Raw genomic sequence first — 163,069 nt, 5'->3', positions numbered from 1 at the left:
TCTCGGGACCGTAACCGTATAGGCGGGATCGAGGATCGAGAACTTCGGAGCGACGAGCGGCGATCCCCAGCCGAGCTTCTCCAGCGTCGCCTCGTTCGTGATGACGGACGCCGTATTCATCTCGGATCCGGTGGCGGCGAGCGTCAGCACGGTTCCGAGCGGGAGAGCTTCACGGCCCGTGGCTTTGCGCTCGATGATGTCCCAGACATTGCCTTCGAATTTTGCTCCGATGGCGATCGCTTTGGCGCAATCGATGACGCTGCCTCCGCCGACGGCGAGAATGAAGCGAATGTCATCCTGCCGGCATATATCGATCCCCTGGTTCACCGTGGACAGGCGCGGGTTCGGCTCAACGCCCGACAGCTCCGACCATTCGGCCCCGGCTTCCCGCAGCTTGGCGGTCACTTGGTCGTATAGGCCGGACCGCTTGATGCTGCCGCCTCCATACACGAGCAGCACCCGCCCGGGATAGGCGGCGAGCTCGCCGGGGAGCTTGGCCAACTGGCCGTCGCCAAATATCAATCTTGTAGGATTATGAAACACAAACGGAAGCATTCTTTTTCCTCCCTTGCGTGATGGCGTGATATAAACGCTTGGACCCTTACGTCATTATTGTAATGGAAAATTTGCAGTTCATGCAAAAGAGGGGCCATAATAAAGGAAACGGCTCCCAGGGAAGCGAAGTAGGAAGAAGCTTCGCAGCCGCCAGGCACACACCAGACAGAGAAGAGGATGTTCGGACATGCGATTGAAATGGAGACTGACCCGGGGCTTCTTTATCAGCCTGCTGCTGGCTCTAGCATTCGGGCTAGTGGCGATCCTGATCGGGACTCAGAGAATAGCGGCATTCGACTCGAACATCATCCGCGCCGTACAGGGCTTGGAGGCACCGGGGTGGACCCGCTTATTTAAATGCTTTACATGGATCGGATCCGGTGAAATCGTCACTATACTAGGCTTGCTGATCGTCGGCTTTTTATATCGGGTGCTGCGCCATCGGATGGAACTCGTGTTGTTCGTGTGGGTGACGGGCGGCTCGGCCCTTTTGAATTTCGCGCTCAAGCTTCTGTTTCACCGGGAACGGCCTACGCTTCACCGCTTGATCGAAGAGACCGGCTACAGCTTCCCGAGCGGACATTCGATGGGGGCGTTCTCGTTCTACGGCGTCCTGACCTACTTGCTGTGGAGGCATATTGCGAGTCGGACGGGCCGGGTGCTGCTAGTGCTAGGAAGTCTAGTATTTATTATGGGTATCGGAATCAGCAGGATCTACCTCGGCGTGCATTATCCGAGCGACGTGTTGGGCGGGTATTTGGCCAGCGGAACATGGCTCGGGCTCTCGATCTGGATCTTCGAACATCGGCGCGAGCGGAAAGTGGGTGTGATTGTATGATTCGAATCGGCTTGGCGGGGTGGGGCGATCACCGGGACCTGTATGCGGACGGGACGCCGGCTCAGGACCGGCTGCAGCGATATGGCCGGTATTTCAGTACGGTAGAGGTGGACAGCTCGTTTTATGCCGTGCAGTCGGAGCGGAACTATGCGAAGTGGGCGGAGGAGACGCCGGTGGATTTTGCCTTCGTGGTGAAGGCGTACCAAGGGATGACCGGGCACTTGCGGGGCAAAAATCCGTTCGACAGTACGGATGCGATGTTCCGGGCGTTCCTCGACTCCATCCGTCCGGTTCGGGAGGCGGGGAAGCTGAAGACCGTGTTGTTCCAGTATCCGCCTTGGTTTGATTGCACCCGGGACAACGTAGCGGTTCTGCGGGAGGCCAAAGAGCGGATGGGGGACGTTCCGGTTGCGCTCGAATTCCGGCATCAGACGTGGTTCAACCCGGCCTTCCGGGACAAGACGCTCGCCTTCCTCGAGGCAGAGGGGTGGATGCACAGCGTATGCGACGAACCGCAGGTGGCGCCCGGTTCGGTGCCTACCGTACTGAAGGCGACGCATCCAGGCGTGACCATCGTTCGGTTCCACGGCCGCAATGCCGATGGATGGACGAAGCAGCCGGACCGCGACTGGCGGGAGGTGCGCTACCTGTACCGCTACAGCGAGGCCGAGCTGGCCGAGTGGGTGGGGCACCTGCGGCTTTTGGAGCAAGGCTCGGTGGAAGTGTGCGTCATCTTCAACAACAACTCGGGCGGCGACGCGGCGAAGAACGCGCTGCAGTTCATGGACATGCTCGGGCTGCCGCATCCGGACCTGCCGCCTCCTCCGCCGGAGCAGCTGGGGTTGTTTTGAAGACAAAAGGCTTTCAATTGATAAATCTTGTGTGTAAAATGGGAAGTAAAGAAACAAAGAAAATGGAATCTAGGAATAAATCGACTGAGAGAGGGGTAAACTATGGTAATTGCAAATGAGGCGGTGGGTCAAATGGAATGGAAGCGCGCGCGTGTCTCTCAGAAGCGCCAAGTTACAATTCCTCAAAAACTATTCGAGCAGGCCGGGATCAAAGACGAAGTAGAATTCAGCATTAAGGGGAATAACATCATCATGCGCCCTGTTCGCGAAAATGTGGGCAACGACTATTTTGCAGATCTTATTCTGGCTGATCTAATTAAAGAAGGATTGACCGGCGATGAACTGCTGAAGAAATTTCGAGAAAAACAAAGCGAATTCCACAGTGCCATTAAAAATCTGATTGCCGAATCCGGCGAAGTCGCCCGCAACTATAAGAGCAAGGACAACGATGAGACGGAAGAGATTTTTGGCGATGTTATGGGGGATTAGATGCTTCCAGTCGCATATTTAAGTCCAGCAAAACGATATTTTAAGAAATTGGTTGAAAAACCGCTAAAGAAGGCTTATCTGGATGCCATTATAGCGATTCGGCTAGATCCATCAATTGGAGAACCTAAAACAGGTGATTTAACCGGCGTTTACGGATATGATATTTTCTATCAAGGCACAAATTACGAGATTGCCTACCGGCTAGAAGAAAATGAAGAAGGAGATCTGGTGGTCGTCATTCTAGCCGGGTCCAGAGAAAATTTCTATGAAGAGCTCAAACTCTATCTTAAAAGTTAACCCAGAAACCCGCATCCGATTGTGGGTTTTATCTGTTTTACCCTCAACCCCCCGCATCCGTCTGCATTTGCCGTCTCCGGTACTCGGATGGCGAACAGCCGGTCCAGCGCTTGAACTGCTTGCTGAAATGCGCGCCGTCCTGGTACCCGAGCTTGGAGGCCACTTGCTCGAGCGATTGCCGCGGATTGAGCAGCTCCAGCCGGGCCCGGTGCAGAGTGACGCCGGATAGATATTGCCGGGGCGACACGCCGTACACGCTGCGGAACAGCCTGCAGCAGTGGGCGGAGCTGTAGCCCAACTGTTCGGCCAGGCGCGCGATGCTGATGCCGAGCATCGTGCCGGCGCTGTCGCCCGCTGAGGCGATCGCTTCGAATTGTTCGGCCATGCGGTGGGCGACCGCGTACTTCGTAGGGTCCGCTCCTGCAGCGAGTCCCCCGGGGTCCTCCACGCTGCCCAAGGCGGCGAAGAGGCCGAACAGCTGGGAAGTGAACCGCATCCGGTGCGCCGGGTGCTTCATATCCACATGCTCCGAAGCACGGAACGTCTGAATCAGCTGCATCAGGGCTGGGCGGATCTCCGTCTCGATCGGCGACCCGTAGGGGTGGAAGCCGCATCGGAACCGGCTGAGGATGGCACGCAGCCGGTAATCCTCCACATCGAAATGCAACGCGAAATATGTCAATTCCGTTCCGGCGGTATCGGATAACCGATGGGTCAGCCCTGGCGGGATTAGGATGACGTCCCCCTTTTGCATCTCATGAATGACATCCCCAATACATACGTTCTGTTTTCCTTCCAACACCACGTTGATCTCGAACATCGGGTGATCGTGCCAAGGCCGCGAAAAGATCGGTTTCGTAGTCCGGATATGCGTCTGGTAGACGCGAAACGCGGAGTCCATGTCGGGCAAATATAGCGTTTTCAAGTATGGCAGTTGCGGGTTCGTCATCGGCAAGTTCCCCTTTCCACGGCCCTAATTGAAACGAAATTCATTTCCCTTTTCATATGAATTTTAGCACAAAATGTCCAAATTCTCATCGCATTTGTCCGTGTCTCGAACTCTTCCAGGGAGCGATAATAGAATTGCTTCAAGCGCATCCCGTTGCCGCGGGAATTAGGAAAGCGCTTGCAAAACTACTACGCGCGAGGGAGTGACGTCCATTGTTTCATCCGCATCGGCGAACCCGAACCAACTCGATGTTACGAAAGGGAGTGAGTTTGCTACTGACGGTTTGTTTGTTGGTCGGGTTAGGACCGGCCACGCTATTCGCGGCGGAGGGAGACCCGGCACCGGCTCCGCTGAAGTACAATTTCCTCGATGCCTTCTCCGGCAGCGGCAACCTGACGCTGGTCGGGAAGACGACCGACCTGCCGGCCACGACCCGCAACAGCGCTTATGGCGCGGCGATCTCGGCTACGGCGGTCGGGCAATCCCGCTCGTTTCAATTCATAGTCCCGGAGAGCGGTCATTATTTGATCTCCTTCAAAGGTTATTTGTATTTTAAATCCGGGATCGGCGCTCTGTCCATAGATGGGACGAGGATCGGGACGTACGATTTCTACGATCCGGGCAGCAAGTTCGGACCGGACACGGCGATGCGCACAGTTGAACTGACCGCTGGCGCTCATACCTTAACATTCACCGTCATCGGGCGGAATCCGAAGGCGACGACAGGGAGCAATTATTCCATGTATGCGGCCAGCCTGACGCTAACGCCGATGCCGGGTCCGGCCGTCGTGCAGCTGACCGCGGAGCCGTCCAAATCGCTGCTGCTGCTGAACGAGACGGCGCAGATGCAGACGTCCGTGTCCATGTCGGACGGAACGGTCGTCACGCAGCCGGTCATCCGATACGCTTCTGACAACGAGTCGGTCGTCACGGTTAGCCCGGAAGGCCTCCTCACGGGGCGGGGGAAAGGGACGGCCACGATCACCACGACCGTGGAGGCGGCCGAAGGCACGGCGGTCCGGACGTCGGGCGTGACCGTCACCGATCAACAGCTCGCAGAAGTCCGCTTGAGCTGGACCCCGGAAGAGCTGTATGTCGGCGCAACTGCCCGAGTTCAGCTCGCCGGCACGCTCTCCGACGGGGCGCCGGCCGACCTGTCTAAGGTAACGGCCCAGTATACGAGCGACAATCCGAACATCGTCTCGGTAAGCGATCAAGGAGTCTTGACGGCCAAGCAGGTGGGAGAGACCGTTGTGCGGGCATCGGTCACATTTAACGGCGTTACCGTAACCGGCTCGAAATCCGTCGTAGTGACGCCCAAAACGTTGTCTTCCGTGGATGTATCCGTTTCCTCGTCGACGATCCAAGTAAGCGAATTCGCCGATGTGAAGGTCGTCGGGAAATTCGAGGACGGCACCGCGGCCGACCTATCGCTCGCGCATATTACGTATGCCGCCGATCAGCCGTCCCTCCTCGCGATGGATGGGGCGACCGGCAGATTCGAAGGCCTTCAGACCGGATCCGCTGCGGTGACAGCCACCGTCGAGCTCGGCGGGGTTGTCCGGAGCGGCACAGCTCCGGTTACCGTGACCGCGCTGACGAACGACAAGATGAGGAGCACCATCTTCACCCCGGCGAAGGTGGCGAATGCCAGGGCGAATGCCGCGCGCTCCGATTGGGCCGCCAGCATCCGGGATGCGGCCATGACCGCGGCCGAACCGTTCGTCGCCATGGGGTATGAAGCCCTGTGGGATCTGGTCCCCCCTCAGACGCTGCCGCGCAGCTACGGGGTGAACCAGGTAGTCGGCAGTCCCGTCACCGGCAAGGAAATCGACAAGTACGGGAACTACCCTTACACCGCCGATCCTGTGAACGATCCCTGGAAGATCGTCGATCCGTCCAGCGGGTATAAGTTCCCTACGAATGACTTCGGCGCGTACTACCGGAGCGGGCTCGACGAGCAGGGAACGTTCCGGCCGGAGCGGGCCGACCGCAGCTTGCTCGTCAATACGCTGTATCCGGAGAAGGGCCCGACATGGGGCGTCGACGACGGCTACGGGTGGGTCGATGACCAGGGCAACCGGTTCACGTTTATCGCCTACTACACGCATTGGCATCTGTGGTACAGCAGCGGGATCATCCAGCGGGCGGTCAAGGCGCTCCGCGACGCCTATGTATACACCGGCGACATCCGATACGCCAGGGCGGGGATCGTCCTGCTCGACCGGATCGCGGACGTCTACCCGAGCCTGGACGCGTTCGCCTACGATCCGAACGTCTTCTTGCAGTCCGCGCAAGGAACCGGCGGGGGCAAGGCGGTTGGCTCCGTCTGGGAGACCTCGCTGGTCAAAGATTTCATCAACGCTTATGATGCCTTCTACCCCGCCATGGACGATCCCGAAGTCATCGCGTTCTTGAGCGGGCAAGCGGACAAGTTCAAGCTGTCGTTCAAACGGTCGGGGACCGGCCTGCGCCGCAACGCGGAAGACGGCATTCTGCGCGAAGTGTTCCCGGGTGTGAAGAAAGCGCAGATCCGCGGCAATGTCGGGATGCACCAGAGCGCACTCGCGATGGCCGCGGTGGTGCTCGACACCTTCCCCGAGACGAAGGAATGGCTCGACTTCAACAACCAGGCGGGCAAGCTGGAGCCGAACCCTTGGCGGGTGACCGGGGGCAACATGCTGGCGTCCCTAGTCAACGATGTCGACCGTGACGGCAATGGGAACGAAGCCGCGCCGGGCTACAACAGCTTGTGGCTGAACAACTATCTGATCGTCGCCGACGTGCTGTACGGGTACGACAAGTATCCGCAGGCCGATCTGTATCAGAATGTGAAGCTGAGCAAAATGTTCGACGGCAAATATCCGCTTATGCTGTCGGAGCGGTACACGCCGTCCATCGGGGACTCGGAATCCACCGGCAATCCGGGGATCAGCCTGGACAAGGCGCAGATGATCAAGGCGTTCGACATCTACCGGGAGCCGATCTACGCCCAGCTGGCGCACTTCCTGAACAACAACAGCTCGGAGGGGATCCATGGCGACATCTTCGCGGCCGATCCGGAGAAGATCGCGGAGGATATCGAAGCGGTCATCCAGCAGGAGGGACCGCTCGATCTGGACAGCGTGAACTTGACCGGCTACGGGTTCACCGCCCTTCGGGATGGGGAGAACGACAAGCGGAAGTACGGGATCAGCTATGGCTTCCCGAACCTCCCTGTGACGGAGGCGACCACGGCGTACAACACGTACGAATCTACCTCCACGGTGCAGATGGAGGCTACGACGCCGGGTCATCGGATCACTTTCGCGTACGACGTTCCCCGGACGGACACGTATCAGGTGCGCTTGAAGCCTTTCCGGGCGACCTCGTACGGCATCTATCGCGTGCTTCTGGACGGGAATCCGGTGAAGGAGATCGACTTCTTCGGCGCGTCCAAGGACTTGGAAGTGCTGGCGCAGCTCGAGCTTCAGGCGGGCCGCCATACGATTACGTTCGAGAACATCGGGAAGAACCCCTTGGCTTCGAATTACAAGGTTGGCGCCACCGAGCTGCTGCTTCTCACGCAAGATGAGATTGCCAAGGTGGACGCCCAGCGCAATACGCTGCGAGACACTTGGCTGTATTACGGCCGGAATTCCGGCCACGGGCACCGCGATACGTTGAACCTCGGGATGCACGCGTACGGACTGGATCTGGCTCCCGATTTGGGCTACCCTGAATTCGCCGATTCGGTCGATATGCACCGGGCGCAGTGGGTGAACAACACGGTCAGCCACAATACGGTTGTCGTAGACAAGCGCAAGCAGGGCAACCAATGGGTCGGCACGCCGAAGCACTACGACGATGCGGGCCGCGTCCAGCTCGTGGACGTCGAGGCGCCTCGCGTCTACCCGCAGCTCAACACGTACCGCCGGACGACGGCAACGATCCAAGTGGATGACGAGCATTCGTATACCGTCGATTTCTTCCGCGTGAAGGGCGGAACCGACCATCACTTCAGCTTCCACGCGGCCGAGGGCACCGTCACGACCGAGGGCCTGTCCCTTACGGCGCAGCCGACCGGCACTTATGCCGGACCGAACGTGGAGTTCGGCCAGCGGGCGGATGATGTGGAAGGGGCGGGCTATATGGGCAGCGGCTTCCACTGGCTGAAGAACGTCGAGCGCGACGAGGCGCCGTCTTCCGTGTTCAGCGTCGATTGGAAGGTGAAGGATACATGGAATGTGTTCGGGAAAGGGGCGCGTGCCGATACGGATGTGCATCTGAGGCTGACGATGCTCGGACAGGTCGACGATATTGCCCTGGCCGACGGCGTTCCGCCGCGGAACAAGCCGGGCAATCCGCCGGCGCTGCGGTATATGCTGGCGCATCGGACAGGCGCGAATCTCGACAGTTTGTTCACATCGGTCTTAGAGCCCTACAAGGCGGAGCGAGTGATCCGCTCGATCGCCCCGGCCTCCGTGAAGCGGGATGGCGTGGCCGTCGATCCGAACACGGACAATACGGTCCGTGCGGTCCGAGTCGAGCTGGCTGACGGGAGAACGGATTATATCGTGCAATCGTCCGACCCGACCGTCGCGTATACGATTGACGACAAGATCGCTTTCCAAGGATTTTTCGGAGTCTATACGGAGCAAGCGGGACAGATGACGTACGGCTACGTGCAAGACGGCGGCATGATCGGCAAGCTGGGCGGACAGACCGTTAATGCCCCTGCCACACCGGTAGGGACGGTAACAGGCTTTACGAAGACATTGTCCACGGCCAATACGGTCGAGGTGCAATTGCCGTCTCCGGTGGATCCGAGCCTGCTCGCCGGCCGCACGATCTACGTCGCGAACGACGGCGTCCGCAACGCCGCCTATGAGATTCGCAACGCCATGTCGCTCGGAGGCGGCCGGTATTCGCTCGACATTGGCGACGCGACGCCAATCCGCAGCTATGTGGATTCGAACGACTTCAGCAAGGGCTTCGTGTACGATATCGCCGAAGGCGCCTCGTTCCGGATTCCGCTGTCGGCGGCTCTGCAATGGCCGGTCACCCAGGCAACCGTCACCGGAACCTCTTCCGGCGGCTGGTATGCGCCTGGAGCGAGCGTCACCCTCAGCGTCTACGGGGACCCATCGCAGGTACTGCGTACCGAATACAACCTGGACGGAGGAGCGGGCTGGCTCCCTTATGCCCAGCCTGTGCAGCTGACGGGGGACGGACGCCATACGCTCCAATATCGTTCGATAGGGAAGCAGGGGACGGTAGAAGAGACGAAGTCGATTACCGTTCCAGTAGACGGTACGGCTCCGGTCTATACGCTGACGGCGAATGGATCGGCGGTCGCGAACGGTCTCGTCCTGAACGATGGCCAGCCGGTCACGTTCGTCTTGAATGCGCAGGACCCTTGGTCCGGCGTGGCCGGACAGACGTTCAGCGTCTCGGATGCAGTCTACGGGACGGTGACCGGTACGTCCGTGCTGACCGTTGATTGGGCGGGGCAGCTCGGACCGCATACAGTGAACGTCAACGTGTACGATGCGGCGGGCAATGCGGCGGCTCATACGTTCACGATTCAGGTGGCGACGAGCCTGGATGCAGTAGAGGGGCTCGTAGAGCGTTATGCGGCGGCCGGCAAGCTGCAGCAACCGCTGCTTACGCAGCTCCGCAATTCGCTCATGCAAGTGCGGCACCATCTGAACGATGGGAAGCTGAAACAGGCGTCCACGCATATGGAGGACTTCCTCAAGCATTTGAATAATCCGGCGATGCGGTCCTATCGGACGGATGATGCAGCGGCCGTCTTGAACGCCGACGGCCAATCGCTGATCGCCGGCTGGGGCGTCGGGGGTTGACGCTCGGGCTGAGACCGAAAGGGGTCGATTGGTATATTTTCCTCCACCTTCTGCCATATTAAGGACGTTGTCATTCCATATGGAAGGAAGGGAAAATTCCATGACAGAACCCGATTCCAGCCTGCAGTCCCAGAACCCGATCTCGCAGGCGCAGAACTCGGTCGATACGGCGCATAACGCCGTGACCCAAGCGCAGTCGCATCCGACGGACATCACGATTCAGCAAGCGCAGAACTCGATTCAAAAGGCGGAGCAGGCTCTGGAAGATGCCGGCCTAAGCGGGAATCAGGAGCCGGTCGACCGGGCGAGAGCCGATCTGGAAGAAGATAAGCAGGCGCTCGACCAACTGTAGTAAGCCGAACGTGAGCCATATAGCGCAAGACCAAGAAGGGCTGTCTCCCATGGTAGGGGGACAGCCCTTTCGCTTGAATCGCTTCGCTTGATGCTTCGGCTCAATGCAGCTTGAATCGGGAGAGGACGCTGTGGAGGTCCTCGGCTAGCTTGGATAAAGCCTGGGCGGAGGAGGAGATCTCTTCCATCGTGGCCAGCTGCTCCTCCGTAGAGGCCGAGTTGCTCTGGCAGGAAGCCGCGACCGTGTTGCTCGCCTCCGATACGCGTTCCACCACGGAGACCATATGCTGGCTGGTGGCCGCCAAGTCCAAGACCGTGGTGGAGGAATGCTCCACCTGCTGGGCGACCGCCGTGACATTCGCTTCGATGGCTTGGAACACATCCCCCGCGAGGGCTGCTTTGGCGAGCCCGGCCGTGACTTTCCCGGTGCCGGCCTGCATGGTGGCCACGGCTTGCTCGGTCTCTTGCACGATTTCCCCGATCAGCTCCGCGATCTGGTTGGAGGACTTGCCCGATTGATCGGCCAGCTTGCGGATTTCCTGGGCGACGACGGCGAAGCCTCTCCCGTGCTCGCCGGCCCGGGCGGCTTCGATCGCGGCGTTGAGCGACAGCAGGTTGGTGCGATTGGCCAGATCCGTGATGAGGCTGGTGATCCCGTTGATTTGTTGCGAACGGGCACCAAGCGATTCTATGACGGAGGCGGCTGCCTGTACCGCGGCTTGAATGTCTGTCATCTCACTAAGTACATCGCGAACCGCGGCGGTGCCTCTAGTAGCGGCGTCCGAGGCGGTCTGCGCGAGGCGGGACACTTCCTCGTTGCTGATCGCAACCTGATCGATGCCGCTCGACATTTGCCGGATCGCATGCACCGTCTCGACGACATGCAGTTGCTCCTGCTCGGCATTGGTGGCGATCTGCTGGGTAGCCTCCACGATTTGCTCCGTCGCTTCCGTCGTTTGTTCCGCGCTCGCGGTGAGCTGCTCCGATGAAGCGGCGACTTGAATGGCGGTATCCCGGGCCTGGCTGAGAATGGAGCGCAGGTTGCGGATCATCAGGTTGAAGGAAGCGGCCAGCTGGCCGACTTCATCCCGGGACCGCAGCTCGAGCTCGCGGCTGAGGTCGCCGTGGCCTTCGGAGATTTCCTTCAGCTGTCGATTCACTACGCTCAGGGGCTTCGTAATGAGGCGGGCCAGGACGAGGCCGATCGTGATAGCCGCGGCTAGGCTGACGGCGAAGATCGCTAGCGTGAACAGGTTTTGCCGGTCATTCTCGGTTTGACGATCCTCGATGTCCTGGTCGATTTCGACGTTCAGCTTTTCAATCAGTTGGCTGACCAGGGTATCGAGCTGCCTGCGAGTCTCCCGTTCATCCCCGAAGTGCAGGGCTTGCGCTTCGTTCATGCTGCCGGCCTTAGCTTTGGAGAATACTTGCTGGCTGGCTTTATTGTAAGCCTCATAGCTTTTCGAGATATTAGAGAGCGCTTCCAAATCTGAAGCATCCAAGGTGGTGCTGTTATGTAAGAGAGAGATCTGCTGGCGGACCTCGGCGTCTTTTTGCTCGAGTGAAGCTGCGAATTGGGAGTCCCGGTTCAACAGGTACGCCCGTTCGTCATTCGACATCCCGGCCAGGCGATACTCGACGTTGAGCAATCCGGAGCGGACTTCGCCGTCCGCCAGCATTTCCTGATAGGCGGTTTCGGTGTCCTTCATGTGCATGTACGCGAACAGACCTAGCGTGAACAACAATACGATCATGGCGCCGAAAGATAGAAACAGTTTGGTGCGGATCTTCATGTGATCTCCTCCGAGTCAGATTGTTGGAATCGACATTATTCGCCAATTGTATAGGTTATTCGACACCAATAGGGGGCAGTCCTGCCGTAATCAGGGGCGATCTTAAAATATTCGGGACTAAAGTCTTATGACTTGCTGCGACGATTATTTCGACACTGCTGCACAAAAAAAGTTGCCTCATGGGCAACATTCAAAAGAAAGCAAGGGCTCGCGTGCCGTTAATGTTGCCTTTCGTGCAACATTCCCGCATCGCTGCAAGACAAAAGCCTGACCGCACCCTACTCGGTCAGGCTCTCCAACTTGCCGCGCAGCTGCTCCAGCGCGTCCTCCACTTCGAGGAGGGACAAGCCGCCGGCCTCGAGCCGCGCCTTGTCCAGCGTCAGCAGCTGCTCGTACCGCGCGATCGCGTCGGCGAGCAGCGGCGCGCTCCCGTGGCCGTCCTCGAAGAGCGAGAATAGCTCGTTCTCCGCGTCCGCATAGTGGCCTTCGGCCATGTGGAAGCGCCAGAGCTCGAGCCGGATCGGGACGGGGAGCTCATAGCGGCGGAGCGTCTCGAGCAGCCCGCGAATCTCCGCGGGATAATCGACGTACGTCCGCTCAGCGCTTTCGGCGGCAGCCGCGAGATACAGCCCGAGCGCCCGGCAATGGCGCTGGTAGGCCGTCGTGAAGTCGCCCAGCATCTGCTGGCAGTCGCCTTCTTCCTTGAGGAGCATGGCGACGATGAGCAGCTTGTCGGGGCCGCCGTCCGGCCCTTGCCGGAGCAGCTCGAGCAGCGCCTGATCGCTCAAGCTGCGCAGCAGCTTCGGATTTAGCCCCAGCATCCGCCTCAGCAGCTCGTCAATGTGCTGGAGCGCCTGCAGCGGATCCCGATTTTGCTTCAGCCCGATCAGCACGCCGACCGCTTGAGTGATTTGCTCGATCAGCCTCAGCATATAGTCGCGTTGGAACATGCGCGGCCCTCCTCGTTTCGTCTACCTTAACCCTACCATATCCGTCATACGAAAGCACACCCCCGCCCGTTTCGTCTTGACGCCTCCCTTGGACTTCACGTGCGATTTGGAGTATGCTTATTAATAGTAAGAAACTATGCTAATTTACGAATCAAGGGGGAACCGGCTATGGAAATTCAAGTGTTTCACGATACGATCTGCCCCTGGTGCCGCATCGGCAAGGCGAACCTGTACAAAGCGCTGGAGGAATGGGGTCAGCCGGTCACGATCCGCTGGAGAGCGTTCCAGCTCGACCCGACTACGCCGAAGGAAGGGCTTCCGTTCCGGGAGCACATGACCAAGAAATTCGCCGGCCGCGCCGACCTGTCCCAGTTGTTCGGGCAAGTCGTACAGGCGGGCAAGGGTGCCGGAGTGCACTTCGACTTCGACCGCGTCGAGTACTCGCCCAACACGCTTCTGTCGCATCAGATCATCGCGCTCCTACCGGATGATCAAGCCACTCCTTACGTCGAAGCGGTCAACCGCGCTTATTTCGAGGAAGGCCGGGACATCGGGCGGCTTGACGTGCTGCTCGCGCTTGCGACCGAATGCGGAGCCGACGCCGAGGCGCTAAGGGCGCAAGTCGAGCGGGGTGAAGGGATCGGCCAAGTGGAGGAAGACCTGGCTTTCGGCCGCCAAGTCGGGATTACCGGCGTGCCGTTCTTCGTCCTCGCGGGCAAGTATGCGCTCACCGGCGCACAGCCCGCAGGCGCGTTCCTGCAAGCTTTCGGCCAGGCCGCGAAAGGCTAAATCACGACCGAGAGGGCGCTCCCTGCATCATGCAGAGAACGCCCTCTCGGTTTTCGATCTTATAACGAAAATGCAGCATCCTGTTCGCCAAAGGTCTTAAGCAGCTCCGTGGCGCGATCGACGTCCTTCTTGTGCACCTCCAGCCGCACATTGGAGGTAGGACCGTCCGCGTAGTTGCCGCTGCCCTGGACAGCACCCATCGTAGGCGCCTCTTCGGTCTTCAGCTTGCATTTGACCTGATTCGCCTTGAGATAGGCATACTTCGCTTGTACTTCTTCGGCGGTGCGACCATTCCCCGTCGCCACCGTCTGCCAGCTCCGACTTCGGTAGATGACCGCCGCAATGATGACGGCCGCCGCTACCACGATAATCGCCAATTCCATAACGAACACCACCTTAATCAGATTTTGGGTTCCCGCCCGGACCGGATGCAGGTACTTTCGACTGAGTAACGGATGTTTTTCTGTTTCTTGGTGCGGTGCATTATAGGTTTCGTTACTCCGGCTCTTTTTGAGGGGGTGGCGAAAAAAATATTTTTCCGGCCTGTTCGATGAACCCTCAATACTCTACTTTACCCTCCATTCGGCTCCATAAATCAAACGCATCCATAAATTCGGTAGCCGCCTCGGATTCAATCCGGCGCATCGGAATCCGGCGCGCCGCGATCGGCCGGGCCAGCTCCTCGTAGATGAACGCGTCGTCGAAGCCGATCGCCGCCGCCTCTTCCCGCGAGTAGCCGTAATAGATAGCGCGCGGCCGGGCCCAATAGAGGGCGCCGAGGCACATAGGGCAGGGCTCGCAGCTCGTATAGACGTCGCAGCCGTCCAACTGGAAGTGGCCCAGCTGCCGGCACGCGTCGCGAATCGCCTGGACCTCGGCATGCGCAGTCGGATCGCCTAATGTGGTAACCTGATTCGTGCCGCGCCCGACGATGGTGCCGTCCTTCACCACCAGGCAGGCGAACGGGCCTCCCTTGCCCTCCGCGGCATTGCGGTACGCGAGCTCCATCGCTTGCTGCATCCACTTGATGTCGCCCATGGAATCGACCTCCTTTTACCAATTAGTATAGCCGTTTTTCGCTGTAGGAATGACTTGGAACTTCTGCTACACTGGGCACATAATCGCATTCAGGGAAGAGTGGGGTTCACATGGACAAGGAACGGCTGTTTCGGCTCGGGACGTCGGGAGGCGAGGGGCATTTTCGTGTGATGGCGTATTACTTCCGGCAATGGGACGGCCTCGACATGGTCTACCATACGCATGCCGAGACGGAAATCATGTATGTTCTCTCGGGAACGTGCCGCATCCAGGTGGCCCGTGCCCAGCAGGCTTCATCGGATACGATCAGGCTCAAAAAAGGCGAGTTTATCGTCCTGGATGCGAATGTCCCGCATCGGTTGATCGTGGAGAAGGACAGTCCGTGCCGGATGCTGAACGTCGAATTCGGCAGCTCGGCGAAGAACGGGGGATTGCCCTCGATCGACGGCTGGGCGGCCGAGGACGAGCGGCTCACGGCTTTGCTGGCGGCGCCTCTCCCGTACATCGTACTCCGGGACCCGGACGACGTATACCATATTCTCAAGAGCTTGGTGCTCGAGCTGGACCGCCAAGGAACGAAGCAGGGCATCAGGGTGCAGCTGCTGCTGTGGCAGCTGCTGCTCCGGATCGCCGCGCTGTGGGAACAGGAAGAACGCAGCGGCGGAGGCGAGTCGGAGACGAGCCTGTACGTGAAGCAATGTATGGAATTCCTGCAGCAGAACTACGATCGGGATATCCTGGTGAAGGACATCGCCGCGGCGGTCAATCTGCATCCAGGCTATCTGCACCGTATTTTTAAAGCGCACACGAGACGCACGATCATGGAGGTACTGACTTCGCACCGGATGGAGAAGGCGAAGATGCTGCTCGCCCAGACCCAGATCCCGATCGGCGACATTCCGGAGTACGTGGGGATTAACAGCCGGCAATATTTTCATACGCTTTTCAAAAAACATGTGAACCAAACACCTGTTGAATATCGCAATTCGGTTGATTTAAGCCAAGGGAGCCTCCCGAAGAAGTGAGGATTTTGGTCATCGCCGTCCCGCAGAAAGTCATCATTTTGATAACGCCTTCATTCGGCTTCCTGATACAATTCAAAGAAAGGCAATCGACCATCTGCACTGGAGTAAAGGAGGAGCGGCATGTCATTCAAGGTGACTTTTATCGGGGCGGGGAGCATTGGATTTACCAGAGGGTTGTTGCGCGATCTGCTGACGGTTCCGGAATTCGGTGGAATCGAGGTGGCGTTCCACGACATTAACGCGCGCAATCTGGAGATGGTGACGGAGCTGTGCCAGCGGGACATCGAGGCGAACGGCCTGTCCATCCGCATTCAAGCGACGACGGACCGGCGCGCTGCGCTGGAGGGGGCGCGGTACATTTTTTGCACGATCAGGGTTGGCGGGCTGGAGGCGTTCTCGACGGACGTGAACATCCCGCTGCGCTACGGGGTGGACCAATGTGTCGGCGATACGCTGTGCGCGGGCGGCATCATGTACGGGCAAAGGGGTATCCCCGAGATGCTGAACATCTGCCGCGATATCCGCGAGATGGCGGAACCGAACGCGCTGCTGCTCAATTACGCCAACCCGATGGCGATGATGACCTGGGCGTGCAATCAATACGGCGGGGTGAATACGGTAGGGCTGTGCCACGGCGTGCAGCACGGGCATAGGCAAATCGCCGACGCGTTCGGCCTGAAGCAGGAAGAGGTCGACATCATCTGCGCCGGCATCAATCATCAGACCTGGTACGTCCAAATTCGGCACCAGGGGGAGGATTTGACCGGGAAGCTGCTGGAAGCGTTCGAGAGCCATCCGGTCTTCAGCCGGACCGAGAAGGTGCGCATCGACATGCTGCGGCGGTTCGGTTACTACAGCACCGAGTCGAACGGGCATCTCAGCGAATACGTGCCGTGGTACCGCAAGCGTCCGGACGAGATTCAGGAGTGGATCGATATGGGCTCGTGGATCAACGGCGAGACCGGCGGGTATCTCCGGGTATGCACGGAGGGCCGGAGCTGGTTCGAGACTGACTTCCCGAACTGGATGAACGACCCGGCATTGGAATACAAGCCGGAGAAGCGGGGGCACGAGCACGGAACTTACATTATTGAAGGTCTGGAGACAGGAAGGGTGTACCGCGGCCACTTCAATGTCGTGAACAACGGCATTATCGCCAATCTGCCGGATGATGCGGTGATCGAAGCGCCTGGCTATGTGGATCGCAATGACATCGCCATGCCGACCGTCGGCGATCTGCCACTCGGGTGCGCGGCGGTCTGCAACGTCAGCATCTCCGTACAGCGGCTCGCGGTCGAGGCGGCGGTGCGGGGCGACGACCGGCTGCTCCGGCAGGCGTTCATGATGGATCCGCTCGTAGGGGCTGTCTGCAACCCGAAAGAAATTTGGCAGATGGTCGACGAGATGCTGGTGGCTCAGGAGGCGTGGCTGCCGCAGTACAAGGAGGCCATCGTCTCCGCGAAGGAGCGGCTGGCGACCGGTCCGCTCGTTCCCACCCGCAATTACGAGGGCGCCGCACGGCTGAGGGTGAAGACGGTGGAGGAGATGCGCGCCGACCGCCAGGCGGCGAACAAAAACGCCGGCGAGTCGGACAAAGGCGAGGACCGCGAGAAGGTGGCCACGCCTGCAGATTAATAGGAAGATCAAGAGCCGTCCGGATTCACATCTCGTGATCCGAACGGTTTTTCTCATACGCTAGCTAGATACAGAATGTATCATTGTGTGAAAATTCACATTGTACTCCTATTGGACCTGTGATAGATTCAGAACGAACAGGATTCATTTTCCAATACGAGAGGAAGTACTACATGAGACGGACAAGCAGGGGCAAGAAGCTAAGCTGGATGTTGATCGTATGCTTATTGGTCGGGTTGTATGCGGGGAATCTATCGGTCTATGCGGCCGGCTCGGATTCCGAGATTCCGAACATTGTGGCGAACGTGTCGCCTAGTGTAGTTGCGATTATAGGCAAGCCTACGGACGGCAAGGATTCGGATCACGATCGGTTCAACCTGGCGCACGGCACCGGCGTGATCGTGAAGTCCAATGGGGTGATCGTCACGAACGCCCATGTCGTCAAATCGATGAAGAACATTGTAGTCGTCACTTCCGACGGCAAGACATACCCGGGCAAAACGACGCATTACGACGAGGAGAGCGATCTGGCGTTGATCAAGATCGACGCGATCGGGCTGTCGGCCGCTGCGTTCGCGGCTCCGAACGATATTAAAGTCGGGGAGACGGTGATGGCGATCGGGACGCCGATCTCGTTCGCGCTCCGCAATTCCGTGACAGTCGGCATCATCAGCGGCATGGATCGGTCCGTGGAGTCCCCCTATCAGCTGCTCCAGACCGATGCGGCGATCAATCCGGGCAACAGCGGCGGCGCGCTCGTCAATATGCAGGGCAAGGTCGTCGGCATCAACTCGCAGAAGTATGTAGACTACTCCGTGGAGAGCCTCGGCTTTGCCATTCCGGTGAATACCGTCCAGTACGTGCTGGAGCATTTCGAGAAGTACGGCAAGGTGATGCGGCCTTATATGGGCTTGGAGCTGGAAGAGAGCTGGGAGGCGGTCGTAGGGCTGCCGGCGAAGGAAGCGCTGAAGGTCGCTTACGTGGATCCGGACTCTCCGGCGGCGCAAGCGGGCATTAAGCAAGGGGACACTATCGTCTCGTTCGATCAAGCCTCGGTCAAGACGATCGTCGAGTACAACGAGCTGATGAAGAAGTATTTGCCGAAGGAAACCCTTCGTGTTACTTTGCATTCCGGCGGGCAGACCGTTGTGCGAAGCGTCGTTCTTGGAGAAGACCCTTCCGCGAGCAAATCTTGGGTGCAAGACTCCGAGGGCGGCTATATCGATGACGATCAAGGCAAGACGAAGATCGGCGACAGCCACTTCGGGTGGTCGATGAAGTATCCGGCCGGATTGATCCAAGCGTTTCAGAGCGATGACGGCAGCCGGGTGACCTTCGGCGATTCCAAAGGGGAGTTCGGCATCTCGATCTCGGTAGAGGAGAAGATCAGCGAGGAGCTGTCCGTCACCGGCCTGCTGCGCAAGCTGGCGATGTCGTCGGACGATACGGTGCTCGAGAAGCGCTACCTGGATCAGGAACCGGTGCCGTACGCCAAAGTAGTGGCGAAGTCGGATGAGGATCAATACTATCAAGCCCGCGCTTACCAAAAGGGCGACAAGGTGTATTACATCGCCTTGATCGTTACGTCGGAAGACAATTACAAAAACAAGGTGAAGCTGAACGCTTACCTAGACTTGTTGGACAGCTTCTCTTTCAGCTTCGACGCGAAGGATGGGGAGCTGAAGGATATTTCGATCTTCCAAGAAGGCGGTACGACCTTCACGAATGAATATGGGTTGTCGTTCGAGCTGCCGTCCGGCTGGGAGGAGAACAAGTACGGCGGAGAGCTGGCATACAGCAACGAGGACGCCGATCAGGATGTTAGCGTACAAGTGACGTCGGCTTCGTCGGGCGATACGCTGGCGGACTGGGTGGCGCGCGAGGAGCTGCAATTCACTGGTCAGTATGCGGAAGAGTACAGACAAACCGGCGAGCTGAAAGATGAGAATGCCGACGGGGTGCCGGTGAAGCAAGTACGCCATTCGTGGCGCATGGGCGGCGATACATGGAATTCGCAGGTGAATCTGTACTTCATTAAGGACAAATACAAATATAAGATCTCCGTGGATTTCAAAAAGGACGACCATGAGCAGGAAGCGGCCGAGTTGATCGACGCGATCGTCAAGTCCATGAAGGTGAGCAAGGACACGATGAACACCAGTCTGGGGTATATCCAGGACGAGGACGAGCTGCTTGATCCTAACGGAACGAATGCATACAAAAATGAAAAGTACCACTATTCGGTTCGGATCCCGGAGCTGTGGTCGACTCCTGGCTCGTATTATAAGGATAGTCCGCGAGCCAACTTCAACTTCACCGGAGGGTCCTTGACCGTGGAGGCCGATGACAAGAGCAGCGTAGAGGATGTTATGAAGAAGCTGGAGCAGGGGCACAAGAAAAGCAACGAGAACGACCCGGAATACACCTATACGATTACGGACGATTCGACGTTCGGCGATGGCGGCAAGAAGATCGCGATCCGGTATAACTTGAAAAAAGCTCCTTACGAGCAGACCGAGTACGTCTTCCGCAGCCACAATATTACGTACACCATTACGCTCAAAATGAACGATGCGGTCGTATACGGAAGCGAATGCGGCACGTGCGGAGGCGGCCGTAGAATCATTTCAGTACGCGGATTAGTTCTTAAGACTTTCGGCCCTGCATATGCATATAATGAATTAGGCCTAAATAACTAAAATAGGTCTAGCGGGAATAGATTCGACATGGTATGATGGAATAAACTTCATATTCGGAGGCAATGAATCGTGTTTTGCATTTGGGCATCTGGGACACAGGGAGCCAGTGATGCAACCGGCCGTGCTTTTTTCCTACTTTGGAAATCGCGGCCTTTTTTTGTGCGAGAAAGGAGTCCCCGTAATGATCGAGAAGACGAATATCAACTGGTCGAATTATCATGTGTCCTCCCCTCAGAACCACATCAAGCTTCAGCCGAAGAAAGGGACCGACCCAGGAACGGCAGCGGGCGCAGCCGGCAGTGCCGCCCTGGATCACACTCTGGTAGCGACTTACCATAAGAGCCGGCATCCCCACGCGGCTGCCGAGTCGGCTGCTTCAGGGGCCGCTTCCAAGAAGCCGGATAAACCGGATAAACCGGATAAACCGGATAAACCGGATAAACCGGATAAACCGGATAAACCCGACTCTGTGACGAATCGTGAGGCCAAGCAAATCTTCAAAACGTGGAAGAGCGGACTTGAGGACGCGAGCTCCCAATACATGGAGCAGATCGTGCAGCAGTTGGACGCCTCTCCGAGGGAACTCGGGGAAGAGGGGCTCGCCGCCCTGCGCAAGCAGCTGAACGATTGGGTGGAGGCCCAATACGACGGTCTCTCGGATCAGCTGCGCAAGTTCGATCGAGATCTCTCGCTCAAATTCCTCACCCGGGCGGATAAGGCGCTCGATTCGATATCAGACGACTTGTGGGTGGATATCCGCTCCGAGGTGGCGGCGCACACGGCGTCGGCCGGGGTAGGGCGTGCGGTCTACCAGCAGTGGAATCAAGGGCTCTCCAGCCCGACCGACCTGCTCACCCGAGTGACGGACCAATTGAACGCAGATCTGGACGGCAACATCACCGACCAGGATTTGCAGCAGTTTGACAAGTGGTTCACCGATTGGATGTCCAGCCAGCAGTCGACTCTGGCGAATCAGCTGCAGAGCATCCCGACCGGGATCCGCGGGACGCTGCTCGAGCAGGCGGGCGATCGGCTGGGAAGCATGCTGGAGACGTACCGCGCCGGTGTTACCGCTGCGATCCATAGCTACTCCGACCTCGTCACGCAGTCGCGACAAGCGTTCAGCCAGTGGGACGATGCGCTCCATACGTCATCCTCGGACCTCCTGACTAGCATTAACGCTACCATCTTCAACGATGCCGACGATATTACCGATACGGAAAAACAAGCGTATGCGAACCAGATAAGCGGTTGGCTGGGAGTGAAGAAGAACCAGGCGTTGGACGCGCTTGCGAGCGCTCCGGCCGGGCTGCGCAGCACGCTGGAGCAGCAGGTGAACGGCAACGTCAGCGGGGTGCAGGCCACCCTGACCCAGTTCGTGAACGATTCGATTCAATTCCGGAATACCGGGGACCAGAATGCGGCCGGGTTCCTGAACGAATGGAAGACCGGCTTGAACCTGGACGCGGACGATTATTTTAAAGAAGTGAAAGCGGCCATCCGGCAAGATCCGGACAAAATATCCGATCAGGAAAAGCAGCTCTACCGGCAGCACTTGCAGCAATGGATCGATGGGGTGAAAGGCGAATTTGCTTCGGGTCTGAGCGATCGGTTAAGCGATACGCTGACCGGCGTGCAGCGGAAGTACAATACGCTGGCCGGCGACACGCTGAACCAGAAACTGGATTCGCTCTGGAGCTCCATTCAGGATCAGATCACGGCGTGGAACAACCGGGTGATCCCAGGACCGGGTAATGGCAATGGTAACGGGAATGGAAACGGCAACGGCAACGGGAACGGCAACGGGAATGGTAATGGTAATGGAAACGGCAATGGTAACGGGAACGGCAACGGTAATGGCAATGGCAATGGCAATGGCAATGGCAATGGGAACGGCCACGGCAATGGAGACTCGTTCGTCCTGGGCTGGAGCAAAAAGCTGAACAACCTGTTCCGGCCGAACTATGATTTCCAGATCGGCTCGGGGGATAACTCGTTCCAGTTCAAGCTGCGGGCCCTTTCGGGCGGTAATCGCAACTCCCTGTTCTACGTCAGTGACGGGAACGGCAACAAGCGTGCAGTCGACATGAAGTTCGGTAGCTCGGAGCTCGAGCAGAAGTTCATGGAATACGCCAAGAAGAACAATGTATTCGGCGCTACATTATCCGTGGAGAAATTTAACTCCCTCCTGGATAAAGTGAAGGACAGCATCAAGCCGCTGGCCGACATTAACCCGGAGCGGCTGAAGCAAATTCTCGCCGACAAGGACGAGACGAAAAAGCTGTACGACACGTTCGACAACCTGCTTGGATTGATCAAATCGATGATTTAAAAGCAGTAAGCATTAGGGCCCCGTCACTCGACGGGGCTTTTTGGCATGGCCAGCGAGAAGACTCGCCTCCTAAATTTACCAAATCTTCATACCCGCTTAACACCAGGTTAAAAGGAGCGGGTTACGCTGGGGACAACCCTATTGAGGAGGTAGTTTCGGATGGATATGAATCGGAGAACGTTTTTGAGTTACATGGGGACAGGGGCGGCGGCGCTGGCGGCCGCATCGGCGGGATTCGGCATGCTCGTCAGCGACAAGGCGGAAGCGGCGGCAGACCATCTGTTCGGGTTCAAGACGAATCGGGTGAGCGGCCATTTCGACCCGATTATGGCATCCTCGGCGGACGAATTGATCATTCCGGCCGGCTTCCAGTACGACGTGGTCGCCGCCTACGGCGACGTGATCAATATGGCGGGGGATACGTTCGGCCATAACGCCGACTTCAACTGCTTCTTCCCGATCGACGGCTCGGCTACGCGCGGGCTCTTGTTCACCAATCATGAAGCGACGAACCTGTTCGTGCTGGGCAAGCAAGAGGGCGGCAAGTGGTCGAAGGAGCAAGTGGGCAAGATGCTGTACAACCAGGGAGCTTCGGTCATCGAGATCTTCCAAGACGAGGAAGGTGTCTGGAAAGTGGACAAGTCCTCTTTGCATGCCCGCCGAATCAACGGCTTCTCCGATTTCGACATCACGGGTCCGGCCCGAGGCGCGGAGGCGACTGCGTATGCGATGAGCGCCCGGGGTACCTTCGCGAACTGCTCCGGCGGCATGACGCTCTGGAACACGGTACTGTCCTGCGAAGAGAACTTCAGCGAGACGGCCGCGGCGGCCGGATTGAATCCGACACACTACGGGTGGGTCATCGAGGTCGATCCGTTCGACGGCAGCTACTTGAAAAAACATACCGCCCTCGGTCGGTTCAATCACGAGAATACGGCGATGGGACTGACGAAGGAAGGACACATTGTCGTCTATGAAGGCGATGACAAGAAGGATGCCTGCATCTACAAGTTTGTGAGCAAGGGCAAGTATGACCCGTTGCTGGGCCGGGACAACGCGAAGCTGCTGGAGGAAGGTACCCTGTATGTCGCCGATTTGAAAAAAGGGACCTGGATCCCGATGACGGCGGAGGCGGTGCAAGCGAAGCTGAAGGACGAGAAATTCAGCTTGCCGGCCTCGTTAAAGGGAACGAAGTCGGACTGGCTGGACAAGTTCAAGGATCAGGGCGGTGTCGTGACGAATTGCCATGAGGCGGCTATGATCCTGGGCGGGACACCGACCGACCGGCCGGAAGACATCGAGATCTCGCCGTTCGACAACACGGTATTCATCTCCCACACGAACAACGACAACCACGGCAACATCCACGGGCACATCACCAGAATTTTCGAAAAGGACGGCGACCTGGGGGCAATAGAATTCGACTTCGAAATTTTCGCCGCCGGCGGACGGCAAAGCGGCTTCAGCTCGCCCGACAACTTGATCTTCGACAGCAACGGCAACCTGTGGATTGTCACCGATATTACGGGAAGCGGGATCGGCAAGGGTGTGTACCGGACCTTCCTGAACAACGGGTTGTTCGTCGTGCCGACGTCCGGACCGAGCAAGGGCAAGGCGCTGCAATTCGCTTCCGCGCCCAAGGATGCCGAGTTGACCGGCCCTTGGTTCACTCCGGATGAGCGGACCTTGTTCTTGTCCGTGCAGCATCCGGGAGAGAACACGACCGACTTGGCCAAGCCGACCAGCCTGTGGCCTCACCGCCCAGGGGATACGATCCCTCGTTGCGGAGTAGTGGCTATTCGCGGATTCCGGTTTGCCTAATCAAGAGACGTATTAGCGACAAGCACACCAACTGTCCGCGCAAATGTATGCAGAATCGAGGAAGGCGGCGGGAAAGCCGCTTTCCGCGCGGGATACGGCCGATTGAAGGGCCATAGACTTTTCGCCAGAAGCCGGTCTTGCCAGTATGATGGAGGAAGAACAAGTAGGCGCTGGAAGAAGGAACTGTGGCATGCTGCGATCATACGCTTGGTTAGTGTTTTGTGTCACCGTCTGGGGGAGCAATTTCGTCTTCGGGGCGATTCTGGTGGAACAGTTTCCGCCCATGCTGCTCGCGATCGCCCGGCTGTCGGTCACGTGTACGTTTTATATCGTATTCGCTTGGTCCACGGGCCGGATTGTGAAGCCGAACAGGCGAGATTGGATGCTGCTCGTCCCCTTAGCCTTGCTAACCATGGTGAATCAGTCTTCCTTCTACATCGGACTGCAATATGCCGACCCGACCGTATCGGCGCTGATTACAGCGATGTCGCCGATTGCGGTTAGCTTGCTCGCCGCCGTCTTCCTGAAGGAGCGGATGACCGTCCGGATGGCGTTCGGCTCGGTGGTGGCGGTGACGGGCGTTTTCTTCGTAGTCGGGTCCGCGGGAGGCGGGGGCTCCTTCTCCAAGGGCGAGCTGCTTATGGCCGCAGCGATGATGTCCTTCGCCGTCTCGATGATCTTGACTCGCAAGCTGACGGAGTTCCGCGATCCGTTCTTCGCCACGTCCTACGCGACCGTATTGGGCTCGGGCTTGTTATTGCCGGTCGCCCTCATTCGGGAGGACGTGTCTCGGATGAGCACGGAGCTGTGGGCGTGGGGGCTGCTCATCGGGTGCGCGCTCATCATGCAGGTGGTGTGCGGCCTCGTCTGGAACCGGGAGATGCAGCGGGTAGGGGCGGGGAAGGCCTCGATCTTCCTCAATCTGCAGCCGTTCGTGGCGATGGTTCTGGGGTATTGGATTCTGAACAAGCCGGTTACCGGCACGCAGCTCATCGGCTCGCTGCTCATTATCGGCGGCGTCTTGCTGGCCACGGTGCAGACGGTACGGTCGATGCAGCGGGCCGCGAGGCTGTCGGCCAAACCGGCTTCCGGAACGGCAGCCGGATCGGAAGCAGGCGGCGGGATGTCCGGGCCATAGGGATTATGAGGCGGTGAATACGGCGGAATCTAGAGGATACAGGGTTTACAGGGTTTACAGGAACAGGGGGCAGCTCCTATAATGGAGTAGTGCTCCTTTTTTGTGTGTTGAACGGGAGATAAATTCCGAAAATAGATATAAAACTGGAGGAGGCTTGTCAAATGGCCCACGAGTTCGAGGCGCTGCGTCAGTTGGATACCGAGCAGCGCAATCCGCGGACCGAGGAGTTCGACAACCGGTCCACGCTGGAGATGCTTGCGATGATGAACGCGGAGGATACGCTTGTCCCGGCCGCAGTGGCGGCGCAGCTCCCGACGATCGCGACGGCGGTCGACCGTATCGCCGACGCCCTGCGTAACGGCGGCCGGCTGTTCTACGTCGGCGCGGGCACGAGCGGGCGGCTCGGCATGCTCGACGCCTACGAGTGCCCGCCGACGTTCGGGACGCCGCCCGAGCTCGTGCAGGCGCTCGTCGCCGGCGGCGTCGCGCGGGATCGCGCCGATGAATCGGCGGAGGACGATCCCGCCCTGGGCGCGGACGAGCTGCGGCAGCGCGGGCTCACGGCGGCCGACGTCGTCGTCGGCATCGCCGCCAGCGGGCGCACGCCGTACGTCGTCGGCGCGCTGCAGTACGCGGCGTCCGTCGGTGCCGCGACGATCGCGCTCGCCTGCACGCGCGGCTCGGCCATCGGGAAGGCCGCCGCGCTGGCGATCGAGGTGCCGGTCGGCCCGGAGGCGCTGACCGGCTCGACCCGGCTCAAGGCGGGCACGGCGCAGAAGCTCGTGCTGAACATGCTCAGCACGGTCACGATGGTGAAGCTCGGCAAAGCCTACAGCAACCTCATGGTCGACATGGAGCCGAGCAATGGCAAGCTGCGGGTGCGGGCGAGCCGCATCGTCAGCATGGCCACCGGGGCGGACGACGCCGCGGTGGAGCGGGCGATGACGCAGGCCGGCGACCACGTCAAGGCCAGCATCGTCATGCTGCTGGCCGATGTGGAGGCCGCCGAGGCGCACCGCCTGCTGGAGGAGGCGGGCGGCGTCGTACGGTTAGCGCTGCGGCTCGCCGGACGGGAAGCTTAGCAGGATGGTGGAGGAGGCGAAGAGAATGGGGTTACAGCGTATTAGCGGCTCCTGGTTTGACTTTTATCATTGCAATCCGTACGAAGGCGATACATGGAACTCGATAACGCAGCGGTTCACTGCCGACGATTGGAGCCTGAAGCTGGCCGAGATGGCCGAGGCCGGACTCGATACGCTCGTTCTGCTCAGCGTGGCGCTGCACGGCAAAGCGTTCTATCCGTCCGAGGTGATGCCGTGGCGGTGGGATACGGTTTGCCCCGATCCGCTCGAGGCTGTCCTGCAGGCCGGCGACCGGCTGGGGATGCGGCTCTTCCTCGGGCTAGGGTTCTTTACGACTCCGATTATGGGCAGTCTCTCGACCGACGGAGACGGTTCTACGCTGCGGTTCGACGTGGCGCGGGAGCTGTCGGCCCGATACGGGCATCACCCTTCCTTTGCCGGATGGTACTTCCCGGTCGAGGCGGCGATCCATACGTATTTCCCGGACAACTACATTCGCTATGCGAATGAATTGGCGGACTTCTGCCGTCGGCTCGGGCCTTCTCAGGTGCTGATCGCGCCTTACGGGACACGCTCAGTCGTCGCGGACCAGCAGTTCGTCGACCAGATTCGATCGCTGGAGGTCGATTATATCGCGTACCAGGACGAGATCGGGGTGAACCGCACCACCTTTGAAGCGGTCGATGCCACATACGCACGCCTGCGAGAAATCCACGAGCGGGCCGGCAAACCGCTGTGGGCCGACGTGGAGGTGTTCCGTTTCGAGGGCAAGGTGCTCTATCCCGGCGCCTTCGAGCGTATTCAGCAGCAGTTGTCCATCGTGTCGAAGTACGTGGACAAGGTGTTGTGCTACCAGTACCTGGGCATGATGAACAAGCCTGGCAGCCCGGTTCACGCTGGGGATGCCTCGTCCACGCAGCTGTATACGGACTATACCGGCTGGATGCGCCGTGAGGGGCTGCTCTGAACGATTAGGACTTATTAGGACTCGATAAGAAAGGAAGAGCGCTTCGTGAGCGACAACGTCATTCTGGGGATCGATATCGGAGGCACGAACATCAAGTCGGGGCTCGTCGACGAGACCGGTCGCATTCTCGACACGCTGACCGTGCCGACGGAAGCCCGCTCCGGCAGCCGCGACACGCTGCTGTCGAAGCTGTACGCCCTCGCGGCGCAGCTGCGCGAGCGGGCCGAGGCGCGCGGCTGGACGCCGGTCGCGCTCGGCGTCGGCACCGCGGGCTACGTGCACGCCCGCGAAGGGCGCATCGGCTACGCCACGTCCAACCTCCCGGGTTGGACCGGCGTCCCGCTGCGCCAAGAGATGGAGCGCCACACCGGCCTGCCGGTGGCGCTCGCCAACGACGCCCATGCGTTCGCCATGGGCGAAGCCTGGATCGGCGCCGGACGCGAGTGGGACACGTTCGTCTGCATCACGCTCGGCACCGGCGTCGGCGGCTGCCTCGTTCTCGACGGGCGCCCGTACTATGGGCGCGACGGCTACGGCGGTGGCTTCGGCCACATGGTCCTGCAGCACGGGGGCGCTCCCTGCAACTGCGGCCTGACCGGCTGCTGGGAGCAGTACGCCTCCGTGACCGGCCTCATGCGGCTCGCCGAAGAGGGCGGGATCCAGCCTGCGGCGATCGGCCATTCGGCCAAGACGCTGTTCGAGTGGGCGCGGGACGGCCACGCCCACGCGCTGGCGGTCATCGACCGCTACGCGGAATATGTGGCGCTCGGCCTGACCAACCTGACGCACGCGCTGAACCCGCAAGCGTTCGTGATCGGCGGCGCGGTGACGCAGCAGGGGGAGTTCCTGTTCGAGCGCATTCGCTCGAACGTCTCGCGGCAGGTCATGCCGGCCTACGACGGCATGGCGATCGTGCCGGCCGCGCTCGGCGAGCACGCCGGGTTCGCCGGCGCCGCGCGGCTGGCGTGGCAGCGGCTGCAGGATGGCGGCTGCTGACGCCGGGGGCCACGTCACGCGAGAGGGAAAACCCCCTCCTCTTTTCGAGTCAGGGCGGCGGAATAGCATAATGAAGGGGAAAACCTCCCTCATTTTTGAAGGAAATGGGCTGAAAACTCGAACCATTCGCCTCAAGAGAGGGAGGTTTCCCTCTTTTGCGAGTAGATTACGGTGATTCGTCTGAATGAGAGGGAGGTTTTCCCTCTTGTACTAGCCACCAACGAAACCTTTCCCACATCCGCTTGCTTCTGTGATAAGATGAGACCGATACGGCATGTGACAATTATAGGAAGCGGATGAGCGTTTCCGGGAACCGGGAAAGGAGAGGTTCCATGCTGCTGTTAACCAGGCTGTTCCTCCGGATCGTCCATATGAACAACCGGTCCGTCATTCTAGTGTCCGTGCTCTTCATCCTGCTCACCTCGGGGCTCGCCTATGCGTTGGAGCCGGACGTGTTCGGCACGTATTTCAACGGCTTCTGGTGGGTCATGACCACCGTCACGACCGTCGGGTATGGGGATTTCTATCCGCATACGGTGCCCGGCAAATGCTTAGGCATCGTGGTCTACATCTTCGGCATCGGGCTCATCTCCATTACGATCAGTAAAGTGGTCGAGGCTTTATTCTTCTATCAACGGAGAAAGGAGGAGGGGAAGCTGCGATACACCGGCGAGCAACATGTGGTCATCATCGATTGGAGCAAAAATGCGGAGCTGGCCATCCAGGAAATTCTCAATACCGACGCCCAAACGGACATCGTATTGATCGACACGCTCGAGAAAACGCCGATCCAGCATGAGCGCGTCCATTACATTCAAGGCAATCCGGTCCATCATCAGACGCTCGAGCTGGCCAATCTGTCCCGCGCGCGGGCTGTGATGATCTTCGCCGACGAGGTGACGCGCTATCAGAACGTAGTGCGCGATTCGTCCTTCATCGACGGCAAGACGCTGCTGGTCGCCACCGCCATCGAGCGGGGCTACAGCCATGTCCACACGATCGCGGAGATCAAGGATCGCGAAAACTTGCCGAACTTCGAGCACGTGCAAATCAACGAATTCATTCTGAGCAACGATACGGTTTCCCAGCTGGCCGTACGCGCGGCGTTCCACCCTGGCACGACGAAGCTGTTGTCCCAGCTGCTCACCCATCAGGACGGCGAGGATTTGTATGAGGTGGCGAAACGCGAGAGCTGGGTGACGTTCCGGGACGCGTTCCTCGATCTGTTGAATCAGGGGGCTACACTCATCTCCGACGGGACCGACCTGGCAATCAACCGACGGATGGAGGAGCCGATCCCGCCGAACGCCCGGCTGTTCGTCATCTGCAGCCGGGAGACGTATCGCACCCTGACACGTGATTCTTCAGGGTCCGCCTAGCCCAAAGAGCCCTCGCGCTTCATCCCGAAGCGGAGGGCTCTTCTCTTCTCCATTACTTACCTATTGCACCGATTCCTTCAACCACCGCTCCAGCTGGGCGGTATACTTCTCGGTGATCTGCTGCGGGCGTGTGATCGCCCCGCCGACGACGACGTACGTCGCGCCGGCCTCCAGCGCATGAACGGCCTCCGCCGGGCTCCAGATACGCCCCTCGGCTACGACCGGCTTACTCGCTTGCGCGCTCAACCGGCGGACAAGCTCCAAGTCCGGGCCCTCCTGCTGCGGGCTGTAGGGCGTATAACCGGACATCGTCGTGGAGATCAGGTCGGCGCCGAGACGCTCGGCGAGCAGCCCTTCCTCCAATGTGGAGATGTCCGCCATCACTTGCACCCCGGCCACGTGGCAGTAGTCGACCAGCGGCTTCACGCGCTCGGCGCGGTCCTCGCGGTCGGTCATGTCGAGCGCGACGATGTCGGCGCCGGCTTCGATGATCGCTTGCACGTCCGCAAGCTCGGGCGTAATGTAGATCGCCGAGCCCGGGATGTCCCGCTTGAGCAGGCCGATGACCGGCAGCTCGACCGCCTGTTTGATGTCGCGAATGTCGGACGGCCCGTTGGCGCGGATGCCGATGGCTCCGCCCGCCGCGGCGGCGCGGGCCATGAGCGCCATCAGGCCCGGCATGTATAAAGGTTCGCCGGGCAGAGCCTGGCAGGATACGATAAGGCCTCGTTGGGCAAAGATGCGGTTCATGGACTTGTTCTCTCCTATTCTGCCTGAACTAAGGATGGCGCGGCCAAGTGCCCGAAGACGGCAGCCATGGTCGCGGCTTTGCGGAATGTAGTCGTGACCGGCGTGCGGTCGGGCTCGTGATGACGCACCTTCGGCTCGAACAATTGGAGCCCCTTGGCACCGAGACCCGCCTCGATCGCGTCGAGCCGCTCGGCTACATAACGACTCGCGTCGGGAAGCGCCGGGTAGTGCGAGAGCGCGAGCAGGATCTCGGGCACGTTGTCCCAGTCGCGGCACCACCAGGGTGCTTCGTTGTCGTCATTCGGCCCGTCGGCCAGCGCCGTAAGGATCCGCTCGGTCGCAGCCAGCGATACGGGCTCCCACTTCTTGCGCAGCGCAGGCGGGAGCAGCGGCTTCAAGGGATGGGCGAACGTGACGATCGTCGCTTGGTACGAGACGCTGTTCCCCATGCCGACGGAGCCGTCCCAGTTCTCGGTGTATGGCCACCAGCCGTCGGAATGCACGCCGAACCGGCGGATCAGGTGCGCGACAATCTCCGAAGCCTTGTCGAGATAAACCCGGTTGCCGGTCAGCTCGTAGGCGCGGCCGAACGTGTGGGCGGCATACATGTCGCCGTTCAGCACGTCGTGATTCTTCGCATTCGGATTTTTGTAGATGGCGGCCGGATTCTCGGCGGCCACTTGCGTCAGCAGGTAATCGGCCGAAGCGACCAAGCTGATCTTCGCCGCCTGCGACCCGGTCGCTTGGTGGACCAGATACAGGCTGTTGGCCGAGGCGCCGATCTCGGCGATATCTATGGTATTGGCTTCGCCTTTCCGGACATAGAAGGGCTGGGAGAAGGCGCCGGAGGGCAGCTGCCGCCGCCGGACGTCTTCCGCGAGTCCCGAGGCGATCTCGAGCTGATCGGGCCTCTCGCCGAGCCGGGCGTCCAGCGCGAACAACGCCGCGGCCGCGATCGTCGTACAGCAGCTCGCTTCCTCTCCCAGCTCCTCGTCGTGAATCGTCCATGTGCCTGCTGCCGGGTCGTGTCGAAGCAAAGGCTTCATCTCGGCCGCGAGCTGCGAGATCAATCGTGCGATACGGTCCATCGTAATTCTCCTTTTGTACGCTCCATGTCATCGGGTATGCCCTCATTATAGCATAAATGTGGAGTTTTGTTCCGATTTTGTACGGGAATATGGAGATAAACTCTACGACATTGTTCCGGCCTCCAAAAAGACTTATAATGGCCTTAACAATCGTTCGCGGATCCGGCGGAAGGGGGAACATCCATGGCGAACACGAATCGAAGCGCACCGATCGGACCTCCCCGCTTCAGCATAGCCGTGCATGCGCTCGTCTGGCTGACCCAGAGCGGGGGAGTGCTGTCAAGCGCGATGATCGCTTCCCAAGTGAACTCGCATGCCACCTTCCTCAGAAGGGTGCTGCAGACGTTAGCTCAGGCCGGTCTTGTCGAAGCGCGGGAAGGGCGAGACGGAGGCTACACGCTGGGACGGGCGAGCGAGCTCATCACGTTGGCAGACGTATACTTGGCCGTGAAATCGGAATGCACCGAAGAGGAGGCCGGCTCACCGTGTACCGCGGATGAGGCGGGCAAAGCGGGAGAGCAACTCGATCGCATGCTGGAGACGGTAATGGGAGAAGCGGAGATGAAATCGATCGAACACCTGCGTCAATACACGATCGCCGATATCATGGCTCGCATCGATTACTTTGCCCCTTGTACCGAATCTGCGCGTTCCATCGATAAATAAAAGTATTGCTAAAAGAAACGCAGCCGCCTATAATGTGACTATACTAGTTGCAGTTAAAAGTGCTGCGCTTTATTTTTGCCTTTAACTGTGCTTGAACGAAGCTCAGATACAAGAAGGGAGATGCAATACGATGAATGTGGTGGCAATCGTACTGGAAGCCTTGCTGGGGCTCATGTTCTTGATGGGGGGCCTGACGAAGCTCGCGGGGCAGAAGATGCACGTCGATAATTTCAATCATTGGGGGTTGCCGCAGTGGTTCCGGAGCGTGACAGGGCTCGTAGAGCTGGTCGGCGCGATCGCGCTGATCGTCGGGATCTGGGTGCCTAGCTGGGGCGCTTGGGGCGGACTGTGGATCGGCTTCACAATGCTGGTCGGCGTCATCGTCCACCTGCGGGTGAAGGATACGTTCAAGCAAACGTTCCCGGCGGTGCTGCTGACGATTCTCGCGATCGTAGTGGCGATTATCCATAGCTCGGAGCTGGCGAATTTCCCGGGCTAATCTGGAAGCAACAAAGCGGATGATAGATGAAAGCACCCCCGTCGGCAGAAGGAGCGTTCCTTCCGCCAGTGGGGGTGCCTTGTTTAGCTCATACCCGTCTTACTTCCACTCGCCTTTAATATTAGCGGCTTTCAGCGCGTCGTTTACTTCCTTGATCATTTGCGCGCCGCCTTTGTCCTTCCATTCCTTCACCAGCTTATCCCAATCGGAGAACGGACGCTGGCCGTAGATCATCTTCGTTTGCTCTTCGTACATATACTTCCACAGATCCGCTTCCTTGGACAGGCGGGTTTCCGAGAAGACAGAGTTAACCGGGTTGTAGTAGTGCTTCGTCTCGGCATGCATCTTCTCGAACTGTGCGGCCGCATTTTTGAGCAGAGGCACCTTGTAGTTCTTGGAGAACTCGTTGGCGATGTCGCTCGGCGCCCAGCCGCTGCTGTCCGGGTAGTAATCGGCCGGCTTCAGGCCCTTCTCGCCGCTCTCCAGCTTCAGCTGGCCGTTGTCGACCGTGTAGCCGGATCCGGATTTGCCGTTCATCCAATCAAAGTCGGCGTTGCTCGAATTACGTTGGTCGTATGGGTAGAACTTGCGTCCATAGTCGAGGAATTCCAGGATGCGCTTCAGCTTCTCCGGCTCCTTGGCGAGCTTGGCGTTCAACAGCGTGATTCCGGAGAACCCGGCTCCCGAAGTATAGCCTTGCGAACCGTCCGGCGCTTTGAACGGCGGAATCGGCACCATCTCGGCCTTCGGCGCGATATCGGACAGCCCTTGGGAGGACGTTTCGCTCATGCCCTTCGGCGTACCGATGAAGATCCCGGCCTTGCCGCCATAATATTCGTTGTTCGTCTGGCCCCAGTTCAGGACGGCGAAGTCCGGCGTAGCCGCGCCTTGCTTATACAGATCGGCCAGCCACATGAGCAGCTCCTTGCGCGTCTCCGTGATGATGCCCGGCACTACGTTGCCGTCCGCATCCTTGTGATACCACGCCAGGAAGTCCCAATACGCGCCCATCGAGTAAGGCGGGTTGATGTTCGAGGACATCGCGAGACCATAGGTGTCTTTTTTGCCGTTCTTGTCCGGATCGTTATTCGTGAACGCGAGTGCGACTTGCTTCAGCTCCTCGTAGCTGGTCGGCATTTTCAGCCCCAGGTTGTCGAGCCAATCCTTGCGGATCATTGGCGTAAGCGAGTAGTTCATAGGGAAGTAGCGCGGAATGCCGTACATTTTGCCGTCCACCATAACCGACTTCTTGATGTTGTCCGGGATCAGCTTGAATGTATCATATTGGCTCATGAACTCGTCGACCGGCAGGAAAGCGCCTTGCTTCGCCCACTTCGCATAGTTCGCGTCTTGGTGGTTCTCCAGCGTGATGATGTCCGGCAGCTCGCCGGAAGCGACCACCGCGCTTAGTTTCTGCAAGTAATCGCTTACTACGACGACCTGCGGCTTGAAGTCGATGTTGAACTTCTCGTTAATGAGCTCGATGCCTTTGCCGTTTGCCGGAGGTACATTGCCTGCATAGCGATAGTCGATCGACGTCACCGTGAATTTCTTGGACTTGTCATCCGGCTTGGCGCTTGACTGCCCGCCCGATGGGCTCGGGCTGGATGTCGACGAACCCGAGTTGGACGAACAGGCGGCGAGTACGCTGGCCGAGAGCAGGACCAGGGCGGATGATGTGGCTAGTTTCTTTAGACGCATTGACGAATCCCCTCCAATTTTAACTTAACACGTTCCAAGCGGACTTGCATGACCCAGAGATTTCCTTTTGGTTTCACATAAGGGAGTGGGGTTCCTTCTTACCCCTTCACCGAGCCGAGCATCACCCCTTTCGCAAAATGCTTTTGCAGAAACGGATAGACGATCAAGATCGGCAGGGTGGCGACCATAATCGCGGCCATCTGCACCGTCTCCGCTGGCGGCGCGTGCTCGGTCAGCTGGCCGAGAGCGGTATTCGGCTCGTTGATGACGACCATCTGGCGCAGCACCACCTGAACCGGCCAATCCGCCGGGTCGTTCAAGTACAGCACCCCGGTGAAGTAGTTGTTCCAATGCGCGACGGCGTAGAACAGGCCGAACGCGGCGAGCGACGGCTTGGAGAGCGGCAGGATGATGCGCAGGAACGTCTGGATGTCGTTCGCGCCGTCGATCGTGGCGGCTTCGTGCAGCTCTTGCGGAATTCCCTTGAAAAATTGTCTCATGACGATCAGGTTGTATGGGCTGATCGCCACCGGAAGGATGAGCGACCAGAAGGTGCCGAGCAATCCGGTCTCCTTCACGACGAGATACGTCGGGATCATCCCGGCCGTGAACAGCAGCGTGATCATCACGAGCAGCATCATGGCGCGCTGGCCGACGACCGGGCGAGACAAGGTATAGGCCAGCGTCGCCGTGAACAGCAGGTTGACGAACGTGCCGATCGCCGTAATCTTCACCGTCACCCCGATGGAGCGCAGGAAAGAGGCTGACCCGAAAATGAACTCATATGCGTCCGTTACCCATTTCTTAGGGAAGAACAGGAAGCGGCTCTGCAGGAAATCCGTGTACGTCGAGAACGAGACGCTGATGACGTACAGGAACGGAAAGATCATGACGACGGCGACCAGGAACAACAGGATATAGTTAATGACCGGGAATAAGGAAAAATGGACTTTTTTCGTATTCATTAGTAGATGCCCTCCTCGCCGAACCGTTTGGCCAAGAAGTTCGCGCCCAGCACGAGGATGAGCCCGACGAGCCCTTTGAACAATCCGACCGCCGTAGCGAAGCTATAGTCCGACTGCACGATCCCTCGCTGGTACACGTATGTGTCGAGTATCTCACCCACATCGCGGTTGAACGGATTGAGCATCAGGAAGATCTGCTCGAAGCCGACGTCCATGACATTGCCGAGCCGCAGAATGAGCAGGATGACGATCGTGCTGCGGATCGCCGGCAGCGTGATATGCCAGATTTGACGCCAGCGGCTCGCGCCGTCGACGATCGCGGCTTCGTACAGCTGCGGGTTGACCCCGGCCAATGCCGCCAGGAAGATGATCGTGCCCCAGCCGATCTCCTTCCAGATGACTTGGGCGACGACGAGCGGCTTGAAGAATGCCGGATCGGTCAGCCACGGAATCGGCCCCCAGCCAAACGCGTCCTTGAGGAAATGATTGAGCAGCCCTTCGCCCCTCAGGAAAATGACGCTGATCCCGACGACGACGACCCAAGACAGGAAGTGGGGCAGGTAGACGAGCGACTGGACGACCCGCTTGTAGAACGAGCTGCGCACTTCGTTCAGCATAAGCGCGAGCAAGATCGGAGCGGGGAAGGCGAAGACGATCTGCAGGATCGAGATGTTGATCGTATTCCATAGCACCTTCAGCGATTCCGTATCCTTGAAAATATCGTAGAAGTTCCGCAAGCCCACCCAGGGACTGCTGTACATGCCCTTGAACGGGTTGTAGTCGTTGAACGCGAGGACAAGGCCGAACATCGGCGCGTACTTGTAGACGAGGAAATAAAGGATGCCCGGCAGAGCGATGAGCAGGAGGTAGCGATCCCGCCAGACGCGCCGGCCGAACGTATTTTTTCTTTTTCTGGTTAGTTCCATGGCAATAAACCCCGCATTCCTATTTTTGGAGATATTCTTCACATCGAGTGGCTGATACGAAGAATTGTTCCATAACAAGGAATGCAGAGCAATTATCTGTTGCGCACGGCAGGTTCCGGAGAAGATAAGGATGCGCATAAAAAGATAAGCAGCCCCCGGAATACCGGGAGCTGCGCGGGTTTGAGGCGTTTCGGGGACCGCTTAGGAGTGAAGTTCCTCGCGGATATTTTTGCGATACTGGCCAGGCGGCACGTTCGTGACTTGCTTGAAAATCCGGTTGAAATTCGTCACGGAAGTGTACCGCAGCCGCTCCGCGATTTCCTTGATCGGCATGTCGGTCTGCGTCAGCCAGCTCTTCGCCCGCTCCATCCGCACGTGAATGAGGTAGTCGCCGAACGCCCAGTTCGTCTCGTCCTTGAAGAAGCGGCTGAGCTGCGTCGGGGATACCCGGACCGCGTCCGCCACCTGCTGCAGGGACAAGTCCGTCTCGATGTGGTCCTCGATGTACGCCAGCGCCTGCTGCACAATCTTCGTCTGCTTCGGCATGCTCGCCTCCTGCAGCGCCTGGATCACCATCGGGAAGACGGACTCCTCGAACCAGCGCTTCACCTCCGTTAGCGAGGTCATCGCGTACAGCTCCTTGTACAGGTCCAGCTGATGGTAGGGATCGCCATGGGGGCTCCATTCCTGCAGCAGCAGCTCGATCTCGCCCAGCATGTAGGCGAACAGGCCGAGCACCGTCTCGGAATTGTGCACGTACTGCGGGACGTATTGGATCGTCTGCGCGAGATGCTCCTTCGCTTCCTCCAGGTTTCCTTTTGCGAGACTCTTCACGACCTGCTTCTGCCGGGTGACGAGCGATTGGCCGGACTGCCGGACCGACGGTCCGATCGCCCGCTTGGAGATCACGACGTTGTGCCCGAGGAGGAGCCGGTAGCCGAGCAGCTCCGTCGCTTCCTGGTAGGCGTCGCTGATCGCGTGATATTCCTTGTACGCCTCGCTGATCGACACGGTGACGGTCAGATGGAACAGTTCATTTGCCTTGGCACGGATCTGCTCCGCAAGATCGCGCATTTGCTCGTCCGTGCCGTCGCCCGGCTTGTCGACGCCGATGATGACGGCGACTTGGCCCGGCATCGGCGTAAGCGTGATGCAGGAGAACGCTTCCTCGCCAAGCTCCTCGATCATTTTACGAAGCGCATACATCATGAGGGCCCGGTCTCGCTCCCGGTAGTCTTGCTGGAACGCCACGTACCGGTCGAGGTCGACCAGGCAGACATAGAACCAGCTCCCCTGCAGAGGGAACCCGTAATGCTCGGTCTTGCGCCGAATCTCCTGCTCCGACATCTCCCCCCGCAGCAGCTGCTGGAATACCGTCTCCTTCAGGTACGGCAGCTGCTCGCTCAGCTCGGACTTGAGCTTCTCGTTGGTCTTGACCATCTGCTGGATGAACGAATCAAGCGCTTGCAGGCCGTCCTGCTGGCCGTTCGACGTCTTGGCCTCGCTCGTGAACTTGTATAGCAGACGCTGGATCGGAAAATAGAGCCGGTTCGACCCCACAAGGGACACCAGCACCCACAGCACGACGAGCAAGCCGACTACGATCCATGTCAAGAGCTGGATTGAACTTGCCTGACGGGTCAAGTCTGCCAACGGGGTCATCGCAATATACGTCCAATTGTTAAACGAGGACTTCTGCACGGAAGGGCTATATTCGACGCCGTTCAGGGTCAGATGGTCCATCGACTCGAGATCGGGCTGCGACCAGTACCGGTACAGCTCGGACGACTGCGTCAGCCGGGCGCCCATCTCTTCGCGGCTCGAGCTCATGACGATGCGTCCCGTCTCGTCGATGACGAGCAGCTTGCGGTTGCCCCCGAGCTGGACGCGGTCGAACAGGCCGGTCAGCTTGTCCGTGGCGACGTGCAGGACGAGCGTGCCGTCCGCCATGTCCGCCGAGAAGGCCGGCACCGGCCGCAGGAGGAGCAGCTCGTTCTGGCCCGGATTGCTGCCCGGCGGGATGACGACGGCGGAATTGTACTTCGTGCTGTTGCGCTTCACCAGGTCGTAATAGGTGAAATCCGTCTCATTGAGGTACCCATAGCGGGTGGAATAAACTTTATGGGTTTGATTGAAAATAAGCGAAATGTCGTAAGGAATGTCCGACAGGCTCCGCTGCCGCTGAATCGTATCGATCCCCGCGAAGATCTGGGACAAATTTTGCTGCGGAGACGTCTTCACGGCTTCCTCGAGCACGATATTCGAAGCGAGCTGCAGAGAGCTTTTCTCCAGGCTTTGCAAGAAGCCGTCGATTTGGTATTGGATCTGACCCAGAATGATCTGGTGGTTGTGATCGACTTCCTTCTGCACGCTGCGCGAGGCGAATAAAGACGAGAACATGCCGAGCAGCAGGACCGGGACGATGCTCACGAGCAGCACGAACCAGAACAGCTTGCGTTTGTAGGACGGTTGTTTCCAGGCCTGAATCGTTTGAATGAGCCATTCCCCCTTGCTATAGAGGCTCTCTATCTCTGGATGTGCATGATTTGCTTAATGTTATATTAACATATCGGGCGGCGCTATTGGACTGACGGTTCCTTGACAATTTAGCCCTGCATCCGGTACGATGGAGACAATCGAATCAAAGGGGAGTAGCTGCTACAGCAAAGTCGTCATTACGGGATGGGTGTCATCCCCGGCTTTGTTGGCAACGAATTTCGTTGTTAGCAAGACCTTTGCCATAACGGTAAAGGCTTTGCTGTCTGCTGCGCACGATCTCTTTGTCTATGGAGAGCGGCCTTTACCGTTAGGGAGGGCCGCTTTTGCGTTGTCTGGCGAGCTTCGCCTGGACGTCAGGCGGCCGATCATATCACAAAGGGGAGTGGCAAACAATGGAATGGTTGACGCTGGATATGCTCTCGGCCCTCGCAATTATTGTTCTGATCGATCTGTTGCTCGCCGGGGACAATGCCATCGTCATCGGCATGGCGGCCCGGAACTTGCCGAAGCAGCAGCAGAAGCAAGCGATCATCTGGGGAACGGTCGGAGCCGTCGTCATCCGGGCGGTCGCGACGCTCGCGGTCGTGTGGCTGCTCGCGATCCCGGGGCTGCTGCTCGGGGGCGGATTGTTCTTGCTGTGGATCGCTTACAAGTTGCTCGTTAGCGAGAAGGATCACGGGAATGTGAAGGCCGGGGCATCGCTCGGGGCGGCGATCCGGACCATCGTCATCGCCGATGCGGTGATGGGGATCGACAATGTCCTGGCGGTCGCGGGCGCGGCTCACGGGAGTTACGGGCTCGTCATCGCCGGGCTGATCATCAGCGTGCCGATCATGGTCTGGGGCAGCACATTCGTGCTGAAGATCATGGCGCGCTTCCCGTCGGCGATCTACATCGGGGGCGCCGTGCTCGCGCTGACCGCCGGGAAGATGATCGTGGACGAACCGTTCATCCACGATTGGATCGGCAGCAGCGGCGCGCTCAAGTGGACGATCATCGTCGTCCTGATCGGCGTCGTGCTCGTGGCCGGCTGGCTGAAAAGCCGCATGGCTCCGGAGAAGAAGGTAGAGGCGCATTCGGAGGCCTCGTAAGGGAGCCTGGCCGGGCCTCGCGCTTTTAACTGATTTCCAACGTGAAAAAACCTCTGGGACATCATGTTCCAGAGGTTTTTTCAAAGGAATGTTCACTTGTTCCGCAACCCATAATGCTAACTAACTTCGCCGTTTGTGCAGTCCAGAAGAAGGCGCAACCTTCCGTTTTGTGGGCGTGCTCCAGACCTAAAGTTTACCACTCCTTAACTACCTACCTCGGTCAGGGAAGCAGCCGCTAATTCGGCTTCTTGAAATGCTTTTGTCAATATGTCCCTCCGATCAAGAAATGCATTTCCTTGTGCACGGATGATCTGATAGTTCTGGACGCCCATAAAATTGAACATGGATTTCAAGTATTTATGCGAATATTCCACTTCCGTGTACCAGTCGTTGTTCGTATACACCCCATCGCTCGCTTGAATTACGAGCAGGCCTCGGCCGTCGTTCAGCAACCCGACCGATCCATTCTCCGTATAGGCGAAAGTTTCTTTAGGGATCAGAATGTTATCCATGTAGTCTTTAAGCTTCGACGGGATATTGAAGTTATGCAGCGGCATCGCTATGACGTATTTTTTCGCCCGCTTAAACTGCCGAACGATATCCGACATACGGGAGGCCAGACGCTGCTCTTCTTCGGTCAGACGCTCATTCCTCCTCATTTTCTCCTGCGCACTCAGGAAAACATGGTCAATGCAGGGAATGTGTTCACGATATAAATCGATTTGTTCTATCGGCCCTTCCGGATTAAGTTTCCTGTAAATTTCCAGGAACCGCCGAAGCACTTGCAAGCTTACGGATGAATCGGCATCCACCTTGGGGTGTGCATTAATGACGAGTAATCTCTCCATTTTCCTCTCCCTTTTTCTAATAGTTTGGATTTCCAATCGTCGGACTCGTCCGCGGCCTCCTTTATTTCTCCCTGCTTAGTTTAAGACAAATAGTGTTTTGATTTTGTGACAGGACGGGTATGAAACTAAATCTACAAAAGTGGAGTAACTCGGTCCGAAACTTGTCCGCCTTTGAAATATTGTGCTCACCTAAACAAACAACAATTCAAAGCACAAGATTTTGGGCAGCGGTCGGAACCCCTCTGCCTGCCCTCATTACGCGCCTAACTGAACGCCACAACCAAGTACCTCTGGCAGCAGCACCACTAATATAATCAGTCCATCTTAAGATTAGTCAGTGCAGCGGATTAAAAAAGTATTGTACGCTTGTAAACGTGGATGTGTTCGAATGGAAGGCGGGACGATAAAGTGGGAGCCATAAGAGAAAGATGGGTTCCATCGAATCTTATACACACATGAGGAAAAGGGAGGCGCATGAGATTGGCGCGACTGAAGCTTAAGCAAGCCGGTGCGGCCCTGCTGACAACGGCGATGGCGTTATCGGCTGCCGGCTGCGGCGGATCGGCAGGGGGACCGGCCGCAACGGCGGGCAAGACCGAGGAAACCCCGCCGAAGCTGACCAATCTGTCGTATTGGGTGCAGATGGTCACCCAAGTATCCGCGACGATGAAAAGCTACAACGAGATCGAGGCATACAAGGAACTGGAGCGCCTGACCGGCGTGAAGGTCGATTTCCAGCACCCGCCGCAGGGCCAGCAAGCCTCGGAGCAGTTCAACCTGATGTTGACCTCGGATAAGCTGCCGGACGTCATCGAATATTCCTGGATCGGGTATCCGGGCGGACCGGAGAAGGCGATCAAGGACGGCAAGATTATCAAGCTGAACGATCTGATCGACAAGTACGCGCCCAACTTCAAGAAAGTGCTTGCCGATCATCCGGAATGGAAAAAGGAAATCATGACCGACGACGGCAGCATCTATTCGTTCCCGTTTATCCGCTCGGATGAGAAGCTGAAGGTGTTCCTCGGCATGACGATCCGCCAGGACTGGCTCGACAAGCTGGGGCTGCAGATGCCCACTACAATTGACGAATGGTACACCGTTTTGAAAGCGTTTAAAGAAAAGGATCCGAACGGCAACGGCCAACCGGACGAGATTCCACTATATTTGCCGAAAGGCGATGTGGAACTATCTACCGCCTTCCTCGGCGCTTATGGCATCAACTTCGGATTTTATCAGGAGAACGGCAAGGTCAAGTACGGTCCGATCGATCCGAAGTTCAAAGAGTTCCTGACGCTGATGAACAAATGGTACAAGGAAGGATTGCTTGATAAAGATTTTGCCACGACCGACGCGAAAATGCTCGACGCCAAAATTACGGGCAGCCAGATCGGATCAGCTGTGCTGTATACCGCCGGGGGCATCGGCAAGTACGCGACGCTCATGAAGGACAAGGACAAAAACTTCCGGTTGATGGCCGCCCCTTACCCCGTCATGAACAAGGGAGATAAACAAATTTGGGGCTATAAAGACTTCGCCTACACCGGGATCGGCGCCGCCATCACAACTAGCAACAAGAACCCGATCGAAACGGTCAAATGGCTGGATTACGCTTATTCCGACGCCGGGACGCTGCTGTTCAACTTCGGGAAGGAAGGCGTCAGCTACACGATGCAGAACGGCAAGCCGGTGTTTAAGAATGAGGTCCTGAACGATCCGACGGGACTCCCGGCGGTCCAATCGATGTCCAAGCATAATCGCGCTACGTTCAGCGGACCGTTCATGCTGGATCTCCGTTTTGACGAGCAGTACACGAGTGCCGCCGATCTGCAGAACTCCAAGAAAGTATGGGCCGCTCCTACGCTGGAGAAGAAAATGCCCCGGACGACGCCGACGAGGGAAGAGAGCAGCCGGTACGCGTCGATTATGGCCGACATCAACACGTATAAGGACGAGATGTATTTGAAATTCGTGATGGGCGTCGAGCCGCTGGACAATTTCGACAAGTATGTAAAAACGATTCAAGGGATGGGTCTCGAAGAAGCGATGAAAATTCAACAATCCGCCTTGGAACGCTACGGCAAACGCTAAGCACTCAAGCTGAGGCGGGGGAAGATCCGAATCCTCTCCCGTCGATCCATCATTTCACACCCGGAAAGTAGGGATTCGGTTGTCGGCTGTACAGAAGTCCTTCCTCGGGAAGCGAAGTCGGGCTGTTCCCGGCGGCAATGCGGGAAAATGGACCACGATGGCAAAAGATCTAAAACGGAACCGGTTCGTGTACTTGCTGGCGCTGCCGGTCGTGCTCTATTATGCGGTGTTCCATTATGCCCCGATGTACGGCTTGCTCATGGCGTTCAAGGATTACAGCGTGGCAGACGGGGTATGGGGCAGCCCCTGGATCGGCTTCGACCATTTCCAGAAATTTTTTGACAGCTATTATTTCGGGAGGCTGCTGCGCAATACGCTTCTGATTAACGTCTATGAGCTCCTATTCGCGTTCCCGGCTCCGATCATCTTGGCTTTGCTGCTCAATGAAATCCGCAGCAGCCTGTTCAAGCGTGCGGTGCAGACGATTTCCTATTTGCCGCACTTCATCTCGATCGTCGTCGTTGTCGGGATCATGTACGATTTTCTCGCCCGAGACGGGCTTATCAATCAAATTCTGGCCTTCTTCGGACTGGAGACGATCGTCTTCATGAAGGAGCCGGGCTGGTTCCGGACCTTGTTCGTCGGCTCGGGCATTTGGCAGGGCGTAGGCTGGGGATCGATCATCTATCTCGCCGCTATCGCGACGATCGACCCGACGCTGTACGAAGCCGCCAAGATGGACGGGGCCGGCCGGTGGAAGCAGATGCTGCACATCACATTGCCCGGCATGATGCCGACGATCGTCATCATCTTCATCCTCAACATGGGCTCCATGATGAGCGTAGGCAGCGAGAAGGTGCTGCTCATGTACAGCCCGCTCACGTACGAGACGGGGGACGTCATCTCGACGTTCGTCTACCGGAGGGGCGTGCTGGAGACCGATTACGGCTTCACTACGGCGGTCGGTCTGTTCAACTCCGTCGTCAGCTTCATCTTGCTCGTCCTGTCGAACACGATCAGCAAGCGGGTTAGCGAACACAAACTATGGTAGAGGGGGGCAAGAAGCTATGCGGAACCGATTGTCCGCGGGGGAAAAAGCTTTCGGGGTCTTCAACGTGCTGTTCATGCTGGGGCTTTGCTTCGTGACCTTGTACCCGTTCGTGTACGTGGCGCTCGCTTCCTTAAGCGAACCCGCTTCGATCGCCCAGCACCGGGGGCTGCTGCTAAGACCGCTCGGCTTGAATTGGGACGCCTACAAGGCGGTGTTCAACAATCCGATGATCCAAGTGGGATATCGGAATACACTGTTCTACGTCGTGGTCGGGACGGCCATTAATTTGGTCTCGACGGCCATTGGCGCTTATGTGCTGTCGCGAAGGAATTTGTATTTCAAGAACTTGTTGATGATGCTCATCGTGATCACGATGTTTTTCGGCGGAGGGCTGATTCCCACTTATCTGCTGATTAATCATCTAGGTATGCTGAACACCGTTTGGGCTCTGCTCATTCCGGGAGCGATCGGCACGTTCAATATGATCATTATGCGCACGGGCTTTCAATCCGTTCCGGTCAGCCTGGAGGAATCCGCCAAGATCGACGGGGCGAGCGATCTGACCATTTTGTTCCGGATCATCATCCCGCTGTCCATGCCGGTCATCGCGGTCATGATTCTCTGGTATGCGGTCGGACATTGGAATTCCTACTTCGGCGCGCTCATCTATCTGAGGGACCGGGAGCTGTTCCCGCTGCAGCTGGTGCTGAGGGAGATCCTGATCACCAATACGACGGACAACATGATGACGGGAGCCGCGGCAGAAGATAGACTCGCCATCGCGGAGACGATCAAGTACGCGACGATTATCGTATCGACGCTGCCGATTCTGCTCTTGTACCCGTTCCTGCAAAAATATTTCGTCAAGGGCGTCCTGATCGGCGCCATCAAGGAATAGGGAGCTGGAGGACTTCACTCACCATGTGGGCCTGTAGAGGAATCCGTTTGCTAGCCGGCGAAGTTACATGATTAATTTCCGCATCTGGTTTCAATGGAGGAATGCATCATGCTTTCGCTATCCAACCTTCTGCCCCGCCTGCGCAAACGCGGCCGGAGTCGAGTCTTGAAAACGATGATCGTGTCGAACCTCCTGATTCTCATGCTTCCTATGGCGATGGGACTCTTCCTGTATGCCCAAGTGGAGAATGTCATGGAGAGCAATGCGGAGCGTTCGAATTCGGCCATGCTGGAGCAGCTCCGGCTCTCCCTGGACAACAAGCTCAAAGAAGTGGATATATTGGCCAAGCAGATCGTGTTCCAGCCGAAACTCAGTTACCTGCTCAGCGGCGACAGATCCGACGAGGAGGAGTCCTATCGGCAAGTAGAGTTTGTTCGCGAATACTTGAGCCGCTTCAAAAGCTTTGTAAGCGGATTCGTCAAAGATTTCTACGTCCATCTCCAGGCGGGGGACGTCATTCTGAAGCCGGATATGCGGACGGACGCCCGGATGTTCTACAACAGCTATTACAAATACGCGCAGATGGACTACGAGACATGGCGCCGATCGGTACTGGGCGGGTCCCACAACATGGCGTACTTGCCTTCGTCCGTGCTGCTGCAGAACCCGGAGGAGGCGGGCGGCAATCCGGCGGACGTCATCACGTACGTACAGTCGCTGCCGCTGCATGAAATATCCGGCAAGCGCGGCGCCCTTGTCATCTTGATCGACGCCCAGCAGGTGCAGGAGATGTTCCGCCAGCTCGAATCGGCGAACGACAGCACGATCTATATCGTGGACCGCAATCGAATGATTGTCGCCAGCAACGAGAAGGGGGCTATGCTCCCGGACAGGGTCCTCGAACGGCTGACAGGACCGTCGGGGTTGTTCGACGAAACGCTGAACGGCACCGAGAGCATGGTGTCCTATACGGAATCCAAGCAGGCCGGATGGCATTATGTCTCGGTCATGCCGAGAGACCGGTTCATGCAGCGCGTCATGTATATCAAGAAGCTGGCGCTGTCCTTATTTATAGCTTCGCTTGTTGCCGGTGTCGTCGCGGCGTGCTGGCTAGCCTACCGCCACTACCGTCCGGTCAAACGGGTGGTGGATGCGATCGTGCAGGGCAAACCGGTCCCCGATAAGCCGGCTGCCAACGAATATGACTTTATCCGGCAAACGATCGAAGGGTCTTTCGTGGAGGAACGGCATCTGCGGAACCGATTGTCGCAGCAAACGCCGGTCATGCGAGCCGATTTCTTGTCCCGGTTGATCCGCGGTTACGTCGACCCGGAGCAGACGGGGGAGGAGGACCCCACTCTTGGCTTCACGGACATACAATTCGTGTCGAATGTGTTCGCCGTCTTCCTCGTACAGGTAGAGGACATCTCGCGGTTCTCTGAGGACCGATCAGAGCGGCTGTGGGGGCTAATCCGGTTCATCATCTCGAATATCGGCACCGAACTCGCGAATTCTCGTCATCAAGGCTTCGCGGTCGATTTGGAGCGTGACCGCGTGGCGTTGCTCGTCAATTTCCATCCGATGCCTGCCGAGCAACTTGCGGAAGAACTGCGAGAGCTGGCAGAAGCCCTTCTTCGCCTAATGAAGGAACGGTATCATGTCACCGCTACAATTGCGGCCAGCAGCGTACACGAGGGAGCCGGGAAGATCGGAAGCGCCTATCTCGAGGCGATGGCGGCCCTCGATTACCGCATGTTCAAGGGACGCAACGCCATTATTCATTTCGGGGAGCTCCGGGAGGCCAAGCATCATTATTACTATCCGATCGAGTTCGAGGTCCAGCTGGTCAATCACGTGAAGAGCGGGGACGTGGAGAACGTAGCCAAGCTGCTGGACAACATCTACGCCATGAATATTCATTCGGAAGGAATGACGCCGGAGCTGGGGAAATGTCTGTTCTTCAACATCGTGAGCACGTTCCTGAAAATCATGAACTCGACGGACGTCGATCACGAGGCGTTGTTGGGCCGCAACTTCGATCCGGTAAAGCATCTCTTCGGATGCACCACGGCGGAAGACATGCATAACGCGACGAAACGGCTCTATGAACGACTGGCCCTGTCATTCCGAACCGACCCGAGCGACCATAGCAGACAATTGCTGAGCGAGATCCAAGTCTATATCGATACCCACTTGTCCGATGCGAATCTCGGCCTCGTCATGATCGCCGATCATTTCCGCATGACGCCTCAATACATCTCGAGTTTCTTCAAAAAAGCGAGCGGCCAAAATTTGATCGACCGGATCACCCGGGCGCGGATCGAGAAGGCCAAACAGCTGATGGAGGGGGCCGAGCTTACGAACGCGCAACTGGCTCAGATGGTCGGATACACCAACGATGTCGTTTTTATTCGAGCCTTTAAGAAATTGGAGGGCGTCCCCCCGGGCAAATACCGGGAAGCGCATGCACCCGGTAAACCCAGGCTGCAGGCACACTATGAGTAGGAGAGATTCTTTTATGAAACCATTGACGGCTATATTGATCGGTGCGGGAGCGAGAGGAGCGGGAGGGTATGCGCCCTATGCCCTCGATTATCCGCACGAACTCAGATTCGTAGCGGTGGCGGAGTCGAATCCGGCACGATTGGCCAAATTCGCGGAGGCGCACCAGATCCCGCCCGAGCGGCAGTTCTTGACGTGGGAGCCGCTCCTTACGCAGCAGAAGCTAGCCGACATCGCCCTCATCTGCACGCAGGACCGCCTGCATTACGAGCCGGCCATGAAGGCGCTTGACCGGAAGTATCACGTTCTATTGGAGAAGCCGATGTCCCCGGATCCGCAGCAGTGCATCGACATGGAGCGAGCGGCCAAGGAGAACGACCGGCTGTTGACCATCTGCCATGTGCTCCGCTATACGCCGTTCTGGTCGGCGATCAAGCGACTCCTTACGGAAGGACGCATCGGCCGAGTTGTATCGATTCAACTGAACGAGAATGTCGGCTACTGGCATATGGCCCATAGCTTCGTCCGCGGCAATTGGAACCATTCCGGCGAGTCCAGCCCGATGATTCTGTCCAAGTCGTGTCATGACATGGACGTCCTGTCCTGGCTTATGGATCAGCCTTGTGTGCGCGTCAGCTCGTTCGGCTCGCTGATGCATTTCCACACTGGGAACGCGCCGGCCGGCTCCACAGACTATTGCCTCGATGGCTGCGAGGCGGAAGCGACGTGCCCTTATTCGGCTCCCCGCTTTTACCTGGGGGAAGGCATGGGCTGGGCGAGACATTTCACGGAAGAGCTGACGCGCGAGAATATTATCCAAGGCTTGCGGGAGACGGATTACGGCCGCTGCGTGTACCGAAGCGACAATAATGTCGTCGATCATCAAGTCGTCAATATGGAATTCGCGGACGGCGCCACGGCCATGTTCAGCATGAGCGGGCTGACCCGGCATCAGGAACGCCGAATACAAATTATGGGCACCCGCGGAGAAATCCGCGGCGAGGGCGGTAAGATCAAGCTGATGGATTTTCTGACTCATGAAACGATCGAAATTGAAATTCCCACCCAATCGACAGGCCATGGCGGCGGCGACGGCGGCATCGTCCGCAGTTTCCTCCAGGAAGTTCGGAGCTATGACGGCAGGGAAAGCCTGACCTCGGCGTCGGCTTCCGTCCGCAGTCATCTGATGGCGTTCGCGGCCGAAGAGTCCCGGTTAAACCGAGGGAAGTCCATTGAACTGGAGGACTATTACAACAGGTTGGCCGTAAGAGGCTGATGGACCGGTTACCCAATCCACAATTCGGAAAGGAAGATGAGGATTATGAAGTTCAAAGCCATTCTCCATACATGCCTTTGTTCCGTCATGTTATCGTTAACCCCAGCCCTTCCCGCCGCAATGGCGGAAGGCATAGAGACAGGCGCCCCGGCGGCTACGGTCAGTACGCAGACCTCGCAGGATGTGCTGCAACAAGACTTGGAGATGCTGTACCGGGATTTGGCGGGCATTCCGATTTATAGCGGTACAGGCGGCGTAGGTGTGGTCAGCGATGCCGCTTTTGCGGTCAGCGCGTCCGAAGGGATTGCTGCCGTCGGAGCGGCCGGGTATGGGAAAGGCCGGATCGTCGTTGCCGGCAACTCCAACTATTTTAACCTCGCTTCTGCAGATGACATCCAGAGCAAGCTGGCACGCAACATCTTGCTGTGGCTGACCGACAAGTCCCATACGAATAACGGCAACGGGAACGATAAGACGAACCGCTATGCGGATGCGCTCGATAGCCAAGGCCAGAAGAAGATCCGGCTGATGACGACCTCCGACCGACTCGCCGTGGATCCGTCCCTTCCGATCGAAGTGGTCCGGATTGACAGCTGGACGTCGGAAAACTTGAATCCGCAAAAGGTTGCGGTCGCGTATGTGGATATTACGATGACGGAAGCCGATCTGGAGGCGCTCGATCAATACGTCCGGTTGGGCGGTGCCGTCATCGTGACCCAAAACGGCAGAACCCTGGAAGACATCACACGCAATACTCCGATCGAAGAACGGGCCAGAATCGGCAACTGGCGGGGGGCGCGCATCAGCAGCGACTTTCCCGTGCAGCGCTTGCTCAATCGGGCGGGCCTGTCGCTCATGAACCGGGAAGTTACGGCGAACGCCACACCGACTGTAATGACGGCCGAGCAGTCGAGAAACAATCATATCAACAGCCGGCTGGAGCAGGGAAGAGCGCTGGAGGAAGGGACGCTGACCATCGAGCAGATCGATATCGGGCTGCCCGGAGCCACCGCAGCCAAGAAACGCCAGCTGCTGACGGATGTCCTCATGGAAACGCTGGAGACGATCACGCCGGAAACACCGCTGTACGCGTGGGCGCAAAATGAAGTGAAGCGATACGGTCAAGTGTCCTTTCCGATCGTCAAAGTGGATCAGCCGTACCGCAACGCTCTGTTGAACTTCGAATTCAGCCATTTTACGCTCAATCCCGATAACGTGAAATCGCCTTACGCGGACGATTTCCCAGGGAAGGTAGCGGAGCAGGCTCAGGCGGTGAACGGCAGAGAGGTGGAGGTGGATCTCGATTTTCCGCTGGATATGAATTATTCCCTCCGGCTGCCGAATAAAAATTGGGTCAGCACCGGTCTATATGCGCCTCCGGGGAAAGTCGTCACGCTCGAAGTCCCTCCGGGCGCCGAGAACGTATCCGTCCAGATCGGTTCACACGACGACGATCTGCGCGGCACCGCCACGTGGAACCGGGTACCGCTGCTCGTGCACTTCAAGAAGCTGACACCGGGAACCGTGCAGGTGAACAGTCCGTACGGGGGCATGATTTACCTGATCCCGATGAAGCCGACGCCGGGCCAGAAGGTGACGATCCGGATCAGCGGAGCGGTTCAAGCGCCGTATTATGAGCTCGGGAAGACGACCGCCGCCCAGTGGGACGCGATGCGGAGCAACCCGGCTACCCCGATCGCGGAATTGAAGAGCGGCCGCATCGTGCTGAACGTGCCCTCCGAGTTCATCCGGGATCTCGCGAATCCGGAGGAGCTGATGAAGACGTGGGACGATATCGTCGACAGCTCCGACCGGTTGTCCGGCCAGTCCCTGCAAGCGCCGCTGCCGCATCTGGCGGATCGATACCCCCGCTATTACGTGGTCGACCGGCAGATCAAATCCGGAGCGCTGCATGCCGGATACCCGATTATGGCTCCGTTGGGCGCGGGCCGGGATTTGGTGAATCTGGATTACGTCAAGACGAAAGCTTGGGGCTACTGGCACGAGCTCGGGCACGAGTACCAGCAGAGCGCGTGGACCTGGAGCGATGTGGGGGAAGTGACGGTGAACATCTTCTCCCTGTACATGCAGGAGAAGTTCGGCAATCCGTCGGAACTGCTCAAGACGAAAGGCGGCAAAACGTACTATCAGCGAGCCGAGGAATTTTTGGCCAGCACGGATCCGAACAAAAAATACGGGCAGACGGACAACTATGATCGCCTGGTGTTGTTCAAACAGCTGCAGCTGGCTTATGGCTGGGACTTCTATACCCGCATGTTTACGATTTACCGGGAAATGCCGAAGGATCGGCTGCCCAAGACGAACCAGGAGCAGATCGACACCTTTGCGGTTACGGCGTCCAGCGTGGCGGGCCACGATCTCACGGAGTTCTTCGTAAAATGGGCGGTCGGACTGTCGGCGGAAGGCAAAGCGCGCATCCAAGCCTTGAACTTGCCGCAGCCCGAGACGCAGCCGTGGACGCTAAGGGAATAGAGGCAAGACAAAACAGGGCAGGGCCGTCTCCAACGAGACGGCCCTGCTGCGCGTTAGAATACATAACGCCATAGTAGATAGAACACGATCGCCCAGATGGGGATCATGATGAGGAACCCGGTCAAGCAGCCCCTGTATAGGAAGATCCGGTTGTTGTCTGACATTGTGTACGAGCTCCTTGTACCGTCATCCTGTTACTGCTTCTTGTAGGTCAGGTGTCGGACGGTGCCGTCCGGCTTATCCGCTTCCATATACAGCATATAATCTCCGGCCTTGTAGTTCAACTCCCAGCCCTCGACGACCAAGCTCGTGCCCTCATATTCGGGTGGCCCCAGCAGCTGCTTCACTTCATCGACTGTGAAGCGGATGCTCTCTCCGTCTATGCCGATGGCGCCAACCGTCGCATTCGGTCCGGAGAAGTAAATCTGATAGTCGCCCCACCCCTCATACTGCGTCTGGCGTGAGCCGGTGGTTTGCGCTTGGCCCCAGGCGGCCGTCACTTCGGCCCGGGTGGCGCCAAGGCCGAACTCCATGCGCGTTAGACGTCCCTTGGCGGCATCGGTGAGCAAGCCGGAGTTTAGGAACAGCTTGCGGGCGTAACTCGGCTCCGCCTTCATGCTGGTGACCTCGGCCGACATCGTTTTGTAGCCGGTCAGATCGCCTCGGCCCAATACTTCGACCAGCTGCGCGCTCCCCCCACTCAATCGGGTCTTGACCAAGGCGGTCCCCAGCTTCTCTTGCTGCTCCCCATAGAACGTGATGGTCGCCTCGACGGGACCGAAGAAGTCCTGCGATGTGGAGCTAATATACATTTGGAACAGGGTGAAGTCGCCGACCCGCTTTCCGATGCTGTTCTTGACCCCGAAGCGGATTTGCTTCCCTGCATCCTGGGTGCCCATGATGAGGTCCGGCGGGTAAGGGAGGCTGATGTGGACCGGAATCGGATCCGTGATGGTCACCGCCTTGTAGCCGGACAAATCGGTTTGGCTCGTGAGCTGGAGGGGAGCGATTTGAATGCCGTCCATCAGTGTAGTCTTGAATGGGACTTGCTCCATCTGCAAGCCTTGTTCGTTCCAGAAGACGAGCTTGCCGCTAATTTCTATGCCTGGCCCTCGCTGCGGATAGCCCAATACGCGGGAGTCGGCTTCAGGGACGCCGGGGAAATACACCTGCACGTCAATCTTCGAATGTCCGTTGTCCGGCGTCACCTTGAGGTGTCCGGCTCTCACGTATCCGGGCGAGGAGGCAGCGATATTGAACCCGTCGTCGAGAGTAATCGACTTGGTCGCATCATCGTAGCTTACCGCGGTGCCCATCTGTTCGGCCACATAGCGGAGCGGAACATACGCGTGCCCCTCATAGTTCAGCATCTGGTAGCCGCTTGCCTCCGGGTTCTTTTCCTGCCCATTGATGATCAGCTTGGCTTGGTACAGGAACGCTTGAATGGAATCGGAAGCGTAGGCGACCGAGGATAACGATACCGCGGCGCCGAGCACGAAGCCGAATAAGATTTTTCGCATGGCTAGTCACTCCTTAGCGATAGGGGGATGGCAAAGGACTGCCAAGTCAAACCTGACAGTCCTTTGGTTGGCTTTACTTCGTAGGAGTCGGCAGCGGCAAGCTGTCCTTCTCTTTGAGCGTAAGCAGGTCGTTCGTCTTGATCATGCCGGGCGACAACGTATAGAGCGTATCCTTGATGTACAGAATGCGGTCCACGTTATGGGCCCCGTTGTAGTAGCCGTTGCCGGACTTGAGGCGTTCGTCCTCCGTCATATGTGTGATGCGGGCGCGCAGCTTGAACCCGGATTGCAGATCGAGGTTATACACATAAGCGCCTTGGAAGTCGAACTGGCCGTAGGCGGGCATGCCGTTCCGGTCCGTCGTATTGTTCTTAACGGTCATGACCGTCACCGGAAACGCAAGCAGATTGTTTTCCTTGGAGAACAGGAGCGCTTTATGGTTGTTCAGCAGCTCGGAATACGTGCCCCGGTCGCCGATCACTTCCTTGAATTGCTCTACCGGATGGGCTACGTCGGTGACGTCGAATAGAGAGATTTTCATCCCCAGGTAATAAGCCATCGTCTGATCCGGGACTCCGGGGGCTCCGCCTTTAATGGTCGTTTCCACCGTTTCTTTCCCGAAGCCGATCAGGTGGTTCTCATCGTACGGATGCAGGTAATCACTGTAGCCCGGAATTTTGAGGGCGCCCAGAATGGTCGGATTGCTCGGGTTGCTCAGGTCGAGCGCGAAGAGCGGATCGACGTTCTTGAAAGTCACCATATAAGCGCGGTTCCCCATGAAGCGGGTCGAGTAGATGCGCTCCCCAGGTGCGATATTCTCGAGCTTGCCGGTTATCGTCAGCGCCTCATTCAGGATATAGACGTTGTTCTTCGACGTATCCGCGCCGTTCGCCCACATGTAGCCTTTCGTCGTGGCGATGCGGAAATGCTGGTTGTATTCATCCATCGAGAACTGGTTCAGCACCGTGCCAGGCACGTCGCCTTGGGCTACGTACTTCGTGCTGCCTTGATCGAGCCGGAATTTGTACACCGTCGTATTCGGCTCGGTTCGTGGAGCTATCAGCCGTTTCTTCTCAGGCGTAATCGGGCTCGTCGAATCCTGCGGAGCGGCGTCGGTCGGAATCGGAGTATACTTGGTGACAGCGACGTACAAATTCTGATCCGACGCAAACACGTTTTGACCGGAGCCCAGGTAGGCGCTGACATTCATGCTTTTCTCCAGATTGTTCAGGTCCAGGCCGGCTACGATCATGTAGTTGCTCTCTACGGAGCCCGGAAAGTAGCGGATGTCGCCGTAATCCATCGTTCGGAAATCGTTCGATACCGCGGAGTCCCGGTAGGAAGGGGCGACGGACGATTCCGGCGGCGTGGGCGGAACGGCGATGGCGTCCTTTGTTATAGCTGCCGGCTGCTTCACCGCGTAAGGCAGGTTCACATACTGATTCGCCACAAGGTACAGGGCGGAGCCGATTTTGCGCGAGGACACGTAGGAGCCTTCCAGCTCCAGATCGCGTACTTGCTTCGGATTGGCCTTGTCCGCGATGTCGTAGATGTAAGCTTTGAGCGTGCTGCGGGAATAGCCGGGGTAGATCATCATGCCGTCGGCTACTACCTTGGCGCTCGGCAAGGCGGCAATCGACGATGTGGCTGCGCCTGTCGATCCGCTGGAGCCGGCGCCGCTGGAGACAGGGGCACTGCCAGGGGCAGCCGCTCCCGTCGAGGCGCTGCTCGAGCCCGAACCCGAGGCTAAGCTGGAGTTGGAGCTGTTGCTGGAACTGGAGCTCGATTCCATCGGCATCGGCATCGGGGTCGGTTTCCCGATCGGCTGGTAGGCGTTGCCGATGACGACCAAATATCGGTCGTCTACATACAATTCAGTCGGACTGAAGTTCTGGTCCTTATAATTCAATGTGCTGACCAGCTTCATCTCCGTAGATGGATAGGCCTGGGTGATCAGCACTTCGTTCGACATCCGGTTCACTTGGTACAGATAGGTCCCGTCCGTCTTCACGACGTCGGCTTCGTCGACGCCTTCGACTTGCGTATTCGTCGTCGAGTAGTCGCCGGACTTGCTCTTCTGGTCGGCTGCATTGGCGGAGCTGCCTGCGCCGGATTCAGCCGCGGCTTGCGGCGCTCTCACCGCCTCCTTCGAGACCGCCATCGAATCCGTCATTGCGACGGCGTACGACCCGTTCATGGAGGTGCGCGCTTCCTCCACGAGCTTCTTCAGATTGTCCAGGGAGCCGACCGTCGGCAATTGCTGCAGGTCGTTCAGATGCACGGTCCGGGTGGCGTCGTCCCATGTGACGAGCATGTCGAACGTCTCGCTGATGAAGCGGACGGGCACCATCGTAATATCGCCGGACAGGCGCGGGGCGGCTTCCAGCGTGATGAGCTGGCCGTTCTTCTGGGCAGACAGCGAACCCAGGGTAAGGTGGACCACCGAGCTGTCTTTGCGAAGCTGGATCGTGTGGTCGCTCTCGTTGTAGTCGACCTGGGCGCCCAGCGCCTCGGCGATGCTGCGTAGCGGGACGAGCGTCACGTTGTCCGCCAGGAAGGGGGCGCGCTCGACGGCCATCGGCTGTCCGCGCAGCGAGATGTTGACCTCGACCTCATTGGCCGATGCCGTAGGGGCGGCGCCGTTCGTACCGGCGCCGGGCGGTGCGGCGAAGGCCGGGATGATCGCCACCAGCAGCACGAGAATCAGCAGTGCGGGGAGTATCCATTTTTTCATCCTAAATTCCTCCTGCGGGTATAGGTGTAGACAGTGCGGTCGAAGCTGGGTCGCGTTTTCCAATTTGTTCTACTCGATTAGACGTGCCGCCAAAAAGGAAAGTTGCACAAGATGTAAAGATTAGCCGATCGCCTCAAAAACTGCCGATGGACGATGAAAGCGGTTTAAAATAAGATAAGGGCTGCAAGGGGCCCCTTGCTTAAGCTACACGGAAGGACGGTGACCCGCTTTTGAAGCAAGCTCCTCCGGCATCGACAGCAGCAACAGCAGCAGCACCCTTGTCCCGGCGTTCTCCCCTTGGACGTTCGCTGATGAAGAACTGGGACTTATACGTCTTGATTTTGCCTGTTGTCGTCTACTACATCCTGTTTCACTACATCCCGATGTACGGGGTCCAAATCGCCTTCAAAGAGTTTATCGCCTCCAAAGGGATCAGCGGCAGTCCGTGGGTCGGCTTCGACCACTTCCGGCGGTTTTTTGACAGCTACTATTTTTGGCGCCTGATCCGTAATACGCTCGGCATCGGCATTTACGAACTGATCGTCGGCTTTCCCGTACCGATTGTTTTGGCCCTGCTGATTAACGAAGTACGTTCGAAATGGTTTAAGAAAACGGTACAAACGGTCACATACGCCCCACACTTTTTATCGACCGTCGTGCTCGTCGGCATGCTGATCATCTTCTTGTCGCCCAAGCACGGGATCGTGAACCTGCTGATCGGATGGTTCGGCGGAGAATCGATTTCGTTCCTGACGGAGGCGGCCTGGTTCAAAACGATCTACGTCTTCTCCGGCGTATGGCAGCAGATGGGGTGGAGCTCCATCATTTATTTGGCCGCCCTGACCGGCATCGATCCGCAACTTCACGAAGCGGCCAAAGTCGACGGCGCCAGCCGGCTCAGACGAATCTGGCATATTAACCTGCCGGGCATTTTGCCCACGATCATCATTCTCCTAATCATGAATGTAGGCTCCATTCTGGGCGTCGGCTTCGAAAAAGTATTCTTGATGCAGAACAGCCTGAATATGGAGAGCTCGGACATCATCGCCACGTACGTATACCGGAGTGGGATTTTGGAAGCGCAATACAGCTTCTCGTCCGCCGTCGGGCTTTTCAATTCGGTCGTCAACTTCATCATGCTCGTAACCGTCAACTACATCGCCAGAAAGGCCGGTGAAACGAGCTTATGGTAAAAGAATCGTTCGGCGACAAGCTGTTGGACTTCCTCATTCATGCGCTGCTCGTTCTCGTCCTGATCGCCGTGCTGTATCCGCTGCTGTTCGTGCTGGTCGCCTCGATCAGCGACCCCGCCAAGGTTCTCGGCGGAGAAGTATGGCTCTGGCCCGAAGGCTTGACGTTACGCGGGTATGAGAAGGTGTTCCAAAACAACGACATTTTGCAAGGTTATGCGAATACGCTCCTTTACACCGTTGTCGGGACGGCGATCAATCTCATCATGACGATTTTGGCAGCCTATCCGCTCTCCCGCAAAGATTTCGTCGGCCGCGGCTTCTTCACCGCCCTGTTCGTGTTCACGATGTTTTTCAGCGGCGGGCTCATTCCGACCTATTTGCTTGTCAAAAGCCTAGGCATGGTCAACACGATGTGGGCACTCATTATCCCCAATGCCATCGCCATATGGAACGTCATCATTATGCGCACGTTTTTCCAGCAGAGCATCCCTCTTGAAATCCAGGAATCGGCGCAAATCGACGGGTGCTCCAACGTTCAAATTTTGCTCCGAATGGTTTTGCCGTTATCTTTGCCCATCATAGCGGTCATGACCTTGTTTTATAGCGTCGCCCATTGGAACTCGTTCTTCAGCGCCTTGATCTATTTGACCGATCGCAGCAAATACCCGCTTCAGCTGGTGCTTCGGGAGATCCTGATCCAAAGCAATTTGAAGGACATGGTCGAGACCAGCGAGGAATCACTCGCCAAAAGCGTCATGGAAGGGGAATCGATCAAGTATGCGGTCGTGATTATCGCGAACCTGCCCGTCCTGCTGTTATATCCGTTCCTGCAGCGTTATTTCGTCAAAGGACTCGTCATTGGCGCAGTGAAGGGCTGATTTCATTCAGAGGAAACGATATGGAGGGTTTATGATGAAAATGAGAAAAACGACAGCCGCGCTGTTATCCGTGATCGTCCCGCTTACCGTTCTCTCGGCCTGCTCCGACGGAGGTACTAAAAAAACGGAAAGCCCCCAATCGAAAGACACCGGTGTCAATAAGGCGGGCATGCCGATCGTAGCCGAGAAGATCAATCTGAAAATGATCGCAGGCAAAGCGCCGACGACCGCGTCCAACTGGAACGAGGTCATGCTCTGGCAGGAATATGAGAAGCAATCCAACATCCATGTCACGTGGGAAATGGTTCCCACCGACAACTTGACGGAGAAACGAAATATTATGCTGGCCGGCGGCGATTACCCGGATGCGTTCTTCACGGCGGGCATCCCGGCGACGGATTTGCTGAAATACGGTACGCAGGGCACTTTCATCAAGCTGAACACGCTCATCGACAACTATGCGCCGAACTTGAAAAAGCTGTTGGATCAGTACCCGGAGGTTCGCAAAGGGCTTACGATGCCGGACGGCAACATCTACTCGTTCCCAACCATTTACGATCCGCAGTTTACATCCGTTCTGGGCGGCGGCAAAGTATGGATCCGCAAAGAATGGCTCGACAAGCTGGGACTCAAGGAACCGGAAACGACCGACGATTTCTACAACATGCTGAAGGCGTTTAAAGAAAAAGATCCGAACGGCAACAATCAAGCGGATGAAATTCCGTTCGAGGTGGTCGGCCTGCCGTCTATCATTAGCTACTTCAAGGGAGCGTGGGGACTGGGAACCCGGGGAACGCGCCATGCAAATGTGGATATGGACAGCTCCGGCAAGCTGAGGTTTATCCCGACCGATCCGAAATACTTGGAGATGCTCCAGTATTTGAACAAGCTATATAGCGAGAAGCTGATCGCCGAAGACATTTTTACGATTCAAGCGAACCAGTTCTATGCCACCGGCGCGAAAGGCTTATATGGAGCGACCATTACCACCAGCCCGTATACCCTCATGAACCAGCCGGGATATATCGGAGCCAGCGCGCTCAAAGGACCTCACGGCGATCAAGTCTATTCGGCGGTCGGCTCCCCGCTCGCGAATTCGGGCGCCTTCGTCATTACCGACAAAAACAAATATCCGGAAGCGACCGTTCGCTGGATGGACCATCTGTACGGCGAAGAAGGCAGCAAAATGTTTTTCATGGGCTTCGAGGGCAAGTCGTACGAGAAAACCGCCTCCGGCGATTTGCAGTATACGAAAGAAATTACGAACAATCCGAACGGCCTGACGTTCGAGCAAGCGCTTGTGAAATATGTCGTATGGCCGGGCGGCGGCTACCCGAATATGGTCCAGCAAAAGTTTTTCAAGGGCGCCGAATCGCAGCCCGAATCGATTCAGGCCGCCGAGAAGTTCAAGAAATATATGCCGAACGAGCTGTGGCCGACATTCAACTACACCGCCGAAGAGAATACGAGGATGGCCGCTCTGAACGCCGACATCAATACGTATGTGACGGAAATGGCCGCCAAATTCGTATCCGGCAAAGCGCCGTTCTCCGAGTGGGATAATTATGTCGCCACGCTCAAAAAGATGCGTCTTGATGAATTTATGCAAATTTATCAGGCCGCGTACGACCGGTACAAAAAATAACTTGCGAAATGATAGTTTCGGCGGTGCGTTCTCCGGGGCGCACCTTGCCCGTTTAAGCTGATCTGCCCCCTGAGCCACTAAGGAGGAACCACAAGATGAGCATGATTCGCAGCCAACGATTCTATAACTACTTGCTTTCCTACATTGTGTTGGTGGTCGTGTTGCTTGTTGCCGTAAGCGGCGTCGTGTACAACAGTTTTTTCCAGACGCTCCGCAAGGAAGTGGAGAATACGACGGTCGCCGCTCTCGGCCAGTTTCGGGATGCGGTCGATTTGCGCTTGCATGAGATGAACCGGCTCGCCTCCCAGCTGTCCTCCAATCCGCAGCTCGCGCCCTATATGGCGACGGACGGAGGCTACGGCTCGCTGCAGGCCGTTACCGAGCTGAAGCAATATTTGTCGACGAACTTGTTCATCGAAGATGTCATCCTGTCCTTCAACGATCCGAACACGAAACAGCTTTATGCTGCAAGCGGAACGTACAATTCCGACTCGTTCTTCGATACGATCTACCGGTACCGCAATTGGAGTAAAGCGGAATTCATCGAAACCGCGCACTCTTTGTCCGCGCCGCGTATTAGAGGGATCGAGCCGGTTCTGTTTAACAAGTTCGAAGAGCGGCGATATGCGACTTATATGGCGCCCGTTCCGCTGAATGCCGACGTTCCTTACGGCGTTGCGCTTTTCTTGATTCGGGAGCAAGCGCTTTCAGACTTGGCTCAGGGCGTGCTGACAGAGTCGAGCGGCTTTCTGTTCATTCTGAATGAGAAGAACGAAGTCGTGTTCAACAAGTCGCAAGGCGAATCCGCAGACTACGGCAAACGGCTGCTGGGCGAGATCGACCTCCGTCCGGATCGACCCGCGGTCAGCGAGCTGTCCCTGGACGGACGCAAGTTTTCGGTGCTTATTCATACGTCGGCCATCCGTCAATGGTCTTATATAGCGGTGCTGCCGACCGACCAATGGATGCGGAAGGTGAATGACAATCAAGGCATTTTTACCGCCACCGTGGCAGCCGTATTTCTGATCGGAGTCGCCATAGCCTTCGGTTTCTCCATCCGCCACTACCGGCCGCTCAGACTGCTGGCCGGGATCGTGTCCAGTGAAGCGCGGGCCGAGCCGCCGCTCAAGCTTAAGGACGAAATCGCCTATATTTCGCGGGCGGTCGGTCAGATGGCCAACGAGAAGCAAAGCCTGCAGCATCAATTGCGCAGCCAAGGCAGCACGCTTCGCGAGCAAATGCTGCTAACGCTGCTGAAGGGCAAGCTGAGTACGAGGGCGGAAATGTGCGACATGCTGCAATTTTCGGGCATTCAGCTGGATAAGCCGTATTACGCCGTTCTGGTCGTCTTGATTGACGATTACAACCGGTTCCGCAGCGAGAACTCGGAGAAGATGCAGGAAGTGCTGACTTACAGCCTGACGAAGGTGGTCGAGGAGCTGGCTCTCGAATCGGGAGCCGGGTATGGAGCCGAGCTGATGGATGGACGGAGCATCGCCTTCCTGGTGAACTTGAACGAGGGCTTCGACGATACGGCCGTCTTGAAGGAGCTGGCGGAGAAGGCGAAAGCCGTTTTCCGGCAATATTTCCGGCTCACCGTTACGGTGGGCATCGGAGGCATCTGCGATGACTTGTCCGGCGTCCCGAAATCGTTCGTAGAAGCCAGCCATGCCTCCCGATACCGGTTCGTGAAAGGCAGCGATCAGGTCTTTCTATTCAGTGAAATCGAGCCGCGCACAAGGGGCGAATACGCTTATCCCGTCGAGCGGACCGACCGGCTCGTCAAAGCGATCAAGCAAGGGAATATGCTGCAGGTTGAACCGGCGGTGCGCGAGGCGTTCAGTCATATCGTGGAATCGGACGTGTCGCTCGAGGCCGCCCAGTGCATCTGCTTCGATATTGTGAACAACATGATGAAAACGCTCATCGAGCTGGAAATCGATATAGACGACGATCTCGGCGAAACGATGCAGCAGCTGTTCGTGCCTCGTTTTGAAACGATCGAGGAGCTCGAGAGCTTGCTGATCTCGATCTGCCGCAAAGTATGCCGGTACGTGGAAGCGAAGAAGGAAAGCAAAAATATAGAGCTGCTGGAACAGCTCAAATCGTACGTGGCGGTCCATTACGCGGATCATTCGCTCGACCTCGAATCGCTCGCCACCCGGTTCGGCGTCTCGCCGTCCTACGCGACGCGGTTCTTCAAAGACCACACCGGCCTGCCGCTCATGAAGTACATCGATTCCCTTCGGATGGAGCAGGCGAAAAAGCTGCTGAAGACGACCGAATTGCCTCTCAAAGACATCATGAACGAGGTCGGCTATATCGATTCGACGAATTTCATTCGCAAATTCAAAAAAGCGGAAGGCATTACGCCGATTCAATACCGCAATCTCGCCAAGAGTGAAACGGCGTAAGCAATGCTAACGAAAGGCCGCCGCCCGGCATAAATAGTCGGAGCGGCGGCCTCATTAAAATATTTGAAGGGCTGCACCCAAGTGATCTTTGTAACGGAGAGAAATAGAGTTGACGCAGTAAAGTTCTATGAGTCAGTAGGATATAGCTCTCAAACTCATTTAGGGTTCAAAAAGAAGCTCAAATAAAAGGAGCTAAATGAAAGCTGACTGCGGACAGTCGGCTTTTGGCGTAACGTAGGCTGACATTGGGTTACTCTCGGCTAAACCTTTTAACTTGCTGGGCCATGTACTCCCGTCGTCTCTGGATTTCCTCTTCCAGCTCAGGCGACTGCACGATGTGCCTATGGAAGAAGGCCAACACGATGCCATAAATTTCGTCCCAGAACAGATTGCCTCCCGTGTAGTCATGGTCGCCGCCTTTGATTCGAATCAGTGTGGCTTGCGGGACCGCCTCGTAGAGCAGCTCGGCTTGCGCGTATGGAACAATTTCGTCCTCGGTTCCGTGCAGGATGAGATAGGGAGTGGATAGGGTCCCGGTTATATAGCTCAAGGGGTTAGCGGATTCGGCGACAGCCCTATTGTCCAGCAACGGCCCGCCGACAAGTCGCGATTCAGAAGAATCGGGATGATTGTGCCACCCGCCCATCTGCATTAAATCAATCGGGGCTGCGGATGTGACGACAGCTTGAACTTGACTGGAGTATGCTGCGCACCCACCGTCGCCTTCTAATGCAGGAACATTGGAGGAGGCGCCTAATAAAGCGGCCAGATGACCGCCGGCGGAATGACCCCATACCCCGATCCGATCAGGGTTAAGTCCGTACCGCTCTGCCATGGAACGAACCCACCTGACAGCAGCCTTGGCATCATGAATCTGGGCAGGGAAGGGGGCGATATCGGACAATCTATAATTCACGCTCACACTGCAGAACCCGTTTTTGGCCAAATATTTGCTTGACCCTACCCCGAGCTTGGAGCCCTTATCTCCCGTTTCCCAGCCGCCTCCGTGTAAAAAGATCACAACCGGCAAAGGAGTGGGGCGCCACTCAGGCTTCGGCCGGTAGAGGTCAAGCTTCAATTCCAGCCCGGAGTCGGTCGTACAATAGACGACGTCCGGAATCACTTCGATTTGCTCTTCGTATAGCATGGCATCACTCCGTCATTGGGTTATTACTCTATATAGTAACATACAATACCTTTAAGAGTAATAGCACGCGAATCCGCCGATAAATTGAACCGAACCCTACTGAAGGCTCCGGGCAATAGATGGGGGCCATAGCGGCAAATTATGCCGTTATGGCCCCGTGTCGGAGATGAAAGTGAAGCCATGCTGCGGGATGGTTCCGTCGATCCAAGCCAGTCGGCCTCGATCCCCTAGCTACCCCTCGATCAGCTGACGGCGCAGCGAGAACAAATCCCGTAGCTCGTCGGTCGACAGCTCCGTGATCCACTGCTCGCCCGACCCGACGATCTGCTGGCTGAGCCCTTGCTTGCGCTCGATCATCTCGTCGATGCGCTCCTCCAGCGTGCCCAGGGTGACGAACTTGTGCACCTGGACATGCTTCGTCTGCCCGATCCGGAACGCCCGGTCGGTAGCTTGGTTCTCGACCGCCGGGTTCCACCACCGGTCGAAGTGGAACACATGGTTCGCCGCCGTCAGATTGAGGCCGATGCCGCCCGCCTTCAGCGACAGGATGAAGATGCCGACGGCATCTTCACCCTCGCCGTCGTCGGCGCCGTCATCGGCGCGCTCGGCGGCCGCGGGCTCCACGGCTGCGACGCCGTCCGCATCGCCCTTCTCGCCGTCGGCCTCGGCGGCGGTCGGCTGCAGCGGACCGGCGCCGCGCTGGAACCGCGCGATCATCAGGTCGCGCTGCGCCTTCGGCGTACCGCCGTGCAGGAACAGCACCGGCTCCTCGAACGCTTGGCGCAGCGCAGCCTGGAGCAGCTTGCCCATCTCCACGAACTGGGTGAAGACGAGGCAAGAATCGCCCTCCTGGCGCAGCTCCCGCACCATCTCCACGAGCCGCTCCAGCTTGTGCGAGCGGGATGCGGCGGAGCGGCCGGCCAGTACAATCCGCTCCGGCTCCTTGAGGAACGAAGCGGGATGGTTGCAGAGCTGCTTCAGCCGCGTCAGCGTGCCGAGGATGAGCCCGCGCCGCTCCATGGGAGAGAGACGATCGAGCTTGTCGAACATATCCTGGATGCACGTCTCATACAGTGCCGCTTGCTCGGCGGTCAGCGAGACGTACACCTTGGCCTCCAGCTTATCCGGCAAGTCCAGCTCGATCGCCGGGTCCTTCTTCACCCGGCGCAGGAGGAACGGCTTCACGAGCCGCTGCAGCTGGCCGATCTGGTCCGCGTCCCGCTCGCGCTCCACGGAAGCTACGAAGCGTTGATTGAACTCCCGCAGCGCCCCCAGGTAGCCGGGATTGATGAAATCGAAGATCGACCAGAGCTCGGTCAGCCGATTCTCGATAGGCGTCCCCGTCATCGCGATGCGATGGTTGGCTTCCAGCTTGCGGATCGAGGTGGCTTGCTTCGTATACGCGTTCTTGATGTTCTGCGCTTCATCCAGGCAGACGGAGCTCCATCGCATCGAGGTCAGCTCATCCTCGTCCAGGTACGCAAGGGCGTACGAAGTCAGCATCAAGTCGCAATCCTCGACGGATTCGCGGAATGCGTCGCCCTTGCCCCGATTCGGTCCGTAGTGCAGCTTCACCCGCAGGCTGGGGGCGAACCGCTCGAGCTCCTTCTGCCAGTTGCCCAGCACGGACGTAGGGCAGATGAGCAGGGAAGGGGCGCTCGGCCGCTCCTGCTCCTGAATGTGGAGTAGGTAGGAGATCATCTGGATCGTCTTGCCGAGCCCCATGTCATCGGCGAGACAGGCTCCCAGGCCAAAACGGCGCAGGAACAACAGCCACGAGGCCCCCTCCACCTGATAATTGCGCAGCTTGCCCTGGAACGTATCGGGCGTCTCGATGCGAGGGATGGCCGACGTCTGGCTGAGCTGGGCGATGAATTGGTGCAGGTGCTCGTTCAGCTCCAGCTCCAATTGCAGCCGCTCGCCTTCGTCCCGCTCATCCGTCAGCCACGTATCGTCCAGCAAGGTCCCATCCGCGTCGCCGGTCAAGTGCAGCTCCAGCACATCGCGGAACGTAAGCCCCTTGCGCTTGTTCACTTGCTTCATCAGCCGCTGCACTTGCTCGAGCAGATGAGGATCGAGCAGCACCCATTGGCCGCGAATTTGCGTCAGCTGCTGGTTCTGCTTCAGCAACAGATCGAATTCCGCCTCGCTCAGCTCGAGGCCGCCGAGAGACAGGCGCCAGTCGAACTGCATGATCTGGCCCAAGCCGAAGATCGAGTCGCGGGACGAGCCGACGGAGGATTTCATCCGGGCCTTGAGCCGCGGCTTCATCTGGCGCAGCTGCTCCCACCAGGCCGGCAGCAGCACGGGCAAGCCGAGCTCGGCGAGCCGAAGGCTTTTCTCCATCAGGAAATCCCACGCCTCCGCATACTCGATAAAGGTGCGAATGGAGTTCGTGCCGGCGGAGCGCAGCCAAGGAATGACGTGGAACCACTTGGCCATGGTCTGCCGAATCCGTCCGGAGGGATCGCCCCATTGGGCAGGCAATTCCTCCCGGTCCTCCCATAAAGGAACGCCTGCCGGCGTACAGGCGACCCACACCGCGGTATCGGCCCGATCCTGCAGGACGATCGTCATGCGCCATGCCGAACCGACGAGCGGCTCCTGGATCTGCAGGCAGACGCGATATGGCGATTCGTCCGGCAGCCAGCCGATAGCCACGAGCCAGTCCTGCTCATTCTCGAACAAATCCGACGGCAGGCCCGCTCGCGCATCCGTGTCCGAGCCCGAGTCCAACCCCGACGCCGCCCCCGAGTCCAACCCGACCCCGGCCGAATGCCGGTGCTCCTCCGCGTCCCACAACAGCAGGCGGGCTTGAGCCTCCGGCAGCCGCTCGGCCATGAGCCAATCGATCCACTCATCGACGATTGGGGCCCGGTTCCGGAACCAAGCGGCGGCTTCCGCTTTGTCCCCTTCCTCGTCCATGCGCACCTTCCACCCGATACGGCCTTGCTTCCATTGCCGGAAGTCGGGCACGATTCGGTTCTCCTCGCGGGCGATCAGCAGATCGGGGGCGGCGTCGAGCAGGGCGGAGCCGTGCTCATCCCATTGCAGCGCCGCATGCTCGTTCCAGCTGGGCTTGGCGAAGTACTCGAGCGCCTCCTCCGCGCCTAACAGAAGTCCCTGCCGGCGCTCCATCAGCACGGTCTCGATGAACGTGCCGTAGAAGGAAGGCTCATGCCAAGTAAACAGCAGCGCCTTCAGATGATCCGCCTCCATCTCCGAACCATGCAGCGCGCCCCATATGAAAAATTGCCCGGAGGGCAACCAGTTGACATGTATTTGGATCGGAGTCGTTAAGATCATCGAATGAGCTTACCTCTCTTCAGTTCCTCTTGGAACGCCCTTAGCCGGCCATAGTGGCGGGCGAGCCGCTCCAGATAGAGCTCGAACCGGTCCTGGCGCTCCATTTGCTTGTAGAGCGATGACAGCTTCTTGAGGAGCCGGATCGCTTCTTTGTAGGCGGTTCGATTTTTTTGGCGGATCTGATCGTCGACCGCCTGGTGGAATACAGGCAGCAGCAGGGCCGGATCTTGGCTCTCGATGACGCGCATGTCGATCGGGTAGAGCGAGGACAGGCCGATGCGCTCCGCCACATGGAAGTTGACCCACCGCCGATACCGGCCGAGCGCCATGAGCGCCTCCGTGTAGGCGTAATAGCTTCTCGGGAGCAGCTGGGCCAGCTTGCCGAGCCACTCGTCCGAGTGGCCCAACGCCTTGGCCGCTTCATGCCCGTAGCTGCAGAACTGCTGGAACGACTTCTCGTTCAGCGTCCGCATCGCCGGCATGAGGCGTCCGAGCCAGTGCCACACGCGCGGCCAATTCTGCTCCTGCTTCCATTCCTCGAGGAAGTCGAGCAGCTGCTCGGGCCGGAAGTGCCGTCCCTTCGCGAGCAGATCCCACGCGGCATCGTCCCGGTTCAGCAGCAGCTGGAAGTGAACGAGCGCCAGGAGCGCCGATTGGCGGGTGTAATCGGGATGCGCCTCATCCGGGTAGAGGGCCTCCAGGCGGCGCATTTCTTGCTCCATGGCATCAGCCGCAAGAAACTGCAGCAGTCGAGTCCATAGCAGACGATAGGCGGCGAGCGCCGAATAGGGCGACTCCGCTCTAGCCTCGACCAGCAGCTCCCGGGCGTGGACGGCGATCGCAACCACGTGCGGCACCCACCGGCTGGCGGCTTCCTCGGCGTCCACCTCCCGGACGGCGGCCTTCCACTTGTCGAGGAGGGCCGAGGCCGCTTCCTTGTGCCGGTCTCCGGCGACGAGATAGCCGAACGCTTCCCGCTGCCGCGCATCGTCGTCCACCCGGCGCAGCAGGAATAAGCCGGTGAGGATCGTGAACAGCATCCGGGGCGTGCGGCTCCACCACTGCGCCGGTTGGGTCAACGTCTGTAACGCCGCGTTGTAGAAGTCGTCCAGGAACAGCTTATGCTGCCGATTTTTACTCGTAAACGCTTCCCATTGCTCCTGCACGAACGTCAGCCACTGATCCGGAGCGGCAGATTCCTTGGGGGCTTGGGCGATTCCCTCCGCCGAACCGGCGAGCATAACCGTCTTCCGGTGCAGGGCGGATACGTTCCGCTGCGGAGAGGCGGGCGCTTCCTCCTGCTTAACCGAGCGCACGAAGGCGTCCGGGCGGCCGTACACCGCATAAACATACAAAAAAGCCGCCGCCATATGCTTACAGGTTCCCTCATGGTGACAAGTGCATACACTTGAAGGGAGGGCTTGTAAATCCAATTGCACGTCGAACACCTGCACATCCTGCACCTTGGCTGCAAGCTTGCGGTCCTGGGTGATTTCCGTGTTATAGACGAACCCTTTTTGCTGAAGCTCCAGCCCGCTTTCCAGCTCCGGCAGGCCGAACAACGCTTTGACCTGTATGCCTAGCGGCTCGAGCTCCTCTTTGGTGATTTGGGTTTTTAACATAATTGGATCATCCCCGCACAATACGATACAATATAGTATAGCACAGATTATTAGGCGCTGCTTTCCAGACGGCGCGAAAAGGAGGCGTCGTATGGGCGTCAAGTTCGGCAGGGAGTATGAGGACATCATCGAGGAGTTGTCGGGCGCGCTGGGTCGGTTGGACAACGTGTACGACAGCTTGGAGATGGCGGAGGAAGAGTGGGGGCAATTGGAAGAAGAAGAACGTCTGGCGTGCATCCGTACGCTGGCGGACGACTTGTTCTATGCGCTAGGGTCGGATCCGGTCATGACGGTCGGGTCAGGCCGTATCAGCTACGATAGGGAGCACCATATTCTCAAGCTGGCGATTACAGACAAAGAGGTCCAGCTCATCTACCTAACTTAATCCGAGGGAGGAATCTGTTTGACCGAACAAGAAAAAAAGCTGTTTCAAAGCAATCCCGAAGCCCATCAGCAGCACGTTCGCCTCACGAGGGTCAAGTTTCTGAAAAGGGCGATTTCCATCATTCTGGGGGCCGCCTTCGTCTCGGTCGGGTTAGAGATTTTCCTCGTCCCGAACAATATCATCGATGGCGGCATCGTCGGCGTGTCGATTATCGTGTCCCATCTCTCGGGACTCCCCCTCGGCATCTTTCTATTCCTGCTTAACTTGCCGTTCTTGTTCATCGGGTATAAGCAGATCGGCAAGACGTTCGCGATCTCCACATTATTCGCCGTAGCGCTTATGTCGATCGGCACCGCGCTCTTGCATCCCGTACCGCCGCTCACGATCGAGCCGCTGCTCGCCACCGTGTTCGGAGGCATCATCCTCGGGATCGGTGTCGGCCTCGTCATCCGGGCCGGCGGGTCCCTGGACGGGACAGAGATTGTCGCGATTCTGGTGAATAAGAAAAGCCCGTTCTCCGTCGGCGAGACGGTCATGTTCATCAACATCTTCATTCTCGGCAGCGCCGGCTTCGTCTTCGGCTGGGATCAAGCCATGTATTCGCTCATCGCTTACTACATAGCGTTCAAGATGATCGATATGACGATCGAGGGCTTCGAAGAATCGAAGTCGGTCTGGATCATCAGCGACCAGTACAAAGAAATCGGGGAAGCCATTATTCACCGACTCGGCCGCGGGGTTACATACTTGAACGGGGAAGGCGGCTTCAGCGGCGACAACAAGCGCGTCATCTTCTGTGTCATCACCCGGCTCGAGGAAGCCAAGATGAAGTCGATCGTCGAAGATCACGATCCGAGCGCCTTCCTGGCTGTGGGCAACATCCACGACGTCAAGGGCGGCCGGTTCAAAAAACGCGACATTCACTAATGCCACTCGGCCCGCTCCGGTCGCTCATCTGTGCTAACCCTGCTTGACTCGGCGGCGACCATGCAGTGGTACCGGCCGTTCGTCCCGTCCGGCGAACGGCGGTCATACGTGTCGGTGATGACGAAGCCCGCGGCTTCATACGTGCGGATCGCGCGCACATTCCATACCAGCACCTCCAAGTCTATTTGCTTGGACGGTGCTTTTTGCTGCGCCGTGCACAGAATCGCTTGGACGAACGAGCGTCCCAACCCTTGCCCGCACAGGTCCGGATGCATCCCGAGGCCGAGGCGCGTCCATCCTTGCATCGGGAACAGCTGGGCGAAGCCGGCGAGTTGGCCGGTGTCCAGATGAGCGGCCAGATATTGCTGCTCGCGGATGCGCGGGTCGGCGAATTCGTAGCCGGTTTCGAGCATTTTGGCCCAGGTCGGCCAGTTGTAGACGTCATAGGGGGCAGGGTAGCGCCATAGCGTAAGGAGCCGCCCCTGGGATTCGGTTAACGGCGACAGCCGCCATTCGGCTTCCCGCATGAACTGGATCTCCTTTACTTTCTTGGTTTTTTTATGGGGCTTATCGCTCATTGTGACAGATGTTCTCATCATAAGATAATGGAGGTGAAACGGCAACTGACTTTGGAACCGGGTCCGAGGCAGCTGCGTATTATCCGAATATCAAAGCTTGAGAGGAGACTCGTTGCCATGGCCCGACTGGAGTACCGCCTGAACGACGAATCGCAGACGTATCCCGTCCTGTATTATTATGATTTTATCGATAAAGATGAAGTGTCGCTGCGCTTCGCCTGCGATTATTGGATCAAGAATAAGCGGGTGTACGAGCGGACTGGGAATCAAGTGAACGGCAGCAAATACATCATTTTCGTCCGGGAAGCGGTCGAGGAGCATGTGCTGGAGCAAGAGCAGGACGACCGGTATTGGGGAGGAATTTGCGTTGAGCTTAGGGAATTTAGAGAAGGAACCGACCGCTACCCGGTCGTGCACCGGTATGTGCTGCATGATGATGACGATGCGCTGCTGCTCCTGCAGAGCGACAGCTTGACCCTGCAAGGGAAAGTGTGGGCCCGGACCTCTACGGAGATCGATGAGGATCGGAAGGTCTATGTGTATTATGCGGTGCCGGAGCAAGGGTAGGGTACGCCACATAGACAGGGGAGGAGAGAAATAGGAATGGAGTGGAACGGTTCGAAAACCCGGAAGCTGGTCAGCCTGTTCGTTGTCACGACGCTGGCGATCGGCGGCGCGGGGTGCACGCGGTCCAGCAGTGCGAATGAATGCTATGACAGCAATGAGGACGGGTATTGCGACGACGACGGCAGCTATCATGGCAGCTCCTATTATTATCACAATGGACAGAAACGCTACACGAAGGCGAGCACGGGCGTGTCGAGCGGTACGCAGAGCTTGGGCAGCTCCGGCACGAGCTCAAGCGGGTCCAAGAGCGGAATCGGCAGCAGCTCCTCGTCCTCGGGCGGCTGAGGGCGATGGCGATGGCGATAGACACCGTGCGCTACCGAGGCTGGATGGGCGGAGGTTTGAATGAAGCTCGTGGTCAAGCTGAAGTCGAAGCTCAAGCTGGAGCTGGAGCTGATGCTTATGCTTATGCGGCGTGGCGAGAGCGGTTGTATGGACCGATTCGGGAGGCGGGCGTATTCGCCTGGGACCGGATGTACGGGGAGGAGTATGCGGTCGCTTCCTGCATTCGGATCAGCCCGGCGCTGCGAAAGGAGATCGCGGAAGCGACGGAGCGGCTCGGGGTCGTCTACAACCGGACACTCCAGATGGCCCGGCTGGGCGACGACGCTTTGTTCGAGGCATTGGGGCTGCCAAGCGAAACATGGGGTGCGGTCCGGGTAACCTCGTCGGACGCCTACCCGACCGTCATCGGGCGGTTCGATTGGGCGGAGACGGCGGATGGGCTGAAAATGCTCGAGCTGAACAGCGACACGCCGACCAGCATCGTCGAAGCGTACGAGGTGAACGGTCGTATCTGTGCGCAATTGGGGCTGCAAGACCCGAACGCGGGTATGGCGGCGCATCTGAGAGAAGCGTTGCAGGCGGCGGTCGATGCGTATGCGGCGCAGGGGCATGCCGTGGACCGAGTGGCGTTCAGCGCCCTCGACTGGCACGAGGAGGATGCGGGCACAACCCGCTATCTGCTCGCTAGGAGCGGTCTGACGCACGCCCGATTCGTGCCGCTCGCCGACCTGCGGGTGTTCGAGGACCGGCTGTGCGAGTGGCGGGGTGATACAGGGGTGCACGAGCCGATCGATCTCCTGTACCGGCTGCATGCGCTGGAGAAGCTGGCCGAGGAGCGGGATGAGGGCGACGGCTACCCGACCGGCGCGCATGTGCTGGACCTGATGGCGCGCGGCCGCCTCAGCGTCTTGAACCCGCCGGCGGCTTTCCTCGCGCAGTCCAAGGCGTTCCAGGCGCTCATCTGGAATTTGCACGAGGCCGGGGAATTTTACACGGCGGAGGAGCATGAGACTATCGAGCGCTACATGCTGCCGACCTATATGGAGAATCGCTTCGAAGGCGTGCGCCCTTACGTTAGCAAGCCGATCTTCGGACGGGAGGGCGGGGCCGTCACGCTGTACGGGGCCGATGGCTCGGTGCAGGAGAAGGACGGGGAAGCGCAGTATTGGGAGCAGCCGATGGTGTATCAGCAGCGAGTCGAGCTGCCGGTTGTGGAGCTGGAGACGGAGAAGGGGCTCGAGGCGTGCCGGCTGCTGTGGGGCTCGTTTCTGATCGGAGGCCGGGCTTCGGCGATCGTCGCCAGAGCGGGCGGGCGCATCACGGGGAACTTGTCGTACTATGTGCCGGTCGGGCTGGGATGAGCTTTTGTTGATGGAATCCTTATTATTTTTTATTCAACGTGTAAGGGAGCGATCGAATTGGCACCTGTTGAAACCCAATGGGATCATATTTTGAATTTCCTCGCATACTTGGGGGTGGCGCTGCCTGTGCTGGCGGTGGGGATCCTGGCGTTTCTCTTCACCACGCCGTACAACGAGTTCGGTCTGATCCGGGCGGGCGCTGAGACGGACGACCCGCAGAAGCAATTGGCGGCGAAAGCGGCTGCGCACGACCTGGGGGGCAAAATCATCGGGCTCAGCCTCGTGCTCGCCTCGGCGATCTACCACTCCGTCTCGCTTTGGGACTTGGCGCTTTGGGGCGTGTTGGGTGCGCTGTTTCAGGTACTCGTGTTCTACATCTTCGAATGGGTCACGCCGTTCAAGGTCGTCTCGGAGATTCCGAAAGGCAACGTCAGCGTCGGGCTGTTCGCTTCCCGGCTGAGCTTCGCGACCGGGTTGATTATGGCGGCCTTGATTAGCTATTAATCATCCTACAATTTAATTGGATTAAGGAGTGTGGATAGTATGCGCAACATCGTCCAAGCCAGCTGGCTGACCGAGCATTTGCAGGATCCGAACCTGGTCGTGGCGGACTGCCGATTCGCGTTGGGGCAGCCGCTCTCCGGGCGGGCGGATTACGACCGGGAGCATCTCCCAGGGGCCGTGTACTTCGACCTCGACCGGCAGCTGTCTGCCCCGGTCACCGAGCATGGCGGCCGGCACCCGCTACCGGACCTGAACGCCTTCGCCGCCGTGCTGAGCGAGGCCGGCATCGGCCCTAGCACAACGGTCGTCGCGTACGACGATCAAGGCGGGGCGATGGCTTCGCGCCTCTGGTGGCTGCTGCGCTATGTCGGGCACGAGCAGGTGTACCTGCTCGACGGCGGCTTCTCGGCCTGGAAGGCGGCCGGGTACCCCGTGACATCGGAGGCGACGGCTCCGCGAGCCGCCTCCGAGGTGTATCCCGTGCAGCCGCAGGCCGCTATGCTGCTGCGCGTCGAAGACATCCGGGCCCGGCTCGGCCGGCCCGGCGTGACGCTGATCGACTCGCGCGAGGCGCCGCGTTACCGCGGCGAGGTCGAGCCGATCGATGCGAAGGCGGGTCACATCCCGGGCGCGAAGAATCGTTTCTGGAAGGCCGCGCTGGACGAGCAGGGCCGCTGGCGCGACGCCGCCGGACAGGCCGACCGCTTCCGCGATCTCGACCCGGATGGCGAGATCGTCGTGTACTGCGGCTCCGGCGTGACGGCTTGCCCGAACGTGCTGGCGCTGGAGGAGGCGGGCTTCCGCAATGTGAAGCTGTACGCCGGCAGCTGGAGCGACTGGATCAGCTACGCTGACAATCCGATCGCGACGGGAGACGAGTAAGGGACGAGAGACCGCGTCGGACGCGGTATGAGGGCTGTGACAGGTTGTAAGCAAGTGACCTGTTGCGGCCCTCTCTGTTTTTATTGATGAGAATTATTGACAATTGGGCAAAGGTGCACTACTTTAATCTCAGTTGCAAAATAAAACTGAAATTAGAAGGAGTAATAACTTGCGTAAACTCATCGTCGTGAACATTATGTCTTTTGACGGGTACTCTGAAGGGCCAGGCAGGAATGTCATGGTTATGCCGATGGACGGGGCTTTCGATACATACAATCTCGAGCGGATGCAAAGTGCCGATACGGTGCTGCTCGGAGGGAACTCTTACCGAATGTTCAGCGGTTTCTGGCCTGCAATGGCTACTCATCCTGATGAACGCCTACGAATCGCGAGTTCTCGCGACTAACAACTCGGTTCAGAAAGTGGCTGTATCGAACGATCTCACTCTAGAGGATTCGGCTCCGTGGCGTGATACCACAACGATCATCGGCGGCAACCATGTCTATGACGAAATCGCCGCGCTCAAGCGCAAACCGGGCAAAGACATTGTGGTGTATGGCAGCCGGATCCTATGGAATGACTTGTTGGCTCATGGCTTAGTAGACGAACTTCATTTCATGGTTGGCAATGTGGTACTAGGCGAGGGGACCCCCATATTCGTCGAGCCGATCGCTTACAATGATGCAAAACTCACGCTCCGCCATATCGATACACGCAAGTTCGAAGGCTCTGAGAACGTCCTTATGCAGTACAATGTGGAGTACAAGTAGACGTTGAATAAACCTATGAGGCAAGTGGTATGATGAATAAAATACATCCGCGCCGTTCCTATTGTCCAATCAATCTGTCCGTTGAGGTTTTTGGAGACTCTTGGTCTTTGCTCATTCTCCGGGATATTGTATACTTTTGTAAGAAAACTTACGGAGAATTTGTGGGCTCAGAAGAAGGAATCGCACGCAATATTTTGGCTGACCGGTTAGCCAGGCTGACCCAACACGGAATTTTAATAAAAAAGGCTCATCCGGTGGATAAACGAAAAGATCTATACGAATTATCGGAGAGTGGTCTTGATGTGATCCCCATTTTGCTGGATTTGGCAGAGTGGGGGGCGAATCATAGCGATTCGACGGAACAGCTCCCCATGGAGTGGCTTGAGGTTGTACGAACACGCCGCGAAGAGGTCATTCAGCTCATTCGTGAAACGGTGCTTCAAGGCGGCGGGATTTTTGCAGGAGAGAACTGTGTGGCGGCGCGGCTGCTGACAGAACCCTCCAAACATTAAGATCGGAGGGATCCATATGACCATTCAAAATCAAGATGATCTTCATGGTCTTAAAGAAATCGGCAAACTTATCGCGCTCACAATCCAGGAAATGAAACGCTGCACACGGATAGGCATGACAACCCAGGAACTCGATGATATTGGGGGCCGATTTCTGAAGAAGCATGGGGCAACGCCCGCGCCCAAACAAACTTACAACTTCCCCGGCCATACATGCATCAGCATTAACCGGGAGGTTGCCCACGGCGTCCCGGGTAATCGAGTCATTCAACCGGGCGATTTGATAAACATCGATGTTTCTGCGGAGCTGGGCGGGTATTATGCGGATGCCGGACATTCCTTCACGATGCCTCCGCACAATCCATCGCTTGTGCGTCTATGTGAATACACACACTCAACGATGATGAAGATCATTGCTTCACTCAGACATGGAGTCAAATTAAATGAGATCGGGAAGATGATTCAGACGGAGGCGGCAAAGGGAGGCTACAAGGCGATTAAAAATTTGTGCAGTCACGGGATTGGGAAATCCCTGCACGAAGCCCCTACAGAGATTCTCCCTTTTTACAGCAAGCATGATCATCGGGTGTTGAAAGAAGGCCAGGTCATCACGATAGAGCCGTTTCTCTCAACAGGCGCCGAGTATGTAGTGGAGCAACCGGACGGATGGACCTATTGTGTGCCCGACAAGAGCTTCGTGGCGCAGCACGAGCATACCATCATCATTACTAGGGATCAGCCGATTATTGTGACGGTAGCTTAACGCGGCCGGCACAAACCTAGATGAGGAATGGGGATGAGGATATGGTGAAAGCAGTGGATCAACCCTCCTAAAATATAAAATTTTAGGAGGGGTAAGAAATGAATTTCAATCCGATTGATATGGAACGTTGGTCCAGAAAACCTTACTTTGAACATTATTTGAACCATGTCAGATGCACTTACAGCATGACGGCCGATATAGACATCACCCTGTTGCGGGAAGAACTAAAGTACAGGGGGATTAAGCTATACCCGGCCTTGATCTATATGATTACGACTGTAGTGAATCGCCACGGCGAATTCCGAACATGCTTGGATTCGGAGGGACGGTTGGGCGTTTGGGATCGGATGTCTCCCAGCTTCACCATATTCCATGAGCAAGATAAGACGTTCTCCAGTATTTGGACGCCCTACAGCGAGGAGTTTCAAACGTTTTATGAGCGCTACCTTCTAGCGACAGAGACGTACAAGAATGCAAAGCAGTTATTCCCGGACCCGAGTGAACCGCGGAACACGTTTCCCATTTCCAGCATCCCGTGGGTCAGCTTCACAGGGTTTAACCTCAATGTCTACACGGGGGGAACCTATTTGCTGCCTATTTTTACGATGGGAAAATATCGTTGGCAGGACAAAAAATTGCTGCTGCCTCTAGCGGTACAGCTCCACCATGCCGTTTGCGACGGTTACCATGCCGGCGTGTTATTTAATGAGCTTCAAGAATTAGCGGTCGGTTGTAAGAGTTGGCTGGAAGGCAAATAACCGTAAGAAGGCCGGGAAGCGTACCTCTACCAGGTGCCGCTCCCGGCTATCTGTTTATATTATCCATATAAAAATAGTTTAGAAGGGTGTTGGTTGAGCGTGATTCGCGAGATGACCATTCATGACTACGAGCAGATGATTCCATTATGGAACCAAATCGAGGGACTGGCCTTAAGTGATGCCGATTCCAAATCCAATATTGAAACGTATTTGAACCGAAATCCCGGGCTCAGCTATGTGTATGAAGTGGAGGGCAGCATCGTAGGAACGATACTATGCGGCCACGACGGTCGCAGGGGATTTATTTATCACGTGGCTGTGAATCCGCAATTCCGCAATCAGCGTATTGCCCAGCGGATGGTCGACGTTTGCATGAGCAAGTTAAAAGAAGAAGGCATAGACAAATGCCACATCTTCGTGCTGGATGATAACGAGGGCGGCAACCGTTTCTGGACTCGAACGGGCTGGGAGAAAAGAAGCGGGTTTTCCGTATATTCGAAGGACACCATAATGTAGTTTACACTTAATTAAGTTTGTGCTACATTATGATCATGATACAGCAAACCATCCTGGCATTGGCAGAACCCCGCCGTCGTGACATTCTCACTCTCGTGCATGAGCAGGAATTGGCCTCGAGTTCGATCGCGGCACACTTTGACATTACGCCATCGGCTGTGTCCCAGCACCTCAAAGTTTTGCATGAGTCCGGGCTGGTCACCGTGCGACGCGTGGGTACGAAGAGGTACTATCGCCTGAGGAGGGAGGGTCTGGTTGACATTAAGGCGTTTATTGACGGTTTCTGGGACGATGCGTTGCTGCGGTTGAAAGCGGCAGCCGAAGAAGAGGAGCGACGGCGGCGTGAAGATGGACGGGCTTGATCCCAATCCAATCATCAAGGAAATGTACATCGATTGCCGTCCGGACACTTTGTTCCCGTTTTTGATCGATCCGCAAAAGATGGTCATGTGGATGGGCAGTCAGGTCCTGCTGGAGCCTAAGCTTGGCGGGGCCTTGCGAATCGATTTCAATGGAACGGACATGGTTGCCGGACATTATGTAGAAGTGGAGCCCAATGAGAGAGTCGTGTTCACCTGGGGGTGGATCGGCTCGGATACGTTCCCGCCGGGTTCTAGCACGGTGGAGATTACATTACACGAGCAAGACAACGGTACGCTGCTCATCTTGAAGCATTCCGGTTTGCCGGCGGCTCGCAGGCCCACCCACCTCGCCGGATGGAATTACTACATCTCGCGATTGGAGCTTGTATTGCTGGGCGTTGAGCCGGGTCCCGATACCTTTGCAAGCCCAACTACAGATCCCAAGGGGGAAAGAAATTGAAGTACATGATGATGACCTACGAATCCAAGGAAGACTTCGCAGCGAGGACAGACGAGGCCCGGAAGGAGCAGTATTGGTCGGGGTGGAGGTCCTTCATCCAATCGATGAAAGACGCGGGTGTTCTCTTCTATCCGGGCAACGTTCTGCAGCCTAATCACACCGCTACAACCGTGAGTGCGGTCGATGGTAATGTTCAAGCAAGTGAAGGCGCTTATGCGTCCGATGCCTTACTTTCGTTTAGCGGCTACTTCATCATAGATGTACCGGATCTTGACGAAGCTGTACGGTGGGCATCTCTCGCTCCGGCGGTCGTGCGGGGAACGGTTGAATTGCGGCCGGTCCTGTAAACGATGAGCGGATCGATTACATATGAGGAGATCGTGCAGATATTGTGCGAAGATCCGGAGGTTAGTACTACTGTTGAGGGCGGGATGAGGCGGTTCGGTGCTTCAGGGGAGTTGAGGGTCGGGGGCAAGATGTTCGCTTTTTCCTCCAAAGGAAGGTTGATCGTCAAGCTGCCACAATCGAAGGTGGCCGCACTCATCGCAGAAGGGCAGGGCCAACCTTGTGTGATGGGGCGGCGCACGATGCGGGAGTGGGTGGTCATCGGGCCTGAGCATCAGGTGGAGTGGCTCTCCATCGCGATGGAGTCCAAGAATTTCGTCTTTGGTAATGGGAAATAGAGACTAAGCAAATGTATACCGTTTCCATACAAGGGGCATCCTACTGCTTGTTGTGATTCCTAACAAGGAGGTGTCCATTGTGGCCAACCCGCAAAACGAGTCGGCGAAAGCGGACGTGCAGTCGACCAAGTTGAACCAGATGCCTGTGCCGGGCAAAACGGATACGGAATTTTCCGCAGAAGAAGCGGCGGAAGTCTTCGAACAAAATCAAGCCTCTGCCAATACACGCGCTAATGCAGTTGAGAATCAAGAATAGGATTCCTAATACGTTTGAAGGGTGGGACGAACGGTCTCATCCTTTTTCTTTATGACAGGCTCCTAATCTTTTGCAATAGCGTGTCAAAACGGGCAAAATGGAGAAGGAGGTGTAGCATGATTTACATGGGAACCCCAAGATTAAGATTGCGAGACTGGATGGAGACAGACTTGGAGCCTTTCCGTCGTCTGAATGCCGATGTTGAGGTAATGAGGTATTTTCCTTCCGTGTTATCGAGTGAGGGAACCGACGTATTCTATGAGGCGATTCTGTCCGAATTCCAAGAATGCGGTTATGGGTTTTATGCAGTGGAGGTCAAGGAGAGCAACGAGTTCATAGGCTTTATAGGATTTCATAGAGCTACTTTTCCGTCGGATTTTACCCCGTGTATAGAGATCGGCTGGCGCTTGAAAAAAGAGGCCTGGGGAAAAGGCTATGCAACGGAAGGGGCCAGGGCCTGTTTGAAATATGGATTCAGCGATTTGGGGTTTCAGGATGTGTATAGCTTCACAGCGGAAGTGAATCAACCGTCGCAAAACGTTATGATCAAAATCGGGATGAGCTTTGTGAAAAGATTTAACCATCCCCGAGTGATGGACCAAAGTCCGCTCAAACCCCACGTGCTGTACCAGATCAACCGCCAGGCGGCGGGAGGAGAATAAGCCTTAGTTAGCTGCCTAGTCGATGGTGCGAGAAAAATACACTTGAACATGACGTGACGTAATCTTTTATACTGGGGTTACCGGTACACAGCTGGCGCAGAAAAAAGGGGATGATCATGAAACAAAGGTGGAAGGTTGGAGAGTTGGCCGAATTAGCGGGACTCACGATTCGAACGCTGCGGTACTACGATCAGATCGGCTTGTTCTCGCCATCGGGGTATTCAGACTCGGGCCATAGGCTGTATACCGAATCGGACATTACCCGTCTGCAGCAAATTTTGTCCTTGAAGGAGCTTGGCCTGTCTCTGGAGGAGATCAAATCCGTCCTGGCGGGGGACCACATAAGCTTGTTCGACATCGTGTCCCTTCAAATCGCCCGAATTAAGAAAAATCTGTTCGCTCAGCAGAAGCTGTTACAGGAACTAGAGCATGTGTCCAGCCTGATGGTAAGGAAGCAGCCTTTAACGGTCGAAGATTTTACCAAGCTGCTCGGGACGATGCGGATGAGTCATGAGAAGTTTTTTGCCGAGAAACGGGAGAATTGGAACGTCCATCTCGACCGGCTGGGAGCTATTCTGGACAAGCATCCGGAGCCATAACAGAAATGGAGGATCAAACAATGAAGGAATATTCCGTCAAACACGACACGTTCAGCATAGAGCGTAATTATAATGTCTTGCCTGCTGGGGTGTTCGCCGCATGGGCGGACCCGGCGATCAAAGCCAATTGGTTCCCGAAATCAGATGAGTTCGACTTCCGTGTAGGCGGGCGGGAGATCGTAAGAGGCGCTCCACCGGAAGGTCCGATCTATACGTCCGTAGCGACCTATCAGGAGATTGTACCGGACAAGCGTATCGTCTACACGATTAGCATCGACATGGGCGAGACGCGGATCTCGGTGTCGGTGACAACGGTTGAATTTAAAGCCGAAGGTGCAGGCACGAAGCTCATCTATACCGAACAATGCGCCTTCCTCGACCGTCTGGATTCGCTGGAGGATCATATGCACGGGGCGAAGGAGTTTCTGGACAGCTTGGATGCGGAACTGAAGCGCACCCATTAATTCAGGCGGAGGTGGGGGAGAGTGAGAAAGGTCATCGTATCCGAGTTCGTCACCCTGGATGGAGTTATGGAGGATCCGATCTGGACGGTCCCGTTCAATACCGATGAGCAGAATCAGCATAAGTTTGAAGAACTCCTGGGGTGCGACGCTCTGTTGTTGGGCCGGGTCACTTACGAAGGGTTTGCGGCCGCCTGGCCCAAAACGGGAGAAACGAACACGGTCGTCAATCCGGTCCGGGATTTCTCGATTCCGGAAGGGTTTGCCGAGCGAATGAACACGATTCCGAAGTACGTGGCATCCAGGACCAAAACTCCCGAGCAGATGAAATGGAACGCCAGCCTCATCCAAGGGAATCTCGCGGAAGAAGTGTTGAAGCTGAAACAGCGGCCCGGTCAGGACATTTTGGCCCTCGGGAGCCGCGAATTGGTGAACACGCTCATGCAAGAGGATCTTGTGGACGAGTATCGGATCATGGTATTTCCGGTTGTGCTCGGGAGCGGCAGGCATCTTTTTAAGGATCAGGACCAACTGAAGACGCTCCAGCACATCGCCACGAAGACTCTCCGTTCAGGCGCGGTGGAACTGACGTATCGACCGGCGAAATAGGATCACAGGCTGTTGCGTAAGCTACAGCCTTTTCTTTTAGCAATCGAAAAGAAACGATAGGCGGCCTTGTGCTCTATACTTAGTTATGAATCTGGAGTAGAGGTGAAGGAATGAGAAAGCTGATTGTGCAAGAATTTGTTACGCTCGACGGCTTCTTCGCAGGTCCTAACGGTGAAATCGATTGGCACATTGTGGATGAGGAATATGACGAGTACGCGAACCGGTTCCTCCACTCGGTGGACATGCTGCTATTCGGAAAAGTCACTTATCAGATGATGGCGAGCTATTGGCCTACGGCCCATCATGGTATTGCCGACTTTATGAATTCGATTTCCAAAGTTGTCGTTTCCACCAGCTTAGAAAATGCGGAGTGGCAAAATACCCGGCTGGTGAAAGAAAATGTGGTTGAAGAAATTACGCGCCTGAAGCAACAATCGGCTAAAGACATGGCGATCTTCGGTAGCGCCAGCCTCGCCTCAACATTGTTGTATGCCGATTTGATTGACGAATATCAGCTTACGGTCGCACCCGTTGTTTTAGGAGAGGGGAAGCCTTTATTCCGGGACGTTCAGGATCGAATCAACATGAAGCTCCTAAGAACGAGGACGCTTCAATCCGGGTGCATCCAGCTTCATTACCAACCGGGTGCCGCCCACTGATTGACGACTCGCGCGTTAAGGCTATGACAGGTTGCCGGCAGGCACGCTGTCCTAGCCTTCTTCGTGTTGAACCCTTTAAAGGAGTTTGGTCTCACCGAGTCGAATACTGATGCAACTAATCCATAACGGCTGAGGTGGATTCCATGATTAAGTGTCCCAAGTGCGCGAAGATGACTGAGCTTCAAAAGCAAAACTGTTCCCATTGCGGGGAAACCCTGGAGTTCACCGTGGCGGAAAAATTCGATCTTTTGGCCGAGTCGGTGGAAGTCGTGCTTAAGAAAGAAATGGCGCTTAGGAAGCTGAAGAAGAAATATCAATAGCGGAAGTATAACGGCGACTCCCGGTTTATTGAACTGCGCAGCCGGCTTCCTTTAAAGCCTTATTCATATTCTCTTTTAAGTCGTTAATGTAGGATTCGATTCCAACCGGCCCATGATCGATGCGATGGTAGTTTTCTACGGCAGTCATGATTTTTCCTTGATAAGTTTTGTGTATTCGGGGCGAATGCGGTACCTCACTTCGTGAAGGGGATCACCAAAGAACCGTTTCCCACCCCGTTCGGTCCGTCGGCTGTCCTGAATTTCGTCGCCGGCTGGGGCATGCTGGTGTTAGCGGCATTGTTCGTGCACTGGGCGGATGTGGATCAACATCCTACGGGGGCCATCGTCTTCGGAGGGTTGGGCGTCTTGCTCATGGGCCTGTTTCATACTGCCATTGGTGCCTTTGGACGGAAGGAATAGGGTCGCTCGGTTGATATACCTCAATTTCATTGTCAGCGGATATCCCGCCTCATTAAGCTACATTATGCTTCAAATTGGCTTATCCCGTTGATCCAATACTACGTCTATGATATATTACACACATGTAATATTACTCATGAGGGATGCTTATGAATCAGCTATCCAACGCGGAATTTTTACTGCTGCAGCTCATCACGGAGTTTAGCCAAGCTTCGGGGTATGAGGTGAATAAAGTCATCGAGCAGCGCGGATACCGGGAGTGGGCGAACATCGGCACGACTTCGATCTATATAGGATTGCAGAAGCTGCATGAGAAGGGGCTGATCCGATCGGAGCAGGCCGGCAAAAAATCCGGCAAAGGGCCTTCGCCGTCCAGATACGTCACGACCGAGGTCGGCATGGAGACGCTCAGGAGAGAGATTCTCCACAGTTTGTCGGCCACACGGGAACGGGATACCCGCTTCGCACTCGGCTTGGCGGCTTTGCCCTTCATAGGACGAGAGGAAGCGGTGGCAGCCCTGCAGGGAAGGCAGCACTTCCTCGAGGAGGCAAGCAGCCGGATCCGGCAAGCCTATGAATCCCAAGGGGGTCCGAACTTGCCGCTGCATGTCAGGGCTCTCTTCATTCAGCCCATGAACCTTATTGAGAGCGAACAGCAATTCCTCGTTCATCTCCTGCACGAGTTAACTGGAGATCAAGCCGGTCCTGCGTATGCGGATTGAAATGAAACAAGCCGGAGCTCCCAGATCGGGAATTCCGGCTTTTCGTATCCAACTCCGATTCATCAAGTCCACTTGGCCGACCAAAGCTTCATTTCCTTCAGGATTTGGTGAAGGTCCTGGCCCTTGGGGGTCAGCGTGTACTCCACCGTGACCGGCACGGTAGGGAAGACGTGGCGCTCCAGGACGCCTTTTTCCTCCAAATGCCGCAATGTGCTGGTCAGCGCCCGAGGACTGACCGACGGGATCAACCGCTGCAGCTCGCCGAATCGTTTGGTCCCGCAGAACAACTCCCGCAGCACGAGAAAAGCCCATTTGCCCCCAAGCACATCGAGGGTTCTTTCGATATTGCATTCGATGTGCTCCGGCATTTTCGGAACATAGTTGCTCGCTCCCATGAAGCATTCTCCTCCCTAAGAAGTTAGTTGTCTCTAGTATAGTAGGTATAGAGCGTATAATAAAGTGAGAATATTTTCTCTCCTTACATTATGAATCCTACTTCCTGATGATATTTCCTCCCAGGGCCTCCCGTATCGAGCGTATTTTCAGATAGTTGCAATAACAGTCCATTTAGCATACACTATAATTAGTTGCAATAACACCCTATTCAAGGAAGTGAATATAGTGGAGGAATCCTACGGCAAATATATCTCCGCCATTTACCGCCACCTCCAGATCCTGATCTCCGCTGAGCTGGCCCCTTATCGGATCGGAAGCGGACAATATATTTTTCTGATGGCGATCGCGGGCCGGGATCGAATGACGCAGAAGGCTTTAAGCGAGGCGCTGCTCATCGACAAGACGACGACTGCGAAGGCGATCGCCAAGCTCGAGGCGGAGGGGTATGTGCGGAGGGAGGCGGATCCGGCGGACAACCGGTACCAGCTGCTCTATTTGACGGAGGCGGGTCAAGCGGTAGTCCCTAAGGTTCAGGAGGCATTGGATCGGGTTAGACACACAAGCCTTAACGGGATCAGCGAAGAAGAGTATGGGCTTATGCTGAGTCTGCTGAAGAAAGTGCTCCGTAATGTCAGTGTCGAGGTCCGGAGCGGGGAGAAGCCCCTATAGAGGAGGAAGATGCAATGCGGACGAATCGAAAAGAAATCATTACGGACGAACTGCTGTCATGGCCGGGCGTACAGGTCCAGCCCCATCGGTTCGGCGGAATTGAATTCGCAGTCGGAGGGAAAGAAATCGGACACCTGCACGGCGATTACCTCGTCGACCTGCTATTGCCGAAATCTAGGCGGGATGCCGCTATCGCCGACGGAAAAGCCGAACCGCATCATATTTATCCGGACTCGGGGTGGGTGTCCGTTTATCTCAGATCTGAAGAAGCGGTTGTCCATGCGATTGAACTGCTGCGGTCCAACTATGAACGAATGTCTAAAGAAGGTTGATGCTTGGATGCAACGCGAGGTAATACAAGGTACGTCATAGTATTACCAGGTCATACTTGCTAACGTGGAGGTAGGAGCATGAATATTCGACTGGCGGAAGATCGGGTGAGGGAGTGGGCTGCCGCTAATTCAAAGGCACTTGGATTTCGCCGATCGCAGATCGAAGTCGATTATATCTGGAATCCGGGGGGCTTGGTGAACCAATCTTACCGTCTATCGGACGGTGAGCTGGTCTGCCACTTGAAGCTGGCTCCTGACCGGAATGCACCTCGTCTGCGACAATGGGCCCGGATCAGTGACCGATTGACGGACCATTATCATGCGCCGCGGCTGATCGGAGAGGTGACTCAAGAGCTTGTACCCGGGTATACTTACGGGCTGGTGTTTGAATTCGTTCAGGGAAAGCCGGTCAGCCAGATGGACGGTCCTCAGCCCGTGCTGGAGCAAGTGATGGATACGCTGAACGGATTGCATAGGGACAGGGAGATCCAGCAAGAGCTCGCAAATCAGACGTCTGCCCTCACTTATGCCGACGCTTTTTTCGAAGAATACATCAGCCGATACGAAGACGATATGGAGATCGTGCGAGCAGGCAAGCATCATCTTCCTTTCGTGACGGAAGCTTCCATAGTGTGGTTTGGTACGGAGGTAGAGGCCTTGAAGCAATTGGTAAGGCAGCACCCCTCATTCCAGAGCCCGGCAACCGATGTCGTCCACAACGATATGCATTGGGATAATGTTCTGGCGGTGGATGCCTCTTCCTTCTGGATCATTGACTGGGATGGCTTAACCGTGAATGGCGATGCGGCGATGGATTTCTCCGTGCTCCTCTGGCCGTTGTATCAATCGGGCAATTGGCCCTATTGGAGAGAGCGGGTCGTCGGGCTGGCGGGCCCTGAGATTCTGGATCGGCTTGAGCTTTATTTTCGGGCGAAGCTGTTGGATGACGTAATCGACCTCCTCGCCGATTATGTTGAGGCAGAGACTATGCCGGAGATCAAAGAGAAGACGCAGCAACGGGCTAAAGAAATTCATCTTCGGGCTTATTCGTCGTATCTGAAGTTGTATGGCAGGTGATTGTCCTTAAGCAACACGGTTCGCCTATCTCCGTTCAGTGTAAACTTGGCGGAGTGATATGGATAAGGTGATGGAACAACGCTATTCGTCCCGATACGACCAAATCCGGAAAAATAGCGTTCTGCGGCCGTGTTATTCGTACGTGTGGGCCAAAAAGGGGCAGGTCAATGGGGCTATAGCGTGATCCCAAAGCTTTATTTTTCCGCAATGGGTTGGATTTCGACGAATAGCATTACACGATATTGTTATTTGTACGGTCGCAGCATAAGCGGGACTAGAAAAACACTAAAACCATGCCCCTCAAGCTCAAATCCGTGTTCACTCAATGATGAGGATTGCATCTTTTTTACTTCCATGGCCCCACCTCCTACAAAGCTTCCGAAGAAACTTTATTCGAATCCTCTGCTTGAAGGGAAACCATGCCCGCCAGTAAATCAAAGCACCGCCATACGCACCTAACGGCTGCGCTGGCGGTGCTTTTTACAGTTACTCCTTCACCGCGCCGAGCACGATGCCCTTGACGAAGAAGCGCTGCAGGAGCGGGTAGACGGCCAGAATCGGAAGCATGGCGATGAAGATTTGCGCCGCCTTGACGCCGCGGTTAGACAACATCTCCAGATCCTCGAAATCGATGCCGGTCTTGCTCAGATCCTTCGCGACGACGATCGTCTGCAGGAGCGTGGCCATCGGCCATTGATCCGGAGAGCGCATGTACAGCACGCCGTCGAACCAGTTGTTCCAATGGCCGACCAAGGTGAACAGGGAGAGGGTGGCGATCGCCGGCATGGAGATCGGCAAGTATACGGATGTCAGAATCCGGAACGAAGTCGCTCCGTCCATAATGGCCGCCTCGTCCAATTCTTTGGGGAGGGACCGGTAAAAATTCATCATAAGAATGATGTTCCAGATGCTGAGCAGATGCGGCAAAATATACACCCAGAACGAGCCGACGAGCCCGAGTTTCTGATTCAGCAGGTAGTGCGGAATCAGCCCCGCGTCGAAGATCAGCACGATCAGGAAAAACCAGACGTAAAAGGTGCGGGCCTTAAATTCCGCGCCGCTCCTCGACAAGGGAAAAGCAGCCAAAACCGTGACCGCCATAGCCAGCACCGTACCGATGGCGCTTCGCAGGACCGAGATTTGGAGCGCGTTAATAAAGTTGCTGTTCTCGAACGTTTTCGCATAGTTGTCCAGATTGAAGTCGATGGGGAGGAACGTCACCAGGTTCGCTTCGGTGGCCGATTTGCCGCTCAGGGAGACGGACAGGATATGGAGCATCGGCAAGATACAAAGGATCGACACGAGAAGGAGCAGGGAGACATTGATATAATAAAACGTTTTATACGACGGGTTTTTATAATACATGCCAGTACCTCCGCTTGTTGTGTTTGTTCCAAGGGTTTAAAACACGCGATAATTCGTCCACTTGTAGGCGCAATAGTAACCCCCGCTGATGAGGAGGAAGCCGACGACCGATTTGAACAACCCTACGGCAGCGGCCAGGCTGTATTGCCCGCCTTGGAAATTACGGAACACATAAGTATCGATAATATCGCCCTGCTGCAGGACGAGCGGATTGATCAGGTTGTAGATCTGATCGAAGTTGGCGCTCAGCATGCTCCCCAGGGAAAGGGTGAACACGACGGCCATGATCGGCAGCAGCGAAGGCAGCGTAATATGGATCGTCTGCTGCAGGCGACCCGCTCCGTCGATCTCGGCCGCTTCGTAGAGATCCGGATTGATGCCGGACAGGGCGGCGAGGAACACGATAGCGGAGAAGCCGAACTCCTTCCAGAGATCGCTGACGATAACGGTAATCCGGAACCAAGTGCCATCCCCCAGGAACATGACGGGCTGCAAGTGAAGCAGGCCGAGAAACCGGTTCACGATCCCTTCCAGCGACAAGACATCGAGCAGGATACCGGCCAAGATGACCCACGACATGAAATGGGGCAAATACACCATCGTTTGGATCGACCGCTTGAGCGACATTTGGCGAATTTCATTAAGCAGCAAAGCGAAGGTGACCGGCACGATCAAGCCGAAGATGATTTTCATCACCGAGATGAGCAAGGTATTCCAGATCACTTGCACCGAGCCGTGCATGGTGAAGATGAGCTGGAAATTGTCCAACCCGACCCAGGGAGAGTCGGCAATGCCCAGCCACGGCTTAAAGTTCTGGAACGCCATGATGATCCCCGGCATCGGAGCGTATTTGAAAACGAGCGCGACCAACACCGCAGGCAGCAGCATGAGATGGAGCCTCCACGTTTTACGGAACGGACGGCTCTTTTTTAATTTAACTCTTCCAGATATGGCGGAAGATGGTATAATGGCGGTGTTCTTCATGCAGATTCCTCCTGATATCGCGTCTAGTGTATACCTCGATTCTAGGGGGGAAGCGTTGCGATTGTATAGAATACATATTCAAGGTGGCTGTCAATATCTTAAGGGGGATGGCGCGAGTGAAGCGTAACAGGCCGATTTTCCAGAAAATCAACGGGGTCATCCTCCTGTTGTTGATTCCTATTGTGATTCTCTATACTTACTTCAGCCGAACGAGCCTTCAGGTGATCGACCAGCAGATGACGGCTTACAACGAGAGCCAGCTGCTGTTCCTGAAGAGCCAGATCGAATCCAGTGCGGAGCGGTTGTCCTTGTCCTCCAGCGTGCTGGCGCGCGACTCGTCCATCTTGGACCTGCAACTCAGCGTGTTCACCAAAGACTATTACCGGATGATCGCCAACCAGACGCAAGTGAAAGAGAAGCTCTACCTGCAAAGCTTCTCCAGCACTTGGACCAATGTGTTGTCCGTGTTCCTGCCCGATATAGAGCGTAGAATATCGACGAACCCGAGCGATAGCTTCGACCGAAGCGTCCTGAACCGGGACTACAACGGGAAGTGGCGCTACCAGCCGGGAACGGCCAACGACCCTCCGGCCTACCAGCTGTTGATCTGGGATCCGTACATTCCGAGAGACAACTCCTTGGCGGTCAATGCGGTCTACGAAGTCCGGTTCGGCGTGGAGAATATTAGGAAAATGCTGCAAAATTACAAGCGGGAAAGTCCGGGTCAAATTTTCTGGCTCACCGGCTCGGGCGAGGCGTTTTCGGTCTCTGAGTCCGGCGACGCCGAATTGAAGCAATTGGGGGCTTCTCTTCTCAGGGAAGGGCTAAGCGGAGACGTGGGGCACCGGAGCATGGAGGGGCAGAATACATATCTGAGCTATGTGTATGTCCCGGGACTCGACGCCTGGTTGATCGATTACGTCCCGACGAACGTGTTTCACGCGCCGATCATCCAGAGCCGGAATCTATTCTATCTGAGTATGCTCGGCTTGATCATTCTGGCATTCGCGGCTTCCTGGCTGCTCTACCTGCATGTGCAAAAGCCGATTTCGTATATCATCAAGGGGCTCAAGCATCTCGAGATGGGAGACTACTCGTTCCGGATCAACCGGCGGTTCCACAACGAATTCGACTACATGATGCAGCGGTTCAACGATATGGGCAGCGAGATTCAGCATTTGATCCAGAACGTCTACGAGGAGCAGAACCGCTCCCGGCTGGTCACGCTCAAGCAGCTGCAATCTCAGATCAATCCCCATTTTCTGTACAACTGCCTGTCCTTCATCGCCGGCTGCGCCAAGCTGGGCCATACGGAGACGATCAAGGAGATGGCCTACCATCTGGGCGGCTATTACCGGTATACGACCCGGGTGGAGAATCAAATGCCCTTGCTAAAAGAGGAGGTCGATCTGGTCGAACACTATCTGCAAATCTATTCCTTGCGGCTGGAGCGGCTGGACTATCTCCTGGAGATCCCGAAGCAGATGCTGGATGAACCGGTCATGAGACTGATCCTACAGCCTGTAGTGGAGAATGCGATCGTTCATGGCATTGAGCCCGTGCCCGGACGCGGCTTTATACGAATCACAGGACGCTGGGAGTCCGACTGGAATATTCTGCGCATTGAAGACAGCGGCCGGGGAATGACGGAGCCCGACATCGAGCAGTATCGGCTCCGTCTGGAACAGCCGATGGATGAGCGGATGGGCTGCGGACTGTGGAACGTCCATCAACGGTTGAAGCACCGGTTCGGGGAAGGAGCGGGCGTCTATATCGAGCCTTCGGCAGAGCTGTCCGGGCTATGCGTATCGCTTCGTTGGAAAAGAGAGACAGGGGGGGAGCAACCGACATGACTCAACTATTGCTAGTGGATGACGAGCCGGTACTGTTAGCGAGCTTGGTCGCCAACGACTGGGCCAAGATCGGCATGGAATACGTATTCCAGGCGGCATCGGGGCTGGAAGCGGTCGAGATTCTGAAGAAAACGCCAATCGATATCGTCGTCACGGATATCCGGATGCCGGGGATGGACGGGCTGCAGTTATGCAAGCATATCCAAGACCATTACCCCCGCACCCGCTCCATCCTGCTGTCGGGCTATGGCGAGTTCGAGTATGCGCGGCAAGCGATTATGCACGGGACGGTCAACTATTTGCTCAAGCCGATCAAGGACGAAGCGCTGATGGAGGAAGTCTCCCGCGTACGCACGCTGCTCCTGCAGGAATGGGAACAGGTCGGTTCCTTCGAACGGGCCAAGCAAACCCTGCACGTCCATCTGCCGTTACTGCGGGCTAATCTATTGAACGACCTGCTGTCCGGGGTGAGTATTCCCGCTTCCGGCCTGGCAGGGAAAATGCAAGAATACGAGATTCCGTTCGTGACGGGTGCCGGCTGTTCGGTGATGCTCGTCCGGTTGGACGGCGGGTTCAGGGATAGCGCGGAGGGTTCGCTGCTCTATGAATTTGCCGTACACAATATCGCGAGTGAAATCTTGCAAGCGGATTATGAAGTGTGGGCATGCAAAGATTCGTTCGGGTACTTGTGTTTTGCGCTGCAGCCGAGGGGGAAGGGCGAGGCGGCCCGCATGATAAACGTTTTGGACAAAGCCGCCCAAAATCTGCAGCTGAAAGTGTCCGCACTCTTGAAAGGGCGAATCTCCGTGCTGATCAGCGGGCCAGGTGCTTTCCCGGAGGGCCTGGTCGACTTATACCGCAAGGGGTTGAACGAATTCCGGAAGGTCCCCCGGAGCGACCGGGGGATCATGGTACGGACGGGCGAATCCCGCCCCCAGTCGAGATCCCTGTACGCTTTATACAGCCCGCCGGGCTTCGGGCAACTGCTCGAGGCCGGGCGCTGGACGGATGCGCGAGCCAAGCTGGACGACGTGATGGAAGAAATGAATGCCAAAAAATTGGATACCGAAGAACACCTGATGGAAGTCGTCTACACGCTCATGAATGTGTTCCTCTATCTCGCCCACTTGCAAGGCAAGACGCTGCTGGAGCTGTCCGGAGGCGAGGCCGACATGGCGGCGGATCCGAGGGCCTTCAGCACGCCGGGTCGGGTGCTGGAGTGGGCGAACAAGGTGCTCGACCATATGGAAGCCGGCAGCGCGCGTGAATTCAAGGACGGCAAGTCCCAGCTCTTCTCCAAAATTCATAGATTCATCGAGGCCCGAATCTCCGACGACGTGTCGCTGCAGACGATTGCCGATCACGTGGGTCTTCATCCCGTGTACTTGTCCGCCCTGTATAAACAGGAGATGAAAGAGAATATCAGCGACTTCATCATGCGATTCCGGATGGAAAAAGCGGGCGTGCTGCTCCGTACGACGGACATCAAAATCTATGAGCTGTCCGGTCAGCTAGGGTTCCAGAATCCCCCTTATTTCAGCAAATTGTTCAAGCAATATTACGGCGCAACCCCTCAAGAGTACCGGGATCGGCACCTCGCGGAATCTTAAATATTTCGTATATCATCTTAAAACATTATCTCTTACCCGGGTGTAAGCGCTGTAATAAGATGAATGTGCAGCTGACAAAAGACCTTAGGGGAGGAACTTGGGTTGAAAATGGGGAAAAAAACTTCGATGCTGGCGCTCGCGGCGATCATGGCGTTCTCGACCGTCATCACGGCTTGCTCCAAAGATTCGGATAACAAGGGAACGGGCGCAACGCCGGCGGCTACAGACACGAATAACAATGCCGCCGTCGATGCGATTCGGAAGGGGACTTACAAATTCGATACGCCCGTGACGATCACGACGGTCAAAGCGACCGACTCCACGATGAAATTCAAGAACGGGGAGAACTTCGAGAATAACATCCATACCAAATGGGCGCACGATCAGTTGGGGATCGATCTGAAGATGCTGTGGCAGGTGCCCGGCGAACAGTTCAATACGAAGCTGAGACTGATGCTGACCGCGAACGAATCGTTGCCGGACGTCATTACGACGCAGGATATGACCCTGCTGGACGAGTTGATCCAATCGGGCAAGTATCGGGATATCGGCCCGGATTTCGAGAAGTACGCCTCCGACAAAATGAAGAAGGTTTACAACTCGAACCCGCTCAACTGGAGCCAGGTCACCTACGGCGGGAAGAAGATGGCCATACCGAACTTCGCCAATGCCGGGAACGACAACGCCGTCATGTGGATTCGGCAGGACTGGCTGGACAAATTGGGCATGAAGGCGCCCAAGACGTTCGAAGAGCTGGAAGCGCTCCTGCAAGCGATCAAGGACAAGAAGCCGGGAGGCTCCGACAACGTCATCCCGCTAGGGGCGAGTCTTGGCTCCGGCGGATCTTCTCCGAATCCTTTTACCAGCTGGCTGGGCGAAACCTCCTGGGTGTTCGGGGCTTACGGCACGATCCCTTACCAGTGGCTGGAGCGGGACGGCAAGCTGATACACGGCTCGACGCTCCCGGCGATGAAGGACGGCTTGGCCAAGCTGAGAGACTGGTACAAGAAAGGCTACCTCTCGCCGGAAGCCGGCCTGCACGACGAGAATAAGCTGGGCGAATTGATCGCGCAAGGGCGCGTAGGTGTCGTGGTGGCGCCTTCCTGGATGTCCGGCTGGCCGCAGACGGATATGCAGAAAAATATCCCCGGGTCGATCATGAAGCCTTATCCGCTTCCTACGCTGAACGGCAAAATTACGGCCAAGGACACCACCTACCTGAGGGGCGGCATGCTGGTCAAGAAAGATTTCAAACATGTCGACGCCTTGTTCCTGTACCTGAACCGGATCTTCGGCATGGTCAATCCGGAAGCAGGAAGCGAGTTCGAGAACGGGATCGCGAAGGATTACGATTATACGGTGAAGGCGGATGGAACGATCTCCACGGAAGACAAGGATATTCCGGGCGGGAAGGTATCGCCGCTGAAGTATTTCCTCATCGAGCCGAAGGACCCGTTCGTCGGAACGGTGATGCGGGCCAATATCAGCCGGGGGGCGAAGCCGGTCACGCCAAGCGAGATCAAGGCCGCGGCCGGCAACAAGGACGGGCTCAAAGCGGCGGAGATCGTCGATGACGGCTGGAAGGCGGGGATGTATATTCCACAAGCGTACACCGGAGCGAACACGCCGACGATGCAGTCCAAGGGCGGCATCCTGGTGAAGCTGGAAGGCGATACGTTCATCAACATCGTGTACGGCAAAAAGCCGGTCGAGGACTTCGACAACTTCGTCAAAGAGTGGAAGAGCCTGGGCGGGGACGACATCGGCAAAGAAGTGAACGATTGGTATCAGAAAATGAAAAAATAAAATGGAATCGGCCCGCGCTCCTTGCGGGCCGATTGTTGCGAAAGGGGCAGCTAGCATGACGGAACTGCGTGGGAATGAACTGGAAGTGATCGGATTTGTTAGAGCGGAAGGACGCAAGCTGGTGAACGGGGAGGGCCGGGAGATCCTGCTCCGGGGAGTGGGCTTGGGCAACTGGCTGCTGCCGGAAGGGTACATGTGGAAGTTCCCTGAGCAAGGGGATCGGCCCCGACGCATCGAAGGGTTCGTCGAGAGATTGGTCGGCTCCGAGAAGGCGGCCCAATTCTGGGAGCTGTACTACGAGCGGTACATTATGGAAGCGGACATCGAGCGGATGGCGGCTGAAGGGTTCAATTCCATCCGCGTACCGATCAACGCGCGCTTCCTGATCGAGGATGGAGAGCCGCTGACGATCAAGCCGCATCGTCTCGACTATCTCGACAGGCTGATCGGCTGGTGCAGCGTACACCGTCTGTATGTCATCCTCGATTTGCACGGCGCGCCGGGCGGGCAGACGGGGACGAATATCGACGATTCGGAGCGGGACCATCCCGATTTGTTCACGGACGAGAAGAACAAGCGGCTTACCGTCGGGTTGTGGCGGATGCTCGCTGACCGATACAAGGACGAATGGATCGTCGCCGGGTACGATCTGCTTAACGAACCGCTGCCGGATTGGTTCGCGGCCTACAACGACCAGATGCTGCCGCTCTACCAAGAGATTGCGGGCGCTATCCGGGAAGTAGACACACGCCATCTGATCATTCTCGAAGGCGTTCATTGGGCGACGGACTGGTCCATTTTTACCGAGAAGATCGACGATAACCTGATGCTCCAATTCCACAAATACTGGAGCACGCCCGATACCGACAGCCTTCGTCCTTATCTGGACAAGAGGGAACAGTGGGACGTGCCGATCTTCATGGGAGAAGGCGGGGAGAACAATACCGAATGGTATGAGGCTGCATTTCAATTGTTCGAGGCGCACAACATCTCTTGGAACTTCTGGCCGTGGAAGAAGATGGACACCGGCAATTCGCCCTGCTCGATCAACAAGCCTGACGATTGGCACGTGCTGGTGCAAGCTCTGGAGGGAGGCGACTGTCCGGATGCAGCCGTGGCGGAGCGCATTTTGTGGGATATGCTGGACAATCTTCCGCTGGATAGGTGTACTTATCACGAGCATGTCGTCAGGTCCTTGTTCGGGAGTGGGGGCGGACGATGAAGGGATTCAGGACAGGCGGCGGAATCGGGCAATGAGGAGAGGTATCGTGTGTTCGGGGCGTTTGTTCCTCGATTGGGACTGCACATGCATGATCGAAACGGCACCGCACAGCCAATACAAGGCTGCTGCGGTGCCGTCTCTTGTAGCTCATCCGGTGTAACACCGGACTTCATTGCACAACGCGAAAGCTGAAATTCATATGTCCCAATGCGCCATAAATCCGCGAGGAGAGGGCGAGCAGCATCTCGGTCCCTCGGGCGGAGGAGATGTCCCCGATGTCCAGAATCAGCTTCCAGCCGAACCAATCGGCCAAGTAGCCCTGAACCTCCCGCTTGGCCGCGGCATCGTTCCCGCTGAGGAAGAGATGGTGCTCGCCGTCGGCCAAGCCGAGCGGGTTGACCATGATCGCGGAGGTCACCGTGTTCAAGGTCTTCACGACTTTCGCCCGCGGGAATTCGCGTTGGATTTGTTCGCCGAGTGAGTCGGTGTTCGCGACGGACAAGGTGAGGATGCCGGTCGAGAAGTCGAGCGGAAGGGAGATGTCGAGCACGATTTTGCCATTCAAATGCTCGCTGCCTGCGGCGCGAAGGGCTTCCAGGGAACCGTCCCCCGCCGTAGCGTTGATCACCAGCTGTCCGAAAGCCGCCGCATCCCGAAAACTGCCGACGCTGGCGTCATCCGAATTTTGCTGCTCCAGCCAATGTGTCAGCTTGCCAGGGCTGCGGGTGCCCAGCTTCACTTCATGCCCCCGGCGAACAAGGGCGCTCCCCAACGTCTGGGCCGCATTGCCGGAACCGATAATACCTATTCTCATTTCGCATCCCTCCATATACATACAGGTCTGTATACTTACATTGACAGTATATATACCGATCTGTATACTGTCAATAGAAATGAGGTGAACATTCAGTGAGTGAACCGAATGGACGGAAGTCAGAGGCTCGCGAGAAATTGCTCGTTGCGGCGAGCACGTTGTTTTTTCAGAGAGGGTTCCATGCCGTGGGGGTCGATACGATCGTCGAGCAATCCGGCGTTACCAAGATGACGATGTATAAGCACTTTCCTTCCAAGGACCATCTGATCGTGGCCATCCTGGAACGATCGGACGAGCTGTATTGGACTTGGTTCGAGTCAACGATCCGCGGGATCGAGAAGCCGGAGGATCAGCTGCTGGCCCTCGTCCGGGCGGTCGAGAGCAGGCGGGCCCAGTCCCCGGAATCGGTCTTTTGCCTGTATCAAGCCGTTGCGGTCGAGTTTCCCTTCCCCGAGCATATGGCGCATCAGAAGGCGGTCCGCCATAAGCAGTCGATCGTAGATCGGCTCGAAACAATGTGCCGCGAAGCCTCCTTGTCGGAGCCCCGGCAGCTCGCGCTCCAGCTGTTCGTCATGCTCGAAGGGATGTGCATCACCTCTCGGATGCTCGGAGGCACCGGACCGACCGCCCCGATGTCCGATGCGGCGCTTGCTTTGGTCCAGGCTCACCGGGCCTAAGGAATTTATACTTTTTTTAGAAAGCGTTAACGGTTTATCAAGACTGAGAACTTAAGATAAGGGGTGTGATTAGTAAAAACGCGGGGGGTGAGGCTATGAAACCGAAGATAAGCTGGTGGATTCTGGCCGTCGTATCGATCGGCGTAATGATCCCGTTTATGGTGCCCTATATGACATTGGATCCAGCCGACAGCCGTGTAGTGCTCGCTACGCCGGCTTTGCAATATCCGGTTTTGGTGGCGCATATTGGCTTCGCTTTTGTAGCTTTGGTCGCGGGATTTCTACAATTTGTGGATCGCATACGTCTTAACCATCCTCGGCTGCACCGGTATGTCGGGAAGGTGTATGTCTGCTGTGTCGGGGCGAGCAGCATTCTCGCCTTGGTGTTGGTGGGCTATGTCGAGCATTTTGCCAAGGCGGTGTCTTTTCTCACTCTGACTTTGCTGTGGCTCGCTACGAGCTGGCGAGGATACCGGTCCGCGGTACGCGGAGATTACCGGGCGCACCGGATCTGGATGATTCGCAGCTTCGGCTTCACATTGGTCGCGGTAAGCGCTCGTCTGCTAGTGCCCCTCTTGCTGCTGATCTATGCCGCATTCCACCGGTTCACGCTCCCGGGAGGGAGAGAATCGATGGTGCAGGAAGTGCTGAACGTGAACATTTGGGTCGGGCTTGTCCTCAATATGGGGATCGTGGAGTGGGTTATCCTTAGTCGAGAGCCCATCCTAAGAAAAAGAGGTGCTGCAGAATGAGACTTCAATTGGTTCGTCACGCCACGTTATGGTTGGAATATGCCGGGGTAACCCTATTGATCGATCCGATGTTCAGTGAGGCGGGAGCCAACCCGCCGATTGCGAATTCTGGCAACGAACGCAGAAACCCGCTTGTACCCTTGCCGGCTCCGGTGGAGAACTGGCTGCAGCCGGACGTCATCCTCGTGACCCATCTGCATCAGGATCATTGGGATCGTGTCGCCAGCGCCGCGCTGTCGAAGGACCTTCCGGTGCTGTGCCAGCCGGGCGATGAGGAGAAGATCGCTTCCACGGAATTCGCCAGCGTACTGCCGATTCATCACACCCACAAGTGGGAAAAGATTAGCATCACCCGCACGGGCGGCCAACACGGGACGGGGGAGATCGGACGCAAAATGGGCAACGTGTCCGGATTCGTGCTTCAGGCGGAAGGGGAACCTACACTATATGTCGCGGGAGATACGATCTGGTGCGATGACGTAAAGGCGGCGCTCGATACACATCGGCCGGATGTGGCGGTCGTCAATGCGGGAGGTGCCCGATTCGTCGCCGGCGATCCGATCACGATGGATGCGGAAGATGTGGCTAGCGTCCGCACCTACGCGCCATATACGCAAGTCATTGCTGTCCATATGGATACGATCAATCATTGTCTGGTCACAAGAGAAGAGCTGCGTCGCCGGTTAGCGGGCAAGGGATTGCTGGATCGGACCCTCATTCCCGAAGATGGAGAATGGGTGTAGGATCGGGGGGCCTGTGTGATTCATCGGCTTCCTCCTAGGGTACTGATTGGTAAAAAGAGACAATAGACAACCCTAACGAGGAGGAGAGCTTATGAAAGCGCAATGGATGATCGTTTGCGGATTAGGCTTGGCGCTGCTCACCGCGATCTTCGCCGTCTTCAATACGGAAGACGTGCCGCTGAACTACGGAGCCGGCGAGCTGCAAGTGCCGCTCATCGTCGTGATCTCCGCCGCGGTCCTGATCGGCGGATGGATCGTCGCGATGTTCGGCACAGTGCGGCCGTACCGGCTGCAGAAGGACCGGGACAAGCTCGAGGCGTCGAACCGGGCGCTGCGAGCGGCGAATGAGTCGCTGCAGGCGCAGCTGACCGAAGCCCAGGCCGCCTACGCGATGATGAAGAAGGAGCGGGAGGGGCATCGGCATGAGGAGACGTTGGAGTCTCCCGAGCTGCCGTCCTCGCTCGACGGAAGCGCCAATGACGTGTACCCGCGGGCTTGGGACACCCACCGCCAGCTGCCTCGGAACAAAACGAACTGACGCGCACGTCACAACAGGCTGTAACGGACCCCTCCGGGGTTGCCGTTGCAGCCTGTTGTTATTCGGGCTGCCCGGAAGTCAGCTTGGCGGTGAAGCCGTCGATCAGGACCCCCAGGCCGAAGCGGAATTCCTGCTGCCAATCGGTGCTTGTCGTATAAGGAGCAAGCCGGATTACATGCGGGAACTGATCCTTCGGAAGCTGCCCATAGACCTTCATATACTGCTCGCTGAGCTGCTCCTGCGTGTGGTCGCCGTCATCGGCGAACGTCCGCAGCCGTACCTCTTCCCCTACATAACCAACCACATAATTTTTCAGGATGGACGCCATCCAGGGAATCTGAGGATCGGGAAACCCGGCGGTGGCGAATATACCGAACAATCGCTCGATCTGACGCAACCGATTGTAGCTCACGGCAATCGTAGCCTGGAATAGCTCTGCTGCATCCCGGTACTTGTGCAGGAGCTCCCGGAACTGCTCGCCCCACGAGCTTATCTGGGACTGCCAAGGCAGAGATGAATCGGGCCACAGCATCTCCGAGCTCATATGATCGGCCAGCAGTTGGAGCAGCTGCTCCTTGCCCTTCACATGATAGTACAGGGAGGCGGGCTGGACGTGAAGATCTTCCGCCACCTTGCGCATGCTCAGCTCCTTCAGCCCGTATTCGTTCAGCAGTTTAAGGGCCGATTCCGTGATACGCTGTCGGGTTAACGGGATATGGAGGGTGTCCTCTTGTTCAAACCCGATCAGATCGGGGTGCAGCCGCGTTCGTTTGCGCGCCATCTTCTGCATCGCTCCTTTATGTTGACAATTATATCATATTAGATTAATCTAACATCATTAAATTAATAATAAGGATCATAAAATCGTTAGATTGATCAGGAGTGGAGCGTGCCCATGAAATTAAACCATTTGAATTTGTGCGTGGATGATTTATCAGAAGCTGCGGAATTTTTTCAAGCCTTATTCCAGTTTAGGCTGTTGGATCGGAAGGGGGCGGCGATCGCAGTGATGACCGATGAGGAGGGATTCACGCTTGTGCTGAGCAACCCCGAGGCGTTCGGCGGAGAAGCCCCTGCTTACCCGCAAGACTTCCATATCGGGTTCTACGTAGACACGCGCGACGAGGTAGATCGATTCCATAGCCGTCTTTCGTCATTGGAGACGTTCCGGCTGCAACCGGGAAACGCGCCTAAGCCCATGAGGGGCGGGTACACGCTGTATTTCAGGGCGCTGGGAGGGATTTTGTTCGAAGTGACTTGTATAGAGTCATCGAAATAAGACAAGAACCGTCCAAATCGGCATCGGACGGTTCGCCTCTATGTTCCTTGGGCTTCCGCTAACAAACTTCGATATTGTCCGATGACGTCGTCCGTCAGTGTTTCCTTCTCTCGTTAAGCTTAAAGTGCCTTGGAGGGAAAGACGTCATCTCCCGGGTCGACGCCTCCGGATTTGCAACCAACCGAACGCGCAGCCGGCCACAATGACCATGATGGCAGGAATGAGAACGGCGGCGGTCGACCGTTTCGAGTCGGGAGCGTTCCCGGGATTAACCTGGGAGGGGGATGTTCCCGTGCCCAGGTACTGCAAGGCCTCATTCCCCGATTTTAGGGGTTGGGTAAGTGAGCAAATACTCGTTACGAGGCGTCCCGAATCCAGGCTGGCCGCTACGATGTATTCCTGGCCTGCCTGGAACGTATCGTAGCCGCAACTTGCGGAGCTCATGGCCGTATAGACGGTGGCCTTCTGCGCCAATTCGCCCTTCCAGACTTGGGTGACGATAAAATCGACTCCGACTTGATCGGCCGAGGAGCGGATGAACTTCTGGCGGGGCGGCGTTACTTTCGTTACCACGCCGGCGAAGACGGCGCTCCGGCGATCGAGCTCGAATTTGACCTGCCGCTCGACGGAAGGCTGGGCGACACAAGAGCAGGCAAGGGCTTTTTCGGGCTTTGACACAAGGGCGACGCCGGCCAGGAGCGAACAGCACAACATGAACAAGATTAGCTTCTTGATCACACGTCTCATCTCCATTCTTTTACAGTCTATAGACGGGGGAAGGGGAGCGAAAGTTCCTGCAGTATGCAAAATAATCGATTGACAAAACGATCCGGATGAATTATCTTTAAGTTAAGATATTCAAGAAAAAGAAATGATTCGACAGCAATGGAACGAGTAGATAAGAGCTTTATTTTTTTGTTTGATATCTTAAATTAAAGATTGTGAAATATAAATGATTGGAGGGCTTATTGATGAGCGATTTTGTTCAAGTGGTTAAGGAACGCCGGTCGGCCGGCAAATTCATCCCTAACATTCCGCTTCGGGGATGCTTACCGGAATGTAGCGAATATTAATGAGGGACTGCTGCATTTGAACGTAATCAGCAAGCAAGAATACGATCGGGAGGTAGAGTCCGTGACCGCCTTCTACGAATCGCGGGGCGAGGCCTTCCTCCGGGAAGAAGCGATCCGCAACGCCAGCTTGTCCGCCCAGCTGTTCATGCTCGCGGCCAAGGAGAAGGGCTGGGACACGTGCCCGATGATCGGGTTCGATCCCGCCCATGTGTCCGAGGTGCTTGCGATCCCGGATCGCTATGTCCCGGTCATGCTGATCGCGATCGGCAAGGAGGATACGACCAACCAGCGTCCGAGAGGATATCGGAAGCCGGTCGGGGAGTTCGTGAGCTACAACCGGTTCGCTTGAGCCGGGGGACGATAGGAATACCACACTCTATTTAGGAGGCGTTTCGATTATGCAAACCAGAATATATACCCCTTCCATGCAAGCGGTAGGCGCGTTCGACGGAGGCAAGATCAAGGAGCAGAAGCCTATCGGGTTCCCGAGAGAAGGCTCGGTTGTGAAACGGGTGGGGCCGCTCTTTTATTGGGCCTGGGCTACGGCCAGCGAGGATGCGATGATCGGCCTGCACCCCCATCAAGGCTTCGAGATCATGACCTACGTGGTCGAGGGCAAGGCGGCGCACGGCGACACGCTCGGTACGAAGAGCGAAGTCGGCGCAGGCGGCGTGCAAGTCATGCAGACGGGCTCGGGCGTGAGCCATCAGGAGCAGGTTGCGGCGCAATCGGAGCTGTTCCAGATTTGGTTCGAGCCTTATCTGGACGAGGCTGTCCGCAGGCAGCCCACCTATCGGCAGCATGAACCGGACTCGTTCCCCGTACAAGAGCTGCCGGGCGTGCGGGTGAAGACGGTTATCGGGGCGGGGGCACCTATCGAGCTCGTCGCCGAAGCCCGGATGTGGGATGTCGAGATGGGGGCGGGGGCCAACTACACCCATCCGATCGCAGCCGGACATACCCTGACGGCGCTGGCAATTCGCGGTCACGGCACCTGGGCGAAGTCGGACGAAGGCGGAGACCCGAAACCGTTCGAGCACAAGGACTTCATTCTGGGTGCGGTGGATGCCGATTCGGAAGTCGTCTTGCGCACGACGGGCGGAGAAACGCTGCGCCTCATTCTCATCGAGGTGCCCACCACGGTGGATTATCCTCTCTATCGGCGCTGAACTCGAATTAAGGGTGCGCGCTTCTCCGGCCTTTTATGCTAAAATAGCGGTAGGTCTTGAATAGGGAGGCGTTCGGCATGAAAACTTATAACAATAACGGGCAAACTCTTAAGGGGATTAGCGCATAGCGGCCCGATAAACTGCATGATTCCCCGCCGAGAGGGGAATTCCGATTTGAAGTATCATGCTTTGCAGCAATACCAGTACCATGTCTGGGCCAACAAACAGGTGTGCGATCATCTGCAAAAGCTGACCGAAGCGGTCTATCGCCAGGAGCTCGTCAGCGTGTTCCCGACGATCTACGACGCCATGACGCATATCTACGTCATCGATTACAATTGGCTCGCGTTCCTGGAGCACGGCGGCGTCATCGAGATGTCGCCCGAGTACTTCGAGGAATTGAAGGCGTCCACGGATCGCGTCGTAGCGAGCACTACGGAGAAGAGCATCGAGGAGCTCCATCAGCTGATGGTGGATCTGAGCGAACGCTTTCTGCAGTTCATCGAGCAGCACGAGAATCTCGAAGCGTTGTGTCCGTCCGGAGCGTTTCAAGCCCGGTATGTCGATTTCATTCAACACATGGTGAACCACGGGACGTATCATCGCGGGAACGTAACGGCCATGCTCCGCCAACTGGGCCATGCCGGGACTCCCACTGACTATGGATATTATTTGTACACATTAACCTTGTAATTCCAAACGAGGGCTGTGACGGACCGCCGACGAGGCGGGCTGCTCGCAGCCCTCGTTCTATTCCAGGCGTCCCGCGCCGTTAAGCTACTTCCGAAGCTCCCGCTCGACGAGAGCAGCGTGCTCCAAGACGGTTTCGAGCGGAGTATCGAAATCGTATTCCAGAATGGACCGATACGCATGCTTCTGACTTCTCAGCGCCTGCCAGATCGGTGCCCATTCGATCGTACCGTCTCCGATCGGCTGATGCAGATCGTCGATTCCGTCATTGTCATGCAGATGGACCGCGCTTAATCGTTCTCCCAACCGACGAATGAGCTCCGGGGTATTCCAACCGTTGATGTGGGCATGACCGACGTCGACCAGCGCGGAGATCGTCGGGATTTCTTCGAAGAGCCGGACGAATTCGTCCTCATCGAACAAGGCGAATTCATGGAAGCCTACATTCTCCACAGCCAAGTCGATGCGGAGCTTCTGAGCCACTTCGCCCAGCCGCTTCAGGTTGTCGATCGATCGCTGTTGGGATTGCTCGCGCATGAACAGCCGGGTGGAATACAGGCTCGGATGAACGACCATCTGTTCCGCTCCGATATGGGCCGACCATTCCAGGCACTCTTTGTACACCTCGTAGGAATACTGACTGATCATCTCGAACCGGGCTGAAGCCAGATTCAGCTCCCAGATCGGGGAGTGCACGCTAATCGGGCCCTTGTGGCCCCGGAATCGCTCGAATTCCGCATGCCAATTCACGGGTTCGTCCCAATTCGGTCCGTCCATCGGGAGCTCCAGTCCCCCCGACCAAGCAGCCAAGAGCTCCTTGCAATCGTCAATCCGTTTCATATACGGCAGTAAATTGATAAAGACCGTCATCGTATCCCTGCTCTCTGATTGAAATAGTCTCGCCGATTCCAATAAAATAGCCCAAGCAGAACAAACAAAGGGCAACATTCCAAAAGATTGTTAATTTTCAAGATCGCGCCCTATGCGCTACTATGGAGATAAGCTGTCAAACAAAGGGGTTTCCACATGCTCGCGTCCTTGCACAAGTTCAGAACAAATTCCTTGTTTATGAAAATGCTGATCTATTTCCTGGCGGTCATGCTTTTGCTGGCTTCCTTCAATCTGTGGTCGTACACGTACTTCAGCCGGAATGTGGACCAAGAAATCATCACGTACAATCGCACCATTACCCAAAAATACGTAGACAGCTTCGAGTCGCAATACAATATTTGGCGCGGCCTGTTGCTCAGCCAGCAGTTCGATGAACGCGTCCAGGCGATCGCCCGCCAAGGCGCCAAGGCCTGCAAAGCCTCGCTCGATTACACCATGGTAGCGAGTGTCATCCAGCAGCTCAGCTCCATGACCTCGCACCCCTCCTATTACTTCGACAACGTGATGATCCATTACAAGGCGTACGGGTTTCTATTGGAGAAAGAAGCCCTGATTGATGCGGATCGTATGTTCACGCAGTACTATGAGAACAAGAACTACCCCTTGTCCTATTGGCTGCGCAGCGACGGGCTGTCTTCCGACCTGACCGCTTCTCCGAGCCGCGTATTCTCCCTCCGGGCCGGTGCTGCGACAAAGCTGCTGATGCCAATCGAGCTGAATTTACCGAATGAACCGTTCAGTCTCATCGCGTTCGTCGACATGGAGAAGTGGAACAAGGCGAACTTAACCCTTCCCGGCTCCCAGCAGCTGATCCTCGATGCCAAGGAGAACACGATCTTCGAGTCCGCCAAACCGATGGATCCTGATAAGGTGCCTGCCTGGGACGGTCACTCCCCTTGGGTGATGAAGCAGGGGACGTACTACTTCTTCGAGAAAGGTCGGGAATCCGGGTTTACCTACATCACTGCCATTCCGTTCTCCCTGATGAAAGCCAAACTGCTGAAGTTAAATTGGATCATCCTGATCCTGTTCGCGAGTACGCTCATTCTGGCGCTGCTCGCTTCCTGGCGGTTCAGCCGGAACATTCATCAGCCGCTCAAGATGATCATGAAGGGGATGCAGCATACGGAACCGGCTACATTCCATAGTCCGATCAAGGAATTCAATGCCATCCAGAACCATATGAAGGACTTGCTGCAGGAGCGGAATCGGATCCTTCTGAAGCTGCAGAACAGCGCCTCCCTGCTTACCAACTATAGCTACATGGTTCGCCTGAAGAACTTGGCGCTGGATAGTCACGAGGTCCAGGAATTGCCGATCGGCGAAGGCTCCTTTACGATCATCGTGTACCAGCTCCGGTTCCGCCGAGGGATGGAGCATGCGCCGGCCGCATACCGCAACCCAACCAAGCGCATTCGGGAAGTCATCGATCTGACCATTCGCCAGCCGTTCCCGGACTCGCATACGTTCCAGATGGAGCCAGATCAGCTGCTGTCGGTCATTTACAAGACCAGCGACCAGGCGGAGGCTCTCGAGGATGGAATGCGGCAGCTGAAGCTCATCTTCGATCAAGACGTCGCTTACTACCTCATTACGGTCGCCGTCAGCTCCCTGATTGCTTCATCGGAGCAATTCGACCAAGCTTATATGGAGGCGCTTCGCCTCGTCTATCAATCCAGGCCGGTGGAAGAGACCCAGATTCTGTGGGATCTGGCCCCTACAGAAGAATTCGTCGGGTTCTCGACCGATCAGGATCAAGAATTCTACGTCCATCTGCAAGCGGGGAATGAAGTCGCATGCCATCTGTTGATCGATCGGGTGCTGGACGACCGCTTGCAGCACTCGGCAACCGCCAGCCAACTGCTGAGCTTCTCCGAGAGCGTGCTTGTGCGTACGAAGAGGACGATGGGGCTCCTGAAGATCGCCTTGCCGCCTGCACTCTTGAACTATCCTGAGCTCCTCCGGGAATGTGTGACACCCGGGCATTACAACCGTCTGCTGAAGGAGGCCCTGACGGAAGCGACCCGAGCCGTCATCCTGAAGAGGGAAGAGAGCTATGACCTCATTCAATACGTCATGGGACTCCTGGAGAGCCATTACCAGGAGGACATCTCGCTCGATATGCTCGCCCACAAGCTGAACATGTCGGCCAGCTACTTATCGGTGTATATCAAAGAGAACACCGGCAAGAACTTCATCGACCATCTGAACGGCATTCGTCTGAACAAGGCCAAGGAGTTGCTGGAGGGGTCCTCGCTGTCCATCCAGGATGTCGGGATGAGCATCGGGTATCGCAATGTCACTTCCTTCATCCGCATGTTCAAGAAGGAGACGGGGATGCCGCCCGGCGATTACCGCAAAACCGTATTTCGTCGCCTAGAGCATCCGTAACCCGTATGAACCTGCATTCCGTCAGCCTTTGACCGAGCCGATCAGCGCTCCCTTGGCGAAATACTTCTGAATAAACGGGTAGATAAGCAGAATCGGGAGGGTAGAGACCATGATGGCCGCATATTTCAACGCGTTCTCATTGATGGTGAACTCGCCCCCGATCGGCCCCTGGGCGCTCGTCATCTCGCCGCTCAGGACGATGTTGCGCAGAATCAGCTGCAGCGGGAACAGGTGATGATCACGCAAGTACATCAGCGCCCCCATGAACCCGTTCCAGATCCCGACCGCATAGAACAGCCCGATTGTGGCCAGCACCGGCTTGGACAGCGGCAGCACGATACGGAACAGGATGCCGAGCTCGGACAGTCCGTCGATCTTCCCGGATTCCTCCAGCTCATTCGGCAGCCCCATGAAGAAGGTGCGCATGATGAGCAGGTTCCACGTCGCCACAGCCCCCGGCAGCACCATCGCCCACATGGTATCTAACAAGCCCAATGATTTCACGACGAGGAAGGTTGGGATCATGCCCCCGCTGAAGAACATCGTGAAGACGATCAATATGATGAACGTTTTATGCAGTACCATCATCTTCTTGGACAGGGCGTAAGCCCCGAACGAGGTCACGATCAGGCTCACCGCCGTGCCGAGAGTAACGTAGATGAGCGTATTCTTGTACCCGGTCATGATTCGGCCGTCCCGGAATACGTACCGGTACATGTCTGTATTGAATTCCTTCGGCAACAACCAGACTTCCCCTTGGGCGATCGGTCCGCTGCCGCTGAAGGAGACGCCCAACATATAGAGGAACGGATACAGACAGGCGACGACAACGCCTAGCAGAATTGCCCCGTTCACGTAATCGAACCAATTACTTCGTTGACGCATTAGCTTACCTCCTACCAAAGACTGTTGCCGCTGACTCTCCTGCTGATCCCATTCGCACTCAGGATGAAGATAAAGCTGATGATGCCCATGAATAGATCGATGGCCGTGGCGTAGCTGAATCTTCCTTCTGACAATCCCACCCGATAGACATATGTGCTGATGATATCCGCCTTGCTGTATACGACTGGAGTAGCCAGCAAAAAGACTTTCTCAAATCCGATCTCTAGGACCCTGCCAATATCCAAAATCAGAATCACCATGATCGCAGGAGCAATCCCGGGAAGCGTAATGTGAAGCGTCTGCTTCCAGCGATTCGCACCATCGATGCGCGCCGCCTCATACTGCTGGGGATCAACTGCACTCAGCGCAGCCAGATAGATGATCGTCCCCCAGCCGAGATGCTGCCAGATATCGCTCGACACATAGATCGTCCGGAACCAGGAAGATTCCACCATGAAATTGATACGCTCCAGGCCGATGAGGTCCAACAGATTATTGACCAATCCGATGCGGGGCGACAGGAACATCGTGATGATGCCCGCTACGATCACGTTGGATATAAAATGCGGCAAATAGCTCACCGTCTGGACGAACCGCTTGAGGAAAGAATTCCGTACCTCATTGAGGAGCAAGGCCAGGATGATCGGCGCCGGAAAACCGAAAATGAGCTTATAGAACCCCAGCAGGAACGTGTTTTTCAGAATCGAGAAGAAGTCCGGGCTCTGGAAGAAGAGCTCAAACCATTTGAACCCCACCCACTTGCTCTCCAGAATGCCCCTGTACAAGTTGTAGTCCTTGAACGCGATGACAATGCCGAAGATCGGAGCGTATTTGAAAATCAGATAGTAGAGCAGGCACGGCAGAAACAACAGCAATAAATATTTATCGCGTTTCAGGTTACGAACCCACGAAGTTGACCTAGGTGTCGACATTTCATACCCCCGGTTGGCGGAACCTGTCATTCCGATTGATTGAAGGCTCCTTCGAGCCGGGAAGATTCGTCCCCGGCTCGAAGGCAGCTCCTCCTATTGCTTAATTGATTCGACTTACTTAGCGTTCATGGCCTTCTGGTTCCGCTCATAGGCGGCTTTGTTCACATCCACCACCTTGTCGACGCCGAGACGCTTCATCTCCGCGACGTAGGCCGGCCATTCATCGAAGCTCTTTTGCCCGACGATAAACTTGGCGATTTGCTCATCCCGGTACTTGACAACCGCCGGACTGGTCTGATTCATGATCTCATTCTCCTGATCGGTGAGAGCGAGGCGAGGCTGCACCTTCGCTTCGTTCCCTGATTGGATCTGCTTCAGCGCTTTGTTCATTTTATCGGAATTCATGTAGGCATAGGCGTTCATATCCACGACGAGATGGGCCCCATACGTGGCGATTCCCGTCTTGGTGCGAAGATCGCCCAGAATGGCGAAATCCGACTTGAACTTCCGCTTTCCGTTCTCGACCGTATACGTTTCGCCTTCTTTACCCCACGTAGCCATATCGATGCCTTCCGGCGAGTACAGGAAATCGAGGTAACGGAGCGCCGCGTCCTTGTTCTTGGAATTCGAAGCTACCGCGAAGCCATTCGACAGCAGGCCGCCATAGGCGTTATACGGCTTGCCGTTCGCCCCGCCTTTAGGCGGCACCATGTAATCGAGACTGAATTCGGCCGGGGATTTCTTGATGATGACCGGAATCTCATCCATCGCCCCGATATAATCGCTTGCCATAAACCCTTTATTCTGCGCCAGAAGGTCGTTGAACTGATCGCGCTTCATCGCCATGAAGTCTGGAGGAATCAACCCATCCTTATAGAACTTGTTCAGGGTCATGAGCATTTGCTTGTACGAATCTTCAATAGGTCCGTACCGCCACTCATTCTTCTCGTAATCCACATACGAGCCATGCCAAGTGTTGAAGGCAGGCGCAATGTTAGTCAGCGAGGTGAGGGCGTCATAGATGACGACCGGGTAGCTCGAAGGGTAGAGCTCCTTCAGCTTCTTGGCCACCGTATACATCTGGTCCCAGTCCGTCGGAGGGGTTAAATTATTCTTCTTGAAGATGTCGTCCCGGTACAGCCAAGACCGTCGAGACCATTGCTCCAGGCCGTAGTGTGGAAGGTAGTAGCTCTTGCCGTCCGGGGACAGGGTAGCCGCCTTCACATCGGGATGCTGCTCCAGGAATTTTTTGTAGTTCGGCATTTTGTCCATATTATCGAAGAAATTGAGGAACGCACCGCTGGCTCCATTTTGGTTGGCCGCGGTCAAGCTGGGAACGATCAGCAGATCCGGCATGTCTCCGGAGGAGATGGCCAGATTCATCGCGGTCGTGTAGTCGCTCGCCGGTACCGTCACTTTGAAGTCGATGTTCGTCTTTTCCTTAATGAACTTGTAGATCGGCCAATCTTCCCTGTACGGCCAGGACGGATGCTGCGCGGTCATCATTTTCAATGTAACCGGCGCGTTCTTGGACGAGTCCGACGCCTTGGCCGGCTCTTTGGCCTCCTCCTTCCCGCAAGCCGCGACCGTGGTAGCCAGGACGGCGACTAAGCTGAGTTTTGCTGCGTGTGCCTTCACACCCATGGGTAAACCCCTCTCTTTGGACTTTTTCTCTTACAAGTCTAAGTCTAGCTTGCCAGCTGCACCCGTTCTACAAGCACTTGTTTGTATTGTTGCCCCTATCTTGGATTCATAAAAAAGGAGAAGAAGCAAAGCAATGGTAAACTCACGCGATGAGCAGCCTTGTATGGTCCAGGCGATGGAGCTGATTGAGGCGTCGACCGTTCAGATGCATTTGGTGCGGCAAGTTCTTTAACCGGATTAAAGAATCCGGGGATCCTATGGTACACTGATTGTACCTTATTGGAAAAGGAGGGGCTTAATCACGATGAAACCCCGAATTACGGTTATTACTTTGGGCGTTGATGATTTGGAGAGGGCGCTGACCTTCTATCGCGACGGACTGGGGCTGCCGACAGAAGGGATCGTCGGCCGGGAATTTGAGCATGGCGCGGTGGCTTTCTTCGACCTGCAGGCCGGGGTGAAGCTGGCGATCTGGAACCGCAGGGATCTCGCCCATGAGGCGAAGGTTCCGCTGACCGCGCCTAGTGTGGCCGAATTCACCCTGGGCCACAATGTAGGCAGCAAGGCAGAAGTTGACCAGGTGATGGAGCAGGCGCGCCGGGCGGGTGCAGTCATTACGGACCCCGCGCATGAGGCGTTCTGGGGTGGATACTCGGGCCACTTCCAAGACCCGGACGGCCATCTTTGGGAAGTCGTATGGAACCCACTGTGGGAGCTCGAGGATTAGTGAATAACATAAACGGGACGGAGCATGAGGGATCTCAGTTCCGTCCCGTTGTGTTTGCACGAGGTCAACCGTTCCCGTGCACCTGCCGCAACCGTTCCCGTCGCAGCAGGTAGACGAAATACGGCCGTTCCAGGATGAGTCGCTTGCGGACGTGCTGTACGTTTTCCTCTTCCGTGCTATGGGTATCGATTTCATCGATTGTACGGAACAGCTCGTCCAGCATATATTTGATTTTCACTTCACTCAAGGTTCGCAGAGGGCCGTGAAGCGTCCACTCGGAGGAGGCGGGGAACACCCGGTAAGAGATGCGGACGTATTCCGCTTCCTTCGTCCTCGGACTTGCACGTGGCGTTCGCTTGTGTGGCCTTCGCGGCGTGAGCGATCAATTTCTCAGACAAGCTGCGGGTCCGCAACCGCATGTTTCATTGGGTTAACGGGTACGTCTACTTGGTCGCGGTCCTTGCTGTTGTGCTCACGTCCGGCTATATGGCTCCTTATGCTACCGGAGGAAAAGCGGCCAGCATTGCGTTTAATCTGCTGAATTGGACAAGACGGATCCGGATAGGCAAAATAGCAGATGTTGAATGGATACGGACGTGCAAGAAGCATGTTTTGCATCGGCCGTCTTAACAAGGTAAAATTTAGCAGAGGAAAACAAGTGATTTCCGCTAAATATTCCTTGACAAGAATATTCCTGTAAGGGTATATTTTGGTTGTGAGTTATAACTTCATAAAAAGTGAGGCAGTTGAACCTATGAAGTTTCGATCTGTAATCGAGGAAGCCAAGGCCGACGCGACCCGGCAGCGCATCGAGAAGAAGGTCAGCCAGCTGAGGGAAGGACGGCTGTAGCGCTTGTACAAGTATACGCTTTGCTTCATCCGCAGAGGCGGGCAGATGCTGATGTTGAACCGGCAGTACGGGCCCAACATGGGCACATGGAACGGGATCGGCGGCAAGATCGAAGCGGGTGAAACTCCGCGCCATTCCGTTATCCGGGAGGTGCTGGAGGAGTCCGGCATCCCGATCGAACACCCGGAACTGGCCGGAACCGTCACTTGGATTACCCCGGCCGGAACTTCGGGCATGGTCGTGTATTTGGCGGACGTTCCGGATACTTACCACTACCCGACTCCGGTCCGTGTGACGGAAGGCATTTTGGACTGGAAAGACATCGAGTGGGTGCTGGACAAGAATAATCGAGGCATCTCGGGCAATGTCCAGCAGTTTCTACCCCTGATGCTGTCGGGGGAACGCAACGACCATCAATACCGTTATGATGCGTTTGAGGTCATGATCGATTATGTAAGGAACCCTATCCAATTGAAGGAGTGAGCGAGAATGAACGAGACGATGGTGAAGGACAATCAGATCTTGACGACACGGGTGTTCAAAGCCCCGCGGGAGCTTGTGTACGAGGTATGGACCAAGCCGGAGCATTTGGACAAATGGTGGGGGCCGAACGGGTTTAAGAATACGTTCCAGGAGTTTGATTTCCGACCGGGCGGCCATTGGCGCTTCATCATGCACGGTCCTGACGGCACGGATTATCAGAACCACAATGTGTTCAAGGATATCGTGAAGCCGGAGCGTATCGTATTCGAGCATACGGCATCGCCGCATTTCGTGACTACGGTCTTGTTCGAGGACTTGGGCAAAGAGACGAAAATTCATTTCCGTATGGAGTTCGATTCGGCGGAAGAGTGCAAAGAAATCAGCAAGTACGCGGTGGAAGGCAACAAAGAGACGCTGGATCGTCTGGAAGCGCTGTTGGACCAATTGGTCGGCTAACAAGCGAATTTCGCAGCCTGGCTGCCGCTATCGGCGGCCTTTTGTTTACTTTACGTAAACGATGAAACTCGCTCTTCCCAAACACCTGGGAAATGTGGTAACCTATACGGGAACAAACGTTCGATTCTCCGAAGTCATCTGGTGTGGTGCCGGGAAGGAAGGAGGTACAGCTATAGTGACGGATCGATATCCTGAGATTGATGAAGCCGTGGCTTACATTCATAGACATATCGACGAGCCGCTCTCGCTAGGCCAACTGGCCGCCTACGTCTCCTACAGCCCGTATCATTTCGTCCGGATTTTCAAGGAAAAGGTAGGCCTGTCCCCCGTGTATTACATCTCGGCCTTGCGTCTGCAACGGGCCAAGGAACTGCTGCTTCGTACGAACCTCAGCGTTCGCGATGTCGGACTCGAGATCGGCCAGCAGAGCCTCGGCACGTTCACGACCCGGTTCACCGAGCGAGTGGGGATGACCCCATCGGAATTCCGCAACTCCCCGTTGGTCGCGGACAACCACTTCCGTTCTCTGAGGGAGCTGAGTCATTGGAGGGAGCCGCAGATCAGCCTGCCCGAATACGCCACAGTGGAAGGGACGGTACAGGCGGAGATGCCGTTCCAGGGGGTCATCCTGATCGGCCTGTTCGCCAAGCCGATTCCGGAAGGCATGCCGATCCACGGGACGCTGCTGTCATCGCTCGGCAGCTTCAGCTTCGCCAATGTGAAGCCGGGTACGTATTATCTCATGGCCACATCCGTGTCCTGGGGCTCGGAGACCTTGGATATTCTACTGCCGCAGACGACGCTGCGGACCCGGTCGAGAGAACCGATCGTGGTAGAGCCCTGGTCCCCCGTACCGCACCAGCAAGTCATGCTTCACCGGCCGCGGCTCGACGACCCGCCGATCTTGATTTCCCTTCCGCTGCTGATGAATCATTTCCTGAATCGGGTGCTGCAAGCTTAGCAATCGATAAGAAACGGCGAGGTCCGGCGTGTGGTATTGTGTAAGGAGATTGGAATCCCAATAGGAGAGGAAGGAAATAAAGAGAGATGAAACCGATAGAGACGTCGGCCGCCCCTGTCGCGGTCACGTCAGAAATTAGAAAGTGTGTCCCTTGGATCTATTATTTGATTTTCTTCGCCGTGCTGAACGAATCGGTGTTCAATGTGTCGACTCCTAGCATCGCCGAGCAGTTCGGCCTGGATGCATCGGGCGTCAGTTGGGTCGTGACGATCTTCTTCATCGTCTTCGGAATGGGGATGGTCATCTTCGGGAAGCTGTCCGACATGTACAGTATCAAGACGCTGATTACGATCGGAATCCTCCTGTATGCCGGCGGTTCGGTGCTAGGCTTCGTCGGACAATCGTGGTACCCGGCGATCATTCTCGCGAGGGCGATTCAAGGCGCGGGCGGATCCGCCATCCCGGCGCTCATCTTCGTCATGGTGGCCCGTTTCTTCACAGCGGAAGAACGGGGCAAGCTGTTCGGCATTATCACGTCGACCGTCTCGTTCGCGGTCGGCATCGGACCCGTACTGGGCGGCTACATCGCCGGCACGTTCCATTGGGCTTATCTGTTCCTGGTGCCGCTGCCCGTCATCGTCGCGACGCCCTTCTTCCGCAAGCTGCTGCCGAGCGAAGAACGCCGCCCCGGCCACCTCGATCTGATCGGCGCGGTGCTGCTCGGTCTCGTGGTGTCTATGATCGTATTGTTCACGACTAGCGGCAACGCGGTGTATGTGCTCCTTGCGCTGCTCGGGCTGGTTCTGTTCATCGTGCGGATTCGCCGGGCGAAGGAGCCGTTCGTGGACCCGGCATTGTTCGCGAATCCCCTGTACCGCAACGGCTTGCTGATCGGCTTCCTCATCTTCGGCACGGTCATGTCCGTCATGTTCGTGCTCCCGCTCATGCTGAGCAAGATGTACGGCCTGAATACGGAGAAGATCGGGCTGCTCATGTTTCCGGGCGCCATCAGTGCGGTTGTGTTCGGGAAGGTTGCCGGCAACCTGACCGTCAGCCGGGGGAGTCACTATGTCGTCTACCTCGGTCTGACCTTGATCGCGATCAGCCTGCTGCTCCAATCATCGGCGATCGGGCTCTGGGTCTGGTACATCGGGATCGCGCTCATCATGATGTACATCGGCTTCTCGTTCCTGCAGACCGCTCTGACGGAGAGTGTGACCCAGATTTTGCCGCCTCATCAGATCGGGGTCGGCATGGGATTCTTCAACATGACCTCGACGCTCTCGGGAGCGGTCGTGACCGCCCTGGTCGCCAAGGTGATGGAGCAGGAGCTGTTCGCCTTCCGCTTCCATCCGCTAATTACCGATTCGATGGGGTACATGTACGGGAATCTCATTCTGCTGCTCAGCTTCGTCGTCATCGCCAGCGCACTCGTGTATTACGCGACGTTCGGGCGCAAAGTGCCGCAGTCGGCGGCTAGTGTGGTAGAATAAATATCCTTTGATCCTATTCCTTGAAGGAGGCAGCTAAAATGAACGATCTCAAGTATGTGATTTATGTTGGAGCGAAACCGGAGGTGATCTGGAATATCCTCGTCTCGCCGGAAGGGACGAGAGCGATCTTCTTCGGCAGTACGCTCGAATCGACCTTCGAGGTAGGCGCGCCTTATGCGTACGTGGGTCCAGGGAACGACGGCGACCGAACGGTGCACGTATACGGAACGGTTCTGGCTTTCGAGCCGAACAAGCTCATGAGCTTCACCGAGCATGCCGGTCCCTCCTACCGGGACAATCATGCCGAGCTCGAGACCCGCGTGACGATGACCTTGGAGGAAGTTGGGGAGACCACGAAGCTGACGCTCGTGAACGATCAGTGGCCGGACAACCATCCGTCCTACGTCAGCACGCAAGAGAGCTGGCCGATGCTCTTGAGCAACATCAAGACGCTTGCCGAGACCGGGAAGACGCTCAACTTCGGTTGGTAACAGGAAGCACATAAGGCAAAGGCCGGGAGCCGGCTCGACATCGCGTCGAGGCCGCTTCCGGCCTTTTCTCATAACGGCACAGGTTAAGGCGACTCTTCCAGCCCTTGCATAAGCAGCACGACCGGGCAATGATCGCTGCCGAGTACGTGAGCGTCGATCTGAGCGTCCACCAGATGCGGGGCTAGCCGAGCGGAGGCGAGGAAGTAGTCGATGCGCCAGCCGACATTGCGTTCACGGACCTTAGGCATGTTCGACCACCAGGAATAAGCATCCTCGCGATCGGGGTAAAAATGCCGGAACGTATCCAGGAATCCGGCTCCCAGCAGCGCGGTCATCTTGTCCCGCTCCTCCTGGGTGAACCCGGAGTTGCCGCGGTTGGACTTCGCGTTCTTGATATCGAACTCTTGGTGGGCGACATTCAGGTCGCCGCAGATCACGACCGGCTTCCGGCTGTCCAGATCTAGCACATAGGCGCGAAATCGGTCTTCCCATTCCATCCGGTACGGGAGCCGGGAGAGATCGCGCTTCGCATTCGGCGTGTAGACATTGACGAGGTAGAAGTCACGGAACTCTAGGGTCAGAATGCGGCCTTCGGCCTCCTCATCCTCCTCGATGCCATAGCGGACGGAGAGGGGGCGGATCTTCGTGAAGACGGCGGTGCCGGAATAGCCTTTTTTCACCGCGTAATTCCAATATTGCGCATAGGGCTCATGCTCGAGGCAGAGTTGGCCGTCCTGCAGCTTCGTCTCCTGTACGCAGAAGATATCGGCGTCCACAAGCTCGAAATAGTCGTTGAAGCCTTTGTTCACACAGGCCCGCAAGCCATTTACGTTCCAAGATACCAGTTTCATTGAATCGCCAACCTCGCTTTTATAAAGACTAGAATTGGTTTAACATAATAGGAGAAGGTTTTACTAGTGTAGCATAGAAACGGCCTGATGCTGAAGGAGGTTCATTGCCATGGAATGGAATTACTACAACACGTTCATTAAGGTAGCGGCGGACTGCCCCGCCTCGGAAGCCACCGTCCCGCCGGACAAGAAGGAGACCAAGACAAAGGCTGGCATCGAATATGATTTGATTGCTAACCACCCTTACGGCTACACCCAAGAGGAAGTGATGTTCGAGACCCATGTGCGCCATAAGGGCATCACCCCTGAGGAGCTCGAAGCACGCGGTACGCAGATCCGGGATGAGTTCTTCCAAGTGCCTAAGGCGTGCATGCGTGCCTCGATGCTGCCGAAGAAATTCGGCTGGGGCCTGCACTTCAACGCGGAAGGCAAAGTAGCGCTCGTCCCCGTAGGGTCGGAGCAATATGAGGCTTATGCCGAAGGGGCCGAGGGAGTACGCGTGCTGCCCGCCATGCGGAACAGCCGGGAAAAATAGCAAGTGCGTGGAGCGTGGATCGTGGATGTTGACAGGAGGGTGCAAGCCGAATAATATGTATAAATATACGATTATTATTATATTTATACAAGAATGAGGTGCATCCGTATGAAACACCTGCTATCGCTGCAAGAGTTAAACCGTGACGAACTGCTCGCCATTCTTCGCCTAGGCCTCGAGATTAAGCGCCATCCCCAGGACTACTACAACGCCTGCGAGCGCAAGGGACTTCTTATGCTGTTTCAAAAAACATCGACGCGCACCCTGCTCTCCTTCCAGGCTGGGATTGGGCAAATGGGCGGCTATCCGGTAGTGATGGATTGGGACAAGAGCAACTTCAGCCTCTCCCCGATCCAATACGAAGTCCGATACGCCTCGCGCAACTGCGACGCCATCATGGCCCGGCTGAAGAAGCACGAGGACGTGCTGGAGCTGGCTCGCTACTCCCGCGTCCCCGTGATCAACGGGTGCTGCGACAAGTACCACCCTTGCCAAGCGCTCGCCGACCTGATGACGGTCTACGAGGTATCGGGTACGTTCGACTCCATCACTTTGACGTATGTAGGGATCCATAACAATGTGGCGAACTCGCTGGTGGCGGGCTGCATGACATTGGGCATCCGCCTCATCCTGGTGACGCCTATCGTCAATGAAGCTTCCTGGGACGAAGCGCTCATGCAGCGCGCCTTCGCGAGCGGATGGGTCGAGCGGATGGATCGTCTGGAGGACGCAGCCGCTCAGTCGGATTATGTGTATACCGATACGTGGATCGATATGGAGTTCTACCACGACCCGGAGTACCAGGGAGAGAGGGAACGGCGGATGAAGACGATGCTGCCGTTTCAAGTGAACCGGACTACATTGGGCCAGTCCACAGCCTATCTGCTGCACGACATGCCGATCCACCCCGGATTCGAGATCGAGGCGGAGCTAGTCGAGTCCAAGCGGTCCCGCATCTATGAGCAGGCGGAGAATCGGATGCACGTGCAAAAGGCTCTGTTGCTTCATCTGCTCGCAGATAAAGAAGTGGACATGTGTGCGCTTCCCTGACCGAATCTGTCAGGGGAGTGGTGTATACTGAAGGAAGGGTGTTCAAATACAAGGAGGAATGTTGACGATGGATTCCACCAAATTCGGCTATAGCGGCAAATTGATCGCTCATCCCGGGCAGCGGGACGCCTTGGCCGCCATGCTGCTGGAAAGCGCAGCGGAGCTGGGCTCGTTCGAAGGCTGCCTGCTGTATGTGATCAGTGTTCCGGAGGAGGATCCCGATTCGATCTGGATCACGGAAGTGTGGACGGATGCAGCGGCGCATGCGGCTTCGCTGCAGCTCGAATCGGTCAAGGCGACGATCGCGCGCGCCAGGCCGATGATCGCCGGCATGGAGGGGACGAAGCTGCGGACTCTGGGGGGCAAAGGTCTGTAATCGGGGAGGGCACTGTGCCAAGAAGGTGAGGTTGACTGGATGACGCAAAGGGAGGTTTGTCCGGGCTGCGGGATGGAGCATCCAGGGGAGAAGCATTCGCTTCATGACCGGTATAACGCTACGGAGGCCTGCTGGGGGCTGTATGGGGAGTTGTCGGCCTATTATATGACCTACGGCGATATCACGTTCAAGCATCAGCACTCCGTGGATGCTTATGGCGCTCAGCATACCGGCGATGCTACGGCTGCGATAACGACCGTGTTTTCCTTGATCGGCCTCTACCTCGCCCTGGAGCAGGGCCGTACCGGTCGCCAAGTACAGCTGGCACATATGGAGCTGGGGAAGCGGAAGACGAATTGGCCCAAGTGGAATGCGCCTGACCAGCTGTACCGTCGAACCGTGCTCGATGTGCTGCAAGCCGAGCCCGGCGCGCCGAGGGATTCGATGCAGCGTGAGTGGATGCAGGATGTCTGGGACGCGTGGGCTTCGGTACACGATGAGATCAGGCGGATCTGCGCGGAACGGTTGGCCTGAGAAAATAATTTATATCTTTTTGTCACAAACCGCACCCTTCCTTCGCCTTATAAGTACAAAAGACGAATGGAGGGTGTTCGACATGCGTGAAACGGATGTAGTTGTCATTGGTGGAGGCATGGCTGGATTAATAGCGGCACTGGAGGTGGTCCGGGCGGGCCGGTCCTGCGTGCTTGTGGAGAAGTCCGATAAAGTCGGGGGACGGGCGATCTCGGTGAAGAAGGGCGGCGCTATATTCAACCTGGGGGGACACGCGGTCTACCAAGGCGGAGAAGCGTATTCCATCCTGCAGGAGCTCGGGGTGCGGATGACAGGCGGCAGCCCTTCGTACAAGGTGGCAGGTATCTGGGATGGGCAGGTTGTCCCCCTTGGGGATCCGGCCAAGCTGATGTTTTCCTCCTTCCTGTCGTGGGCGGGCAAGCTGGAGCTCGGGCGGCTGTTCATGCGGCTTAAGTCGCTCGACACCTCCCGGCTTCCCGTCATGTCGGTCCGGGAGTGGGCGGAGCAGGAAGTTCGCGATCCGCTGGTCCGGCATATTTTCTACGCGCTGACGCGAACGGCGACATACACGTTCGACCCGGATTCCCAGGTCGCCGGCCCGGCCTTGAAGCAAGTAGGGCGCTCCCTGAAGAGCGGCGTGCGCTATGTGGACGGAGGCTGGCAGAGCATCGTCGACCAGCTCCGCGAGAAAGCGGTGCAAGCGGGCGTGCAGCTCCTGGAGAGCACCGGAGTCAGCCGCATCGAGCAGGAACAAGGCGCCGTGCGCCGAATTGAATTAGCGGATGGCCGCGTGCTGCAGACCGCCTCTGTCATAAGTACGGCAACGCCTGCGGATACGTACCGCATGACGGAGGGAGCCGAACACACGCTGCTGCGGAGATGGAAGGAAGAGGCGCGTCCGGTGATGGCGGCTTGCCTCGACTTGTGCCTGAAGCGGCTGCCGGTCACGGGCCGCAATGTCGCCATCGGGCTCGATTGCCCGATCTTCTTCAGCAACCACTCGGCGGCCTCTAGACTGAGTGATGACGGGACCGTAGTGGTGCATTTGATCAAGTACAACGGCAGCGGCGAGAAGGATGCCCGCGCCGATCTGAGCCAGCTGGAAGCGGCCATGACCCTCCTGCATCCCGGTTGGGAGCGGGGAGTCGTGGCGCGGCAGTTCCTGCCGAATCTAACCGTCGTCCAGGACTATCCGCACATGGGCGGCAGCCAAGCCAATGTCGGCCCGAGCGTGCCGGGCATTGCCGGCTTGTATGTCGCCGGCGACTGGGCGAGCCACGGCGAGCTGCTCGTCGATGCCGCCGCGGCCAGCGCGAGAAGAGCCGCCCGGCAGGCGGTGCATGAGCTGCATATAGGCGAAAGTTCAGCAGGCGGTCGCATCGCGGTGATGTGACTGAACTTCAACGAACCAGGAGGGCACCCGCATGGAACAGAACCTACCGTTCGACCAAGTGTACACGACCTATAAGCCGTTGCTGTTTGCACTCGCTTATCGGATGCTCGGCAGTGTCATGGATGCCGAGGACGCCGTGCAGGAGGCGTTCCTCCACTACAACGAGCCGCAGCCGGAGCCGGTGCGCAATGTGAAGGCGTACTTGTGCCGCGTCGTCACGAACCGCGCGATCGACAGGCTTCGGTCGGCGAGCAAGCAACGTGAGGTGTATGTCGGTCCGTGGCTGCCCGAGCCGCTTGTGGGCGAGGAGACGGCGCTAACGAGCGAGCCGGCGGCGAGCTTCATGCTGAAGGAGTCGGTCTCGACCGCCTATTTGCTGCTCCTGCAGCAGCTCTCTTGGGTGGAGCGGGCGGTGTTCATTTTGCGCGAGGTGCTGCAATACGAGTATGAGGAAATAGCCGAGATCGTGGACAAGAGCCCTGCGAATTGCCGGCAAATTTTTCACCGGGCTAAACGGTCGATCAGCGGAACGAGTCGTGCGGGAGCAGATGCGGAGGTAGAGGTTGACGCCGTCGCGGAGACCGACATGGGGAAACGGACTACCAGGCCGAGCTCCGGCCCGCCCTCGGAGCCGGTCGGCTCCTCGATCGTAGAGAGATTCGTCCAGGCGCTGCATACCGGCAACCTGACGGCTCTGATGGAGCTGCTGACACAGGATGCCGTCCTGCAATCCGACGGAGGCGGCAAGGTCACTGCCGCGATTCGTCCGATCCTGGGCGCGGATCGGATCGCCCGCTTCCTGCTCGGAGTTATAGAGAAGGTGCCGACGGACTTCCGCATTCAATTGACCGAGGTGAACGGGTATATGGGCATCGTGGGATACGACGGTTCAGAACCGATTAACGTCATCTCGTTCCAGCTGGAGGCCGATTCCATTGCCGGCATCTACCTTGTCCTCAACCCCGACAAGCTGCAGCATATACCGGGAGGCCAGTTGTCATAGACATCTACACCTTCTCCTATCCCTTCCTGGGAACCGGAGAAGGTTTTTTTACGTCCGGAAAAGGTGCCAATTAGCCGAAAGCGAGCGCAAAAAAGCAGTCCCGCGATCAGCTCGTGAGCCGGAGGGACTGCTTGGTTAAGTCGCTAGCGTCGTTAGTGCACGAAAGGCGAGCTTACGCTTTCAAGACGTCGTGATCGACGTAGCGGGAGCCGTTCAACTCACTGATGATGTTGATGGCGACCTTCGCTCCGTCTCCAGCGGTAATAATCGTGTGCATGCTCACGCCGGCGATCGTACCGGCCGCCCAGATCCCTTCGACGCTCGTCTTGCCCGCAGCGTCGACCTGCACGATTGTCTTGATGCGAGGCTCCGTTCCCGGCACGGTCGTGACCCCGATTGCCTCCGCCAAGTCCGCGAACATGCCCGTCGCGATCACCACATGCTTCGCCTCGTAGGACGCGTCGTCGGTCTGCAGGGTGAACCCATCGGCCCCCTTCGTCACATTCGACACTTTCCCCGTCACCAGCTCCGCGCCGAATTGAGCGGCTTGCTGCTTGCCGGTTTCCACGAGATCCGGACCGGTCGTTTCCTTCACGCCGTAATGATTCACGATCCAGGCTCGTTTCGTGACACTCTGATCGCTGTCGATCACCAGTGTCTTCTTGCCTGCCTTCGCCGCGAAGATCGCCGCGCTGGCTCCTGCCGGTCCTGCTCCGATAATTGCAATGTCGTACATGTACGTTCCTCCTTCACGAGTCATGATATGATACGATTGACCAACTTCTACATTATACCACTAATTAGATTGATTATAAAAAGGCAAGCCCCGGATCCAATTCCGATAAGCGGGCGATTGCCGGGACCTTATGCTCCGTACGTGTCCCTGTCCGATTGAGCCAGATTCCGGACAAGCCGTATTGTCGGCAGGCGACAATGTCCGTCTCCACATCGTCCCCGATATATAGGCAAGCACCAGGGTCACGCCGCGCCTGGAGACAGGCCGCCTCGAATATGCGCGGGTCCGGCTTGGCCGCGCCCGCCTCGCTGGACACCACAATCGCATCAAAGTAAGCTAGCAGCCCTGCCCGCTCCAGCTTGCTCCGCTGCTGCGCGCCGTTCCCGTTGCTGATAATGCCCAGCCGGTGACCCATCGCTCGAAGCTGCTGCAGACAGGGGACCACATCGTCATAGGCTGCCAAGCTCGATTCGAACGCCTGGAGGTAAGTTCCGAAGTATGCGCCGGCCTCACGGTCCGTGAGCCGGATCGCAGCCAGCTCGAACAGCGATTTCACCCGCTCCGCCTGCTGCTGCTCGAACGACAGCTCCCCTCGCAGGAAACGGGGGAAATGACGGGCCCCCACCACCCTCCATTCCACATGGAACGCTTCTTCCGTCAAGGTGAAATGGTGGCCGTACGTTTGATAGAACGTGCGGATGCCGGCGGCTTCCGCCTGTTTGAAGTCGATCAGTGTGCCGTCAATGTCGAAGAAGATCATAGGCGCTCGATTCCTTTCAGCTCTTCATAAGCTTCGCGGAGCCAAGGGTGGACGACCTTCAGCGAGTCCCGCTGCCGCCACAAATACGCGATGTACGCGAACGCCCCATGTGTGAGTGAAATCTCGAGAGCGGCCCTCAGCTCCTCGATATAAGGCGGGGTGCCGGGTTGATCCCAGGCGATTTTGTCCGCTACGAACAGCACTTGATCCATGCGGGTAGAGCCGGCGCGTAGAGTAGTGTGACAGCCGACCGAATCCAGAATTTCTGCATCGTGGACATGAAAAATTTCTCGAGCCATCACCTTGGACAGCTTTTGATGGATGATCATGGGGAACTGCGCTTCTTCCGGCAGGATCTCAACTCCGAGCTCCCGGGCCGCCGCGAGGCGATCCCGATTCGGGAACACCGCGCTAATATCGTGCAGCCAACCGGCGATCTCGGCCTTGTCCGGGTCGGCTTCGAACCGGAGGGCGACTCGGCGGGCTTCGGCGCCTACATCTATGCAATGATTCGCGGTGACGGGGCACCCATTGACGGTCAGGAACGTATGGACAGTTTGCCTCAGGTCATCGGTGAACGGGACCGATTGAGAAAGCGTTTGTAATAATGGCTGCACGGCGGCTCCCCCTTTTAGGATTCAGTAGTTTTGCATCTCGATCTAGTTCATAGATTACCATAACCTGGACAGCGGCTCCTACACCAGATAGGAGATTGCGCCTCCCTGTCGAATACGTTCAAGCAATGCGATAGGAGGGGATATCAGTGGAACCTAGAAGAGCGACGGAAATTCCCCCATGCCCGGTATGCGGCTTTCCGATGAAATGGTGGTTTGCGAAGTGGAAATGCTTCAACTGCGGGCAGTGGAACGGCTGCTGCGGGGACAGCACAAGCGATCCGAGCGGCTTGTGGTGCGATGTGGAGCGGGAGGAAGAGGCGGTCAAGAAAAGTGGTCGGAACGGGCAAAAATCCTGATGAATTTCCTGGCGTCGCATGGTAAAATTAGTTCGCTGGAACTATGTGTGGCGGGGGGCTTGTTGTGTCCGGAGAACTACGTGTGGCTCATTGCCCGGGCTGCGGGAATGTGTACCAAAAGAACTTTCGCAACATGTGCGTGAATTGCGCAAGCGAGGAAGACAAAACGATTCAAGCGGTGGAAAGCCAGTTAAAGCGCAACCGCCACCTGACCAACGAGCAACTGGCTGAGATGAGCGCCGTTCCTGCGGGCAAAATCCGCGCTCTGATCCGGAAAGGGAAGCTGAAGCTGTTCGATTACCCAAATCTGGTGGATGAGTGCGACCTGTGTTCGGCCCCGATTCGCCAAGGGAAGCTTTGCTTGGATTGCACCGTCCGCATCCAAGGGGAGATCAAGCATGAGCTGAACCGGAAGAAGTCCAGCAAAGACCAAACCTTTTTTACGAGGGATTAGTTCGCTGTTAAAATTGTGAAAGCCGACCTGCCGTGGTCGGCTTTTTTGTGTGCTCCTTTAGGATGCCGAATGGTCCTTCAACAGATGGCCGGTCAAGATACAGGCGGCCGTCTCGTCTGGGTGGATCGTTCCCGACGCGACCAACTGGCGCAAGCCGGCGACGGTCGCGGCCGAGGCCGGCTCGCAGCCAATGCCGCTGCGGTCGATCACCGCCTTGGCCGCGAGGATGTCGGCATCGCTGACACACGCGGTCACGCCGTTCGTGCCGCGAATCGCGTAGTGCAGCGCCTTTTTCCAGCTGGGCGGATAGCCGATGTTCAACGCGGAGGCGACCGTGTGCGGGTGAAGCTCCGGCTCGAGCCCGAGCTCCGGCACAGGCACGGGTGCCGGTGCAGCGGGTGCGAACTCTTCGCGATCGGCCTGTGCACCGAGTGCGGCGACGAGCCTGTGGAACGGCGCGGCGCCTTCCGCCTGCACGACTGCCACCCGAGGCAGCCGGTCGATGAAGCCGAGGGCATACAGATCGCGCAAGCCTTTGCCCAAGGCGGTTGCGTTGCTGAGTGCGCCGCCGGGGACGACGATCCAATCCGGCAGCGTCCATCCCAGCGTGTGCGCGAGCTCGTACACGATGCTCTTCTGGCCCTCGATCCGCCAAGGGTTGATCGAGTTCACCACGCAGGCGCCCGTGGCGCAGGCGCCCGTGGCGCCGCCCCCCGCCTCCCCCCGCAGGAGGGAGGCGATCCCGGCGTCGTAGCCGGCGCCGGTCAGTGACACGACGCGCGCCCCGTAGGCTCGCGTCTGATACAGCTTGCCGGCGGCGACGTGCGCGTCCGGCAGCAGCACGACCGCCTCGGCGCCCGCCATTGCGGCGTACATCGCGAGCGACGCCGACGTGTTGCCCGTCGACGTGCAGACGAAGCGGCGATGGCCTTCGGCCATCCCGCGCGAGACGGCAGCCGTCATGCCGTTGTCCTTGAACGAGCCGCTCGGGTTCTCGCTCTGCGCCTTCAGCAGCAGCCGGCGCACGCCGGCATATTTCGCGACGCTCTCCGGGGCATACAGCCCGGTGTTGCCTTCGTACTTCGTCACGATCGACTCGAGCGGCAGTTCGGGGTCGATCAGCTCCTTGTACCTCCACACCCCGCTGGCGTAGGGGGTCATACGCTCAGCCAGACGTGCGTCGAACAGCCGCTTCAGCCGCTCGGCATCGAGGCCCCGGACATCGAGCTCGACGTCGTACAAACCCCCGCAAGAGCATTGCAGAGGATGGGATTGCCCTTGCTCCTGCACTTGCATTTGACTATGCCCATGACCCTGCCCTCGCCCTTGCCCTTGCGCCCGCGGCTGTCCGCAATCCCAGCAAATCCAGGTTATCGTCATCTTGCAGCCCTCCTGTGTATTGGTGGTGGTGTTTAGCTCCACAATACATCAGCACGATTCATAAAACTAATATATAATAATACTCTATATATAAATATAATTTATGAGAAACAGGAGGGACTCGGATGAATTTGCATGCGCTGAAGCTCTTCCACACCGTAGCCCGCGAAGGCAGTGTGACCCGAGCGGCCGAAGTGTGGCGCATCAGCCAGCCGGCGGTCACGATTCAACTGCGCAATCTGGAGCGGGAGCTGGACCTCCCGCTGTTCGAGCCGAAGGGCAGGGGGATTGCCCTGACGGAAGCGGGGGCGATGCTGGCTGAGCAAGCCCGGCGGCTGTTCGCGCTCGAGGAAGAGATCGAGACGAATGTTGCGCTCCACCGCGAAGGCAAACGGGGTAAGCTTCGGATTGCGGCCACGAGCCTGCCTGCCCACCGCCTGCTGCCACAATGGGCCGCCGGCTACAAGATGCGCTATCCGGACGTAGAGCTCGTCCTGAGCTCCTGCAACAGCCAGGAGGCGGGGGAGCGGCTGCTCGGCTATGAGGCCGACCTGGCATTCATCGGCAGCGGCGAAGCTTGGCCGGAGCAGATTGATCGGGAACTCCTATTGGAAGACGAGATGGTGTTCGTCGTGCCGAGCGGCCATTCTTTGGCGAATAAGGAAGCGGACCTGGAGACGATGATGCGGGAGTTTTTTCTCGTGCGGGAAGCGGGCAGCTCCGCTCGCGACAGGCTGGAGCGGCTGTGCCGGGAACGGGGGCTGAGGCTCAGGATCGGCCTGACGTTCAACGGGATATCCGAGATGATCCGGGCCGTCGCCGCCGGCTATGGAGCGATGTTCGTGTCGCGGCTCGAGGTTCAGTCCGCCCTGTCGGACGGCGAGGTGGCCACCGTCCGGGTGCGGGGGGTGTCGCTTACGAACCCGATCCACATGTGCCGGCGCAAGGGGGAGACGCTCACGCCGACGGCACGCCATTTCGCAGCTTGGGTTCGAGAGCAGCTCGCCCGTTAGCCCCGGACAGAATACAAGCCCGGCACGGCGGGTAGTTCCGCAGCGTGCAGGGCTTGTGGGGTCACTCCAAAACTTTTGCTCAGAGGGTGTTTCAATTGGTGTAGTCTGCGGTTAACTGATTGTAGAGGTCGTCCCACAGAATACGGCGAGCGGATACGTACGTCTTCACGTAGTACTTCTCGCTCAGGTTGTTCTTCACAATGCCCTTGTCCGTGGCAGAGTGGATGAACACGCCATCGCCCAAGTAAATGCCCACATGGGAGATGCCGGAGCCGTCGGTGTTGAAGAACACGAGGTCTCCTTGTCTCAGGTCCTCTTTCGGAATCCAATACCCTTCCTTGTTCTGGGCCTTGGATTGATGGGTGAGCTCGTAGCCGAACTTGGCGAACACGTACTTGGTGAAGCCGGAGCAGTCGAAGCCGGTCTCAGGCGACATGCCTGCATACTTGTACTTCGTGCCTACCAGCTCGTCCACGGTGTGTTCGAGGACCGTTTCTGCGGAAGCGCTCCCAAGTTGAAAGCAGAGCAGCATCGCAAGACTGACGAACAACAAAGAAACCTTTTTCAAACAACAAACTCCTTCCAGAGCCTACGAGGTTAGCTGAGGGTTCGGTTGAAGGTTCCCTATGATCACTTTGAAGCGAGATCAATTCACCCGGATTGGTTCCCCCGTTTCCCGATAACCGGGAATTCGGCAAATATCGATTGTTTTTTCGTTCCGGCAGTATATATTCGCCTTGGTCTGCCAAAATCCTCCTCTCTCAGCAAAAAAAATCGCCGAAATGCAAAAAAAGCCCGAGATCCTTAGCGGATTTCGGGCTTTTAAGGGTAAAAACCGAACTATGTGCCGTGATTTTCTGTAAAATGGTGGTATTGCGTCGAAACGGCCCACAGCTTGAACAGCATTTTCAGCACATGGAACGCTTGATGCAGGATCAGGGCGGAGATGCCGGCCCACCATAGCGTTGCGGTTAAAGTCAAAGCGGTCAAGAGCCCCGAGAACAGGAGAAGCAGGGAAGCGAGCACGAGTGCTACGGGGAACCGCCGAATGAGGACGCCGATTGTGTCGAGCGTTGGCGCTTGCGTCGTACGGCCGATCATGATGTACAGGAAGATCAAATGGATCATGTAGCCGTAGGCGAACATGCCGACGATCCAGGGCGCGAGCTGCGAGAGCAGCTGCTCGTACGAGGTGAAGGCGTGAATCGCCCGCTTGGCGATAGGAATAAGCCAGTATAGCGGAATGACCGTAAAAGCCATCTGCAGCACGTAGTACAGGCTGAAGGGACCGCTCAGTTCCTTCACCCCTCGGAAGAAGCGGTAGCCCGCGTTCAGGTGGGTGTTGTGAATGGAGTAGAAGATCCCGGCGTTGATCATCGGGGTAAGCGCCATTCGAATCAGAATTAGTGCGCATAAAGTCCATAGGTAAGGATGGCTTATATTCGTCTTCACGAGTTGGAATTCCCCTTCGGCGAGGAACAGGTGCGTTGCAGTACTCGGCAAGTGGCCGCCGGGATAGCGGTGCATGAGCGGGACGACGATCGACTTGACGAACAAGAGCAGCATCAGCCCCCAAACGAATTGATACAGCCATAGCACGATCAGCAGAAAATATTGCGAAACGGTCGTTCGGAACCCGTCCTTCAAATAATGCAGCATCGCTTTTTGCTCCTTCCCCGCCAGGGCTTACCAGGCGACCCCGTCTACTAACGTCTCGATCAGCTTTACCAGCCCGATGTTCCATCGGACCTTCCATTGCTCATCCACCTGGGTTTGATAAAAGTTGTTCATGCGTTTGTTCTCCAAAATCAGCGTGTGCTGCGGATCGATGGCGACCCACTCCAGCGGGGCGTTGCTCGTAAGCGTGAACAGCACTTGCGCGTCGTGGCCTTCCCATGTGCGATCGACGGTAGAGCCGTCCGTAAAATGGAACTGGACCGGAACGTTCTTGTAGGAAGCCCCGAGCTTCCGTATGACTACGCTGTTCTCGTATACGCTCTGGCCGTCCACTTTCGTTCGTTTCGACAGCACCTTATCGACGGTATAATCCGCCATCATGCCGCCGTAGACGAATTGATCGAAGAACCCGCTCCAACTAGACTTGGTGACGTCCTCCAGCGTTTTCTGGAAATCCGCAGTAGACGGGTGGCGGAAGCTCCACCTTTCGAAATATGTGCGCATGACGCGCTGCATCGTTTTCGGGCCGATTTGATCCTCAATGCCCTTAAGCACGAGCTTGGCCCGGGTGTATACGTTGTCGGCGTAATTGCCGTGCGTCGGATAGGCCCAAGCATTTTGCTTCAGAGGAGCCGGAGAGGTCATGTAGCTCGATTCCAGCGGGAGGTTCGGTTTTTCGCCGAATTCGTTCTCCATCACGAGGTCCTCGGCATAGGACGTGAATCCTTCGTCGAGCCACGCCTCCTCGAATTCATTGCTCGCAACCATGCCGTACCAATACTGGTGGCCGATTTCGTGGACGATGACGCGCTCCAATCCGTATCCGCTTCGATCGACGGAGGCATCCCAGCTCGTGATCAAGGTGGGGTATTCCATGCCGCCTGCACCGTTCGCTCCCTCCGGCGGGACGACGATCGAGAGGGTCGAGTACGGGTACGAGCCGTACCATTCGCTGTACTTGGTCAGCGCCCGCTTCGCGGCGTAGATGTAGCGGTCCTTGAGGTCCTTGTGCGACGGATCGAGATAGAGCTTGATCTTCATGCCCGGAATATTCGGCGTGGAGAAGGGCTCTTCGTAGTAGACGAACTTGGGCGAAGCGGCCCAGGCGAAGTCATGCACATCGTCCGCGTAGAAGGAGTACGTCTTCTTCGTGCCGTCGTCGGTCGCCGGCCGGGTGGGGAATCCGGTGGCTGCCACGGTGTACTTCGAGGGTACCTGGATGCGCACGTTGTAAATGCCGAAATCGGAGTAAAACTCGGAGTTGCCGTGATACTGATGCAGGTTCCAGCCTTCCTCGGCGCGGCCGCGTGTGCCCTTCGGCTCATAGACGGCGAGCTTCGGGAACCATTGGCCGGCCATGACGAAATCGTCCTTGTACCCCATCCGGGCGTACACAGAAGGCAGCTGGACGGTGAAGTTCAGCTTGAGTGTGGTTCTCTCCCCCGGGTTGACCGGTTTGGGCAACCGTACCATGACGAGCGTCTGATCCTGTTTGTTGCCGTCATCGGGCTGTACGAACTGCAAGGTCGAGGACAAGTCGAGCCCGTCCTCCATACGAATGGACGTAATGTCTATGCGGCCGAAGCTGTCCTTGGTCATCTCGTCGCCCCGGAGCTTGCCGCCGGATTCTTTGTTGAAGGTTGTCCGTTTGGATTGAAAGGCGTTGGGGTACATGTGGAAGTAGAGCTCGCTTACGGGTTTGCTGCCGGGGTTTTCCCATGTGACGGCTTGGGCGCCTTGCAGCGTTTTGCGCTCCGGCTCGAGCTGCACGGTCATGTGGTATTCGACGAGCCGCCGGCTGAGGGCGACCGGCTCGATCCGTACCGGGGCGGGCGGTTGCAGTTGGTTGCCGGCGACCGGCTCTTGGGCGATGGTGGAGCGGGTGTCGGAGTAGGTGCCGCTCACATAAGCCGCGGAGATGGAGCCGATCGCCAGAGCCGTGACGAGCATCCACAGCGCCGGATGTTTGGATAGACGAGACATCATGGACATAGACATTTTCACCCCGTTGACAAGCTTGACAAGCTTACTACCCCATCTATATGTTTGCTTTTGGACAAATATTAGCTAAAATGAGTAAAAAGAAATGTCAATTCCACAATTGATAGATAGGAAGGTGTCCGGGATGGACGTTCGGGATTCGAATACCACTCCAGGCGGGGAACAGCCGCCAGCGCCGGAGAAGAAGAAGCTCGCGCTTAATGTGGTGAGCAATAAGGAGCATCGCGGATTCGGGGCGGGCTCGATCGACTTGAATAATTTGTCGAGCGTCATTATTGACGGAGACGAGGCGTATATCGACTTGGGCGCGATCCATGCGAAGAGCAAGGTGGAGCGGGGCATTAAGTTCGGCATGAACAAGGACGAGGTGCCGAACGGGCGGAAGTGCTGGATCGTCTGGGTGTACGTGGGACGCGACGAGGAAGGGCCTAGCTATGCGGGGCTGACCGCCTGCGAGATGTTGGTCGACACGGAAGCGCGCCGTGGGTGGAAGATCTTGGCCGATCATGTGAACAAGATGGACTATGCCATGAAGCGCCGCGTGATCGCGGACGGGTTGAACGAGACGGAGAAGGCGGCGCTGCGGGGCGTGCTCATCGAGCACAACGCGGAATGGTGGGAGCGCTCGAGCGAGGCGCTGAAGTCGGCGCTGCAATAGAATTGTGGCGATTATGTGTCATGCGTTGAAGGAAAACGGCAACTCGTATAAACTAAGTGAAGTATATTTTCGCACAATATACTAGGACAGCAAAGAGGAAGACGCGGCTCGCGTCTTCCTCTTTGCGTATTTGTATGGGGTGGCGTGCTTGTGGGGATCTCTAATCGTTCCACCAGCGCTTGAAGTCGTTCCACCACGACTTCGTTTTGCTTGGCTGCGTACCGCCGTCCGGTTGGGCCGGCTGACCGGAGCAAGACTCGGTCGGTTCCGTCCCCTTCACGAACGATTCCAGCCGCGTCTGGTTCGAGCAGTTGCCGGCCAGCTTGCCGGTCGGCGTGTCGATATAGGCGGTGACCACATTGTCCGGCATCGGGAACAGCTTCGGCGGGATCGACGCCAGCACCTCCTCGGTGAATTCCGCGAAGATCGGCGCCGCCTGGTAGGAATCGATCGGGTTGATCGTCTTGTCCCGATCGTAGCCGACCCAGACCGCCGTGGCGAGCTCCGGCGTATAGCCGACCATCCACGCGTCCGTATTCGTTGTGCCGGTCTTGCCGGCGACCGGACGCTTCAGGGTCGAGGCGACGCGGCTCGCCGTGCCGCCCTCCTCGAACACGCTCTTCATCAGGTCGGTCAGCACGTAGGTCGCGGCGGGATCCGCCACCTGCTCCTTCTTCGGCTTCGCTTCATAGATGACCTTGCCGGACGGCGTCTCGATCCGGAGAATCGCCGTCGGCTCGACCCGGAGCCCTTGATTGGCCAGCACGCCGAAGGCGGAAGCCATCTCGAGCGGGCTGACCGGATACGTGCCGAGCGCGAGCGACGGCAGCGGCGAGAGCGGGCTCGTCACGCCCAAGCGGCGGGCCGTCTCGATCACCTTGTCCGCCCCGACCTCCATGATCGAGTGCACGGCGAAGATGTTGTCCGATTTCGCGATCGCCTCTCGCAGATCGATCTCCGCGTTCGGGTACTTGTTCCCGAAGTTGCTCGGGGTGTACGTCTTCCTTCCTTCGTCGTACGTGAACACCGTCGGCTCGCTTTTGTACCGCTTGACAGGTGTGAAGCCGGCCTGCTGGAGCGCGGTCAAGTAGACGAACGGCTTGAACGCCGATCCCGGCTGGCGTGTGCCCGAGACCGCCCGGTTGAACTGGTTGGCGCCGTACGACTTGCCGCCGACCATCGCTTTGATGTAGCCGGTGCGCGGATCGATGGCGACAAGGGCGCTCTGCAGCTCCTCGTTGCCTTCCATATGCTTCGTAACCGCATCCTCGGCGGCCTGCTGGGCTTTCAGATCGATCGTCGTGTAGAACCGAAGGCCGCCTTCGTCGAATTCCTGCTCGCTGATGCCGAGCTTCTCCGTTGCGAGATAACGAATGTAGTCTTGGAAATACGGAGCCGCGTTCTGCGGCGTTTTGTTCTCCCGAGGCTGGTAGACGAGCTTCTCGCTCTTGGCCTCTTCGGCCTGAGCCTCGCTCAGATGGCCGTTTTTGACCATCGTGTCCAGGATCAGCTCTTGCCGCTGCTTGGCGTTGTCCGGATCGAGATAGGGCGAGTAATAGGACGGTCCTTTCGGAATGCCGGCGAGCAGGGCGCTTTCGGCGAGGCTCAAGTCGCTGGCGTCCTTATGAAAATACATTTGCGCCGCCGCCTGCACCCCATAGGCCGAATGGCCGTAATAGATTTGGTTCAAATACCGCTCGAGAATCTGATCCTTGCTGAGCTTCATTTCCAGCTGTGTCGCGTACATCGCTTCTTTCAGCTTCCGGCTCCACGTGCGGTCGTGGGTCAAATACAGGTTGCGCGCCAGCTGCTGGGTCAGGGTGCTTGCGCCCTGCACCTTGTCCATGTGCTCGATGTTGACGAGCGTGGCCCGGGCGATGCCGCGCAGGTCGAGCCCAAAATGCTCGTAAAAGCGCTCGTCCTCAATCGACAAAGTGGCTTTAATGACATTAGGGGCGATGCGGGACAGAGGCACATACTCCCGGTTTTGCCCCGGGGCGGACGTGACAAGCGCTTCTCCGCGGATATCGTACAGCTGCAGATTTTGCAGGGCGGTGCTGACCGGCAGCGCCTGCGACCGCAAGTAGAGCAGCAGACCGCCGAGGCCGATCAAGCCGACGATCCCGCAAGACAGGGCAAGGCCGAACATGCGGCGAAGCAAGCGACGTGGCTTTTTACGGGTGCTCGCACGGGCAGCGGCTCTCGAGGAGGCCATCTTCTCTTGCCTCGTGCGGCGCGGGGTATTCGATTCCGCTTCGGAATCGGGTTCATGAGGAGGACGACGGTCGCTCGGCATGTCGGACACTTCCTTCCTGGCCATCCATTGACAATAAAAGGTTTTATTATTCAGGGTAGCCGAAGGTAAGCGGGGTTAATCATCGGGAGCGCAGTTTCTTCTATGAATTTTTTGTGGAGGCCCGGCGATTCGTTGCATTTTCATCGGGTTGTAATATAATACAATCTGTGCCTTGTGGTACAATAAGGGAGGCTTTGGCAAGCGGCAGCTTCCGGCCCTGGATACGCCCCGGCGAATATGGTGAGGAAAGAAGGTAGGATCATGGAATTATGGTACACGGAGAAACAAACGGAACATTACGGCATAACGGCTCAAATTACGGAAACGCTTGTGCGGGAGCAGACGCAATTTCAAGATTTGGCCATCATTGATACGATTGAATTCGGACGTATGCTCGTGCTGGACGGCATGGTCATGACGACCGAGAAGGATGAATGGGTGTATCACGAGATGGTGGCGCATCCGGCGCTCTTCACGCATCCGAATCCGAAGCATGTCCTCATCGTAGGCGGCGGAGACGGCGGCGTCGTGCGCGAGGTAATGAAGCACAAGGCGGTGGAGAAGGCGGTCCTCGTCGACATCGACGGCAAGGTGATCGAGTATTCGAAGAAATTCCTGCCCTCGATCGCGGCCGAGCTGGACAATCCGCGCGTGGAAGTGATCGTGAACGACGGCTTCATGCACATCCACGACCATAAGAATACGTACGACGTCATCATGGTCGATTCGACCGAACCGGTCGGTCCGGCCGTAGAGCTGTTCACCCGCGGCTTCTACCAAGGGATCTTCGAATCGCTCAAGGAAGACGGCATCTTCGTGGCCCAGACGGACAATCCTTGGTTCAAAGCGGATCTGATCCGGACGGTGAACCGCGACGTGCGCGAGATTTTCCCGATCGTCCGCGTCTACTGCGCGAACATTCCTACATACCCGAGCGGGCTGTGGACGTTCACGATGGGTAGCAAGAAGGCGGATCCGCTCGAGGTGGACGAGAAGCAAATTCCCGAGCTGGACACGAAATACTACTCTCCGCGTCTGCACAAAGCAGCGTTCGCGCTGCCGAAGTTCGTGGAGGATCTGATCAAGTAAATCTCAATATATGCGTAGAGCCAGGGGAGCTTCGGTTTCCTTGGCTTTTTTTTGCGGCGCTCCCTCTCCTTCTACCCCTGGACACGGGGAGTGAAAATTGTAAAAGAGCACTCCGGCGAGTTTTGGCTTGAACCAAAGACCGAAGCATGCCCTGCTGGACCTGCCCTCCGTGCAATTCGATTTCGCATACTTACAGGTCTGGTATACAGCAGCTCTGCTTGAAAGGTACTCTTTAATAAGATTAAATCGATTTACACATTAGCAACAGGGTTTCCGATTCCCTGCATTCGGCAAAAGAGGCTGTGGATGGCTCATCTAGCCGAGACAAACGCGCTCTAGTTTGATTTCACCAACTTACAGCAGGCTAGAGTTCATTTGGACGAGCTCTAGTTCGATTTTGCCGAATTGGAGCGTACCTTGAGAATACGGAACCTGGAATACTGCCATTTTGATAGGCAAAATCGAACTGCATAGCGTGATCTTCCCTTAACACCAACTCCAATTTGGCAAAATCGAACTACACGTCATCTTATATCCAGGATCGAGCTTCTTAAGCTGGAAATGATACGATCTAACAGTTAATCGACAGTCTTCAAAATCGAACTACCGCGCCTCCGGATTGTTTCGAGCTCCCTGCAATTCAGACGTGCAAGCAGGTGAAATCGAACTACGGCTCGCTTTAACCCCAATTTCAACCTTAACAATGCTCCTCGTATCAATCACTCTATGTATACAGCGCCTCCCAACAACCGAATAATAGAGTATAGTCTCGACCGCGAGTTCAATAGAATCACCCTTCGGCGCCCGCCGCAATTGAATTTGCGCCCGCTATATTATACACTTATCACTAGCCAATCAACGGGAGACAAGGAAGCATGACCATCGGTAAAAAAGCGGTGCGCATCCGCATCGAGAGCCAGGGCGGCGGGCAGACCTCCTCGCTGCAGGCGCAGGGGGAGTGGTACACGACGCCCACCGGCGCGAACTACGTCCGCTACCCCGAGCCCGATCCTGCGTACGGGCGGACGACGACGACCGTGAAGTGGAGCGCCACGGACATTCGCGTCCTACGCCACGGAGACGTGGAGTCCGACCAGACGTTCGTGAGCGGCGTCCGGATGACGGGCAGTTATAAGCTGCCGCCCGAAGCGCTGGAGCCGGAGGCGGAGCAGGGGTCCAACCCCGAAGCGGGCCATAACGCACCGGCAAGACCGCGCAGCGTCGCCGCTGCGGGTGCCACCAGGCCCAAGCCCAAGCGGCTGCTGCTCGAGACGGTGACCCGCACGATCGCTCATCGCGGGCGGGAGCGGGGCCACTCCGTGAAGTGGAAGTACGAGCTGTACGTGGACGGGCAATTCACAGGGATCTACAAGCTCCGGCTGGACATAGAGGAACTCGATTAGTCGATATTCAGGAGGAACGTAACCAATGAGCAGCAGTGTGGAACAAATCAAAGAGCAATTGAAGGCAGCGATCGCCGCCGCCGTAAGCGCAACCGGACTCGTCGAGGGGGACGCTTTGCCGGAGATCGTGCTGGAGGTGCCGAGGGAGAAGGTGCACGGCGACTTCTCGACGAACGTGGCGATGCAGCTGACGCGGCTCGCCAAGAAGAACCCGAAGCTGATCGCCGAGGCGATCGTCGAACAATTGCAATCGGCCCGGGCGGGCGTGTCCCGGATGGAGATCGCCGGCCCAGGATTCATTAACTTCTTCATGGACAAAAGCTACTTATACCCGATCATCGGTGATGTCCTGACCAAGGACGAGAACTACGGACGCGTAAACCTGGGTCAAGGACGCAAGGTGCAGGTGGAGTTCGTCAGCGCCAACCCGACGGGCAGCCTACACTTGGGCCATGCTCGCGGCGCGGCGGTGGGCGACGCCCTGTGCAACGTGCTGGACTTCGCCGGCTACGACGTGAGCCGGGAATATTACATCAACGACGCGGGCAACCAAGTCGACAACTTGGCGAAGTCGATTGAAGCCCGCTACTTGCAGGCGCTCGGCCGAGACGCCGAAATGCCGGAGGACGGCTACTACGGCGAGGACATCAAGGGCTTCGCCCAGGAGCTCGCCGCGCAGGAGGGCGATCGGCTATTGGCGCTGCCGGAAGCGGAACGCCGCAGCTACTTCCGGTCGTACGGCCTCGAGAAGGAGCTGGCGAAGCTGAAGCGGGACCTCGCTCGCTTCGGCGTGTCGTTCGATGTCTGGTACAGCGAGACGTCTCTGTACGAGAACGGCTTGATCGATCCGGTGCTCAGCACGCTCAAGGAAGCCGGTCACATCTACGAGGAAGAAGGCGCGACCTGGCTGCGGACGACCCCGTTCGGGGACGACAAGGACCGCGTCCTGATCAAGAATGACGGCAGCTATACGTACCTGACGCCGGACATCGCGTACCACCGGACAAAGTACGAGCGGGGCTTCGACGAACTGATCAACATCTGGGGCGCGGACCATCACGGCTACATTCCGCGCGTGAAGGCGGCCATGGCGGCGCTCGGCTTCGACCCGGACAAGCTGACGGTGCTGATCGCCCAGATGGTCAGCCTGTTCCAGAACGGGGAGAAGGTGAAGATGTCCAAGCGGACCGGCAAAGCGGTCACGATGGAGGACTTGATGGATGAGGTCGGGGTCGACCCGATCCGCTACTTCTTCACGATGCGCAGCACCGATTCGCACCTGGACTTCGATATGGATCTCGCCATCTCGAAGTCGAACGAGAATCCCGTGTTCTACGTCCAGTACGCGCATGCGCGCATATGCAGCATCTTCCGCCAGGCGGAGGAGCAGGGGATCACCCTCCGGCCGCTGAATGAGGTGGACTTGTCCACCTTGCAGGCGGAAGCGGAGTTCGACCTGCTGCGCAAGCTGGGCGACTTGCCCGTGGAAGTAGAGCAGGCGGCCGGGCAGCATGCGCCGCACCGGTTGATCCGCTACGTCTACGAGCTCGCCTCCCAGTTCCATAGCTACTACAAGGCGGAGCGGGTTATTACAGAAGACGCCGAGCTGACGCAAGCGCGTCTCGCGCTCTTGGCGGCGCTCGCGATCGTCATCCGCAACGTGCTGAAGCTGGTGGGCGTCTCGGCGCCGACGAGCATGTAGGCAAGGCGCTACGCAGACGGCCCCTTCAGCACGCGGAGCACGCGCACCGCGTCGATCTCGCCCGTGGCGCTGCTGGACTCCCTCGACGTCCTCAACCCGATCACGGGGTTGGACGTCTTGCGGAGCAGGGCCTTGATGTCCTTCGGGCTGAGGTCGGGCTTGAGCGTCAGCATAAGCGCGATCACGCCGCTCACATGCGACGTCGCCATCGACGTGCCGCTGAGCTCCATATACTTGCGCTGGAGCCATGTCGAGTGGATCTTGTCCCCCGGCGCATAAATATCGATAGAACGGCCCCGGTTACTGAACGGGGCTATTCGTTTGTTCCGGGTCGTCGCGCCGACCGAGATCGTCTGCACGAAGCGGGCGGGGTAGTCGATGTGCGAACGCCTGCCGTCGTTGCCCGAGGAGGCGACGATCGAGATGCCGGCCGTATAGGCTCCGCGTACCGCGTCGTGCAGCGACTTGCTGCGGTTGCGCATGCCGAAGCTCATGTTGATCAAGTGCATGCCGTTGCGCACGCACCAATCGATGCCTAGCACGATGTCCGAGACGAAGGCCGTGCCGTTGTGATCGAACGCCTTCACCGGGTGCACGATCGCCATGGGCGCGACACCGACGAGCCCGGTGTACGAGTTCGAGGCGGCGATCGTCCCCGAGATATGGGTGCCGTGGCCGTTGTCGTCCACGGGCAGGGAGCCCTTCTGCACGAGGTTGATGCCTCGAGCGATGCGGCCGCGCAGATCGGGGTGCATATAATCGATACCCGTGTCGATGACGCCGATCCGGATTCGATTGCCGCGGGCGTGGTTCCACGATTCGGGTGCCTTAATCTGCCGAACGCCCCACGGTACGGTGGGGGCCTCTTCCCGGTAGCCGCCGGGCGACTGCTGGGAGACGAGCCGGGCTTGCGGAGCGTGAACCTGGATCATGACATCTTCTTCGATATACCGGATGCCGGGATGGTAGGCGACCTCGTTCAAGCTGGGGAGGGTACAGGAAATCGCGTGAATCAGTTGAATCGGCTGGATGGCCGGGAACGGGCTGGCCGTAGGCTTGGAGCTATTCCAGTTGCGGATGAAGCGCTGATAGTCGGATGGGGTTTTGAAGTGAATGATATGTTTTTTGGCCGGTTCTGTAGAAGGGACCGGGGTTTCCTGCAGCAAGCGCAAAAGGGCCGCATCGTTCAACTTGAATTCCTCCCGGACGCGAGCAAATGGGTTCCATGCGCTATCATATGTACAGGGTCGAAAGCCCGACTGAGCGAAGTGCCTTTTTTCGCGGAAATGGGCATTTTCAAGTGTCATCGGGTATTCCGCCTCATAATATGGATGGAGAGTTCATTTCGGGCTCTTGGTATGGTGCAGGGTAGTGGACGGGAGTCCGTTCACTGTCCATGCGGGTACAGTCAACTGCGGGAGCCTTACGGGGCTCTCGTTTTTTTGTTGCGGGCACATAACGAACACGTGTAATATAAGAGAAGGGCAGGACGCCTCAGGAAGCGAAGAAAGGACCGGCAACCGATGAAAGTAACGATTAAAGATATAGCGAGAATGGCGGGAGTCACGCATCCTACGGTTTCCAAGGCATTGAATGGAGCGCCAGGGGTCAGCGAGGAGATCCGTCGCAAAATCGTAGATATCGCCGAGCGGCTGAACTACGTGCCCAACCTGGCGGCCAAGCGGCTGGCGGATCGCGACACCCACTCGATCGGGCTCATCTGGCCCAAGTCGGAAGGGTTGTTCTTCTACCATTTGTGCCGGGAAATTCAGAAGGAAGGCTTCGAGCTCGGGTTGAACGTCATGTTCTCGATGGCGGAGCCGCCGCAGGCGCTCAGGATGTTCAACGAGCATTTCATCAACCGGGTGCTGTTCTGGTGTCCGCCGAACTGGACGCCGACCGCGGAGTTTATGAAGCAGAAGGAGCGGTTTCAGGGCAGCATGCTGCTTATGGGCGGGGGCAAGCTGGAGGGAGCGCACCGGATCAGCGTGAACCGGCGGGGTGGAGCGCTGGAGGCCGTCAAGCATTTGGCCGCCCAGGGGCATAAGCGCATTTCGTTCGTCGGAGAGCGCAATGAGAAGTGGCAAGGCTTTATGCAAGGGGTACTGGAGCTCGGGCTCGTCTACGAGCCGGACGATATGATTATCGCGGAGGAAGGCGAACCGTTCGAGGAGTCCAAGGTGGAGGCGCTCCTGGCCCTCCCGGAACGCCCGACCGCATTCGTGGTAGACAGCCAGTCGTTCGCGTTCGCCCTGCTGAAGCTGCTGCGCAAGCACCGGGTGAGCATCCCGGAGCAGTTCTCGATGGTCGTATACGATGACATTCCGGAGATGGGGATGCTCGATATCCCGCTAACGACGGTCGGTCCCTCGATCCGCGAGCTGGCGGACATGGCGCTGCAGATGCTGACTCAGCCGGGAGAAGACCAAACCGTGTGGCACAATCGAGAGGTCAATTGCGAGCTGGCGCTCAGGGAATCCGTGAAGGTGCTACAAATATAAGAACACGTGTAATAAAAAGTATTGACGAAGCCCAAATCAATCGAATAAACTAATATCGGGACTCTAATATTTCAAATGGAATGCTGGGTCCCCTTTTTACATACTTTTACGAACACGTGTAACAACCAGCGCAATAGAGGGATTAAGGGGGAGGGAGCCGCAGAAACCAGGCATTTAGCACCTTTTGCCAGTCGTTTGTCCGAAGTACGATAGTCCCTAATGCCATTTCATTCTCAGGAGGTCAAATCAATGAAGAAGAAAGCAACCGTGCTGTCCGTTGTGATAGCGCTTACTGCGGCGGGCTGCTCGGCCAAGACCGAGAATGCGGCCACTCCCGCCCCCGGTGCCCAGTCGAGCGGCACTCCTGCCGCTACGGCCTCGGCTCCGCCGAAGGAAGTGGCCCTTAAGATCGGCCTGCCCGGCGGCTATGACATTACGAGCAAGAAGATTATCGACGGGTTCCAGGCCAAGTTCCCGCATATCAAGGTGGAGGTCGATGAGGCGCCATGGGGCGACTTCGTCGCGAAGATCGTCACCCGGATCGCCGGCAACAATCCGCCCGATGTGTGGCTGCAGGAGAATGCCGTCATCGCCGGCTACGGCAAGCGGGGCGTCGCCGAGAATCTCGAGCCTTACATCAAGCGCGATCTGAAGACGGACGACTACGCGAGCGCGCTGCTCGCCGCCAAGACGAGCGACGGCAAAGTGTTCGGCGTGCCGCATGGCATCAATGCCGGAGCCCTCGCGTTCAACAAGAAGCTGTTCCAGGATGCCGGAGTCCCGCTCCCTACGGACGACTGGACGTACACGGACATGATCGAGGCGGCCAAGAAGCTGACGAAGGATACGGACGGCGACGGCAAGACTGACATCTATGGCTTCCAGGCCGGCAACAACATTACGCTCGGCTGGTTGCCGTGGATGAAGTCGTATGGCGGCTCCGCGCTCGACGCGACTCAGACGAAGGCGATGTTCACCGATCCGAAGTCGATCGCCGGCTTGACCGCCTGGTCGGATACGATCAACAAGCTGAAGATCAGCCCGACCCGGGATCTCGCCAATACCGGCAAGCTGTTCGAGAACAGCAAGGCCGCGATGGTGTTCTTCCAATACTCCAGCCAAGTGTCTCTGAACAAGAGCAAGCCCGACCTCGATTGGGATACGGTCAAGATGCCGAAGGGCGTGGACGGCAAGCGGTTCGTGCCGATGGTCGTGAACCAGTGGGTCGTCTATTCGAAGGCGAAGCCGGAAGTGAAGGAAGCCGCTTGGACGTTCCTGAAGTACTACTTGAGCGACGAAGCCCAGACGTACTTGTCCGAGAGCGGCGCGAGTCTGCCGGTGAAGAAGACCGCCCTGGAAGCCGTCGAGAAGCTGACGTTCAAGCCGGTGAACAAGAAGGCATACACCCAAGGGATCCAGGAAGCCGGCCAGACGCTGGACGAGAACCCTTCCTGGAACGAATGGCGTGCGGCGGCCGGTCCGATCCTGGACGACATCATGGACGGCAAGCGCAAGCCGGAGGACGGCGTCAAGGAAATCCAGCAGAAGGTTCAGCAAATTCTCGACGATAACAAATAATTGTTTAGTCTTCATAAACGGGGTGTACGAATGCGCAAACAAGGCTGGTGGGGGTTCGCCTTCACCTTACCGTTTGTCCTGCAGCTGCTTATCTTCTTCCTCTTCCCGTTCGTTTTCTCGTTTTACTTGACGTTCACGAAGTGGGATTTATTCAACGCGCCGCAATGGATCGGGACGCGCAACTGGAGCCAATTTCTGCATAACAAGGCGTTCTGGCTCTCCCTGCGCAATGTCGGGTACTTCTCCGTCCTGTTCGTTCCGCTCCAGACGCTGGCGGCGCTTGTACTGGCTTATTTGCTCAATCAACAAATCGTGGGCAAGTCGCTGTTCCGCATGGTGTACTTCCTCCCGGTCATTACGCCATGGGTGGCCGGCGGGATGATCTGGCTGTGGATCTATAACTTCAACTACGGCATCCTGAACTGGTTCATCGGGCTGTTCGGCCTCGAGCCGGTCGAATGGGTGCGCAGCGGGCACTGGTGGCTCGTGATCGGCTCGATCGCCATCGTCAACGTCTGGAAGGGCGCGGGGTATTCCATGATTCTCATCCTGGCCGGCATGCAGAACATTTCCAAAGAAATGATGGAAGCGGCCCGGATCGATGGCGCCTCCGGCTGGGCGCTCTTCACCAAGATCACGGTGCCGATCGTCTCGCCGATGGTGTACATGGTCATGATTCTGTCTACGATCTCGGCGTTCCATGCGTTCGACGTGTTCCTCGTCATGCTGGGCGACGTCATGTCGGTTGCCGACCGGAACATGGTGCCGAACATTCTGATCTACCGGGATGCGTTCCTGAACTTCAAGATGGGCAGCGCCTCGGCGATGGCGTGGGGACTGTTCCTCATTATCCTGGTCATTACGCTGATCCAAAAATGGTCGGAGAAGAGGTGGGTGCACTATGACTAAACCAAGCGCTGCCCTGCTCTGGACCGCCTATCTCGTCCTCGGGATCGGCGCGGTGCTCATGCTCATCCCGTTCCTGTACATGATCTCCACGTCCTTGATGAAGCCGGGCAACGAGCTGACGCTGCCGCCCGAGCTGATTCCGGATCCGTTCCATTGGAGCAATTACAAGAACGTCTGGCTGGAGGTCAATTTTTTCCGGTATACGCTGAACAGCCTGTTCGTCACGGTGCTCGATCTGGTCGGTATGGTGTTCTCCTGCGCGCTGGTCGCGTATGGACTCGCGTTTTTCCAGTTCCGGGGGCGCAACCTGATTTTCCTGGCGATGCTCGGGACGATGATGCTGCCTTCGCAGATTACGATGATTCCGACTTATTTTATATGGAAAAACCTCGGCGCGCTTGACACCTACTATCCTTTGATTCTCAGAAGCTTTCTCGGCGGAGCGTTCGGGATTTTCCTGCTGCATCAGTTTTTCCGGACACTGCCCAAGGAGCTGTACGATGCCGCTTGGGTGGACGGAGCGAATCCGTGGCGCATCTTCTGCACAATCTACTTGCCGCTCGCGAAGCCGGCGCTGTCGGCCTTGGCCGTCTTCACGTTCATTAGTGCCTGGAACAACACCTTGGAGCCGCTTATTTATTTGCAAAGCAAGGACTTGTACACGCTGCCTCTCGGCCTCCTATTCCTGAAGAACGAAGTGAACAACCGGATGACGCTCATCATGGCGGGAGCGGTCATTACGATCATTCCGGTGCTGCTGGTGTTTCTGTTCGCGCAAAAATATTTCGTGCAAGGCGTAGCCTCGACGGGGCTGAAAGGGTAAGGAAAACGGTTGAAGGAGAGTGTCGCATGGGACCAAACGATGTGAACGATCCAACTCCACAGAACCTGCACCTAAGTAGAAGGAAAATGTTGACCGCCTTAGGCTCCATGGCTTGTGCCGGGTTGCTGCTGGGCGTATTGCCGAGGACGGCCTCAGCGACGGGACTGTCATTAATGGAAAGCAGAGGCGGGGCGACGGAACAGCCGGGCCCGGTCTCGATCTCCAGTCTCACGGCGAGCGGCGTCGACGACGGTTGGGCCAATGTGTTCGATTATGGGGTCGCCGGAGACGGGGTCACGGATGACACCGCGGCGTTCCAGGCCGCGGCGGCAACGGGGAAGGCCATGCTCGTGCCGAAGCCTGCCGTGTCGTATCGGCTGACCGGCTCTATCACGCTGACGAACTCCATCGTGGGAGTGGGGATGCCCGAGCTCTGGATGGACGGGGCTAACGGGTCGGCCGCTAAGCGCATGCTCCGGATCGAAGGCTATGCCGGCGGCGGATTGGCCGTGACGGGCCTGCATCTGAACGGCAAGTACACGGGCGGCTCGCTCGACGAGCAGTCCCATCTCGTGCGCATTGCCAATTCCAAGAACGTCCATGTTCAGGGCAACTGGCTCGACGCTCCCTATGGCGATTGTGTCTACATCGGTTCCGATTATGCCGCCCCGAGCGAGAATATCCATGTCGAAGGCAACGTGCTGAGCAATCCGCGGCGGTGCGCGGTCGCGGTCGTCTCCGGGAAGGCGGTGTGGATTCGCGGCAATTACATGTCCGATCCGTACCCTTACGTGGCTTGCATCGATCTGGAGCCGAACGCCTCCGCCACGGGCTCGGACGTGGTTGAGGATATCTGGATAGAGGGCAACGAGTTCTATAGCGAGATCTACTGGATCAATTCCTACAACCCGAATACGAGCTTCCGCAATACAAGAATTGGGATCGCGAACAATCGCGGACGCTCCCGCTACTTCTTTCGCTGCAACTCGGCTCCCGGCGATACCGAGAACGTCACGATCCGGGACAACGAATTTTACGGCTCCGTCTCCGATGCTCGGATGATCCTGGCCTCGAAGGTAGTGAGCGGTCTCGAGATCAGCGGGAACCGCGACTATGCGACGGGGGCCGCCGGTTGGTCGATTTCCTCGACGCTCGCGCCGGTCGTGCGGGACAACGTGATCGAGTCGAGCCGTGCCGTGGCCGTCACGTTCCAGAGCTGCGAGGCGGTTCAGTTCATCGGCAATCGCATCCGCAATGTCGGTTCGACTGACGGCGCCGTGCGCTTCGCCGGGACGACGGCCACGAGCCGCCACCTGATCGCCGGCAATCAGCTGCTGAACGGCACGGTCGGGTACTGGATCGGCGCGGTCGTCACGAACGCGCTGTTCGACGGCAACAGCACGGAGTGCTCGGGCAAGCACGTGCAGCTGGACGCGGCCGCCGCCGGGTCGGACTTGCGCATCACCGCGAACAACGTCTTCAGCGGCAGCGGGACGGTCGTCACGAACGCCGCCGCTCTGAGCCGATGGGCGGCTCCGGACGTCTACGCGAAGGGCGCCTTCGCCGGCTGGGGATTGGCCCCGCCGACGACCGGCGTCTGGAAGCGAGGCTCGGTGCTGCTGAACGCCCTGCCGGCGGCCGGGGCGCCGGCAGGCTGGTTCTGCGTAGGCGAAGCGACGGCGCCGGGAGAATGGGAGCCGTTCGGGAACGTCGGAGAAGCGTCTCTGACGCTGCGGGCGCCTAACGGTTCCCGGTATGCGGTCTCCGTCGACAATGCCGGCGTGTTGACCACTACTCTGCTTTAATTCTAGCAAGGATGTGCATTCGACTGCGATTCGTAAGGCGAACTCATTTTAAAAGAGAGAGGGAGATTAGGATGAAGCATGAGTTGGACACGCAGCATTCGGTGGAGACGGAAGGCAAGGGACCACAGTTGAGCCGCAGGAAGCTGCTCGCCTCGCTCGGGATTGCGGGGGCGGCGGCTGCCGCTACAGGCTTGATGCAGAGCGTAGGTCTGGGCGCGGCTTATGCCAACGCTGACACGACCGTGACGGGCTCGGTCTATGGTCCGGCGAATAACGGGCCGGATCATTGGAAGGACTTGCTCGGCCTGAACTATTGCCTTACGACGACGGTTGCGGAGCTGCGCCTGACGGCGGATCCGCTCGCAGACTATGGCTACTATGTACTCGACCAGGGGCAGGAAGGCTTGTTCCTCTACGATGCGACGGATACGGCGACGCCGGACAACACCGGCACCGTGCTCGTCTCCTCCAACGGCAAACGGTTCAAGCGGGTGTTGGGGGATACGATATTCGCTTCCTGGTTCGGGCCGAAGGGCGACGCGGTAACCCCGGATACGGCGGCACTTCAGGCCGCTCTGTATGCGGCGGCCGGCCGCAAGCTCTACATAGCCAGGCCGCAGGGGGCCTATTACTTGACGGGGCAGCTCTTCGTCCCGAGCAACATCGCGATCGAGCTGGAGCCGGGCACCGTGCTCCAGGCGGTCGATACGCTGCGGCGCACGGCGCCTTATGAACGGATGATTCGCATCAAGGATGCAAAGAATGTGACGCTGATCGGGAACGGCGCGGTGTTCCGCATGAACAAGGCTGCGTTTACGTCCGGCGAACAGGCCCATATTTTCGACATCAGCGGCTCGGAGAATGTGACGATCGAGAACGTCAGCGCCAATGACAGCGGCGGAGACGGCTTCTATATCGGGGCTTACGAGGCGGCAACGCCTTACAGCCGGAACATCGTCATCCGCAATTGCATCGCGAACAACAATCGCCGGCAAGGGATGTCGATCATATCCGTAGACGGGTTGTTGGTTGAAGGCTGCCGCTTCACGAATACGAAGGGGACGGCGCCTCAGAGCGGGGTCGATATCGAGCCGAACAGTGCGGTGGAGCTCATCCGAGGCATCCGCTTCGTGAATTGCGCGGCGGAAGGGAACACCGGCCGGGGCTTCCTCGTAACGCTGCTCAAGCCGACGGCCACTAGCGAGCGGGTGGACATCACCTTCGAGAACTGCCGGACCAAAGCGAACTCGTTCGGCTACTCCGTCAATTACGGCGGCGACGGGACGAAGGGCGTGCAGGGCGAGGTGAAGCTGATCGACTGCATCGCCGAGAACGAGCAGTATGCCGGGTTCTCCGACTTGTCGTGCTCGGCCGACAGCGTGAGGCGCTTGTACGTGCGATGCCGGGCGATCAATTGCAACACGGTCAACCAGCCGGAGGATCCTTATGGGTACGGGTCTTCGTTCATCGTCACGACGGTGCCGCAGCAAGTGAGGCTGTCGATCGGCAATGTCGCCTTCCTCGATTGCGAGTCTATCGATAGCCGCGCGGCTGGGTTGATTCGCCGGGGCTTCTCGCTGAAGCGCAATAAGACGGAAGTGATCAAGGACGTGGCGTTCACGAACTGCCGCGTGTCCGGAGGGACGAATCACTCCCTCTGCTACGTGGACCCGATCGCCGAGCAAGTCCAGACGGAGAGCCGGGTGCTGCCGGTTGCCTCTTATATCGCATCCGGAGACGTCAGTCCGAGCCACACGGGGCATAAAATTACGAATGCCGGCGCAGCGCAAAGCATCGTGCTGAAGCTGCCGGTGGCGAAAGCCGGCTATACCTACAGCTTCCTGGTGGACGCTCCCTTTGCGGTTACGGTGCAGCCGGCTGCAGGCGGTACGATCTTGAACCCGCTGGGCTCCGGCGCGGAATTGTCCGCTTCGGCACCGGGCAGCGCGATCAGCTTGCTCGGCCGGGCCGACGGGAGATGGGAGATCACAAATGCCGTCGGTACGTGGCTCGGAAGCGGAGCTTAATCCGAAGAGACCATCACGAAAAGGCGGAGGCAGGCATGTACGACATTTATGAAGATCGAATCCGCGAGGCGAAGACGCTTCTGCCGGAATTCACATCGCCTTACCAGGATTACCGCACGTATCCGTCTTCGGTCACCCCGGGGATCCGGCTTGGGCTTAATGTCATCAAGCCGTTGCGGCCCGGGTATATGCTCGTGCAGCTGCATGGCTGGCACATGAGCATGCCGAAGCCGCAGCGGCGCGAGGAGCCCGTCACGGACAACGACTACGTTCTTGTCCAGGTCGATATGCGCGGACGGGCGTTCTCCCAGGGCGATGCCGACTGCAACGGGTTGGAGCTGATGGACATCTATGACGCAGTGCAATTCGTGCGCGGAGCCTATCGGGAATGGCTGCTCGACCCGGCCGTCGTCTACTTGGAGGGCGGCAGCGGGGGAGGGGGCAACGTCCTGGCGGCGGTCAACAAGTTCCCGGACCTGTTCGCCGCCGCCTCGGCGCTGTACGGCATCTCCGATTATGCCGTTTGGTACGCGAACGACGAGCTTGGCGAATTCCGCGACGACATGGACGTCTGGATCGGCTGTACGCCGGAGCAGGACCCGGAGCGCTATATGGCGCGCAGCGGCCTGCACTTGGCGGAGAATCAGCGCACCCCGCTCTATATCGCACACGGGGACCGGGACGATCGGGTGCCGGTCGTCCAGAGCCGGCTGTACGTCGAGCAGATGAACCGGCTGGGACGCGCCGATCTCGTGCTCTATGACGACATGGAGGGCGTCGGCGGCTTCGGGCACGCGGACAACATAACCGAGGAGCAGCGCACCCGGCTCGAGACGAACAAGCGCGTCAACAAGGAGCGCCACCGGGTGCCCATCGAGATTGAGCGGCGGGGCAGCTTCGTCGTAGGCGGCTATCTGGTGACGAAGCCGTTCCGTGTCTGGCTTGGCGATGTCGACCGGCTGGCGCGCATCACGTATGATTTGGATTCCGCGCACTTCCATGTTCAGTCCGGCGCTCCGTATCCGTATGAGATCGTGCTCGCCGACGGCACCCGGCTGCACGGCACGGCGGAAGTGACCGGTTGAGCGATCACGATGATGCTCTAGCCTTTATAGCAATCACGCGCAGATAGGAGCGAATAAGAAGATGGCGGATTTCACGCAACTTTACTATTACAAGCCGGCTTCGCCCCACAACCGCCAGCCCGAGCTCATACAAGCGGATCTGGTGATCTACGGCGGCACGCCCGCCGGTATCGCCGCCGCCGTGCAGGCGAAGCGGATGGGGCTGCGCGCGGTCATCGCCGAATTCGGCCGCCATCTCGGCGGTATGACGGCCAGCGGGCTCGGCCGCACCGACATCGGCAACAAGACCGCCATCGGCGGCATCGCCCGCGAGTTCTATCGCGAGCTGGGCACGATCTACGGCGGCGAAGAGCCCGATGGCGCAGCGTGGGCGTTCGAGCCGCACGTGGCGGAGCGCATCTTCGCCGCCTGGATGGAGCGGGCCGAGGTGCCGGTTCGCTTCGAACAGCATTTGGCTCGCGTTGCCAAACAAGGCAACCGCATCGTGGAGATGGCGATGGAGGACGGAACGGTCTATCGGGGCGCCATGTTCCTGGATGCCACCTATGAGGGCGACCTGTTCGCCAAAGCCGGCGTCTCCTATACAGTAGGCCGGGAGTCCAACTCCGTGTATCGCGAAATCCTAAACGGCATTCAATTCGGGCATCCGAAGCACAACTTCACCGCCTGGGTCGATCCGTACATGTCGGAGGGCAAGCCGGATAGCGGGCTGCTGCCGGGCATCATGGACGTAGAGCCTGGCGTTCAGGGAGAAGGCGACCGGTCCGTGCAAGCGTACAACTTCCGGATCTGCCTGACGAATGTGGTCTCGAATCGGATCCCGTTCCCGGAGCCGCCGAACTATGAACCGTCGCAGTTCGAGCTGCTGCTTCGCTACATACGGGCCGGCGTGTGGGACGCGATGCAGCTGAACAAGCTCATGCCGCAAGGCAAGAGCGACCTGAACAACTGGGGCGGAGTGTCGACCGATCATATCGGAGCGAACCACGCTTGGCCGGAAGCGGATTACGTGACACGAGAGCGCATCTACCAGGACCATGTGCACTACAACATGGGCATGCTGTACTTCCTGGCGAACGACGAGCGCGTTCCGTCGGCGATCCGGGCGGCCGTGCGCCAGTGGGGGCTGCCGGCGGACGAGTTCCGGGCGACGGGCGGCTGGCCGCACCAGCTCTACGTGCGCGAGGGCCGGCGTCTCGTCTCCGATTATGTGATGACGGAGCGGCATTGCCGCCGCTTCGAGGTCGCCGGCGATTCGATCGGGCTCGCCGCCTATACGATGGATTCGCACAATTGCCGACGGCTTGTGCTGGACGGCCGCTGCATCAATGAAGGGAATGTCGAGATCAACCCGACCGGCCCCTACCCGATCTCGTACCGCTCCATCGTGCCGAAGGCCGACGAGTGCGCCAACCTGCTCGTCCCGGTCTGCCTGTCGGCCTCCCACATCGCTTACGGCTCGATCCGGATGGAGCCGGTGTTCATGGTGCTCGGCCAATCCGCCGCCACCGCCGCGGCTATCGCTCTGGAGCGAAGCTGCGGGCTCCAGGACGTAGACTATGGCGAGCTGCGCGACCGGCTGCTCCTGGACGGTCAAGTACTGCGGGCATAAGGGCTGCCGCGCCGTCCGGCTTTTATAGAAGAAACAGAACCCTCTTGAGGCTGTCTTCCCGGCAGTCTCTCTTTGTCTTCCGTTTCGCCCGTTCTGCGTGCCGATTCGGCCAATTGGTAATTTCAGCAGCCCAGTTGCATTTTTATATAAAATAGGTTTTACTTAATGAAGATATTGGGTATTTTAGAAAGATAGGCATTGCTATGCAGATTAAACGAATTGTCGAAGGGACGTGTGTAGCCCAATGAGCAGCGCGTATACGCTCAAAATCACTCCGGAACAAGCCCGGGAAATGCCGATGGTGGACCTTGCGTTCGAGGTGCTGAAGGCGTCCAATTCCCCGCTTTATTACCGGGACCTGATGCAAGAAATCGCGAAACTGAAAGAATTGACCGATGACGGAGTCATGAATGTAATTGCGCAATTATATACGGAAATTAATATCGACGGCCGCTTCGCCTGCGTGGGCACGAACCTGTGGGGCTTGAAGCGCTGGTATCCGGTGGATAAATCCGAGGACGGCGTGAACAACTCCAAGCATCCACGCATTATCAACGACGATGACGACGATGAGGAAGACTACTACGCCGAGGAAGAAGAGACGTACACCGAGGAAGAAGGCGAGTACGGCCGCATAGACGGCGAGCGCGGCGACTTCGAGGGTGACGAGGAAGACTTCTTCGAAGCCGAAGTGGATGAGGAAGCGATCGACGGCGAGGGCATCGACGAAGTCGTGGACGAAGAGATGGACGAGATCGAAGAAGGCGAAGAGGAAGACGGCGATTACGAAGATTCGGATGAAGACGAGGAAGATGGAGAAGGCTCGGACGACGACGACGAGGACGACAAATAATTCCGGACAATGGGTCGGGCGGTTTGCTTGACACACCTCACTCAAATGGGTAAACTATTCTCTGGGCTACAGATTTACATTCCGTTCAATATTGAACGTCACTAGAAAGTGCCCCGTGGAAACGGGTGTGCTTTTTATTTTTTTGTACGGTGATCTTTGCAAGTCCTCAAGGCTGGAACAGACCGAACGGAGGGTATACCACAGTGACCAAATACATTTTTGTAACCGGCGGGGTCGTGTCGTCCTTGGGCAAAGGGATTACCGCGGCCTCCCTCGGCAGATTGCTGAAGAATAGAGGGCTCAAAGTTACGATCCAGAAGTTCGATCCCTACATTAATGTGGATCCGGGCACGATGAGTCCGTATCAGCACGGGGAAGTGTTCGTGACGGACGACGGCGCGGAGACGGACTTGGACCTGGGCCATTACGAGCGCTTCATCGACATTAATTTGTCCAAGAACAGCAACGTGACGACCGGCAAAATTTATTCCTCCGTCATTACGAAGGAACGCCGGGGCGATTACTTAGGCGGGACCGTTCAGGTCATCCCGCACATTACGAACGAGATCAAGGACCGGGTGTTCCGGGCCGGCCGCGAGACGCATTCCGACGTCGTCATCACTGAGATCGGCGGTACCGTGGGCGACATCGAGAGCTTGCCGTTCCTGGAAGCGATTCGTCAGATCAAGAGCGACATCGGGCGGGACAACGTGATGTATATTCACGTGACCTTGATCCCGTATCTCAAGGCAGCGGGAGAAGTGAAGACGAAGCCGACCCAGCATAGCGTGAAGGAGCTGCGCAGCATCGGCATTCAGCCGAATGTCATCGTCTGCCGGACGGAGCATCCGCTCGCGGAAGAGATGAAGCGCAAGCTCGCGCTGTTCTGCGACATCGACGCGAACGCGGTCGTGGAATGCCAGGACGCGGAGACCCTCTACGAAGTGCCGATGATCCTGCGTGCCCAAGGGTTGGATGACATCGTGGTCAACCACTTGAAGCTCGAGGGCTTCAACCACCCGCCGGATATGCGGGAATGGGAGCAGCTCGTCGAGCGGGTGAAGCAGCTGCAGCATACGACGGAGATCGCGATCGTAGGCAAGTATGTCGCCTTGCACGACGCTTACCTGAGCATTGTGGAGTCGCTTGGCCATGCCGGCATCGATTGCAACTCGGAAGTGAACATCCGTTGGGTGAATGCGGAGGAAGTCTACGACCACAATGTGGACGAGCTGCTGGGCGGCGTTCACGGGATTCTCGTCCCCGGCGGGTTCGGCGATCGGGGGATCGAGGGCAAGATCTCGGCGATCCGTTATGCCCGCGAGCGGAACATTCCGTTCTTCGGCATTTGCCTGGGCATGCAGGTTGCCGTTGTCGAATTCGCGCGTTCCGTGGCGGGTCTCGCCGGGGCGAACAGCTCGGAGATTCAGCCGACGACCCCATATCCGGTCATCGACCTGTTGCCGGAGCAAAAGGAGATCGAGGATCTGGGCGGGACGATGCGTCTCGGGCTGTACCCTTGCAAAATCGCCGAAGGCACGCTGGCTATGCGCTGCTACGAGGATGAGCTCGTCTACGAGCGCCATCGCCATCGGTACGAGTTCAACAACGAGTATCGCGATCTGATCGAGGCGGCGGGCTTGAAAATTTCCGGGACTTCCCCGGACGGCCGGTTGGTCGAGATCGTCGAGATGCCGGGCCATCCTTGGTTCCTGGCCGTACAATTCCATCCGGAGTTTACTTCGAGACCGAACCGTCCGCAGCCGTTGTTCAAGCATTTCGTACGCGCTGCTCTGGACTACGGCCAATCGAGGTAAGGCGCCGATTCTAAAAAATTCCATAACTTTTTTTGTAAAACCTTTCAAGATTGTTCAAGGACGGCAGGAAACCGGGCTTTCATAGCGAATACCTTCCTAGTACAGGTGGCAGAGATCTCGTTCGTTTCATTTAGTCGGCTTTGAACAGGGAGGTTAATCGTATTGGAGAAGAGAAAAGTATTGATCGTCGACGATCAGAACGGCATTCGCGTGCTGCTAGTGGAAGTGTTCAGCTCCGAAGGTTACCTCACGTCCCAGGCGTCTAACGGGAAGATCGCCTTGGATATCGTGCGCAAGGACCCGCCCGATCTGGTGCTCCTTGACATGAAGATCCCGGGGATGGACGGGCTGGACATACTGAAGCACATCAAGCAGATCAACCCTTCGATCAAGGTCATCATGATGACGGCCTACGGCGAGCTGGACATGATCAAGGAAGCGACGGAGCTCGGCGCCTTGATGCATTTCACGAAGCCGTTCGACATTGATGACCTCCGAGGCGCGGTGAACAAGCATCTTCGGCCTTCGCCGGATTCGCCCAAATTGGCTATTGGATCCTGAATTGGCTTTCAGGGTCCATTTTCTTTTTTCTTCTTCATGCGGTTTGTGGTATAATATTCTCCGTGTTATGGCGACAGTCCAAGCCCGGCGCTTTACACGGCAACCAGTCTTTCAATAAATTGTAGGAGGATTCCCAATGCCACTCGTGTCAATGAACGAATTTTTGCCGAAGGCCAAAGCGAACAAGTTCGCCGTCGGTCAATTCAACATGAATAACCTGGAATTTGCTCAAGCCATTACCGATGCGGCGATCGAAGAGAAATCGCCTTTTATTTTTGGCGTTAGCGAAGGCGCATTGAAGTACATGGGGATGGAGTATACCGTGGCGATTGCCGAAGCGGCGGCCAAGAAGTCCGGTCTGCCGATCGCCCTCCATCTGGACCACGGCAGCTCGTTCGAGGTTGCGATGAAGTGTATTCGCGCGGGCTTCAGCTCCGTGATGTTCGACGGCTCCCACTACTCCCTCGAAGAGAACATTCGCTTGACGAAGGAAGTCGTGAAGGCCGCTCACGCGATGGGCGTATCCGTAGAAGGCGAGCTCGGCACCATCGGCGGTGTGGAGGACGACATCAGCGTGGACGAGGAGCATGCGAACCTGGCGAAGCCGGAGGAAGCGATCCGGTTTTACGAAGAGACCGGCGTCGATTGCCTCGCGATTGCGGTCGGTACGGCACACGGGATGTACAAGGGCGAAGTGAAAATCCATTACGATATCATCGAGAAAGTCGCGAAGGCGGTTCCGGTACCGATCGTCCTGCACGGCGGTTCCGGCGTGCCGGATGAGGCGATTCGTCTCTCCATTGCAGCCGGCGTAGGCAAGATCAACGTCAACACGGAGAACCAGGTGGCTTGCACGGACGCGATCCGTCAAGTGCTCAGCCAGGATGCGAAGGTGTATGACCCGCGCAAATACTTGACCCCAGCTAGAAAAGCTATGGTTGAAGTCGTCAAAGCCAAGATTCGTTTATTCGGCAGCCACAATCAAGCTTAGAGATGGAATGGGGAATTCGCCGCCGGGAGGGGGCGGATTTCCCTTTCTCTTCTTGTGTCTTCTAGGGGGAAAGGGAAGCATGACGGGAAAATTGATGATCGCCGGAGGACGTCCGCTTAGGGGCACCATCACGATCAGTGGAGCGAAGAACAGCGCAGTGGCGCTCATTCCGGCAGCGATATTGGCCGAAACGTCGGTCGTGCTCGACAATTTGCCGAGGATCAGCGACGTTGGCATCTATGAGGAAATTTTGACTGAGCTTGGAGCCGTGGTCACGTGGGACGAAGATTCGATGCGAATCGATCCGTCCTCTATGAAATCAATTCCAATGCCGAACGGCAATGTGAAAAAATTACGAGCTTCCTATTATTTGATGGGCGCCATGCTGGGACGCTTCGGAGAAGCGACCATCGGTCTTCCGGGCGGCTGCAATTTCGAGCCCCGGCCGATCGACCAGCATATCAAAGGCTTCGAGGCATTGGGTGCTGAAGTGTCCAATGAGGGCGGATCGATTCGGATTCGGGCCCGGGAACTGCGGGGCGCGAAGATTTACCTCGACGTGGTGAGCGTGGGGGCCACGATTAATATTATGCTGGCCGCTTCGCGGGCCAAAGGCATTACTTTGATCGAAAATGCGGCAAAAGAGCCTGAAATCATAGATGTGGCTACCCTGCTGAACTCCATGGGCGCCAAAATCAAGGGGGCGGGCACGGAGACGATCCGGATCGAAGGCGTCGATTCGATGCGCGGGTGCCGCCATTCTATCATTCCGGACCGCATCCAGGCCGGATCTTATATGATCGCCGCCGCTGCGACGCGAGGGGACGTGCTGGTAGACAACGTCATCCCGAAGCACTTGGAGGCGCTCACGGCGAAGCTGCAAGAGATGGGCGTCCATATTTATGAGATGGATGAGGCCATTCGCGTCGTAGGGCAGCCGGAGTACGAGAGTGTGGACGTGAAGGCGCTCGTGTATCCGGGCTTCGCCACCGACCTGCAGTCGCCGATGACGAGCTTGCTCACGCAAGCGAAGGGTGTCAGCATCTTGTCCGACTTCGTGTACAACAACCGGTTCAAGCATGTGCCCGAGCTCGTGCGCATGGGGGCCAAGATCAAGGTCGAGGGCCGCTCGGCCGTCATCGAAGGCGGCGTGCTGAACGCGGCCAAGGTGAAAGCGACCGATCTTCGCGCCGGCGCCTCGCTGTTCATCGCCGGTCTGACCGTTCCGGAGGGTGTGACGGAGATTACCGGTACCGAGTACATTTACAGGGGCTACGAGAACCTGGTCCCGAATTTGCGCGGATTGGGCGCGGAGATCTGGGTCGGGGAGGAAGAATAGATTCGTCTCAATTCGGCAATGATGTTTTGATAGATAGACCGGACTTGAAAATATAATAGTGTGGTGGTTAATGACGATGGATATGCAATTATCGCAGCTGGAAACGCTCAAGCTCACCGACCTTTACAAGCTGGCGAAAGAGCACCAGATTCAGTATTACAGCCAAATGAAGAAGAAGGAACTGATCTTCGCGATCTTGCGGGCGCAAGCGGAAAAGGGCGGGCTCATGTTCATGCAGGGCGTGCTCGATATTTTGTCGGAAGGCTACGGATTCCTGCGGCCGATCAACTACTTGCCGAGCTCCGAGGACATTTATATTTCCCAGTCCCAAATCCGCAAGTTCGATCTTCGATCCGGCGACATCGTATCCGGCAAGTGCCGACCTCCGAAGGAAAACGAACGGTACTTCGGCTTGCTCCAAGTGGAAGCGGTCAATGGCGAAAAGCCGGAAACGGCGGCGGAACGGCTTCATTTCCCAGCTCTTACTCCTCTCTATCCTCAAACGAAGTTTGTATTAGAGACTACCCCTACGAATCTTTCCACAAGAATTATGGATTTGTTAAGCCCGGTCGGGATGGGGCAGCGCGGTTTGATCGTAGCTCCGCCGAAGGCAGGGAAGACGCTCTTGCTCAAGGAAATCGCCAACAGCATTTCTACCAACTACCCGGAAGTGGAACTGTTCGTGCTGCTCATCGACGAGCGGCCGGAGGAAGTCACCGATATGCAGCGTTCCGTGAAGGCGGAAGTGGTCGCGTCGACATTCGACGAGCTGCCGGAGAACCATATCAAGGTGGCGGAGCTGGTGTTGGAGCGGGCGCAGCGGCTTGTGGAGCATAAGAAGGACGTAGTTATTCTGCTCGATAGCATCACGCGCTTGGCGCGGGCCTACAATTTGGTCATTCCGCCGTCTGGACGGACGCTGACCGGGGGGATCGATCCGGGGGCGTTCCATCGGCCAAAACGGTTCTTCGGGGCGGCGCGCAACGTGGAGGAAGGCGGCAGCTTGACCATTCTGGCGACGGCGCTCGTAGAGACCGGTTCGCGGATGGACGATGTGATCTATGAAGAATTCAAAGGAACGGGCAACCTGGAGCTGCATCTCGACCGGAAGCTGGCCGAACGCCGCATCTTCCCGGCCATCGACATTCGTCGTTCCGGTACGCGGCGCGAGGAAATGCTCATGACGAAGGAAGAGCTGGATAAAATCTGGGCGATCCGCAAAAATATGAACGAATCCCATGAGTTCACGGAATCGCTCATCAAGAAAATCGCAGAAGCGAAGACGAATGCCGAATTCCTGGCTACATTGGAAGCGAGACCGGACGGGAAGCCGGATTCCAAGCGGGTTAAGCACTCCGCCTCCTAGGCCGCACAACAGTCAGTAGAAGAGGGGGAAGCGTATGTATCTCGTGTATGCCGATGCGGAAGGGAATGTGTACGACCACCCCGAGCTGCTCGGACTGGGCCGCAGCGGGGACATGATTACGGAGATTTTAGAGGACGAGCTGATTCCCCTTCCGGAGGGGGCGACGCTCGTCAGCTTGCCGGATACTCGTCCGATCGGATGGAACGAGGACGCCGGGCGGATGGAGCCCCTCGAGGGCTATGCTGCGGTAGGTGCTCTGCTGCCGCAAGGATTCACCCGCCTGCTCCTGCCGGGGTATGTGAAGACGGACAAGGAGAAGAAGTTCCCGCTGTTCGGCTATACCGCCGTCGTGTGGAAAGAGGGCGGCTTCTTCGTGGCGGCGGATGCGACCGACGACCCCGAGCCGTGGAATCCGCGCAATTGCGACGTCGACGTGCTCGAGCGGCAGGTGAAGCGGATCACCGAGCAGTACCCGGACAACCGGCTGTATGCCCACCTGTCTAACTGCGCGCTCGGGTATGAATGCTTGACCGCGTCGAACACGTTCCTGAACCGGCTGGAGGGAGCCGTGCCGGTGTCGTACTCGTGCAACGCCGGCTGCTTCGGCTGCATCTCGGAGCAGCCGGACGACAGCGGGTTCCCGGCGCCGCAGACGCGCATGAACTTCAAGCCTACGGTCGACGAGATCGCGGAGATCATGCTCGAGCACCTGAAGACGCCGGAGAGCATTATCAGCTTCGGCCAGGGCTGCGAGGGCGAGCCGTCTACACAGGCGGCGCTCATCATTCCGGCGATCAAGCGGGTGCGCGAAGCGACGAAGCTCGGGTACATCAACATCAACACGAATGCCGGGCTGACCGATCATATCCGCGGCATCGTGGACGCCGGGCTCAATCTGATGCGGGTCAGCACCATCAGTGCGATCGATGCGCATTACAACGCGTATTACAAGCCGCGCGCGTATACGCTCGCCAATGTGGAGAAGTCGCTTCGCTACGCTACGGACCGCGGGGTATACACGTCGATCAATTACTTGATCTTCCCCGGAGTTACCGACCGCGAGGAGGAGATCGAAGCGATGCTCGGCTTCGTGCGGAGAACGGGCCTGCGGCTCATACAGATGCGGAACCTGAACATCGACCCTGAGAGTTACCTGGCGCTTATTCCACCGCCGCAGGGCGAGATCTACGGCATGAAGCAGATGCTCGACATCTATCGCTCCGAATTGCCGGATGTCGTCATCGGCAGCTACACGCATGTGCCTCCGGGCTTGGTCAATGCTCCAGCGAATCCCAGCTAGGAAGCAGCCGGGAAGCGTACAAAACAGTTGCGCAGGCTGTTCCTGCGTGCTATAATCGCGTTATGTGTCTATATAACTCTGGTTCGACAAACTGATCCAGGGCGGAAAGAGGTGAAGTTCAATGAAAGCTAACACACATCCTAAGTACAACATTACGACGGTGACTTGCGCTTGCGGCAATACGTTCGAGACGGGTTCCATCAAGCAAAACCTTCGTGTGGAAATTTGCTCGGCCTGCCACCCGCACTTCACAGGCAAGCAGAAGTTTATCGATGCCGGCGGTCGTGTTGATAAATTCAAGAAGAAATACGGCGTATAAGATCGAATGCCGTTTCCTGCGATTTCATAAGCATACTGCACCCTCTCTTGGCCATCCTAATGGCAAAGGGAGGTTGTTTTTTTATGGCCAAGAACATGCGGTATACACGGATGGCGGCGTTCGGCTTGCTGGCAGCGACTCTCGTGGCGGCCGGGGGATGTACGGCCAAGACTCGGCAAGTTAAGTCGTATTCGGGCGACGGTTACCTGGGCGTAACGAACGGCAACCCGAGCTTGCCCATCAGCCCTACGGCGCATACGTACCAATCCGATACGGATATGATGAAGGGCGCGCTCGCCCTTGTCCCGGGCATCAGCCGGTCCCGGATCAACCTCAATGGATCGCGGGCGAAAGTCAAGCTCTACGTGCCGGCAGGCACTTCGGACGAGGAGCGGGAACGCATTCGCCAAGGGGCGGTCGCGGAGCTGACCAAAGCGATGCCGCGCTATGTGTTTCATGTCACCGTCCGATAGCCGCCCTTCGACGGAATCCGGTTGTTGGTAGATGGCTGATTGAGGCGGATTGCTCCAAATCCCTGGGTTTCTTAACAGATGCTTCAGGTTGCTATTTGGACCTTGATCCGCTATACTTAGTTTTACCGTGCTAGATGGGGAGGTAGCGGTGCCCTGTAACCCGCAATCCGCTGTAGCGGGGTTGAATTCCTGATTGAAGGTCTTGTCGATGTAAGGCCTGCCCTCTATACGTAGTGTTGACAGTCGGGTCCTCCGCAATGAGCACCTGTGAACCCGGTCAGGTCCGGAAGGAAGCAGCCGTAAGCAGGATCGTTCATGTGCCGGGGGGCAGCCTAACTCGAGCTAACCGGTAGAGGTAACGCTTGGATCGCATCGATCAACATCAGGTGCACGGTTTCATAGAGTATACAGACACACTGGAGGGGCTCCCTGCGGTGTTTTTTTGTTTTACCGTGTAAAAAAGGGAAACCTTATACTGTAGCGAATTGTATATTTATGGATAGATCTGCTGGATAGATTTATGGATAGGCAACCTGTACGTAAAGGTGGTCAATACTTTGCTGCATAAACTCCATTTGTCTGAAGACGATTTGCACATCTACCTGCATAAGCTGTTGACGCACCCGGCGGTATGGACAGACGCCTGCGGGACGATTCTGGACAGCAATGCCCGCCTGACGTCGCTCACGGAGATGCACGATCTCACCGAATGTACGCTTGACGACTTGTTCCCGGAGCATCCGCTGACCGTGGATGCATCCGGCTGCATCGGTCCGGAGTCGGCCCGCCCGATCGAGCTGCGCACCGGATCCGGCGCTCTGCTGAAGGGGTACCGGACGGTGTACTTCGCGGAGACCGATGAACGGGAATACCGGCTAGTGGTGCTGCATGATTTTGCCGCGGCCGGCCCGAGCTTGCTCCAGCAATTCGCCGGGATGTTCATCAAGGATGTGAACATGGGCGTGCTGCTGATCGATGAGCACTTCACCCTCGTGGATATCAGCGAGATGGCGTGCCGGATCCTTGGGGTTGACAAGGCTCGGGCGCTGTATAGACCGGTGGACGAAGTGTTCGAGGTCGTGCCCGAGGAGCATCGGCTGGTCCAGCGGACGCTGCTGGACGGCGTGGTTGTGCGCAATCATGCGGTCAGCTGGACGAACAACGCGGAGCGGTACGAATTGCTGCTCGATTCCAACCTGCTCCGAGATGAGAGCGGTCACATTGTAGGCGCCTACGTCATGTTCAAGGATGTGACGAATTTGCGTTCGCTCGAGCAGCAGGTGCAGCGCAGCGACCGGCTCGCGATGATCGGCCAGATCGCGGCGGGTACCGCCCATGAGATCCGCAATCCGCTCACCTCGATCAAGGGCTTCCTCCAAGTGCTCCAGCGTACGTTCGAGAGCTCGGGGATGGAGAAGGAGTTCGGGTTCACCGAACTGATGCTATCGGAGATCGATCGGATCAACGAATTGGTTAACGAGTTTCTGCTGCTCAGCAAGCCCCGCGACGTATCCTATGACCGCATCGATATGTCAGCCGTCATCCGCGAAGTGCTCCCCATCATCAATAACCAGGCGGTTCTGCACAATGTGACGATTCGGTATCAGTCCGTGTACCAGATGCCCGAAGTGATCGCCGATCAAAGTCTGCTTAAGCAAGTATTCATCAACCTGTGCAAAAATGGGATAGAAGCGATGGTGACAGGAGGGACATTGACGGTAACGGAACGGGTCGATCCCGCGGAGCAAAAGGTGCATGTCGATATTCACGATGCGGGGCCGGGCATTCCTGCGTTTCTCATCGACAAGATTTTCGATCCTTTCTTTACGACCAAAGAGAACGGTACGGGGCTCGGGCTGTCGGTCTGCCAACGGATCATTCACGATATCGGCGGCCACATCCGCGTCTCGTCCAAAGGGTTCGGAACCACGTTCACCGTGTCGATGCCATATGTGCGCTCGTAAGTGTGGGGCGGCGTTGGTCAACGTTTCACGGATATAGTATAATGGAATGGATATGCCTGAATGGGCGGGGGCCGCAGGAATACGCGGCATTGCCGGTCAGGCTGCCTTACCATCACGCGAATGATCGGGAGAATTCTTATGGCGCACATTGCATTATACCGCACCTATAGACCGCAGGCATTCCGGGATATCGTCGGACAACAGCACATCACCCAAACGCTGCAGAACGCTCTGCGGGAAGGGCGCATGTCGCACGCGTATTTGTTCAACGGACCTCGGGGGACCGGGAAGACGAGCGTGGCACGGGTGCTGGCCAAAGCGATCAACTGCGAGAACGGACCCGCGGAGGAGCCCTGCAACGCTTGCTCGGCTTGCCGTAGAATTACGGACGGGGCCGTTATGGACGTCGTGGAGATTGATGCCGCTTCCAATCGGGGCGTCGAGGAAATCCGCGAGGTTCGCGACAAGGTCAAGTACGCTCCGACGGAAGTTCGGCAAAAAGTGTATATTATCGATGAAGTGCATATGCTTACGAACGAGGCGTTCAATGCCTTGCTGAAGACGCTGGAGGAGCCTCCGCGCCACGTCATGTTCATCCTGGCGACGACGGAGCCGCACAAGCTGCCGGCCACGATTATCTCGCGCTGTCAGCGCTTCGACTTCCGCCGGGTCTCGCTCGAGGAGCAGGTCGGCCGGCTGGAGCTCATCTGCCGCGAGGAGGGCGTTCAGGCCGAGCCGGAGGCGCTTCAATATATCGCCCGGCTGTCGGACGGCGGGATGCGCGATGCCCTGAGCGTCTTGGATCAGATCATCGCCTATACCGGCAACGAGATCCGGTACGAGGCGGTGCTCGCCATTACCGGAGGCATTTCCTCGGAACAGTTCGGCCGGTTGGCGGGCGCGATAGCGGCACAGGACATCGCCGCTTGCCTGGCGATGGTCGAAGGATTCATGCAGGAAGGGCGCAGCGCCGAGAAATGCATGGAGAACTTGATCTACTACTTCCGCGACGTGCTCATGCTGAAGCTCGTTCCCGGCGCGCAGGCGCAGGGGATGACCGAGCGGGTGCTGGCCGGTTCGGAGTCACAGCCCTGGGTCGAGCGGTTCACCGCCGAGCAGCTGTTCGAGATGATCGACGTGCTGAACCGGTACCAGACGGAGATGAAATATTCCGCTCAGCCCCAGACGATGCTGGAAGTGGCGCTGATGAAAATTTGCACGGCGACCGGCGGAAGCTCGGCAGTCGGAGCCGGTGCGGGCGGAGCCACACCTGCGGCGGCTGGAGCGTCTGGCGCCGGTTCGGCCGGCGCGTCCGCTGCGGGCGAGCTGGCCGCGCTTCGCCAGAAGGTTGAGCTGCTGGAGCGGCAGCTGACGAAGCTTATGCAGACCGGCGTGCCGGCGGCCGCGGGCGGGCGCGAGCCGGAGGCCGCCCGGCCGTCGCCGATGGCAGCCCGCGGGGGTGCGGGTGCCGCGCCGGCGGTGCGGAAGTCGGCGGTGAAGCTGGATGCGTTCCTGACCCAGGCGGACGCCGAGCTGCACCGGCAAGCGCTGGCCAAGTGGAGCCAAGTGCTGCAGCAGGTGAAGGAGCGCCGGATTACCGTGCACGCCTGGCTCGTGGACGGCGAGCCTGTCGCCGCCTCCGGCGATACCGTGCTGCTCGCCTTCAAGAGCGGCATGCACCGCGACACGACGGAGAAGCCGGCGCACAAGGAGCTCATCGAGCAGGTGATGAGCGAGCTGCTCGGGGCGAAGCTGAAGCTCGCCACCGTCATGATGAAGGAATGGAAGGACGCGCAGTCCGGCGCCCAAGAGCCCGCAGAGGAGCTGCGCTTGGATGGCGAAGAGGGAGCCGCCGCCGGCGCGCCGAAGGAAGAGTGGATCGATGAAGCGATTCAGCTGTTCGGCGAGGATCTCGTGGTGATCAAAGACTAATACCAAGGATCCGGGAGGATCCCCAAGGAGGATGCATACGCATGAACAACATGAACCAAATGATGAAGCAAGTGAAGAAGATGCAGGAGCAAATGCTGAAGGCGCAAGAGGAGCTCGCCACGAAGTTCGTGGAAGGTTCGTCCGGCGGCGGCGTCGTTACGGTGACAGCCACGGGTCATCGCAAAATTACGAACATCGTCATCAAACCGGAAGCCGTCGATCCGGACGATGTGGAAATGCTGCAGGACCTCGTGCTGACGGCGGTCAACGACGCGTTGACGAAGGCCGAGGAGCTGGCCGAGAAGGATATGGGCCGATTCACGGCCGGCATGAAGATGCCGGGCTTGTTCTAAAGTTCCAGCCGGAGTCCCGTATCGCCGGGATGATGGACTAATTACGAGATGGGGTTTATGCATTGTATTACCCGGAACCGATCGCGAAACTCATAGATGCATTCTCCCGCTTGCCCGGTGTTGGTCCGAAGACGGCTGGCAGGCTCGCCTTTCACGTGCTGCGGATGAAGGAAGAGGACGTGCTTGATTTTGCCAAGGCGCTCGTCAGCGTTAAGCGCAATCTGCATTACTGCTCGGTGTGCTGCAACATTACGGATGTGGATCCGTGCCGCATTTGCTCGGACCGCAGCCGCGACGCTTCGGTCATCTGTGTCGTGCAGGAGCCGAAGGATCTCGTCGCCCTGGAGCGGACCAAGGAATTCCACGGCTACTACCATGTGCTGCATGGGGCGATCTCGCCGATGGAAGGGATCGGGCCGGACGATATTCGTATGGCGGAGCTGCTTCGGCGCCTCGGCGACGATCAGGTGCAGGAGCTCATTCTCGCGACGAACCCGAATCTGGAGGGGGAAGCGACCGCCATGTACTTGTCCCGGCTCGTCAAGTCGTTTGGGCTCAAGGTGACCCGGATCGCGCATGGGTTGCCGGTTGGCGGGGACTTGGAGTATGCCGATGAGGTGACGCTCTCCAAGTCTCTGGAAGGCCGCCGGGAGCTGCTATAACGCGATCGATTTTTAATAGCTGCGCAGTTTTTTGAGGAACTTCGGCTGGCCCGCTTGGATGGCGGTTCGGTCGGGGTTCTTTTCGCGTTGCTGGTTCTAGAATGCGCCCGTTGCCATATTTATAGAATGAGCGATCATTCATAGATAAGGAGTGACGGTATGCGCTGGTTCACGTTTTGGAAAAGCTGGTTTCCGCCGCGGGAGGAACAGGACGACCGTTTGCCGGACAAGCAGCAGCTGCTGGTCGAGGTGCAGGCGGCCCTGCAGGATTGGAAAAATGCGCATCGCCATCTCGATTACGCGGTCGAGCGCGATGAGATCGATTATGCGATTTTCGCCCTGGAGGCGGCGGAGAAACGGTATGAAATGCTATTGAGAAAAGCCAAGGCTCAGCAGCTTCATGTGCTGCAAGTTGGACATGCTAAGGTGGTGGAAGGGTAATGGTGAATCTGGTCGTTACGGTCTTGTTCGCCGTTTCCTTGCTGCTGCTGATCGTGTTGCTGCTTCGCAATCGGCAGGCGCGTTCCTGGCTGGCTTATACGATGCTGCATATCGTCGTGGCCGCTTTTTTGTTGTACTTTTTGAATTTGGCCAGCGTCTATACGGGCTTCCGTATTCCGATCAACATGCCGACCGTCGCTTCGGTTGTCGTATTGGGCGTCCCTGGCGTGGCGATGCTTGTAGGGCTGAAGCTGTTCGTTTTGTAGCTCTGTTGGCTGGATAATAGTGGCGGTTGACCCCTCTGCCATGTCTGTGATAGATTAAGAGTCTGCTTCCGAGACCATGCAGTGGTACCGAAGGAAGTGGAAGAAAAAAGGTGTTGCAATCGAATAGGCGAATGTGCTATATTCATAAAGTCGCTGTTCGGACGGCAGTGCTGCCGACGACGACGGGATTGTTCCTTGAAAACTGAACAACGAGCGTGCAAGTATAGCGAACTTCGGTTCGCAAACAAGCT

152 protein-coding genes, 1 other RNA gene, 2 pseudogenes and 2 riboswitches are annotated in these 163,069 nt (G+C 57.3%); of the genes and pseudogenes, 115 read left to right on the top strand and 40 right to left on the bottom strand.

Translation table 11 applies throughout. From position 1 onward, the window contains the following. A partial coding sequence (locus tag ACI5FR_RS19410; protein ID WP_405457287.1) for an iron-containing alcohol dehydrogenase occupies positions 1 to 555 on the bottom strand: 555 nt, incomplete at its 3' end. A gap of 187 nt (positions 556 to 742) precedes the next feature. Between ACI5FR_RS19410 and ACI5FR_RS19405 the strand changes: the two genes are divergently transcribed. From ACI5FR_RS19405 to ACI5FR_RS19390, 4 genes are all read left to right on the top strand, one after another. Then, positions 743 to 1,393, top strand: a complete 651-nt coding sequence (locus tag ACI5FR_RS19405) for a phosphatase PAP2 family protein (protein ID WP_405457286.1) — start codon at positions 743 to 745, stop codon at positions 1,391 to 1,393. Then, complete coding sequence (locus ACI5FR_RS19400) at positions 1,390 to 2,244, top strand: DUF72 domain-containing protein (protein WP_405457284.1); 855 nt, start codon at positions 1,390 to 1,392, stop codon at positions 2,242 to 2,244. The genes ACI5FR_RS19405 and ACI5FR_RS19400 overlap by 4 nt, the downstream gene beginning before the upstream one ends. Before the next feature lie 102 nt (positions 2,245 to 2,346). Further along, positions 2,347 to 2,733 (top strand): AbrB/MazE/SpoVT family DNA-binding domain-containing protein, encoded by a 387-nt coding sequence (locus ACI5FR_RS19395; protein WP_405457282.1) that lies wholly within the window; start codon positions 2,347 to 2,349, stop codon positions 2,731 to 2,733. After that, complete coding sequence (locus ACI5FR_RS19390; RefSeq protein WP_405457279.1) at positions 2,734 to 3,030, top strand: type II toxin-antitoxin system RelE/ParE family toxin; 297 nt, start codon at positions 2,734 to 2,736, stop codon at positions 3,028 to 3,030. It abuts the gene before it with no gap. Positions 3,031 to 3,073: 43 nt separating this feature from the next. On the opposite strand, the gene ACI5FR_RS19385 is transcribed toward ACI5FR_RS19390, so the two are convergent. Next, positions 3,074 to 3,979: a helix-turn-helix domain-containing protein gene (locus ACI5FR_RS19385; RefSeq protein WP_405457278.1), complete on the bottom strand. Its 906-nt coding sequence runs from the start codon at positions 3,977 to 3,979 to the stop codon at positions 3,074 to 3,076. Between the two features lie 269 nt (positions 3,980 to 4,248). Here ACI5FR_RS19385 and ACI5FR_RS19380 point away from each other — a divergent pair, with 269 nt between their 5' ends. Both ACI5FR_RS19380 and ACI5FR_RS19375 read left to right on the top strand, forming a co-directional pair. Next, positions 4,249 to 9,825 carry an FIMAH domain-containing protein gene (locus ACI5FR_RS19380; RefSeq protein ID WP_405457275.1) on the top strand — a complete coding sequence of 1,859 codons (5,577 nt, stop codon included), beginning with the start codon at positions 4,249 to 4,251 and terminating at the stop codon, positions 9,823 to 9,825. Between the two features lie 100 nt (positions 9,826 to 9,925). Then, positions 9,926 to 10,177, top strand: coding sequence for a hypothetical protein (locus ACI5FR_RS19375; protein WP_405457273.1), 252 nt, complete (start codon positions 9,926 to 9,928; stop codon positions 10,175 to 10,177). 100 nt (positions 10,178 to 10,277) lie between these two features. Here the strand turns inward: ACI5FR_RS19375 and ACI5FR_RS19370 are convergent, their stop codons facing one another. Then, complete coding sequence (locus ACI5FR_RS19370) at positions 10,278 to 11,969, bottom strand: methyl-accepting chemotaxis protein (RefSeq protein WP_405457272.1); 1,692 nt, start codon at positions 11,967 to 11,969, stop codon at positions 10,278 to 10,280. A gap of 278 nt (positions 11,970 to 12,247) precedes the next feature. Further along, positions 12,248 to 12,919 (bottom strand): DUF6483 family protein, encoded by a 672-nt coding sequence (locus ACI5FR_RS19365; protein WP_405457269.1) that lies wholly within the window; start codon positions 12,917 to 12,919, stop codon positions 12,248 to 12,250. A gap of 168 nt (positions 12,920 to 13,087) precedes the next feature. Here ACI5FR_RS19365 and ACI5FR_RS19360 point away from each other — a divergent pair, with 168 nt between their 5' ends. Continuing rightward, complete coding sequence (locus ACI5FR_RS19360) at positions 13,088 to 13,708, top strand: DsbA family oxidoreductase (RefSeq protein ID WP_405457267.1); 621 nt, start codon at positions 13,088 to 13,090, stop codon at positions 13,706 to 13,708. A 59-nt stretch (positions 13,709 to 13,767) separates the two neighbouring features. Here ACI5FR_RS19360 and ACI5FR_RS19355 read toward each other — a convergent pair whose 3' ends face one another. Next, positions 13,768 to 14,091 carry a hypothetical protein gene (locus tag ACI5FR_RS19355; protein ID WP_405457265.1) on the bottom strand — a complete coding sequence of 108 codons (324 nt, stop codon included), beginning with the start codon at positions 14,089 to 14,091 and terminating at the stop codon, positions 13,768 to 13,770. A gap of 175 nt (positions 14,092 to 14,266) precedes the next feature. Further along, positions 14,267 to 14,746 carry a nucleoside deaminase gene (locus ACI5FR_RS19350; protein ID WP_405457262.1) on the bottom strand — a complete coding sequence of 160 codons (480 nt, stop codon included), beginning with the start codon at positions 14,744 to 14,746 and terminating at the stop codon, positions 14,267 to 14,269. A 110-nt stretch (positions 14,747 to 14,856) separates the two neighbouring features. Here ACI5FR_RS19350 and ACI5FR_RS19345 point away from each other — a divergent pair, with 110 nt between their 5' ends. From ACI5FR_RS19345 to ACI5FR_RS19300, 10 genes are all read left to right on the top strand, one after another. Then, complete coding sequence (locus tag ACI5FR_RS19345) at positions 14,857 to 15,771, top strand: AraC family transcriptional regulator (RefSeq protein ID WP_405457260.1); 915 nt, start codon at positions 14,857 to 14,859, stop codon at positions 15,769 to 15,771. 120 nt (positions 15,772 to 15,891) lie between these two features. Next, complete coding sequence (gene melA, locus ACI5FR_RS19340; RefSeq protein ID WP_405457259.1) at positions 15,892 to 17,406, top strand: alpha-glucosidase/alpha-galactosidase; 1,515 nt, start codon at positions 15,892 to 15,894, stop codon at positions 17,404 to 17,406. A gap of 173 nt (positions 17,407 to 17,579) precedes the next feature. Continuing rightward, the gene (locus tag ACI5FR_RS19335; protein WP_405457258.1) at positions 17,580 to 20,105 is read left to right on the top strand and encodes a S1C family serine protease; all 2,526 of its coding nucleotides are present in this window, start codon (positions 17,580 to 17,582) and stop codon (positions 20,103 to 20,105) included. 46 nt (positions 20,106 to 20,151) lie between these two features. Further along, positions 20,152 to 20,235, top strand: a riboswitch (cyclic di-GMP riboswitch). Between the two features lie 51 nt (positions 20,236 to 20,286). Continuing rightward, complete coding sequence (locus ACI5FR_RS19330) at positions 20,287 to 22,437, top strand: hypothetical protein (RefSeq protein WP_405457256.1); 2,151 nt, start codon at positions 20,287 to 20,289, stop codon at positions 22,435 to 22,437. A 159-nt stretch (positions 22,438 to 22,596) separates the two neighbouring features. After that, positions 22,597 to 24,258, top strand: a complete 1,662-nt coding sequence (locus ACI5FR_RS19325) for a PhoX family protein (RefSeq protein ID WP_405457254.1) — start codon at positions 22,597 to 22,599, stop codon at positions 24,256 to 24,258. Positions 24,259 to 24,448: 190 nt separating this feature from the next. Then, on the top strand, positions 24,449 to 25,396 hold the full coding sequence (locus ACI5FR_RS19320; protein WP_405457251.1) for a DMT family transporter: 948 nt from the start codon (positions 24,449 to 24,451) through the stop codon (positions 25,394 to 25,396). A gap of 161 nt (positions 25,397 to 25,557) precedes the next feature. Beyond that, complete coding sequence (gene murQ / locus ACI5FR_RS19315) at positions 25,558 to 26,478, top strand: N-acetylmuramic acid 6-phosphate etherase (RefSeq protein WP_405457249.1); 921 nt, start codon at positions 25,558 to 25,560, stop codon at positions 26,476 to 26,478. A 25-nt stretch (positions 26,479 to 26,503) separates the two neighbouring features. Next, positions 26,504 to 27,445 carry a DUF4434 domain-containing protein gene (locus tag ACI5FR_RS19310; RefSeq protein WP_405457247.1) on the top strand — a complete coding sequence of 314 codons (942 nt, stop codon included), beginning with the start codon at positions 26,504 to 26,506 and terminating at the stop codon, positions 27,443 to 27,445. Positions 27,446 to 27,490: 45 nt separating this feature from the next. Continuing rightward, positions 27,491 to 28,441, top strand: a complete 951-nt coding sequence (locus ACI5FR_RS19305; protein WP_405457244.1) for an ROK family protein — start codon at positions 27,491 to 27,493, stop codon at positions 28,439 to 28,441. A gap of 332 nt (positions 28,442 to 28,773) precedes the next feature. Beyond that, positions 28,774 to 29,820, top strand: a complete 1,047-nt coding sequence (locus tag ACI5FR_RS19300) for a potassium channel family protein (RefSeq protein WP_405457243.1) — start codon at positions 28,774 to 28,776, stop codon at positions 29,818 to 29,820. A 60-nt stretch (positions 29,821 to 29,880) separates the two neighbouring features. Here ACI5FR_RS19300 and ACI5FR_RS19295 read toward each other — a convergent pair whose 3' ends face one another. Both ACI5FR_RS19295 and ACI5FR_RS19290 read right to left on the bottom strand, forming a co-directional pair. Continuing rightward, positions 29,881 to 30,570 carry an N-acetylmannosamine-6-phosphate 2-epimerase gene (locus tag ACI5FR_RS19295; protein WP_405457241.1) on the bottom strand — a complete coding sequence of 230 codons (690 nt, stop codon included), beginning with the start codon at positions 30,568 to 30,570 and terminating at the stop codon, positions 29,881 to 29,883. A 14-nt stretch (positions 30,571 to 30,584) separates the two neighbouring features. After that, entirely contained in the window at positions 30,585 to 31,658 is a 1,074-nt protein-coding gene (locus ACI5FR_RS19290) for a hypothetical protein (protein WP_405457238.1), read from the bottom strand. Between the two features lie 183 nt (positions 31,659 to 31,841). On the opposite strand from ACI5FR_RS19290, the gene ACI5FR_RS19285 reads away from it, so the two are divergent. Both ACI5FR_RS19285 and ACI5FR_RS19280 read left to right on the top strand, forming a co-directional pair. Further along, entirely contained in the window at positions 31,842 to 32,324 is a 483-nt protein-coding gene (locus tag ACI5FR_RS19285; RefSeq protein WP_405457236.1) for an RrF2 family transcriptional regulator, read from the top strand. Between the two features lie 130 nt (positions 32,325 to 32,454). Continuing rightward, positions 32,455 to 32,823 carry a DoxX family protein gene (locus tag ACI5FR_RS19280; RefSeq protein ID WP_405457235.1) on the top strand — a complete coding sequence of 123 codons (369 nt, stop codon included), beginning with the start codon at positions 32,455 to 32,457 and terminating at the stop codon, positions 32,821 to 32,823. Between the two features lie 99 nt (positions 32,824 to 32,922). On the opposite strand, the gene ACI5FR_RS19275 is transcribed toward ACI5FR_RS19280, so the two are convergent. The 4 genes from ACI5FR_RS19275 to ACI5FR_RS19260 all read right to left on the bottom strand — a co-directional run bounded on the left by ACI5FR_RS19275 (position 32,923) and on the right by ACI5FR_RS19260 (position 38,854). Then, positions 32,923 to 34,524: an extracellular solute-binding protein gene (locus tag ACI5FR_RS19275; RefSeq protein WP_405457232.1), complete on the bottom strand. Its 1,602-nt coding sequence runs from the start codon at positions 34,522 to 34,524 to the stop codon at positions 32,923 to 32,925. A gap of 98 nt (positions 34,525 to 34,622) precedes the next feature. Further along, positions 34,623 to 35,489 (bottom strand): carbohydrate ABC transporter permease, encoded by an 867-nt coding sequence (locus ACI5FR_RS19270; protein WP_405457230.1) that lies wholly within the window; start codon positions 35,487 to 35,489, stop codon positions 34,623 to 34,625. Continuing rightward, positions 35,489 to 36,415: an ABC transporter permease gene (locus ACI5FR_RS19265; protein ID WP_405457227.1), complete on the bottom strand. Its 927-nt coding sequence runs from the start codon at positions 36,413 to 36,415 to the stop codon at positions 35,489 to 35,491. The genes ACI5FR_RS19270 and ACI5FR_RS19265 overlap by 1 nt, the downstream gene beginning before the upstream one ends. A gap of 201 nt (positions 36,416 to 36,616) precedes the next feature. After that, positions 36,617 to 38,854, bottom strand: a complete 2,238-nt coding sequence (locus ACI5FR_RS19260; RefSeq protein ID WP_405457224.1) for a helix-turn-helix domain-containing protein — start codon at positions 38,852 to 38,854, stop codon at positions 36,617 to 36,619. 452 nt (positions 38,855 to 39,306) lie between these two features. On the opposite strand from ACI5FR_RS19260, the gene ACI5FR_RS19255 reads away from it, so the two are divergent. Then, the gene (locus ACI5FR_RS19255; protein ID WP_405457222.1) at positions 39,307 to 40,005 is read left to right on the top strand and encodes a TerC family protein; all 699 of its coding nucleotides are present in this window, start codon (positions 39,307 to 39,309) and stop codon (positions 40,003 to 40,005) included. 203 nt (positions 40,006 to 40,208) lie between these two features. On the opposite strand, the gene ACI5FR_RS19250 is transcribed toward ACI5FR_RS19255, so the two are convergent. After that, positions 40,209 to 40,853: an FMN-dependent NADH-azoreductase gene (locus ACI5FR_RS19250; RefSeq protein ID WP_405457220.1), complete on the bottom strand. Its 645-nt coding sequence runs from the start codon at positions 40,851 to 40,853 to the stop codon at positions 40,209 to 40,211. Positions 40,854 to 41,327: 474 nt separating this feature from the next. Here ACI5FR_RS19250 and ACI5FR_RS19245 point away from each other — a divergent pair, with 474 nt between their 5' ends. The 6 genes from ACI5FR_RS19245 (at position 41,328) to ACI5FR_RS19220 (ending at position 51,164) form a co-directional block, all read left to right on the top strand. Continuing rightward, positions 41,328 to 42,944 carry a type 2 periplasmic-binding domain-containing protein gene (locus ACI5FR_RS19245; protein WP_405457218.1) on the top strand — a complete coding sequence of 539 codons (1,617 nt, stop codon included), beginning with the start codon at positions 41,328 to 41,330 and terminating at the stop codon, positions 42,942 to 42,944. 157 nt (positions 42,945 to 43,101) lie between these two features. Beyond that, positions 43,102 to 43,995: an ABC transporter permease gene (locus tag ACI5FR_RS19240; protein ID WP_405457216.1), complete on the top strand. Its 894-nt coding sequence runs from the start codon at positions 43,102 to 43,104 to the stop codon at positions 43,993 to 43,995. A 16-nt stretch (positions 43,996 to 44,011) separates the two neighbouring features. Next, the gene (locus ACI5FR_RS19235) at positions 44,012 to 44,893 is read left to right on the top strand and encodes a carbohydrate ABC transporter permease (protein WP_405457215.1); all 882 of its coding nucleotides are present in this window, start codon (positions 44,012 to 44,014) and stop codon (positions 44,891 to 44,893) included. Positions 44,894 to 45,001: 108 nt separating this feature from the next. Continuing rightward, a complete protein-coding gene (locus ACI5FR_RS19230) occupies positions 45,002 to 47,398 on the top strand; it encodes a helix-turn-helix domain-containing protein (protein ID WP_405457214.1) in 2,397 nt (798 codons plus the stop codon). A 13-nt stretch (positions 47,399 to 47,411) separates the two neighbouring features. Continuing rightward, positions 47,412 to 48,671, top strand: coding sequence for a Gfo/Idh/MocA family protein (locus ACI5FR_RS19225; RefSeq protein WP_405457212.1), 1,260 nt, complete (start codon positions 47,412 to 47,414; stop codon positions 48,669 to 48,671). 45 nt (positions 48,672 to 48,716) lie between these two features. Continuing rightward, positions 48,717 to 51,164 carry a M60 family metallopeptidase gene (locus ACI5FR_RS19220; RefSeq protein ID WP_405457211.1) on the top strand — a complete coding sequence of 816 codons (2,448 nt, stop codon included), beginning with the start codon at positions 48,717 to 48,719 and terminating at the stop codon, positions 51,162 to 51,164. Between the two features lie 194 nt (positions 51,165 to 51,358). On the opposite strand, the gene ACI5FR_RS19215 is transcribed toward ACI5FR_RS19220, so the two are convergent. Together ACI5FR_RS19215 and ACI5FR_RS19210 are read right to left on the bottom strand one after the other, a co-directional pair. Beyond that, positions 51,359 to 52,684, bottom strand: coding sequence for a stalk domain-containing protein (locus ACI5FR_RS19215; RefSeq protein WP_405457210.1), 1,326 nt, complete (start codon positions 52,682 to 52,684; stop codon positions 51,359 to 51,361). 73 nt (positions 52,685 to 52,757) lie between these two features. After that, entirely contained in the window at positions 52,758 to 55,418 is a 2,661-nt protein-coding gene (locus tag ACI5FR_RS19210; protein ID WP_405457209.1) for a beta-propeller domain-containing protein, read from the bottom strand. A gap of 311 nt (positions 55,419 to 55,729) precedes the next feature. Here ACI5FR_RS19210 and ACI5FR_RS19205 point away from each other — a divergent pair, with 311 nt between their 5' ends. The 4 genes from ACI5FR_RS19205 (at position 55,730) to ACI5FR_RS19190 (ending at position 61,548) form a co-directional block, all read left to right on the top strand. Then, positions 55,730 to 56,611: an ABC transporter permease gene (locus ACI5FR_RS19205; protein ID WP_405457207.1), complete on the top strand. Its 882-nt coding sequence runs from the start codon at positions 55,730 to 55,732 to the stop codon at positions 56,609 to 56,611. Then, positions 56,605 to 57,489, top strand: a complete 885-nt coding sequence (locus ACI5FR_RS19200) for a carbohydrate ABC transporter permease (protein WP_405457205.1) — start codon at positions 56,605 to 56,607, stop codon at positions 57,487 to 57,489. The genes ACI5FR_RS19205 and ACI5FR_RS19200 overlap by 7 nt, the downstream gene beginning before the upstream one ends. Before the next feature lie 34 nt (positions 57,490 to 57,523). Then, positions 57,524 to 59,134: an extracellular solute-binding protein gene (locus ACI5FR_RS19195; protein ID WP_405457204.1), complete on the top strand. Its 1,611-nt coding sequence runs from the start codon at positions 57,524 to 57,526 to the stop codon at positions 59,132 to 59,134. A gap of 95 nt (positions 59,135 to 59,229) precedes the next feature. Next, the gene (locus tag ACI5FR_RS19190; RefSeq protein ID WP_405457203.1) at positions 59,230 to 61,548 is read left to right on the top strand and encodes a helix-turn-helix domain-containing protein; all 2,319 of its coding nucleotides are present in this window, start codon (positions 59,230 to 59,232) and stop codon (positions 61,546 to 61,548) included. A gap of 250 nt (positions 61,549 to 61,798) precedes the next feature. Here ACI5FR_RS19190 and ACI5FR_RS19185 read toward each other — a convergent pair whose 3' ends face one another. The 3 genes from ACI5FR_RS19185 to ACI5FR_RS19175 form a co-directional block, all read right to left on the bottom strand. After that, on the bottom strand, positions 61,799 to 62,695 hold the full coding sequence (locus ACI5FR_RS19185; protein WP_405457201.1) for an alpha/beta fold hydrolase: 897 nt from the start codon (positions 62,693 to 62,695) through the stop codon (positions 61,799 to 61,801). A 231-nt stretch (positions 62,696 to 62,926) separates the two neighbouring features. Then, positions 62,927 to 66,001 (bottom strand): DEAD/DEAH box helicase, encoded by a 3,075-nt coding sequence (locus ACI5FR_RS19180; protein ID WP_405457200.1) that lies wholly within the window; start codon positions 65,999 to 66,001, stop codon positions 62,927 to 62,929. Then, a complete protein-coding gene (locus ACI5FR_RS19175) occupies positions 65,998 to 67,623 on the bottom strand; it encodes an SWIM zinc finger family protein (protein WP_405457198.1) in 1,626 nt (541 codons plus the stop codon). The genes ACI5FR_RS19180 and ACI5FR_RS19175 overlap by 4 nt, the downstream gene beginning before the upstream one ends. 91 nt (positions 67,624 to 67,714) lie before the next feature. Between ACI5FR_RS19175 and ACI5FR_RS19170 the strand changes: the two genes are divergently transcribed. Together ACI5FR_RS19170 and ACI5FR_RS19165 are read left to right on the top strand one after the other, a co-directional pair. Continuing rightward, the gene (locus tag ACI5FR_RS19170; RefSeq protein ID WP_405457197.1) at positions 67,715 to 68,008 is read left to right on the top strand and encodes a hypothetical protein; all 294 of its coding nucleotides are present in this window, start codon (positions 67,715 to 67,717) and stop codon (positions 68,006 to 68,008) included. A 39-nt stretch (positions 68,009 to 68,047) separates the two neighbouring features. Further along, positions 68,048 to 68,935 carry a YitT family protein gene (locus ACI5FR_RS19165; protein WP_405457297.1) on the top strand — a complete coding sequence of 296 codons (888 nt, stop codon included), beginning with the start codon at positions 68,048 to 68,050 and terminating at the stop codon, positions 68,933 to 68,935. Here ACI5FR_RS19165 and ACI5FR_RS19160 read toward each other — a convergent pair. Continuing rightward, positions 68,932 to 69,462, bottom strand: a complete 531-nt coding sequence (locus tag ACI5FR_RS19160) for a GNAT family N-acetyltransferase (RefSeq protein WP_405457195.1) — start codon at positions 69,460 to 69,462, stop codon at positions 68,932 to 68,934. The two genes, ACI5FR_RS19165 and ACI5FR_RS19160, sit on opposite strands and share 4 nt — an antisense overlap. Positions 69,463 to 69,630: 168 nt before the next feature. On the opposite strand from ACI5FR_RS19160, the gene ACI5FR_RS19155 reads away from it, so the two are divergent. The 23 genes from ACI5FR_RS19155 to ACI5FR_RS19045 all read left to right on the top strand — a co-directional run bounded on the left by ACI5FR_RS19155 (position 69,631) and on the right by ACI5FR_RS19045 (position 82,704). After that, complete coding sequence (locus ACI5FR_RS19155) at positions 69,631 to 70,080, top strand: hypothetical protein (protein WP_405457192.1); 450 nt, start codon at positions 69,631 to 69,633, stop codon at positions 70,078 to 70,080. A 36-nt stretch (positions 70,081 to 70,116) separates the two neighbouring features. After that, positions 70,117 to 70,425, top strand: a complete 309-nt coding sequence (locus ACI5FR_RS19150; RefSeq protein WP_405457190.1) for a hypothetical protein — start codon at positions 70,117 to 70,119, stop codon at positions 70,423 to 70,425. Positions 70,426 to 70,430: 5 nt separating this feature from the next. Further along, a complete protein-coding gene (locus tag ACI5FR_RS19145; RefSeq protein WP_405457188.1) occupies positions 70,431 to 71,786 on the top strand; it encodes a glutathionylspermidine synthase family protein in 1,356 nt (451 codons plus the stop codon). Between the two features lie 57 nt (positions 71,787 to 71,843). Next, the gene (locus tag ACI5FR_RS19140; RefSeq protein WP_405457185.1) at positions 71,844 to 72,290 is read left to right on the top strand and encodes a DUF350 domain-containing protein; all 447 of its coding nucleotides are present in this window, start codon (positions 71,844 to 71,846) and stop codon (positions 72,288 to 72,290) included. Positions 72,291 to 72,329: 39 nt separating this feature from the next. Continuing rightward, positions 72,330 to 73,172 (top strand): sulfurtransferase, encoded by an 843-nt coding sequence (locus ACI5FR_RS19135; protein ID WP_405457182.1) that lies wholly within the window; start codon positions 72,330 to 72,332, stop codon positions 73,170 to 73,172. 169 nt (positions 73,173 to 73,341) lie between these two features. Further along, positions 73,342 to 73,578 (top strand): dihydrofolate reductase family protein, encoded by a 237-nt coding sequence (locus tag ACI5FR_RS19130; RefSeq protein ID WP_405457179.1) that lies wholly within the window; start codon positions 73,342 to 73,344, stop codon positions 73,576 to 73,578. 16 nt (positions 73,579 to 73,594) lie between these two features. Beyond that, complete coding sequence (locus ACI5FR_RS19125) at positions 73,595 to 73,942, top strand: dihydrofolate reductase family protein (protein ID WP_405457176.1); 348 nt, start codon at positions 73,595 to 73,597, stop codon at positions 73,940 to 73,942. A 29-nt stretch (positions 73,943 to 73,971) separates the two neighbouring features. Further along, positions 73,972 to 74,454, top strand: coding sequence for a winged helix-turn-helix transcriptional regulator (locus ACI5FR_RS19120; RefSeq protein ID WP_405457174.1), 483 nt, complete (start codon positions 73,972 to 73,974; stop codon positions 74,452 to 74,454). A gap of 16 nt (positions 74,455 to 74,470) precedes the next feature. After that, positions 74,471 to 75,217: a type I methionyl aminopeptidase gene (gene map, locus ACI5FR_RS19115; protein WP_405457172.1), complete on the top strand. Its 747-nt coding sequence runs from the start codon at positions 74,471 to 74,473 to the stop codon at positions 75,215 to 75,217. Between the two features lie 98 nt (positions 75,218 to 75,315). After that, the gene (gene catA / locus ACI5FR_RS19110) at positions 75,316 to 75,975 is read left to right on the top strand and encodes a type A chloramphenicol O-acetyltransferase (protein ID WP_405457170.1); all 660 of its coding nucleotides are present in this window, start codon (positions 75,316 to 75,318) and stop codon (positions 75,973 to 75,975) included. A 99-nt stretch (positions 75,976 to 76,074) separates the two neighbouring features. Next, positions 76,075 to 76,491 carry a GNAT family N-acetyltransferase gene (locus tag ACI5FR_RS19105; RefSeq protein ID WP_405457295.1) on the top strand — a complete coding sequence of 139 codons (417 nt, stop codon included), beginning with the start codon at positions 76,075 to 76,077 and terminating at the stop codon, positions 76,489 to 76,491. A gap of 29 nt (positions 76,492 to 76,520) precedes the next feature. Continuing rightward, positions 76,521 to 76,853, top strand: coding sequence for an ArsR/SmtB family transcription factor (locus ACI5FR_RS19100; RefSeq protein ID WP_405457169.1), 333 nt, complete (start codon positions 76,521 to 76,523; stop codon positions 76,851 to 76,853). Then, entirely contained in the window at positions 76,840 to 77,313 is a 474-nt protein-coding gene (locus tag ACI5FR_RS19095) for an SRPBCC family protein (protein ID WP_405457293.1), read from the top strand. The genes ACI5FR_RS19100 and ACI5FR_RS19095 overlap by 14 nt, the downstream gene beginning before the upstream one ends. Before the next feature lie 5 nt (positions 77,314 to 77,318). Next, on the top strand, positions 77,319 to 77,660 hold the full coding sequence (locus ACI5FR_RS19090) for a YciI family protein (RefSeq protein WP_405457291.1): 342 nt from the start codon (positions 77,319 to 77,321) through the stop codon (positions 77,658 to 77,660). A gap of 3 nt (positions 77,661 to 77,663) precedes the next feature. Then, on the top strand, positions 77,664 to 77,996 hold the full coding sequence (locus ACI5FR_RS19085; RefSeq protein WP_405457167.1) for a hypothetical protein: 333 nt from the start codon (positions 77,664 to 77,666) through the stop codon (positions 77,994 to 77,996). 79 nt (positions 77,997 to 78,075) lie between these two features. Then, positions 78,076 to 78,252: a hypothetical protein gene (locus ACI5FR_RS19080; RefSeq protein WP_405457166.1), complete on the top strand. Its 177-nt coding sequence runs from the start codon at positions 78,076 to 78,078 to the stop codon at positions 78,250 to 78,252. A 116-nt stretch (positions 78,253 to 78,368) separates the two neighbouring features. Next, entirely contained in the window at positions 78,369 to 78,914 is a 546-nt protein-coding gene (locus ACI5FR_RS19075) for a GNAT family N-acetyltransferase (protein ID WP_405457164.1), read from the top strand. Positions 78,915 to 79,030: 116 nt separating this feature from the next. Continuing rightward, positions 79,031 to 79,513: a MerR family transcriptional regulator gene (locus tag ACI5FR_RS19070; RefSeq protein WP_405457162.1), complete on the top strand. Its 483-nt coding sequence runs from the start codon at positions 79,031 to 79,033 to the stop codon at positions 79,511 to 79,513. A gap of 20 nt (positions 79,514 to 79,533) precedes the next feature. After that, on the top strand, positions 79,534 to 79,977 hold the full coding sequence (locus ACI5FR_RS19065; RefSeq protein ID WP_405457161.1) for an SRPBCC family protein: 444 nt from the start codon (positions 79,534 to 79,536) through the stop codon (positions 79,975 to 79,977). A gap of 21 nt (positions 79,978 to 79,998) precedes the next feature. Further along, positions 79,999 to 80,583, top strand: coding sequence for a dihydrofolate reductase family protein (locus ACI5FR_RS19060; protein ID WP_405457158.1), 585 nt, complete (start codon positions 79,999 to 80,001; stop codon positions 80,581 to 80,583). A gap of 110 nt (positions 80,584 to 80,693) precedes the next feature. Next, the gene (locus ACI5FR_RS19055) at positions 80,694 to 81,242 is read left to right on the top strand and encodes a dihydrofolate reductase family protein (RefSeq protein ID WP_405457156.1); all 549 of its coding nucleotides are present in this window, start codon (positions 80,694 to 80,696) and stop codon (positions 81,240 to 81,242) included. Positions 81,243 to 81,412: 170 nt separating this feature from the next. Beyond that, on the top strand, positions 81,413 to 81,562 hold the full coding sequence (locus ACI5FR_RS19050) for a hypothetical protein (protein WP_405457154.1): 150 nt from the start codon (positions 81,413 to 81,415) through the stop codon (positions 81,560 to 81,562). A 569-nt stretch (positions 81,563 to 82,131) separates the two neighbouring features. Further along, complete coding sequence (locus ACI5FR_RS19045) at positions 82,132 to 82,704, top strand: PadR family transcriptional regulator (RefSeq protein ID WP_405457153.1); 573 nt, start codon at positions 82,132 to 82,134, stop codon at positions 82,702 to 82,704. 62 nt (positions 82,705 to 82,766) lie between these two features. Here ACI5FR_RS19045 and ACI5FR_RS19040 read toward each other — a convergent pair whose 3' ends face one another. Next, a complete protein-coding gene (locus tag ACI5FR_RS19040; RefSeq protein ID WP_405457150.1) occupies positions 82,767 to 83,099 on the bottom strand; it encodes a winged helix-turn-helix transcriptional regulator in 333 nt (110 codons plus the stop codon). Positions 83,100 to 83,325: 226 nt separating this feature from the next. On the opposite strand from ACI5FR_RS19040, the gene ACI5FR_RS19035 reads away from it, so the two are divergent. The 3 genes from ACI5FR_RS19035 to ACI5FR_RS19025 all read left to right on the top strand — a co-directional run bounded on the left by ACI5FR_RS19035 (position 83,326) and on the right by ACI5FR_RS19025 (position 85,178). Next, positions 83,326 to 83,769 carry a MarR family winged helix-turn-helix transcriptional regulator gene (locus ACI5FR_RS19035; protein ID WP_405457149.1) on the top strand — a complete coding sequence of 148 codons (444 nt, stop codon included), beginning with the start codon at positions 83,326 to 83,328 and terminating at the stop codon, positions 83,767 to 83,769. Positions 83,770 to 83,783: 14 nt separating this feature from the next. Beyond that, the gene (locus ACI5FR_RS19030; RefSeq protein WP_405457147.1) at positions 83,784 to 84,101 is read left to right on the top strand and encodes a luciferase domain-containing protein; all 318 of its coding nucleotides are present in this window, start codon (positions 83,784 to 83,786) and stop codon (positions 84,099 to 84,101) included. Positions 84,102 to 84,179: 78 nt separating this feature from the next. Next, positions 84,180 to 85,178 carry a phosphotransferase family protein gene (locus tag ACI5FR_RS19025; protein WP_405457145.1) on the top strand — a complete coding sequence of 333 codons (999 nt, stop codon included), beginning with the start codon at positions 84,180 to 84,182 and terminating at the stop codon, positions 85,176 to 85,178. Positions 85,179 to 85,664: 486 nt separating this feature from the next. On the opposite strand, the gene ACI5FR_RS19020 is transcribed toward ACI5FR_RS19025, so the two are convergent. Together ACI5FR_RS19020 and ACI5FR_RS19015 are read right to left on the bottom strand one after the other, a co-directional pair. Beyond that, entirely contained in the window at positions 85,665 to 86,543 is an 879-nt protein-coding gene (locus ACI5FR_RS19020; protein ID WP_405457143.1) for a carbohydrate ABC transporter permease, read from the bottom strand. 36 nt (positions 86,544 to 86,579) lie between these two features. Then, positions 86,580 to 87,431 carry an ABC transporter permease gene (locus tag ACI5FR_RS19015; RefSeq protein WP_405457140.1) on the bottom strand — a complete coding sequence of 284 codons (852 nt, stop codon included), beginning with the start codon at positions 87,429 to 87,431 and terminating at the stop codon, positions 86,580 to 86,582. Between the two features lie 212 nt (positions 87,432 to 87,643). Between ACI5FR_RS19015 and ACI5FR_RS19010 the strand changes: the two genes are divergently transcribed. From ACI5FR_RS19010 to ACI5FR_RS18995, 4 genes are all read left to right on the top strand, one after another. Beyond that, positions 87,644 to 89,380, top strand: a complete 1,737-nt coding sequence (locus ACI5FR_RS19010; protein WP_405457138.1) for a sensor histidine kinase — start codon at positions 87,644 to 87,646, stop codon at positions 89,378 to 89,380. After that, on the top strand, positions 89,377 to 90,990 hold the full coding sequence (locus ACI5FR_RS19005; RefSeq protein WP_405457136.1) for a response regulator transcription factor: 1,614 nt from the start codon (positions 89,377 to 89,379) through the stop codon (positions 90,988 to 90,990). Before ACI5FR_RS19010 ends, ACI5FR_RS19005 begins: the two co-directional genes overlap by 4 nt. Positions 90,991 to 91,092: 102 nt before the next feature. Beyond that, complete coding sequence (locus ACI5FR_RS19000; protein WP_405457134.1) at positions 91,093 to 92,796, top strand: type 2 periplasmic-binding domain-containing protein; 1,704 nt, start codon at positions 91,093 to 91,095, stop codon at positions 92,794 to 92,796. A gap of 55 nt (positions 92,797 to 92,851) precedes the next feature. Then, on the top strand, positions 92,852 to 94,018 hold the full coding sequence (locus ACI5FR_RS18995; RefSeq protein WP_405457132.1) for a glycoside hydrolase family 5 protein: 1,167 nt from the start codon (positions 92,852 to 92,854) through the stop codon (positions 94,016 to 94,018). Positions 94,019 to 94,187: 169 nt separating this feature from the next. Here ACI5FR_RS18995 and ACI5FR_RS18990 read toward each other — a convergent pair whose 3' ends face one another. After that, the gene (locus ACI5FR_RS18990) at positions 94,188 to 94,832 is read right to left on the bottom strand and encodes an NADPH-dependent F420 reductase (protein ID WP_405457130.1); all 645 of its coding nucleotides are present in this window, start codon (positions 94,830 to 94,832) and stop codon (positions 94,188 to 94,190) included. Positions 94,833 to 94,927: 95 nt separating this feature from the next. On the opposite strand from ACI5FR_RS18990, the gene ACI5FR_RS18985 reads away from it, so the two are divergent. From ACI5FR_RS18985 to ACI5FR_RS18970, 4 genes are all read left to right on the top strand, one after another. After that, positions 94,928 to 95,509 carry a TetR/AcrR family transcriptional regulator gene (locus ACI5FR_RS18985; protein WP_405457129.1) on the top strand — a complete coding sequence of 194 codons (582 nt, stop codon included), beginning with the start codon at positions 94,928 to 94,930 and terminating at the stop codon, positions 95,507 to 95,509. 95 nt (positions 95,510 to 95,604) lie between these two features. Further along, complete coding sequence (locus ACI5FR_RS18980) at positions 95,605 to 96,261, top strand: DUF2306 domain-containing protein (RefSeq protein ID WP_405457128.1); 657 nt, start codon at positions 95,605 to 95,607, stop codon at positions 96,259 to 96,261. Further along, positions 96,258 to 97,004 carry an MBL fold metallo-hydrolase gene (locus ACI5FR_RS18975; protein WP_405457127.1) on the top strand — a complete coding sequence of 249 codons (747 nt, stop codon included), beginning with the start codon at positions 96,258 to 96,260 and terminating at the stop codon, positions 97,002 to 97,004. Before ACI5FR_RS18980 ends, ACI5FR_RS18975 begins: the two co-directional genes overlap by 4 nt. A gap of 91 nt (positions 97,005 to 97,095) precedes the next feature. Next, entirely contained in the window at positions 97,096 to 97,542 is a 447-nt protein-coding gene (locus tag ACI5FR_RS18970) for a LapA family protein (RefSeq protein ID WP_405457126.1), read from the top strand. A gap of 58 nt (positions 97,543 to 97,600) precedes the next feature. Here ACI5FR_RS18970 and ACI5FR_RS18965 read toward each other — a convergent pair whose 3' ends face one another. After that, positions 97,601 to 98,323, bottom strand: a complete 723-nt coding sequence (locus ACI5FR_RS18965; protein WP_405457125.1) for a TetR/AcrR family transcriptional regulator C-terminal domain-containing protein — start codon at positions 98,321 to 98,323, stop codon at positions 97,601 to 97,603. Between the two features lie 114 nt (positions 98,324 to 98,437). Between ACI5FR_RS18965 and ACI5FR_RS18960 the strand changes: the two genes are divergently transcribed. After that, positions 98,438 to 98,821: a VOC family protein gene (locus ACI5FR_RS18960; RefSeq protein WP_405457124.1), complete on the top strand. Its 384-nt coding sequence runs from the start codon at positions 98,438 to 98,440 to the stop codon at positions 98,819 to 98,821. A 144-nt stretch (positions 98,822 to 98,965) separates the two neighbouring features. Here the strand turns inward: ACI5FR_RS18960 and ACI5FR_RS18955 are convergent, their stop codons facing one another. Then, the gene (locus tag ACI5FR_RS18955) at positions 98,966 to 99,559 is read right to left on the bottom strand and encodes a hypothetical protein (protein ID WP_405457122.1); all 594 of its coding nucleotides are present in this window, start codon (positions 99,557 to 99,559) and stop codon (positions 98,966 to 98,968) included. Positions 99,560 to 99,865: 306 nt separating this feature from the next. Here ACI5FR_RS18955 and ACI5FR_RS18950 point away from each other — a divergent pair. The 3 genes and pseudogenes from ACI5FR_RS18950 to ACI5FR_RS18940 form a co-directional block, all read left to right on the top strand. Then, a pseudogene (locus ACI5FR_RS18950) lies at positions 99,866 to 100,243 on the top strand (nitroreductase family protein); the annotation flags it as partial. 49 nt (positions 100,244 to 100,292) lie between these two features. Further along, on the top strand, positions 100,293 to 101,063 hold the full coding sequence (locus tag ACI5FR_RS18945; protein WP_405457120.1) for a pirin family protein: 771 nt from the start codon (positions 100,293 to 100,295) through the stop codon (positions 101,061 to 101,063). Positions 101,064 to 101,237: 174 nt separating this feature from the next. Further along, positions 101,238 to 101,756, top strand: coding sequence for a DinB family protein (locus ACI5FR_RS18940; protein ID WP_405457118.1), 519 nt, complete (start codon positions 101,238 to 101,240; stop codon positions 101,754 to 101,756). 84 nt (positions 101,757 to 101,840) lie between these two features. On the opposite strand, the gene ACI5FR_RS18935 is transcribed toward ACI5FR_RS18940, so the two are convergent. Further along, positions 101,841 to 102,623, bottom strand: coding sequence for a sugar phosphate isomerase/epimerase family protein (locus ACI5FR_RS18935; protein ID WP_405457116.1), 783 nt, complete (start codon positions 102,621 to 102,623; stop codon positions 101,841 to 101,843). A gap of 156 nt (positions 102,624 to 102,779) precedes the next feature. Between ACI5FR_RS18935 and ACI5FR_RS18930 the strand changes: the two genes are divergently transcribed. Continuing rightward, positions 102,780 to 105,035: a helix-turn-helix domain-containing protein gene (locus tag ACI5FR_RS18930; protein ID WP_405457114.1), complete on the top strand. Its 2,256-nt coding sequence runs from the start codon at positions 102,780 to 102,782 to the stop codon at positions 105,033 to 105,035. Between the two features lie 21 nt (positions 105,036 to 105,056). On the opposite strand, the gene ACI5FR_RS18925 is transcribed toward ACI5FR_RS18930, so the two are convergent. The 3 genes from ACI5FR_RS18925 to ACI5FR_RS18915 all read right to left on the bottom strand — a co-directional run bounded on the left by ACI5FR_RS18925 (position 105,057) and on the right by ACI5FR_RS18915 (position 108,496). After that, a complete protein-coding gene (locus ACI5FR_RS18925) occupies positions 105,057 to 105,920 on the bottom strand; it encodes a carbohydrate ABC transporter permease (RefSeq protein WP_405457112.1) in 864 nt (287 codons plus the stop codon). Positions 105,921 to 105,931: 11 nt separating this feature from the next. Beyond that, positions 105,932 to 106,852: an ABC transporter permease gene (locus tag ACI5FR_RS18920; RefSeq protein ID WP_405457110.1), complete on the bottom strand. Its 921-nt coding sequence runs from the start codon at positions 106,850 to 106,852 to the stop codon at positions 105,932 to 105,934. Positions 106,853 to 106,966: 114 nt separating this feature from the next. Beyond that, positions 106,967 to 108,496, bottom strand: a complete 1,530-nt coding sequence (locus ACI5FR_RS18915) for an extracellular solute-binding protein (RefSeq protein WP_405457107.1) — start codon at positions 108,494 to 108,496, stop codon at positions 106,967 to 106,969. Between the two features lie 304 nt (positions 108,497 to 108,800). On the opposite strand from ACI5FR_RS18915, the gene ACI5FR_RS18910 reads away from it, so the two are divergent. Beyond that, positions 108,801 to 109,223, top strand: coding sequence for a VOC family protein (locus tag ACI5FR_RS18910; RefSeq protein WP_405457105.1), 423 nt, complete (start codon positions 108,801 to 108,803; stop codon positions 109,221 to 109,223). A gap of 64 nt (positions 109,224 to 109,287) precedes the next feature. Here the strand turns inward: ACI5FR_RS18910 and ACI5FR_RS18905 are convergent, their stop codons facing one another. Continuing rightward, positions 109,288 to 109,461: a hypothetical protein gene (locus tag ACI5FR_RS18905; protein ID WP_405457103.1), complete on the bottom strand. Its 174-nt coding sequence runs from the start codon at positions 109,459 to 109,461 to the stop codon at positions 109,288 to 109,290. A 101-nt stretch (positions 109,462 to 109,562) separates the two neighbouring features. Between ACI5FR_RS18905 and ACI5FR_RS18900 the strand changes: the two are divergent. From ACI5FR_RS18900 to ACI5FR_RS18875, 6 genes and pseudogenes are all read left to right on the top strand, one after another. Further along, positions 109,563 to 109,766 (top strand): annotated as a pseudogene (locus ACI5FR_RS18900) (DUF2306 domain-containing protein); the annotation flags it as partial. Positions 109,767 to 110,076: 310 nt separating this feature from the next. Beyond that, positions 110,077 to 110,556, top strand: a complete 480-nt coding sequence (locus ACI5FR_RS18895; protein ID WP_405457100.1) for an NUDIX hydrolase — start codon at positions 110,077 to 110,079, stop codon at positions 110,554 to 110,556. A gap of 6 nt (positions 110,557 to 110,562) precedes the next feature. Next, positions 110,563 to 111,012, top strand: coding sequence for an SRPBCC family protein (locus tag ACI5FR_RS18890; RefSeq protein ID WP_405457098.1), 450 nt, complete (start codon positions 110,563 to 110,565; stop codon positions 111,010 to 111,012). A gap of 175 nt (positions 111,013 to 111,187) precedes the next feature. Then, a complete protein-coding gene (locus ACI5FR_RS18885) occupies positions 111,188 to 111,973 on the top strand; it encodes a helix-turn-helix domain-containing protein (protein WP_405457096.1) in 786 nt (261 codons plus the stop codon). A gap of 86 nt (positions 111,974 to 112,059) precedes the next feature. Beyond that, positions 112,060 to 113,466 (top strand): MFS transporter, encoded by a 1,407-nt coding sequence (locus ACI5FR_RS18880; protein ID WP_405457095.1) that lies wholly within the window; start codon positions 112,060 to 112,062, stop codon positions 113,464 to 113,466. A gap of 38 nt (positions 113,467 to 113,504) precedes the next feature. After that, positions 113,505 to 113,957, top strand: a complete 453-nt coding sequence (locus tag ACI5FR_RS18875) for an SRPBCC family protein (protein ID WP_405457093.1) — start codon at positions 113,505 to 113,507, stop codon at positions 113,955 to 113,957. Positions 113,958 to 114,040: 83 nt separating this feature from the next. Here the strand turns inward: ACI5FR_RS18875 and ACI5FR_RS18870 are convergent, their stop codons facing one another. Continuing rightward, the gene (locus tag ACI5FR_RS18870) at positions 114,041 to 114,808 is read right to left on the bottom strand and encodes an exodeoxyribonuclease III (RefSeq protein ID WP_405457091.1); all 768 of its coding nucleotides are present in this window, start codon (positions 114,806 to 114,808) and stop codon (positions 114,041 to 114,043) included. Positions 114,809 to 114,917: 109 nt separating this feature from the next. Between ACI5FR_RS18870 and ACI5FR_RS18865 the strand changes: the two genes are divergently transcribed. The 6 genes from ACI5FR_RS18865 to ACI5FR_RS18840 all read left to right on the top strand — a co-directional run bounded on the left by ACI5FR_RS18865 (position 114,918) and on the right by ACI5FR_RS18840 (position 119,699). Further along, positions 114,918 to 115,343: a DUF6157 family protein gene (locus tag ACI5FR_RS18865; protein ID WP_405457089.1), complete on the top strand. Its 426-nt coding sequence runs from the start codon at positions 114,918 to 114,920 to the stop codon at positions 115,341 to 115,343. A gap of 108 nt (positions 115,344 to 115,451) precedes the next feature. Then, positions 115,452 to 116,393 carry a Rossmann-fold NAD(P)-binding domain-containing protein gene (locus ACI5FR_RS18860; protein ID WP_405457086.1) on the top strand — a complete coding sequence of 314 codons (942 nt, stop codon included), beginning with the start codon at positions 115,452 to 115,454 and terminating at the stop codon, positions 116,391 to 116,393. A 67-nt stretch (positions 116,394 to 116,460) separates the two neighbouring features. After that, positions 116,461 to 116,769 carry a putative quinol monooxygenase gene (locus ACI5FR_RS18855; RefSeq protein WP_405457083.1) on the top strand — a complete coding sequence of 103 codons (309 nt, stop codon included), beginning with the start codon at positions 116,461 to 116,463 and terminating at the stop codon, positions 116,767 to 116,769. A gap of 39 nt (positions 116,770 to 116,808) precedes the next feature. Beyond that, the gene (locus ACI5FR_RS18850; protein ID WP_405457082.1) at positions 116,809 to 117,303 is read left to right on the top strand and encodes a DUF5946 family protein; all 495 of its coding nucleotides are present in this window, start codon (positions 116,809 to 116,811) and stop codon (positions 117,301 to 117,303) included. An 82-nt stretch (positions 117,304 to 117,385) separates the two neighbouring features. Beyond that, complete coding sequence (locus ACI5FR_RS18845; protein WP_405457080.1) at positions 117,386 to 118,696, top strand: phytoene desaturase family protein; 1,311 nt, start codon at positions 117,386 to 117,388, stop codon at positions 118,694 to 118,696. Between the two features lie 31 nt (positions 118,697 to 118,727). Beyond that, positions 118,728 to 119,699, top strand: a complete 972-nt coding sequence (locus ACI5FR_RS18840; protein WP_405457078.1) for a sigma-70 family RNA polymerase sigma factor — start codon at positions 118,728 to 118,730, stop codon at positions 119,697 to 119,699. Positions 119,700 to 119,871: 172 nt separating this feature from the next. On the opposite strand, the gene ACI5FR_RS18835 is transcribed toward ACI5FR_RS18840, so the two are convergent. The 3 genes from ACI5FR_RS18835 to ACI5FR_RS18825 form a co-directional block, all read right to left on the bottom strand. Further along, on the bottom strand, positions 119,872 to 120,435 hold the full coding sequence (locus ACI5FR_RS18835) for an FAD-dependent oxidoreductase (RefSeq protein WP_405457075.1): 564 nt from the start codon (positions 120,433 to 120,435) through the stop codon (positions 119,872 to 119,874). 73 nt (positions 120,436 to 120,508) lie between these two features. After that, positions 120,509 to 121,195: an HAD family hydrolase gene (locus ACI5FR_RS18830; RefSeq protein WP_405457073.1), complete on the bottom strand. Its 687-nt coding sequence runs from the start codon at positions 121,193 to 121,195 to the stop codon at positions 120,509 to 120,511. After that, positions 121,192 to 121,812: an HD domain-containing protein gene (locus ACI5FR_RS18825; RefSeq protein WP_405457071.1), complete on the bottom strand. Its 621-nt coding sequence runs from the start codon at positions 121,810 to 121,812 to the stop codon at positions 121,192 to 121,194. Before ACI5FR_RS18825 ends, ACI5FR_RS18830 begins: the two co-directional genes overlap by 4 nt. A gap of 146 nt (positions 121,813 to 121,958) precedes the next feature. On the opposite strand from ACI5FR_RS18825, the gene ACI5FR_RS18820 reads away from it, so the two are divergent. Next, the gene (locus ACI5FR_RS18820; protein WP_405457069.1) at positions 121,959 to 122,168 is read left to right on the top strand and encodes a hypothetical protein; all 210 of its coding nucleotides are present in this window, start codon (positions 121,959 to 121,961) and stop codon (positions 122,166 to 122,168) included. A 64-nt stretch (positions 122,169 to 122,232) separates the two neighbouring features. Further along, positions 122,233 to 122,622 (top strand): hypothetical protein, encoded by a 390-nt coding sequence (locus tag ACI5FR_RS18815; protein ID WP_405457067.1) that lies wholly within the window; start codon positions 122,233 to 122,235, stop codon positions 122,620 to 122,622. Positions 122,623 to 122,679: 57 nt separating this feature from the next. Here the strand turns inward: ACI5FR_RS18815 and ACI5FR_RS18810 are convergent, their stop codons facing one another. Further along, positions 122,680 to 123,918: a threonine synthase gene (locus ACI5FR_RS18810; protein ID WP_405457290.1), complete on the bottom strand. Its 1,239-nt coding sequence runs from the start codon at positions 123,916 to 123,918 to the stop codon at positions 122,680 to 122,682. A gap of 209 nt (positions 123,919 to 124,127) precedes the next feature. Between ACI5FR_RS18810 and ACI5FR_RS18805 the strand changes: the two genes are divergently transcribed. Next, positions 124,128 to 125,015 (top strand): LysR family transcriptional regulator, encoded by an 888-nt coding sequence (locus ACI5FR_RS18805; protein ID WP_405457065.1) that lies wholly within the window; start codon positions 124,128 to 124,130, stop codon positions 125,013 to 125,015. A 91-nt stretch (positions 125,016 to 125,106) separates the two neighbouring features. Here the strand turns inward: ACI5FR_RS18805 and ACI5FR_RS18800 are convergent, their stop codons facing one another. The 3 genes from ACI5FR_RS18800 to ACI5FR_RS18790 form a co-directional block, all read right to left on the bottom strand. Beyond that, positions 125,107 to 125,583 carry a C40 family peptidase gene (locus tag ACI5FR_RS18800; protein WP_405457064.1) on the bottom strand — a complete coding sequence of 159 codons (477 nt, stop codon included), beginning with the start codon at positions 125,581 to 125,583 and terminating at the stop codon, positions 125,107 to 125,109. A gap of 3 nt (positions 125,584 to 125,586) precedes the next feature. Further along, a riboswitch (cyclic di-AMP (ydaO/yuaA leader) is annotated at positions 125,587 to 125,722 on the bottom strand. Positions 125,723 to 125,855: 133 nt separating this feature from the next. Further along, positions 125,856 to 126,674 carry a hypothetical protein gene (locus ACI5FR_RS18795; protein ID WP_405457061.1) on the bottom strand — a complete coding sequence of 273 codons (819 nt, stop codon included), beginning with the start codon at positions 126,672 to 126,674 and terminating at the stop codon, positions 125,856 to 125,858. A gap of 27 nt (positions 126,675 to 126,701) precedes the next feature. Then, positions 126,702 to 128,678: a M1 family metallopeptidase gene (locus ACI5FR_RS18790; RefSeq protein WP_405457289.1), complete on the bottom strand. Its 1,977-nt coding sequence runs from the start codon at positions 128,676 to 128,678 to the stop codon at positions 126,702 to 126,704. Between the two features lie 139 nt (positions 128,679 to 128,817). Between ACI5FR_RS18790 and ACI5FR_RS18785 the strand changes: the two genes are divergently transcribed. Further along, positions 128,818 to 129,351 carry a YwhD family protein gene (locus ACI5FR_RS18785; RefSeq protein ID WP_405457059.1) on the top strand — a complete coding sequence of 178 codons (534 nt, stop codon included), beginning with the start codon at positions 128,818 to 128,820 and terminating at the stop codon, positions 129,349 to 129,351. A gap of 160 nt (positions 129,352 to 129,511) precedes the next feature. On the opposite strand, the gene ACI5FR_RS18780 is transcribed toward ACI5FR_RS18785, so the two are convergent. Then, positions 129,512 to 131,647, bottom strand: coding sequence for a transglycosylase domain-containing protein (locus ACI5FR_RS18780; protein ID WP_405457058.1), 2,136 nt, complete (start codon positions 131,645 to 131,647; stop codon positions 129,512 to 129,514). Between the two features lie 261 nt (positions 131,648 to 131,908). Between ACI5FR_RS18780 and speE the strand changes: the two genes are divergently transcribed. The 3 genes from speE (at position 131,909) to argS (ending at position 135,841) form a co-directional block, all read left to right on the top strand. Beyond that, positions 131,909 to 132,736, top strand: a complete 828-nt coding sequence (speE, locus tag ACI5FR_RS18775; RefSeq protein WP_405457056.1) for a polyamine aminopropyltransferase — start codon at positions 131,909 to 131,911, stop codon at positions 132,734 to 132,736. A gap of 875 nt (positions 132,737 to 133,611) precedes the next feature. Next, complete coding sequence (locus ACI5FR_RS18770; protein ID WP_405457054.1) at positions 133,612 to 134,139, top strand: YwiB family protein; 528 nt, start codon at positions 133,612 to 133,614, stop codon at positions 134,137 to 134,139. Between the two features lie 25 nt (positions 134,140 to 134,164). Then, positions 134,165 to 135,841 carry an arginine--tRNA ligase gene (gene argS / locus ACI5FR_RS18765; protein ID WP_405457052.1) on the top strand — a complete coding sequence of 559 codons (1,677 nt, stop codon included), beginning with the start codon at positions 134,165 to 134,167 and terminating at the stop codon, positions 135,839 to 135,841. Between the two features lie 8 nt (positions 135,842 to 135,849). Here argS and ACI5FR_RS18760 read toward each other — a convergent pair whose 3' ends face one another. Further along, complete coding sequence (locus tag ACI5FR_RS18760) at positions 135,850 to 137,031, bottom strand: S8 family peptidase (RefSeq protein ID WP_405457050.1); 1,182 nt, start codon at positions 137,029 to 137,031, stop codon at positions 135,850 to 135,852. Between the two features lie 333 nt (positions 137,032 to 137,364). Here ACI5FR_RS18760 and ACI5FR_RS18755 point away from each other — a divergent pair, with 333 nt between their 5' ends. The 24 genes from ACI5FR_RS18755 (at position 137,365) to ACI5FR_RS18640 (ending at position 162,818) form a co-directional block, all read left to right on the top strand. Next, positions 137,365 to 138,342 carry a LacI family DNA-binding transcriptional regulator gene (locus tag ACI5FR_RS18755; protein ID WP_405457048.1) on the top strand — a complete coding sequence of 326 codons (978 nt, stop codon included), beginning with the start codon at positions 137,365 to 137,367 and terminating at the stop codon, positions 138,340 to 138,342. A 249-nt stretch (positions 138,343 to 138,591) separates the two neighbouring features. Next, positions 138,592 to 139,920 (top strand): extracellular solute-binding protein, encoded by a 1,329-nt coding sequence (locus ACI5FR_RS18750; protein ID WP_405457045.1) that lies wholly within the window; start codon positions 138,592 to 138,594, stop codon positions 139,918 to 139,920. A gap of 30 nt (positions 139,921 to 139,950) precedes the next feature. Next, the gene (locus ACI5FR_RS18745; RefSeq protein ID WP_405457043.1) at positions 139,951 to 140,829 is read left to right on the top strand and encodes a carbohydrate ABC transporter permease; all 879 of its coding nucleotides are present in this window, start codon (positions 139,951 to 139,953) and stop codon (positions 140,827 to 140,829) included. Then, complete coding sequence (locus tag ACI5FR_RS18740; protein ID WP_405457041.1) at positions 140,822 to 141,652, top strand: carbohydrate ABC transporter permease; 831 nt, start codon at positions 140,822 to 140,824, stop codon at positions 141,650 to 141,652. The genes ACI5FR_RS18745 and ACI5FR_RS18740 overlap by 8 nt, the downstream gene beginning before the upstream one ends. A 26-nt stretch (positions 141,653 to 141,678) precedes the next feature. Beyond that, entirely contained in the window at positions 141,679 to 143,457 is a 1,779-nt protein-coding gene (locus tag ACI5FR_RS18735) for a right-handed parallel beta-helix repeat-containing protein (protein WP_405457039.1), read from the top strand. Positions 143,458 to 143,528: 71 nt separating this feature from the next. Beyond that, on the top strand, positions 143,529 to 145,484 hold the full coding sequence (locus ACI5FR_RS18730; protein WP_405457036.1) for a right-handed parallel beta-helix repeat-containing protein: 1,956 nt from the start codon (positions 143,529 to 143,531) through the stop codon (positions 145,482 to 145,484). Between the two features lie 35 nt (positions 145,485 to 145,519). Further along, positions 145,520 to 146,569, top strand: a complete 1,050-nt coding sequence (locus ACI5FR_RS18725; RefSeq protein WP_405457034.1) for an alpha/beta hydrolase family protein — start codon at positions 145,520 to 145,522, stop codon at positions 146,567 to 146,569. Between the two features lie 61 nt (positions 146,570 to 146,630). After that, the gene (locus ACI5FR_RS18720; RefSeq protein WP_405457032.1) at positions 146,631 to 148,181 is read left to right on the top strand and encodes an FAD-dependent oxidoreductase; all 1,551 of its coding nucleotides are present in this window, start codon (positions 146,631 to 146,633) and stop codon (positions 148,179 to 148,181) included. Between the two features lie 244 nt (positions 148,182 to 148,425). Beyond that, a complete protein-coding gene (gene rpoE, locus ACI5FR_RS18715) occupies positions 148,426 to 149,034 on the top strand; it encodes a DNA-directed RNA polymerase subunit delta (RefSeq protein ID WP_405457029.1) in 609 nt (202 codons plus the stop codon). A 203-nt stretch (positions 149,035 to 149,237) separates the two neighbouring features. Continuing rightward, positions 149,238 to 150,851: a CTP synthase gene (locus ACI5FR_RS18710; RefSeq protein ID WP_405457027.1), complete on the top strand. Its 1,614-nt coding sequence runs from the start codon at positions 149,238 to 149,240 to the stop codon at positions 150,849 to 150,851. A 162-nt stretch (positions 150,852 to 151,013) separates the two neighbouring features. Continuing rightward, positions 151,014 to 151,412 carry a response regulator gene (locus tag ACI5FR_RS18705; protein WP_405457025.1) on the top strand — a complete coding sequence of 133 codons (399 nt, stop codon included), beginning with the start codon at positions 151,014 to 151,016 and terminating at the stop codon, positions 151,410 to 151,412. Positions 151,413 to 151,548: 136 nt separating this feature from the next. Beyond that, the gene (gene fba / locus ACI5FR_RS18700; protein WP_405457022.1) at positions 151,549 to 152,403 is read left to right on the top strand and encodes a class II fructose-1,6-bisphosphate aldolase; all 855 of its coding nucleotides are present in this window, start codon (positions 151,549 to 151,551) and stop codon (positions 152,401 to 152,403) included. A gap of 79 nt (positions 152,404 to 152,482) precedes the next feature. Beyond that, positions 152,483 to 153,742, top strand: a complete 1,260-nt coding sequence (locus tag ACI5FR_RS18695; RefSeq protein ID WP_405457020.1) for a UDP-N-acetylglucosamine 1-carboxyvinyltransferase — start codon at positions 152,483 to 152,485, stop codon at positions 153,740 to 153,742. A gap of 76 nt (positions 153,743 to 153,818) precedes the next feature. Next, on the top strand, positions 153,819 to 155,108 hold the full coding sequence (rho, locus tag ACI5FR_RS18690) for a transcription termination factor Rho (RefSeq protein WP_405457017.1): 1,290 nt from the start codon (positions 153,819 to 153,821) through the stop codon (positions 155,106 to 155,108). A gap of 34 nt (positions 155,109 to 155,142) precedes the next feature. Then, positions 155,143 to 156,408, top strand: a complete 1,266-nt coding sequence (locus ACI5FR_RS18685; protein WP_405457015.1) for a radical SAM family protein — start codon at positions 155,143 to 155,145, stop codon at positions 156,406 to 156,408. Positions 156,409 to 156,529: 121 nt separating this feature from the next. Then, positions 156,530 to 156,727 carry a 50S ribosomal protein L31 gene (rpmE, locus tag ACI5FR_RS18680; RefSeq protein ID WP_405457013.1) on the top strand — a complete coding sequence of 66 codons (198 nt, stop codon included), beginning with the start codon at positions 156,530 to 156,532 and terminating at the stop codon, positions 156,725 to 156,727. 83 nt (positions 156,728 to 156,810) lie between these two features. After that, a complete protein-coding gene (locus ACI5FR_RS18675; RefSeq protein ID WP_405457010.1) occupies positions 156,811 to 157,200 on the top strand; it encodes a hypothetical protein in 390 nt (129 codons plus the stop codon). 125 nt (positions 157,201 to 157,325) lie between these two features. Continuing rightward, positions 157,326 to 157,594, top strand: an RNA gene (gene ffs / locus ACI5FR_RS18670) — signal recognition particle sRNA large type. A 163-nt stretch (positions 157,595 to 157,757) separates the two neighbouring features. Beyond that, on the top strand, positions 157,758 to 159,164 hold the full coding sequence (locus ACI5FR_RS18665) for an ATP-binding protein (RefSeq protein WP_405457009.1): 1,407 nt from the start codon (positions 157,758 to 157,760) through the stop codon (positions 159,162 to 159,164). A gap of 138 nt (positions 159,165 to 159,302) precedes the next feature. Next, entirely contained in the window at positions 159,303 to 161,096 is a 1,794-nt protein-coding gene (gene dnaX / locus ACI5FR_RS18660) for a DNA polymerase III subunit gamma/tau (protein ID WP_405457007.1), read from the top strand. Positions 161,097 to 161,137: 41 nt separating this feature from the next. Further along, a complete protein-coding gene (locus ACI5FR_RS18655) occupies positions 161,138 to 161,449 on the top strand; it encodes a YbaB/EbfC family nucleoid-associated protein (protein WP_405457004.1) in 312 nt (103 codons plus the stop codon). A 62-nt stretch (positions 161,450 to 161,511) separates the two neighbouring features. Continuing rightward, on the top strand, positions 161,512 to 162,111 hold the full coding sequence (recR, locus tag ACI5FR_RS18650) for a recombination mediator RecR (RefSeq protein WP_405457002.1): 600 nt from the start codon (positions 161,512 to 161,514) through the stop codon (positions 162,109 to 162,111). Between the two features lie 159 nt (positions 162,112 to 162,270). After that, positions 162,271 to 162,552, top strand: a complete 282-nt coding sequence (locus tag ACI5FR_RS18645) for a DUF2508 family protein (RefSeq protein WP_405457000.1) — start codon at positions 162,271 to 162,273, stop codon at positions 162,550 to 162,552. Further along, the gene (locus ACI5FR_RS18640; RefSeq protein WP_405456998.1) at positions 162,552 to 162,818 is read left to right on the top strand and encodes a pro-sigmaK processing inhibitor BofA family protein; all 267 of its coding nucleotides are present in this window, start codon (positions 162,552 to 162,554) and stop codon (positions 162,816 to 162,818) included. The genes ACI5FR_RS18645 and ACI5FR_RS18640 overlap by 1 nt, the downstream gene beginning before the upstream one ends. Positions 162,819 to 163,069: the final 251 nt, after the last annotated feature.

Source organism: Paenibacillus sp. HJGM_3, from assembly GCF_045062745.1.
Taxonomy (GTDB): Bacteria; Bacillota; Bacilli; order Paenibacillales; family NBRC-103111; genus Paenibacillus_AA.
Note: the sequence above shows the minus strand (reverse complement) of the source record. Positions and strands in the feature narration are given on the sequence as shown.

What these genes read in the sequence shown, in the direction of transcription:
- ACI5FR_RS18850 (WP_405457082.1), top strand. Translation starts at nt 116,809, where the DNA reads ATGACGCAAAGGGAGGTTTGTCCGGGCTGCGGGATGGAGCATCCAGGG.
- catA (WP_405457170.1), top strand. Translation starts at nt 75,316, where the DNA reads ATGAATTTCAATCCGATTGATATGGAACGTTGGTCCAGAAAACCTTAC.
- ACI5FR_RS19330 (WP_405457256.1), top strand. Translation starts at nt 20,287, where the DNA reads ATGATCGAGAAGACGAATATCAACTGGTCGAATTATCATGTGTCCTCC.
- ACI5FR_RS18645 (WP_405457000.1), top strand. Translation starts at nt 162,271, where the DNA reads ATGCGCTGGTTCACGTTTTGGAAAAGCTGGTTTCCGCCGCGGGAGGAA.
- ACI5FR_RS18740 (WP_405457041.1), top strand. Translation starts at nt 140,822, where the DNA reads ATGACTAAACCAAGCGCTGCCCTGCTCTGGACCGCCTATCTCGTCCTC.
- ACI5FR_RS18965 (WP_405457125.1), bottom strand. Translation starts at nt 98,323, where the DNA reads ATGGCGCGCAAACGAACGCGGCTGCACCCCGATCTGATCGGGTTTGAA.
- ACI5FR_RS18910 (WP_405457105.1), top strand. Translation starts at nt 108,801, where the DNA reads ATGAAACCCCGAATTACGGTTATTACTTTGGGCGTTGATGATTTGGAG.
- ACI5FR_RS19310 (WP_405457247.1), top strand. Translation starts at nt 26,504, where the DNA reads ATGGGGTTACAGCGTATTAGCGGCTCCTGGTTTGACTTTTATCATTGC.
- ACI5FR_RS18750 (WP_405457045.1), top strand. Translation starts at nt 138,592, where the DNA reads ATGAAGAAGAAAGCAACCGTGCTGTCCGTTGTGATAGCGCTTACTGCG.
- ACI5FR_RS18785 (WP_405457059.1), top strand. Translation starts at nt 128,818, where the DNA reads ATGGACGTTCGGGATTCGAATACCACTCCAGGCGGGGAACAGCCGCCA.
- ACI5FR_RS18720 (WP_405457032.1), top strand. Translation starts at nt 146,631, where the DNA reads ATGGCGGATTTCACGCAACTTTACTATTACAAGCCGGCTTCGCCCCAC.
- melA (WP_405457259.1), top strand. Translation starts at nt 15,892, where the DNA reads ATGTCATTCAAGGTGACTTTTATCGGGGCGGGGAGCATTGGATTTACC.
- ACI5FR_RS19085 (WP_405457167.1), top strand. Translation starts at nt 77,664, where the DNA reads ATGAGCGGATCGATTACATATGAGGAGATCGTGCAGATATTGTGCGAA.
- ACI5FR_RS18930 (WP_405457114.1), top strand. Translation starts at nt 102,780, where the DNA reads ATGCTCGCGTCCTTGCACAAGTTCAGAACAAATTCCTTGTTTATGAAA.
- ACI5FR_RS19365 (WP_405457269.1), bottom strand. Translation starts at nt 12,919, where the DNA reads ATGTTCCAACGCGACTATATGCTGAGGCTGATCGAGCAAATCACTCAA.
- ACI5FR_RS19355 (WP_405457265.1), bottom strand. Translation starts at nt 14,091, where the DNA reads ATGGAATTGGCGATTATCGTGGTAGCGGCGGCCGTCATCATTGCGGCG.
- ACI5FR_RS19015 (WP_405457140.1), bottom strand. Translation starts at nt 87,431, where the DNA reads ATGCTGCTGCCTGCGGTGTTGGTCGCGCTCGTTTTCAAATACGCTCCG.
- ACI5FR_RS19360 (WP_405457267.1), top strand. Translation starts at nt 13,088, where the DNA reads ATGGAAATTCAAGTGTTTCACGATACGATCTGCCCCTGGTGCCGCATC.
- ACI5FR_RS19220 (WP_405457211.1), top strand. Translation starts at nt 48,717, where the DNA reads ATGAAGTTCAAAGCCATTCTCCATACATGCCTTTGTTCCGTCATGTTA.
- ACI5FR_RS19295 (WP_405457241.1), bottom strand. Translation starts at nt 30,570, where the DNA reads ATGAACCGCATCTTTGCCCAACGAGGCCTTATCGTATCCTGCCAGGCT.
- ACI5FR_RS19385 (WP_405457278.1), bottom strand. Translation starts at nt 3,979, where the DNA reads ATGACGAACCCGCAACTGCCATACTTGAAAACGCTATATTTGCCCGAC.
- ACI5FR_RS19275 (WP_405457232.1), bottom strand. Translation starts at nt 34,524, where the DNA reads ATGCGTCTAAAGAAACTAGCCACATCATCCGCCCTGGTCCTGCTCTCG.
- ACI5FR_RS19210 (WP_405457209.1), bottom strand. Translation starts at nt 55,418, where the DNA reads ATGAAAAAATGGATACTCCCCGCACTGCTGATTCTCGTGCTGCTGGTG.
- ACI5FR_RS19200 (WP_405457205.1), top strand. Translation starts at nt 56,605, where the DNA reads ATGGTAAAAGAATCGTTCGGCGACAAGCTGTTGGACTTCCTCATTCAT.
- ACI5FR_RS18890 (WP_405457098.1), top strand. Translation starts at nt 110,563, where the DNA reads ATGAACGAGACGATGGTGAAGGACAATCAGATCTTGACGACACGGGTG.
- ACI5FR_RS18945 (WP_405457120.1), top strand. Translation starts at nt 100,293, where the DNA reads ATGCAAACCAGAATATATACCCCTTCCATGCAAGCGGTAGGCGCGTTC.
- ACI5FR_RS19070 (WP_405457162.1), top strand. Translation starts at nt 79,031, where the DNA reads ATGAAACAAAGGTGGAAGGTTGGAGAGTTGGCCGAATTAGCGGGACTC.
- ACI5FR_RS19170 (WP_405457197.1), top strand. Translation starts at nt 67,715, where the DNA reads ATGGGCGTCAAGTTCGGCAGGGAGTATGAGGACATCATCGAGGAGTTG.
- ACI5FR_RS18880 (WP_405457095.1), top strand. Translation starts at nt 112,060, where the DNA reads ATGAAACCGATAGAGACGTCGGCCGCCCCTGTCGCGGTCACGTCAGAA.
- ACI5FR_RS19095 (WP_405457293.1), top strand. Translation starts at nt 76,840, where the DNA reads ATGGACGGGCTTGATCCCAATCCAATCATCAAGGAAATGTACATCGAT.
- ACI5FR_RS19090 (WP_405457291.1), top strand. Translation starts at nt 77,319, where the DNA reads ATGATGATGACCTACGAATCCAAGGAAGACTTCGCAGCGAGGACAGAC.
- ACI5FR_RS19180 (WP_405457200.1), bottom strand. Translation starts at nt 66,001, where the DNA reads ATGATCTTAACGACTCCGATCCAAATACATGTCAACTGGTTGCCCTCC.
- ACI5FR_RS19405 (WP_405457286.1), top strand. Translation starts at nt 743, where the DNA reads ATGCGATTGAAATGGAGACTGACCCGGGGCTTCTTTATCAGCCTGCTG.
- ACI5FR_RS18835 (WP_405457075.1), bottom strand. Translation starts at nt 120,435, where the DNA reads ATGTACGACATTGCAATTATCGGAGCAGGACCGGCAGGAGCCAGCGCG.
- ACI5FR_RS18920 (WP_405457110.1), bottom strand. Translation starts at nt 106,852, where the DNA reads ATGTCGACACCTAGGTCAACTTCGTGGGTTCGTAACCTGAAACGCGAT.
- ACI5FR_RS18730 (WP_405457036.1), top strand. Translation starts at nt 143,529, where the DNA reads ATGAAGCATGAGTTGGACACGCAGCATTCGGTGGAGACGGAAGGCAAG.
- ACI5FR_RS19195 (WP_405457204.1), top strand. Translation starts at nt 57,524, where the DNA reads ATGAAAATGAGAAAAACGACAGCCGCGCTGTTATCCGTGATCGTCCCG.
- rpmE (WP_405457013.1), top strand. Translation starts at nt 156,530, where the DNA reads ATGAAAGCTAACACACATCCTAAGTACAACATTACGACGGTGACTTGC.
- ACI5FR_RS18845 (WP_405457080.1), top strand. Translation starts at nt 117,386, where the DNA reads ATGCGTGAAACGGATGTAGTTGTCATTGGTGGAGGCATGGCTGGATTA.
- ACI5FR_RS19120 (WP_405457174.1), top strand. Translation starts at nt 73,972, where the DNA reads ATGATGAATAAAATACATCCGCGCCGTTCCTATTGTCCAATCAATCTG.
- ACI5FR_RS19370 (WP_405457272.1), bottom strand. Translation starts at nt 11,969, where the DNA reads ATGAAGATCCGCACCAAACTGTTTCTATCTTTCGGCGCCATGATCGTA.
- ACI5FR_RS19400 (WP_405457284.1), top strand. Translation starts at nt 1,390, where the DNA reads ATGATTCGAATCGGCTTGGCGGGGTGGGGCGATCACCGGGACCTGTAT.
- ACI5FR_RS19255 (WP_405457222.1), top strand. Translation starts at nt 39,307, where the DNA reads ATGGAATGGTTGACGCTGGATATGCTCTCGGCCCTCGCAATTATTGTT.
- ACI5FR_RS19005 (WP_405457136.1), top strand. Translation starts at nt 89,377, where the DNA reads ATGACTCAACTATTGCTAGTGGATGACGAGCCGGTACTGTTAGCGAGC.
- ACI5FR_RS19045 (WP_405457153.1), top strand. Translation starts at nt 82,132, where the DNA reads ATGAATCAGCTATCCAACGCGGAATTTTTACTGCTGCAGCTCATCACG.
- ACI5FR_RS19285 (WP_405457236.1), top strand. Translation starts at nt 31,842, where the DNA reads ATGGCGAACACGAATCGAAGCGCACCGATCGGACCTCCCCGCTTCAGC.
- dnaX (WP_405457007.1), top strand. Translation starts at nt 159,303, where the DNA reads ATGGCGCACATTGCATTATACCGCACCTATAGACCGCAGGCATTCCGG.
- ACI5FR_RS18675 (WP_405457010.1), top strand. Translation starts at nt 156,811, where the DNA reads ATGGCCAAGAACATGCGGTATACACGGATGGCGGCGTTCGGCTTGCTG.
- murQ (WP_405457249.1), top strand. Translation starts at nt 25,558, where the DNA reads ATGGCCCACGAGTTCGAGGCGCTGCGTCAGTTGGATACCGAGCAGCGC.
- ACI5FR_RS19050 (WP_405457154.1), top strand. Translation starts at nt 81,413, where the DNA reads ATGACTGAGCTTCAAAAGCAAAACTGTTCCCATTGCGGGGAAACCCTG.
- ACI5FR_RS18735 (WP_405457039.1), top strand. Translation starts at nt 141,679, where the DNA reads ATGGGACCAAACGATGTGAACGATCCAACTCCACAGAACCTGCACCTA.
- ACI5FR_RS19375 (WP_405457273.1), top strand. Translation starts at nt 9,926, where the DNA reads ATGACAGAACCCGATTCCAGCCTGCAGTCCCAGAACCCGATCTCGCAG.
- ACI5FR_RS18865 (WP_405457089.1), top strand. Translation starts at nt 114,918, where the DNA reads ATGGAATGGAATTACTACAACACGTTCATTAAGGTAGCGGCGGACTGC.
- ACI5FR_RS18925 (WP_405457112.1), bottom strand. Translation starts at nt 105,920, where the DNA reads ATGCGTCAACGAAGTAATTGGTTCGATTACGTGAACGGGGCAATTCTG.
- ACI5FR_RS18810 (WP_405457290.1), bottom strand. Translation starts at nt 123,918, where the DNA reads ATGCAAGTGCAGGAGCAAGGGCAATCCCATCCTCTGCAATGCTCTTGC.
- ACI5FR_RS19350 (WP_405457262.1), bottom strand. Translation starts at nt 14,746, where the DNA reads ATGGGCGACATCAAGTGGATGCAGCAAGCGATGGAGCTCGCGTACCGC.
- ACI5FR_RS19225 (WP_405457212.1), top strand. Translation starts at nt 47,412, where the DNA reads ATGAAACCATTGACGGCTATATTGATCGGTGCGGGAGCGAGAGGAGCG.
- ACI5FR_RS19025 (WP_405457145.1), top strand. Translation starts at nt 84,180, where the DNA reads ATGAATATTCGACTGGCGGAAGATCGGGTGAGGGAGTGGGCTGCCGCT.
- ACI5FR_RS18745 (WP_405457043.1), top strand. Translation starts at nt 139,951, where the DNA reads ATGCGCAAACAAGGCTGGTGGGGGTTCGCCTTCACCTTACCGTTTGTC.
- ACI5FR_RS19320 (WP_405457251.1), top strand. Translation starts at nt 24,449, where the DNA reads ATGCTGCGATCATACGCTTGGTTAGTGTTTTGTGTCACCGTCTGGGGG.
- ACI5FR_RS18875 (WP_405457093.1), top strand. Translation starts at nt 113,505, where the DNA reads ATGAACGATCTCAAGTATGTGATTTATGTTGGAGCGAAACCGGAGGTG.
- ACI5FR_RS18960 (WP_405457124.1), top strand. Translation starts at nt 98,438, where the DNA reads ATGAAATTAAACCATTTGAATTTGTGCGTGGATGATTTATCAGAAGCT.
- ACI5FR_RS18840 (WP_405457078.1), top strand. Translation starts at nt 118,728, where the DNA reads ATGGAACAGAACCTACCGTTCGACCAAGTGTACACGACCTATAAGCCG.
- ACI5FR_RS19345 (WP_405457260.1), top strand. Translation starts at nt 14,857, where the DNA reads ATGGACAAGGAACGGCTGTTTCGGCTCGGGACGTCGGGAGGCGAGGGG.
- ACI5FR_RS19150 (WP_405457190.1), top strand. Translation starts at nt 70,117, where the DNA reads ATGGAGTGGAACGGTTCGAAAACCCGGAAGCTGGTCAGCCTGTTCGTT.
- ACI5FR_RS18975 (WP_405457127.1), top strand. Translation starts at nt 96,258, where the DNA reads ATGAGACTTCAATTGGTTCGTCACGCCACGTTATGGTTGGAATATGCC.
- ACI5FR_RS18655 (WP_405457004.1), top strand. Translation starts at nt 161,138, where the DNA reads ATGAACAACATGAACCAAATGATGAAGCAAGTGAAGAAGATGCAGGAG.
- ACI5FR_RS18995 (WP_405457132.1), top strand. Translation starts at nt 92,852, where the DNA reads ATGACGGAACTGCGTGGGAATGAACTGGAAGTGATCGGATTTGTTAGA.
- ACI5FR_RS18790 (WP_405457289.1), bottom strand. Translation starts at nt 128,678, where the DNA reads ATGATGTCTCGTCTATCCAAACATCCGGCGCTGTGGATGCTCGTCACG.
- ACI5FR_RS18770 (WP_405457054.1), top strand. Translation starts at nt 133,612, where the DNA reads ATGACCATCGGTAAAAAAGCGGTGCGCATCCGCATCGAGAGCCAGGGC.
- ACI5FR_RS18640 (WP_405456998.1), top strand. Translation starts at nt 162,552, where the DNA reads ATGGTGAATCTGGTCGTTACGGTCTTGTTCGCCGTTTCCTTGCTGCTG.
- ACI5FR_RS19335 (WP_405457258.1), top strand. Translation starts at nt 17,580, where the DNA reads ATGAGACGGACAAGCAGGGGCAAGAAGCTAAGCTGGATGTTGATCGTA.
- ACI5FR_RS18795 (WP_405457061.1), bottom strand. Translation starts at nt 126,674, where the DNA reads ATGCTGCATTATTTGAAGGACGGGTTCCGAACGACCGTTTCGCAATAT.
- ACI5FR_RS18935 (WP_405457116.1), bottom strand. Translation starts at nt 102,623, where the DNA reads ATGACGGTCTTTATCAATTTACTGCCGTATATGAAACGGATTGACGAT.
- ACI5FR_RS18970 (WP_405457126.1), top strand. Translation starts at nt 97,096, where the DNA reads ATGAAAGCGCAATGGATGATCGTTTGCGGATTAGGCTTGGCGCTGCTC.
- ACI5FR_RS19055 (WP_405457156.1), top strand. Translation starts at nt 80,694, where the DNA reads ATGAGAAAGCTGATTGTGCAAGAATTTGTTACGCTCGACGGCTTCTTC.
- ACI5FR_RS18725 (WP_405457034.1), top strand. Translation starts at nt 145,520, where the DNA reads ATGTACGACATTTATGAAGATCGAATCCGCGAGGCGAAGACGCTTCTG.
- ACI5FR_RS19040 (WP_405457150.1), bottom strand. Translation starts at nt 83,099, where the DNA reads ATGGGAGCGAGCAACTATGTTCCGAAAATGCCGGAGCACATCGAATGC.
- ACI5FR_RS19270 (WP_405457230.1), bottom strand. Translation starts at nt 35,489, where the DNA reads ATGAATACGAAAAAAGTCCATTTTTCCTTATTCCCGGTCATTAACTAT.
- ACI5FR_RS19390 (WP_405457279.1), top strand. Translation starts at nt 2,734, where the DNA reads ATGCTTCCAGTCGCATATTTAAGTCCAGCAAAACGATATTTTAAGAAA.
- ACI5FR_RS19290 (WP_405457238.1), bottom strand. Translation starts at nt 31,658, where the DNA reads ATGGACCGTATCGCACGATTGATCTCGCAGCTCGCGGCCGAGATGAAG.
- ACI5FR_RS19230 (WP_405457214.1), top strand. Translation starts at nt 45,002, where the DNA reads ATGCTTTCGCTATCCAACCTTCTGCCCCGCCTGCGCAAACGCGGCCGG.
- ACI5FR_RS19190 (WP_405457203.1), top strand. Translation starts at nt 59,230, where the DNA reads ATGAGCATGATTCGCAGCCAACGATTCTATAACTACTTGCTTTCCTAC.
- ACI5FR_RS18830 (WP_405457073.1), bottom strand. Translation starts at nt 121,195, where the DNA reads ATGATCTTCTTCGACATTGACGGCACACTGATCGACTTCAAACAGGCG.
- map (WP_405457172.1), top strand. Translation starts at nt 74,471, where the DNA reads ATGACCATTCAAAATCAAGATGATCTTCATGGTCTTAAAGAAATCGGC.
- ACI5FR_RS18755 (WP_405457048.1), top strand. Translation starts at nt 137,365, where the DNA reads ATGAAAGTAACGATTAAAGATATAGCGAGAATGGCGGGAGTCACGCAT.
- ACI5FR_RS19065 (WP_405457161.1), top strand. Translation starts at nt 79,534, where the DNA reads ATGAAGGAATATTCCGTCAAACACGACACGTTCAGCATAGAGCGTAAT.
- ACI5FR_RS19155 (WP_405457192.1), top strand. Translation starts at nt 69,631, where the DNA reads ATGGCCCGACTGGAGTACCGCCTGAACGACGAATCGCAGACGTATCCC.
- ACI5FR_RS19215 (WP_405457210.1), bottom strand. Translation starts at nt 52,684, where the DNA reads ATGCGAAAAATCTTATTCGGCTTCGTGCTCGGCGCCGCGGTATCGTTA.
- fba (WP_405457022.1), top strand. Translation starts at nt 151,549, where the DNA reads ATGCCACTCGTGTCAATGAACGAATTTTTGCCGAAGGCCAAAGCGAAC.
- ACI5FR_RS19135 (WP_405457182.1), top strand. Translation starts at nt 72,330, where the DNA reads ATGCGCAACATCGTCCAAGCCAGCTGGCTGACCGAGCATTTGCAGGAT.
- ACI5FR_RS18915 (WP_405457107.1), bottom strand. Translation starts at nt 108,496, where the DNA reads ATGGGTGTGAAGGCACACGCAGCAAAACTCAGCTTAGTCGCCGTCCTG.
- ACI5FR_RS18980 (WP_405457128.1), top strand. Translation starts at nt 95,605, where the DNA reads ATGAAACCGAAGATAAGCTGGTGGATTCTGGCCGTCGTATCGATCGGC.
- ACI5FR_RS19030 (WP_405457147.1), top strand. Translation starts at nt 83,784, where the DNA reads ATGCGGACGAATCGAAAAGAAATCATTACGGACGAACTGCTGTCATGG.
- ACI5FR_RS19240 (WP_405457216.1), top strand. Translation starts at nt 43,102, where the DNA reads ATGGCAAAAGATCTAAAACGGAACCGGTTCGTGTACTTGCTGGCGCTG.
- rho (WP_405457017.1), top strand. Translation starts at nt 153,819, where the DNA reads ATGGATATGCAATTATCGCAGCTGGAAACGCTCAAGCTCACCGACCTT.
- ACI5FR_RS18990 (WP_405457130.1), bottom strand. Translation starts at nt 94,832, where the DNA reads ATGAGAATAGGTATTATCGGTTCCGGCAATGCGGCCCAGACGTTGGGG.
- ACI5FR_RS18685 (WP_405457015.1), top strand. Translation starts at nt 155,143, where the DNA reads ATGTATCTCGTGTATGCCGATGCGGAAGGGAATGTGTACGACCACCCC.
- ACI5FR_RS19280 (WP_405457235.1), top strand. Translation starts at nt 32,455, where the DNA reads ATGAATGTGGTGGCAATCGTACTGGAAGCCTTGCTGGGGCTCATGTTC.
- ACI5FR_RS19020 (WP_405457143.1), bottom strand. Translation starts at nt 86,543, where the DNA reads ATGTATTATAAAAACCCGTCGTATAAAACGTTTTATTATATCAATGTC.
- ACI5FR_RS18860 (WP_405457086.1), top strand. Translation starts at nt 115,452, where the DNA reads ATGAAACACCTGCTATCGCTGCAAGAGTTAAACCGTGACGAACTGCTC.
- ACI5FR_RS19325 (WP_405457254.1), top strand. Translation starts at nt 22,597, where the DNA reads ATGGATATGAATCGGAGAACGTTTTTGAGTTACATGGGGACAGGGGCG.
- ACI5FR_RS19100 (WP_405457169.1), top strand. Translation starts at nt 76,521, where the DNA reads ATGATCATGATACAGCAAACCATCCTGGCATTGGCAGAACCCCGCCGT.
- ACI5FR_RS19265 (WP_405457227.1), bottom strand. Translation starts at nt 36,415, where the DNA reads ATGGAACTAACCAGAAAAAGAAAAAATACGTTCGGCCGGCGCGTCTGG.
- argS (WP_405457052.1), top strand. Translation starts at nt 134,165, where the DNA reads ATGAGCAGCAGTGTGGAACAAATCAAAGAGCAATTGAAGGCAGCGATC.
- ACI5FR_RS19175 (WP_405457198.1), bottom strand. Translation starts at nt 67,623, where the DNA reads ATGTTAAAAACCCAAATCACCAAAGAGGAGCTCGAGCCGCTAGGCATA.
- ACI5FR_RS19235 (WP_405457215.1), top strand. Translation starts at nt 44,012, where the DNA reads ATGCGGAACCGATTGTCCGCGGGGGAAAAAGCTTTCGGGGTCTTCAAC.
- ACI5FR_RS19075 (WP_405457164.1), top strand. Translation starts at nt 78,369, where the DNA reads ATGATTTACATGGGAACCCCAAGATTAAGATTGCGAGACTGGATGGAG.
- ACI5FR_RS18780 (WP_405457058.1), bottom strand. Translation starts at nt 131,647, where the DNA reads ATGCCGAGCGACCGTCGTCCTCCTCATGAACCCGATTCCGAAGCGGAA.
- ACI5FR_RS18870 (WP_405457091.1), bottom strand. Translation starts at nt 114,808, where the DNA reads ATGAAACTGGTATCTTGGAACGTAAATGGCTTGCGGGCCTGTGTGAAC.
- ACI5FR_RS19145 (WP_405457188.1), top strand. Translation starts at nt 70,431, where the DNA reads ATGGCGATGGCGATAGACACCGTGCGCTACCGAGGCTGGATGGGCGGA.
- ACI5FR_RS19250 (WP_405457220.1), bottom strand. Translation starts at nt 40,853, where the DNA reads ATGGAGAGATTACTCGTCATTAATGCACACCCCAAGGTGGATGCCGAT.
- rpoE (WP_405457029.1), top strand. Translation starts at nt 148,426, where the DNA reads ATGAGCAGCGCGTATACGCTCAAAATCACTCCGGAACAAGCCCGGGAA.
- ACI5FR_RS19300 (WP_405457243.1), top strand. Translation starts at nt 28,774, where the DNA reads ATGCTGCTGTTAACCAGGCTGTTCCTCCGGATCGTCCATATGAACAAC.
- ACI5FR_RS19185 (WP_405457201.1), bottom strand. Translation starts at nt 62,695, where the DNA reads ATGCTATACGAAGAGCAAATCGAAGTGATTCCGGACGTCGTCTATTGT.
- speE (WP_405457056.1), top strand. Translation starts at nt 131,909, where the DNA reads ATGGAATTATGGTACACGGAGAAACAAACGGAACATTACGGCATAACG.
- ACI5FR_RS19160 (WP_405457195.1), bottom strand. Translation starts at nt 69,462, where the DNA reads ATGCGGGAAGCCGAATGGCGGCTGTCGCCGTTAACCGAATCCCAGGGG.
- ACI5FR_RS18695 (WP_405457020.1), top strand. Translation starts at nt 152,483, where the DNA reads ATGACGGGAAAATTGATGATCGCCGGAGGACGTCCGCTTAGGGGCACC.
- ACI5FR_RS18805 (WP_405457065.1), top strand. Translation starts at nt 124,128, where the DNA reads ATGAATTTGCATGCGCTGAAGCTCTTCCACACCGTAGCCCGCGAAGGC.
- ACI5FR_RS18855 (WP_405457083.1), top strand. Translation starts at nt 116,461, where the DNA reads ATGGATTCCACCAAATTCGGCTATAGCGGCAAATTGATCGCTCATCCC.
- ACI5FR_RS19245 (WP_405457218.1), top strand. Translation starts at nt 41,328, where the DNA reads ATGAGATTGGCGCGACTGAAGCTTAAGCAAGCCGGTGCGGCCCTGCTG.
- ACI5FR_RS19395 (WP_405457282.1), top strand. Translation starts at nt 2,347, where the DNA reads ATGGTAATTGCAAATGAGGCGGTGGGTCAAATGGAATGGAAGCGCGCG.
- ACI5FR_RS19205 (WP_405457207.1), top strand. Translation starts at nt 55,730, where the DNA reads ATGAAGAACTGGGACTTATACGTCTTGATTTTGCCTGTTGTCGTCTAC.